The 219,263-nt window shown below is 70.8% G+C and carries 169 protein-coding genes and 1 pseudogene (1 of these 170 running past the window's edge); 101 read left to right on the forward strand and 69 right to left on the reverse strand.

The window, feature by feature from the left end:
- The 11 genes from ADL03_RS13935 to ADL03_RS13985 form a co-directional block, all read left to right on the forward strand.
- On the forward strand, positions 1–3,321 hold the end of the coding sequence (locus ADL03_RS13935) for a type I polyketide synthase (RefSeq protein ID WP_053733778.1). Its footprint begins 18,813 nt before the window's first position; only the last 3,321 of its 22,134 coding nucleotides appear in the window; its start codon lies beyond the left edge, outside the window; its stop codon occupies positions 3,319–3,321.
- A gap of 103 nt (positions 3,322–3,424) precedes the next feature.
- On the forward strand, positions 3,425–9,955 hold the full coding sequence (locus ADL03_RS13940; protein ID WP_369808972.1) for an SDR family NAD(P)-dependent oxidoreductase: 6,531 nt from the start codon (positions 3,425–3,427) through the stop codon (positions 9,953–9,955).
- A gap of 30 nt (positions 9,956–9,985) precedes the next feature.
- Positions 9,986–18,757 carry a type I polyketide synthase gene (locus ADL03_RS50485; RefSeq protein WP_053733780.1) on the forward strand — a complete coding sequence of 2,924 codons (8,772 nt, stop codon included), beginning with the start codon at positions 9,986–9,988 and terminating at the stop codon, positions 18,755–18,757.
- A gap of 7 nt (positions 18,758–18,764) precedes the next feature.
- The gene (locus tag ADL03_RS13950; RefSeq protein ID WP_082373144.1) at positions 18,765–21,569 is read left to right on the forward strand and encodes a type I polyketide synthase; all 2,805 of its coding nucleotides are present in this window, start codon (positions 18,765–18,767) and stop codon (positions 21,567–21,569) included.
- Between the two features lie 67 nt (positions 21,570–21,636).
- A complete protein-coding gene (locus ADL03_RS13955; protein WP_053733781.1) occupies positions 21,637–22,488 on the forward strand; it encodes a 3-hydroxyacyl-CoA dehydrogenase family protein in 852 nt (283 codons plus the stop codon).
- A gap of 43 nt (positions 22,489–22,531) precedes the next feature.
- The gene (locus tag ADL03_RS13960; protein ID WP_053733782.1) at positions 22,532–22,783 is read left to right on the forward strand and encodes an acyl carrier protein; all 252 of its coding nucleotides are present in this window, start codon (positions 22,532–22,534) and stop codon (positions 22,781–22,783) included.
- Positions 22,784–22,794: 11 nt separating this feature from the next.
- Positions 22,795–23,934: an acyl-CoA dehydrogenase family protein gene (locus tag ADL03_RS13965; protein ID WP_053733783.1), complete on the forward strand. Its 1,140-nt coding sequence runs from the start codon at positions 22,795–22,797 to the stop codon at positions 23,932–23,934.
- Positions 23,931–24,992, forward strand: coding sequence for an HAD family hydrolase (locus tag ADL03_RS13970; protein ID WP_053733784.1), 1,062 nt, complete (start codon positions 23,931–23,933; stop codon positions 24,990–24,992). The genes ADL03_RS13965 and ADL03_RS13970 overlap by 4 nt, the downstream gene beginning before the upstream one ends.
- Positions 24,989–25,732, forward strand: a complete 744-nt coding sequence (locus ADL03_RS13975) for a thioesterase II family protein (RefSeq protein ID WP_197288306.1) — start codon at positions 24,989–24,991, stop codon at positions 25,730–25,732. The genes ADL03_RS13970 and ADL03_RS13975 overlap by 4 nt, the downstream gene beginning before the upstream one ends.
- 105 nt (positions 25,733–25,837) lie before the next feature.
- Complete coding sequence (locus tag ADL03_RS13980; RefSeq protein WP_197288307.1) at positions 25,838–26,101, forward strand: DUF5988 family protein; 264 nt, start codon at positions 25,838–25,840, stop codon at positions 26,099–26,101.
- Between the two features lie 166 nt (positions 26,102–26,267).
- Entirely contained in the window at positions 26,268–27,173 is a 906-nt protein-coding gene (locus tag ADL03_RS13985; protein WP_053733785.1) for an ATP-binding protein, read from the forward strand.
- Between the two features lie 98 nt (positions 27,174–27,271).
- Here ADL03_RS13985 and ADL03_RS13990 read toward each other — a convergent pair whose 3' ends face one another.
- Positions 27,272–28,684: a class I adenylate-forming enzyme family protein gene (locus tag ADL03_RS13990; protein WP_053733786.1), complete on the reverse strand. Its 1,413-nt coding sequence runs from the start codon at positions 28,682–28,684 to the stop codon at positions 27,272–27,274.
- Positions 28,685–28,855: 171 nt separating this feature from the next.
- Positions 28,856–31,834 carry a BTAD domain-containing putative transcriptional regulator gene (locus ADL03_RS13995; protein WP_053733787.1) on the reverse strand — a complete coding sequence of 993 codons (2,979 nt, stop codon included), beginning with the start codon at positions 31,832–31,834 and terminating at the stop codon, positions 28,856–28,858.
- A 671-nt stretch (positions 31,835–32,505) separates the two neighbouring features.
- Between ADL03_RS13995 and ADL03_RS14000 the strand changes: the two genes are divergently transcribed.
- Together ADL03_RS14000 and ADL03_RS14005 are read left to right on the forward strand one after the other, a co-directional pair.
- Positions 32,506–32,775, forward strand: a complete 270-nt coding sequence (locus tag ADL03_RS14000) for a hypothetical protein (protein ID WP_053733788.1) — start codon at positions 32,506–32,508, stop codon at positions 32,773–32,775.
- A 44-nt stretch (positions 32,776–32,819) separates the two neighbouring features.
- Positions 32,820–35,369: a BTAD domain-containing putative transcriptional regulator gene (locus ADL03_RS14005; RefSeq protein ID WP_197288308.1), complete on the forward strand. Its 2,550-nt coding sequence runs from the start codon at positions 32,820–32,822 to the stop codon at positions 35,367–35,369.
- Positions 35,370–35,528: 159 nt separating this feature from the next.
- Here the strand turns inward: ADL03_RS14005 and ADL03_RS14010 are convergent, their stop codons facing one another.
- From ADL03_RS14010 to ADL03_RS46905, 4 genes are all read right to left on the reverse strand, one after another.
- Positions 35,529–36,146 (reverse strand): TetR/AcrR family transcriptional regulator, encoded by a 618-nt coding sequence (locus ADL03_RS14010; RefSeq protein WP_053733790.1) that lies wholly within the window; start codon positions 36,144–36,146, stop codon positions 35,529–35,531.
- 57 nt (positions 36,147–36,203) lie between these two features.
- On the reverse strand, positions 36,204–37,739 hold the full coding sequence (locus ADL03_RS14015; RefSeq protein WP_053733791.1) for an MFS transporter: 1,536 nt from the start codon (positions 37,737–37,739) through the stop codon (positions 36,204–36,206).
- A gap of 225 nt (positions 37,740–37,964) precedes the next feature.
- Positions 37,965–38,399, reverse strand: coding sequence for a zf-TFIIB domain-containing protein (locus ADL03_RS14020; protein WP_197288309.1), 435 nt, complete (start codon positions 38,397–38,399; stop codon positions 37,965–37,967).
- Between the two features lie 31 nt (positions 38,400–38,430).
- Positions 38,431–38,622 (reverse strand): hypothetical protein, encoded by a 192-nt coding sequence (locus tag ADL03_RS46905; RefSeq protein ID WP_157528586.1) that lies wholly within the window; start codon positions 38,620–38,622, stop codon positions 38,431–38,433.
- An 822-nt stretch (positions 38,623–39,444) separates the two neighbouring features.
- Here ADL03_RS46905 and ADL03_RS14025 point away from each other — a divergent pair.
- The 3 genes from ADL03_RS14025 to ADL03_RS14035 are packed head-to-tail and all read left to right on the forward strand — an operon-like array spanning position 39,445 to position 42,007.
- Complete coding sequence (locus ADL03_RS14025; RefSeq protein ID WP_053733793.1) at positions 39,445–40,248, forward strand: alpha/beta fold hydrolase; 804 nt, start codon at positions 39,445–39,447, stop codon at positions 40,246–40,248.
- Positions 40,248–41,663 (forward strand): PP2C family protein-serine/threonine phosphatase, encoded by a 1,416-nt coding sequence (locus ADL03_RS14030; protein ID WP_053733794.1) that lies wholly within the window; start codon positions 40,248–40,250, stop codon positions 41,661–41,663. The genes ADL03_RS14025 and ADL03_RS14030 overlap by 1 nt, the downstream gene beginning before the upstream one ends.
- Positions 41,660–42,007: an STAS domain-containing protein gene (locus ADL03_RS14035; RefSeq protein ID WP_053733795.1), complete on the forward strand. Its 348-nt coding sequence runs from the start codon at positions 41,660–41,662 to the stop codon at positions 42,005–42,007. Before ADL03_RS14030 ends, ADL03_RS14035 begins: the two co-directional genes overlap by 4 nt.
- Positions 42,008–42,025: 18 nt before the next feature.
- Here the strand turns inward: ADL03_RS14035 and ADL03_RS45320 are convergent.
- Both ADL03_RS45320 and ADL03_RS14050 read right to left on the reverse strand, forming a co-directional pair.
- A pseudogene (locus tag ADL03_RS45320) lies at positions 42,026–42,779 on the reverse strand (IS5 family transposase).
- Positions 42,780–42,957: 178 nt separating this feature from the next.
- Positions 42,958–43,752, reverse strand: a complete 795-nt coding sequence (locus tag ADL03_RS14050; RefSeq protein WP_053733798.1) for a MerR family transcriptional regulator — start codon at positions 43,750–43,752, stop codon at positions 42,958–42,960.
- A gap of 78 nt (positions 43,753–43,830) precedes the next feature.
- Here ADL03_RS14050 and ADL03_RS14055 point away from each other — a divergent pair, with 78 nt between their 5' ends.
- The 3 genes from ADL03_RS14055 to ADL03_RS14065 all read left to right on the forward strand — a co-directional run bounded on the left by ADL03_RS14055 (position 43,831) and on the right by ADL03_RS14065 (position 45,748).
- On the forward strand, positions 43,831–44,181 hold the full coding sequence (locus tag ADL03_RS14055; RefSeq protein WP_053733799.1) for a nuclear transport factor 2 family protein: 351 nt from the start codon (positions 43,831–43,833) through the stop codon (positions 44,179–44,181).
- Between the two features lie 31 nt (positions 44,182–44,212).
- Entirely contained in the window at positions 44,213–45,001 is a 789-nt protein-coding gene (locus ADL03_RS14060) for an SDR family oxidoreductase (RefSeq protein ID WP_082373145.1), read from the forward strand.
- Positions 45,002–45,292: 291 nt separating this feature from the next.
- Entirely contained in the window at positions 45,293–45,748 is a 456-nt protein-coding gene (locus tag ADL03_RS14065) for a hypothetical protein (protein WP_157528588.1), read from the forward strand.
- 143 nt (positions 45,749–45,891) lie between these two features.
- Here the strand turns inward: ADL03_RS14065 and ADL03_RS14070 are convergent, their stop codons facing one another.
- From ADL03_RS14070 to ADL03_RS14085, 4 genes are all read right to left on the reverse strand, one after another.
- Positions 45,892–46,563, reverse strand: a complete 672-nt coding sequence (locus ADL03_RS14070) for a hypothetical protein (RefSeq protein ID WP_053733801.1) — start codon at positions 46,561–46,563, stop codon at positions 45,892–45,894.
- A 66-nt stretch (positions 46,564–46,629) separates the two neighbouring features.
- Positions 46,630–47,022 (reverse strand): hypothetical protein, encoded by a 393-nt coding sequence (locus ADL03_RS14075; RefSeq protein ID WP_231641823.1) that lies wholly within the window; start codon positions 47,020–47,022, stop codon positions 46,630–46,632.
- Between the two features lie 91 nt (positions 47,023–47,113).
- A complete protein-coding gene (locus ADL03_RS14080; protein ID WP_053733803.1) occupies positions 47,114–47,650 on the reverse strand; it encodes a hypothetical protein in 537 nt (178 codons plus the stop codon).
- A gap of 110 nt (positions 47,651–47,760) precedes the next feature.
- Positions 47,761–48,141, reverse strand: a complete 381-nt coding sequence (locus ADL03_RS14085) for an STAS domain-containing protein (RefSeq protein WP_053733804.1) — start codon at positions 48,139–48,141, stop codon at positions 47,761–47,763.
- 352 nt (positions 48,142–48,493) lie between these two features.
- Here ADL03_RS14085 and ADL03_RS14090 point away from each other — a divergent pair, with 352 nt between their 5' ends.
- Positions 48,494–48,715, forward strand: a complete 222-nt coding sequence (locus tag ADL03_RS14090) for a hypothetical protein (RefSeq protein WP_053733805.1) — start codon at positions 48,494–48,496, stop codon at positions 48,713–48,715.
- Between the two features lie 12 nt (positions 48,716–48,727).
- Here the strand turns inward: ADL03_RS14090 and ADL03_RS14095 are convergent, their stop codons facing one another.
- Complete coding sequence (locus tag ADL03_RS14095) at positions 48,728–49,654, reverse strand: beta-propeller fold lactonase family protein (RefSeq protein ID WP_197288310.1); 927 nt, start codon at positions 49,652–49,654, stop codon at positions 48,728–48,730.
- Between the two features lie 442 nt (positions 49,655–50,096).
- Here ADL03_RS14095 and ADL03_RS14100 point away from each other — a divergent pair, with 442 nt between their 5' ends.
- The 3 genes from ADL03_RS14100 (at position 50,097) to ADL03_RS14110 (ending at position 52,485) form a co-directional block, all read left to right on the forward strand.
- Positions 50,097–51,353 (forward strand): DUF6357 family protein, encoded by a 1,257-nt coding sequence (locus ADL03_RS14100; protein WP_053734006.1) that lies wholly within the window; start codon positions 50,097–50,099, stop codon positions 51,351–51,353.
- 98 nt (positions 51,354–51,451) lie between these two features.
- Positions 51,452–52,081: a TetR/AcrR family transcriptional regulator gene (locus ADL03_RS14105; RefSeq protein ID WP_197288311.1), complete on the forward strand. Its 630-nt coding sequence runs from the start codon at positions 51,452–51,454 to the stop codon at positions 52,079–52,081.
- A complete protein-coding gene (locus ADL03_RS14110; protein ID WP_231641826.1) occupies positions 52,078–52,485 on the forward strand; it encodes a PPOX class F420-dependent oxidoreductase in 408 nt (135 codons plus the stop codon). The genes ADL03_RS14105 and ADL03_RS14110 overlap by 4 nt, the downstream gene beginning before the upstream one ends.
- 16 nt (positions 52,486–52,501) lie before the next feature.
- On the opposite strand, the gene ADL03_RS50200 is transcribed toward ADL03_RS14110, so the two are convergent.
- From ADL03_RS50200 to ADL03_RS14125, 4 genes are all read right to left on the reverse strand, one after another.
- Positions 52,502–52,633 (reverse strand): hypothetical protein, encoded by a 132-nt coding sequence (locus tag ADL03_RS50200; protein ID WP_255353358.1) that lies wholly within the window; start codon positions 52,631–52,633, stop codon positions 52,502–52,504.
- A complete protein-coding gene (locus ADL03_RS14115) occupies positions 52,630–54,081 on the reverse strand; it encodes an arabinofuranosidase catalytic domain-containing protein (protein ID WP_053733807.1) in 1,452 nt (483 codons plus the stop codon). Before ADL03_RS14115 ends, ADL03_RS50200 begins: the two co-directional genes overlap by 4 nt.
- A gap of 233 nt (positions 54,082–54,314) precedes the next feature.
- The gene (locus tag ADL03_RS14120; RefSeq protein ID WP_053733808.1) at positions 54,315–54,665 is read right to left on the reverse strand and encodes an STAS domain-containing protein; all 351 of its coding nucleotides are present in this window, start codon (positions 54,663–54,665) and stop codon (positions 54,315–54,317) included.
- 70 nt (positions 54,666–54,735) lie between these two features.
- Positions 54,736–55,521, reverse strand: coding sequence for a GAF and ANTAR domain-containing protein (locus ADL03_RS14125; protein WP_053733809.1), 786 nt, complete (start codon positions 55,519–55,521; stop codon positions 54,736–54,738).
- A 464-nt stretch (positions 55,522–55,985) separates the two neighbouring features.
- Here ADL03_RS14125 and ADL03_RS14130 point away from each other — a divergent pair, with 464 nt between their 5' ends.
- The 3 genes from ADL03_RS14130 (at position 55,986) to ADL03_RS14140 (ending at position 60,779) form a co-directional block, all read left to right on the forward strand.
- On the forward strand, positions 55,986–57,344 hold the full coding sequence (locus tag ADL03_RS14130; protein WP_053733810.1) for a glycoside hydrolase family 43 protein: 1,359 nt from the start codon (positions 55,986–55,988) through the stop codon (positions 57,342–57,344).
- An 11-nt stretch (positions 57,345–57,355) separates the two neighbouring features.
- Positions 57,356–58,795, forward strand: coding sequence for a family 43 glycosylhydrolase (locus tag ADL03_RS14135; RefSeq protein WP_053733811.1), 1,440 nt, complete (start codon positions 57,356–57,358; stop codon positions 58,793–58,795).
- Positions 58,796–59,246: 451 nt separating this feature from the next.
- Complete coding sequence (locus tag ADL03_RS14140) at positions 59,247–60,779, forward strand: non-reducing end alpha-L-arabinofuranosidase family hydrolase (RefSeq protein ID WP_053733812.1); 1,533 nt, start codon at positions 59,247–59,249, stop codon at positions 60,777–60,779.
- A 137-nt stretch (positions 60,780–60,916) separates the two neighbouring features.
- On the opposite strand, the gene ADL03_RS14145 is transcribed toward ADL03_RS14140, so the two are convergent.
- A complete protein-coding gene (locus ADL03_RS14145; RefSeq protein WP_053733813.1) occupies positions 60,917–63,586 on the reverse strand; it encodes a LuxR family transcriptional regulator in 2,670 nt (889 codons plus the stop codon).
- A 107-nt stretch (positions 63,587–63,693) separates the two neighbouring features.
- On the opposite strand from ADL03_RS14145, the gene ADL03_RS14150 reads away from it, so the two are divergent.
- The 5 genes from ADL03_RS14150 to ADL03_RS14170 all read left to right on the forward strand — a co-directional run bounded on the left by ADL03_RS14150 (position 63,694) and on the right by ADL03_RS14170 (position 67,245).
- Positions 63,694–64,140, forward strand: a complete 447-nt coding sequence (locus ADL03_RS14150; RefSeq protein ID WP_053734008.1) for a VOC family protein — start codon at positions 63,694–63,696, stop codon at positions 64,138–64,140.
- Positions 64,141–64,175: 35 nt separating this feature from the next.
- Positions 64,176–64,772 (forward strand): VOC family protein, encoded by a 597-nt coding sequence (locus ADL03_RS14155; protein ID WP_231641828.1) that lies wholly within the window; start codon positions 64,176–64,178, stop codon positions 64,770–64,772.
- Positions 64,773–64,891: 119 nt separating this feature from the next.
- Positions 64,892–65,401: a DUF4231 domain-containing protein gene (locus ADL03_RS14160; protein WP_197288312.1), complete on the forward strand. Its 510-nt coding sequence runs from the start codon at positions 64,892–64,894 to the stop codon at positions 65,399–65,401.
- Between the two features lie 72 nt (positions 65,402–65,473).
- Complete coding sequence (locus ADL03_RS50205) at positions 65,474–65,794, forward strand: carboxylesterase family protein (protein ID WP_082373147.1); 321 nt, start codon at positions 65,474–65,476, stop codon at positions 65,792–65,794.
- Between the two features lie 680 nt (positions 65,795–66,474).
- Positions 66,475–67,245, forward strand: a complete 771-nt coding sequence (locus ADL03_RS14170) for a twin-arginine translocation pathway signal protein (RefSeq protein WP_053733817.1) — start codon at positions 66,475–66,477, stop codon at positions 67,243–67,245.
- Between the two features lie 233 nt (positions 67,246–67,478).
- On the opposite strand, the gene ADL03_RS46910 is transcribed toward ADL03_RS14170, so the two are convergent.
- Positions 67,479–67,634: a hypothetical protein gene (locus ADL03_RS46910; RefSeq protein WP_157528590.1), complete on the reverse strand. Its 156-nt coding sequence runs from the start codon at positions 67,632–67,634 to the stop codon at positions 67,479–67,481.
- Positions 67,635–67,720: 86 nt separating this feature from the next.
- On the opposite strand from ADL03_RS46910, the gene ADL03_RS14175 reads away from it, so the two are divergent.
- The 3 genes from ADL03_RS14175 to ADL03_RS14185 are packed head-to-tail and all read left to right on the forward strand — an operon-like array spanning position 67,721 to position 69,370.
- Positions 67,721–68,692, forward strand: a complete 972-nt coding sequence (locus tag ADL03_RS14175) for a carboxylesterase family protein (RefSeq protein WP_197288313.1) — start codon at positions 67,721–67,723, stop codon at positions 68,690–68,692.
- Positions 68,644–68,916 carry a hypothetical protein gene (locus ADL03_RS48395; protein WP_053733819.1) on the forward strand — a complete coding sequence of 91 codons (273 nt, stop codon included), beginning with the start codon at positions 68,644–68,646 and terminating at the stop codon, positions 68,914–68,916. Before ADL03_RS14175 ends, ADL03_RS48395 begins: the two co-directional genes overlap by 49 nt.
- Before the next feature lie 40 nt (positions 68,917–68,956).
- Entirely contained in the window at positions 68,957–69,370 is a 414-nt protein-coding gene (locus ADL03_RS14185) for a tetratricopeptide repeat protein (protein WP_053733820.1), read from the forward strand.
- Between the two features lie 45 nt (positions 69,371–69,415).
- Here the strand turns inward: ADL03_RS14185 and ADL03_RS14190 are convergent, their stop codons facing one another.
- From ADL03_RS14190 to ADL03_RS14195, 3 genes are all read right to left on the reverse strand, one after another.
- Positions 69,416–69,952, reverse strand: a complete 537-nt coding sequence (locus ADL03_RS14190) for a hypothetical protein (protein WP_053733821.1) — start codon at positions 69,950–69,952, stop codon at positions 69,416–69,418.
- Between the two features lie 27 nt (positions 69,953–69,979).
- The gene (locus ADL03_RS50210; RefSeq protein ID WP_255353360.1) at positions 69,980–70,102 is read right to left on the reverse strand and encodes a hypothetical protein; all 123 of its coding nucleotides are present in this window, start codon (positions 70,100–70,102) and stop codon (positions 69,980–69,982) included.
- Positions 70,103–70,303: 201 nt separating this feature from the next.
- Positions 70,304–71,941: an SDR family oxidoreductase gene (locus ADL03_RS14195; RefSeq protein ID WP_053733822.1), complete on the reverse strand. Its 1,638-nt coding sequence runs from the start codon at positions 71,939–71,941 to the stop codon at positions 70,304–70,306.
- A 53-nt stretch (positions 71,942–71,994) separates the two neighbouring features.
- Between ADL03_RS14195 and ADL03_RS14200 the strand changes: the two genes are divergently transcribed.
- Complete coding sequence (locus ADL03_RS14200; protein WP_053733823.1) at positions 71,995–72,606, forward strand: TetR/AcrR family transcriptional regulator; 612 nt, start codon at positions 71,995–71,997, stop codon at positions 72,604–72,606.
- A gap of 328 nt (positions 72,607–72,934) precedes the next feature.
- Here the strand turns inward: ADL03_RS14200 and ADL03_RS14205 are convergent, their stop codons facing one another.
- The gene (locus ADL03_RS14205) at positions 72,935–73,228 is read right to left on the reverse strand and encodes a hypothetical protein (protein ID WP_053733824.1); all 294 of its coding nucleotides are present in this window, start codon (positions 73,226–73,228) and stop codon (positions 72,935–72,937) included.
- 497 nt (positions 73,229–73,725) lie between these two features.
- Here ADL03_RS14205 and ADL03_RS14210 point away from each other — a divergent pair, with 497 nt between their 5' ends.
- Positions 73,726–73,986 carry a hypothetical protein gene (locus ADL03_RS14210; protein WP_053733825.1) on the forward strand — a complete coding sequence of 87 codons (261 nt, stop codon included), beginning with the start codon at positions 73,726–73,728 and terminating at the stop codon, positions 73,984–73,986.
- A gap of 384 nt (positions 73,987–74,370) precedes the next feature.
- Here the strand turns inward: ADL03_RS14210 and ADL03_RS14215 are convergent, their stop codons facing one another.
- Both ADL03_RS14215 and ADL03_RS14220 read right to left on the reverse strand, forming a co-directional pair.
- On the reverse strand, positions 74,371–75,204 hold the full coding sequence (locus ADL03_RS14215; protein ID WP_082373105.1) for a GDSL-type esterase/lipase family protein: 834 nt from the start codon (positions 75,202–75,204) through the stop codon (positions 74,371–74,373).
- A 388-nt stretch (positions 75,205–75,592) separates the two neighbouring features.
- Positions 75,593–75,997 (reverse strand): ribonuclease domain-containing protein, encoded by a 405-nt coding sequence (locus ADL03_RS14220; RefSeq protein ID WP_082373106.1) that lies wholly within the window; start codon positions 75,995–75,997, stop codon positions 75,593–75,595.
- 175 nt (positions 75,998–76,172) lie between these two features.
- On the opposite strand from ADL03_RS14220, the gene ADL03_RS14225 reads away from it, so the two are divergent.
- The 8 genes from ADL03_RS14225 (at position 76,173) to ADL03_RS14260 (ending at position 83,067) form a co-directional block, all read left to right on the forward strand.
- On the forward strand, positions 76,173–77,027 hold the full coding sequence (locus ADL03_RS14225; protein ID WP_082373107.1) for a cellulose binding domain-containing protein: 855 nt from the start codon (positions 76,173–76,175) through the stop codon (positions 77,025–77,027).
- 237 nt (positions 77,028–77,264) lie between these two features.
- Positions 77,265–78,050: a protocatechuate 3,4-dioxygenase subunit beta gene (gene pcaH / locus ADL03_RS14230; RefSeq protein ID WP_053733828.1), complete on the forward strand. Its 786-nt coding sequence runs from the start codon at positions 77,265–77,267 to the stop codon at positions 78,048–78,050.
- Positions 78,043–78,549 (forward strand): protocatechuate 3,4-dioxygenase subunit alpha, encoded by a 507-nt coding sequence (gene pcaG / locus ADL03_RS14235; RefSeq protein WP_053733829.1) that lies wholly within the window; start codon positions 78,043–78,045, stop codon positions 78,547–78,549. Before pcaH ends, pcaG begins: the two co-directional genes overlap by 8 nt.
- A 3-nt stretch (positions 78,550–78,552) precedes the next feature.
- Positions 78,553–79,671: a lyase family protein gene (locus tag ADL03_RS14240; protein WP_053733830.1), complete on the forward strand. Its 1,119-nt coding sequence runs from the start codon at positions 78,553–78,555 to the stop codon at positions 79,669–79,671.
- Positions 79,661–80,410: an alpha/beta fold hydrolase gene (locus tag ADL03_RS14245; protein ID WP_082373149.1), complete on the forward strand. Its 750-nt coding sequence runs from the start codon at positions 79,661–79,663 to the stop codon at positions 80,408–80,410. The genes ADL03_RS14240 and ADL03_RS14245 overlap by 11 nt, the downstream gene beginning before the upstream one ends.
- Complete coding sequence (gene pcaC, locus ADL03_RS14250) at positions 80,407–80,766, forward strand: 4-carboxymuconolactone decarboxylase (protein ID WP_053733832.1); 360 nt, start codon at positions 80,407–80,409, stop codon at positions 80,764–80,766. Before ADL03_RS14245 ends, pcaC begins: the two co-directional genes overlap by 4 nt.
- Complete coding sequence (locus ADL03_RS14255) at positions 80,763–81,938, forward strand: 4-hydroxybenzoate 3-monooxygenase (protein WP_053733833.1); 1,176 nt, start codon at positions 80,763–80,765, stop codon at positions 81,936–81,938. The genes pcaC and ADL03_RS14255 overlap by 4 nt, the downstream gene beginning before the upstream one ends.
- Before the next feature lie 34 nt (positions 81,939–81,972).
- On the forward strand, positions 81,973–83,067 hold the full coding sequence (locus ADL03_RS14260; RefSeq protein ID WP_053733834.1) for a winged helix DNA-binding domain-containing protein: 1,095 nt from the start codon (positions 81,973–81,975) through the stop codon (positions 83,065–83,067).
- Positions 83,068–83,243: 176 nt separating this feature from the next.
- On the opposite strand, the gene ADL03_RS14265 is transcribed toward ADL03_RS14260, so the two are convergent.
- Positions 83,244–83,585, reverse strand: coding sequence for a hypothetical protein (locus tag ADL03_RS14265; RefSeq protein WP_053733835.1), 342 nt, complete (start codon positions 83,583–83,585; stop codon positions 83,244–83,246).
- Positions 83,586–83,725: 140 nt separating this feature from the next.
- On the opposite strand from ADL03_RS14265, the gene ADL03_RS14270 reads away from it, so the two are divergent.
- Positions 83,726–84,307, forward strand: a complete 582-nt coding sequence (locus ADL03_RS14270) for a hypothetical protein (RefSeq protein ID WP_053733836.1) — start codon at positions 83,726–83,728, stop codon at positions 84,305–84,307.
- Positions 84,308–84,340: 33 nt separating this feature from the next.
- On the opposite strand, the gene ADL03_RS14275 is transcribed toward ADL03_RS14270, so the two are convergent.
- From ADL03_RS14275 to ADL03_RS14285, 3 genes are read right to left on the reverse strand one after another with little or no spacing between them, the layout of a single operon-like run.
- A complete protein-coding gene (locus ADL03_RS14275) occupies positions 84,341–84,958 on the reverse strand; it encodes a GNAT family N-acetyltransferase (protein ID WP_053733837.1) in 618 nt (205 codons plus the stop codon).
- Between the two features lie 9 nt (positions 84,959–84,967).
- On the reverse strand, positions 84,968–85,321 hold the full coding sequence (locus ADL03_RS14280; RefSeq protein ID WP_053733838.1) for a VOC family protein: 354 nt from the start codon (positions 85,319–85,321) through the stop codon (positions 84,968–84,970).
- Between the two features lie 11 nt (positions 85,322–85,332).
- Positions 85,333–86,271 carry an RNA polymerase subunit sigma-70 gene (locus ADL03_RS14285; protein ID WP_197288314.1) on the reverse strand — a complete coding sequence of 313 codons (939 nt, stop codon included), beginning with the start codon at positions 86,269–86,271 and terminating at the stop codon, positions 85,333–85,335.
- A gap of 102 nt (positions 86,272–86,373) precedes the next feature.
- Here ADL03_RS14285 and ADL03_RS48400 point away from each other — a divergent pair, with 102 nt between their 5' ends.
- Genes ADL03_RS48400 through ADL03_RS14305 form a run of 4 tightly spaced genes read left to right on the forward strand, consistent with a single transcriptional unit; the run spans position 86,374 to position 89,005 of the window.
- Complete coding sequence (locus tag ADL03_RS48400) at positions 86,374–86,775, forward strand: hypothetical protein (protein ID WP_053733840.1); 402 nt, start codon at positions 86,374–86,376, stop codon at positions 86,773–86,775.
- On the forward strand, positions 86,772–87,584 hold the full coding sequence (locus tag ADL03_RS48405) for a heavy metal-binding domain-containing protein (RefSeq protein WP_053733841.1): 813 nt from the start codon (positions 86,772–86,774) through the stop codon (positions 87,582–87,584). The genes ADL03_RS48400 and ADL03_RS48405 overlap by 4 nt, the downstream gene beginning before the upstream one ends.
- Positions 87,581–88,378: a heavy metal-binding domain-containing protein gene (locus ADL03_RS14300; RefSeq protein ID WP_231641832.1), complete on the forward strand. Its 798-nt coding sequence runs from the start codon at positions 87,581–87,583 to the stop codon at positions 88,376–88,378. Before ADL03_RS48405 ends, ADL03_RS14300 begins: the two co-directional genes overlap by 4 nt.
- 36 nt (positions 88,379–88,414) lie before the next feature.
- Positions 88,415–89,005, forward strand: a complete 591-nt coding sequence (locus ADL03_RS14305; RefSeq protein WP_053733842.1) for a maleylpyruvate isomerase family mycothiol-dependent enzyme — start codon at positions 88,415–88,417, stop codon at positions 89,003–89,005.
- Here the strand turns inward: ADL03_RS14305 and ADL03_RS14310 are convergent.
- Positions 89,002–89,466, reverse strand: coding sequence for a MarR family winged helix-turn-helix transcriptional regulator (locus ADL03_RS14310; protein ID WP_197288315.1), 465 nt, complete (start codon positions 89,464–89,466; stop codon positions 89,002–89,004). The two genes, ADL03_RS14305 and ADL03_RS14310, sit on opposite strands and share 4 nt — an antisense overlap.
- Positions 89,467–89,521: 55 nt before the next feature.
- Between ADL03_RS14310 and ADL03_RS14315 the strand changes: the two genes are divergently transcribed.
- From ADL03_RS14315 to ADL03_RS14325, 3 genes are all read left to right on the forward strand, one after another.
- Positions 89,522–91,504 carry an MMPL family transporter gene (locus ADL03_RS14315; RefSeq protein ID WP_053734012.1) on the forward strand — a complete coding sequence of 661 codons (1,983 nt, stop codon included), beginning with the start codon at positions 89,522–89,524 and terminating at the stop codon, positions 91,502–91,504.
- Entirely contained in the window at positions 91,505–92,623 is a 1,119-nt protein-coding gene (locus ADL03_RS14320; protein ID WP_197288316.1) for a winged helix DNA-binding domain-containing protein, read from the forward strand. It abuts the gene before it with no gap.
- 68 nt (positions 92,624–92,691) lie between these two features.
- Positions 92,692–93,654, forward strand: coding sequence for a zinc metalloprotease (locus tag ADL03_RS14325; RefSeq protein WP_082373112.1), 963 nt, complete (start codon positions 92,692–92,694; stop codon positions 93,652–93,654).
- A gap of 77 nt (positions 93,655–93,731) precedes the next feature.
- Here ADL03_RS14325 and ADL03_RS14330 read toward each other — a convergent pair whose 3' ends face one another.
- Entirely contained in the window at positions 93,732–94,487 is a 756-nt protein-coding gene (locus ADL03_RS14330) for a hypothetical protein (protein ID WP_053733844.1), read from the reverse strand.
- 94 nt (positions 94,488–94,581) lie between these two features.
- On the reverse strand, positions 94,582–95,061 hold the full coding sequence (locus ADL03_RS14335; RefSeq protein WP_053733845.1) for a hypothetical protein: 480 nt from the start codon (positions 95,059–95,061) through the stop codon (positions 94,582–94,584).
- 158 nt (positions 95,062–95,219) lie between these two features.
- Between ADL03_RS14335 and ADL03_RS46920 the strand changes: the two genes are divergently transcribed.
- The 10 genes from ADL03_RS46920 (at position 95,220) to ADL03_RS14380 (ending at position 103,763) form a co-directional block, all read left to right on the forward strand.
- A complete protein-coding gene (locus tag ADL03_RS46920; RefSeq protein ID WP_157528594.1) occupies positions 95,220–95,357 on the forward strand; it encodes a hypothetical protein in 138 nt (45 codons plus the stop codon).
- Entirely contained in the window at positions 95,354–95,452 is a 99-nt protein-coding gene (gene kdpF, locus ADL03_RS14340) for a K(+)-transporting ATPase subunit F (RefSeq protein WP_053733846.1), read from the forward strand. The genes ADL03_RS46920 and kdpF overlap by 4 nt, the downstream gene beginning before the upstream one ends.
- Entirely contained in the window at positions 95,452–97,074 is a 1,623-nt protein-coding gene (kdpA, locus tag ADL03_RS14345) for a potassium-transporting ATPase subunit KdpA (RefSeq protein ID WP_053733847.1), read from the forward strand. Before kdpF ends, kdpA begins: the two co-directional genes overlap by 1 nt.
- Positions 97,071–99,083 (forward strand): potassium-transporting ATPase subunit KdpB, encoded by a 2,013-nt coding sequence (kdpB, locus tag ADL03_RS14350; protein WP_053733848.1) that lies wholly within the window; start codon positions 97,071–97,073, stop codon positions 99,081–99,083. The genes kdpA and kdpB overlap by 4 nt, the downstream gene beginning before the upstream one ends.
- Positions 99,084–99,085: 2 nt before the next feature.
- Positions 99,086–99,634: a potassium-transporting ATPase subunit C gene (locus tag ADL03_RS14355; RefSeq protein ID WP_053733849.1), complete on the forward strand. Its 549-nt coding sequence runs from the start codon at positions 99,086–99,088 to the stop codon at positions 99,632–99,634.
- Positions 99,631–100,308 carry a response regulator gene (locus ADL03_RS14360; RefSeq protein ID WP_053733850.1) on the forward strand — a complete coding sequence of 226 codons (678 nt, stop codon included), beginning with the start codon at positions 99,631–99,633 and terminating at the stop codon, positions 100,306–100,308. Before ADL03_RS14355 ends, ADL03_RS14360 begins: the two co-directional genes overlap by 4 nt.
- Positions 100,309–100,378: 70 nt before the next feature.
- Positions 100,379–100,948 carry a TetR/AcrR family transcriptional regulator gene (locus ADL03_RS14365; protein WP_053733851.1) on the forward strand — a complete coding sequence of 190 codons (570 nt, stop codon included), beginning with the start codon at positions 100,379–100,381 and terminating at the stop codon, positions 100,946–100,948.
- Complete coding sequence (locus ADL03_RS14370; protein ID WP_053733852.1) at positions 100,945–101,838, forward strand: aldo/keto reductase; 894 nt, start codon at positions 100,945–100,947, stop codon at positions 101,836–101,838. Before ADL03_RS14365 ends, ADL03_RS14370 begins: the two co-directional genes overlap by 4 nt.
- 291 nt (positions 101,839–102,129) lie before the next feature.
- Complete coding sequence (lysA, locus tag ADL03_RS14375; RefSeq protein ID WP_053733853.1) at positions 102,130–103,443, forward strand: diaminopimelate decarboxylase; 1,314 nt, start codon at positions 102,130–102,132, stop codon at positions 103,441–103,443.
- 8 nt (positions 103,444–103,451) lie between these two features.
- A complete protein-coding gene (locus ADL03_RS14380) occupies positions 103,452–103,763 on the forward strand; it encodes a hypothetical protein (RefSeq protein ID WP_053733854.1) in 312 nt (103 codons plus the stop codon).
- On the opposite strand, the gene sph is transcribed toward ADL03_RS14380, so the two are convergent.
- The 12 genes from sph to ADL03_RS14450 form a co-directional block, all read right to left on the reverse strand.
- Positions 103,760–104,689, reverse strand: coding sequence for a sphingomyelin phosphodiesterase (gene sph, locus ADL03_RS14385; RefSeq protein WP_053733855.1), 930 nt, complete (start codon positions 104,687–104,689; stop codon positions 103,760–103,762). The two genes, ADL03_RS14380 and sph, sit on opposite strands and share 4 nt — an antisense overlap.
- A 163-nt stretch (positions 104,690–104,852) precedes the next feature.
- Positions 104,853–106,718 carry a zinc ribbon domain-containing protein gene (locus tag ADL03_RS14390; protein WP_053733856.1) on the reverse strand — a complete coding sequence of 622 codons (1,866 nt, stop codon included), beginning with the start codon at positions 106,716–106,718 and terminating at the stop codon, positions 104,853–104,855.
- Positions 106,719–106,729: 11 nt separating this feature from the next.
- Positions 106,730–110,140: a hypothetical protein gene (locus ADL03_RS14395; protein WP_053733857.1), complete on the reverse strand. Its 3,411-nt coding sequence runs from the start codon at positions 110,138–110,140 to the stop codon at positions 106,730–106,732.
- Positions 110,141–110,290: 150 nt separating this feature from the next.
- Entirely contained in the window at positions 110,291–112,576 is a 2,286-nt protein-coding gene (locus tag ADL03_RS46925; RefSeq protein WP_157528596.1) for a hypothetical protein, read from the reverse strand.
- Between the two features lie 50 nt (positions 112,577–112,626).
- The gene (locus ADL03_RS14410) at positions 112,627–114,816 is read right to left on the reverse strand and encodes an MBL fold metallo-hydrolase (protein ID WP_197288317.1); all 2,190 of its coding nucleotides are present in this window, start codon (positions 114,814–114,816) and stop codon (positions 112,627–112,629) included.
- Positions 114,817–114,824: 8 nt separating this feature from the next.
- Positions 114,825–120,914: an ATP-binding protein gene (locus ADL03_RS14420; RefSeq protein ID WP_053733862.1), complete on the reverse strand. Its 6,090-nt coding sequence runs from the start codon at positions 120,912–120,914 to the stop codon at positions 114,825–114,827.
- Between the two features lie 748 nt (positions 120,915–121,662).
- Positions 121,663–122,349, reverse strand: a complete 687-nt coding sequence (locus ADL03_RS14425; protein ID WP_053733863.1) for a FadR/GntR family transcriptional regulator — start codon at positions 122,347–122,349, stop codon at positions 121,663–121,665.
- 60 nt (positions 122,350–122,409) lie between these two features.
- Positions 122,410–123,000, reverse strand: coding sequence for a bifunctional 4-hydroxy-2-oxoglutarate aldolase/2-dehydro-3-deoxy-phosphogluconate aldolase (locus ADL03_RS14430; RefSeq protein WP_053733864.1), 591 nt, complete (start codon positions 122,998–123,000; stop codon positions 122,410–122,412).
- Between the two features lie 1,053 nt (positions 123,001–124,053).
- Positions 124,054–124,659: a DNA-binding response regulator gene (locus ADL03_RS14435; RefSeq protein ID WP_053733865.1), complete on the reverse strand. Its 606-nt coding sequence runs from the start codon at positions 124,657–124,659 to the stop codon at positions 124,054–124,056.
- Positions 124,660–124,694: 35 nt separating this feature from the next.
- A complete protein-coding gene (locus ADL03_RS14440; RefSeq protein ID WP_053733866.1) occupies positions 124,695–125,765 on the reverse strand; it encodes a sensor histidine kinase in 1,071 nt (356 codons plus the stop codon).
- A 10-nt stretch (positions 125,766–125,775) separates the two neighbouring features.
- Positions 125,776–126,504: an ABC transporter permease gene (locus tag ADL03_RS14445; protein WP_053733867.1), complete on the reverse strand. Its 729-nt coding sequence runs from the start codon at positions 126,502–126,504 to the stop codon at positions 125,776–125,778.
- Entirely contained in the window at positions 126,501–127,403 is a 903-nt protein-coding gene (locus ADL03_RS14450; RefSeq protein ID WP_053733868.1) for an ABC transporter ATP-binding protein, read from the reverse strand. Before ADL03_RS14450 ends, ADL03_RS14445 begins: the two co-directional genes overlap by 4 nt.
- A gap of 343 nt (positions 127,404–127,746) precedes the next feature.
- On the opposite strand from ADL03_RS14450, the gene ADL03_RS14455 reads away from it, so the two are divergent.
- On the forward strand, positions 127,747–128,613 hold the full coding sequence (locus tag ADL03_RS14455; protein WP_053733869.1) for an NYN domain-containing protein: 867 nt from the start codon (positions 127,747–127,749) through the stop codon (positions 128,611–128,613).
- 46 nt (positions 128,614–128,659) lie between these two features.
- Entirely contained in the window at positions 128,660–129,883 is a 1,224-nt protein-coding gene (locus ADL03_RS14460; RefSeq protein ID WP_053733870.1) for a GDSL-type esterase/lipase family protein, read from the forward strand.
- Positions 129,884–129,892: 9 nt separating this feature from the next.
- Here ADL03_RS14460 and ADL03_RS14465 read toward each other — a convergent pair whose 3' ends face one another.
- Entirely contained in the window at positions 129,893–130,795 is a 903-nt protein-coding gene (locus tag ADL03_RS14465) for an NAD(P)/FAD-dependent oxidoreductase (RefSeq protein WP_053733871.1), read from the reverse strand.
- A gap of 47 nt (positions 130,796–130,842) precedes the next feature.
- Here ADL03_RS14465 and ADL03_RS14470 point away from each other — a divergent pair, with 47 nt between their 5' ends.
- The 5 genes from ADL03_RS14470 (at position 130,843) to ADL03_RS14490 (ending at position 138,999) form a co-directional block, all read left to right on the forward strand.
- Positions 130,843–131,424: a helix-turn-helix domain-containing protein gene (locus ADL03_RS14470; RefSeq protein ID WP_053734014.1), complete on the forward strand. Its 582-nt coding sequence runs from the start codon at positions 130,843–130,845 to the stop codon at positions 131,422–131,424.
- A gap of 90 nt (positions 131,425–131,514) precedes the next feature.
- Positions 131,515–132,345: a trans-aconitate 2-methyltransferase gene (locus tag ADL03_RS14475; RefSeq protein WP_053733872.1), complete on the forward strand. Its 831-nt coding sequence runs from the start codon at positions 131,515–131,517 to the stop codon at positions 132,343–132,345.
- 208 nt (positions 132,346–132,553) lie between these two features.
- Complete coding sequence (locus tag ADL03_RS14480; protein WP_053733873.1) at positions 132,554–135,646, forward strand: glycoside hydrolase family 2; 3,093 nt, start codon at positions 132,554–132,556, stop codon at positions 135,644–135,646.
- A gap of 39 nt (positions 135,647–135,685) precedes the next feature.
- The gene (locus ADL03_RS14485; RefSeq protein WP_053733874.1) at positions 135,686–136,699 is read left to right on the forward strand and encodes a LacI family DNA-binding transcriptional regulator; all 1,014 of its coding nucleotides are present in this window, start codon (positions 135,686–135,688) and stop codon (positions 136,697–136,699) included.
- Positions 136,700–136,803: 104 nt separating this feature from the next.
- Entirely contained in the window at positions 136,804–138,999 is a 2,196-nt protein-coding gene (locus ADL03_RS14490) for a discoidin domain-containing protein (protein WP_053733875.1), read from the forward strand.
- A gap of 130 nt (positions 139,000–139,129) precedes the next feature.
- On the opposite strand, the gene ADL03_RS14495 is transcribed toward ADL03_RS14490, so the two are convergent.
- The gene (locus tag ADL03_RS14495) at positions 139,130–140,032 is read right to left on the reverse strand and encodes a DUF1996 domain-containing protein (RefSeq protein WP_053733876.1); all 903 of its coding nucleotides are present in this window, start codon (positions 140,030–140,032) and stop codon (positions 139,130–139,132) included.
- A 187-nt stretch (positions 140,033–140,219) separates the two neighbouring features.
- Here ADL03_RS14495 and ADL03_RS14500 point away from each other — a divergent pair, with 187 nt between their 5' ends.
- The 3 genes from ADL03_RS14500 (at position 140,220) to ADL03_RS14510 (ending at position 143,802) form a co-directional block, all read left to right on the forward strand.
- Positions 140,220–142,331: a discoidin domain-containing protein gene (locus ADL03_RS14500; protein ID WP_053733877.1), complete on the forward strand. Its 2,112-nt coding sequence runs from the start codon at positions 140,220–140,222 to the stop codon at positions 142,329–142,331.
- 176 nt (positions 142,332–142,507) lie between these two features.
- Positions 142,508–143,389 (forward strand): hypothetical protein, encoded by an 882-nt coding sequence (locus tag ADL03_RS14505; RefSeq protein ID WP_053733878.1) that lies wholly within the window; start codon positions 142,508–142,510, stop codon positions 143,387–143,389.
- Positions 143,350–143,802 carry a hypothetical protein gene (locus ADL03_RS14510; RefSeq protein ID WP_053733879.1) on the forward strand — a complete coding sequence of 151 codons (453 nt, stop codon included), beginning with the start codon at positions 143,350–143,352 and terminating at the stop codon, positions 143,800–143,802. Before ADL03_RS14505 ends, ADL03_RS14510 begins: the two co-directional genes overlap by 40 nt.
- 415 nt (positions 143,803–144,217) lie before the next feature.
- On the opposite strand, the gene ADL03_RS14515 is transcribed toward ADL03_RS14510, so the two are convergent.
- The 7 genes from ADL03_RS14515 to ADL03_RS14545 form a co-directional block, all read right to left on the reverse strand.
- Positions 144,218–145,798, reverse strand: a complete 1,581-nt coding sequence (locus ADL03_RS14515) for a Na+/H+ antiporter (protein WP_053734015.1) — start codon at positions 145,796–145,798, stop codon at positions 144,218–144,220.
- Positions 145,799–145,851: 53 nt separating this feature from the next.
- Entirely contained in the window at positions 145,852–146,160 is a 309-nt protein-coding gene (trxA, locus tag ADL03_RS14520; RefSeq protein ID WP_082373115.1) for a thioredoxin, read from the reverse strand.
- Positions 146,151–146,537: a MerR family transcriptional regulator gene (locus ADL03_RS14525; protein WP_053733881.1), complete on the reverse strand. Its 387-nt coding sequence runs from the start codon at positions 146,535–146,537 to the stop codon at positions 146,151–146,153. Before ADL03_RS14525 ends, trxA begins: the two co-directional genes overlap by 10 nt.
- 77 nt (positions 146,538–146,614) lie before the next feature.
- Positions 146,615–147,322, reverse strand: coding sequence for a GAF and ANTAR domain-containing protein (locus tag ADL03_RS14530; RefSeq protein ID WP_053733882.1), 708 nt, complete (start codon positions 147,320–147,322; stop codon positions 146,615–146,617).
- A gap of 107 nt (positions 147,323–147,429) precedes the next feature.
- Complete coding sequence (locus tag ADL03_RS14535; RefSeq protein ID WP_053733883.1) at positions 147,430–148,992, reverse strand: SpoIIE family protein phosphatase; 1,563 nt, start codon at positions 148,990–148,992, stop codon at positions 147,430–147,432.
- 150 nt (positions 148,993–149,142) lie between these two features.
- Positions 149,143–151,437 (reverse strand): PP2C family protein-serine/threonine phosphatase, encoded by a 2,295-nt coding sequence (locus ADL03_RS14540; protein ID WP_231641835.1) that lies wholly within the window; start codon positions 151,435–151,437, stop codon positions 149,143–149,145.
- The gene (locus ADL03_RS14545; protein WP_053733885.1) at positions 151,434–155,969 is read right to left on the reverse strand and encodes a HAMP domain-containing protein; all 4,536 of its coding nucleotides are present in this window, start codon (positions 155,967–155,969) and stop codon (positions 151,434–151,436) included. The genes ADL03_RS14540 and ADL03_RS14545 overlap by 4 nt, the downstream gene beginning before the upstream one ends.
- Positions 155,970–156,239: 270 nt before the next feature.
- On the opposite strand from ADL03_RS14545, the gene ADL03_RS14550 reads away from it, so the two are divergent.
- Both ADL03_RS14550 and ADL03_RS14555 read left to right on the forward strand, forming a co-directional pair.
- Entirely contained in the window at positions 156,240–156,623 is a 384-nt protein-coding gene (locus tag ADL03_RS14550) for a hypothetical protein (RefSeq protein ID WP_053733886.1), read from the forward strand.
- Between the two features lie 110 nt (positions 156,624–156,733).
- Entirely contained in the window at positions 156,734–157,144 is a 411-nt protein-coding gene (locus tag ADL03_RS14555; protein ID WP_053733887.1) for an STAS domain-containing protein, read from the forward strand.
- 40 nt (positions 157,145–157,184) lie between these two features.
- Here the strand turns inward: ADL03_RS14555 and ADL03_RS14560 are convergent, their stop codons facing one another.
- Positions 157,185–157,922 carry a hypothetical protein gene (locus ADL03_RS14560; RefSeq protein ID WP_053733888.1) on the reverse strand — a complete coding sequence of 246 codons (738 nt, stop codon included), beginning with the start codon at positions 157,920–157,922 and terminating at the stop codon, positions 157,185–157,187.
- A 364-nt stretch (positions 157,923–158,286) separates the two neighbouring features.
- Here ADL03_RS14560 and ADL03_RS14565 point away from each other — a divergent pair, with 364 nt between their 5' ends.
- A complete protein-coding gene (locus ADL03_RS14565; RefSeq protein WP_053734016.1) occupies positions 158,287–159,282 on the forward strand; it encodes an L-threonylcarbamoyladenylate synthase in 996 nt (331 codons plus the stop codon).
- 7 nt (positions 159,283–159,289) lie between these two features.
- On the opposite strand, the gene ADL03_RS14570 is transcribed toward ADL03_RS14565, so the two are convergent.
- The gene (locus ADL03_RS14570; protein WP_197288342.1) at positions 159,290–159,919 is read right to left on the reverse strand and encodes a carbonic anhydrase; all 630 of its coding nucleotides are present in this window, start codon (positions 159,917–159,919) and stop codon (positions 159,290–159,292) included.
- Between the two features lie 143 nt (positions 159,920–160,062).
- Here ADL03_RS14570 and ADL03_RS14575 point away from each other — a divergent pair, with 143 nt between their 5' ends.
- Genes ADL03_RS14575 through ADL03_RS14585 form a run of 3 tightly spaced genes read left to right on the forward strand, consistent with a single transcriptional unit; the run spans position 160,063 to position 162,472 of the window.
- A complete protein-coding gene (locus ADL03_RS14575) occupies positions 160,063–160,863 on the forward strand; it encodes an alpha/beta fold hydrolase (RefSeq protein WP_053733889.1) in 801 nt (266 codons plus the stop codon).
- Positions 160,863–162,104: a SpoIIE family protein phosphatase gene (locus ADL03_RS14580; RefSeq protein ID WP_197288343.1), complete on the forward strand. Its 1,242-nt coding sequence runs from the start codon at positions 160,863–160,865 to the stop codon at positions 162,102–162,104. The genes ADL03_RS14575 and ADL03_RS14580 overlap by 1 nt, the downstream gene beginning before the upstream one ends.
- A complete protein-coding gene (locus tag ADL03_RS14585) occupies positions 162,101–162,472 on the forward strand; it encodes an STAS domain-containing protein (protein WP_053733890.1) in 372 nt (123 codons plus the stop codon). The genes ADL03_RS14580 and ADL03_RS14585 overlap by 4 nt, the downstream gene beginning before the upstream one ends.
- Positions 162,473–162,490: 18 nt before the next feature.
- Here the strand turns inward: ADL03_RS14585 and ADL03_RS14590 are convergent, their stop codons facing one another.
- Positions 162,491–162,823 (reverse strand): ATP-binding protein, encoded by a 333-nt coding sequence (locus ADL03_RS14590; protein ID WP_053733891.1) that lies wholly within the window; start codon positions 162,821–162,823, stop codon positions 162,491–162,493.
- Between the two features lie 339 nt (positions 162,824–163,162).
- On the opposite strand from ADL03_RS14590, the gene ADL03_RS14595 reads away from it, so the two are divergent.
- The 6 genes from ADL03_RS14595 to ADL03_RS14620 all read left to right on the forward strand — a co-directional run bounded on the left by ADL03_RS14595 (position 163,163) and on the right by ADL03_RS14620 (position 168,413).
- Complete coding sequence (locus tag ADL03_RS14595; RefSeq protein ID WP_053733892.1) at positions 163,163–164,026, forward strand: LLM class flavin-dependent oxidoreductase; 864 nt, start codon at positions 163,163–163,165, stop codon at positions 164,024–164,026.
- On the forward strand, positions 164,023–165,294 hold the full coding sequence (locus tag ADL03_RS14600; RefSeq protein WP_053733893.1) for an LLM class flavin-dependent oxidoreductase: 1,272 nt from the start codon (positions 164,023–164,025) through the stop codon (positions 165,292–165,294). The genes ADL03_RS14595 and ADL03_RS14600 overlap by 4 nt, the downstream gene beginning before the upstream one ends.
- A gap of 105 nt (positions 165,295–165,399) precedes the next feature.
- Positions 165,400–166,275, forward strand: coding sequence for an amino acid ABC transporter permease (locus ADL03_RS14605; protein WP_053733894.1), 876 nt, complete (start codon positions 165,400–165,402; stop codon positions 166,273–166,275).
- Positions 166,272–167,021 carry an amino acid ABC transporter ATP-binding protein gene (locus ADL03_RS14610; RefSeq protein WP_053733895.1) on the forward strand — a complete coding sequence of 250 codons (750 nt, stop codon included), beginning with the start codon at positions 166,272–166,274 and terminating at the stop codon, positions 167,019–167,021. Before ADL03_RS14605 ends, ADL03_RS14610 begins: the two co-directional genes overlap by 4 nt.
- The gene (locus tag ADL03_RS14615) at positions 167,018–167,965 is read left to right on the forward strand and encodes an ABC transporter substrate-binding protein (protein ID WP_053733896.1); all 948 of its coding nucleotides are present in this window, start codon (positions 167,018–167,020) and stop codon (positions 167,963–167,965) included. The genes ADL03_RS14610 and ADL03_RS14615 overlap by 4 nt, the downstream gene beginning before the upstream one ends.
- 10 nt (positions 167,966–167,975) lie before the next feature.
- Entirely contained in the window at positions 167,976–168,413 is a 438-nt protein-coding gene (locus ADL03_RS14620; RefSeq protein WP_053733897.1) for a winged helix-turn-helix domain-containing protein, read from the forward strand.
- A 132-nt stretch (positions 168,414–168,545) separates the two neighbouring features.
- On the opposite strand, the gene ADL03_RS14625 is transcribed toward ADL03_RS14620, so the two are convergent.
- Positions 168,546–169,139: a YdcF family protein gene (locus tag ADL03_RS14625; RefSeq protein ID WP_053733898.1), complete on the reverse strand. Its 594-nt coding sequence runs from the start codon at positions 169,137–169,139 to the stop codon at positions 168,546–168,548.
- Positions 169,140–169,217: 78 nt separating this feature from the next.
- Here ADL03_RS14625 and ADL03_RS14630 point away from each other — a divergent pair, with 78 nt between their 5' ends.
- The gene (locus ADL03_RS14630; protein ID WP_053733899.1) at positions 169,218–170,087 is read left to right on the forward strand and encodes an aminoglycoside phosphotransferase family protein; all 870 of its coding nucleotides are present in this window, start codon (positions 169,218–169,220) and stop codon (positions 170,085–170,087) included.
- On the opposite strand, the gene ADL03_RS14635 is transcribed toward ADL03_RS14630, so the two are convergent.
- On the reverse strand, positions 170,064–170,900 hold the full coding sequence (locus tag ADL03_RS14635; RefSeq protein ID WP_053733900.1) for an AraC family transcriptional regulator: 837 nt from the start codon (positions 170,898–170,900) through the stop codon (positions 170,064–170,066). The genes ADL03_RS14630 and ADL03_RS14635 overlap by 24 nt on opposite strands.
- Positions 170,901–170,955: 55 nt before the next feature.
- Here ADL03_RS14635 and ADL03_RS14640 point away from each other — a divergent pair, with 55 nt between their 5' ends.
- From ADL03_RS14640 to ADL03_RS14685, 10 genes are all read left to right on the forward strand, one after another.
- Positions 170,956–171,708, forward strand: a complete 753-nt coding sequence (locus ADL03_RS14640) for a nuclear transport factor 2 family protein (protein ID WP_053733901.1) — start codon at positions 170,956–170,958, stop codon at positions 171,706–171,708.
- Between the two features lie 2 nt (positions 171,709–171,710).
- Positions 171,711–172,565, forward strand: a complete 855-nt coding sequence (locus tag ADL03_RS14645; RefSeq protein WP_053733902.1) for a protein-ADP-ribose hydrolase — start codon at positions 171,711–171,713, stop codon at positions 172,563–172,565.
- On the forward strand, positions 172,562–173,356 hold the full coding sequence (locus ADL03_RS14650; RefSeq protein WP_053733903.1) for an NAD-dependent protein deacetylase of SIR2 family: 795 nt from the start codon (positions 172,562–172,564) through the stop codon (positions 173,354–173,356). Before ADL03_RS14645 ends, ADL03_RS14650 begins: the two co-directional genes overlap by 4 nt.
- A gap of 291 nt (positions 173,357–173,647) precedes the next feature.
- Entirely contained in the window at positions 173,648–180,217 is a 6,570-nt protein-coding gene (locus ADL03_RS14655) for a type I polyketide synthase (RefSeq protein WP_197288318.1), read from the forward strand.
- A complete protein-coding gene (locus ADL03_RS14660) occupies positions 180,205–184,011 on the forward strand; it encodes a type I polyketide synthase (protein WP_053733904.1) in 3,807 nt (1,268 codons plus the stop codon). The genes ADL03_RS14655 and ADL03_RS14660 overlap by 13 nt, the downstream gene beginning before the upstream one ends.
- Positions 184,011–184,271 carry an acyl carrier protein gene (locus ADL03_RS14665; RefSeq protein ID WP_053733905.1) on the forward strand — a complete coding sequence of 87 codons (261 nt, stop codon included), beginning with the start codon at positions 184,011–184,013 and terminating at the stop codon, positions 184,269–184,271. Before ADL03_RS14660 ends, ADL03_RS14665 begins: the two co-directional genes overlap by 1 nt.
- Positions 184,264–185,034, forward strand: coding sequence for an alpha/beta fold hydrolase (locus tag ADL03_RS14670; protein ID WP_053733906.1), 771 nt, complete (start codon positions 184,264–184,266; stop codon positions 185,032–185,034). Before ADL03_RS14665 ends, ADL03_RS14670 begins: the two co-directional genes overlap by 8 nt.
- The gene (locus ADL03_RS14675; RefSeq protein WP_053733907.1) at positions 185,031–186,155 is read left to right on the forward strand and encodes a glycosyltransferase; all 1,125 of its coding nucleotides are present in this window, start codon (positions 185,031–185,033) and stop codon (positions 186,153–186,155) included. The genes ADL03_RS14670 and ADL03_RS14675 overlap by 4 nt, the downstream gene beginning before the upstream one ends.
- Positions 186,156–186,199: 44 nt before the next feature.
- Entirely contained in the window at positions 186,200–187,918 is a 1,719-nt protein-coding gene (locus ADL03_RS45345) for a class I SAM-dependent methyltransferase (RefSeq protein WP_053733908.1), read from the forward strand.
- Positions 187,915–188,688, forward strand: a complete 774-nt coding sequence (locus tag ADL03_RS14685) for a hypothetical protein (RefSeq protein WP_053733909.1) — start codon at positions 187,915–187,917, stop codon at positions 188,686–188,688. Before ADL03_RS45345 ends, ADL03_RS14685 begins: the two co-directional genes overlap by 4 nt.
- Here ADL03_RS14685 and ADL03_RS14690 read toward each other — a convergent pair.
- From ADL03_RS14690 to ADL03_RS14715, 6 genes are all read right to left on the reverse strand, one after another.
- Positions 188,672–190,903 (reverse strand): glycoside hydrolase family 3 N-terminal domain-containing protein, encoded by a 2,232-nt coding sequence (locus ADL03_RS14690; protein ID WP_053733910.1) that lies wholly within the window; start codon positions 190,901–190,903, stop codon positions 188,672–188,674. The two genes, ADL03_RS14685 and ADL03_RS14690, sit on opposite strands and share 17 nt — an antisense overlap.
- 196 nt (positions 190,904–191,099) lie before the next feature.
- On the reverse strand, positions 191,100–191,603 hold the full coding sequence (locus tag ADL03_RS14695; protein WP_053733911.1) for a hypothetical protein: 504 nt from the start codon (positions 191,601–191,603) through the stop codon (positions 191,100–191,102).
- A gap of 48 nt (positions 191,604–191,651) precedes the next feature.
- A complete protein-coding gene (locus tag ADL03_RS14700) occupies positions 191,652–193,076 on the reverse strand; it encodes a hypothetical protein (RefSeq protein ID WP_197288319.1) in 1,425 nt (474 codons plus the stop codon).
- A 68-nt stretch (positions 193,077–193,144) separates the two neighbouring features.
- Positions 193,145–193,981: a hypothetical protein gene (locus tag ADL03_RS14705; RefSeq protein ID WP_053733913.1), complete on the reverse strand. Its 837-nt coding sequence runs from the start codon at positions 193,979–193,981 to the stop codon at positions 193,145–193,147.
- Positions 193,982–194,033: 52 nt separating this feature from the next.
- A complete protein-coding gene (locus ADL03_RS14710; protein ID WP_053733914.1) occupies positions 194,034–194,651 on the reverse strand; it encodes a TetR/AcrR family transcriptional regulator in 618 nt (205 codons plus the stop codon).
- 88 nt (positions 194,652–194,739) lie between these two features.
- The gene (locus ADL03_RS14715; RefSeq protein ID WP_197288320.1) at positions 194,740–195,324 is read right to left on the reverse strand and encodes a D-alanyl-D-alanine carboxypeptidase family protein; all 585 of its coding nucleotides are present in this window, start codon (positions 195,322–195,324) and stop codon (positions 194,740–194,742) included.
- Positions 195,325–195,560: 236 nt separating this feature from the next.
- Here ADL03_RS14715 and ADL03_RS14720 point away from each other — a divergent pair, with 236 nt between their 5' ends.
- The 3 genes from ADL03_RS14720 (at position 195,561) to ADL03_RS14730 (ending at position 198,406) form a co-directional block, all read left to right on the forward strand.
- A complete protein-coding gene (locus ADL03_RS14720) occupies positions 195,561–195,950 on the forward strand; it encodes an SSI family serine proteinase inhibitor (protein WP_053733916.1) in 390 nt (129 codons plus the stop codon).
- Between the two features lie 120 nt (positions 195,951–196,070).
- Positions 196,071–197,168 (forward strand): calcium:proton antiporter, encoded by a 1,098-nt coding sequence (locus tag ADL03_RS14725; RefSeq protein ID WP_053734020.1) that lies wholly within the window; start codon positions 196,071–196,073, stop codon positions 197,166–197,168.
- Positions 197,169–197,275: 107 nt separating this feature from the next.
- A complete protein-coding gene (locus ADL03_RS14730; protein ID WP_053733917.1) occupies positions 197,276–198,406 on the forward strand; it encodes a lipase family protein in 1,131 nt (376 codons plus the stop codon).
- Here ADL03_RS14730 and ADL03_RS14735 read toward each other — a convergent pair.
- The gene (locus ADL03_RS14735) at positions 198,387–198,650 is read right to left on the reverse strand and encodes a hypothetical protein (RefSeq protein ID WP_197288321.1); all 264 of its coding nucleotides are present in this window, start codon (positions 198,648–198,650) and stop codon (positions 198,387–198,389) included. The genes ADL03_RS14730 and ADL03_RS14735 overlap by 20 nt on opposite strands.
- Positions 198,651–198,951: 301 nt before the next feature.
- On the opposite strand from ADL03_RS14735, the gene ADL03_RS14740 reads away from it, so the two are divergent.
- Both ADL03_RS14740 and ADL03_RS14745 read left to right on the forward strand, forming a co-directional pair.
- Positions 198,952–199,893, forward strand: a complete 942-nt coding sequence (locus ADL03_RS14740; protein WP_053733919.1) for a D-2-hydroxyacid dehydrogenase family protein — start codon at positions 198,952–198,954, stop codon at positions 199,891–199,893.
- 62 nt (positions 199,894–199,955) lie between these two features.
- Positions 199,956–200,408, forward strand: a complete 453-nt coding sequence (locus ADL03_RS14745; RefSeq protein WP_053733920.1) for an SRPBCC family protein — start codon at positions 199,956–199,958, stop codon at positions 200,406–200,408.
- A 93-nt stretch (positions 200,409–200,501) separates the two neighbouring features.
- On the opposite strand, the gene ADL03_RS14750 is transcribed toward ADL03_RS14745, so the two are convergent.
- Positions 200,502–201,059, reverse strand: a complete 558-nt coding sequence (locus ADL03_RS14750; protein ID WP_053733921.1) for a hypothetical protein — start codon at positions 201,057–201,059, stop codon at positions 200,502–200,504.
- Between the two features lie 55 nt (positions 201,060–201,114).
- Positions 201,115–201,561, reverse strand: coding sequence for a hypothetical protein (locus tag ADL03_RS14755; protein ID WP_053733922.1), 447 nt, complete (start codon positions 201,559–201,561; stop codon positions 201,115–201,117).
- Positions 201,562–201,908: 347 nt separating this feature from the next.
- Here ADL03_RS14755 and ADL03_RS14760 point away from each other — a divergent pair, with 347 nt between their 5' ends.
- Complete coding sequence (locus tag ADL03_RS14760) at positions 201,909–202,739, forward strand: hypothetical protein (RefSeq protein WP_053733923.1); 831 nt, start codon at positions 201,909–201,911, stop codon at positions 202,737–202,739.
- A gap of 156 nt (positions 202,740–202,895) precedes the next feature.
- Here the strand turns inward: ADL03_RS14760 and ADL03_RS14765 are convergent, their stop codons facing one another.
- Complete coding sequence (locus tag ADL03_RS14765; protein ID WP_197288322.1) at positions 202,896–203,741, reverse strand: hypothetical protein; 846 nt, start codon at positions 203,739–203,741, stop codon at positions 202,896–202,898.
- Between the two features lie 20 nt (positions 203,742–203,761).
- On the reverse strand, positions 203,762–219,184 hold the full coding sequence (locus ADL03_RS14770; RefSeq protein WP_231641839.1) for a glycosyltransferase: 15,423 nt from the start codon (positions 219,182–219,184) through the stop codon (positions 203,762–203,764).
- Positions 219,185–219,263 lie beyond the last annotated feature (79 nt).

The raw sequence follows: 219,263 nt of genomic DNA on the forward strand, positions 1-219,263 counted from the left end.
GCCGAGGACGGCGGACGCGAGGTCGCGGTGTACTCGAGGCGGGCGGACGCCTCCATCGAGCAACCGTGGACCCACCACGCGGCCGGTGTGCTCGTGCCCGAGGAGAACCGCCTTCCCGCGGTGGCCGGAGCGTGGCCGCCCGCGGAGGCGGAGGTCCTCGACGTGGAAGGCCTCTACTCCGACCTCGCGGCCACCGGCCTGAGCTACGGCCCGGTGTTCCAGGGCCTCACCTCCGCCTGGCTGCGGGACGAGGAGATCTTCGCCGAGGTGGTGCTGCCGGCCGTGGCCCACGGTGACGTGGCCCGCTTCGGCATCCACCCGGCGCTGCTCGACGCGGCCCTGCACCCCATCGGGCTGCTCGGGTTCGCCGGGGAGGCGACCGCGCGGCTGCCGTTCCTGTGGCGCGACGTCTCGCTGCACGCCACGAACGCGACAGCGGTCCGCGTGACGGTGACCCCCACCGGTGCCGACTCGGTCCGGCTGGAGATCACCGACACCGCGGGCGCACCGGTGCTCACCGTCGGATCGTTGCTGCTGCGCGAGGTCTCGGCGGCGCAGCTCAGCGCCGGACCGTCCACTTCGGACCGGATCTTCCTCACGGGGTGGGTCCCGGTCACGGGTGACGGCACCCCGGTGGCCTGGGCCCACCACGACGAGATCGGGCCGGACGTGCCACCGGTGACGGTGCTCGGGGTGCGACCGCCCGCACAGGCGGTTCCGCGTGCCGTGCGCGACGTGCTCGTGAGCACGCTCGCCACCGTCCAGGAGTGGCTGGCGGACGAGCGCAACGCGGACGGCAAGCTCGTCGTGCTCACCCGCGACGCGGTGCGGACGCGCCCTTGCGACGAGATCAACCCGGTCACGGCCTCGATCTGGGGCCTGATCCGCAGTGCCCAGGCGGAAAACCCCGGCCGGCTGGTGCTGCTGGACGCCTCCGGGCCCGACGTGGCACTGGCGGTCCCGCACCTCGCGGAGGAAACGCAGCTCGCGGTGCGCGACGGCGTCGTGCACGCCTGCCGGCTGCTTCCCGCGAGCAGCGCGCCGGAACTGGTTCCCCCACAGGGGGAGAGCACCTGGCGGCTGGACGCACCGGGCGAGGACCGGTTCACGTTGTGCCCCTTCCCGGAAGCCGCCGCGCCACTGGAGGCACACGAGATCCGGATCGGCGTCCGTGCCGCGGGCGCCAGCTACCGGGACGTGCTCACCCTCACGGGCAGCGGGCCCGGTGACGACGGGCTGCTCGGCCGCGAGGTCGCGGGCGTCGTCGTGGAGGTGGGGCAGGGTGTCACGGACCTCCGCGTCGGCGATGCGGTGATGGGCCTGGTGCACGGCGGTTTCGCTCCGGTGGTCCGCGCCGGGCGCGCGTTCGTCACCAAGGTTCCGCACTGGTGGACCTTCGAACAGGCGGCTTCCGTGCCGCTGGCGTTCCTGACCGCCTGGTACGCGCTGAACGACCTGGCCGGGTTGTCGGCGGGGGAGGCGGTGCTGATCAACGCCGCGGCCGGCGGCGTGGGCATGGCCGCCACCCAGATCGCCCACCACCTCGGTGCGGAGGTCTACGGCACGGCCGCCGAGGGCAAGTGGGACGTCCTGCGCGCGGCGGGCCTGCCCGACAGCCACATCGCCTCGTCGCGGACCCTCGACTTCGAGCAGCGGTTCCTGACCTCCAGCAACGGCCGCGGCGTCGACGTCGTCCTCAACGGGCTCCCCGGTGACGCCGCCGAGGCCTCACTGCGGCTGTTGCCGCGCGGTGGGCGGTTCGTGGAAATGGGGAAGGGCGATCTTCGCCCGATGAGCGGTGCGGCAGGGCAGTATCCAGGTGTGACTCACCGGGTGCTCGACGTGACCGACGCGGGCGCCGACCGGATCGCCGCGATGTGGGAGGAGCTGATCACGATGTTCGAGTCGGGTGCGCTCAGCCCACTCCCGATCCGTTCGTGGGACGTCCGCGAGGCGCCGGATGCGTTCCGCTTCCTCGGTCAGGCCCAGCACGTCGGCAAGGTCGTGCTGACCGTGCCGAGGGCACTCGACGCGAGCGGCACGGTCCTCGTGACCGGCGGTACCGGTGGCCTCGGCGCTGTCGTGGCCCGGCACCTGGTCACCGCGTTCGGCGTGCGGAACCTCGTTCTCGTGAGCCGGCGGGGTGTGCACGCGCCGGGTGCGGCGGACCTGGCCGGTGAGCTGACCGAGCTGGGCGCCGGGGTCCGCATCGTGGCGTGCGACGCGGCCGACCGGTCCGAACTGGAAGACCTGCTGGAGAGCATCCCGGTGCTCACCGGTGTCGTCCACGCCGCCGGCGTGCTCGACGACGGCCTGTTCACCTCGCTGACGCCGCAGCGGCTGGAGGAGGTGCTGCGTCCGAAGGTGGACGCGGCCTGGAACCTGCACGAGCTGACGCTGGGCCGGGACCTGGCGATGTTCGTCCTCTTCTCCTCGGCCGCGGGCGTCCTGGGCACGCCGGGCCAGGCGAACTACGCCGCGGCGAACACCTTCCTCGACGCGCTCGCCGACCACCGGCGGTCGCTGGGCCTGCCCGCCTCGTCCCTCGCCTACGGTCTCTGGGCCGACGGCATGGGCGCGGGGACGGACGCGGGCCGGATGGCTCGCGACGGCATCGGTGCGCTCAGCCGGGCCGAGGGCCTGGAGCTGTTCGACCTGGCCACGTCCATGGCGGCACCGGCGACGGTGCCGGTGAAGCTGGACCTGGCCAGGCTCAGGGCACACGCCGAAACCGCTTCCGTGCCACCACTGTTGCGGGCGCTGGTGCCGCCGCAGCGCGCTCGCCGGTCGGCCTCGGTCGACGCCGGACAGGCGGACGAGCTGAGGCGGCGGCTGGCCGGCCTGTCCGAGACCGACGCCCGGCAGGCGTTGCTCGGCCTGGTCCGCGGGCAGGCGGCGGCCGTGCTCGGTCACGCCGGACCGGACGTGATCGAGCCCGACCGGGCGTTCACCGACCTGGGCTTCGACTCGCTGACCGCGGTCGAGCTGCGCAACCAGCTCGGTGAGGCGACCGGCCTGCGCCTGCCGGCCACGCTGATCTTCGACTACCCGACCCCGGACGCCATGGCGGAGTTCCTCCAGGGCGAGGTGGTACCGGCGAACGCCACCGGTGTGTCCGGAGTGGACACCGGGATCGCCGAGCTGGAAGCGGCGTTGGCGGCGCTGGACCCGGCGACCACCGACGGGGCGGGCGTGGAAACCAGGCTGCGCCGGCTGGTCGCGCTGTGGCGGGACAAGACCCGGGCCGGTTCCGGCGACGGGACCGACATCGAGTCGGCCACCCTGGACGACATGTTCTCCCTGCTCGACAACGAACTCTGACTCTCTTCCACCTTTCCGTTCGTGGCAGCGTCCACACAGGACGCTGCCACAAGGAGGAATCGGCATGACCAGCGACGACCGGACGCTCGACTACTTGAAGCGGTTGACCACGGAGCTCCGCGACACCAGGCGTCGCCTGGACGAGGTCCAGGAGAGCGCAGCCGAGCCGCTGGCCGTCATCGGGATGGCCTGCCGGTACCCCGGCGGGGTGAGCTCGCCGGAGGACCTCTGGCGACTGGTGGCGCAGGGCGGTGACGGCGTGACCGGCTTCCCGGACAACCGGGGCTGGGACGTCGCCTCGCTCCACCACCCCGACCCCGACCACCGCGGCACCACGTACACCACCTCGGGCGGGTTCCTGCACGAGGCGGACCGGTTCGACGCGGAGCTGTTCGGGATCTCGCCCCGTGAGGCGCTGGCCATGGACCCGCAGCAGCGCCTGCTGCTGGAGGTCACGTGGGAAGCCCTGGAGCGCGCCGGAATCACCCCTGCCTCGCTGAAGGGGAGCGCCACCGGGGTGTTCGCCGGCGCGATGCGCACGGAGTACGTGTCCGGGTTGACGTCGGTGGCCGAGGACGTCGAGGGTTTCGTGGGCACCGGCTCGTCCAACAGCGTGCTGTCCGGCCGGGTGTCCTACACGTTCGGCCTGGAGGGGCCGGCGGTCACCATCGACACCGCGTGTTCGTCCTCCCTGGTCGCACTGCACCTGGCCGGGCACGCCCTGCGCACCGGTGAGTGCTCGCTGGCGCTGGTCGGCGGGGTCACCGTGATGTCCACGCCGGAGACGTTCGTCGAGTTCTCCCGCCAGCGCGGCCTGGCCGTCGACGGGCGGTGCAAGGCGTTCGCCGCCGCGGCCGACGGAACGGGGTGGTCCGAGGGCGCCGGGGTGCTGGTGCTGGAGCGGTTGTCCGACGCCCGCCGCAACGGGCACCGCGTGCTCGCGGTCGTCCGCGGTTCTGCGGTCAACCAGGACGGTGCCTCCAACGGGCTCACCGCTCCCAGCGGCCCGTCCCAGCAACGCGTGATCCGCCAGGCGCTCGTGAACGCCCGACTGTCCACATCGGACGTCGACCTGGTGGAGGCGCACGGCACCGGCACCCGGCTCGGCGACCCGATCGAGGCGCAGGCGCTGCTGGCCACCTACGGCCAGGGCCGGGACGAGCCGCTGTACCTGGGCTCCATCAAGTCCAACATCGGTCACTCCCAGGCGGCCGCCGGGGTCGCCGGCATCATCAAGGTCGTCGAGGCCATGAAGCACGGCGTGCTGCCGCGCACCCTGCACGTCGACGCACCGTCGCCGCACGTCGACTGGACGGCCGGCGCGGTGGAACTGCTCACCGACGAGCGCCCGTGGCCCGCCGTGGACCGGCCCCGCCGCGCCGCGGTGTCGTCGTTCGGCCTGAGCGGCACCAACGCCCACGTCATCCTCGAACAGGCCGCGGACGAGCAGGAGGACGTCGAACGGACGGCTCCGCCGGTGCTGCCGTGGGTGGTGTCGGCCAAGAACGAGAACGGCCTGCGGGCCCAGGCGTCCCGTCTCCTCGATGCCGCGGCCGGAACCGATCCGCTCGACGTCGCCTGCTCGCTCGCCACGACCCGCGCCACGCTCGACCGGCGGGCCGCGGTGATCGGCTCGACCCGTGCCGACCTCGTGGCCGGTCTGACCGCGCTCTCACAGGGAACGCCCTCGCCCGCCGTCGTCACGGGCACCCCGCTGATCGGGCGCACCGCGTTCCTGTTCACCGGGCAGGGCAGCCAGCGCTGCGGCATGGGTCGTGAGCTCCACCAAGCGTTTCCCGTCTACGCCGAGGCGTTCGACGCGGTGGTGGCCGCGCTGGACGAGCACCTGGACCGGCCGCTCGCCGGCGTGGTGTTCGGCGACGACCAGGACCTGCTCGACCGGATGACGTACCTGCAGCCGGCCCTGTTCGCCGTCGAGGTGGCGTTGTTCCGGCTGCTGGAGTCCTGGGGCGTGCGTCCCGATTTCGTCGCCGGCCACTCCATCGGTGAGCTCACCGCCGCACACGTCGCCGGTGTCTGGACGCTGGCGGACGCGGCGAAGGTCGTCGCCGCACGCGGCAGGCTCATGGAGGCACTCCCCACCGGCGGGGCCATGGTCAGCGTCCAAGCCGCGGAGGACGAGGTCCGCGCCGTGCTCACCGACGGCGTGGAGATCGGCGCGGTCAACGGCCCGGACGCGGTGGTGCTGTCCGGCGACGAGGACGCGGTCCTCGCGGTCGCGGAGTCGTTCGCCGCGCAGGGCCGCAAGACCAAGCGGCTGCGCATGACCCACGCGTGCCACTCGGCGCGGATGGACGGCATGCTCGCCGAGTTCGCCGCGGTCGCCGGGAGCGTCTCCTACGGTGCCGCGACGATTCCGGTGGTGTCCAACGTGACCGGCAAGCTGGCCGGCACCGGCGAGGTCACCGTGCCGGGGTACTGGCCGCACCACGTCCGCCACGCCGTCCGCTTCGCCGACGCGATCACCTGGCTGCGCTCCGAGGGCGTCTCGCGGTTCGTCGAGCTGGGACCCGACGCGGTCCTGACCGCCATGGTCGCCCGCGTCCTGCCCGACGAGGACGTGCTGGCCGTGCCGATGGCGCGCGCCGGCCGTTCCGAGCCGGTGACGGCGACGACCGCCCTCGCCACGCTGCACGTGCGCGGCGGACGCGTGGACTGGCGGACGTTCTTCGAGGGCACCGGCGCTCGCGCGGCGGAGCTGCCCACCTACGCGTTCCAGCACGACAGCTACTGGTTGAAGTCCGCGGGCAGCGCGGGAGACCCGGCCGGGCTGGGCCTGACCGACGCCCGCCACCCGCTGGTGGGTGCGTCGGTGGCGCTGGCCGACGACTCGCGACTCGTCCTCACCGGCCGGGTCTCGCTCTCGACCCACCCGTGGCTCGCGGACCACGTCGTCGCGGGCACGGCCGTCCTGCCGGGAACGGCACTGGTCGAGCTGGCGCTCCGTGCAGGCGACGAGGCCGGCTGCCCGCAGCTGGAGGAGCTCACCCTGCACGAGCCGGTGTTCCTGGACGGCGCACGCGACCTCCAGGTCGTGCTGGCCGCGCCGGACGAGTCGGGCCGCCGGTCGGTGTCCCTGCACTCCCGCGCCGGCGAGGGGGACTGGGCCCAGCACGCCTCCGGCACGCTCGCCCCGTCCGTCGTGCCGCCGGACTTCGACCTCACCGAGTGGCCCCCGCGTGGCGCCACCGCCGTCGACCTGGCCGACGTGTACGAAGCCTTCGCCCGCAACGGCCTGGAGTACGGGACGGTGTTCCGCGGCCTGCGGACGGCCTGGCGCCTCGGCGACGAGCTCTACGCGGAGCTGCGGCTGCCCGAGGAGGGCGAGGCGCGCAAGGACGCCGAGCGGTTCGGCCTGCACCCGGCGCTGCTCGACGCCTGCCTGCACGCCATCGGTCTCACGGCGGACGAGGACTCCGGTCCTCGGGTGCCCTACCTGTGGCAGGACGTCGCCTTGCACGCGGTCGGCGCCACCACGCTGCGGTTGCGGCTGTCCCCCGGCCGGTCGGACGCGGTCACTCTCCGGGTCGCTGACGGCGTCGGTGCCCCGGTGGCCACCATCGGCGCGCTCGTGCTGCGCCGGATCAGCGCCGAGCAGTTCAGGACAGCCGAGCCGAGTGGCCTGGAGTCCCTGTACCACCTTCAGTGGAAAGCGCTTTCCGCTTCCGGCGAGTACGACGTCGAGTGGATCTTCGCGGACGAGCTGGCCGACGACGTCGCGCCTCCGCCGGTTGTCGTGCTCCCGGTCCGCACTGGTGCCGTCGACCTGGCGGGCACCGCCGACCTGACGGGCACCGTCGACCTGACGGGCAGCGCCGACCTGACGGGCAGCGCCGACCCGGCCGCCACCGGCGACTCGGCGGCCACCGCCGACGTGGCGGGTGCCGCCGACGTGACGGGCAGCGCGGACGTGGTGGGCAGGGTGGACGTCGCGGACGTGCCGGGCAGCGTTGAGGTCGCGGGCACCGCCGACCTGACGGGCAGCGTGGACGTGGCGGGCACCGCACTGGCGGAGACCACCCGCGTCCTCGCCGTGCTGCAGCGGTGGAGCACCGAGGAACGCCTGCACGGCGCCACCCTGGTGGTGCTCACCCGCGACGCGGCCGGCACGGACCGGGTCGATCCGGCGGCCGCCGCCGTCTGGGGCCTGGTGCGGTCGGCCCAGTCCGAGCACCCCGGCCGGTACGTGCTGATCGACACCGACGCGGAGCCGACCTCCGCGCAGCTGGCGGCGGCCCTGTCCACCGGCGAGCCGCAGCTGCTGTTGCGTGGCGGCGAGTTCGCGGCGCCGCGGCTGGCCGCACTGCCGGCGGAGGACGAGCTCGTTCCCCCGGCGAGCGAGGCCTGGCGACTGGGCATGACCGGTCGCGGCACCCTGGACAACCTGCGCCTGGAGCCGCACCCGCAGGCGCTGGAACCGTTGGCGGCCAACGACGTCCGGATCGCCGTCGCCGCGGCCGGCCTGAACTTCCGCGACGTGCTCAACGTGCTCGGCATGTTCGACGGCGAGCCCGGTCCCCTCGGCAACGAGGTGGCGGGCGTGGTGGTCGAGGTCGGGTCCGGGGTGACGGACCTGGCGGTCGGCGAGGCCGTGATGGGCGTGGCGGCCGGAGGCATCGGTACGGTCGCCGTCGCGCCCCGCTCTTACGTGACGCGGGTTCCCGACGGCTGGCCGTTCGAGACCGCGGCCTCGGTCCCGCTGGTGTTCCTGACCGCCTACTACGGGCTCACGGAGCTGGCCGGGCTCAGCGCGGGCGAGTCGGTGCTGATCCACGCGGCCGCAGGCGGCGTCGGCATGGCCGCGGTGCAGATCGCACGGCACCTCGGCGCGGAGGTCTACGCCACCGCGAGCACGGGCAAGCAGCACGTCCTGCGCGCGGCCGGGCTCGACGACGGCCACATCGCCGACTCCCGCACGCTCGACTTCGAGCAGCACTTCACGACCACCAGCGGCGGGCGCGGCGTCGACGTCGTGCTGGACGCGCTGACCGGTGAGTTCGTCGACGCCTCGCTGCGGCTGCTGCCGCGCGGCGGCCGGTTCATGGAGATGGGCAAGGCGGGGCTGCGCGACCCGAACGAGGTCGCCGCGCGCCACCCCGGAGTCCGTTACCGGCCCTTCGACCTGATCGAGGCCGCGCCGGAGCTGCTCACCCGGATGTGGGCCGAGGTGGTCGAGCTGTTCGACCGCGGGGTGCTCACGCCGTTGCCGACCCGCCTCTGGGACGTGCGGCGCGCACCGGAGGCGTTCCGCTTCCTCAGCCAGGCCAAGCACATCGGCAAGCTGGTGCTCACGATCCCGGGCGGTCCCGAGCCGGACGGCACCGTGCTGATCACCGGTGGCACCGGCGACCTCGGCGGCGTGCTCGCCCGGCACCTGGTGACCGAGCACGGGGTCCGGCACCTGCTCCTGACCAGCCGGCGCGGCCCGGACGCACCCGGTGCCGCCGAGCTGGTCGCCGACCTGACCGGCCTGGGCGCCGAGGTCACCGTCGTCGCCTGCGATGTCGCCTCCCGCGAGGCCGTGGCGGACCTGCTCGGCGCGATTCCGGCCGAGCACCCGCTGACCGGTGTCGTGCACGCGGCGGGCGTCCTCGACGACGGCCTGGTCGACGCGCTCACCCCGGAGCGGCTGGACCGCGTCTTCGCACCCAAGGTCGACGCGGCCTGGCACCTGCACGAGCTGACCCGGCACCTGCCGCTGCGCTGGTTCGTCCTGTTCTCCTCGGCCGCCGGGGTGCTGGGCAACGCGGGACAGGCCAACTACGCCGCTGCCAACAGCTTCCTCGACGCCCTGGCCACCCGCCGCCGCGGTGACGGCCTGGCCGCTCACTCGATCGCGTGGGGCCTGTGGTCGGGCGGCATGGGCGGCCGGCTCGGCGAGGAGGGCGAGGAACGCCTGCGCCGCAGCGGTTTCCCGCCCATCACGGCCGCCGAGGGCATGACGATGTTCGACCTCGCCGTCGGCACCGCGCACCCGGTCCTGCTCGCACTGCGGGTCGACCGCGCCACGGCCCGTGCCACCGCCTCGGACGCGTCCCTGTCCCCGTTGCTGCGCAGCCTGGTCGGCACCTCGGGCCGGGTGCGGGCCAAGGCGGCCACCGCGCAGCAGGACGGCGAGCTGCTCCGGAAGCTCGCGGAACTGACCGCGGCCCAGCGTGAGGAGTTCCTGCTCGACCTGGTCCGGCGGGAGGCCGCACTGGTGCTGGGCAGGACGGGCGCGGACAGCGTCGAACCCGCCCGCGGCTTCAGCGACCTCGGGTTCGACTCGCTGACGTCGGTCGAGTTCCGCAACCGCCTCAGCGCCGCCACCGGGCTGCGGCTGTCCTCCACGCTGGTCTTCGACTACCCGAGCCCGGCCGCGCTGGCCGCGTTCCTGCACACCGAACTGGCCGGTGCCGCCGAACCGGCGGGCACCGCGCTGATCGACCAGATAGGCCGGCTGGAGGCGATGCTCGCCGCCACCGATCCGGACGACATCGAGGTCGACCGGCGTTTGCAGCGCCTGCTGTCCGACTGGACGGCCAAGCGCACGGACGGGGGCGGAGCCGATCTCGACACCGCGACCCCGGACACCATCCTCGCGCTGATCGACCACGAGTTCGGCACGCGCTGACCAGCCCGGCCGTCATAGGAGCTGTGACCGATGCCCACCGAAGAGCAGTACGTCGACTACCTCAAGCGAATGGCGACGGACCTGCGGGAGAGCCGCCGGCAGCTGCGGGAGTCGCAGGAACGCCACGCCGAGCCGATCGCGATCATCGCGATGAGCTGCCGCTACCCCGGCGAGATCCGGTCGCCGCAGCAGCTGTGGGACCTCGTCAGCACCGAGGGCGACGCCGTGTCGCCGTTCCCCGCCAACCGCGGCTGGGACCTGGACGGGCTCTACGACCCGGACCCCGAGCGGCAGGGCACGACCTACGTCCGTGAGAGCGGTTTCCTGCACGACGCGGACGAGTTCGACGCGGAGCTGTTCGGCATCTCGCCGCGCGAGGCCGAGGCGACCGACCCGCAGCAGCGGCTGCTGCTGGAGACCGCGTGGGAGGCCGTCGAGAGCGCCGGCATCGACCCGGCCTCGCTGAAGGGCAGCGCCACCGGCGTGTTCGCCGGTGCCACCTACACCGAGTACGCCACCCGGCTCACCGCGGTGCCGGGGGAGTACGAGGGGTACCTCGCCACCGGGACGCTGGGCAGCGTGGTGTCCGGCCGGATCTCCTACGTGCTGGGCCTGCAGGGGCCGTCGGTGTCGATCGACACGGCCTGCTCGTCCTCACTGGTCGCACTGCACCTGGCCGCCCACTCGCTGCGGACGGGGGAGTCCACGCTGGCCTTGGCCGGCGGCGTGACGGTCATGTCCAGCCCCGGCCCGTTCGTCGACTTCTCCCGCCAGCGCGGGCTGGCCGCGAACGGGCGGTGCAAGCCGTTCGCCGCCGGTGCCGACGGCACGAACTGGGCCGAAGGCGCCGGGATGCTGGTGCTGGAGCGGTTGTCCGACGCCCGGCGCAACGGTCACCCGGTGCTGGCCGTGATCCGCGGCAGCGCGGTCAACTCCGACGGTGCGTCCCACGGCCTGACCGCCCCGAACGGGCCGTCCCAGCAGCGGGTGATCCGCCAGGCGCTGGCCAACGCGAAGCTGTCGCCGCCGGACGTGGACGCGGTCGAGGCGCACGGCACCGGCACGAAGCTCGGCGACCCCATCGAGGCGCAGGCCCTGCTGGCCACCTACGGCCAGGACCGCACCGAGCCGCTGTGGATCGGGTCGGTCAAGTCCAACATCGGGCACACGCAGTGCGCCGCGGGCGTCGCCGGGGTCATCAAGATGGTCGAGGCGATGCGGCACGGCGTCCTGCCGGCGAGCCTGCACGTCGACCGGCCGTCCGAGCACGTCGACTGGTCGGCCGGAACGGTCGCGCTGCTCTCGCGGCAGCGGCCGTGGCCGGAGACGGACCGGCCGCGCCGCGCGGGCGTGTCGTCGTTCGGCATCAGCGGCACCAACGCCCACGTGATCCTGGAGCAGGCGCCGGAAGAACCGCTGCCGCCACGTGAGGTGCACGCACCGGCCGTGGTGCCGTACGTCCTGTCGGGGGCGTCGCCCGCCGCCGTGCGTGCCCAGGCCGCCGCGCTGCTGCCCAGCGTGGACGAGGTCCCGAACGAGCCCGTCGACGTCGCGCTGTCGCTGGCCACCACCCGTGCGGCGATGGACCACCGCGCGGTCGTCGTCGGCGCCGACGCCGAGGAGCTGGTCGCCGGACTGCGCGCGGTGGCCGACGGCGACGCCGGGGCGATCACCGGGTTCGCCACCGCCGGGAAACTGGCCGTGCTGTTCAGCGGCCAGGGGTCGCAGCAGCTCGGCATGGGCCGTGAGCTGCACGCCGCCTTCCCCGTGTTCGCCACCGCGTTCGACGAGGCCTGCGCGCACCTGCCGGGCGTGCGCGAGGTGGTGTTCGGCGACGACGCGGAACGGCTGAACCGCACCGAGTTCGCCCAGCCCGCCCTGTTCGCCTTCGAGGTGGCGCTGTTCCGCCTGGTCACCTCGTGGGGTGTCGTCCCCGACCTCCTCGCCGGGCACTCGATCGGCGAGTTCGCCGCCGCCCACGTCGCCGGTGTGCTCTCCCTGGCCGACGCGGCGCGGCTGGTGCTGGCCCGCGGCCGGCTGATGCAGGCGCTGCCGGCCGGTGGCGCGATGGTGGCGGTCGAGGCGACCGAGGACGAGGTCCGCCCCCACCTGGGCGACGACGTGTGCCTGGCCGCGGTCAACGGCCCCCGCGCGGTGGTCCTGTCCGGCGCCGAGCAGGCCGTTCTCGCGGTGGCCGAGCGGTTCGCCGACCGCCGCACGACGCGGCTGAAGGTCTCGCACGCCTTCCACTCCGGCCTGATGGACCCGATGCTGGCCGAGTTCGCGGAGATCGCCCGTGACGTCACCTACGCCGAGCCCGCCATCCCGGTGGTCTCCACGCTGACCGGTGAGCTCGCCGACCGGCTGACCGACCCGGCGTACTGGGTCGAGCACGCCCGTGAGGCGGTGCGGTTCGCCGACGCCCTCCAGACCCTGCGCAAGCGCGGTGTGACCGCGTTCCTGGAGCTGGGACCGGACGCTCCGCTGACCGCGATGGGCCGGTCCGCCCTGGCCGACGACGCGGTGTTCGCCGCCGCCCAGCGCAAGGACCGCGATCCGGTCGAGGTGCTCGTCCGCGCGCTCGGCGCGTTGCACGTCAACGGCATCGGCGTCGACTGGGCCGCCTACCTCGCCGGCACCGGTGCCCGCACCGTCTCCCTGCCGACGTACCCGTTCCAGCGCAAGCGCTACTGGCTGGAGGACGCCGGAGACGGCACGGCCGCCACCGGTGGCGAGGACGCCCGGTTCTGGTCCGTCGTGGCGAACGGCGACGCCGGGGAGCTGGCCGCCGAGCTGGAGCTGCCCAACGCGCAGGTCCCGCTGGATGACGTCCTGCCGGCACTGGCGCGCTGGCGCACCTCCCGTGCGAACGAGTCCGAAGCGGACGCTCTGGGATATCACGTGCGGTGGAAGCCGTTCGCGCCGGAACCGGCGGTGGCGTCCGGGCGCTGGCTGCTGGTGTCCTCCGCGCGGTCCGGCGACTGGACCGAGGCCGCCGCGGCCGCACTGCGCGGAGCCGACGTCGACCGCGTGGTGCTCGACGCACCCGACCGGGCCGCCGTGGCCGCCGCGCTGGACGGCGTCCCGGAGTTCGACGGTGTGCTCTCCCTGGTGGCGCTGGACGAGCACGAGAACGACGGCCTGTCCTTCGGAGCCGAGGCAACACTGTCGTTGGTGCAGGAACTGGCCGCCCGTGAGCTCACCACTCCTCTGTGGACGGTCACGCGGCAAGCGGTGGCGACCGGCCCGCACGAGGCGCCGGACTCCGCGGTCCAGGCCCAGCTCTGGGGCTTCGGCAGGGCCGCCGCGCTGGAGCACCCGCGGTTGTGGGGCGGGCTTGTCGACGTTCCGGCCGAGCCGTCCGAACGGCTCAGCGCACTCCTCGGTGCCGTGGTCACGGGACCGCGCGGCGAGGACCAGGTCGCGCTCCGCGGTGCGGGCGCGTTCGGCCGTCGCCTGGTGCACGCCGAGAACGCCGGCCCGGCGCGCTCCTGGAAGCCGCGCGGCACCGTTCTGGTCACCGGCGGCACCGGCGGTCTCGGTGGGGTGGTCGCCCGCTGGCTGGTCGAGGCGGGCGCGGACCACGTCGTCCTGGTCTCCCGGACCGGCGAGAACGCGCCGGGTGCGGAGGTCCTGCGCGAGCAGCTGGGCGCCAAGGGCACCGTCATCGCCTGCGACGTCGCCGACCGCGACTCGCTCAAGGACGTCCTCGACGGCGTCCGCGCCGACCTGCGCGCCGTGTTCCACCTCGCGGGCGTCCTCGAAATCGGGCAGATAGAGACGATCGGCCGCACATCCTACACGGAAGCGTTGCGCGCCAAGGTGATCGGCACGCGCAACCTCGAAGAGCTGACCGACGGGCTCGACCTGGACGCCTTCGTGTTGTTCTCCTCCATCGCCGCCTCCGTCGGCAACCCCGCGCAGAGCGTGTACGGCGCCGCGAACGCCTACCTGGAGGCCGTCGCCCAGCAGCGCCGGTTCCGCGGCCTGCCGGCCACGTCCGTCGCCTGGGGCCGGTGGGGCGAGGTCGGCATGGGCGTCAGCGGCCAGGCCGACCAGCTGCTCAGCGACCTCGGCGTGCCGACGATGGCACCGGACCTGGGTGTCGCCGCGCTGCGGCGGGCGCTCGGTCGTGAGGAGACCGCGCTGACCGTGGCGGCGTTCGAGTGGGCGAAGTTCGCACCGCCGTTCGCGGCACTGCGGCCGAGCCCCCTGCTCGCCGACCTGCCCGAGGTGCTGGCGATCGCCGAGGCCGACGCGCGGCGTGCCGAGGAGGGCGCCGAGGTCACCACGGCGTGGCGGACGCGGCTCGCCGGCCTGCCCCAGGCCGAGCGCGAACGCGTGCTGCACCGGCTCGTGCTCACCCACACCTCCGCCGTGCTGGGCCACGACGAGGAGGTCAGCGCCCAGCAGCTGTTCACCAAGCTGGGCATCGACTCGCTCACCGCGGTCGAGCTGCGCGGCCGCCTCAACGCAGAGACAGGGCTGGCGCTGCCGCCCACCGTCGTGTTCGACCACCCGAGCCCGGCCGCCCTCGTCACCCACCTGCTCACGGAGCTCGGTCCGCGGGAACAGCCGTCGGCGCCGAAGGCCGCCGTGCGCGCGAACTCCTCGCAGGGTCAGGAGATCGCCGTGGTCGGCATGTCCGCCCGGTTCGCGGGCGGCAGCGACACGGTCGACGAGTACTGGCAGAACCTGATGCAGGGCAAGGACCTGGTGAGCCTGGCCCCGGCGAACCGCTGGAACGCCGCCGACTTCCTGGACCCCGACCGCACCGCTCCGGGCAAGGCCTACACCCAGCACGGCGCGTTCGTCACCGACATCGCGGGCTGGGACGCCACGTTCTTCGGGCTCTCGCAGCAGGAGGCCCGCCGCACCGACCCGAGCTTCCGGTTGCTCATGGAGCTGGTCTGGGAGGCGCTGGAGGACGCCGCGCTGACCGCGGAGGAACTGCGCGGCAGCCGCACCGGCGTGTTCGCCGGGCTGATCGACACCATCCAGTACAGCATGCGCCAGCTGGAGGCCGACGGCGCCGAGGCCGGGGACGACCCGTACTTCGGCCTGGGCAGCTCGCTGTCCGCGGCCGCCGGCCGGATCGCGCACCAGCTCGACCTGCGCGGCCCCTGCCTCACCGTGGACACCGCGTGCTCCTCCGCGCTCAGCGCCATGCACCTGGCCGTGCAGAGCCTGCGCCGCGGCGAGTGCGACATCGCGATCGTCGGCGCCTCCTCCACGATGATCAACCCGGAGGTGTTCGTCCAGTCCTGCAAGATGAGCATGCTCGCCGCCGACGGTCGCACGAAGACGTTCGACGAGTCCGCCGACGGTTACGTGATCGGCGAGGGCGGCGGCGTGGTCGTGCTGCGCCGCGTTCAGGACGCCGCACCGGGGCAGCGCGTCCGCGCGTTGATCCGCGGCACGGCGACCAACCAGGACGGGCGCAGCAACGGCCTCACCGCACCCAACCGGGCCGCGCAGATCGCGGTCATCCGTGCCGCCCACGCCGACGCGGGCGTGCGGACGGACGACATCGGCTACGTCGAGGCGCACGGCTCCGGCACGCAGCTCGGCGACGCCATCGAGTTCACCGCCCTGCAGGAGGTCTTCGGCGAGCGGTCCGCGCCGGAACCGCTGTACGTGGGCGCGGTCAAGTCCAACGTCGGCCACACCCTGGCCGCCGCCGGGATGGCCGGTCTGGTGAAGACCGTGCTCGCGCTGGAACACGGCCAGATCCCGGCCAACCTGCACCTGACCACGCCCAACCCGGTCGTCACCCTGGACGGCCCGGTCCGGCCCGTGCAGACCGCGCGGCCGTTCCCCGCGGACGCCGACGGCGTGCTGCGAGCGGGCGTCAGCTCGTTCGGCTGGTCGGGGTCGAACGTCCACTTCGTACTGGAGCAGGCACCGCAGAGCCCTGCGCCGCAACCGGGTCCGCCGTGGCAGCTGCTCACGGTGTCCGGGCACAACGAGTCCAGCCTGCGCGCGAACGTGGCGGCGCTGGCCGACCACCTGGAGGCGCACCCGGAGCTGGAACTGGCCGACGTCGCGCACACCACCCAGGCCGGGCGCAGCGCGCTGCCGGTGCGGGCCGCGCTGCCGGTGTACGACACCGCCGACGCCATCGCGTCGCTGCGGGCGGGCGTGACCGGTGCCGTGGTCGAGGACCGGCGCCGCTTCGGCCTCTTCCTCCCCGCGGCCCTCGGTTCCTGCCTTGGCACCACGGAGGAGCTGTACCGCACCGAACCGGCGTTCCGTGCCGCGATCGACGAGTGCGCCGGCCTGCTGAACGGACGGGTGGACCTGCTGGGCGCGCTGCACGGCGAGGCCGACGCTGACGAGCGGGCCGTCCTGTTCGCGGTGGAGTACGGCCTGGCCCGGTTGCTCGGCGCGTGGAACCTGGTTCCCGCCGCCGTGCTGGGGGCCGGGGTCGGCGAGTGCGTCGCCGCGGTGGTCGGCGGGGTGGTGTCGCTGGCCGACGGCCTGGCGCTGGCGCTCGACGGGACCGTGCCCGGCACGGTCGCGGAGCCCGCGGTCACGGTCGTGTCGCCACGCACCGGTGCCGCGCTGACCGCCGCCGAGGTGGCGAACGCCGCCCGCTGGGCGGATGAGTCCGACCGGATCGCCGACGCCCTGCAGGTTCTGAGCCGGTATGCGGAGGTGCTCGTCGAGGTCGGTCCGGACGCGGCCGGGTCACGCGCACCGATGGTCAGCGTGCCGTTCGAGCCGGACCGCCGGTCGTGGCTCGCCGCGCTCGGTGCGCTGTGGGAGCACGGCGTGCCGGTCGACTGGGCGAGCGGTGCGAGTGCGGACCGCGTGTTCGTCTTGTTGCCCGCCTACCGCTTCCAGCGCACGCGTTACTGGCCGGAGGTCGCGGCGAACGTCACCACCGGTCCGGCCGCGGCCACGGGCGCGGTGAACGCCGGGATGCCGTCGTACGACGGCCTGAAAGCCCACGTGCCGACCTGGCGGCGGGACAACAGCCGTCCGGTGCCCGCCACCGCGGGACCGCTGGTGCTCCTCGCCGAACCGGGGGAGTTCGCCGACCGGTTCACCGCACTGGCCCGGGAAGCGGGCCACGACGTGGTCCACGCGCACACCCCGCCGCGGGACGCCGAGGGCTATCGCGCCCTGCTGGCCGGCACCACCGGCGAGCCGGTGCGGATCGTGCACGCCCACGGCCTCACCGACACCAGCCAGGAAAGCGGCTTCTACAGCCTGATGCGGCTCGGCAAGGCCATCGGCACGGAGTGCGCCGACCGGCGGGTCGAGCTGGTCAGCCTCGCCGCCAACGGTTTCGAGGTGCTCGACGGCGACGCGAAGGACCCGCACGCGGCCACCATCGCGGCGATCACGAGCGCCATCGCCGCGGAGTACCCGCTGCTCCGCTCGCAGTACGCCGACCTCGGACCGGACGGCGACCACGCCCGTCAGGCGCTGCGCGAGCTCGACGGCCTGGCAGCGTCCACTTCGGACACTGTGGACGGTGTCGCCGTGGCCGCGTGGCGGCACGGCCGCCGCTGGGTCCGCGCCTTCGAGGTGGTCGGGCTGCCGGCGGTCGACGACGCGGAAGCGTGGCGTCCCGGCGGTGTCTACCTGATCACCGGCGGTCTGGGCGAGCTCGGGCTGGCACTGGCGCGGCGGCTGGCCCCGCTCGGCACCAGACTCGCGCTGGCCGGGCGGAAGGGGCTGCCGCCGGAGGAGACCTGGGACGCCTGGATCGCGGAGAAGGGCGTCAACGACAAGACCAGCGGCGTCCTCATGGCCGTGGCGGAGCTGCGGGCCCTGGGCGCCGAGGTGTTCGTCGCCCAGGCCGACGTCAGCGACCCCGCACAGGTCGTCGCGCTGGTGCGGGACGTCCGTGCGCACTTCGGTGAGCTGCACGGCGTCGTGCACGCGGCGGGCGTCGCCGGTGGTGGCCTGGTGCAGACCAAGACCGAGGAGCAGGCGGCCGCGGTGCTCGCCCCGAAGGTGGCGGGCACGCTGGCACTGGCCGAGGCGTTGCGCGCCGACCCGGTGGAGCTGCTGGTGCTCTACTCGTCGGTGGCGAGCCTGACCGTCGGCGTCGGCGCGACCGACTACGCGGCGGCAAACGCTTTCCTCGACGCCTTCGCGGTCGTGGAGGCCAACACGGGCGGCGTTGCCAAACGTGTCGTCTCGGTGGCGTGGGGACCGTGGCAGCTCGACCCCTGGACGTCGGCCGGTCTGGCCGGCTCGGCGGAGATGCAGGACAGCTCCAAGCGGTTCCGCGAGGAGTTCGGCATCCCGACCGAGGAGGGGACGGAGCTGCTGTCCCGCATCGTGGCCTCCGGTGAGACGCAGGTGGCCGTGCTGTCGCTGGAGCTCTCCGAAGCGCTGGCCGCACTGGCCCAGCTGGACTCCGTCGAGGCGCTGGTGGGCGGTGCGGCGGTCGACCTGACCGGCGGCAAGCGCTATCCGCGGCCCGAGCTGCGCACCCCCTACGTGGCCCCGAGCACTCCGGCCGAGCAGCAGGTGGCCGAGATCTGGCAGGCCTGCCTGGGGCTGGAGCGGGCCGGTGTCAACGACCGGTTCTTCGACCTCGGCGGCACCTCCCTGGTCGGTCTGGTGGTGATCGGCCGCATCGCCAAGGAGCTCGGCGTCGAGCTGGCTCCGGCGACCCTGTTCGAGAAGCCGACCATCGCCGAGTTCGCGACCCTGCTCGCCCAGCCGGAGACGGCGGCGCCGGACCTCGTGGACGTGGCCGGGGACGCGTCCGCCCGCGGTGAACGCCGCCGGGCGCGCGCCGGGAACCTGCGCAGGCGCCAGACCGGAACCCGAAGGTGAGGACCAGGTGACCACACAAGAACGCGACGCCGGCCCAGAAGGCCCAGAGCGCGAGACCAGCCACGACATCGCGATCGTGGGCATGGCCGGGAACTTCCCCGGTGCTCCCGACCTCGGCAAGTTCTGGGCCGACCTGTGCGCGGGGCGGGACGGGATCACGAGGATGAGCCCGGCCGAGCTGCTGGCGGCCGGCGTGCCGCGGGAGCTGGTGGACGACCCCGCTTTCGTCGCCGCGTCGGGTGTGCTGTCCGATGTGGACCGTTTCGACGCCGAGCTGTTCGGCTTCAGCCGGACCGATGCCGAGCTGGCCGACCCGCAGCACCGCCTGTTCCTGGAGTGCTCGTGGCACGCGCTCGAGGACGCGGGCGTCGACCCGAGCCGCTTCGACGGCCTGGTGGGGGTGTTCGCCGGCGGTGCGCCGAGCACCTACCTGCTGTCCAACCTGCTGCAGAACGACGACGTCGTGCTGACCCACGGGCCCGACCACCTCGTCCTGCAGAACGAGAAGGACCTGCTCCCGTCGCGGGTGTCGTACGCGCTCGACCTCACCGGACCGTCGGTGAGCGTCCAGAGCTGCAGCTCGACCGCGCTCGCCGCGGTCGCCGCGGGCTGCGGCAGCCTGCTCGCCGGCGAGTCGGACCTGGTCATCGCGGGCGCGGTCTCGGTGATCGTCCCGCAGTGCCCCGGCTACCTCTACCACGAGGGCGGCGAGTTCTCCCCGGACGGCGTCAGCCGCGTGCTCGACGCCGGTGCCAACGGCAAGATCCCCGGTGACGGGGTCGGCGCCGTCGTGCTGCGGAGGCTGGAGGACGCGCAGGCCGACGGGGACCGCATCTACGCGGTCATCCGCGGCTGGGCGGCGCTGCACGAGGGCAGGCACGGCCGCCAGGGCTTCGGCGTGCCCGGTGTGCCGGGGCAGACCGCCGTGCTGGCCGAGGCGATGGCCGTGGCGGGGGTGGACCCGGCCGAGATCGACCACGTCGAGGTGACCGCGATGGGCACGCCCTTCGGTGACGCCGTGGAGGTCATGGCGCTGCAGGAGGTGTTCGGAGTGGACGGTGTCGAGCGGGTCACGCTCGGCTCGACCGACGGCAACCTCGGCCACATCAACCAGGCGGGCGGGATCGCCCGGCTGATCAAGGCGGCGCTCGCGCTGCACCACGAGAAGCTGCCGCCCGCCGTGCACTTCTCCGAGCCCGGCGCGAGGCTGGCCGCGGCCGGTGACAAGCTCGCGGTGGTCACGGAGCTGACCGACTGGCCGCGCGGCGATCGTCCGCGACTGGCCGGTGTCAACGCGCACGGCTACGGCGGCGCGGACGTGCACGTCGTGATCGAGGAAGCGCCGGTCGAGGACGACGTGCGACCGGCGGCACGGCCGCACCAGGTGCTGGTCTGGTCGGCGCACACGGCCGAGGCGGCCGACGCGGCGACCACGAGGCTGGCGGCGGACGCCGCGCGGTGGACGGACCTGGCGGACGCCACCTACACGTTGCAGTGCGGTCGCAAGACGTTCGGGAACCGGCGGATGGCCGTCGTCTCGTCGTGCGCCGACGCCGTGGAGGCGCTCACCTCTCCCGCCCGTGTCCTCGCCGAAAGCGGTGTGAGCACCCGGAAAGCGGGGTTCCTGCTGGCCGGTGTCGGGGAGCAGTACGACGGCATGGCCGGTGGCCTGTACGCCTCCGAACCGGTGTTCCGCGCGGCGATCGACGAGTGCGCCGGGCTGTTCCGCGAGCACCTCGGCTTCGACCCGGTCGCACGCCTGGTCGGTGCCAGGACGGGCGGCGGGGGAGGGCTGGCCGCCCTGCTCGGCCGCGCGCCCGAAGCCGAGGCCGGTGGTGGGCCCGCGGACACCGTCGTCGTCCAGCCCGGTGTCTTCGCGGTCGACTACGCGCTGGGCGCGCTGCTGACGGCCTGGGGTGTCCAGCCGTCGGTCCTGGCGGGCTACAGCGTCGGCGAGTTCGCCACGGCGGCGCTCGCGGGCAGCCTGACCCTCCAGGAGGCCACGGCCCTGGTCGCCACGCGGGCCAAGCTGATCTCGGGGCTGCCGGCCGGGTCGATGGCCGCCGTGCCGCTGTCGGAGAACGAGCTGACCGGGGTGGTGGGGGACCTCGCGGTCTTCGGCGTCGACGTCGCCGCGGTCAACGGCCCCCGCATGATCGTCGTCTCCGGTTCGCCCGAGGGTGTCGTCCAGCTGACCGAGAAGCTCGCCGCCGAGGGTGTGCCCGCACGGCCGCTGCGCACAACCCACGCGTTCCACTCGCGGTCACTGCGGCCGGTGGCGGCGGACCTCACGGCCTGGGCCAGGCTGAACCTCCGGCCACGGGCTCCCGGGACGCCGTACCTGTCCAACGTCACCGGTCTGCCGATCACCGAGGGGCAGCTGAAGGACCCCGGCTACTGGGCCGAGCACATGTGCCGCCCGGTGCAGTTCGCCACCATGATCGGCCACCTGGCCGCGCACTGGCCGGACACCGCGTTCGTCGAGCTCGGCGCGGGACAGTCGATGGGGTCGATGTTCCGGGGCCACCCGGACTTCCCGCAGAAGTCCTGGGCCCACCTCGTGCCCACGCTTCCCGGTGAGTCGGACCCCGGGCAGGACACCGAGTCCGTGGCCGACGCGCTCGGCAGGCTCTGGCTGTCCGGTGTGGACGTCGACTGGCGGGCCCACAACGACGGTCGCGGAGCCAGGAAGACGACCCTGCCCGGCTACGCCTTCCAGCGTGACCGCTACTGGGTCGAGCCCACCGCCCCGGCCTCCGGAACCGTGGTTCCGAGGGGCACCCGAGTGGTCACCGAGCCGGCCGGCGCCTGACGCGGCGCACAGGCGGTGTGGCCGCCCCCGTTTCTTCCCCCATGAGCAGCGCAGTCGAGGAGTAGTGATGACGAACGTCGGAGTTGTCGGAGCCGGAGTGATGGGCACCGGCGTCGCGCAGGACCTGGCCCAGCACGGGCACCGCGTGGTCCTGGTGGACAACAACGCGGACGCCCTGGACGAGGCGCTCGCCCGGATCGAGCTGGACTGCCGGCTGAGCCGGATGCTCGGCGGCCCGCCCGTCGACGCGGAGGCGGTGCTGGCGCTGATCACCGTCGGCACCTCGCTCGACCTGCTCGCCGAGACCGAGGTGGTGATCGAGAACATCACCGAGAACTGGGACCTCAAGAGCGCGGTGTACGCGGAGCTCGACGTCGTCTGCAAGGCGGACACCGTGTTCGTGGCGAACACGTCGGCGATCCCGATCACCAAGCTCGCCGCACTGACCTCGCGCCCGGACAAGGTGATGGGCGTGCACTTCATGAACCCGGTGCCGATGAAGGCCGCCTGCGAGTTCATCCCCGGCTACCACACCAGTGAGCAGACCCAGGACACCGTGCGCGCGCTGCTGGACTCGATGGGCAAGAAGTCCATCCCGGTCAACGACTCGCCGGGGTTCGTGTCCAACCGCGTGCTCATGCTGACCGTCAACGAGGCGGCGTTCCTGGTCCACGAGGGCGTCGCCGACGCGAAGACCGTCGACGAGGTGTTCCGCAGCTGCTTCGGCCACCCGATGGGACCGCTGGAAACGGCCGACCTCATCGGCGTCGACACCATCCTGTACAGCGTCGAGGTGCTGTACGAGCAGTTCAACGACAGCAAGTACCGCCCCTGCCCCCTGCTCAAGAAGATGACCGACGCCGGTCTGCACGGGCGCAAGAGCGGCGAGGGTTTCTACGTCTACCAGAGCATGGGCTGATCTCGCCCGCCGTCCCGAAGTTCCAGTCGAGAAAGGTCCAGAGATGTCGAACGACGCCCGCACCCGGATCCGCACCTTCATCACGACCAAGTTCCCGGACGTGACCTTCACCGACGAGGAGGACATCTTCGCGCTCGGGTTCGTGAACTCCCTGTTCGCGATGGAGCTGGTGATGTTCATCGAGAAGGCGTTCGGTACCCGCATCCCGAACGAGGAGCTCCACCTGGGCAACTTCCGCTCCGTCGCGCTGATGGCCGACCTGGTGCAGCGGCAGACGTCCGCGGCAGTGGGCTGAGCGGAGCGGTGATGAAAGCGGAAACACTGAGCGGACCGGCCGGCCTCGCCGAGGTCAGGCGGTTCGTCGACCTGGAGATCGCGCCGCAGGCCAACACCTTCGAGAGGGCCGAGTGGATCCCGCGGGAGGTGCTGTCCCGGGTGGCCGAACTCGGCCTGTGGGCGCCGTTCCTGCCCTCGGAGTACGGCGGCACGGCCATGGACATGGTCACGCTCGGCCGCGTGCACGAGGAGGTCGGCCGCGGCTGCTCCTCCCTGCGCAGCCTCCTGACCGTGCACTCGATGGTCAGCGCGTCGGTGCACCGCTGGGGAGACCAGGCGCAGCAGGAGAAGTGGCTGCGAGCGCTCGCCCGTGGTGAGAAGCTCGGCGCGTTCTGCCTGACCGAACCCGACCGCAGCGGCAGCGACGCCACCGCGGAAGGCACCACGGCGGTGCGGGACCAGGACGGGTGGGTTCTCAACGGCACGAAGAAGTGGATCACCGGCGGCCAGGTCGCCGACCTCTTCATGGTGTTCGCGTCGACCGGCGGCGGCATGTGCACCTTCCTGGTCGAGGCCGACCGGCCGGGTGTCCGGGTCACCCCGCTGCCGCACGTGTCGGGCACCACGGCGAGCATGCTCGCCCAGATCGAGTTCACCGGCGTGCGCCTGGAACCGTCCGCTCTGCTCGGCCCGCAGGGCTGGGCGGCGGGCACGGTCATGACCAACGCACTGGGCCTCGGCCGCTACAGCGTGGCGTGCGGTGCGGTCGGCATCATCCGGGCCGCGATCGACGCGTGCGCGCAGTACACGTCGGTCCGGTCGGCCGGTGGCGTTCCGCTGCGGGACCTGCCGCACGTGCGGCAGATGATGAGCGGCATGGTGACCGCGCGAGACGCGGGCCGGCTGCTGTGCGAGAGGGCGGGCGCGCTCAACGACGCGGGCGACCCGGCCACGATCATGGCCACGTGGGTGGCGAAGTACCACGCCTCCAAAGCCGCCGTGCAGGCCGCCGGCGACGCGGTCCAGATCCACGGCGCCAACGGGTTCAGCCCCGACTACCCGGTCGCGCGGTTGTACCGGGACAGCAAGGTCACCGAGGTCATCGAAGGCAGCACGCAGGTGCAGGAGCTGACGATCGCGGCCGAGGCATATCGAGAGGTGGCGCAGTGACGCAGACGGACATCGCCGCTCCGGCCAAGCCGAAGCGCGGCCGCATCAAGTGCGTGGTGTGGGACCTGGACAACACCCTGTGGGACGGCACCCTCCTCGAAGACGCCGCCGTGCGCGTGCGTCCCGAGGTGGTCGAGGAGATCAAACGGCTCGACGCACTGGGCGTCCTGCACTCGGTGGCCAGCCGCAACGACCACGACGCCGCCATGGCGCGGTTGAAGGCGGAGGGCCTGGACGAGTACTTCCTGTACCCGCAGATCAACTGGAACCCCAAGTCCCAGTCGGTCGAGCGGATCGCCAAGGAGCTCAACATCGGGCTGGACGCCATCGCGTTCGTCGACGACCAGCCGTTCGAGCTGGAGGAGGTCGCGCACGCGCTGCCCGCCGTGAAGACGGTCGACACCGCGCGGATCGCACCGGAGCTGGCCTCGGAGGAGTTCCAGCCGAGGTTCGTCACCGACGAGTCCCGCGTGCGCCGCGACCTCTACCGCGCGGCCGTGGTGCGCGACCGGGCCGAGCTCGACTACACGGGCACCAACGAGGCGTTCCTGTCCACATTGGACATGGTGTTCACGATCAGCGAGGCCAAGCGGGAGGACCTCCAGCGCGCGGAGGAGCTGACCGTGCGCACCAACCAGCTGAACTCGACCGGCCGCACCTACTCCTACGACGAGCTCGACGCGCTGCGCACCTCGCCCGACCACCTGCTGCTGGTCGCCTCGCTGACCGACAGGTACGGCGGCTACGGCAAGATCGGCCTCGCGCTCGTGGAACGCGGGCAGCCCGCGTGGCACCTCCGGATGATGCTGATGTCGTGCCGCGTGATGGCCCGCGGTGTCGGCACGGTGCTGCTCAACCACGTGATGCGGCTGGCGAAGGCGGACGGTGCCCGGTTGCGGGCGGACTTCGTCGAGACCGGGCGGAACCGGGTGATGTACGTGACCTACGCGTTCGCGGGCTTCAGCGAGATCGTCCGCGACGGCGACCGCCTCGTGCTGGAGTCCGGCCTCGACCAGATCCAGCCGGTTCCCGCGTACCTGAAGGTGGACGTCGAGTGACCACGGCGAGCATGACGGGACAGTGGCTGCCCTACGGCAGTGCCGGAACCGGGACCCGGTTGTTCTGCTTCCCGCACGCGGGCGCCAGCGCGGCGGTGTACGCCGGCTGGCGTGCCGCGGGCAACGGCGACCCGGCGATCTGCCCGGTGCAGCTCCCCGGCCGCGCGGCCCGCGGGCGCGAAACCCCGCACCACGACCCGGAAGCGCTGGCCGACGACGTGCTCAGCGGGCTGGGCAGCGAGCTCACCGGCGACTACGCCCTGTTCGGGCACAGCCTCGGCGCCCTGGTCGCCTACCTGGTCGCCCGGCGGATCGTGGAGCGGGGCGGGCCACCACCGCGGCACCTGTTCGTGTCCGGCCGGCCGGCGCCCCAGCTGCCCAACACCCGCAGGGAACTGCACGCGCTGCCCACCGGCGAGCTCGTCAAGGAGCTGCGCGCGCTCGGTGGCCTCCCGGACGTGCTGCTGGAGGAGCGCTCGCTGCTGGAGCTGTTCCTCCCGCTGCTACGCGCGGACCTGACGGTCAACGAGACCTACCGCCACGTCCCGGGACCGCCGCTGCCGATCCCGCTGACGGTGTTCGGCGGGGTGGACGACCCCCGCGCCGAACCCGCCGAACTGGCCGCGTGGCAGGAGCTGTCCGCGGACTCGGCGCTGTTCACCTACCCCGGCGGCCACTTCTACCTGGACGACCGGGTGCCCGAGCTGCTCGACGTCGTCCGCACGCGGATGGCCGCCTGAGCCGCCGGCCCGTCCGGCACCGCAGTTCCACGCTCTTCCGCTCCCGCAAGCAGCAGTGAGGACGTCGCAGGAGAAAGTTCACGACCGTAGCGAAGGGAAACCGGCATGACCGAGGGTGTGCAGACCAACAGCTTGAGCGACATCGCCGTCGTCGACGGCGGCTCCGACCACCTCGTCGACGCGGTGCTGCACGGCGGCCCCGCCGACCTGCCGCAGGCGACGCGGGCACAGCGGGTGCACCGCGAGGAGAAGAAGGTCAAGATCCCGCACTACGGCGGGCACGAGCACTTCGAACGGGACGGCACCACGCCCGCCGAGCGCACCGAGGTGGTGTTCCGCTGGATCGGACGCACACGCGTCGCCGAGTGAAGCGGACCGCCGGGTCGCCGCCGGTGCCGAGGGCCTCGCCGCCTCCGGCACCGGCGCCCTGCTTCCTCCTGGCTCGGGGCAGTTCCGTTCAGTCGTGGGCGAACGTCCGGCTGGCTTCCCGGCCGGCTCGCTAGGCTCGCCTCGACCACTTCGCCCTGGGGGAACAGTGCACCGTTTCGCGGCCGGTCCCGCCCTCGCGCGGCTGGAGTGGATCCTCGACGGCCTGGACGGGACGCCCGGCTGGGGAGCTGACGCGTCCGAGGTGTTCACGGCTGAGTTCCTCGCCGCCGTCACGCCCGAGAGGTACGTCGAGGTCACCCGCGGACGCGCCGCGCGCTACGCGCCGGTCGTCGTGGTCGGCCTGGACGTCGGCGAGACCACCGCGCGGGCGCGGATCCGGTGCCACGACGGCACCGTCGACGTCGTCTCCTGCGTCGTGGAGGCCGCGCGGCCGCATCGGATCGTCACCACGTGGGTCGCCGGACTGGTGCCGGCCGATGTGACACCGGGGCTGCCGGCCGACTTCGGCGACTTCGACCTGCCGCCCGCCGCCGCGGATGCCCGGCTGGTCGTGTTCTCCGGGGTGCCCGGCAGCGGGAAGAGCACGCTGGCCGACGCCGCGGGCGCCGAGCTGGGCATCCCGGTCTTCGCCACGGACTGGCTGCTCGGTGCGCTGACCCCGTTCGGCGGCCGCTACTTCGACGATCCGCTGGAGATGGCGGAAGAGGTGCTGACCACGCTCGCACTGCGGCAGCTCGTCGCGGGCCAGTCCGTCATCCTCGACCATCCCACCGAACGGGTGGCGACGAGGGACCGCTGGCGCAGCCTGGCCCGCCGGGCCGGTGCGGAGTTCCGCGCGGTCGTGTGCCGGTGCTCCGACCCGGAGGTCCACCGCGGCAGGCTCGAAGGCCGCAGCCGCGCGATCCCCGGCTGGCACGACGCCGGTGACTGGTCCGACGTGCGGCAGCGCCTGGCGAACTTCCCCTCCTGGCACGGGGAAGCGCTCTCAGTGGACACCGCGCAGCCACGGGAACTTTCCCTCGCCGCGGTCATCCGGCACATCACCGCCTGACGAGGTGGCGGTCCCGATCACCCTCGACGCGCTGTCTGATCGGGACCCACACCGATTGCGGACACCTCTGGCCTGAATGTCCGCGGAGAAATGCGCTGCTACTGAGCTTCCGCGAGTGCGAGCTGTTCCAGCTCCTTGCGGTTCGGCTTTCCGTTCCGGTTCAGCGGGAACCGCTCGATGACGTGCACCCGGTTCGGCTGCTCGTATTTCGGCAGAACGCCGTTGATCAGCTCACGCCAATGGGCTGAGTCACGCTTCTGCTCGTCCTCCACGTAGAAGACGAGCGTCGAGCCACGTCGTTCACACGGCAATGCCACGATCATCGCGACGCATCCTTGTGCGGCCAGTGTGTGTTCGATGATTTCGGGGTGCAACGTGTACCCGTTGCGGTGCACGGCCGTTTTGCGGCCGGCGACGAACAGGTTCCCGTCGGCGTCGAGATAGCCGAAGTCATTGGTGGCGTACCACTCCCGCGCGACGGGCGTCACCGTGCCCTGCGGTCCGAGATATCCCTCCATGAGGTCCGGGTCGAGCACCTCGATCTCGCCGATCTGACCCGCGGGGAGCTCCGCGCCGTCCTCGCCGCGGATCCGCACCGACATGCCCTCGACCGGCTGTCCCGTGCCGACCGGGTTGTCCGGCGTCGCGAATGCGACGTTGCCCATCTCGGTGCTGCCGTAGGAGTCCAGCAACGGCATGCCGTACACCTCGAACGCCTGCCGGGACAGGGCCGGGTCGAGCGGCGCGGCACCGCTGCACAGCATGCGGACGTCGCTGAACGAGCCGACGAACGCACTGCGCCGGTCCACGATGTTCAGGATGCTCTTGTAGGTGGCGGGGGTCGCGTCGACCACGGTCGCACCGACCATCCCGGCGAGCCGCAGCGCCCGGTCCAGCCTGCGGTACGGGGCGATGACCAGCGAGCACCGCACGAGCCACGCGATGAGGACCATCGAGATCCCGTACTGGTGGTTGAACGGCAGCAACGGCAGCAGGACGTCGTCGGAGCGGTGCCCGACGAGGTCCGCGTTGCGCCGCAGGTTCTTCAGGAACCGGCCGCCGTTCTTCACGACGCCCTTGGGCTCGCCGGTCGAGCCGGAGGACCACATGATGATGCTGTCCGGCAGCGCGCACCACGCCGAGAAGTCCAGCGCCGAGTCGACCGGCTCACGGCCGCACGCACCGACCGCGAGCTCGTAGCAGTGAACGATCTCCTGATCGTTCGAAATGGGGGCGTCGTCGTCGACGATGACCATCTTCACCGAGGAACGACTGCACGCCTGTGCGGTGTCATCGGACTTCTGCTGGTGATCTACAAGTACAACGGACGCGCCCACGTGCATCAGCGCCAACAGCGTGCTGAGATAAGAAACGGAATTGTCGACCTTCAGCAGCACGCGGTCGCCGAGGCCGAGTCCGTGGTCGCGCAGCACGTCGGCCGCGCAAAGAGCGCGCTGTTCGAGCTCGTCAAAAGTGAGGGTGACGTCCGGGGCGAACAATTTTGCCGACATCGGATCAAGCTCCTCCCAAACGGCTATTGCAAAACAGCGTATGGCATGAAACGCCACCTCCCGCCCACTAGGCGGTAACCGCGGGACTGATCAGTTTCCCGGCCGCGGTGTTTTGCAATGATTCGAGAATTCATCCCGGCCAGCGGAAGGTGACCGACCACCGGTGGCGACCTACGCCGTGCCGCCGTTGGACGCGGCCGACACCGAGTTCTCCGCCGTGATCTTCTGCAGCACGGCCAGCGCCTTGCTCTCCCACAGCGCGAGCCGCAGCTCCTGGAACGTCGCCATGGCCTGCTCCACGATGGCGATCGCGTGGAACGTGTCCCCCCGCTGCGACACCAGCTGGGCGAGGTCGAGCTGGATCCGCGCGGCCCCCAGCCGGTCGAGGTTCTCCTCGCACAGCCGGATCGCGCGCCGCAGCAGCTGCCCGGCCTCCGCGAACATGCGCAGGCGGCCGCGGATCAGGCCGAGCGAGTGCAGCGCGTAGCTCTCGCCCACGGTGTCGCCGGAGCGCTGCACCATCGTGAGCACCGACGTGATCAGCTGCTGCGCCTGCTCGTACCGCCCCTGCGCGAGCATCGCGCCGCCGAGCCGGTGCAGCACCTGGGCCTCCACCCGCGGGCTGGAGATCTCCCGGCACATGCCGAGGGCGTCGCCCAGCTGACCGAACGCCAGCTCGTGCTCGCCGCGGTCGAGCGACAGCTGTGCGAGCTGCGACACGACGTGGGCCTGGCCGACGACGTCGCCCACCCGCTGGAAGCCGGCCAGCGACTGCTCCAGTATCTGCCGCGACAGCTCGGGGCGTCCCTCGTGGTACTCCAGCAGCCCGAGGTTGCGGCGCGCCAGCGCGAGCCCGTGGGTGTCGTCGAGCTCGGTGAACAGCTCCAGCGCGGGTTCCAGCGCGGCGCGGGATGCTTCCATGTGCCGCTGGCTGTGGTGCAACGAACCGAGCGAGCACAGCAGGGCCGCGGTGCCGCGCTTGTTGCCCGCCTTGCGCACCGCCTCCAAGGCGCGTTCGTGGGTCTGCTGCCAGTCGTCGAAGCACCCGCGGGTCTCGAACAACGTCACGAGCGTCATCGCCAGGTCCCAGCACAGCTCGTCCAGGCCCGCGTCCGCGGTCTGCAGGACGGCCGCGCACAGGTTCGGCCGCTCGCTCTCCAGCCAGCTCATCGGGTCCTGCAGCGCCGGGTCGAGGTACGACCCGCAGGGCTGCCAGCGCTTGCCCTGGCCGTGCAGCAGGGTGAAGTCGCCGCCGTAGAGGCGTTGGTGTGCTTGCTCGGCCATCGCGAGCCAGCCACCGGCGATCCGCTCCACGAACGCCAGCCGCGCGGCCGGTGCCTCGTGGGCGGCGGACTGCTCCTTGGCGTACAGGCGGATCAGGTCGTGGAAGTGGTACCGCGGCAGGCCGGTGACGTCACGGCCCACCACGTCCAGCAGCTGCGCGTCGACGAGGCGCTCCACGAGGTCGAAACCGTGGTCGTGGTCGTCGGTGAGGGCCGTGGCCGTCCAGACCGGCAGGCTTTCCGCTTCCAGCAACGACATCAGCCGCATCATCCGGCGCGCGTCGGGTTCGAGGCCGTCGTAGCTGAGCGACAGGCTGGCGCGCACGACCATGTCGCCGTGCACCAGCTCGTCCAGGCGATGGCGTTCGTCGGCGAGGCGGCCGACCATCGAGGCCAGGGACCAGTGCGGACGGGCGGCGAGGCGCGCGCCGATGATGCGCAGCGCCAGTGGGAGCCCTCCCACGACGTCGATCAACGCCGGCGCGGCGACCGGTTCGCTCTCCAGGCGCTGCCTGCCGATGATGCGCCCCAGCAGCTCCCGCGCGTCGCCGGAGTTCATGCAGTCGACCTCGACCAGATGAGATCCGGCGAGACCGGTCAGCCGGGTCCTGCTCGTGACTATGACGCCGCACGTCGGCGAGCCCGGGAGCAGCTGGTGCACCTGCGACTCGCTGCCCGCGTCGTCCAGGACGACCAGCACGCGCCGGTTCGCGAGCATGCTGCGGTACATGTCCGCCCGTTCGTCGACGCTGTCGGGCAACGCCGAGCCCGCCGCGCCCAGGGCGGACAGGAAGCGGCCCAGGACCTCGGCCGGTGTGGCCGGTTGGGCCTGGGTGCCGCGCAGGTCGCAGTACAGCTGACCGTCCGGATAGGTCTCGGCGGCGACGCGGTGGGCCACGTGGACGGCGAGAGCGCTCTTGCCGATGCCCGCCTTGCCGGAGATGTTCACCACGTGCATCGTCATGTGGTCGCCGGACAGCACGCTCTCGGCCCGCGCCACCACGTCCTGGCGGCCGATGAAGTCCGAGATCGTGGCCGGGAGCTGGTGCGGTGACACGACGTTGTGCGCGACGACCGGATCCGGTTCGTCCTGGCCGAGGCGCAGCGCCTTGTCGTCGGTGAGGATCGCCGTCTCGAGCTTGCGCAGGTGGTCGCTCGGTTCGAGGCCGAGGCGTTCGATGAACAGGTCGCGGCCCGCGCGGTAGACCTCGAGCGCTTCGGACTGCCGGCCGGCGCGGTGCAGCGCGAGCATCAGCTGACCCCGCGGTCGTTCCCGCAGCGGGTTCTCGGTCACCATGCTCTGCAGCTCGTCGACGAGGGCGTGGTGGCGGCCGAGCGACAGCTCGATCTCGACGCACTTCTCCAGCGCCGACAGGCGTTTCTCGTCGAGCCGCAGCGCCTTGCTCTGCAACGTGGCACCGGCCCCGCTGAGCGCGGGCCCGCGCCACAGGGCCAATGCCGAGCGCAGCACCGTCGCCGCCTCCTCCGGGCGGCCCTGGCGGAGGGCGAGCTCGGAGACGGCCACGCGGCGTTCGAACAGGAAGACGTCGATCTTGTCCGCGGCGACCCGCAGCAGGTAGCCGGGCTGGCGGGTCTCGATCTGGGCGTCAACCCCGGCTCTGGTGAAGTCCCGCCGGAGCGCGGACACGCAGATCTGGATCTGCGCTCGCGCGGTCGACGGCGGGCTGTGCTCCCAGACGGCGTCGATCAGCTGGTCCATGCCGACGACGCGATTGGCTTCGAGCAGCAAAGCGCTCAGGACGGTTCTTTGCCGTCGCGGTGGCGTCGATATCTGCGCTTCCGACCCGACGACCTCGATCATTCCCAGCAGCTTGAAGATCAGTCCCTCGTCAGGGTCGAGGCTCATGATCGGGGACCCCTCGTGCTTTTACTTACAATGTGCCGGTCGCTCTGTCTTCGTCTGGTTGAGGTGGTCGAAGTCGCGGAAGTGTTCTGCGGGACCGCCTCGGGTTGAACCCGATGTGAATGATCCTCGCCGCCAGGGTCTGACCTCTGTGAAGTTAACCGTGGCAGCGAAAGCTGTCAAGATCTTCTTGTGTATCAATACGCGGTCCGGCGCAATGCTCGCGATCTCGACCGGCATCTCACTTGGACATGATCATTGCCAAGATGTCACCCCACATTAACCTGCGTGCGCGTGCGTGCAACTCGTCGTTGCGAAGGCGAACTTTATGGCGGGCGCGCGACGTGCCGCCGGTAGCCTGAACGTCTCATCGCCGCTGGATCGAGCGGCACAAGCCGTTCGTTCGGATCGCTGAACGTGTGCGGTTCTCGTGAGCGTCGCAACGAATTCTCCGGATTGCGGCCGACGGCGTGGTATTAGCCGCGCCCTGACTGGTGGATCAGTTTTCCGGCCTCTCCTGGGCTCGCCGGCAGCTGCCGTGACGGCCAATTGATACGCGGTGGGTACGCGATAGAACAACGATGGGCGGCACTTCTAACTTCGTTCTCAGGTGCCGCACGGACCGTGCCGCACCACAACGTGAACCGAGATCCGTTCCACCCCGAGGAGCCCACATGTTCCGCAAGGCGACCGCTGCCGCCCTTGTCCTCTCCGCCGTCCCCGCGGTGCTGACGATGACCTTCCTCGCCGGCACCGCACAGGCCGACCAGACCTGGCGCGGTGGCGACGGGTGCGACACGCCGTGGACGCGTGTCGCCGATGACGGCGACACGCCCTGGGCCGCGATCACATCCGACGACACCCCGTGGACGCGGTCCGTCCCTGCCGCCGTCCTCTCCGCCGGCGGTGCCACCGCGCGGCGCTGCGACACCCCCTGGTCCTGACCTCATCCTCCGTGGCCGGACGAACATCGATGGAGGCCGGAACCATGCGATTCCACCTGCTGGGCTCACTGGAAGTCCTCGACGGCGACTCACCGGTGCCTCTGGGCGGCGTCAAGCAGCGCGCGGCTCTGGGCTTCCTGCTGTTGCAGGCCAACCGGGTGGTCGCGACGAGCAAGCTGCTCCAGGCGTTGTGGCCGCGGGACGTCCCGCCCACGGCGCGCAAGATGCTCCAGAACGCCGTCTCCGGGCTGCGCGGCGTTCTCACGTCGCACGGCGGCAAGCCGGAAGGGGCCCCGATGCTGCTGACCCACGCGCCGGGCTACCTGCTGCGCGTGGACCAGAACTCCCTCGACCTGTCGCGCTTCCAGCAGCTGACCGAACAGGGCCGCGGTGAACTCGCCGAGGGCAACTGGGCCGACGCCGCGAAGGTGCTCCGCGGCGCGCTGGGTCTGTGGCGCGGACCGGTGCTCGCGGACCTCGCCGAGACCGGGATCAACTGGCCCGAGCTGACCGCCATCAAGGACTGGAAGCTGGCGGTGCAGGAGGACTGCTTCGAGGCGGAGCTCGCCTGCGGCCGGCACGGGGAGATCATCGGCGAGCTCGAGTCGCTGACCGAGCTGGAGCCGTACCGCGAACGGCTGGGCGGCCAGCTGATGCTCGCGCTGTACCGGTGCGGCCGGCAGGTGGACGCGCTGAGCGTTTACCGCCGCACGAGGGCGGCGCTGGTGGCGGAGCTCGGTCTCGAACCGGGACGCGAGCTGCAGGAGCTCGAACGCGCGATCCTCGACCACACGCCCGCGCTGGACCTCCCGTCGTCGGTGCACCGCAGGCACCTGCTCGCCGTCGGCCAGGACCCCGCTCCCGTGCGCGCCCCGGTCGTGATCACGCGGCCCGCCGCGGAGCCCGTCGCTCCCGCGGCCGCGCCGGACCTCGCGACAGCGGAGCGGAAGCTCGTGAGCGTCGTGATGGTGTCGGCCCAGCTCGGTCTCGCGGCCGGTGACGGTGACCCGGAGGACGTCGACGCGGTGCACCAGGAGGTCGCTTCCGTCGTGTCCGCCGAGGTGGCTCGACTGGGTGGCGTGGTCGGCGGAAGCGTCGGATCGGTGTTCCTGGCGCTGTTCGGCGTGCCCAGGACCGCGGAGGACGACGCTGATCGCGCCGTGCGCGCGTCCGTCGCGATCCGCGACCGGCTGGACGCCGTCGCCGAGGTGCAGATCGGCGTGGCCACCGGTGACGCCCTCGTGCGCCTGCCGTCGTCGGGCGCACCCACCGCCAGCGGTGTCCTGCTCGACCAGTGCCGTCAGCTGATGGCGTTGGCACCACTGGGCGCGGTGCGCGCGTGCACCTCGACCCGGGACGCCGCCGATTCCGTGCTCTGGGAGGCGGACGGCGCGCCGACCGGGGGCTGGCAGGCGATCTCGTGCGCGCCACGGCGTGGTGCGGCCCGCCGCGTGCAGGCCGCGGTGCCGTTCGTGGAACGCGAGCGCGAGCTGCTGGTGCTGCAAGGGCTTCTCGACGAGGTGCGCACGCGGCGCCGCCCGCACTTCGTGACCGTGCTCGGCGAGGCGGGCATGGGCAAGACGCGGCTCGTCAACGAGCTCGCTACCTCTCGCACGACCGCTTTCCGTGGCACCGCCACGGCTTTCGGCGACGACGACGGCTACGGGCCGTTGACCGACGTCGTGAGCGAGTTCTCCTCCTTCCCGACCCTGCGCGCCGACCTCGTGCGGCTGGTCGGTGCCGGTGAGCTCGCGGACCGGCTGCACGCGAGCCTGGCCTGCCTGGCCGAGCCCGGCGCCGAGGTGCGGCCGGACTTCCCGGCGTGGCGCCGGTTCCTGGAGGAGGTCGCGGAGTCCGAACCGCTGATCGTGCTGCTGGAAGACGTGCACTGGGCGAACGACGTGGTGCTCGACTTCGTGGAGGAGCTGGGGGAGCACGCCGGTTCCGTGCCGCTGCTGGTGATCGCGACCGCGCGACCGGAGCTGCTGCAGCGCAGGCCGTCGTGGTTCGGCGGCAAGCGCAACGCCACCACGATCAGCCTGGAACCGTTGTCGCACAACGGCACACGTCAGCTGCTGAACTCACTGCTGCAGACCCGGGAGTTGTCGGCCGAGCTGTGGCAGGCGCTCGTGTCGTGCGCCAGCGGCAACCCGCTGTTCGCCACCGAGTACGCCGGCATGGTGTCGGACCCCCGCACGCCGTGCCTGCTGAACGACGCCTCGCTGCCGGTGCCGCCTTCGGTGCGCGGTGTGGTGACCACCCAGCTCGACTCGCTGCCGACCGAGGTGAAGGCGGTGCTGCAGGACGCCGCGCTCACCGGTGACCTCGTGTCGCCGAGCTCGGTGGCCGCGACGGGTGAACGTGCTGCCGCCGAGGTCGCCAAGGCGCTGGAACTGCTGGAACAACGGGACTTCCTGCGCCGCCAGGGCCGCAACAGCGAGACCGGCGAGATCGAGTACGGGTTCCGGCACCTGCTCGTGCGCGACGTCGTCGCCGAGCAGATCCCCCGTGCCGAGCGGGCGTCGAAGCACGAACGGGCGCGCGCGTGGCTCGACCGGCTGACGCTCGACCTCACCGACCGCCGGGCCGGCTGACCCGGTGACAACGCTGCACGCCGGGCCGCGTTCCACCCCCGGCGCGGCCCGGCGTGCAGCTCCCCAACCGCTGACCTGAACCATTTGAGCGTGGCAACCGGCACATCGACGGCGAATCGTTGATGTGCCGGTTGTTTCGGCATGTGGGGCTTGGCCGGTTCACGAACCGGTCTGCGTGGTCAGCGAGTGCACGTTCCGCCGCAGGACTTCCACCAGGAGGTCCGGCGTCATGGGCTGCGGGTGCAGGACCGCCTGCATGGTGAGGCCGTCGAGGAGAGCGCTCAGCCGGAAGCTTTCGATGCCGAGGTTCAACCCCGCGGGCAGTGCGCCGTGCTGGACGGCCTGTTCGAGGATCCCGGTGACCAGGCAGCGCAGGTGCTCACGGTGTTCCTCCGCGACCTCCCGCAACGCCGGTTGTGCCCGCGCGGCAACGGTGAAGGCCGGCCAGGCGGCCAGGTCGTCGCTGCGCGCCCGGTCGAGTGGCAGGAGTTCGGCCAGCAGTTCCGCGACCGCATCGGTGCTGCCGAGACCACCGGCGGGCAGGCGTGCGACACGGGTGGCCACCCGCTGCCTGATGCGCCGGCCGAGCTCGCGCATCGCGAAGACCACCAGCTCGTCGTGGCTTTCGAAGTAGTGCCGGATGGATCCGATGGAGAGCCCGGTCTCATCCGCGAGGTTGCGCAGGGACGCGCCTTCGACGCCGGTCCGGGTCATGATCCGGACCACGGCCTCGCCCACGACCCTCCGCCGCTCTCCCGGGATCACTGTCTTCGGCATGGTTTCCTCTGCGGCACAACGCTGTCGATCGCGGTCGCGGGATCTCGCTGACGTGTTTCAGGTGCCGAGCGGGGAGTCCTGTTCGAGGGCCGCGTCCTGCTCGATGACCTTGGGGACGCCGCGCAGGAACCGCACGACGACAAGGGCGAGGAGGACCGTGATGGCGGCGCTGACCATCATGCTCGTCCGGATGCCGCTGAGGTACGCGTCGGTGGCGGCGGCCTGGACGGCCGCGGCGGCCGGTTCCGGCAGGCCGGTGGCGACGGCCGCGCTGAACGACTCACGGACCCGTTCGGCGACCGCCTGCGGAACACCCTGGGGCAGGACGAGCTGTGCCCGGTAGATCCCGGAGAGAACGCTTCCGATGACGGCGATGCCGAGCGAACCGCCCAGCTCGTACGCGGTCACCGAGATCGCGGCGGCCGCGCCGGCACGATCTCGCGGAACGGTGCCGAGGATCGTGTCACCGGTGACGGTCAGCGTGAGACCCGCGCCCGCACCGACGGCGACCTGCGCGACGACGACCAGGGCGTACGGCGAGTACGCCTGCACGCCGGCGAGCAGGCCGAACCCGAGCGCGGCGAGCAGCAGCCCCAGTGCCACCGCGTACCCGCGGCCGATCCGGTTGATCGCCGTCGGGGCGAGCACGCCACCCGCCACCACCGCTGCCAGCGCTCCCGGCACGTAGGCGAGTCCCGCCTCCAGCGGTGTCCACTCGCGAACCAGCTGGAAGTACTGGCTGATGATGAAACCGAACGCCGACAGGGTGAACACCGCGACCAGGTTCGATCCCACGGAGGTGGTGAACTCCCGGCTGCGGAACAGCCGCAGGTCGATCAGCGGGGTGGGCAGCCGCAGCTGCCGCCGTGCGAACAACCCCAGCGCGAGAAGCCCCACGAGCAGAGCGCTCAGCACGTCCGGGTGCCACAAACCCACGAGGAAGCCGGTTTTGATCGTGTAGACCACCGCGACCACGCCGATCACGGACAGCAGCACGCTCGCCACGTCGAGCCGAAGCCGTTGCGGCGCACGGGACTCCGGGATGAACTTGGCCGCGGCGAGGATCAACAGCGCGATCGGGACGTTCACCAGGAACACCGAGCCCCACCAGAACTGGTTCAGCAGCACACCGCCGAGGATCGGCCCGACCGCGAACCCCGCCGCGGACACGCCCGCACTGGCACCCACCGCGGCCGTGCGCGCCCGTTGCGTCGTGAACACGACACGCAACAAGGACGTGGTGGCGGGCAGAATCGCCGCTCCCGCCACGCCCAGCAAGGCCCGCGCGACGATCAGCAGCTCGGCGGTCGGCGCGTACGCCGTCAGCACGGAGGCCACCGCGAACCCGATGACACCGCACACCAGCATCCTGCGCCGCCCGACCCGGTCGCCCAGGTTGCCCATGGTGACCAGGAGGCCCGCCATCGTGAACCCGTAGACGTCCACGATCCACAGCATCGACACGCTGGAGGCGCCGAGCTGAACGCTCAGCTCGGGCACCGCCAGGTACAGCACGGTCATGTCCACCGTGACGATCAGCTGCGCGAGGCACGACACGAAGATCGTCGCGTAGCCCGCCACCCGGCTGGTCACGCGACGACCGCTGTGACACGCCGGCAGGAAGGAACTCGAACGCACGCGCGATGACCGCGCGATCCTCTGCGTCGCTCGGCTCGGAACACGTGCAACTCCGGAGTTGTCTCGGTCCAGGGCCCGCGCTCGCGCGCCGAGGATTCGCTGGTCTTTCCTGAGGCACAGCCACACGTGCGTGCGCTTGAGGTCTTCCGTGAACGCGTCAGAACCTCCGCGTGGGGGGAACTAGCCGAAGATCTCGTCGAGGAATCCCCACCTGTCCTTTTTCTTCCTCCCGCGCGAGTCCCTGCCCTCGCCGAAGAAGTCGTCGTCGTCGCCCCAGAAGTCGTCCTTCTTCTTGCGGGACGGCGGCGCCGGCTGGTGCGGTGCCTGCATCGGCGCCGGCTGGTAGGGCGGCGGTGCAGGCACGGGGGAGGGGGCCTGACGGAGCTCCGACTGCAGGTGGGCGCGGTAGGACAGCAGGATCTGCTCCAGCTCGCCGTTGTCGAGGTAGATGCCCCGGCAGTTCTCGCACTGCTCCAGGTGAATCCCGTCCCGGTCGAAGGTGTGCATGGCGTGTCGGCATTTCGGGCAGATCATAAAGCCAGGATAGGGAGATCCACCCACTTGCGCCCTACTCGTCCGGCCGCGGCGGCAACTCTCCGGTAATCGCGCGCCCATTCGCCGTCATTCCACGAGGCGGCGGCCGTGGTCAGTTCCGCGGATGGTCACGGTTATTGCGGTAGTCGGAGAAGAGCGCGACGCCGCCGGCGATGGCGAGCAGTCCGAAGGGGACGCTGAGGAAGAGGCCCAGACCGAATGCTTGAGCGGCGACGTTGGCGGCGAGGCTGCCCACCAGGATCAGCACGAGGAGGGTCCGGCTGCGGCTCGGTGAAAGGTTCATGCCGAGAAAGTTAGTTCTGTTCGGCGCCGCTGCCGATACAGCAGGCTTCCCGGTGTCAGGTGGAGCAGGCTGTACCTCGATGCGGTGCGCCGGTGGCGTCGACCCGCCAGGTACAGGCGATCTCGGCGTTGTTCAGGCCTCGCCGGGTGAGGGCGGCCCCTCAGGTGTGTCGCCGGCGCGCTCGGTGCGGCGCCGCCGTGCCACGAGGGAGACGATCACGTACCGGCGCGACGTTGATCAAGGTCAGCACGGTGGGCGGTGCACCCGCCTCGCGAAACGCCGAGAAGACGGCCGGTGCGACGGCGATCGCCGAGCCGTTGAAGAACGTTCCGCGCCACAGACCGGACGCGTCCGCCGAACCCTCCTCGGGCAGGGGTCACCAGCCGCGAGATTGCCAGGTGGATCGGCCGGAACGTCGTCCCGGCGGACGGGTCGAATTCGCGAGAACGCGGGTTCGATCGCGATTGGTCCCTGTCCTCGATTCCTGTTGCGACCGGTCGAACCGGGCAATCGTGGTCCCGAAGAGAAAGATTTGTGACAGCCGGTACGGGCCAGCATAGCGCTCCACTCCACGCGGTGTTCGACTGCTGTGTCGCACAATGGAGTGGTTTAATCGAGCCTGGACGGACGCGGGCGTCACCCCGCTGTCGACGAGCCGGGAACGCGCGTCAACAGGTGTGGAAAGAACGGCCGCAATTCCGGCCGGCGCCGCCTCGCACGTGTGAGCCGCGTAAATGACGGCCGCGTTCAGCGGGCCGGTGGAAGTGCGTGAACGGCTTGGACCTACTGTGCTCGGAAGAAACAAACCTGAGGGAGTAGGACATGGACGTCCGTCACAGGAACAACGTCACGGTCACCGGTGTGCCGGAGGGCCCGACCGTGGTGCTGGCGCACGGGTTCGGCTGCGACCAGAACATGTGGCGGTTGATCGTCCCGGCGCTGGCGCGGCAGCACCGGGTGGTGCTGTTCGACTACGTGGGTTCGGGCGGCTCGGACCTGTCGTCGTGGAGCGCGGAACGGTACTCCAGCCTCGACGGTTACGCGCAGGACGTCGTCGACGTCTGCGAGGAGCTGGAGCTCGAGCAGGTGGTGCTGGTGGGCCACTCGGTCAGCGCCATGATCGGCGTGCTGGCCGCGCGGATGGCCCCGCGGCGGATCGGGTCGCTGGTGATGGTGGCTCCCTCGCCCTGCTACATCGACGACGAGGGCTACCGCGGTGGGTTCACCGCCGAGGACATCGACGAGCTGCTGGCGTCGCTGGAGTCCAACTACCTGGGCTGGTCGTCGGTGATGGCTCCGGTGATCATGGGCAACCCGGACCGGCCGGAGCTCGGGCAGGAGCTGACCAACAGCTTCTGCGCCACCGACCCCGACATCGCCCGCGTCTTCGCCCGCACCACGTTCCTGTCCGACAGCCGCACCGACCTGGCCGGCGTCACGGTGCCCACGCTGGTGCTGGAGTGCGCCCAGGACGTCATCGCACCGCGCGAGGTCGGCGCGTTCGTCCACGCCGCGATCCCGTCCTCCCGCCTGGTCACCCTCGACGCCACCGGGCACTGCCCGCAGCTGAGCGCACCGGAGGCCACCGCCGAGGCGATCCTGGACTTCCTCGGAACACGCTCGTGATGTGCCGCGCGGACGGCGCCTCGCCCGACGGGGCGCCGGATCCCGTCCACGCCGGCGACGGCGACGTGGCCGGCACGGACGCGGCGTTCACCGCGCTTCTGGAGGACAGCGCCGAGGACCTGTACGACGCGGCGCCCTGCGGGTACCTGTCCACGATGATGGACGGCACCATCGCGAAGATCAACGCCACGTTGCTGGGCTGGCTCGGCCTGGGCCAGGAGGCCGTGGTCGGCCGGATGCGGTTCACCGACCTGCTCACCGTCGGCGGCAAGCTGTACCACGAGACGCACTTCGCCCCGCTGCTGCGCATGCAGGGCGAGCTGCGGGGCATCGCCCTGGAGGTGAAGGTCCCCGGCGGCCGGTTGCCGGTGCTGGTGTCGTCGGTGATCAAGCGGGGCGCCGGGGGAGAGCCGCTGCTCATCCGCACCACCGTGTTCGACGCCTCGGACCGCCGCGCCTACGAGGAGGAGCTCCTGCGGCGCAGACAGGAGGCCGAACAGGCCCGCGCGGCGGCAGAGCAGGCCCGCGCGGCGGCAGAGCAGGCCCGCCGGCAGGCCGAGGCCGACCGGGAACGGCTGGCGTCGACGCTCGCGGTGCTGCAGCAGACCCTGCTGCCGCCGTCACTGCCCGCGGTGCCCGGCGTGGAACTGGCCGGGCACTACCACACCGCCTCCCCCGACCAGCTCGGTGGCGACTTCTACGACGTGTTCCCCCTGGTGGGCGACACCTGGGGGTTCTTCCTGGGTGACGTGTGCGGCAAGGGCGTCGAGGCCGCGGCGCTGACCTCGCTGGCCCGCTACACCCTGCGCGCCGCCGCCCACCACCACCCCGACGACCCGATCGCGGTGCTGGCCGCGCTCAACACCGCCCTGCTGCGCGACCCGAACGTGGGCATCCGCTTCTGCACCGCCCTCTACGGCACCCTCACCCCCGGCGACGGCGGCCTGACGGTCTGGCTGGCCGGAGGCGGGCACCCACCGGCGTTCCACCTCTCCGGCGACGACGGCGACGGCACGGTGGTGCGTCCGGTCGAGCTGCCCGGCGCCATGCTGGTCGGCGCGCTGGCCGACGCGCGCTTCGTGGCCACCACCGTCCGCCTGGAACCCGGTCAAGCGCTGCTGCTCTACACCGACGGCCTCACCGAGGCCCGCGGGACCGACGGGCAGCTGCTCGACATCGAAGGCGTCGCTGACGTGCTCGCCGCCCGCACCGGTCCCACCACCGCTGCCGCCGTCGTGGCCGACACCGTCACCTTCCTCGCTGGCCTGCCGAACGGCACCGATGACGACGTCGCCCTGCTCGCCCTGGGAGTCCCCGCAGCCGGAACACCGACCGCCGGCACGTCCACCGCCGCCGTGTCGATCAACGCGCCCCAGCGGGACCCCGCACCGACCGGAAGCACCGACCGCACATGACCGAACCGTTCCGCCTCGACGTGCGAGCCGCCGGTGCCGGCCGTGCCGTGATCGCGATCGCCGGCGAACTCGACCCCGCCACCGCACCCCGCCTGCGCGAGCAGGGCCTGTCCCTGCTCACCGGAGGTTCCCCGCACCTGCTGCTGGACATGTCCGGCGTGGACTTCTGCGACTCCTCCGGCCTGAGCGTCGTCATCGGGCTGTGGCAGCAGGCGCACGCCGGTGGCGGCAGCCTGACGCTGGCCGCCGTCCCCGACCGCCTGACCCGCCTGCTGCGCATGACGGGCACCGACAGCCTCATCCCCGTCCAGCACGCCGACAGCTTCTCGGCGGACCAGGCCTAGGGCCTGTCCTGTGGATCTTCACCTGAGGTGGAGAACGATGCAGGCGAGGATGATCTCAGCTCGGTGGTAGGCGGTTCGTTTCGCGAACCTGGTGGCCAGACCGCGGAACTGCTTGAGGCGGTTGAAACAGCGCTCGACCATGTTGCGAAGCCTGTAGAGGCCTGGGTCGAAGGCCGGTGGCCTGCCACCGGCCGAGCCTTTGGCCTTGCGGTGGGCGATCTGGTCAACGCGTTCGGGGATCGTGGCCTTGATCCGCCGCCGCCGTAACGCGGTGCGGGTGCTCGGGTGGGCGTAGGCCTTGTCGGCAATCACCCTCCCGACCCGCACGCGGTGCCCGTCCACATCGATGTCGCGGATATCGTCGAGCAGCGGCAGCAGCTGCGGATTGTCGTCAGCCCTCCGCAGGAGCGTCCGAGGCATTCGCCGTCGATGGTGAGGGCTTCGATCCAGTCCGCGCAGCCCCTTTTTTCCGGGCGCCGGCTGTGTGCTGGTGCGCCCGGACACTCGTGGCGTCGACGCTGACGACGAACGCCACGTTGTCCTCGAGTGTCCCGAGTGAGTCGTCTTTGACGATCACGTGATCGAGGATCCGGTCCCACGTCCCGTCCGCGGTCCGCTTCCGCAGCCGCTCATGCGCGGTCTTCCAGGGCCCATAGCGTTCGGGCAGGTCACGCCACGGAGCACCGCTGCGTTCCTTCCACAGGATCGCGGTGGTCACCTGCCGGTGGCTGCGCCACCGGCCACCGCGCTGCCCGCTCTGCGCGGGCAGCAACGGCGAGAGCGCAGCCCAGGCTTTGTCCGTCAGCTCACCACGTCCGACCACACCATCATCTGCACACGATCATGAGAAAGATCCGCAGGACACGCCTAGTCCCGATTCCCCCTGTGCGGCAACGGATCTGGCGGCCGCGAGCGTGAAGGGGTTGGTCCAAGCCCCCGCACGGACCGCTTCACGTGACGCGGAAGACCGGCCAGCCGATCTCGGTGCGCCACGCAGCGGGATCGCTCGCGTCACGAGGGCCGACGACGTAGACCTCCCGCACCGGTCCGGCCACCGACATCGCGTTCTCCACCACCCACGTCCCGAGCTCGCCGTACGTGACCTCGACGCCGTCGTGCTCGCCGACGTGGGTGGTGACGGCCAGTTCCACGGCCGGGAGAACCGCGGGGTGCACGCGTCCGGTGCGAGGTGGTGCGGCGGTCGGCAGGTAGACGAGCGCGTGACCGCGTTCCTGTTCGAAGAGGGCGTTGTCGTAGCAGCCGCCCGGCGGTCCGGTCGCGGCGGCGCCGACGGCCGCCTCCAGTTCGGCCATCGCGCCCGCGTACCAGGCCGGGATGTCGCGGCCCGCGACCACGGCCTCCACCGCCGCGACCGTCCTGGCGGGTTCCGCACGCAGCTCGACGTCGATCGGCGCGGGGTCGGGCCGGAGCAGGCGCCGCAGCGACACGACCGCGGCCCTGGTCCGGTCGAGCACGTCCTCCAGGCGGTGCAGGTGGTCCGCGACCAGGGCCGCCCGGACACCGGGGTCGGGGGTCCGCAGGATCCGCTGCACGTCGCTCAGGGGGACGTCGAGCTCGCGGAGCCGGTGGATGACCTGTGCGGTCGGGATCTGGTCGAGGCCGTAGTAGCGGTAACCGGTGGCCTCGTCCACCACGGCGGGTTCCAGCAGGGCCGCCTCGTGGTACCGGCGCAGGGTCCGCACGCTCAGGTGGGTCAGGCGCGAGAACTCCCCGATGGTCAGCACCCCGTCATTGTGGACTCTCCCCCTGGGGGAGGGTCCACGGCTTGACCCTCCCGCGCCGCGAGGCCGCACGGTGGGCTCATGACACAGCACACCGACCTTCTCCCGGACACCGTGCGCGAGTTCTTCGCCGCCCACGTCGTCCGCGACGCCGACACCGCCTCGTCGTTCCTCACCGAGGACGCGGTGGTCGTCGACCAGGACGAGACCTTCCACGGCCGGGAGGAGGTCCACGCGTTCCTGCGGGACGCCGGGTCCGAGTTCGAGTACACGACCGAGCAGATCGGCGCTCGCCGCGACGACGACAGCCACTGGGTGGTGACCGTGCGGCTCGAGGGCACCTTCCCGGGTGGCGTCGCCGAGCTGGACTACCGGTTCACGTTGCGGGACGGCCTCGTCGCCGAGCTCGTCATCGCCAACCACGCTGCCTGACCCGCTACGTCGATCTTCAGTGGAGAAGAACATGTCAAGTTCGGATCGCGATCGCCTCGACGGTCGCCGGGCGCTGGTCACCGGCGGTTCGAAGGGCTCCGGCAAGGCCGTCGCGGAGAGGCTCCGGGAGATGGGGGCCGACGTCCACGTGACGGCGCGAGCGATGCCCGACGGGTACGAGCACCCCGACCGGTTCATCGAAGCGGACCTGATGACGGTCGAGGGCACCAACGCGGTGGCCGCACGGATCGCCGAGACCGGTGGCGCACTCGACATCCTGGTGCACGTCGTCGGGGGCGCGTCGACGCCGGCCGGTGGGTTCGCGGTCATCACCGATGACCAGTGGCTCACCGAGCTGAACCTCAACCTCCTGGGAGCGGTGCGACTCGATCGAGCCCTCCTGCCGGCGATGATCGAGTCCGGGGCGGGCGTGGTGCTGCACTTCACCTCGATCCAGCGCGAACTGCCCCAGTACGACGCGTCCCTGGCGTACGCGGCGGCGAAGGCCGCTCTGCGCACCTACAGCAAGGGACTCGCCAACGAGCTCGCGCCGCGCGGCGTGCGGGTCAACGCGATCAGCCCCGGTGGCATCGAGACCGAGGCGTACGAACGGTTCGTGGACCGGATCGCCGAGGGCAACGGAATCACGAGGGAAGCAGCCAAGCAGACCATCTACGACTCCCTCGGCGGAGTACCGCTGGGACGGTTCGCGAACCCCGAGGAGATCGCGGACCTGGTCGGGTTCCTGGTGTCGGACCGCGCCTCGGCGATCGTGGGCGCCGAGTACGTGATCGACGGCGGGACCGTGCCGACCGTCTGAACCGGACTCCTCCCCGTATCCCTCGATGACCTGGGCGACCGCGGGCACCGTCTCCGTGCCCCTCAGCGGTGGACGCGCTGTCGCGCCCCGGCACGTCGGCGGGCCGCAGGTGGTGCAGCCGGCCTGCCATCCCGCGGAACGACCTCGGCCAGACGCCCAGGCCGGTTCGCGATATCGGGTGGAGATCACATAAGTCGTGAATGGACAGGTTTGAGGCGGCACCGGAAGAGGTAGGTGAGTGCATCCCGGTGACGATCAACCGGATGACCTGGACCGAAAGAGGAACACGTCGTGCTCACTCATCCGACCTCGGCGCGGCAGTGGCTTGCTCTGCCTCACAGCGAACTGGTGGAACACGTCCGTCATCTCGTGTGGACCGGCAAGGCCACCGACAGGGCGTGGGCGCTGCTGGCGGAACACCCGGTGCTGGCCGCGCGGGTGCGCGGCACCCTGTCGGCGCTGCGGGCGCAGACCGCGGGAGAACGCGACCACGCGGTCTGGGCGACGCGCATCGCCCACGCGCTGCGCGGCCTGGAGCTGCTGACCGCGGAGGCCGCACCCGATGTGCGGCAGGGAACTCCGCCGCAGGAGTCCGCTCCGCGCATCGGTGAGCCGGTGGCGGCGGCCGTGAAGCGGCCCTCACCCGCCCAGCCGGTGGTGGCGGCGGCCGTGAAGCGGCCGTCTCCCGTTCCACCGGTGGTGTTCCTGGCGCCCGGTCAGGTGGCGGCCGGGGCGCACTCGGTCTGACGCGACCGCCGGGGCATTGTCGTGACCGGCCTCGCGGTCACGGCAGGGGAGTACGCCCGCTCGACGCGTCTTGGTCCCCGGCGTCGGTGCCGCTCACGACCGGGCCCCGCTGACCAGCGTCCACCGCTCGGCCCGGACGGACCTCATGAGCTGACCGGGTAGCCGGTTTCGGCCACGCGGCCGGCGACGGCGTCCAGGGTGGTGGCGGGGTTGAGCGCCGTCACGACGTCCGCGGTCAGCGGCAGTCCGGCGTAGACGTGCCGCACCGCGTCGAGGTCGACCGGCGTGTCGTAGTAGTCCCGCGCCCAGTCCTGGAAGGCTTCCGGCGTGCGGTCGGTCAGCAGGGTGAACAGCCAGTCCGCCCCGTCCGGGTCGTGGTGGCCGTCGGGGAAGTCGATGTCTCCGTGCCGCCACGCGGTGTCGCCGTGCTCGCGCCACAGGCAGACCGTGACGTACGGCGTGCCGAACTCGTCGGAGAACGCCGGCTCCTCCACGCAGCCGCGGAACACCTCTGGCACGGAGCCGAGAACACCGGGCCACGGCTCACCGTCGTCGGTGGCGAAGGGGCTCATCGGCGACTCGTGGTCGAAACCGCGCACGTACGCGCCCGCGGCCGTGAACACGACGGAGTACTCGTTGCCCGCACCGTCCTGTTTGGACGCCAGCTCCTGGCCGGGTGCCCACGTGGTGTCGTAGCGGTGGTAGCGGTCCTCGCTGCCGGGGTCCAGAACGACGTCCAGCGCGGCCAGCGCACGGCACAACGCGCGCAGCTCCGGGATGGCGGGCAGGTCACGGGCGAGGTCGTACACGGTCACCGCGCCATTCAAACACCCTCTGTCCCCCCGGCGTCCGGCCGATCGACCGGACGCCGTGGGAACCGGTCAGATCGGTTCGTCGGGGGTGCGGACCGCGCTGGCCACCGACCCGCCGGGTTCGTCCGCGAGCTGTCCGCGTTCCGACGCTTCGGACAGCACCTCCTCGTCCAGCTCACCCGGAACGACCGGCACGTCGGGCTGCTCCTCCGCGAGCCGGTCGGCGAGCGGACGCGGGTGGGCTTCCTCGTACGGCGTCATGCCGTACTTGTCCACGCCGCTCCACCGCTCCGGCGGGTCCATGCCCGCTTCGAGCGGGTCCAGCCGCAGCCGGTCCTCGTCGAGGTCCTCCGCGCTGTTGAGCGCGGCGGGGTCGGACTCGGCGGCGTCGGGCGAGCCGGTGTCTTGCGGCGGCGCGTAGGACGACAGGTCGTCATCGGGAGTCATGTCATGTGTCGCCATGACTCCCGTGTACCCGAAGACCGATCGATCAACCGGCACAGGCGTGGCGACGGTGCGGGACGACGCCGGTTCCGCGGCAGACCGGGCCGCGTCACCTGGTGCGGGCGTGCTTGCGGGGGAGCGGTCCCACTCCGCTGTGGCGGCCGGGACGCAGCGCGGCGTGGCGCTGTCCGGGCCCGGGGCCGGAGCGGGCGGCCAGGGCGTCGGCGACGACACCGGTGGCGAAGGCGTAGACGCTCTTGTGCAGCAGGTCCACCACCAGCTCCCCGCGCGGCCACGTGGGTGGCGGGGCACCGACGCCCGTGGCGTTCTCCAGGACCTGGTCGTTGGTGAGGCGGACCACGGCGAACTTCGCCGAGGACCACGGGCCGCGCAGCCCGGCGTGCGCCATGACCGACCGCAGCACACCGAGCAGCGCGCCCTGGCCGATATGCATCGCCAGGTTGACCGGCACCGGCTGCCGGCCACCGGGCCGTTCCCGCGCACCGGTGAGTCGTTGCAGCACCCGCGCCGGCACGTGGGAGTCCGGCCGGCCGGTCAGGCGCTGTTCCACCTTCTCGCCCAGCGTCATCACCAGCACCCCGGCCGTGCCCGCGACCAGGCCTTCCCACAACGCGCGTTTCATCATGCCGCCACGAGTACCCGGCTTCCGGCGGTCTATACGGCCCGGCCTGGCGCGCCGCCTGCACCCCTGACCGCGCCGGCGAGTCGCGACGACCACCGGGGCCCGCTGCTCAGTCAGGCCGAGGCGAGCCGCACCGCCGTGATGGCCTCGTCCACCGTCGAGCTCATGGCGAGGACCCCGTACACCTGACTGGTCTGCAACGGCCGCACGACGCTGTGGTTGTCGGCCACGATCGCGAACGGCACGCCGAGCCGGCCGGCGTGGTGCTGGGCGTTGAGGAGCATCGCGATGCTCGCCGACCCCATGAAGTCGACGGCGCGCAGGTCGACCACGACCGCGACGGGCCGGCTGTCGAGCAGTGCGTCGAGCTCGCTCGCCACGTGCTGGTTCAGCGCCGTGTCGAGCGTCCCGGCCACGCGGACCACGAGGATGCCGTGACGTGTGGTCGTGGTGTGCACGAGAGTCGGCGCTTCGTGGGTGGTGTGCTGGTCCATGTCGTCTTTTCCCGAGCGTCGAGGTGTTCGCCGGCCTGCGGAGCCCGGCCACCGTCGTGATCCGCCGTCGTGATCCGCCACGGCAACAGCGCGGACCCGCCGGAGTGATCACGTACGGGTGTCGGCGCACTGTTCGACCGACGAGAGGTCCTCGGCGGTGCCGGTCGCACCACCAGGAGGAACGCTGGAATACCACTCCACGGCACCCGCAAACACCGGGCGGTCAACCTCGCCGCGCACACGTGGTTTCGGCGCTCCAACGAGGGATATCCGCCCGGTGACGTCGAACAGCCGGCGACCTCCAGGTGTGTGACCTCTCCACGGCCCGCACCTCCAACCCACGGGAGTCGCCATGGCCACCAAGCCCTGTCCCGGCCGCGGTGCGGTCATCACCTACCTCAACCCCGACGTGATGCACCCGAGCGTCTACGTCCGCGCCGTGGTCATCGGGGTGCACGTGGTCGATCCGCTGACGTCGCACACGTGGGTGCCGGTGCTGCGGCCCGACGGAGCCGTGCTGGTGCTCGACACCGCGAACATCATCAAGGTGCAGCCCGAGCCCGGTCGCGCGTAGCCCCGTGCGCGGTCACGAGGTCACGGCCACTCCTTCCGGCTCACGGCCGATCGGCACCGCGGCGACCAGCTTCCCGGTGCCCGCGTCGATGATCGACATCAGTCCGGCGGCGGTGTTGGTCACGTAGACGAAGCTGTCGTCGGGGCTGGCGGCCGAGCCCTCGGGCTGCTGCGCCACCGGGACGGCGGGAACGACCGGGCCGCCGGACCGGTCGAGGACGGACACGGTGTCCGAGCCCGCATTGGCCACGTACACCCGGCCGTGCGGCGTGACCGAGACGCCCATGGGCGACTTGCCGACCGCCGTCGACCTGATCGGGTCGAGGTCGCGGGCGTCGATCACGGTCACGGTGTCCGAGCCGGTGTTCGCCACGTACACGCGGTCGCCGTTGGGGCTCGTGTCGATGCCGGCGGGGAAGCGGCCGACGGGGATGGTGGCGATCGGCTTCTGGCTCTTGGTGTCGATCACCGTCACGCTCTGGGCGCCGTTGTTGGTGACGTAGACGCGTTTGCCGTCCGGGCTCACCACCGGGGTGTGCGGGAACCTGCCGACCGGGATCTCCAGCACGGGCGTGTTGGTCCGCACGTCGATGACGGTGACCGTGTCCGAGCCGAAGTTGGTCACGTACGCGTGGGTCGGGGTGACCGCGACACCGAACGGGTGCTCCCCGACCGGCACGGTGGCCACCACCTTGTACGTCCTGGCGTCGATCACCGAGACGGTGTCGGACAGCTCGTTGGTCACGTAGACCAGGTCGCCGCTGTCCGAGACGCCCACCCCGACCGGGGAGTGGCCGACCGGCACCGACGCCACCACCTCTCCCAGCCGGGTGTCGTAGACGGCGGTCACGTCGGCGCCGCTGTTGGCGACGAACACCTGAACGCGTGGCGGGTAGCGGGTGGCGAACACGGGCGCGGGCGACAGCAGGAACGCGAGCATCACCGCGATGACGCCTATTCGCGTGAGGCGCGCTCGCCTGATAGTGGAACCAAACCACCGTGAGTAGAGTTTCAGCTCGGCTGCAAACTCCATCAACGAGCTCCTTCGTCACTGGTGATCATGTGGAACGTGCCGGGCCGAACGCGAAAAGTCCTCCGGACCTGCTCGTTCGACAACCGCGCTCGTGGCGCTGGAGCAGTGGAGCGGTGTCGATGACGGAATTGCCCCTTGCTCGCCGGTGACACTAATGGCCTAGTGAGCGACTCTGCCGGGTGAGGCGGACGGGCGTACCTCGTCAGGGCGATGAATTCGCGCGAACGGGTTGAGCAGCGTTTTCGCGTGACCGGCCGCCCGTCCGGGTGGAGCTGGGCCCTGACGACGTCCGGGAAGTCCTCCGGATTCGGTGCATCTGACCGGTTCGGTGCGTCTACTGTGCCTCGTCGTGGGCACGAGGCAACTGACGTTCAGCGATGACAAGGGCGACGAGCAGGAGTGGCTCCCCGGCGATCCGCGGTCCGCCGTCGACGCGTTCCTGGAGTTCGTCGCCGAACGCCGCGAAGCCGGCACCACGTCGTTCGCCATCGAGGACGAGGAGAACGACGAGGCGCTGCTGTTGCTGTTCGAGGTGCGCGCCGTCTGCCGGGTCAAGGGCCCGCAGCACGCGCGGACCGAGTACCGCGTCGTCACCGGCCGCGGCGACCACCGCGCGCAGGTGGACACCTTCGTCCGCGGCGGTTTCGCCGCTCTCGACCCCCACGGCCCCTGGCTGCCGGACGTCGACAGCCTCCTGCGGGCGCGCTCGGCTCAGCTCCACGAGAAGGCCGCGCGCCGAGCCGACTCCGGTTCGGACGCTCCTGAGCGGCGCCGGAAGGAGCTCCGCTCCGAGTTCGACACGTCCGTGCTGCGCCGGACCCACCCGCGCGAGCTGCGCCGCCGCCTGGAGGTGCTGACCCTCGTCGACGGACGTGAGCCGGCGACGGTTGCCGGGGTCACGCACTACGGCTTCGGCGACGCCGTCAACGCCTGGTTCACCGCCGGCGGCCGGGGCCTGGTGGTGACGTTCGACCGCACCAGCGCGCTCGACTGCTCCGACGACGCCGCCGCGCAGGCCGCGTTGTACGACGGCGTACCGGCGGACCTCCTCGCCCTCGTGCGGAACGCGCCGGAGTCGAGCACCGCGCTCAACGTCCCGCACCCCGACGGCGGCACCCTCGTGGCCGCCACCGGGATCTTCACCTTCGCGGGTCCCTGCGCCATGGCCGACGGCCTGGTGTCCCGCCTGCAGGAGACCGGCACGGGCATCGAGGACACCGGACTCGACCGGCTGGAGAACTTCCTCGCGCTGAAAGACTTCACCCCCGCCGCGGTCGCGCAGGCCGGACCGTGGAGCGCCGAGGACGTCGCGAGGGGCTTCGCCGCCTCCGCACCGGAACAGGCCGTGCCGGCGCTCGACAAGGAGGCGGTGGACCGCTTCTGCGAGATCTGGGCCGACTCCGGGTACAACGACCGCTGGGACGTGCACTACGTCCTGTTCGACAGCTACACGGTCGAGGAGGCGGGCGAACGCCGGGACGACCTCCTGGAACTGGTCGGGACCCTCGGGCTCGACCGCGTCGACGCCCCGCCGGAAGCCACCACCGGCGAGGTGTGGGTTCGCACCGATCCCCGCATCGACGCGGAACTCGGGAACTGGGCGTGAGGAGCTGACCTCGCGCGCCGTTCGGGTGTGCGCTCAAGCACAAAGTGGAAGAGACCTTCAACTTGGAATAGCTCTTCCACTTAGCTAGGCTTCGGCACGTGACCGAAGCGGCTCCTCCTCTGCGTCGTGATGCCGAGCGCAACCGCCAGCTGCTGCTGCGCACCGCGTACGACCTCATGGCGGCGCAAGGGCTGGACGTGTCCTATGAGGACATCGCGCGCGCCGCCGGTACCGGGATGGGCACGATGTACCGGCGCTTCCCGCACCGGCAGGACCTCCTGGACGCGCTGTTCAGCGACCACATCGACACGGTGATCGGCTTGGCGGAGCAGGCGTCGCGGCACGAGGACGCCTGGGCCGGGCTCGCCTGGTTCCTGGAGCGGCAACTCGAGATCGAAGCGCAGAGCCGGGGGCTGGGGGAGCTGCTGCGCAGCCGCAACCAGGCCACCGGGTCGGTGCTGCGGGCGCGCGAGCGGATGACGCCGCTGGTGGCCGACCTGGTCGACCGGGCCGTCCGCGCGGGTCAGCTGCCGCAGGGGGTGACGCCCGCGGACTTCGCCGCGGTGCACGTGATGGTGGGCAGCGTCATGGACGCCTCCCGCACCCACACCCCGCACCTGTGGCGCCGCGCTCTCCGCATCGCCCTCGCGGGCGTGCGCCACGCCGACCTGTCCGGCGACCAGCCGGACGAGACGGTCATCGACCGGCTCTACAACGACAAGACGTGAAGGCACACCCCATGACGGCTCTGTCCGACGACCTGGTCGCGGTTCTCAACGCCAAGGCCATCTGCTTCATCACCACGCTGATGCCCGACGGGTCGCCGCAGATCTCCCAGACCTGGGCGGGCACGGACGGCGAACACGTGCTCATCAACACCGTGGCGACCCACCAGAAGACCCGCAACGTCCAACGCGACCCGCGCATCGCCATCGGCATCGCCGACCCGGCCGCGCCTTCCCGCTACTGGGCGCTGCGCGGCAGTGTCGTGGCCATGACCACCGACGGCGCCCGCGAGCACATCGACGCGTTGTCCCACAAGTACATCGGCCGGCCCTACCCCGGTTTCGGCGGCGGTGAGCAGCAGCGCGTGCTCCTCACCGTGAAGGTCGACCGGGTGCACACGCCCTGAGCCGGCCACCTGCCCGTCACAGTCCCAGGTGGACGAACCCCACCTGGGCGCCGAGGTGGTCGGGCATCCGGTCGCGTTCCGCGCGGATCGCGCCGTCGGCGGGTAGGACGAGACGACGTCGTCCAGCGCGGAGTACGCGGATCCTCACCCCCGCAGGCTCCACCGCTGGTTCGTACCGCTGTGGCACGACCAGAGGATCAGCTTCGTGCCACCGGCCGTGCCGCCGCCGTTGGCGTCCAGGCAGAGACCTGACTGCACGCCGGTGACGGTGCCGTTCGCGTTGACGTTCCACTGCTGGTTCGCGCCGCCGTGACAGTCCCAGATGATCACCTGGGTGCCGTTGGCGGTGCCCTGACCGTTGGCGTCGAGGCACTTGGTGCCGTGGACCTGCAGCCTCCCGTCGACCGTGCGGGTGAAGCGCTGCCGGTCGGCGCTCTGGCAGTCCGCCAGCTGCACCTGGGTGCCGTTCGCGGTGCCCGGCACGTCGACGCACCGCCCCGACTGGTCGCCGACGATCTGCACACCCTGCTGCGGGGTGCCGCCGGACGGCGCGTAGCCGGCCGCGGCGATGCCGGCCTGCACGGCCTCCTCGGTGGCGTTCGACGGGTAGCCGGAGGTGAGCGCGCCCTCGTAGAAGGTGCCGGTGCCGGTCACGCTGTTGTCGCCGCCGATGCCGAGCAGGATGGCGCCCTGCTTCCTCATCGGGTGGTAGCCGCTGGGCCGCGGGCCGTCGAACATCGTCGACAGGCCGCCGGTCTGCGCGTTGCCGCCGCGGATGGCCCAGTGGTTCGGCTCGCCCTTGACGATCGCCGTCACGAAGCGGTGGTTGATGCTCGGGTTGCGGTTGTACCCGGCGTTGACGCCGGAGAACAGGCCCCACTCCAGGTCGGCCATGATCCACGGGCCGGGCCCGTCGCCGTAGCCCCACTGCTTGCTGGATCCGAAGTAGACGGTCTCCATGATGGCCGGCCGGTCGGCGGTGTTGGTCGTCTGCGCGTTGCCGTAGTCGAAGCAGCACCACTGGTTGTGGTGCTGGCCGTTGACGACGGCGTAGATGCCCTCCGGCTGGTCGCCGGTCGCGACACCGCTGGTCCTGTTGTTGCGGTAGCCCGTACCGGGTGAGATGTAGACGCCGTAGGCCTTCCGGCCGCCGACGGTGACGGGTGCGGCCTTGGCGTCGGCGAGGTTGTCCCACCCGCCCGGCGCGGGACCGGGGAAGTGACCGGGCGGCGCCTGGGTGAGGTGGTTGCCGCGGCCGGACTGGTCGTAGATGACGCTGATGACGCAGGCCGAGGTGGCGCAGAACGCGTCCTGGGCGGCGGCGTCGGCCACCCCGCCCGCGCTGAGCACACCGATGTCGCGCGTGGTGCTGTCGGAGGTCCGCCTGAGCTGGTACAGCGGGCCGTTGTAGTTGCCGTACAACGCTCTGGTGGTGCTGTGCGCGGCCACGCACGGTGTGCCGCCCGAGGCGTAGATGTCGCACGGCCCGGACGCGGCGGCACGTGCGCCCGGCTCGTCGGACAGTGCGGCGGCCGAGACGGTGAGCGCGAGTGCGGCCGCGGCTGCGGTGACGAGGCGGCGTGATCGACGTTTCATGCCCTGTCGAAGCCTTCCGTGGATGCCCCCGGGATCGAACCGGTTCGACCCGGAGAACGAGTCTGAGACGGCGGCATCGGCAAGACTGGCCCAGCGGCCGGTCGCGCAACAAGGGTGGGGATCGAACGGACCGCCGGTGTGGTCGAATCGGTTCGAACCGAGCACCGCCACTCGGAGGCTGACCGCGTGCCCTCGGCCTGGGCGTGGCCGGTGGTCACCGCGGGCGAACCGGCTCAGCGTGCTGCCAGCGCCTCGGGCACGGTCACGTAGAGCTGGATCATCTCGTTCAACGTCGTCGCACGCAGTGCCCGCAGCACGCTCCCGGCCGGTGCCACGACCCGCAGCGGCACGTCCTGGTCGACGCCGCGCAGGTGGTACTCGACCAGCACGGACAGGCCGGACGAGGCCAGGAACGAGATGTCGGTCATGTCGAGGACGACCGCCGACCGGTGCTCCGCCGCCTGCGCGAACGCCTCGTCCAGGTGCTCGTGCAGCAGCGGTGCGGTGTAGGAGTCGACCTCGCCGGTGACCTTGAGGACCACGGCCTTCTCGTGCAGTTCGGTCTTGGCTTTCAGTGGTGCCACGCTCCTCTCGCTGATCCCGTCCCAGCGTGCCGGTCCGGGTGTCCGCTGTCGATCACCGGCCGGCGCCGGTTCAGCGCCGGATGACGTCGTCGATCAGGTTCCTCGCGACCTCGCGGAGTTTCAGGTTCTCGTTCTGCGACTTCTGGACGAGCATGCCGAAGGCGTCGTCCGCCGTGCAGGCGTGCACCGCCATGAGGACGCCCTTGGCCTGTTCGATCACCGCTCTGGACACCAGCGCGGTCTCGAGGTTCTTGATGTGGTCCTGCGAGCGTTGCGACCGGTGGGAACTGCCGATCGCGGCGCTGGCGGCCGTGGTGAACAGCCGCATGACGCTCTCGTCGAACGGGTCGAACGCGGCGGGGGAGTAGCTGTAGATGTTGAGCGAACCCACGTGCACGGCGTCGTTGTGGTCGGAGGCCGGCAGGGCGATCGGCACGGACAGGTAGGCGCGGACGCCGTGCTGGTCGGCGGAGGTCTCGAACTCGGGCCAGGCGTCGTGGTTCTCGCCGACGACCGCGCGGACGGCGTGCAGGGTGCGGGCGGCCTCCAGGCAGGGGCCGCGGTTGGCGCCGTACTGCTTCTCGTCGATCTCGATGAGGGTGGTGTCGCTCGCGGCCGCGGTTCTCGGCTGCTCCGGGTTCACGGTGATCGTCACGGCGTCGGCGTCCTGGATCGCTCTCGTCGCGGTCTCCGCGAGCCGCTGCAGGACCTCGTCCAGGGGTTCCTCGTCGGAGAAGCCGTCCCGCAGCGCCGCCAGCGCCGCGGTCGCCTCGTCCAGGCGGTCCACGGCGTCCTGCCGGTCCGTTTCTGCGGGCCGGACGTCGCCCTGTCCAGTCAGAGCCGTGAGGTCGTCCATGCCGCATCGCCTTTCGCCGAGAACGAGTTCGCGGCGCTGGATGCTCAACGCTCGCACCGAATGATACGGCGCAGGAGTTCGGGTGACTGCGGCACACCGGGTGAGGAACCGAACCGGTGCGGGTGCTGGAGTGTTCAACAGCCCGCACCGGTTCAGGCCGGCCACCAGAGGTGGCCTACCGTGCTGAACTCGCGCGCGCACGGTATCGGGTCATTACCCCGATTCGGATCAAGTAACTCCTGCATCGCGGCATCGGTCCGATGTTGCCGGTGGACGAGCGGTGCGCGGCACGGGTCCGTGCCGCAGGTTGTCCCTTGTTATCGCTAACGTCCGCACCCCGTCCCTACGCTTGCTGGATGAGGCCTCCTGGTTCACGTGCTTGAAGTTCTTGCCAGACGGGCCGTCAGGCCACATAGTGTTAACGCTAACTACCGGGCCCTCTCAACGTCGCAAGGAGCCGGTTCATGCGCTTGTCCCTGCCGTGCAGTGCGCGCTCCGCCAGGAGGGCCGCGCTGATCGTTGCCATGAGCGTGCTCGCCGCCGTCGCCGCACCCCCGGTGGCCTCGGCCGCCGGCCCCGCACCGCACTACCTGATGACGGCGTTCACCAACAGCAGCGAGTCGAACATGTACGTCTACGACTCGGCGAACGCGACCAACTTCACGCAGGTCAGAGCCAACGCCTACACGCCGCCGACCGGTCTGATCCGCGATCCGAGCGTGCTGCGGCACACCGACGGCTACTACTACATCGTCTACACGACGAACTGGACCGGCGACACGATCGGCTTCGCCCGCAGCGCGGACTACGTCACCTGGACGTTCCTGCGCAACGTCCGCGTCGGGCTCAACGGGTCCACCGGCAGCACCTGGGCGCCGGAGTGGTTCAAGGACTCCGACGGCAGCGTGCACGTGATCTTCTCGGCGTCCTCGACGGGAACGGCGGGGCAGTTCCGGCCGTACCGGATCACCGCGACGAACGCGGACCTGTCGGCGTGGACCAGCCCGGTCGCGCTCGGCATCCCGGCGAACTACATCGACAGCCACGTGGTCAAGGTCGGCGGCACGTACCACAACTTCCTCAAGAACGAGACGTCGAAGTACGTCGAGCACGCCACCGCCACCTCGTTGAACGGTCCCTGGACCTTCGTCGGCACCGGCGACTGGGCTGGCTGGGGCTCCGGGCTGGAGGGGCCGGCGCTCGTGCGGCTGCCGGACGGGCGCTGGCGGATCTACTTCGACCAGTACGGCCAGCACCGGTACTTCTACGCCGACAGCACGAACCTCACCTCGTTCGGCGGCAAGGTCGAGCTGCCGGGGCTCTCCGGTGTCGCACGGCACTTCACGGTGCTGCGCGAGGACTCCGGCGACGGCACCGCCGTGCCGACCGGCAACCGGTCGCTGCTCTCGGTCAGCCACCCGGACCGCTACCTGCGGCACCGCGACAACCTGGCCTACGTCGAGCCGGTGAGCGCGTCCAGCAGCGCGTCGGCCCGTCAGGACGCGACGTTCACGATCGTGCCGGGCCTCGCGAACGGCAACTGCCACTCGTTCCGGTCGGTGAACTTCCCCGACCGCTACCTGCGGCACTACGCCTTCCGCGTCCGGCTCGACGTCAACTCCGGCGACGCGGTGTTCGCCCGCGACGCCACGTTCTGCGGCCGCGCCGGACTGGCCGGCGGCACCAGCACGTCGTTCGAGTCCTACTCCCACCCCGGCCGCTACCTGCGCCACTACAACTACGAGGTGCGCGTCGACTGGCGCACCTCCGACGCGGTGTTCGCCCGCGACGCGTCGTTCACCGTGTCCGCGCCACTGGCTTGAAAGGACAGTCGATGAAGACAGCCCTGCAGCGTCTCCTCGTGCTGGTAACGATCACCCTGCTCGGTGTGGCCGGTCTGCCCGTGACACAGGCGAGCGCGACGCCCGCGGTGCGGTACACGAACCCGATCGCTCCGCAGCGCGCCGACCCGCACATCTTCAAGCACACCGACGGCTTCTACTACTTCACCGCGACGGTGCCGGAGTACGACCGGATCGTCCTGCGCCGCGCGACCACGATCCAGGGCCTGGCCACCGCGCAGGAGACCGTGATCTGGCGCAAGCACTCGAGCGGTGAGATGGCCGCCCACATCTGGGCGCCGGAGATCCACTTCATCAACGGCAGGTGGTACGTCTACTTCGCCGCCGGGCGCAGCGACGACATCTGGCGCATCCGGATGTACGTGCTGGAGAGCTCCGCGGCCGACCCGCTGACCGGCGGGTGGACCGAACGCGGCCGCATCACGACCCCGTGGGACACCTTCTCGCTGGACGCCTCCACGTTCGTCAACAACGGCGTGCGGTACCTGATCTGGGCTCAGCAGGAACCGGGCATCGCCACGAACTCCAACCTCTACATCGCCCGCATGGGCGCCAACCCGTGGACGATCACCGGCGCGGTGACCAGGCTGACCGTGCCGACGCTGGCCTGGGAGACCCGCGGCTACAAGGTGGCCGAGGGACCGACGGTCCTGCAGCACAACGGAAAGCTCTTCCTCACGTACTCGGCCAGCGCCACCGACGCGAACTACTGCCTCGGCATGCTGACCGCGTCGGCGTCGGCCGACCCGCTGAACGCCGCGTCGTGGACCAAGAGCCAGAACCCGGTGTTCGCCACCAACGCGGCGACCGGCCAGTACGGGCCGGGCCACAACTCGTTCACGGTGTCGGAGGACGGCCGCAGCGACGTGATGGTCTACCACGACCGCAACTACCGCGACATCAGCGGTGACCCGCTCAACGACCCGAACCGCCGCACCCGTGTGCAGAAGGTCTACTACCGGTCCGACGGCACACCGGACTTCGGAATCCCGGTGGCGGACGGCCCGACCCCGGTCCGGCTCAAGGCGTACAGCGCCGCCGACCGGTTCGTCCGGCACTGGGACTACCGCGCGCGGCTGGAGGCCGACGTCACCCCGCTGGCCGACTCGCAGTTCCGGGTGGTGGCCGGGCTGACCGGCACCGGCACGGTCTCGCTGGAGTCGGCCAACTTCCCCGGCTACTACCTGCGGCACCGCAACAACGAGCTGTGGGTCGAGCGCACCGACGGCAGCACCCTGTTCCGCAACGACGCCAGCTTCACCCAGCGCGCCGGGCTCGCCGACGGCGCCGCGGCGTCGTTCGAGTCGGTGAACTTCCCCGGCCGCTATCTGCGGCACAGCAACGGTCTGCTGTTCCTGCAGGCGGTGACCGATGCTCAGGGAAGGGCGGACGCGACGTTCCTCCTGGAGTGACGCCGCTCGTTTCCGCGCCATTTCCCCGCGCTGGCGAACGGCAATGGCCGCCCCGGTGAGCAATGAGCCCGACGGTGTGGGCCACGCCTGGGTAATTCGGTTGTCCAGGCGTGGTCGCACCTGCTCAGAGCATGTTCGGAGGCGCCAGTCGACGCGCATCTCGTGCTAAAAAATCGCTTCTTTTAGCAATGCGCAATGCGTCGACTCCTGTTGTCGAAACATTTCTCCGCACCTTGACCGGAAGGAGATCGTCCTCCACGATTCGAGGTATGCGATCGGCACTGGCGGCAGCGACAACTCAGCCCGTGCGCCTCTCTCCCGCACACGGATTGTCGACGCTGACGTAATAGCTGTTCGTGAAGAGGGCGCGCGATGGACCACTCGGCGCAAGCGGTCGTTCGAACGTTGCCCGTGCCGCGGTATTTCCCACCTCGACGAAGAGGAGCAGGCCATGGTCCGGACAGACCATCATCCGCCCACCGCAGTCCCACGCACGCGCGGTCGCCGCCTCGCGAGCGTCGCCGCCGTCGTCTCCGTGCTCATCGGCGGTCTGCTGGTGGCGTTCAACGCGGCGCCCGTGTCGGCGGCGACGGTCGACACCACCGCCTGGTACGTGCTGGTGAACCGCAACAGCGGCAAGGCGCTGGACGTCTACAACCTCGCCACGAACGACGGCGCGCGGATCACCCAGTGGGCCCGCAACGACGGCAACCAGCAGCAGTGGCAGTTCGTCGACTCCGGCGACGGCTACTACCGCGTGAAGTCGCGGCTGTCGGACAAGGTTCTCGACGTCTACAACTTCTCCACCGCCGACGGCGGCAACATCGTGCAGTGGGCCGACAGCAACGGCACCAACCAGCAGTTCCGGCTCGCCGACTCCGACGGCGGCTACGTGCGGCTGGTCAACCGCAACAGCAACAAGGCCGTCGAGGTCCAGGGCGCGTCCACCGCCGACGGCGGCAACGTCGTGCAGTACAGCGACTGGGGTGGCACCAACCAGCAGTGGCAGCTGGTCCGCGTCGGCGGCGGCACGGGCCCCACCACCACGACGACCACGACGCCCGGCAACCCCGGCACGTGCTCCCTGCCGTCGACCTACCGCTGGTCGTCGACGGGCGCGCTGGCGCAGCCCAGGCAGGGCTGGGTCTCGCTCAAGGACTTCACGCACGTCATGTACAACGGCAAGCACCTGGTCTACGCCACGACGCACGACACGGGCAGCAGCTGGGGCTCGATGAACTTCACGCCGTTCACGAACTGGTCCGACATGGGTTCGGCCGGCCAGAACGCGATGAGCTCGGGCACCGTGGCACCCACGCTGTTCTACTTCGCACCGAAGAACATCTGGGTGCTGACCTACCAGTGGGGCCCGACCACGTTCAGCTACAAGACGTCGAACGACCCCACCAACGCCAACGGCTGGTCGGCCGCGCAGACGCTGTTCACCGGCCGCATCCCCAACTCCGGCACGGGCGCCATCGACCAGACGATCATCGGTGACGGCCAGAACATGTACCTGTTCTTCGCCGGTGACAACGGCAAGATCTACCGCGCCAGCATGCCGATCGGGAACTTCCCCGGCAGCTTCGGCTCGTCCTACACCGAGATCATGAGCGACACCACGAACAACCTGTTCGAGGCCGTCGAGGTCTACAAGGTCCAGGGCCAGAACCAGTACCTGATGATCGTCGAGGCCATCGGCAGCGGCGGGCGCTACTTCCGCTCGTTCACCTCCAGCAGCCTCAACGGTTCCTGGACCCCGCAGGCCGCCACCGAGAGCAAGCCGTTCGCGGGCAAGGCCAACAGCGGTGCCACGTGGACCAACGACATCAGCCACGGTGACCTGATCCGCACCAACCCCGACCAGACCAAGACCATCGACCCCTGCAACCTGCAGCTGCTCTACCAGGGCCGCAGCCCCAACTCCGGCGGCGACTACGGCAAGCTGCCCTACCGGCCGGGTGTGCTGACGCTGCAGCGCTGACCACCTGAACCGAGTCCGACCCCAGGGCCGGCGTCCTCACCGCACGGGTGAGCACGTCGGCCCGTCGGCGTTCGAGCGCGTCGACGTCCAATGAGAGCAAGGAATCCGCCGGGATCCAGGCGAGGGCGGTGAAGGACTCAGAACGCGGCGTCGCGGAGCTGGCGCCGCGAGGTCACGCCGAGCTTGCCGAACACCTTGCGCAGGTGCCATTCCACCGTGCGCGGGCTGAGGAACAGCCGGGTGCCGATCTCCGGGTTCGAGTAGCCCTCCCCGGCCAGCCGCGCGATCTGGTACTCCTGCGCGGTCAGCTCGTCGGTGGTCTCGACGGTGCGCTTGCGGACCGTCTCGCCGGTGGCCAGCAGCTCGCGGTTGGCGCGTTCGGCGAACGCCGGCATGCCCGCGGCCACCAGCATCTCGTGGGCGGTGCGCAGGTGGTCGCGGGCCTCGACGCGATGTCCCTCGCGGCGCAGCCACTCGCCGTGGAGCAGGTGGGCGCGGGCGAGCTCGCCGCGCAGCGCCGTGCGTTCCAGGTGGGCGATCGACTCGGGGAAGCCGGAGGCGTCGCCGTTCAACGCCCGCAGGCGTGCCTTGATGCCCAGCGACCAGTCGGTGTCCACCCAGGACGCCGACCGCGCCAGCGCTTGCGCCACCAGCGCGGCGTCGCCGGTGCGGGACGCGGCCTCGGCCAGTTCCGCGGTGGCCAGGCAGCCGTAGACCGGCGAGTCCTCCGCGAACACCCGCAGCGCGGCGTCCCTGGCCAGGTCGTGGCGGCCCTGGCCGTTGTGCAGCAGTGCGGAGGCCCAGTCGGTGATCGTGGCGAGCCGGCCCTGTCCGGCGGCGCGCGCCTCGCGGCCGATGGCGGCCCCGGTGTCCTCGCCGCGCAGCGCGGCCTGGAGCAGGACCGCGTAACCGACCGGCCGGGTGCCGGTGACCTCGGAGATCCGCAGGTCCTCCTCGATCAACGCCTGTGCGGCCGCCGGTTCGCCGGCGAGCAGTTCGTTGTCCGCCAGGAAGTTCAGCGCGAACTGCAGCTGCACCAGCGCTCCGGCGTCACGGGCCAGTCTCACCTGCCGCTGGGCGAACGCGCGGCGGGTCTCGAAGTCCCACAGCTCGCTCGCGAGCATGCCGCCCGCGCGGTGGCCGAGGAGCCACGGCAGGCGGCTGACGTCCTCGGCGCCGACCCGCACCGAGCGCACGGCGTCCAGTGCGCGGGTCATCGCGGGCACGGAGGCCGCGTAGCCCAGCGTCACCCGGCTGGTCAGCGCGTCCAGGACGAGGTCGGTCGCGGACGGCGGCACGTGCGGCGGGGGAGCGGTGTGCGAGGCGATCTGGGCGGGCTCGGCGGCCCAGATCGCGGCCGACACCGCCTCCAGGTGCGTCTCGCGGGCCAGGCCGGGGTCGAACGGCGTGAGCCTGGCCGCCGCGCTGAACAGCAGCGGCGCCGCCTGTGCCACGTGGCGCTGGTCGAACGCGATGTGCCCGCGCAGGTGCTCGACCTCGGCGCTGCGCCGCTCGTCGGACGGCCCCGCCTCGACCGCGCTCAGCAGCCGCAGTGCCGCGTCCAGCGCACCGGCGTCGCGCTTGGCCCGTGCCGCGGCCAGCTCGCGCCGGGCCCGCAGTCCCGGTTCCGGGGTGAGCACCGCGGCCTGTTCGAGGAACGCCGCCGCGGCCAGCAGACCACCGCGGGCCTGCGCGCGACCGGCGGAGTGCTCCAGGTCGGCCGCCACCTCCTCGTCCGGTGACGTCGTGCCCTGGGCCCGGTGCCACGCGCGGCGGTCCGGGTCCACCGCGGGATCGGTCACCTCGGCCAGCGCCCGGTGCACCGCCAGCCGGTCCGCCACCGCCGCCGACCGGTAGACCGCCGAGCGCACCAGCGGGTGCCGGAACCGCACCCGTGCGCCGAACTCGATCAACCCGGTCTCCTCGGCCGCCGCTGCCGGGTCCGCGCCCAGGCCGAGCAGACCGGCCGCGCGCCACAGCAGCGTGGCGTCGCCGAGCGGTTCGGCGGCGGCGGTCAGCAGCAACAGCCGGGTGTCGGCGGGCAGCGGTGCGACCTGGCGCACGAAGCCCTGCTCGATCCGGCTGGTCAGCGGTACCGCGTCGAGGCCGTCGGCGAGCTCGGCCGCCGTCCACGCGCGCGGCAGCTCCAGCAGCGCCAAGGGGTTGCCGCGGGCCTCGGCCACGATCCGGTCGCGCACCCGGTTGTCGACCGGTCCCTTGACCACCGAGTCGAGCAACGCGCGGGCGTCGGCGTCGTCCAGGCCGCGGACCTGCAGCTCCGGCAGCCCGTCGAGGTAGTCGTTGCCGTCGCGCAGCACGAACACCAGCGCGATCCGTTCGGCCAGCAGCCGGCGCGCCACGAAGGCGAGCACCGCCGACGACATCGTGTCGAGCCACTGCGCGTCGTCGACCAGGCACACCAGCGGCTGCTCGTCGGCGACGTCCGCGAGCAGCGTCAGCACCGCCAGGCCCACCATGAACCGGGTCGGTCGCGGCCCCGCGGCCAGGCCGAACGCCGTGGCCAGCGCTTCCTCCTGCGGGCCGGGAAGCTTGCCCAGCCGGTCGAGGAACGGCAGGCACAGCTGGTGCAGCGCCGCGTAGGCGAACGCGCTCTCCGCCTCCACACCGGCCGCCCGCGCCACCCGGAAGCCCGCCGCGCGCTCGGACACGCGGTCGAGCAGCGCCGTCTTGCCGATGCCGGCCTCACCGCGCAGCACCAGCACCTGACCTGCGCCGGACCGCGCCCGCGTGAGCAGCCGCTCGAGCGTCTCGCCCTCAGCACGCCTGCCCAGCAAGTCCTCCGACACGGGCCCGAGCCTAACGGGCCGGTGGATGACCAGGGTGTTCCACGGGGGCGACGGCACCCCTGGCGGGCGCAACCTTCAAGCACACGACGACGAAGGAGATGGACCCCATGGACTACCGGTTCGAGCTGGCCGTCATCCCGGTGAGCGACATCGACCGGGCCGTGCACTTCTACCGGACGCTGGGCTGGCGCTTCGACGCCGAGTTCGCCGACGACGAGGGCTACCGCCTGGTGCAGTTCACCCCGCCCGGCTCGCCCGCGTCGATCATCTTCGGCAGCGGCGTCACCGACGCGGAGCCCGGCAGCACGCAGGGCCTGCACCTGATCGTCGACGACGTCGTCGCCGCCCGCGAGGACCTGCTGAGCAAGGGCGTGAACGCCAGCGAGGTCTTCCACGACAAGACCGGCGTCTTCCACCACGCGGGCACCGAGGGCCGGGTCGAGGGCCCCGACCCGAAGCGCGCCAGCTACGGCTCGTTCCTCTCGTTCACCGACCCGGACGGCAACGGCTGGGTGCTGCAGGAGGTCACCACACGCCTTCCCGGCCGGGTGTGACGACTTCGCCAGTACGACTCGAAGAGGAAGCAGAAGTGAAGAAGCCCGCAGAGATCGACCAGAAGCTCGAGGTCACCGTCATCCCCGTGTCCGATGTGGAGCGGGCCAGGCAGTTCTACCGCGGCCTGGGCTGGCGCGAGGACGTCACGCCGTCGCAGGTCGTGCAGTTCACCCCGCCCGGCTCCCACGCCTCGGTCCACTTCGGCGAGGGCGCCACGTCGGCCGAACCCGGCTCCGCCCGGCACTTCCTGGTCGTCTCCGACGTCGTGGCGGCCCACGAGGCACTCGTGGCGGCCGGCCTCCCGGTCGGTGACCTGTTCCACGGCGGCCCCGACGGCCCCGTCCCCGGCGCCGACCCGCAACGCCGCAGCTACGTCACCCGCGCCGAGCTCGCCGACCCCGACGGCAACACGTGGGTGCTGCAGGAGGTCACGACCCGCCTGCCCGGCCGCGTCGAGGCCGACGACACCTCCTACGCCTCGATCGCGGACCTGGAGGCGGCACTGACCAGGGCCGCCAAGGCGCACGGCGAGCACGAGGCACGCAACGGCGGCGTGCACGACGAGCAGTGGCCCGCCTGGTACGCCGAGTACATGGTCAACGAACAAACGGGAGCCGAACTGCCGCAGTGACTTGCGAAGATCACCGGAGTGCTGCGCGGAACGCCGGGCAAACAGGCGTTCCGCGCACTCTGCCATGTCGTGACACCTGACGTGGTTACCGTGTAACCACAGGGCTCAGAGGGGGGTCGATGATGAGGCGGATTCCGGCGTTTCCCGCTCGGATCGCATCGCTGAACGACGGCGTGGTCGCGACAGCGGACGCGTACGGCGCGTGGCTGCGCACGTTCTACGACGTCAGGGCGCGCTGGCACCGGCGGTTCTACCGGCTCAGCGGGGTGGCGGTGATCTTCGCCGGTGCGGCGCTGCCGGTGCTGACCAGCCTGGACTACCCGGGCAAGAGCTGGCTGATCTCACTGGCCGGCGTGCTGGTGGCGGGGCTGACCGGGCTGCGGGCGTTCTACCGGTGGGACCAGTCGTGGATCCTGCTGCGCAACACCGAGATGGCGGTGACGGCGGCCTACCTGGAGTGGAAGACCGAGCCGGGCAACTTCCCGGTGTCGCAGGAGCCGGAGCAGAAGCTGGTGCAGGAGAAGAACGCCGCGGCGTTCATCGACCGGCTGGGGGAGCTGCGGCAGCGGGAGGCGACCATCTACTTCAAGGACATGGCGTTCCCGAGCGTGCACGGCGCCAAGCCCTGACCCGGTGGTAATTGCGTAGCGCACTCCTCGCCGGGAGGACGACGATCCGCTCACCCGACGCGAGGAGTGGTGATGGTCGAGGTCCGGGTGACCACCGGTGTCGTGCGCGGCGCACGTGAAGGCGAGGTCGTGGTCTTCCGCGGCATCCCGTTCGCGGCACCGCCGGTCGGGCCGCTGCGGTTCGGCGCGCCCCACCCGGCCGAGGCCTGGGACGGCGTGCGCGACGCACTGGCGTTCGGGCCGCCGCCACCGCAGGGCGGTGCGTTCGGCATGAACCGGACGAGCGAAGCCACTTCCTCGCCCGCGGAGACCTCGGCTCCGGCGTACGAGTCCTCTTCCCTCGGCCAGGGGAGGATATTTATAGCTGCGAGACATGTCCGATCACTCCCGTGAAACATGGAACGCGACCAAGCGCGTGTTGTCCGGCAGTGATCCACAGAAATCGATGTACTGGCGAAGAACCAGTACACGAATCAGCCGCAGATCCAGCAAGGATCCATCGACTGGTGCGTCTACCTGCCCGAACGTCCCGATGCCCTGATCGGGTGATACAGAACTTCGCTGGGCTGAGCCGCCGATTTGTAGTTTCTGTGGTCGGTGATCCATCTCGCTAACGCGGCCGCGGCCTGACCGGCGATTGCTACCCCGTTGTGAGGTGCGCAGGGTCGATGGCGTGGGTGCGCGGTCGGGACCCGAACGCCCGATCCGGAGACGCCGATCTGCATGCGCAACCTGTGGGTGTCCGTGACCACGTCGAGGCGCCGCGACAGTCGCCGTGCCGCCGTGCCGCCGTGCCGCCGTGCCGCCGTCCGGCGGTAACAGTGTGATGAAGATACAACTGGGAACGGCCCGGACCACGTGAATTGCCCCATGCGCAATGACTGCGGATTCCGATGATTGGCCTATCAGTCCCACGAACGGTATTTCGTGATGGCGGCAGACGGGTGAATCCTCTCGACAGCGATTCTGGCGGTCTTGGACAGTTCCATCGTGCGCGGTTTCCTGCAGCCACTCACCACATGCATTCCGTTCCCACCACGCACAGCGAACGGCATGCCCGGAAGGAAAACTCCATGCACGACGACGATGAGCCGGTAGGCCGTGTACTCGGCCGACGGCAGGCGCTGATCCTGCTCGGCGCCGCAGGCGCGACGCTCACGGTCGCGGGATCTCCCGTGGCCGGCGCCACCCAAACAACTGGCAGCCCCGAGGTCTGCGCACCGACGCTGAACTGCGTGGTCAAGCCGGAGCAGATGGAAGGTCCCTATTTCGTCGACAGGATGCTCAACCGGTCCGACATCCGAACCGACCCGGCCACCGGTCGGCCGTCGCCCGGAACGGCGCTGACACTCAACTTCACCGTCCAGTCGGTCCGCCCAGGACAGTGCACCCCCCTGCCCAACGCCACAGTGGACATCTGGCAGTGCGACGCGTTCGGGCTTTACTCGGACATCCCGTCACAGGGAAGTTCCGGTCGCCGTTTCCTGCGCGGCTATCAGAAAACCAACACGGATGGGAAGGCCCAATTCATCACCATCCTGCCCGGCTGGTACACCGGCAGGACCCTCCACATCCACATCAAGATCCGGACGACCGGCACCGACGGCCGTCCGTACGAGTTCACGTCACAGCTGTACTTCACACCCGCGTTCGGCGCGGCCTACCTCCAGACCCAGCCGTACGCGCGTAAAGGCCCTGCGGACACCACCAACAACAGGGACTCCATTTACCTGAGGGGTGGTGCCCAGATGGTGCTGAACCCCACCAGCACCGGGACCGGCTACAGCGCGGACTTCGCGATCGGTCTCGACCTGTCCGACACCCAGGTCGGCCTCCCCGACTGATCGGGACGTTCGCTGGGCCTTCTTGACCTCGTCGTACTCAACCCTTCCAGTCCGAGTAGGACGGTCAGGTCGTCGGCGGAGAAAGGAAGTGGTACCGGCAGAGCTCGACTGCCCTTGACCGGGCACTGGTGCTCCCGGGGCGGCCTTCATGAGTGGGCTGCTGCCGCCGACCGGGATCGCCTTGCAGGTCGAAGGCCGTGAGTTGCGCGGTTTGTCGACGCGCGGTGAGGTCGTCAGCACCGGCTGCGCCGCGAACCGCGTTCACCGGACGACGCCTCGGCCGGGCACATCCCGATCTCGATGATCTCCGTCGACTCGCCCGGCGGCGGCGTTGCTGCCCAACAGGTCGCCTCGACGTCGACGATCAGCACGTGGTCGACCACCATCACGTGCTGATCGTCCCCGGCGTGTGAAGCCGATCAGTTGAGCTCCACCCCGACGGCGGACACGGCGACGACTGGCTGACGGTCAACGTGTGGTCACCGGACCTCGCGGCGGGATGCCGGTGCTGGTGTGGATCCACGGTGGCGCCTACACGATCGGCATGTCGAGCCTTCCCGAGTACGACGGCACGCGGCTGGCGCTGGACGGCGTGGTCGTCGTGACGTTCAACTACCGGGTCGGCGTTGAGGGCTTCGGCCAGCTCGACGGCAAGCCGGCCAACCGCGGCCTGCTCGACCAGGTGGCCGCGCTGGAGTGGGTGCGCGACAACATCCGCGCGTTCGGCGGCGACCCGGCGCGCGTGACGGTCTTCGGCGAGTCCGCCGGTGGCGGTTCGGTGGCGGCACTGCTGGCCATGCCACGGGCGCGCGGGCTCTTCCGGCGCGCCGTCGCGGCGAGCGCGCAGGGCACGTTCTTCAGCCCCGAGCTGGCCGCGGACATCACGGCGGCCTGCCTGGCGGAGCTGGGCGAGGACGTGTCCACTGTGGACCCGGTGCTGCTCCCGCTGGCCGGCGACGAGGTCACCGCGAAGATGGGCCGGTTCGCCGGACGGTGGGGCAGGGCCGCGCACCGCGGCCTTCCGTTCGCGCCCGTGGTCGACGGCGACGTGCTGCCCGTCGACCCGTGGCGTGCCCTGTCCGGCGGCGCCGCGCTGGGAGTGGACCTGCTCGTCGGTCACACGCGCGACGAGCAGCGGCTGTTCACCGTGCTGGACGGCTTCGCCGGAACCGTGACCGACGAGATGGCGTCGGCGACGCTGGCGTTGTTCGCGCCGGGCGACTACCGCGCGGCCTTCCCCGGCGCGGGCCCCGAGGAGCTGTTCGACCTGGTGCAGTCCGACTGGCTGTTCCGGATGCCGACGCTGCGGCTGGCCGAGGAGCAGGTCGCGGCCGGTGGCCGGCGTGGGTCTACGAGCTCGCCTGGCAAGGTCAGCTCGGTGCCTGCCACGGCCTGGACGTGCCGCTGGTGTTCGGCAACCTCGACCGCGGCGCGCCCGCGGCGTTGATCGGCGAGGTGACCGCGGCGGCCGTCCGCCTGTCGGAGCACATGCGGACGACGTGGACGTCGTTCGCGATCCACGGCGACCCGGGCTGGCCGGACTTCTCCACGGGCCTGGCACAGGTCTTCGACGCCGAGCCCGCCGTGGTCCCGTACCCGGAGGAGACCTCACGCCGGTTGTGGGTGGACCACGACTTCGGCCCGCTGCCGTTGCTCGGCGGCCGGGAATAGCTGCGGCTGTGCGGCGTTGTACGCGCCGGAAGGAGGTTTCATGAAGGACAACTTCAACGACTACCTGCCGAACGGCCACGTCTCGCCGGACCGGTGGGTGACCGCGACGCGCCTGTTCGACTCCGGCCACGTGGAAACCGCGGCCGAGAAGTGGGAAAGCGCCCAGCTGCTGTTCGAGGCCAAGGAGTACACCAAGGCCGCCGCGCTGCTGGCCGAGGTGGTCGACGAGGTGCCGTTCCAGACGGACCTCTGCCTCCTGCTCGCCCGCGCCTACTACCACTCGGCCCAGCTGGCCAAGGCGGAGGCGCAGCTACGCGTGATCGTCGACCGCGACCCGGTCGACCACTACGCCCACCTGCTGCTCGGCCGCACGCTGGAGCGCCAGGGGCGGTCCGACGAGGCCACGCCGTGGCTCCGGCTCGCGGCCGCGCTCGCCGGCGAGCCCGTGGCCTGACCAGGTTCCAGGACCGCGCGGCCACGGTGACCGTGGCCGCGCGGGTCAACCGGCCTGCCTACGCCACTTCTTGAACGACTTGATGATGTCGCCGTTCGTGAGTTTGCCGTACCACTCGCTCCATGAGTTCCCGAGCTGCGAAGCGAGCGACTCGATCCGGAGGTTGCCGTGGGGCCTGGAACGCAATGCCCAGGTCGCTGCGGCGGCAACGCCCTGCTCCCTGGCGATGTTCTCGGCGGTGCGTTCGACCTGACGCCGGTCACGCCCACCGAGACCCGATGACGCCCAGACGCCGACGATGATCCAGTCTGGCGCTGTGATCCACACGAGGTGCGTGAGCGGGCCGCTCTTCCAGTCCCTCACGCCCACGCTTTCGAGGCCGCGGTTCGTGATGCAACCGTTGGCGTGCCGGACTCGTTCGATTTCCGCGGCGAGCTCGCGCAAGCTGTTCTCGGGCAGGTCCGAAAGGTTCCGCAGGAGGAAGTCGCCCGCGTCGGGCAGCCGCTCCACCACGGAGGGGTCGACGGGGACGTTGTCGGTGTCGACGGTCCGCAGCTCTTCGCGGCGGCCGAAAATTGCCATGGATGCCCCTGGTCGGGTGGAAGGTGTTCAGGAGATCGTCTGTCCGACCTTGTGCGTGCACCTGCCGTTGCACCGCGGGCAGTGCTGCGTCTTGCACTCGTAGCGCCCGTAGGGACCGTCAGCTTTCTGCACGGTCTCGTAAATGGACATCGTGACATCGCAATGTGGACACTTCGGAGCCATAGTGGACACAGCCTTTCGCGCTTGGTGTCGAAGCTCTACGGCACCTGTTTCGACGTGCGTCCGCGGCTCGTTACAACCGGCTGCCGAGTTGCTCCGATCGGCGTCGCCGCCGGTCGCTCATTCCCATTCCGGGGGAATTGTCGGCAGAACCGCACAAGAACCTTGGAACTAGCCGACGTCCAGCTTCGCGAACGCCCGCAACAACCCCGGCGCCGCACGGCTCGCGAGCCGTGCGGCCCTGGCCTCCACGGTCACCGGCACGACCGCGCGGTTGCGCCGCACCGCCTTCACGATCTCCGCCGCCACCCGCTCCGGCCCGAACCCGCGCCGCGCGTAGAGGCGGGACGCGCGGTCCCGCTTGCGTCGTTCCTCAGCCGGGCTCACCCCGGAGAACGTCGTGGTGGCCGTGATGTTCGTGTTCACCACACCGGGACAGATCGCGCTGACCCCGATCGCGTGCGGCGCGAGCTCGGCGCGCAGGCAGTCCGACAGCATGAACACCGCAGCCTTGCTCGTCGCGTACGCCGACAGGACCTTCGACGGCAGGTAGGCCGCCGCCGAGGACAGGTTCACGATGTGGCCGCCCTCGCCGCGTTCCACCATCAGCTCGCCGAACGCCCGGCACCCGTGCACCACGCCCCACAGGTTGACGTCCAGCACCCGTTGCCACTGCTCGGTCGACGTCGACAGGAACGATCCCGAGTGCCCGATGCCCGCGTTGTTGACGACCACGTCCGGCACGCCGTGCTCGTCGGCCACCTGTCGTGCCCACGCCCGCACGGCTTCCTCGGAGCGCACGTCGACCTCGTAGGCGTGCCCGCCGGCCAGCCTCGCGGTCTCCTCGGCCGCGGCCAGGTCCACATCGGACACCACGACCCGCGCGCCGGTTTCGGCGAACGCCAGCGCCGTCGCCCGCCCGATCCCGCTGCCACCGCCGGTGATCACGACGAGCTCGCGCGGGGGAGCGGGGTCCGTGACGAACTCCCTGATCATCCTGGCCAGCTGCTGCGGGTGGCTCAGCGGTGCCCAGTGGCCGGCGGCGATGCGGCGGCGGCGCAGGGACGGCACCCAGCGTTCGAGGTCGATCGGTTCGGTGCGGATGTAGCGGTCGCGGGTCGGCTGGACGACCTGGACCGGCATGGGTGCGAGCCGGTGCCGCGGAGAGCGCATGACCGGCCGGATGTTGGCCCGGTACAACGAGATCCCGTTCACCGCGTCCGAGGCGATCGTCGGCGCCGGGGTGGTCCTGACCCCTTCGAGGCGGTGCAGCACGCCACCCCAGCGGCGCGCGAGGTAGAGGCGCCAGAACGCGGGCGCCACGACCGGCAGGTGGAACGCCGCGATGTACCAGGAGCGGAAGAACTGCTTCAGGTGCGCGACCGACGTGCGTTTCCGCGACCAGTGCCCCAGGTGGTCCAGGCACGGCCCGGAGATCGAGGTGAACGTCGCGATCCGCGCGCCGGGCGTCGTGACCGCCTCCCACGACTGGATCGACCCCCAGTCGTGCCCGACCAGGTGCACCGGCTCGTCCGGGCTGACCGCGTCGATCACCGCGAACAGGTCGTCAGCGAGGCGTGCGAGCCGGTAACCGTCCTCAGTGGAGGGTGCGGTCGACTCGCCGGCGCCGCGCACGTCGTAGGTGACGACCCGGAAGTCCCTCTCCAGCAACGCCACGACCCGGTCCCACACGGCGTGCGTGTCCGGGTAGCCGTGCACCAGCACCACGACCGGTCCCGACGTCCCGCGCACCTGCACGGCGAGGTCGACCTCTCCGGAGCGAACCTTCACGTGGCTGACCTCCCGCATTACTACGCCCGCGTAGCTTTGTGAAAGCTACGCCACCGTAGCAATATGGCCCCGTGAGCACAACGCGCAGGAAGTACGCCCGCCGCCTGCCGCCCGAACAACGCCGCGAGCAGCTCCTGGACGCCGCCCTGAGCCTGATCCCGGCCGGCTTCGACACGGTGACCATGGAGTCCGTCGCGCGCGCCGCCGCGGTCACCAAGCCCGTGCTCTACGACCTGTTCGCCAACCGCGCCGAACTGATCTCCGCACTGCTGCAACGCGAGGCCGCGCGTGCCACGGACCAGGTCCTCGCCGCCCTGCCCACCGACTTCGCCACCCGCTCACCCGACGACGCCTTCGCCGACGCCGTGCGCGTGTTCGTGCTCGCCGTCGTCGAATGTCCCGACCGCTGGCGCCTGGTGCTGCTGCCGCCCGAGGGCACGCCGCACGAGTTCCGCGCGCAGGTGGAGCGGGTGCGCTCCGGCGTGCTGGCGCAGGTCGAGGAGCTCGCCGCGGTCGGGTTGCGGCAGCTCGGCGGGCTGGACGACCTCGACTCGGCGTTGCTGGGGCACGCGATGCTGGCGCTCGCGGAGATGGCCGGGCGGTTGGTGCTGACCGATCCGGAGCGGTTCACGCCGGACCGGTTGGTGGCGTTCGTGACGCGGATCGCGCACGGGCTGCGCTGACATGCCGGTCACAGCGTCCGAAGCTCAGGTGCACGATATGCGCGTCTTATGCACACATTTGATGCTCTAGACGTGCCGTAGAAATGCATCTGGCAACGCCGGAGTCCAGGTCACGGCGTTGCCAGGTCACTCTTGAGGTGGCAGGCCAACAGGCGTGGCAACGCAGCGAAGACCCTCGGTCCCCTCTGTCCTCAGGCTGCGGTCGCTCATAACCCTGCTTGCCATGGTGCCCGCCGCGCCGGTCTCAAGCCCCCCGAAGGCGGTCCAGCCGCGGCAGGTCGGTCGTGCTGTCGGCGCGTGGACGCCCCACGAGCCGTGATCAGGTCGGTTACAGGATGATCACTCGTTCCGTCTGACCCTCGCGTCGGATCAGCACATCCGCTTTGTCGATCTTGTCTGCCTTGTAGAGCACCATGCCGTAGCCGATGAGGCGGCGCACGGCTTCGGTGATGGTGACGCCCTCTTGTTCGACGAGAAGGGCCAGGGCCTCCTCGGTGGCGGTGCTGATGTTGACGTTCAGGCGGGTCGGTTTGTCGACCGGCTGCTGACCTCCTGGCGCTGTGCCTTCTCGGGACCCTGGTTCATCTGCCCGTTCCTGAGTGGGCTCCGTGCGGGTCGTCACGATCCTCCCTCCTTGACGTGAGCAGGACGTGGTGATGAGGCGCGACCCTGCTGGCCGGCCTCGTACTCCTGATCAGTATGACATCCGAGCCGCACTTGTTGAGCCTTTCTGGTGGTGTTCATCATCACGGGACGTGGGTATCAAGTGCCTTCTGAGTGGCGTCGATGCGCAAACGTGGCATGGTTCGTGCGCAACTTGTTGGTACAGTCGGCCTACGGTGCGTCACGGACCGAGAGATCATGAGAGAGGACAAGGTGACTGGCACATCGGAACGGTCGGGGCCGCGCAGGCGGCGTCGGCGCTCCTCGGGGCGGGCCGGGCGACGCCCAGGGGGAAGCAGTGACCTGCTGCTGTCACACAGGGACGTGGTCCCGACGAGTCCAAAGGAACAACCCCAGGTGAGCCGTAGCGACTCAGGGGAGAACCCACTCGGTGCCGGTCCGCCCGGCCCACGGGAGCCGGACTCCCCACGGGTCGGACGTCGTTCAGGCCCTGCCATGAGACGAAAGGAGATCATCGCCGATCCGGACGAGGAACCCAGGGACGACCCGCTCACCCGGACAGAGGAAGACGCCTCCGTCGAGAAGTGGCGAATGGGGTGGATGGGCCTGTGGGGGTTCCTCCTCATCGCAGGCCTCGTCGTGCTCAACATGATCGGGCGCGAGGTCGCCGCCGAGTACCACCACGTGCTGACGGCGCTGATCGCCGCCTTCGCGGGCGTGGGCATCTGCTCCACACGGCAACGCCGGCGGCAATAGCGCTCGTCGCGCCGGTCGCGTTCACGCTGGTCACCTTCCCGGTACTCGGACGACACACGTGCCGGAGTGCGACGGTGTGGGTTCCCAAGCGTGACGCAAGACGGCATGGGCGGCTTTCCAGCACAGTTGCGTTGATCATGAAGGCCTTCGGCTTCCGGCTGCGGAGACTGTCTCTCAGTTCACAGGCCTACGGCGGGAAAGTAAGCCGTTCGGCCCAATGCGCAGCCGCGTGCCGAGGACGACGGCGCGGCAGCTCCCTGACATCGGCTCCGGGAGCGAACGCGGACCGGTGTCCGACCAAGCCAACGGAACCCGCCCCCGGAAACGAGGGGCGGGTCTTCTGTTGCCCGGCTGACCTGACGTCGGAACGTTGTGCGCGCGGCCTCAGCGCGCCGCGCTGACCGCCTCCGCGATCGCCGCATGTCCCGCAGGCGTCGGGTGCACGTCCGTCCGGTCGCAGAAGTACGTGAGCGCACACACCTGCGCGACGGGCGCCGGGATCGTCCCGTACTTCGGGTCCTGCGTCGTCTCGGTCAGCGGCCGGTACGCGCCGGTCGCCTTCGTGACGTCGGCGAACGCGGCCTGGAACTTGCCGTACTCGGCCTTGAGCACGCCGTTGAACTGCTCGAACATCGACACGGACAGGCGGGCGAGGTCCTTGCCGTTCTGGAACGATGGGTTGATCCACGCGCCGAGGAACACGTCCGGGTAGGTCAGGCCGACGATCTTCGTGTCGGGTGCGGCCGCGCGGAGCTTGGTCAGGGCCGCGTTGAGGTTCGCCTGGACGGTGGTGAGGGTGCGGGTCGCGCAGTCCAGCGGCTGCCGGTCGAGCGCGCAGGGGGTGAGGTCGTTGCCGCCGATCACCACGGTCACCAGCGCGACCTTCTTGTCCCGCAACGTCTGCACGGCGGCGTCGAGCTGCGTGCGGCCGCCCGCGTCGGAGCCGCAGGCCGGTTTGGTGGCGAGGTCGGCGGAGGTGGCGCCGTTGCAGGCGAGGTTGACCAGCTTCAGGCCGGACTGCTTGGCGACCAGCGCGGCGAAGCTCTCGCCGGTGGCGCCGTTCGGGCCGAAGCCGGTGGCGTAGGAGTCGCCGAGCGACAGGTGGACCTGCTCAGCGGGCGGTGGCGCGCTGGAGGTCGTGGGCTGTGGGGGCGGTGGGGTCGAGGTGCACGCTGCCAGCGCCGTCACCAACGCCGTGACCAGGACCAAACTCCGCACACCCGCTCCTTCCGCACCGGACGACCACCAAGGTTACGCAACGGCGCGTGAGTCCGCTGTGTCCAGCGGCCGGCACCCCGGTTCGAGCAGGCAGCCTCCAGCCGTCGCCGCGGGGGGATACGAGAACGACTGGAGGCGAGTTCAGGGGTCGGCGCGGCGGTCGCCTCTCGGCGAAAGGCTCGACGAGGCTCCAGCCGAACGGTATTCCTCGAAGGCCGTGAGATGAGGCCCGGGGGACACGGACCGCACCGACCACCCCGTACAACGGACGACCCGCCTGGGAGATTCCCCTGTGGGAGTGGGCTGCGCCACGTGGAAGCTGCGGGGCGCGGGTCCGTGCGCGGCCGAACGGGCGCTGCGGCTGTCCACCGCAGCGCCCGGCACCGGCTCAGTACATCGCGTAGAAGTCGGTGTAGTGGTTGGGGGAGAAGTAGACCTGGCCGCTGGTGCGGTCGACGATGATCCGCGCCGCGTCCCGGGCGGCGCCGCAGGCACGCGGGTAGACGTCGAACTCCTGGTAGCGGTGGCCGGCGGGCAGCTGGTCGTCGCGGTTGTAGTACGTGCCGCCGGCGAAGTTGCACTGGCCGTTCGGCCAGTCGTTCCAGCCGCGCGTGCTCGGGTAGCCCTTCGACTCCCAGGTGCCGTCGGCGGAGCGGGCGGCGGAACAGCCGGAGATGCCGCAGGACTGGTAGACGCGGGCTTCCGCGGCGGGGGTGAGGAAGACGAGCAGGGACGCGGCGACGGCGAACGCGGCGAGCAGGCGGCGTGTCCGGTGCGGTTGCAGGGTGTGCACTTCAGACCTCCATCGACGGGGAGCGGACGTCGTGATCATCTCCACCGATCACCACGGCGGGGTGAACTGCGGGCAACGGGCGGCGCAACGAATACTGTGACCACGGCTGAACGCCACAGTTGATCAAGTCCGAACAGGTGATTGCGTGTCCAGCGTGCAGCGATACGGTCGTCCAATGGCAGCACGAAAGCACTTGTCGGTGCTGTTGACCCTGCTCACGGCCGCCTGCACCACGCTCACGGCCGCCTGCACCACCGAGGTCGCGTCGCTCCCGCACCCCGTGGCGTCGCCGAGCAGCGCGCGGGTGTCGGCCGCGGACGACCAGCCGCCGGTGAAGGTGGTCGCGGTGCTCGACGGACGCACGGTCGAGCTCGCCGACGGCACCAAGGCGCGCATCTCGTTCCTCGCGGAACCGACGAGCTGCGGCGCCGACGGGGCGCTCGACTTCGCCAGGAAGACGTTGCTGGACAAGGAGGTCCGCGTCAGCAGCATCACGCCCGGCGAGGTCAGCCTGGTGCTGGCGGACGGCACCGACTACGCGTTGCTGGCGGTGCGCAGCGGTGTCGCGCGCACGGCCGGTGTGGACGGTGGACCGCTACGTGAGGCCGAAAACGGTGCGGCGACAGCAAAACTCGGCCTGTGGGCGCAGGAGTGCGCGACGGCCACCCCGCCGCCTCCGCCCGCCACCTCGACGTCGGCGCCGCCACCACCGCCCTGTGCGGTGACCTACCGGATCAACAGCCAGTGGCCCGGTGCGTTCCAGGCCGAGGTGACCGTGCGCAACGTCAGCGGCGTGCTGATCAACGGCTGGACGTTGCGGTGGCGGTTCACCGACGGCCAGACGGTGAACCAGATGTGGAACGCCACCCCCGCCCAGGACGGCGCGGTCGTGAGCGTCACCAACGCCGACTACTCCGCGCTGATCACGCCCAACGGGTCGATTTCGGTCGGCTTCAACGGCACGACGAAGGGCGCGAACAACCCGCCGACGTCGTTCACGCTCAACGGCGCGCCCTGCCGCACCGAGTAGGCGCCGGGCCAGGACTTCGCGGGCGCGCTGGGGCCACTTCGGACGGTGTCGCCGTCGAAGTCCGCGTCGGCGACCGGTGAGCGAGGCCGCCGGACCGGCCTCCGGGACCTGGTCGGCCATCCACCACTCGGTGAGGAGGCGGGCGTAGTCCGCTGCGCCCTCCTCCCACACGAAGTGCCCGGCGCCGACCACGTCGAGGCGGACAAGACCATCAATCGACGTTGTGTTTTCCGGTGAATGGAAAGCTCCGGTCGACGTGACGGCCGGTTGATCTCTAGCGTGCTCCGGGTGACCAGTCAGCAAGAGATCAGCGACGAGATCGCGAAGATCCAGGCCGACTCACCGAAGGGTGCGCCGCTGCTGGACTTCCCGCCCTACCGCAGCTCCCTGCTGCGTCACCCGACCAAGGCGCCGCGGCACGCCGACCCCGAAGGGGTGGAGCTGGTCGCCCCGGTGTTCGGCCACTCCGACGTGGCCCCGGTCGAGGCCGACCTGACCCTCCAGCACGGCGGCGAGCCCATCGGGGAGCGCATCCGCGTGCACGGCCGCGTCGTCGACGGCGACGGCCGCCCGGTGCGCCGCCAGCTCGTGGAGGTCTGGCAGGCCAACGCCTCCGGCCGCTACTCCCACCAGGGCGACCAGCACCCGGCGCCGCTCGACCCGAACTTCACCGGCGTGGGACGCTGCCTGACCGACGACGGCGGCTGGTACTCGTTCACGACGATCAAGCCGGGGCCGTACCCGTGGCGCAACCACCACAACGCCTGGCGGCCGGCGCACATCCACTTCTCGCTGTTCGGCACGGACTTCACCCAGCGCCTGATCACCCAGATGTACTTCCCCGGCGACCAGCTGATCGCGCTGGACCCGATCGCGCAGTCCATCTCGGACCCGGCCGCCCTGCGGCGGCTGACCGCCTCCTACGACCACTCGCTGTCCGAGCACGAGTGGCTGCTCGGCTACCGCTGGGACATCGTGTTGACCGGGAGCCACGCGACCCACCTGGAGGCAACCGATGACTGAGGCGACGCCGGGGCAGACGATCGGCCCGTTCTTCCACCACGCGCTGGCCTACCCCGGCGACAGCGAGCTGGTGCCGTTCGGCGCGGCGGGCTCCGTCGTGCTGCACGGCCACGTCTACGACGGCGCGGGCGTGCCGGTGCCGGACGCGATGATCGAGATCCGGCAGGCCGACGCCACGGGTGCCGTGCCGTCGGCCGAGGGGTCGCTGCGGCGGCGCGGGGCGGCGTTCACCGGGTGGGGCCGGTCGTGCACCGACCGGTCGGGGCGCTACTGGTTCAGCACGGTCGAACCGGGTGGCGCGGCGCCGTTCTTCGCGGTGACGGTGTTCGCGCGGGGCCTGCTGGACCGGCTGTTCACCCGCATCTACCTGCCGGGATCCGCCGACGCGGTGGACGGGCTGGTGGCGAGCCGGGAGGACGACGGGCGGCTGCGGTTCGACATCCACCTGCAGGGCGAGAACGAGACGGTGTTCTTCTCGTTCCCGCGGCACCGGAGCTGACGCGTGCTGCCGGGTTCCCACCGAGCCGACGGCGTCGGCGACCTCACCCGCGCGATGGTGCGGGTCGAGGTCGCGTGGGCGCGGGTGCTGGGGTCCGACATCGAGGCGGAGGTGCGGGACTGGACGCCCGAGCTGGACCCGGTGGAGGTCGAAGCCGCGGGCAACCCGGTGCTGCCGCTGGTCTCCGCGCTGCGATCGCGTGTCTCCGCTACCGTCCACACCGGCCTGACCAGCCAGGACGTGCTGGACACCGCACTGGTGCTGCTGGCCCGAGACGCCGTGGCGCGGGTGCGCGCCGATCTCACTCGGATCGCTCGCGCGCTGGGGCGGCTGGCCGACGAGCACCGCGGGTCGGTGATGGCCGGGCGCACGCTGACGCAGCACGCCGTGCCGATCACGTTCGGGCTGAAGGCGGCGCGGTGGCTCGACTCGGTGCTGGACGCCGTGACGGACGTCGACCGGCTGCGGTACCCGGTGCAGTGCGGGGGAGCGGCGGGAACGCTGTCGCGCGCCGCGCTCTCGGCCGACCCGCTGGAGGCCGCCGCGGCATTCGCCCGTGAGCTGGACCTGGTGTGGCCGGGCCTGCCGTGGCACACGCAGCGTGCGCCGATCACGCGGATCGGTGACGCGCTGGTGCGGGTGTGCGACGCGCTGGGCGTGTTCGCCGCGGACGTGCTGACCCTCGGACGGCCGGAGATCGCCGAGGTGCGGGAGGGCGCGGAGCCGGGGCGTGGCGGGTCGTCGACGATGCCGCACAAGCAGAACCCGGTGCTGGCGGTGCTGGTGAACAGCGCGTCGCTGCGGGCTCCGGGGCTGGGGGCGCAGCTGCACCTGTGCGCGGCGCGGGCGGTGGACGAACGACCGGACGGTGCTTGGCACGCCGAGTGGCCCGCGCTGCTGGGGTTGCTGGAACTGGGCGTGGTGGCGGCGTCGCAGGCGGCGGAGCTGGCCGAGGGGCTGCGGGTGTTCCCCGACGTGATGGCCCGGCGGGCCGAGGCGGCGGCCGGGGACCTGCTGGCCGAACGCGGCGGCGAGGGCGACCTCGCCGGATATCTGGGCGCGGCGGACGCCTTCGTGGACCGGGTGCTGGAGAGGTGGAGGGGTGGCCAGGATGGTGACTGAGGTGCGGCTGACGCGGCTGGCCGGCGCGGAGGACTCGGCACGGCTGCTGGTGGTCGGGCCGTCGCTGGGCACGGCGGTGTCGCAGCTGTGGCAGGCCTGCGTGGCGGAGCTGACCGGCTTCGAGGTGATCGGCTGGGACCTGCCCGGCCACGGCGGCGCACCGAGGGCGACCGGGCCGTTCACCGTGCAGGACATCGCGGACGCGGTAGAGGCACAGGCGAAGGACCTCGCCCGCGGACGCGGCACCGGGTACGCCGGTGTCTCGTTCGGCGGCGCGGTCGGTCTGGAGCTGGCGGCCCGCGACGACACCGTGTTCGACCAGGTCGTGTGCGTCGCGGCTGCCCCGACGATCGGTGAACCGCGGATGTGGCACGAACGCGCGGCGCTGGTCCGGAAGTCCGGCACGGCCGCGGTGGTCGAAGGCGCCTCCCGGCGCTGGTTCGCGCCGGGCTTCGCCGAACGGGAGCCGGACACCGTCGATGCGCTGTTCACGGCACTGACCGAGGTGGACGACGAGTCCTACGCGTGGGCGTGTGAAGCGCTCGCCCTGTTCAAGGCACGCGAGGTGGTGCGACCGGTGCACGCCGTCGCGGGCGAGCACGACGTGGTGGTTCCGGCGGAAGTGATGGCACAGATGAACTCCACGTCGTACTGGGTGGTCGAGCGGAGCGGTCACCTGCCGCCGGTCGAGAACCCGCAGGCGGTGGCCCAGGTCCTGGCCGGGGAGTCGGTCGGATGACCTACGACGAGGGCATGCGGGTGCGGCGCGAGGTGCTCGGCGACGAGCACGTCGACCGGGCGGCACCGGACGAGTTCACCGCGGACTTCCAGGAGCTCATCACCACCTACGCGTGGGGTGAGGTGTGGACGCGGCCGGGGCTGGACCGGCGGATGCGCAGTGCGGTCACGCTCACCGCACTGATCGCGAAGGGCCACTGGGAGGAGCTGGCGTTGCACGTCAGGGCGGCGCTGCGCAACGGATTGTCCGTGGAGGAGATCAAGGAGGTGCTGCTGCAAAGCGCGATCTACTGCGGTGTGCCGGCGGCCAACCACGCGTTCGCCGTGGCACGGCGGGTCCTGCGGGAGGAGACGTGAGCGTGACGCGCACCCAGGTCGGCATCGTCGGCGCCGGTCCCGCCGGGCTGATGTTGTCGCATCTGCTGGCACAGCACGGGATCGACAGCGTCGTGATCGACAACCGGAGCCGCGTGGAGATCGAGAACACCATCCGCGCGGGCATCCTGGAAGCCGACAGCGCGCGCCTGCTGGTCGACTCCGGGGTGTCCGACCGCGTGCTGCGGGAAGGGCATCCGCACGAGGGCATCGACCTGCGGTTCACCGGCGAGAGCCACCGGGTGGACTTCAAGGCGCTGGTGGGCGAGTCGGTGTGGCTCTACCCGCAGACGGACGTGTTCATCGACCTCGCGAACGCCCGCGAACGCGACGGCGGCGACGTGCGGTTCGGCGTCCGTGACACGGCGGTCGACATCGACGAGCCCGCGATCTGGTTCACCGACAGCGCCGGCGTGCGTCACGAGGTGCGGTGCGACCTGCTCGTCGGCGCGGACGGGTCGCGGTCGATCTGCCGCGCTCAGGTGCCGCACGCCGAGCGCACGCACTACTTCCGCGAGTACCCGTTCGCGTGGTTCGGGATCATCACCGAGGCCCCGAAGAGCGCGCCGGAGCTGGTCTACGCCCACTCGCCGCGCGGGTTCGCGTTGATCAGCCAGCGCACCGAGACCCACCAGCGGATGTACTTCCAGTGCACCCCGGAGACCGATCCGCGGGACTGGTCCGACGACCGGATCTGGGAGGAGCTGCAGGCCCGCGTCGCCGGGCCGGACGGGTTCACCCTCAAGCAGGGGCCGATCACCGAGAAGACCGTGCTGCGGTTCCGGTCGTTCGTCGCGGAACCCATGCGCCACGGCAGGTTGCTGCTGGCCGGCGACGCCGCGCACACCGTGCCGCCGACCGGCGCGAAGGGCCTCAACCTGGCGCTGGCGGACGTGCGGGTGCTCGCCGAGGTGATCGAACGGGCGCTGCTCAAGGCCGACGAGGACGCGCTGGACGAGTACGGTCCGCGCGCGCTCGGCCGGGTGTGGAAGGCACAGCACTTCTCGTACTGGATGACGTCGATGCTGCACACGCTGCCCGACGCCACCGACTTCGACATGCGCCGCCAGCTCGGCGAGCTGCGGTCCGTGGTCGACTCGGAGTCGGGACGGCGGCTGCTGGCCGAGGGCTACACCGGCTCCTGGCCCGCTTGAGCGGAACCGGGTCCGCGGGACGCAGACTGCCGCGGTGGACATCGCCGCACTGCGCCTCGCCAACCAGCGGATCGGCACGTTCGCCACGGCGGCGGACGCCGTCCGGTCGCTCGGCGCCGTGCAGGCCCAGGACTACGGCCAGTCGCTGTGGGCGCTCGGCCTGCGCACCACGGCGGGACTGAGCGCCGATGTCGAGGAGGAGCTGCGATCCGGCCGGATCGTCCGCACCTGGCTGCTGCGCGGCACGATCCACTACGCACCGGCCGAGGACGTCCGCTGGATGCTCGACCTGGTCGGCGCGCGTCACCTCGCCAAGCTGACGCCCAGGGCGTGGCAGTACCACCGGATGACGCCCGAGCTGATGTCGTTGGCGCGCAACACGTTCGTGGCTGCGCTCAGCGGAGGCGGATGCCTGACGCGGCGCGAGATGGTCGAGCTGCTGGCCCGTGCCGGCATCCCGGACGACCACCGGCAGAGCTACTTCACGTTCATCCACCTCGCCCACGAGGGCCTCGTCGTGCCGGGACCGCCGCGCGGCAGGGACCAGACGTTCGTGCTGCTGGAGGAGTGGGCACCGCACCAGCGCCGCCTCGACGGCGACGAGGCGCTCTCGGTGCTGGCACAACGGTTCTTCACCAGCCACGGACCGGCGACCGTCGCGGACTTCGCGAACTGGGCGGGCATCGGGCTCAGGCAGGCGGCGCGCGGCCTGCACCCGGTGCGCGGCGAGCTCGTGCGGGACACCTTCGACGGCAGGGAATATTGGCTGCCGCCGGACCTCGGCCCCGCCACCGGTACCCACCTGCTGCCGGCCTACGACGAGCTGCTGATCGGGTACCGGGACCGCGTCGCGCACTTCACCCGCTACGGCGAGATCCCGATCTCCACCTACAACGGCATGTTCCACGCGACGATCATCGAGGACGGCCAGGTCGCCGGGCTGTGGAAGCGGGTCGTGAAGAAGACCTCCGTGGACGTGGAGCTGCGGCCGTTGCCGGGGTTCGACGTCCACGGCCTCGCCGAGCACACGCGGCGGTTCGCCGAGTTCCTCGGGCTGCCGGTGCGCACGGTCGTGCGCGCCGCACCGGAGGCCGGTTCGTCGAAGGTCAGCTGGCGTTCCCGGACGTGAGCAGCAGCTCGACCTCGCCTTCGACGTGACCGGGTGGCACGACCGCCAGCGCCGCGCCCCACAGCGAACCGGACCGGTCGTGGCCGACGGACAGGGGCGTCGATGTACGTGCACACGGGAGGGCAGCGGGCTAGGGCCCGTCCTCGGGTTTCCCGTCGGCCGCCCTGCTCCGGGCCTCAGATCCGGAGCAGCGCGTGCAGCTCGCCGAGCGGGTCGGCGGCGGCGAGCACGCGGGCGCCGTCGGGCAGGAGCAGCAGGGGACCGTGGGAGGTGCGCGCCGCGAGCAGCACCTGCTCCCAGATCAGGACGATCTGGATGACGACCGCACGGTGGGCGTCGTGGGTGTCGCTGTCGCGGGGCTTGCCGAACCGGGCGTGGATCTCCTTGGCCAGCACGTTCCTGGCCTGCTCGCGACCCAGTCCGACACCGGTGAACGTCGCCACGAACGTGCTGGCGGCCAGCGGTCGGATCGCCGCGCCGAGCAGGGCTTGGGCGCCGTGGGCTGCAATCTCGGTCATGCACCGCACGGTACCGGCAGGTGTGCGGTCGCGGCGCGTACGCAAACTGACGTACGCGAGGTCAGAACGTGAGCGGATGATGCGCCCGCTCGTGGTGGCGAGAGTAGGAGCCGACACCACGAGAGAGGGAGTGCACCGCGATGACCACCACCCGCAACGCCAGCGGCACCCGCAAACCCAGCGGCACCCGCAAGCTCAGCGGCCGGGCCCGGAAGGCCGTCCTGCTGGTCCACGTCCTGTCGGCGGCGGCGTGGCTCGGCATCGACGTGGCGCTGGGGATCCTCATTGTCATCGCGGTGTCCACTGAGGACGTGACCACCGCGGGGATCGCGATCCAGGCCGTGGACATGTTCGCGATCTGGCCGATGTTCGGTGCCAGCCTCGTGTGCATGGTCTCCGGCGTGGTCCTGGGCGTGGGCAGCAAGTACGGCCTGGTGAGGTACTGGTGGGTGGCCGTCAAGCTGGTGCTGAACATCGGGATGTCGCTGCTGATCGCCTTCGCCCTGCGGCCGGGGGTCGAGGAGGCGGCACGCATCGGCGCGCGGATGCTGGCGGGCGACTCGGCGGCGGTGGTGCCGTCGGGGTTGCTGCACCCCGTCGTGGTGGCGCCGACGTTGTTGCTGTTCGCCTACGTGCTGTCGGTGTTCAAGCCGTGGGGGCGGATCCGGAAGCCGGCGGAGCCCGTCGGGCGGCAGCGCCGCGACCTGGTGGGTGCGGCCTGACGCAGCCAGTCCAGCACGCGTGCCGCGACCTCGTCAGGCCGGTCCCGCTGAAGGAAGTGACCGGGGCTGGGGGTCGGAGGTCATCCAGAAGTCCACCCTCATCACGAAACGGCGCTTGGTCGGATGGGTGACCTGGACGAACCCGGCCTCCTCGAACACCTGGCGCGCGCCGACGTGCAGCTCGCCCCAGGTGACGTTCTGGCCGGGTGCGGCGGTCATCGGGTACGCCTCGACCGCGCGGGCGCCATGTGAACGTGCGTGCGCGACGGTCGCCGCCGCCAGCTCGTAGGTCAGGCCTTGGCGGCGGAAACCCTTGCGCACCACGAAACACGTCACGGCCCACACGCCGTCGTCGTCCCTGTCCTCGGAACGGCCCTTCCACGGGATGGGCATGTCGAGCAGCTTCGCGTAGTCGCAGCGCGGCTCGACGGCGACCCAGCCGGCCGGTTGACCGTCCACATAGGCCACCAGGCCGCTGCCCCGCGCGGACTGCTCGCAGTGAGCCGCGTAGCGCTCGTCGAGTGTCGAGTCGCGCCACAGCCAGCCCTTGACCTTGTACCGCTGGCAGTGGCACTTGCCGGGCTCGGAGCCGTCGAAGATCGCCTCGACGTCCTCCCACGGCACCTCGTCGGAAGGAACGATCCGGATCACCCGACCACCCTAGAGCTGTTGCGTGAGGTTCACCGGGTTTCCGTCCGGGTCGAGCACGTGCGCCACCCGCTGGCCCCACGGCATGTCGTTCGACGGCCCCTGCACCCGCCCGCCCGCGGCCTCGACCACCGGCAGCAGCGCGTCGACGTCGTCCACGCCGATGCTCAGGACCACACGTGGCGCCGTGGCCAGGTCGAGGTCTTGCGACACCAGTCCGAGCTCGGCGGCGCCGAGCTGCAGGGATTTGAAGAACACTTCGCCGTCCGCCGGGTAGCGGGCCACCTCGGTCGCGCCGAAGACCTGCTCGTAGAACGCCTCCAGTCGTGCGAGGTCCGGCGTCAGGATGATGGGCTGGATCGTCATGGTTGAGCTCCTCACTCTTCCACCGACATACGGGAGGACGCGCCGGAACTCATCGGTGCACCGAACAGCGGCAGGAGCTCGTCGACGTTGAGGTACGTGCACGCCCCCGTCACCAGGCCGTCGCGCACGTCGAGGAACACCAGCCCGAACGGCCGGTCCATCCCGGGCCTCATCTGCCAATACGCTGGCGACCCGTTGGCGCTCACCGGCACCAGCCACGCGCCTTCGCACGGCGATCCGGGTGCCTGCAGCACCGCGGCCATCGCTGCCCGGCCCCGCACCCACCAGCTGAACGGCGGCATCGACATCGTCGCGTCCTCGTGCAGCAACGCCACCAACGCGCGCATGTCGTGCCGGTCGAACGCCTCGCAGTACCGCCGGAGCAGCTCCTTCTGCGTCGGGTCCGCCGGGTTCAGCGCCTCACCGGGATCGGTGTGGCGCAACGTCGCTCGCGCCCGTTGCAGCGCGCTGTTGGCCGCCGCCACCGAGATGTCCAGCAACGTGGCCACCTCGGCCGCCTGCCACGCCAGCACGTCGCGCAGGATCAGCACCGCGCGCTGCCGTGCGGGCAGGTGCTGCAACGCCGCCACGAACGCCAGCCGGATCGTCTCCCTGCGGATCGCCTGGTCCTCGGGCAGCACCCTGTGGTCGGGCACCGGCTGCACGAACACCCGCTCCTGCAACGGCGCCCCGAGCTCCCCACCGGCGGGTCCCAGGTCCACGGCCAACGCACGCCGTTGAGCGGAACGCTGCATGTCGATGCAGATGTTCGTGGCGATCCGGTACAGCCAGGTGCGCAGCGACGCGCGCGAGGAGTCGAAGCTGTCGTACGCCTTCCACGCGCGCACGAGCGTCTCCTGCGCGGCGTCCTCGGCCTCGAACCCGGAGCCGAGCATGCGGTAGCAGTAGCCGGTCAGCTCGACGCGGAACGGCTCCAGCGTCTCGATCACGCGCACGACCCTACGCGGACCGGCGAGTTTTCGGATGGTGATGGTGCGGAGCGGCCGGTGTGTTGATAATCGAGGCGAACACCGATCCGCACTGGGGGCAGGTTGCCGGACTGGGACGTCGAAGCGCTCGCTGCGAGCCTGAGGACGCACACGGCGGACCTCGCGCTGTACTCGGGCTTTCTGGTGAACACGGTTGCCGGCGCGTTGCCGCCGGAAATGGTCGTGGTGGAGCATCGGAAAGGCCTGTTCCGGCGCGGCACCGCGCCGGTGCTCGCCGTGAGCGTGCAGGTGGGGGACCGCCGGTTCACGCTCAGGAGGAAGTCCGTCGGCGCCGTCGTGCGCGCGCAGGTCGCGCATGTGTCACACGGCATCGTGCTCAGCACCTCCGACGTGGGCTTCGACGTCTGGTCGCGCGACCTGGCGGCGGCGCTGACCCGCTACGCCGCGCAGCACGCGGAGGCCGCGGAGCTGTTGCGCCGCATCACGCTGCCGGACCTGCCGTGAAGCTCAGCGCGGCCGACCACCAGGCGCTGCGGTCGGCCGGCTTCACCGCGGTCGGCCGGGTCTTCGGCAACCACGTCCGCAGGGCCGCCGTCGGCAAGCTGGATTGCCGCATCAAGCCGGCCCCGGCGCGTCCGCAGGAGCGGGTGCTCGCTTCGGCGCTCGACGAAGCGCTGCACCGGCTCAGGAGCACGGCCCGCGGAGCGGACGGTGTCATCGGCATCCGGGTGACCGAGGAACAACTGTTCGGTCGTGTCACCGAGATCAGCGTCAGCGGTGTCGCCGTGCGCGCGTCCGGCGCCGTGCGGCCCGCGAAACCCTTCCTCTCGGATCTGAGTGGCTGCGACTTCGCCAAACTGCTGCACAGCGGCTGGGTGCCGTGCGGGCTCGCGCTCGGCGTCGCCGCGGTAACGGCACACAACCACGAGCTGCCGTTGTCGGTCGAGAACACCGTGCGGAGCCGTGAGCTCGGGTTGCACAGCGCGATGTTCGCGGCCGTGCAGCAACGTGCGCGCAAGCTGCTCGGCGAGGACTGTGCCCGGCTGGGCGGAGCGGGCCTGCTGCTGGGTCAGTCGACGGTCCGGATGCGAGAGCCGCATTGCTGGATGCGTCGGACGGGCCCGACTCGCGAAGTGCCGGATGGTTCGATGCCGGTGGACCCGACGCCGGCGCTCGGGCTGGGAGAAGTGGAGCTGCACGGACGTGATCTCTACGCCGAAACGATCCTCACGGGCACCGCGATCACCCCGTTCCGCCCGCCGCAGACCGCACCACTGATGATCATGCCGCTGAACCGAGGGGGAGCCGGATGAGCGCGGAGCTGTCCGCGGAGGCGATGAAGAGACTCAGCGAGCTCCAGCCGGGCTCGCGGGGCATCTTCACGTCCGACCTGTCCGTCAACGAGTTCCTGCTGGTGCGGCAGGCGGGGTTCCGGCCGCTGGGGCTGGTGCTCGGGGTGTCGATCTACAACGTCGGTACCCAGTTCCGGCGGTGGAGCGCCAACCAGGAGCTGGAGGTGCTGTCGCAGGCGATGTACCACGCCCGCGAGCTCGCGATGTCCCGCATGCAGGCGGAAGCCGAGGTGCTCGGTGCGGACGGCATCGTCGGTGTTCGGCTCAAGGTCGAGCTCAAGGAGTGGGGCACCCACGTCGCCGAGTTCAGCGCCGTCGGCACCGCGGTGAAAGCGGAGGACGACGGGGACTGGCGCAACCACGCGGGCAAACCGTTCACGTCGGACCTGTCCGGGCAGGACTTCTGGACGTTGCTGCAGGCCGGGTACGCGCCGTGCGGCATGGTCATGGGCACGTGCGTCTACCACGTCGCGCACCAGTCGCTGGGCGCGGCGGTGCGGACCCTGGGCCGGAATGCCGAGCTGCCGGCGTTCACCCAAGGCCTCTACTCGGCACGTGAACTCGCGATGGAACGCATGCAGGCCGAGGCCGCCGCCCTGGAGGCGGAGGGCATCGTCGGGGTGCAACTGCTGCAGCACAACCACAGCTGGTCGGGGCACGTCACCGAGTTCTTCGCCATCGGCACCGCGGTGCGGCCGATCAGGGACGACCACACCATCCCGACCCCGCAGCTCGTGCTCGGCCTCGACTCGTGAGCGATGAGTTTTCGTCGGCCGATCCGTACGTGGTGCATGGACATCACGGAAGCGGTGGCCGCCGAACGGCGTGACCAGGCAGAACTGCTCGAAACCCTCACACAGCAGCAGTGGGACTCCTCGACGCTGTGCGCGGGCTGGCGGGTAAAGGAGGTCGTCGCGCACACGACGCTGCCCTACCGCAGCTCAACCGGACGCGTCCTGAAGGAGATGCTCAAGGCCGGCTTCAGGTTCAACCGCGCCTCCGACCGCATGGCCAGGGAAGACGCCGGGCGGCTGTCCCCGCGCCAGCTCCTCGACACCCTCAAGGCCAACGTCGAGCACCCGTGGACGCCACCCGGCGGTGACCAGGTGGGGGCGTTGTCGCACGACGTCATCCACGGCCTGGACATCACGGTCGCGCTGGGGTTGGACCGGAAGGTGCCGCTCGACCGGTTGCGGCTCGTGCTCGACGGGGTGAAACCCGGTCACGTCAGGTACTTCGGTGCGAACCTCAAGGGCAGGAAGCTGGTCGCGACCGATCTGGACTGGACGTTCGGCGAGGGCACGCCCGTGCACGACGAGGCCCAGAACCTGCTGCTGCTCGTCTGCGGCCGCAAGCTGCCCCACCCCGAGGAACGCCCTTAGTCGGTACCGGGCTTGAGGACTCGCGCGCGCACCCGTGCCGTCGCCTCGGTCGTCGAGGCGAGGAACCGGGCCACCACCTGCCGCTCCGCCGGGCTCAGCGCTCCCCACGTCGCCGCGAACTCGCGGGCCAGTGGCTGGAAGAACGTCGACGCCAGCGCCTCCGCGGCGGCGTGCACGCGCAGCTCCACGCGGCGGCGGTCGCCGGGGCTGCGGTCGCGGCTCACGTGGCCGGCGCGCTCCAGGCGGTCGAGCACGGAGGTGGTGGCGGACGCGCTGAGGTTCAGGGCGCGAGCGAGGGTGCCCGGTGTCATGGGGGAGCCGGAGGTCATGATCAGGTTCAGCGCCGTCATGTCGGTGGAGTGCAGTTCGTGGGCCGCGCTGAAGATCTCCAGGAACTGGTTCGACTCCATCACCAGCGCCCGCACCAGCATGCTGAGTTCGTAGTCACTTGCATCGCTCACCACGCCAGCATACTGTTTCGGTCATCGAAACGTTCGGCGATCGAAGGAAATGCTCATGAGGGTCCTCGCCGCGGTGCTTCTCGTCATGTGGCTGGCGGTGGGTGGGTTCACCGGGCCGTACGCGGGCAAACTGTCCGAGGTCGCGGAGAACGACAGCAGCGCGTTCCTGCCCAACTCGGCCGAGTCCACCCAGGTCGCCGAGCTGCAGAAGAAGTTCCAGCAGACCAACGCCATCCCCGCGATCGTCGTGGTCGAACGGCAGGGCGGGCTGACGGCGGAGGACACGAGGTTCCTCGCCGAGCGCGGCAAGGGGTTCCAGGCCTCGCCGGTCATCCCGTCCCCCAACGACAGGGACGCCGCCCAGCTCGTCGTGCTGCTCGACCCGGCGAAGGACGTCAAGGACGGGGTCGCCGAGCTGCGGGATGCGAAGCGGAGTGCGCCCGAGGGGTTGACGGTGCTGGTCACCGGGCCGGCCGCGCAGGTCGCCGACCTGGTCGAGGCCTTCGGCGGGATCGACGGGTTGCTGCTGCTCGTGGCGGGTGCGGTGGTCGCGTTGATCCTGCTCGTCGTCTACCGCAGCCCGCTGCTGCCGATCGTGGTGCTGCTGTCCGCGGTGTTCGCGCTCGGGCTGGCCAGCTTCGTCGTCTACCTGCTGGCCAAGAACGACGTGCTGGCGTTGAACGGCCAAAGCCAGGGCATCCTGTCGATCCTCGTCTTCGGCGCCGCCACGGACTACGCGCTGCTGCTCGTGTCGAGGTTCCGTGAGGAGTTGCGCGACGAGCAGAGCAGGTTCACGGCGATCCGCACGGCCTGGCGCGGCACCGTCGAACCCATCGCCGCCTCGGCCGGCACGGTGATCCTCGGCGTGCTGTGCCTGCTGTTCAGCGACCTCGACTCGAACAAGGGGCTCGGGCCGGTCGCGGCGATCGGCATCGGCGCGGCGCTGCTGACGGCGATGACGTTCCTGCCCGCCGTGCTCGCGCTCCTCGGGCGGGCGGCGTTCTGGCCGTTCGCGCCGAAGCTGGGCTCGCCGCACCCGGAGACCAGCGGGCTGTGGGGCCGCACTGCGGACCTGGTGCGCCGCAAGCCGCGGGCGATCTGGATCGTCACCGCGCTGGTGCTGCTGGCGGGGGCGGCGTTCCTGCCGCAGCTCAAGGCGTCCGGCACCGCGCAGTCCGACGTGTTCCTGACCGAGGTCGAGTCGGTCGCGGGCCAGGAGGTGCTGTCGCGGCACTTCCCCGGTGGCACGGGGTCGCCGACCGTCATCATCGCCGCCGAGAACAAGACCGCCGACGTCGTCGCGAAGTCCACTGTGGACGGCGTGGCGACCGTCCGGCCGAGCGGGACCGCCGACGGGCTCGTCCGGATCGAGGCGACGCTGAAGGACGCGCCGGACTCCGACGCGGCGGTGGCGACGGTCGAACGCATCCGCGCGGCGGTGCACGGTGTCGCGGGCGCGGACGCGAAGGTCGGCGGGCAGACGGCGACGTTGCTGGACACCAGGACGACCTCGGAGCACGACCGGCTGCTGATCATCCCGATCGTGCTCGTGGTGATCTTCCTGGTGCTGGCGCTGCTGCTGCGGGCGGTCCTGGCGCCGCTGCTGCTGATCGCGACGGTGGTGCTGTCGTTCGCGGCCACCATGGGCGTGTCGGCGCTGGTGTTCAACCACGTCCTCGACTTCCCCGGCGCGGACCCGGTGGTGCCGCTGTTCGGGTTCGTGTTCCTGGTGGCGCTGGGCATCGACTACAACATCTTCCTGATGACCCGCGTCCGCGAGGAGACGCGCAGGCTCGGCACGGTCGACGGGACCATCAGGGGGCTCAGCCTGACCGGTGGCGTGATCACGTCGGCGGGTGTGGTGCTGGCGGCGACGTTCGCGGCGCTGGCGGTGCTGCCGATCCTGTTCCTCACCCAGATCGCGTTCATCGTGGCGTTCGGTGTCCTGCTCGACACGCTGCTGGTGCGGTCGTTGCTGGTGCCCGCGCTGTCGGTGGACATCGGCGGCCGGATCTGGTGGCCCTCGAAGCTGCGGTAGGTGAGGATCACCGGCATGACCCCGACGCCACGACAGCTCAACCGTGCCACGCTCGACCGCCAGTTGCTCCTGCGGCGCGAACCGGTGGACGTGCCCGGCGCGGTCGAGCGGGTCGTGGCGATCCAGGCGCAGGAACCCGCGTCGCCCTACATCGCGCTGTGGAACCGCGTGGCCGGGTTCGACCCCGCGGCACTCGACGAGGCCTTCACCAGCGGCGCGGTCCGCAAGGCCTCGCTGATGCGGATCACCCTGCACGCGGTCACGGCCGCCGACCACGCGGTGTTCCACCACGCGATGCTGCCCGTGTTGCGCGCGTCACGGCTGTACGACAAGCGGTTCAAGGCCATGGACATCACGGTCGAGCAGGCCGACGCGCTGCTGGAGCACCTGCTGGAGTTCGCCGCGGTGCCACGGGCGAAGGCGGAGATCGAGGAGCTGCTGCACGCGCACGTCGGCGACGTCGGCCAGCCCGGTGTCTGGTGGGCGCTGCGGACCTACGGCGGGCTCGTGCACGCGCCGACCGGCGGGCCGTGGTCGTTCGGGCAGCGGCCGTCCTACCTGGCCGCGCCGGCCGAGCCGAGAGAGCGGCTGGAGTGCGTCGCCGAGCTCGTCCGCCGCTACCTCACCGGGTTCGGGCCCGCCACCGTCGCCGACGTCAACCAGTTCACCATGCTGCCGCGCACCACGATCCGGGAAGCGCTGGAGCTGCTGGAGCTGGAGCGGTACGGCGAGTACCTCGACGTGCCGGACGGGACGATTCCGGACCGGGACACCCTGGCGCCCCCGCGGCTCATGGCCATGTGGGACAGCACCCTGCTGGCCTACGCCGACCGCGGCCGGATCATCCCGCCCGAGTACCGCAGGGTTGTCATCGGTAACAATGGTGACACGCTGCCCACCCTGCTCGTGGACGGGTATGTGGCCGGCGTCTGGCGACCGCTGGCCGACGGAACCATCGAGATGACCGCGTTCCACGCCCTGAACGACGACCAGTGGGCCGCATTGGCCGTGGAAGCATCGGAGATGCGCAAGTTCCTCGGTGACCGCGAACCCCAGGTGTACCGGCGCTACGCCCGGTGGTGGAGCGGCCTTCCGGCCCACGACGTTCGTATTGTGTGAAAACGTCAAGATCCACAAAGGACGCCACCTGGGTCACTATTCCTCCACCCTGCATGGAGGAAAGCTCAATGGTCCACAAGAGAATGCGCGTCCCGGCGGCCTTCGCGGCCGGTCTGCTCGCGGCGGGCGCGCTCACGCTGCTCGGTGCCTCGCCCGCGGTGAACGCCTCGGCCGAGTGCGCCGACACCCACGGCCACCAGGACTCGGCGGCGCGCGGCAGGCCGGGTTCGACCGGTCACGACCGCAACGAGATCTCCGACGCCCAGGCCGCGCAGATGAACGCCGACCTGCGCGCGAAGGTCGCGAAGGCCGCCGGCCAGCGCGGTGACCTCGCCGCACCGGCCGCCGGCGGCACGATCAACGTGGTGTTCCACGTCGTGCAGAACACCAGCGGCACGGGCGCGCTGAGCGACGCCACGATCGCCAAGCAGATCCAGGTCCTCAACCAGGGCTTCGCCGGCGTCGAGGCACCGGGCGTGGCCGCGAACACCGGGTTCAAGTTCGTGCTGCAGCAGACCAAGCGCTACACGAACAGCACGTGGTTCAACGGCGGCGCCGACACGGCCGGCACCGAGCGCAAGATGAAGACCGCCACCCGCGTCGGCACGGCCGCGACGCTCAACGTGTGGTCGGTCGACATCGACGGCTTCGGCTTCGCGACGTTCCCGAACTGGTACGCGGGCGACCCGAAGATGGACGGCGTCGTGATCGACTACGCCACCGTCCCCGGCGGCTCCGAGGTGAACTTCAACCTCGGCAAGACGCTCACCCACGAGACCGGGCACTGGATGGGCCTCTGGCACACCTTCCAGGGCGGCTGCACGGCGACCAACGACGAGGTCGCCGACACCCCGGCGCAGTCCAGCTCCAGCTCGGGCTGCCCCCAGGGCCGCGACTCGTGCTCACTGTCCGGTGTGGACCCGATCCACAACTACATGGACTACTCGTACGACAGCTGCTACAACCAGTTCACGCCCGGCCAGAACACCCGCATGCAGAACGCCTGGACGGCGTACCGCAGCGGTAAGTAGTTGCTCGACCGATCCGGGCCCCGTCCATTGTGGACGCGGCCCGGATCGCGTTGACCCGGTTGTCGGCAGCGGAACGGCTACGCGGGCCACATCTCCGGGACGGCCACGGAGCCGTTGGTGCTCGGCTCCACGACCGGCTCTGCCACGGCCGGCTCTACCACGACCGGCTCCACCACGGCCGTCTCCGCCAGCCGCTCGGCCATCGTGCCGTCGGGCGGAGTGCCGACGGGCGAGGGGATCTTGCCCAGCAGGTACCCGGCGTGGCTGACCGCCAGCAGCACCAGCAACGTGTCCGAGAACGCCGGCAGGCCACCGATGCCCGCCGGGTTGTCCACGGCCCTGAGCGCCGCGACCGCCTGCGCGGTGTAGGCGAGCAGCAGCAGGACCGTGACGAGGAAGTTCTGGAACTTCGACAGGTCGATCGACCGCCCGGCCGACACGCCCTCCTCGACCGTGAGCATCTCCATGAACCGCCCGCGTCCCCGCCCGGCCGGGTGGGCGGCCACGCAGTCCGGTCTGACCGTGCTCTTCACGACCTTGATGGCCGCCGCCGCGACCGCGGACCCGATCACGATGCTGAGCAGCGTGAGCACCTGGCCGGGGAGCGCGAACCCGGCCACGTCCACCTGACCCGCGGCGAACCGGCCGTACGCCATGCCGCTGACCAGGGAGAGCAGCACGACGGTCCACAGCAGCACCTGCAGCCGGGACAGGCTGTAACGGCCTCGCGCGTCCCGCAGGACGTGCTGGGCGCCGAGCAGCCGGGGAACCACCACCGCCAGCAGCACGATGACGAGAGCGGACACGACCCAAGCCCAGAACGTGGTCGCCATGGAGGCCTCCTCGTTACGCGTTCGGACGCTGTGGCCTGTACGTCGCCGGGAGGGGACCAGGCGTTATCACGCCGGGTCACGATCCCGGGGCCGGTCACCGCGGCCGCGGGTCGGCGAGGTCGTCGTAGTCGATCACCAGGCTCGCCCGCGCGGCCGGGTCGCACGCCGTCAGGTACCGGCGCTGGCCCTCGACGTACCGGCGCAACCGCGGGTGGCCTGGATCGGGCGGGCTGCCGTCGCGCGCCGCCATGCGGGCCGCGGACACCTCGAAGCCGACGGCGAGGAACACCGAGAAGTCCCACAGCCCGGCGAGCTCGTCGCGGTGCAGGAAGATCCCGTCGACCAGCAGGACCGCCGACGGTGACGCGGTCTCGGCGTCCGGGGTCACGTGCTCGTCGGTCGCGAGGTCGTGGCTCGCGCGCCGGAACGGCTTCCCCGCACCGAACGGCACGAGCAGGTCGGCGGTGAACCGCTCGTAGTCGAAGCTGTCGAGGAAGAACCCGTCCGGCGACTCCTTCCCGCGCCGCCAGCGCACGGCCCGCGGGTGGTGGAAGTCGTCCACGGACGCACGCACGACCTCACGTCCGGGTCACCCGCCAACGATTTCACCCACCGTGACCATCAAGCCCCCTGACGGATGAGACCCACGTCTCTCCGGCCTCAGGAACGCGTAAAGGTCGGCGCCAAGGCCGTAAGGACGCTGTCAGGCACCCCCTGAGCAGGTATTCCCTCGTGCACGCTTCCGCCTGTCATCGAGAAGAACCTGTCGTTGAAGGGAGCGGCGTCATGGCCGACCTGGCCTACGCGTTGCTGCTGATCGGAAGTTTCGTCCTGCTGGGCCTGACGGTGCGCGGACTGGAGAAGCTGTGAGCACGGGACCGGTCGCGAACGCCGTCGCAGGCGTGCTCGCGCTCGCATTGATCGTCTACCTGTTCGTCGCGCTGATCAGGCCGGAGAAGTTCTGATGTCACCGCTCGTCGCCGGCCTGCTGCAGGTCGGCATCCTGTTCGCGGCACTGGCGGCCGCGTACCGGCCCCTCGGCGACCACATGGCCCGCGTGTTCCAGCGCGAAAGCCATTCCAGGGCCGAGTCGGCGCTCTACCGGTTCGCGCGGATCGACCCCGATGCCGAGCAGAGGTGGAGCACCTACGCCTACGGCGTGCTGGGCTTCTCGTTCGTCGGAATCGTGTTCCTGTACGTCATCCAGCGCGTGCAGTCCGTCCTGCCGTTCGACTTCGGCCGCGGCACCGTGCCGCCGGGCATGGCGTTCAACACCGCCATCAGCTTCGTGGCCAACACGAACTGGCAGTCGTACGTGCCGGAAGCGGTGATGGGGCACGCGGTCCAGCTGGTCGGCCTCACCGTGCAGAACTTCGTGTCGGCGGCGGTCGGGCTCGCGGTCGCGATCGCCGTGGTGCGCGGGTTCGTGCGACACCAGAGCGACCGGCTCGGCAACTTCTGGGTCGACCTGGTGCGCGGCACGCTGCGGATCCTGCTGCCGATCTCGTTCGTCTTCGCGGTCGTGCTGATCGCACTCGGTGTGACGATGAGCCTCAGGTCCGGAGTGGACGTCGACGGGCAGCTCGTCGCGAACGCACCCGTTGCCTCGCAGGAGGTCATCAAGGAGCTCGGCACCAACGGCGGCGGCATCCTCAACGCCAACTCCGCGCACCCGTTCGAGAACCCGGGCGAGTGGTCGAACCTCGTCGAGATCTTCCTCATCCTCGTGATCCCGGTCGCGCTGACCCGCACGTTCGGCGTGCTGGTGGGGGAGAAGAAGCAGGGTTGCGTGCTGCTGGGGGTCATGGGCGGCATCTGGACCGCCATGCTCGCGGTGATCTGGGGCGCCGAGGCGAACGGCATCAGGCCGCTGGAGGGCAAGGAGCTGCGGTTCGGCATCCCCGGCAGCGCGATCTTCGCCGACGCCACCACGGGCACGTCGACCGGCGCGGTGAACTCGTTGCACGACAGCTACACCGGCCTCGGCGGCGGTGGTGCGTTGCTGAACATGCTGTTCGGCGAGATGACGCCCGGCGGTGTCGGCACCGGTCTCTACAGCATCCTGGTGATGGCGGTCATCGCGATGTTCCTGGCGGGCCTCATGGTCGGCCGCACGCCGGAGTACCTGGGCAAGAAGCTGGGGCGCCGGGAGGTCACGGCCGCGGCGGTGTCGATCCTCGCCATGCCGACGGTGCTGCTCGTCGGCGCCGGGATCGCCGCGGTGCTGCCAGGCACGCGGGAGGCGCTGAACAACCCCGGCTCGCACGGGCTGTCGGAGATCCTCTACGCCTACGCGTCGGCCTCCAACAACAACGGCAGCGCGTTCGGCGGTATCACGGTCACCAGCGACTGGTTCCAGTCGTCGCTGGGGCTGTGCATGCTCTTCGGCCGGTTCATCCCGATCGTCGCGGTGCTGGCGCTGGCCGGATCGCTTGCGGCGCAGAAGAAGGTGCCGGTCACGGCGGGCACGCTGCCCACCACCGGGCCGCTGTTCGCGAGCCTGCTGACCGGCGCGATCGTCCTCGTCGCCGCGCTGACGTTCGTCCCCGCTCTCGCCCTCGGTCCCATCGCGGAGGCACTGCTGTGACCACCACGCTCGACAAACCCGTTGTGCCGGCGCAGAAGGCGGTCGCCAAGGGGCAGCTGGCCGACGCCGTCCCGGAGGCGCTGCGCAAGCTGCACCCGCGTCACCAGCTGCGCAACCCCGTGATGTTCGTGGTGTGGGTGGGTTCGGTGCTGGTCACCGTGTTCGCCGTGACCGAGCCCAGCGTGTTCACCGCCGCCGTCGCTGCCTGGCTGTGGTTCACCGTGCTGTTCGCGAACCTCGCGGAGGCCGTCGCGGAAGGACGCGGCAAGGCGCAGGCGGAGTCGTTGCGGCGCACCAAGAAGGACGCCGTCGCCCGGCTCGTCGGCGGTGACGTGGTGGCCGGCACCGAGCTCAAGGTCGGTGACCTGGTCGTCGTCGAGGCCGGCGAGGTGATCCCCGGTGACGGAGACGTGGTCGAGGGCATCGCGACCGTGGACGAGTCGGCGATCACCGGTGAGTCCGCGCCCGTCATCCGCGAGTCCGGCGGTGACCGGTGCGCGGTCACGGGTGGCACGACCGTGCTGTCGGACCGGATCGTCGTGCGGATCACGACCAGGCCCGGCGAGTCCTTCGTGGACCGCATGATCGCGCTGGTGGAAGGCGCGGAACGGCAGAAGACGCCGAACGAGGTCGCGCTGACGATCCTGCTGTCGACGCTGACGGTCATCTTCCTGCTGGCGGTCGTGGCGCTGCAACCGTTCGCGATCTACTCCGGCGGCGAGCAGTCGGTGGTCGTGCTGACCGCGTTGCTGGTGTGCCTGATCCCGACGACGATCGGCGCGTTGCTGTCCGCGATCGGCATCGCCGGGATGGACCGGCTGGTGCAGCGCAACGTCCTGGCCACCTCGGGCAAGGCGGTCGAGGCCGCGGGCGACATCGACACGTTGCTGCTCGACAAGACCGGCACGATCACGTGGGGCAACCGGCGTGCGACCGAGCTCATCCCGGTCGGCCCGGCCAGCGAGGAGGAGCTCGCGGTCGTGGCGAGGCTCGCGAGCATGGCCGACGGGACACCGGAGGGCCGGAGCATCCTGGAGTTCTGCGGCGCCGGGTACGGTCTTGCGCCGCAGGTCAGCACCGAGGAGCTGGTCGGCGAGGTCCGCAACGTCCCGTTCACGGCACAGACGCGCGTGTCCGGCATCGACCTCGGCGACCGGGTGATCCGCAAGGGCGCTGCCTCCGCCTTCGAGCTGAGCGACACCGCCCGGGAGATCGTCGACGAGATCAGCGCCCAGGGTGGAACCCCGCTCGTCGTGGCCGAGAACGACGAGGTCCTCGGCATCATCCGGCTGAGCGACGTCGTCAAGCCCGGCATGAAGGAACGCTTCGCCGAGCTGCGGGCCATGGGCATCCGCACGGTCATGGTCACCGGCGACAACCCGTTGACCGCCAAGGCCATCGCGGACGAGGCGGGCGTGGACGACTTCCTCGCCGAGGCCAAGCCCGAGGACAAGATGGCCCTGATCCGCGCGGAGCAGGAGGGCGGCCGGCTGGTCGCGATGACCGGTGACGGCACGAACGACGCACCGGCGCTCGCGCAGGCCGACGTCGGTGTCGCGATGAACACCGGCACGTCGGCCGCGAAGGAGGCCGGCAACATGGTCGACCTCGACTCGGACCCGACCAAGCTCATCGAGATCGTGGAGATCGGCAAGCAGCTGCTGATCACCCGCGGTGCGCTGACGACGTTCTCCGTCGCCAACGACCTGGCCAAGTACTTCGCGATCCTGCCCGCGATGTTCGCGGCGATCCACCCGGCGCTCAACCAGCTCAACGTCATGCGGCTGGCCACGCCGCAGTCCGCGATCCTGTCGGCGGTGATCTTCAACGCGCTGGTCATCGTGGCGCTGATCCCGCTGGCGCTCAGGGGCGTCCGGTACCGGCCCGCCAGCGCGTCCGCGCTGTTGCGGCGCAACCTGCTGGTCTACGGCCTGGGCGGCGTCGTGACGCCGTTCGCCGGGATCTGGCTGATCGACCTGCTCGTGCGACTCATCCCCGGGATCGGCTGACGATGACGAACTTCCTCAAGCAGTCGTGGGCGGGTCTGCGGATCCTGCTCGCCCTGACCGTGCTCCTCGGCGTGCTCTACCCGCTGGCGGTCTGGGGCGTGTCACGCCTGCCCGGCCTGCACGCCAACGCCGAGGCCACCGGCACCACGCTGGTCGCCGTCGCACGCGAGGGCGACCGGTACTTCCGGCCGCGGCCGTCGATGGCGACGCTGCCCGCCTCCGGCGGCTCGAACAAGGGCGAGCTGAACGACGACTACACGAAGGTGGTCGAGGAGCGCCGCAGGGACGTGGCGCAGCGGGAAGGCGTGCCCGAGGACCGGGTGCCGCAGGACGCGGTCACCGCGTCGGCGTCCGGCCTCGACCCGCACATCAGCCCGGAGTACGCGGCGTTGCAGGTGCCACGGGTGGCCCGCGCGTCCGGGCTGTCGCAGGAGGAGGTGCGGGAGCTGGTGGCGGCGAGCACCTCCGGCACCTTCACCACCACGGTCAACGTGACGGCGCTCAACCGCGCCATCGACTCCGCCACACGTCACGAGAAGAGCTCTCGATGACGTCTGTTCTGGTGGTCGACGACGAACCGCAGATCGTGCGCGCGTTGCGGATCAACCTCAGCGCGCGGGGGTACGACGTGATGACGGCGTACGACGGCAAGTCGGCGCTGGGCGTGGCCGTGGAGGGCAAACCCGACGTGGTCGTGCTGGACCTCGGTCTGCCCGACATCGACGGCGTGGACGTGATCGTCGGCCTGCGCGGCTGGTCGTCCATCCCGATCATCGTGCTGTCGGCCCGCACCGACTCCTCCGCCAAGGTCGAGGCACTGGACGCGGGCGCCGACGACTACGTGACCAAGCCGTTCGGGATGGACGAGCTGCTGGCCCGGCTGCGCGCGGCCGTGCGGCGGGGACTGGCGCGGGACGGGGCGGACCCGGTGGTCGAGACGTCGTCGTTCGTCGTGGACCTGGCGGTGAAGAAGGTGCGGCGTGACGGCCGCGAGGTGCACCTGACGCCGACGGAGTGGGGCCTGGTCGAGATCCTGGCTCGCAACCCCGGCCGGCTCGTGTCGCAGAAGCAGCTGCTGCAGGAGGTGTGGGGGCCGATGCACGTCAACGAGTCGCAGTACCTGCGCGTGTACTTCGCCCAGCTGCGGCGCAAGCTGGAGGCCGATCCCGCGCACCCGCGGCACCTGATCACCGAGCCGGGGATGGGCTACCGGTTCGAGCTCTGAGCCGAGCAGCAACGTGAAAAGAGCCGCCGTTCTGCTAGTGTTCGACACAAGCAGAACGGCGATTCTTTTTGTGGAGGTCCGGTTGCCGCGGCTCACCGACGCGCGCAAGGAGCTCCGGCGTGCGCAGATCACCGAGGCGGCGGTGCGCTGCTTCGGGCGCAGCGGCCTGGAGCGCACGTCGATCGCCGACATCACGGCCGAGTCGGGGCTGTCGACCGGATCGATCTACGCGCACTACCGCAGCAAGGCCGACCTGGTCCAGGCCGCCGCCCGCGCCACGCTGGCCAAGCGCGCGGAGGTGCTCGGTGAGTACGCCCGGAACGAGAACCCGCCGAGTCCCGACGACCTGCTCGCCCGCATGACCGGCGCCATCGACCCGGTCGAGGCCCGGTTCGGTGTGCAGATCTGGGCCGAGGCGACGACCGATCCGGTGATCGGCCGCATCGTCACGGACATGATCGACCAGCTGCGCGCGATGGTGCACGACTGCACCACGGCGTGGCTGGTCAAGGCCGAGGGCGGCGACCCGGCCACCGCTCGGGAGCAGGCCGCCCCGGTCGCGGGCCGGGTGATCGCGCTCTACCTCGCCGCACTGCTCCAAGCCGCGTTGCGACCACCCACCGAGGAGACCACGGCATGACGACCCCGACCGGCACGTTGCACGACCGCACCGTCCACCGCGTGGGCTACGGCGCGATGCAGCTCGAACGCCTGCACGACCGGCGTGAGGAGGCCGTGGCGCTGCTGCGGCGGGCGGTCGAGCTGGGCGTGGACCACGTCGACACCGCCGAGTTCTACGGCAACGGGTTCGTCAACGGGGTGATCCGCGAGGCGCTGCGGCCCGGCGACGGCGTTCTGGTCGTCACCAAGGTCGGCGCCGACCCCGACCCCGCGGGACCGCTGCCGCTGCGGCTCGCGCAGCGCCCCGAACAGCTGCGGGCCAGCGTCGAGAACAACCTGCGCGGCCTGGGCACTGACCGCCTCGACGTGGTGAACCTCCGCCGTGTGGACACCGGCCCCGGCCTGCGTGCGGAGGGCGACCAGGTGGTCGGCCTCGACGACCAGCTCGACGTGCTGACCGCTCTGCGCGACGAGGGCAAGATCGGTGCGATCGGGCTGAGCAGCGTGAGCCTCGACGTGCTGCGCAGGGCCCTGCCCGCCGGAATCGCGTGCGTCCAGAACGCCTACAGCCTCGTCTCCCGCGAGGACGAGGACCTGCTGCGGCTGTGCGTGGCCGAGGGCATCGCCTGGGTGCCCTTCTTCCCGCTCGGCGGGGCGTTCCCCGGTCTGCCCAAGGTGACCGACGAACCCGCGGTGCACGCCGTCGCGGAGTCGCTGGGGATCACGCCCTCCCAGGTCGGCCTCGCCTGGCTGCTGCACCACGCGCCGAACGTGCTGCTCATCCCCGGCACGGCCGACGCCGCCCACCTCGAAGCCAACGTGGCGGCCGGTGACATCGCCCTCGACGCCGCGACGCTCGCCACCCTCGACGCCGTCGAGTCCCGCTCCGGTGAGCTCCACCTCGGATGACGAACGGCAGGGCACTCCGTGAAGGCTGTGCTCCACCACGACAACGACGGTGGCAAGCCGCTCGACCGCACCGCCGACGCGCACCGGGCGGTCGAGAACGGCGCTGTCGGCAAGGCGCTCATCGACGTCACGGCGTGACCGGCACACGTGCCGATCCCGTTGGGGCCCTTCGACACCTCGATGTGCTCCAGGCCACCGCGCCCGTCAGGATCGCGTCAAGGTGGGCGCTGCGCGTGTCAGGGTCGCGTCGCGGGCCCTGACACGCGCCGGTGACCGGCGTGCAATCGAGGCATGACACTCGCGGAGTTGCTGCCCAGCACCGGATGCACCACCGAACCGGTGCTGGAACGGGGTCTGTGGCCGGACGGGACCCGTCTCGACGGCGCCGGCCTCGTCCTCGGTGGGGTTCCTGCGGCCCGTCTCGCCGCCCAGTTCGGCACGCCGTGCCAGGTGCTCGACGAGTCGACGGTCCGGTCCAGGGCACGGGCGTTCGTCGCGGCGTTGCCGGAGGCGGAGGTGGTGTTCGCGGGGAAGTCGTTGCCGTGCCCCGAGGTCTACCGGTGGACGGCCGCGGAAGGGCTGTCGCTGGACGTGTCGTCCGCGGGGGAGCTGGCGCTGGCCCGGATGGCCGGTGTGCCGGGATCGCGCATCGTCCTGCACGGCAACGTGAAGACCGGCGAGGATCTCAAGGCCGCGCTGGCGCACGGGGTGTCGCGGATCGTCGTCGACTCGTTCGACGAGATCGCCCAGCTCGGCGCGCTGGCCCGGCACGGGCAGGAGGTGCTGGTCCGGGTGACGCCGGGCGTGGACGCGCACACCCACGCGGCGATCGCGACCGGCGTGGAGGACCAGAAGTTCGGGTTCTCACTGGCCTCCGGCGCGGCGCTGGAGGCGGTGCTGCGGGTGGTGGAGCAGCCGTCGCTGCGGCTCGCCGGGCTCCATTGCCACATCGGGTCGCAGGTGCGGCACGTCGCGGCGTACGAGGAGACCGTGCGGCGGATGGTCGGCCTGATCGCCGCGTGCGGGGTGCGGATCGAGCAGCTCGACCTGGGCGGTGGGTTCTGCGCGCCGTACCTGCCGGGGGAGTCGTCGTTCGACCTGGCCGGGTTCGCGCACCGGGTGCGGGTGGCGTTGAACTACGAGTGCGCGGTGCGCCGGGTGCCGGTGCCGAAGGTGCTCATCGAGCCGGGGCGGTCGATCGTCGCGAACGCCGGGGTGACGTTGTACCGGGTGTGCGCGGTGAAGCAGGGCGCTTCCAGGACGTTCGTGGCCGTGGACGGCGGGATGAGCGACAACCCGCGACCGGCGCTGTACGGCGCGAAGTACGCGGTGCGGCTCGTGGGACGGGGCGGGCGCCAGGCGCCGGTCACCGTGGTGGGGCGGCATTGCGAGGCCGGTGACGTGCTGGCGTCCGACGTGCCGCTGCCCGCGGACGTGCACGCCGGTGACCTGCTGGCCGTCCCGGCGACGGGCGCCTACCACCACGCGCTGGCGTCGAACTACAACCAGGTCGGCCGGCCGCCGGTCGTCGCGGTGCGCGACGGGGTGGCGCGGATCGTCGTGCGGCGGGAGACCGAAGAGGACCTGCTGCGCCGTTATGATTAAGTGGAGGCATGGACTTGGGAACGGTGGTCGCCGAGCGGCGGATCGAAGCTGTGGCGCAGGACGGAACGCGGTTCGAGGTGGTGGTCAGGCTCGGCACCCCGCGGCCCGACCCGTTGAGCAGCAACGGCGACTGGCTCTGTCCACACCAGATCGCCGGCCTCGGCTCCGAGGAGGTCGCCGGCGCGTACGGCGTGGACTCGTTGCAGGCGCTGCTGCTCAGCGTCTACTCGGTGCGGGTGAAGCTGGCTGAGTCGGGCGTGACCCTGGACTGGCTGGGCATGCCCGAGCTCGGCCTGACCGTCGAACCGGCGCTGCGCTAGGCGGCGAACACCGGGTAGTGGTCGGACAGGTCGGTGTAGGTGTACCTGCGCCCCCACGACCAGATCGTCCACTCCGGACTCTTCACCCGCCGGGTCTCGTTGACCAGCGCCGGTCCCTGCACGGTGAGCACGTAGTCGAGGTGCTCGGAGGCGTACTCCGGCCCGTACTGGTCGCGGCAGACGCTGTTGTCCGCGCAGTCCCACGAGAACGGGTGCCCGGTGAACACCGGCGTCCGCACCCCCAGCTCGGCGACCATGCCGGCGAACTCGGCGCCGGCGCGGACGACGTTGAGGTCGCCCGCGATGTACACCGGCTCGGTCGCGGGGATGTTCCGGCCCGCCAGGAACGCCCTGATCTCGGCCCGCTGCCGAGCCCGGTACCCGCCCGGCGCGCTGGTGCAGGCAGAGTCCTCCGCCTGCATGTGCGTGCCGACCACGTGCAGCGGCCCGTCCGGCGACTCGATCCGCACGTACGCGAACCCCTTGTTGGACAACGCGTCCGCGCCGCACGCGTCGCGGTAGACGTGCTGAACCCTCGTGGTGATCGGCCAGCGGCTCAGCACCGCCACCCCGCCGTCCTCCGGCGTCTCGTCGCGGTAGGCGCCACCGGTCGCGTCCCACCCGGCGCGGCCGCGGCCCACCACCGGCGTCTGGTGCGGGTAGGTGTCGCGCAGGTTGGCCAAGAGGCGGTCGGAGGCGGCGTTGTCGAAGGCCTCGTTCAGCACCACCACGTCCTGACCGGCCAGCACGCCGGTGCTGTCGATCAGGTCGGCGCGGGTGAGCTGGCCCCAGTTGGGGTAGAGGTTCCGCGACAGCATGAACACGTTGTAGGTGGCGATCTTCGGGGCGGCGGCGGCCGGGGCGGCGGCAGCGGGTGCGGCGGAGATCGTCAGCACGACGGCGGCGGCGAGCGTGAGCAGGCGCATGAGGCCCGATCGTGCAGGACGTGAAACTCCCTCACAACCAACAGCGCATGGCCCGATGGTGTCGTATCGATCAAGCCCTGTCGCCGGCCTGGCTGTATCCCAGGTTCGGCTGGACGAGACGATCAGGTGGCAGTCTCGTCCAGCCGGGATCTCGCTCAGTTGCTCACGGGCGCCAGAAGGCACGCCACCTCGGTTCGGATGAAGCGATGGGATGATCTGCCAATGGAGGCAAGGTGCCGAAGAGCTTGTTGCGGTCCAGTTCCGTGTTGAAGCGTTCGCATGCGACTTCGCTGGTGTAAAGGCATGCTGCACATGCGCCGCCGAACGATCGACGACATGGTGGGTCGAACACACAACGGGGATCAGCGTCGAGTTCGGTCAATGCGGCATCGAGGTCGTACCGGAACACGTGCTCGATACCGCCGAGAGTGAACTCGTGACGGGCATTGGCGTAGACGAGGAAAGCAGCCGCGGTGGGAAAGAGGTATTCGGCCAGCGAGTCGATGTGCAGCCCGCAGCGCACGGCTAGCGCCTTCATGAACCGGTGCGACATGGAGTGCACGAGACCAAGCACGGCGGCGGTCAAGGGGTCGTCTGGTGGGTTGTAGATATCAGTGATCGGTGGGAGGTTCCGCAACAGCCACACGTATGCCGACTCCGCGTTGTGGACGTCCGGGGCAGTGGCTACATCGGAGTCCACGAGCCATCCGACGACGGCCTGTGGATCGATGCGAACGAGCATCGCTTCCGTGGTCATCGTACGGCCGTACATCGGAAACTTCGTCGACCGTCCGCTGGGGAAGAAGTTGAACCCGGTCGGAACTGGACCGCGGCGGGTCTGCTGTTCATGAGTCGGCGAAAGCCTGGTGTAGCCGGCCACGATGTGCGCGACCGGCAGCTTCTGCAGCAGTGTGATCTCAGCGAACTGATACTTCTTCAGCAGGTCTTGATATCGCCGGTAGGTGGTGAGCAGCTCTGTGCTCGGGGCGTGTTTGATCAGGTCCTCTATCTTGATCGGCTCTGCGACGCGTGCGCGGGCAAGTGCCAACGCCTCGTCCCCCACGGCCTCCAATCGTGTTTCGTCGAGCTTGAGCTCATCGACAGACTCACGCCAACGGTTGACGGTGGTGACCTGCCGCAGCTGGTGGTCGATCAGTTGTTGGTACAGCGGGTGGTCCTCGGCGATGTTGAGTGCAGCCGCTGCTGTTCTGACCTTCGTTTCCGGATCACTGTCATTAGAGCCGTCGCTCGCGGCGTCGCTGAGCGCCTTCAGTCCAGGCTGCACCGATCCGATCAGTTGCCCGATCGCGGCGGCACGGACATCCGTGGAAGCCAAAGCGCTGTAGGTGGTGCGGTCTGGCGGATTGAGCACCGTGAGGTGCTGCGGGTAGTGCGCGGAGGTCTGCGCAACGCGGATCACCCGCACCCGGCCGCTGCGGCAGCGGGGACAGAACTTGAGCACCGGCGTGTCGGAACGACTACGACACTTGGAGCAATTCCAGAACCATTGAGCCACTTGGAACTGCGAGGTGTTCTTCAAAATCATCGGGGCGTGGCAGTTCCGGACGCACAACGGAGGGCTCAGCTCGCGCAGCAGCCCGCAGTTGTGGATCTCGGCCCATTGGAACTGCGGCAGTTTGCCGTGTCCTCGTGGACACGAGGGAATTGGGTCTCTGGAGCCGATGACCTCGAAATGCTCGCAACTGCGGCAGCGGAAGGTGTTCGGAAACCGCTCAGCAGTGACGCCGTCGACGGTGACCAGCTGGTACATGCCGCGGTCGACGAGGTCGAGCTCCGTGTACCCGGAGCCGGCGGAGGCTCCTGCCGCGGCGGTGCGGTGTCGCGCGAAGGGCCGGACGAGTCGTCGAAGCTGGGGAGCGACCCATTCCTCCGGTACGTCGAGCGAGTTCAACTGCGCCGGTTCGTGGCCAACGACGGTGATCTTTCGGTGTCCCCACTGGTAAGGCTGCCTCGGCAGATGGCTCCACAGCACCTGCGTGGTCGACCGGAAGAGTTCTTCAGTGCTCACAGCAGCAGTCCTCACACATACCCGATGATGGCGATCGGAGCTTCGATGTCGCGGAGCGACCGAGGCACCGGCGGACGGAGCAGGTCGGCCGTCCGACGGTTCGCGCCGGTGCCGACCGGTAGGCGGATCAAGGTGTTGTCGACGAACTCCCTGACGGCCTCCCGATGTCGGTCGTGGTACGGGTTGCTCGCGTCCAATCCAAGTCCGGTGTTCAAATCGGTGATCAGCTTGTCCGGCCTGATGAATCCGCAGGCAACAGCGTCGCGGAATTGATCGGCGTTGCCGAGGGAGGACCGTCCCTTGGCCGAGGTCGTCCACGTGCGGTCGTACACCTGGAGCAGCTGGGCCATGAGTGCTGCCGGCAGCGCTCGTTGCAGCACGGGCAGTGACTCGCGGTTGACCGGTACCTTGCTCACCAGACGATCGAGATAGCTGATCCACTTTGCGTACCAGCGGAACACAGAGGTGTCCCGGTCGCGAGACGGGTTGAACATGTGCACCACCAGACCGGGATGGGCTCGCCCGACGCGTGCTGTCGCCTGGATGATCTCGGCTGCTTGCGTCGGCGTGCCCATGAGCACCATGATTCCGAGGCGGTGCGAGTCAAAGCCGTGTCCGATGGCCTTCGTCGCAACGACGAGGCGTGTACGGCGTGCGGGATCTTGTGGCGGGTTGTTGAGCCTGGACACCGCTTCGCGGATCGCGACGATGTCCTGGCTGCCGGAGATGACTGCCTGGCTCTCCGCGCTGACCAGCAGGTCCCCGACTCGGTCGTCGTTGATGTACGCCGCCATGTCTTCGTTTCGCAGACAGTAGCCCAGCAGCACCTCGTAGTCGTGCGCGAGCGCTTGGGCGACCACATCGACCACCTGTTGGTCGTCAGACGGGAGCCCGGCCTTGGCAGCGGTGTCCCCAGGGTCCTTGAGGGCGTCGATCAACCACTCGTTGTGGATCCGGGTGACGTCCGCGCCTGCGGTGACCATGGTGGTCCCGCGAGGATAGACACCGATGTAGCGGCGCAGCGGATCGTCATGCACGACGTGCGAGAAGAAGCTGGTTTCGCTGTCCGGGCCGGGTTCGGGAAAGCGTCGGGCCTCCCGCTGGTAGAGGTGGTGAACCTGGTTCTCGTACCCCTCGATCGTTCCCGTAGCTGCGAGGATGTGCAGACGTCGGTTGCCCAGTTCCTTGCCGATCTGTTGCACGACGGTCTCGTACATGCCGTCGAGAGCGCCAAGACTCTCGTCGAGAAGATGCAGTTCGTCGGTGATTTCGCACCGCAGGTGCCCGAGGCCCTTCCTGACCGGAACCGTCGCCTGACCGCAGCCGTACACGCTGCACCTTGAAGGATCGACGGTCCAGCCGTGGAGGGTGCAACGTGCGGCGGCCTGGCCGAAGATGACCTTGAAAGCGGTGTTGTGTGCGACCTGAGCCAACTTGTCGACGGTTCCGACGAGCACCGACGGCGTGTGCCGGTAGATGTCGTCATCAACCACCCAGAGCGGCAGCGGACCGTACATCGCGCAGCCTCGGTTGATGCACCTGTGCTGCATGACCCAGCGAGTTTCATCGAAGGCAACCTCGAGCTTCTCGCCCACGCCGGCCGGGTCGCAGACCGGGCAGTGGTCGAGAACTCGGCATCGGGCCGCTTCGGACGGATCGGTGGGGTTGACTCCCTGTGCCCAAGGAGTTCTCGGAGGCCAATAGCGGTTCGGTGTGGTCGCGCTACCGACGAAGTAGCCGATGCCGAACGGGGTACCGCGACGCAGGTCATCCTCGCCACGTCGAACGAGCTCTGCTGCGAAGACGGCTGCGGCAAAGCGTTCGGTCTGCTGAGCGGCGAGCAGGCGCAAGGGGAAACGCGCCCACACCGTGACGCCGTCCAGGTCGCCGCGCAGCCGGGCGTAGAACAGGTGAACCAGTGCAACAGCGGTGAAGCCCTCTGTTTTGCCCCCGCCGGGCGGAACAGCGAGGATCTGCACGTCGTCGTTCAAGTCCGGGTCGGCGACCGATGGCAGGCAGCCGATGATCCAGGCGATCTGGAAGGGAAACCAGCTGGTGAACTTCTTGTTGTTCTCGGCGAGCCTCTGCATCGACCTGTTCATCAGCACGAAGGCTCGCTGGAGTTCGGGGTCGCGGGTCAGCGCTGCGAGCCCGGTTTGCAACCAGTGCACCTCTCGGCGGGCTGCGGCGGCATCGCTGTCCGCCGCCGCTCGGGCTTCCTCGGACCACATCCGTTCTGCTTGACGTTCGTTGAGCGCCTTGGTTGACCAATGCGCATTCACCCAGGCCGCATGCAGATCGACCATGGCGGTCGCTGCCGACACCGGCTCGTCTATGAAGGCCGAGAACGAGGTGTCCACCCCCGCTGCACCAGGGTGTACGCGGCCAGTGGTCGACACAGCGCCGTAACCGGTGCGAAGCGTCGTCAAGCCGGTTTTCGCGTCGAAGTCCACTTCGACCGGGCAGGCCTGTCCAAACGCTTCGACCGTGCGGTCGTAACGATGTGAGCGGACGACCTGCTCCAGGGTGTAGACGTCGAGCGGCGCCGGCGTTGTGACTGCGAACTTCACCTCGTAAATCTTCGTGTCGAGGTGGTTGCGGTCGAACAGAACCTGACAGGCCTTGTCGGCGAACTGCGCCTCGTCGGTTGGCGACGTGTTCACCACGGTGATCATCAAATCGCGCCCGTGGTCGGTCGGGGTGATGTCGACGTCGAGCGCCGCGGACAGCCTCGGAAGCACTGTTTCCGAGGCTGGCAGGAGGTTATGCGCCACATAGATCGTCCACGCACGAGCATCGGCGAAGTCGATGTCGCGCGGCAACATCCCGTTGTTGAGGCGAGGCCGGTAAAGGTCCGTGCCGGTCGCCGAACGCGTCGCCTCGCTGATGGCGGCGGTGATCTTGTCAGCACCGAAGCGGTGGCTGGTCGCACCCTCGGCGATCGAAGTGTGCAGGCGCAACGGTCCTACCGGCACCTTCCTCCAGATTCCAGCGAGGTGGTGGCCCTGGCCGTTGGTCCTGCGAGCGGCCGCTGACGCGTCGCCAGGCGCCGCGTTGACGAATGCCTGCTGTTCCTCGACGGTCGGGTGCAGCGGCAGGTAGACGGCGAAGGAGAGCTCGATGTCGAGGTTCACAGGTGAGCTTCCCCGGACGAGGAAGGAGAACCCCTCGGCAGCCGGGACCATGCGGTCACCACCCATGCCGCGGTTGCGATCGGCTGCCAGCTGCTGCTCACTCGCCAACTGGCCCAGCCACAACTTCGCCTGCTCCCTGTCAGGAAGGCGTTTGCCGGCCTTGATGTGCTCGCCTGCGGCGTCGTGGAGGATGTGGCGCTGCAGATGGGCCAGCAGCGCGTCACGTACCTGCGCAGGTGATGGCGACGCATGAGTGCTGACAGCACGATCGCCGGACCAAGCCGACATGGGCGGCTTCCCTCCGTGTGGGTTTCGCTAGCTTCAAAGTCGCCCGTAGGCGAAGGAGCGGTTCGGACCGTCAGGTCCTCACTCACCCATGAGTTTGTTTGCGTTCGTATTAACTAGTGTTGCGCAGTGTGCTTGAACGGTGACACGGTGTCAAACCCGTTCGATGTCCTGAACCACACCGATCACGGATGCGGGCGTCTGCTCGAGGTGTTCGGCGACATCGTCGATCTCGTGAAGTGAAACGGTTTCCAGCAGGTCAGCGGTGTGCACTCCCAAGCGAGGATCGACCAAACTGTCCTTCATGCGCAGCTGGACGCCGTTGATTTGCGCGGAGAGCCATCGGCCCACCGCCTGGTGAATGGTGCGCATGTGCGCGAGCGCGCTGCCGACCGCGTCGGCGTTCGCCCTGAGTTCCTCGTCCTCGACGGCAACAGCGAACCGCCGCACGTCTGCGATGTCCATCGGAACCGTGTGATGGCTGAGCCACTGGCGAATGGCCTGTTCTGTGGTGATCCGAGTCGGATCGGGAGCACTTCGCATGCTGTTGAGGATCGACCTGCAACCCACATTGCGGCTTCGTGCAGCCTCGATGCGAGCGTGCCACAGGTTGTCGAAGAACATCAGCAGGTGGTACTCCGGGTTCACGGTGGCGAGTACGTCGATCACCGACCGGAAGAGGTCTCGGCGCGCTGTTGCGTCGACCAATGCGATCACGTCGCCTGAGACCAGTGCCTTGGCCGCCACGCGTCGCGCTTCGTTTCCGCTGCGTCGATACACGATGTCGTTCGGTGCGAGCCAGAGGTGCTGGCCATCCGTGAACGAGATGCGCAACGCGTCGACGAGCTCCGTGTCGTTTCGAGTCGGCGGTACCGCAGTTGAGCTGGAATCGGCGCCGTTGCTTGAGGCGCGTCTCAAGAGTGCGAGCACGTCGATGACGAACGGCTCCCATGGTGAAGTGGCATCGTCGAGCGGAGCGATGGGGGAACCGCCGCGCGTCACCAGCACAGGTCTTCGGTCGTCAAACAAACCCGTGGTCGGGACGTCCAGACGCGGTGAGCTGATCTCGACTGTCTCCCGGCGCAATCCGGTGAGAGCGTTCAACGTCTGGGTGATTTGGCGAGCAGCGCGCGATCCCTCCCAGCTTCCGGCGCCCACGACGACGAGTTCCGCGGCCGTCGGCACGGCAACCAAACTCGCGAACGCTTTCGGCACGGGACCCGCGAACATGATCGAGTCGACCGGTAGTCGCGGCACTCGACCGTGCAACAGGTCGCGAAGTCCGACTGTCAAGATGTTGCGGCGCCACCCGAAGGGAATCCCTGTGTGCTCCTGGAGCATCGTGGTCGTCGCTCGAGCAGCGGTGCTGTTGCGCACCACGAGCACGCCTCGGCGTCCTCGCTCGGTCACGTCGACCACCCACTGTCGAACCGGCTCGATCTTCGGAGTGGCGGTCGCGGCGCGCAGTAGTCCGCCGAACGCGTCCGCGAGCGCCATCCACTGGTCCCGCGCCGCACCTGTGAGGTTCCGTGCAACTGCCCGAGCGTGGGTCTCAGCATCGGTGAGTCGTGTCGAGTACGGTCCACGCGGCACGAACGTGTCGTACTGACTCGGTGTACTCGGGCTCAGGGCGAACGTGTGAAACGTTCCCCAGGCCCACTGCAACGCTGCGGTGAGGGCAGTGCGTTGAACCCCTTCAGAGGTGAACGATCTCAATGCTCGCCAGGTGGTGCGCAAGGCGTCGTCAAGCGAGAAGTCGTGCTCCGGGAGCAGGACCGTGAGATCGCTTGTACCTGCCACGGTGAGCAGTTGCGAGGATGCGGCGACTGTTCGTCCGGCTGCTTCTGTTCGATGGTCAGCGAGACGAGTCAGCGTGGCCGGATCGAACGCCCACACGACACCGTTCGCGTCACGCACCTTGGCGAGCGCTTCGTCGAACGGATTGTCCGTGAGGTAGACGAGATTTCGGCGGGTGCGCAGCAGGCGGTCGAGATCGGCCGGCCTGCCTCCGGCGCCGTCGACGACGATGGCACCGCCGAAATCCGGAACGCGGCCGGCATCGGTCGCGAACACCATCCGTGCACCGCCTGCTGCCGGATATGCGTCGCCGATCGGTACAACTGAGCCGTCGGCGGCCAGCCGAGCCCTGGGAACAACGCCGCTCAGCGGCGAGTCCCGCACGTACAGCTGGTCGTAGAACGTGCGTTGGGACAGTCGTGACGAGACGAGTGTGGACGAGACTGCGACGCTTGCGCTGCGTGCGATTTCGGCGACGAGCGCTGCGGTGCCGAGCACAACCGGTGTATCCGCTGCGGGAAGCGGGATCACCAACGCCACGGGTGTGCTCTTTGCGGCAGCGGCATCGACGACTGCGAGCAGCTCGACGTCGAACGGTGACGGGGTGAACCGACGTGGTCCGGCCGCGGTGCGCAACCGCAAGTCACCGCGGTACAGGACGCTGGAGAGCCCAGCATGGCTCGTTCGCCCGGTCATGCCCTGGTCCGGCAGCGAACAGGAGACCACTGTCCTGTGGACACCGTCGCCTGGCCGCGCAAACGCAACCGCTCCGCCAAGATTGCCTGACCGCTTCGCTCACCGTGCACGAGCATCACTTCGTGGGCACCGATCTCGGCCGTGATCGCAACGAGCTCATCGGCTGTGGCATGCGCACCGAGCCCGTACTTGGTGACCGTGCACTTCACCGGCACCTGGACCATTTCGCCCTCGAACGTGGGAAGTGCGAATCTTCCGCCCTTGTTCTGTGCCAGAGCGAGCAGCTGCCCGCCCGGCGAGTCGGCGTCTTGGTAGCCGACGAACATCAAGGCGGCGGACGGGTCGGGCAACAGAGCCCTCGCCCATGTGACCGCCGGTCCTGCGGTCAACATGCCCGAAGTGGCGATCACCACGCCGCTGTGGAAGTTGTCCACCGCGGTTCGGGTGCCCCGAGGAGGAACCGCCCGCACCTTGTCGCCGAAGATGCGCATCGGTGTGCCGTCAGGGCTTGGCTGCTGTTCGTAGACGGACGACACGCTGCGAGCGAGCCCATCGATGAGTACGTCGACATCCGGCAGCTCCGCGGCGATCGTGAGTGCGACCTCCTGCGCGCGGCCGAGTGCGAACGCGGGAATGAGAACCCTCCCCCCAGCGCTCGTCACAGCGGCGATGTCGCTGACCAACCTCGCGGTTTCGGTAGCGCGGGATGCAGTTCGTCCCATGCCGGCATAGGTCGACTCCAGCAGGAGCAGATCCGCGCCGCGCGCCGATGCGGGCACCTTTATGCCGCTCACCGTGCGTTGTCCGTGCCGGGACACGTCACCGGAGACGACCACGCGCCTGTCGGCCGCGTGGACGATCACACCGGCGGCGCCGACGATGTGTCCGGCGGGGAACAGCTCCACGTCGACCTCGCCGATCCGGCTCCGGTCCCCGAACTGCACCGTCCGCATGCGGGACAGCGCATGCCGCACGTCGTCACGTCCATAGGGGACTGACGGCCCGGTTCCGTCGGTCTCCTCGCTCTTGCGTGCGAGCACCTTGGCGGAGTCGAACCACATGGTCGCCAGCAGCGCAGCGGTGGCGTCGGTGACGATGACCGGTGTTTCCGGTCGTCGAATCAGCACGGACGGCACCCATCCGGCGTGGTCGTTGTGGGCATGAGTCACGACGATGCCGTCGAGATGCCCGCCGTACACGCGCTCTATTCCGGGTGGTGCCATCTGAGCTGCGGTGGAGGCGCCAGGGCGCGTGCCGACGTCAACCAGCAGCCTGGAACCGCCTGCGGTCACGAGCACACACGAGCCGCCGATCTCGGTGCCGCCGCCGAGCACCTCCACCTTGAGGTCGTGATCGCGCACCTCGACCGGCTGTCTGGGCGGTGAGACGAAGGCTTTGAGCAACGTCGGCAACCACGTCTGCGCGGTCGTGACGAGCTCGTCGGGCAGCCCTGCGAGTTTGGCCGCGGCAGCGATCCGGTCGAGGTCCACAACCGGCGCCAACGCAGGCCGCCCCGGATCGACACGTACCGGTTCTCCCGGACCGACACCGCGGCTGTCGTGCAGGAGATCGTTGTCACGCATGACAAAACCGGCAGCGAGCGTGGCAGCTGCCCGGACCGGGTCCGCGGCGTCGAGCCGCGCACTGGCGAGCCGAGCTTCTGCGGCGTCTGCTCGCGCCGCTGCCGAAGCGAGCTCCTCCGTTGTCTCCACCAGTTGGACCCGCAGCTCGGCCGCTTCTCGCATGGCGACCTCTGCCCGTGCCTTCGCGCGATCGCGTGATTCACGCGTCTTCGCCAAGTTCCGCGCCGCGCGCTCTTCTTCTCGTTGCTCAGCAGGCGCGCGGCGCGCGCGTTCGGCCTCTCGATTCGCCCGTCGTGTCGCCTTGCGTGCGGAATCGATCAACTTCCGGATGTTGGCCACTGCCTGAGCGGCAGCAACGGCGTCAGCCGCCACGAGGCCGGCGGCCAACTCAGCACCACCGTCGCCAGCGCTGGGTGGACCGAAACGCGAGAGAACGGCTGCGCGCAAGCCCGCTGACTGCTCGAGCAGGCCGAGCAGGGTCGCGACACCTTGAGGATCGGCGACCACCCGATCAGGGTCGACTGGCTCGCTGGACCGCTCACTCACCACCATCGCCGCTCCGCGCAGGGTCTCGCGGACCGCTGCGGGGAGCGGCGTGCTCAAGGTCGCTGTCATACGCCCGCCGTGGTGGCGTCCTGGGTGATGAGCGCGGCCAAGGTGGGTTCCGGCCGCAGCCGTCCGGCCTCCGTCACGAGCAAGCAGCCGAGCGCCATGAGCACATCCATGACCTCGCCGTACGACCCGTACCCGGTGCCGGCGAGCTGGACGCGGTCATCGAGCTCGAGCAGCTCGACGAGTTCGTCAGGGGCGTCGCCGTCCGCGCCGGAAAGGGTTACGATTGAACGGAACGCGGCGGACAGCACCGGCGTTTCAGTACCGACGCCCGTGGCGGCCAGCAACTTGTGGCCACCGTCGCCAGCCAACCACTTCTCCAGGTCGGGAAGCAGTTTTACGCTCCCGGTGGCAGTTCCCGCCGCAGTTGCCAGGTGCTTGGCCTGTGCAACCGCCTGCGGCCAGCCGCCGGTCACCTTCAGCAGCTCAGCGCGGGACTGGTCGTCGCGGAACGGCAGGTTGTCCTCGTCGCACCACATGCGCAGGCCAGGCTCGTCCACACGGCACAGGTCGATCCTGGCCTGCCGCCCGACCCATGCCGAGGCGTTGCCGGGCGAGACGATCAACGCCACCGCGACGTCATTGCGCGCCGACTTCACCGCGGTCTCGGCAGACCGGAGCAGTGCTTCCAGTGTTGCGGGAGATACCGACTGGGCGTCGGCGAGCAACAGCGTCGAGTCGCCGGCAGCGAGTGCCACCGCAGACTTGATCCCGTCCGGCGTCACCGTGTGGACGCGGTGCAGCGTCGTGAGATGTGCCCCTTCTGCGCGGGCTGCCTCCACAGCGTTGATCACTCTGTCGATCCCGAGCGCCGTAGATCCGGCAACGGTCAGCACTTCCCGTCGGGCGTCGAACAACCGTCCGAGCTGGCGCTCCGTCAGCGGCGAACGGCTCGAGTTCAGCCGACGCCGATATGATCCACCGTCGGATGCCGAAGGGACGACGAGGCGTTCGGAAGCCGTGTACAGGGTGTCGAGCACCTCCTCCTCGGTGCCGAGCAGCCGCCGAACGGTAGGCGTGCGCAGGCGGTACCTGCTGTCGTCGAGCGCGAGGATGCCGAGGTCCACGCATTCGGTTACCAGGCCGCGGAAGTCGTCCGCGCCGACACCACTGAACCCGGCTGGCCAGTGCGACCGGGCGATCTGTGAGAGCTCGTTGAGGCTCAGACTCGCGTCGATGCCGCGTTCGTGCGCCGCTTCGGCGACCGCGTAGGCGATCACGAGGTACCTGTGGTCCAGGTTGAGGGTCAGCACGTACTTCTCCCGGAACGCCTCGAGGAGCTCGGCGTCCTGGAGGACCTCGTCGACGTCCGTTGCGGTGATGAGCTGTGGCGGACCGTCAGGGGGAACGACCTTCGCCGCCAGGTGCTTGACCAAGGCCTCGCCGAACAGCTGCAGAAGTGCCGGCATGTTGTTCGCCATGGCCAAGATCCGGGCCGGTAGCGCCGTCGCGTCCTCGAAGACGAAGCCCAGTGCGGCCAACGGGTCGATCAGCAGGTCCTGGGCGTGCTGAGGCCTGAGCGGACCAACGCTGATCGGCCGGCCGAAGTGGGAGAGAGGCTGGTTCGGCAACGACTCGAACCGAGCAGTCCGGTGCAGGCCGGCGAACACCACCTTGACGCGCCGATTCGTGTCGAGCATCAGTTTTCGACACCAGTCGACGTGCACGAAGAACGCTCCCGCCGATGCGTCGGCGTCGAGGAAGGCGTCGGCTTCGTCGAGCAGGATGAGCAAGGCCCGTGATCGGTCGTGTTCCAGCCACCGCACGACCGAGTCGTAAACGACCTGCGCGATGTCCACGTCACCGGCAGGCGCGGTCTCCTCGACGATGCCGATACGCGCGAGAAGCGGCCACAGGGCAACCCAGATGCGCTCGGGCCGCCCGTCGCCGCCGACGGTGAACACACTGGTGAGCACCGCGTGTCGGCCGTGTCCCGAAGCGTTGAACTGCCGGGCGGCTGCCCTGAGCAAGGCCGACTTCCCCAGCTGCCTTCCGCCGGATACGAACGACGGACCATTGAGGTCGACCACTGCGGCGAGTTCCTCCGTTCGCCCGTAGAACATCTCCGGCGGCGTGTCACCGGGACTGTCGCGGTACGGGTTGGCCGCGGAGAACGGCAGTGCGATGGCCGCGAACGTCGACCTCCGCGGCTCGGGCTGACACACGAGGTAGGCCAGTGCTGCCGCGTCGAGAACGAGCAACGGCGGGTTGGCACGTCCCCTTGCCGCGTTGGCGATCGCCCTGCGGTCCGCCGGACTGAGCGCCACGCCAAGCCACAACACCAGCACCGTGTGGTCAGGCGTTTCGCCGCTCATCCACTCGATGAGCGTCGCCGGTGTCGGTGCGCTCTTGACCAGCAGAACGCGCAGCGTCGTCCCATCAGGACTCATCTCCGACCCCAGCGCCGGCGTCAGCGCCCCACCGGTGCCGGTGACACCCTGCAGCCGCAACCAGTTCCTTCCGGAGTGCCTGGTGTTCGCAGGCTCCACCTTCAGTGTGGTGAACTCCAGGCCCGCCTGCGCGAGCACCAGCTGCAGAGAGCCGGCGGTGTCCGCTTTGCGGGTGCCACCGGTGTCCTGACCTGCCAATGCTTCCCATGCGCTCAATGCTCTGCGACCGGCGTCGCGGCGAGCTTTGGAGAGTTCCGCGGTCGCGAGTCCCGCGGCTGCGAGAGCCGCCGCGCTCTCTTCGCTGGACTCGACCGACAACGTCCGGTGCAGGTCTCGCAGGAGGTTCGAGTGCCGACTCGCCACCTGGGGGACGTCCGGGAAGAAGGCTGCGAGGTGGTTCACGCCCTGACCCGTTGCCGGCAACGTGCCTCCGGCCAGCACGGTCTGGAGGTACTCGTCCGCACTGGCGACCTGACCACCGGTCGCCAGTTTGACGAGCCGCTCAAAGGCCTCGGCGACAGCCGGGTTCTCGCTCGCGCGCTCCTCGATGCGCGCGACCGTCGCCGAGATCTTGCTCTCGGTGAGACGGCTGAGCTCGGCGGTCATGCTGGTGACCGAGTTCCGGATCCGACCGAAGTCCTGCCTGCCCCGAGTGGTGAGCGCCTCGACCCGTGCTGCGAGGGATGCCCACGGCTGGTCGTCCAGCGTCCCGGCGAGTCGCTTGGCGTTGATGAGCTTCGTCAGCTCTGCGACTTCCGCCATGATGTCGGCGGACTTGTGAGCGATGTCGACACTGCGCTTGCGTTCGAGGGCGGCAGCGCGACCTGGGTCGGACGCGCGAACACCCGCGATCAGCGCAGCGGTGAGGTCGTGATCTCCGCGTTCCGCCCGCAGTTCGTACACCTTGACCGGGTCCGGGGGCGAGGAGACTGCCACTTCGAGGAGCGTTGGCAGCTGCTCCGCTGACAACCCGTTGTCAGGCAACAACGTCTCGGTGTCGAGGGAGAGCGACGTCGCCAGGAGCTCGTTGTGCAGGACGAACGCCAGCGGTGGTTCGTCCGCCTTGGGCGCCTTCCCGTCGCAGATCGCGAACGCCTCGCCGAGCAGCTTGCCCGCAGCGGAGGCCGCTTCCGGTATCTCGGCGCTGCCGAGTGCGTTGAGCTCCGCCAACGCCTGTTCGCGCACCTCGGCGAGTCGGTGCCGCAGCTTGGTGAGCGGTCCCGCCCTCCACGCCCCTGCGGTGATGACCGTCTGTCCTTCGGCCGCCCGTTCGGCGAGGTCGGCCCAGCGAGCGGCCAGCTCGACCGCCTGTTCCCAACGGTTCAGCAGGTTGGTGCGAGCCCCTGCGACGATGCGGTTCGAATGGTTGCGACGAAGTGATGCGAAGGTGGTGTCGATCGACTTCTGCCCCTTGCCGCGCAGGGAGACGACGGCGTCCCGCACCGACCTCACGGCGTCGACGTCATTGGCCGCGACCTGGCCGAGCAGCTTGCCGAGATCACCGTCCGGACTCATCCAAGCCTGGTACACGCCGTTCGCGGGAACGTACTTGATCGTCCGCCTGCTGGCGCCCGTGAGCAGTGCTGCAGCCTCGGCGGCGGTGTCTGCTGCGGCGTTCTCCGCCGCAGCCAGGTTACCGACCGCGCTAGCGGCCTCAGCGAGCACGACGATGCCGGCACGGCTCCCGTCTGCGAGAGCGGTGAGAGCCTCGGTCAACGCCGTTTGCTCGCCGATGCACGGCAGCAGGTCGAGCAGCACACCGGCGGGTCCCGCCGACGGTGCGAGCAACGCGATCCTGGCCGCGGCCGCGAGTGCGATGAGCTGGCCGGCGCGATCGTCACCGAGCAGGTCCCGGCGGACCGCGGGTGCCAGTTCGGCGAACGCGGTGGCGAGCTGTCCGGTGGGGTTTGTCAGCGCTGCGGCGCAGGCCGCCAGTCGGCGAACCGCGACACTGGCCTCTGGTGCCCCATTGGCTTCGAGGAGATCGGCTGCCATGCCGAACCTGGGGGCGGCCAGCAACGTCACTGCGGCCGTCGTCGCGTCGCACGAGCTGTTGAGGATGGTGTGGGGCTGGACCGCGGGGGCCAGCGGAACCGTGGTCGGGGCCGGTTCGGCAACCGCTGCCTCTTCGATGACCGGGCGTCGTCCGGCCCTGCTGACCGCTGCGAGCGAGGCGGCCGCACCGGCGTCGAGCAAGGAGTCGAGGTCAGCAAGGTCGTGCCGCTGCTCCATGGTCGTGCTCGACTCGTCAGAGCTGTCTTCAGCGCTTGCGGTTGACGGCTCGTCTTGTGCGTGCTCGACGGTCACAGCGAGGGGGGCGTGGACTTCGTCGATGTCGGGCTCGGCGGTGGGGCCGGGCTCGACGGACTCGTTCTCCACCGGTCCGGCGAACAGCTCAGTGGGTTGGTTCTCCGCCGGGGGTGGAGGCTCTTCCGGCACGCTCACGGTGCCGAAGCTGATTGCGGCGATCAGCGGGGCGACCGTCGGCCACGCGGCCTGTGCCTTGGTCTGCACCTCGCTCAGGGCCGCGTAGTCGATGTCTCCGTCCTTTCTGCTGGCGGCGGTGAACTCGAGGAAAGCCCACAGGTCTCTGAGGTGAGCTCGCGGTGCGTCGGGGTCGCCGACCGCCGTTTCGGCTGCCGCGCGCACCTCCAGCACTGATTTCTGAAGCGCTGCAGGACCGGTCAGCGCAGTCATCCTGCGCAGCCACCTGAGCTCCTCGGCTGTCGCCAATTTGTCGGACAGCGTCTTGACCGCGAACCGCAGCCCGTCACGGGTGTCTGCCAGGTCTTGGTCCAGCTCATGCCTCAGGTTGGTCAACACCGCGGCCGTTTGCTCGGTATACGTGACGACTTGGCTGAGTGTGCTCGTGGCCGGCAACCGGCCCTCGTGCAGCTCGCGCGCGATGATGGAAGCCGCATCGCTCACCTCGTCCCAGCGGAGCAGCAGCTCGGAGGCGTGCTCCGTGAGGTCGCCGTGGCAACCGACTGGACTTTCTTCGGTCAGATGCTGTGGGTTCTCGGTCATCTCGTCCAGGAGGTCGGGGAGGTTCTCGGCCGAGATCGATGTCGCGTCCATGCCCAGCTCCTTCAGCCGAGCCGAGAACACGAGCTCAGCTAACGGAACGGCTGGGACGGCAGGAAGCTCGGTGTACGACTCGGTCAACCGTTCGTGCACAGCACGGGCGTCGTCGTTCGATTGGGCGAGCAGCGCCAGGGCGGCTGCCGCCTCGGCGGTGTCACCGATGATGGCGACCGCCAGACCGGCGGTGATCAGCGCTGGACTGAGGTCGCTCACAGCGGTTTCCAGCGTGATGAGGTCGGGGTGTTCGGCGTAGACGTCGAGCGCTTGGCGCGGATCCGAGGCCAGTACGTGAGCCCAGCCCGCTGGGCTGGTGCCGAAGTCGAACGCCGCGCTGATCGGGGTGGTGAAGTCGCGCAGAAGGTCGAATCGCGACTGGGTCGTGTCCGACCGCAGACGCGCGAGCAGTTGGACAGCCATTCCGCGGTTCACGGTCGCTGCCAGGCGCAGGCCGAGTGCGCTGAGCACGTGCTGTCGGTGCCGCGGCGGCATGGCGCGCAGCGTCTTCAGCACCTCGTCAGCGGTCACCTGCACGAGTGCCGCGCTGGCAATCGCCTGGAAGTTGCCGTGTTCGGCGATCTCCCGGCCGGAGGGCCAGGACGGCGGTGTGGTGGGCAAGCTCGTGTGGTGGTGAGTGTGCGCTCCGTCGCGACAGCGGCAGCCCTTCCGACGTCGTGGGTTCGCCACGGAAGATCCTCCTGAATGCGATGTCCGCAATTGACACGAGCTGGTGTTTCAGGTGTTCAACGGCCCTTGAGTGCTGTCATGCGCATGTGGTATCCCCGACGCGGACAGCATTAGAGCGGGCGCTCCGCCTTGATGTCGCGCAGGCGGTTCCACCGAGTACGACCAGTTGGTCGCCGCAGTCGGCGAGAATGTTACCGATCGGATGAAGCTGTGCAAATCTGGCTCGAACTTCAAGGCGTGCGCAATTGCGTGTCCAGTTGAACGGGCAGCTCGCCAGCGCTATGAGCGCGTCCCGGTGTCCGTGGACCGCTGGCAATTGTGGGGTCTGGAACTGGGGCAACCAGTTGGTTGCGGCACAACACGGCCGCGAGAAGGCTGTCGCAGGGAGCGTGGTTCGGCTCAATGGAGCCCGCGACAGCAACTTGGTTTGATGTGCAGGCAAGTGCGAGAAGCTTGAGGCGCTAGGCCATCCCGGTGAATTTCGTATTCAGTGCAGGCGGAATGAGTGTTGATCATCCTAGGGCTCAGCGCCTCTGAGCGCACTCACCGCGGCGAAAGTGTCCACGAATTGACCAGTTCTGGTTCCTCCGTGTCACGTGCTCCTGAGGACCGCACGGTGGCTGTGTCACCGCGCGATCCTCTCGGTAGGTCGCCCGTTCGGGGCGGGGTCTGCTGGCGATCAGCTCAGCCGGTTCAGGTCCGGTTTTTCCTCGTCGACCAACGCCCGCGCCGCCGCGTGGGCCGCCCCGGGATCACGTGCCGTGATCGCGTCCAGGACGGCGCGGTGTGACGGCACCGGGTCGCCGGCGACGCTGCCGTGCACGAGCTTGTCGCGTTCCGCCAGGCCGATCGCGACGACCCGCTCGACCTGGGTGAGGAACGTGTTGTGCGCGGCGGCCACCAGCAGGCGGTGGAAGTCGTGGTCGGCGCGGACGGTCGCGGCTAGGTCGCGGGCGCCGGTCATGCGGTCCAGGGCGGCGGACAACGCCTCGACGTCCTCGCGGGTCGCGCGTTCGGCTGCCAGGCGGGCGGCGGCGGGTTCTACGATCACGCGCATCTCGGTGAGCTCGGTGAACAGGCCCGGGTCGGCGGTGGCCTCGGTCTGCCAGCGCATGACGTCGGTGTCGAGGAGGTTCCAGGACGAGCGGGGCTGGACGAACGTGCCGCGCTTCTGCCGGGCGTCGATCATGCCCTTGGCGGAGAGGACCTTCAGCGCCTCGCGCAGGGCGGTGAGGGAGACGTCCAGCTCCTCGCGCAGGGCCGGCAGGTCGAGGGTGTCGCCCTCGCCGATCTCACCGGCCACGATCCGGCCGGCCAGGGCCTCGACGGTCTGGCCGTGCACGCCCCGGAGCCGCTTCTCGGTCATGACGGCAGAGCATACGTCCGGATCATAAATTATGGATTAAAACCGTCTCGCTGCCGCTGGCTATGGCCGCAGCAGTGCCTGGATCTCCTCGATCGACGTGCGGTGCAGGGCCGATCCGACCCCGCAGGCCACCGCACCCGCCGCCAGCCACGCCGGGACGTCGGCCGGTGCGACACCGCCGGTCGGCACCAGCGGCGCGTGGGGCAGCACGGCGAGCACGTCCTTCACCCACTGCGGGGTCGGCGCGGGGAACACCTTCACGGCGTCCGCACCGGCCTCCAGCGCCTGGACCACCTCGGTGACCGTGGCGGCACCCGGCAGTACGGCGGCGCCGTAGCGGTGGCCCGCCCGGAGCACGGCCGGTTCGAGGTTGGGTGCCACCAGGAACTGTGCTCCGGCGCGGACGGCGGCGACCGCGGACGCCTCGTCCAGCACGGACCCGGCGCCGATCGTGGCGTCCGGGTGGCTGGCGCGCAGCTGCCGGATGGCCTCCAGGGCGCCGGGGTTGGTCAGCGGGAGCTCCAGCGACGTCAGGCCCGCGTCCAGCAACGGGACGGCGGCCTGCAGCGCGGAGTCGGTGTCGGGCGTGCGGATGATCGCGATGACGCCCTGCCGCACGACTGCCTGGGTGATCTCGTAGCGGTAGCTCACGCCGACAGCCTACGGGAGATAAATTAGGAATTATTCGGGGTGCTGGGGTGTGTCACGGTGGGGCCGGCCCAGGCTGGCTGGTGGCGTGCGGGGTGGGCGGGACCACCGTTGTCGTGCCGCCGCACCGGCGAACGCCAGACTTGCCCGGCGACCGCGCCGGCCTGCCCAACCTTCGCCACGCGCGGCCTGCCCTCCGGTGTCGTGCCTGCCCGGCTGCTGCGCCGCGCCTGTCCGGTGACCGCGCCACGCCTGCCCAACCTTCGCCAAGCGGGCCCGCCCTTCGTGCCGCGCCTGCTTGGCGGCTGCGCCGCGCCTGCCCGCGACCGGGTCACGCCTTCTCAGCCTCCGCCACGCCTCCCGGCGACCGCGTCACGCGCGCTGGCGGCCCGCCACGCGCCAGCGAGCGCGCCACGCGCGGCCCGCCCTCCGCGCCGCACCCGTCTCCGTCACGCGCGGCCCGCCCTCCGCGCCGCGCCCGTCCGGTCGCTGTCCCACGCCTGCCCCGTGCCTGCCCCGCGCCTGCCCGCAGCTGCGTCATGCCTTCTCAGCCTCCGCCACGCCTCCCGGCGGCCGCGCCACGCGCGCCGGCGACCCCGCCACGCCTGCCCGTCTCCGTCACGCGCGGCCCGCCCTCCGCGCCGCGCCCGTCCGGCGGCTGCCCCGCGCCTGCCAGCGGTCGCGCCGCGCCTGCCAGCGGCCGCGCCACGCGCGCCAGCGACCCCGCCACGTCAGCCCGCCTTGCCACGCGCGGCCCGCCCTCCGTGCCACGCCCGTCCGGCGGCTGTCCGTGCCTGCCCGGCGGCTGCGTCATGCCTGCTGGCGGCTGCGCCACGCCCGCCCACGACCGGGCCACGCCTACTCAGCCTCCGCCACGCCTCCCGACGACCGCCCACGCGCGCCGGTGCCCGCGCCACGCGCGCCCGGCGTCCGCGCCACGGCGCAGACCGCCTCGTCCACCTCGACGCCCAGCCCAGCCCGGCCCGGCCGGGCCGCGATTGCAGTGGTGACCGCACGGCACCAGCGCTGCGGCACCAGTGGCACCGGCGCGCAGCGCTACAGCCAGCCGCTGTCCTCGGCGACCCTGACCGCCTCCGCCCTGGTGCGCGCTCCGGTCTTGCCGATCGCGGCACTCAGGTGGTTGCGCACCGTGCCCTCCGACAGGTGCAGCGCCTTCGCCAGGTCCGACACCGTGCCGCCGTCCCGCGCGACGGCGAGCACGTCGCGTTCGCGGTCGGTCAGCGGGCTCTGGCCCATTGCCAGCGATGCCGCGGCCAGCGCCGGGTCCACCACGCGCAGGCCGGCGTGGACCCGGCGCACGGCGTCGACGAGCTGTTCGGGGGTGGCGTCCTTGACCACGAAACCGGCGGCGCCCGCCGCCATCGCCCGTGCCAGGTAGCCGGGGCGGCCGAAGGTCGTGCAGACGATCACCCGGCAGGACGGGAGCGCGGTGCGCAGGGCGGCGGCGGCGCTGAGGCCGTCGACGCCGGGCATCTGCACGTCGAGGAGTGCGACGTCCGGTGTGGTGCGGCGGGCGGCGGGCACGACCTCGTCGCCCGCGCTGACCTGGGCTACTACCTCGATGTCGGGTTCCAGGCCGAGCATCGCGGCGAACGCGCCCCGCACCAGGGCCTGGTCGTCGGCCAGCAACACCTTGATCACGCCGCCTCCTGCCGTCGAAGAAGATCCTGCCACCGTCAGGAGACCTCGGCGCGCAGCCGGTAGCCGCCGTCGGTCAGCGGTCCGGCGAGGACCGTGCCGCCGAGCGGGGCCAGCCGTTCGGACAGGCCCCGCAGACCGGTTCCCGGGGTGCCGACGCCGGCGCCGCGGCCGTTGTCGCGCACCTCCAGCCAGGTGTCGCCCAGCCGCACCGAGCACCGGGTCGCCGCCGCGTGCCGCAGCACGTTGGTGACCGCCTCGCGCAACACGTACCCGAACACCCCCTGCAGCTCGGGTCGCACGTTGTCCACCGCGTTCGGCAGGTCCGCCTCGATCCCGGCCGCGCGCAGCACGGCCCGCGCGCCGACGACCTCCGCCGACAGCGACACCTCGCGGTAGCCGGAGACGGTCGCGCGCACGTCGCTCAACGCCTGCCGGGTCAGGTCCTCGACCTCGCGGATCTCCGCCAGCGCCCGGTCGGGCGACTCGCGCTCCAGCAGCCGCCGCGCCACGCCGGCCTTGAGCGTGATCGTGGTCAGGCTGTGCCCCAGGACGTCGTGCAGGTCGCGGGCCAGCCGGTTGCGCTCCTCGGTCCGCGCCAGCGCCGCGATCTCCTCCTGTGCCAGCGACAACGCCCGGTTCGCCCGGACCATCCGGCCGATCGCGAGCATGCCCAGCGAGATCGACAGCAACGTGCCCAGCTGGCCGCCGTCGCGCGGCAGGTCCTGCGTGAGGTACATCGTGACCGCCAGCGCCACGAGCACCGACCCGTCGATCACGATCGCCCGCCACGGTGGCAGCACGATCGCGACCGTGGACACGATGTAGACCATCAGGCCCGCGTACCCCATGCCCAGCCAGTACACGACGACCAGGCCGTTCGCGGTCAGCGCCAGGCAGATCAGCGTGTTCACGTCCTCGCTGCCGCTGGACCACAGCCACAGCGGCGCCACCAGCCAGCCGGCCCCGTAGGCCACGATCACCAGCACCAGCACCGCGCGCTGCGTCGCACCCCGGTCGCTGACGACGACGTCGTAGATCACCGCCGGGATGTAGAGCAGGACGAACACACTGCCGAAGAGGAACCATCTGCCGTTGGTGTGCCACACGACGTCGAACCTAGTTCTGCGCGCGGTAGCGGCGCACGGCGATCAGCGACAGACCCGCGACCCACAGGCCGATCACCAGGAACGCCCGGCCGACGTCCACACCGGACACGAACGGCGCCTGCGCCAGCTCCTTCACCCAGTACGTCGGCAACACCTGCATCAACGTCGTCAGCCACCGCGGTGCCACGTCCGCCGGGATCCAGAGCCCGCCCAGCAGCCCCAGCAGCATCGACGCCAGGCCGGTGATCGCCTGCATCCCGTCCGGGGTCGCGAGCAGCCCGATCACGATCCCCAGCAGCACGAACGGCACCGCGCCCAGCCACAGCGTGCCCAGCACGCCCGCCCACTGCGCCACGTCCATCCGCACGCCCTCGATGGCGCCGATCACGCACACGAGCACGATCGCCGGCAACCCGACCAGCAGGCCCAGCGCGCCCTTGGCCAGCAGGTACCCCGAGCCGGTCAACGGCGTCAGCCGCAGCTGCCGCTGCCACCCCAGCCCGCGCTCGACCGCGATCCGCGCGCCGATCGTCAGCGGCCCGGCCATCACGCCGAACAACGCCATGTTCATCATCAGCGACGTCGCGACCGGCAGCCCGTTGGGGAACGTCCCGTCACCGCCGCCGTACAGGTTCACGAACAGCAGGAACATCACCGACGGCACCACCACGGTGAAGATCAGGTATCGGCCGTTGCGCAGCACGCGCCGCAGCTCCAGTGCCAGGAACCTGGTGTTCATCGGTCCTCCTCGCCGGTCAGTGCGAGGAACGCGTCCTCGAGGCCCATCGCCGTGATCTCGATGTCGTGCGCGCCGGGGAAACCCGTCACCAGCGCGCGTACCGCCGCGTCGGAGTCGGTGCAGGCCAACGTGAACCGGTCGCCACGCCGTTCCATCGACCGCACGCCCGGCAGCACCAGCTCGGCCACCCCGGGAACGACCGCCCGCACCGTGCGACCGGACACCGCGGCACGCACCTGCGCCACCGATCCGTCCGCCACGACCCGCCCGGCCCGCATCAGCACCACCCGGTCCGCGTACTCCTCGGCCTCCTCCAGGTAATGCGTCGCGAACAGCACCGTGCGGCCGGTGTCGGTGTAGGCGCGCATCTGCTGCCAGAACGCCCGCCGCGTCTCCACGTCCATCGCGACCGTCGGTTCGTCGAGCACCAGCAGGTCCGGTTCGCAGACCAGCGCCAGCGCGAACCGCACCCGTTGCTTCTGCCCGCCGGACAGCTTCGTGCACCGGCGCCCGGCGAGGTCCTCGATCCCGGCCTGCCGCAGCGCCCGCGCCACCGGCATGGGCTTGCGGTGCAGTGCCGCGACCAGCGCCACGACCTCGGCGACCGTTGTGTCGTCGGGCAACGCCCCGCCCTGCAGCATCGCCGAGACCTGTCCGGCCACCACGGCCTCGCGCGGTGTCCTGCCGAACACGCTGACCTCGCCGCTGTCCGGAGTGGACAGACCGAGCAGCAGGTCGACCGTCGTGGACTTGCCGGCCCCGTTCGGGCCGAGCAGCGCGACCACCTCACCGGGCGAGATGACCAGGTCGACCCCGTCGACCGCGCGCACCTCGCCGAACCGCTTCCGCAGGCCGTTCAACGCCACCGCGGCGCCGGCCCGTACCGCTGTTTCCGTCATGCCTCGATGCTGGTCCCGCGCGGCTCGCCGAGCGGGGATCGGCTGTCACGACCTCGCCGTGACAGATGTCATGGCCTACCCCGGGACCGGGACGGGCACGCCCGCGCATCGCATAGTCGCAGCCGATCGGCGTGACCGGCTCGTAGAGGTGCCCGACCAGCTGCACCGGGCTCGTGCCGCCGGTGAGCTGCATCGGCCGGCCCTCGGTGGGCCAGCCGATGCAGCGCTTCTCGTAGAGGCCGAACCGGCCGGCCACCGGGAAGCGCTGGGCGCGTTGCTCGTGGTGGCGCCACACGGTGGCGCTGCGATCCGCGTGCACCGCCGGGTCGGTAATGTCTGTCCGATGGGGATCGTCCGCATCGGCGTGTTCTACGACGGCACGTGGTTCGCCTACCTCAGCGACTTCTACGCCACCGCGCACCGGCGGGCGGCGCGGATCTCGCTGGACGGGCTGCACGACGCCCTGCGCTGGTACGTCCACGCCGAGACCGGCCGGCCGCTGGAGGACTGCGTGGTCGCGGAGGCCCACTACGTCCGCGGCCGCATCGAGACGCCGGCCGCGTCGTTCGACGCCGTGCTGGCCTCGACCGGGATCACGCGGCACGACATGCCGTTGCACGGCGGCAAGGAGAAGGGCGTCGACGTCCACCTGGCGCTGGAGGCGTGGGACCGGGCGACGACCGTGCCGCTGGACTGGGTCGTCCTGCTCACCGGCGACGCCGACTTCGCGCCGCTGGTCACCAGGCTGACCGCGCGGGGTGTGCACGTGGTGCTGCCGGTGGTCGACGTGCGGGCGACCGAGGGCAGCCCGGTGCCGGCCTGGACACCGCGCACCGCGGCGCCGCTGCGGGCCGCCACACCGTTCACGCCCGGTTTCGACGACCTCTTCGCCCCCACCGACCGGCCCGATTACCCGCTGCGGGGTGCTTTCGTGCGGTCGTCGGAGGCGGTGGCGTCGCCGGTGGGGACACCGCGCGGGCGGCGGCGGGGGACCGTCGCTACCTGGAGGTCGGGGCAGTCACATGGGTTCATCACCGACACCAAGGGCGGGTCGTGGTTCGTGTCGCGCGACGACCTGCCGGAGGGGCTGACGTTGCTGCTGGCCGGGACGCCGGTGTCGTTCACCGGGTCGCCGGTGCCGACGGCGGGCCGCAAGTACCCGCGGGCGCAGCTGGTCAGGGTCGACGAGTTCCCCTCGCACACCAAGTGAGACGACCGTGGTTACAGCTCGTGTGTGAACGAGCACCCTACGGTGCATGAAATTACGCACCCCAGCGTTTCTCGCGACCGTGCTCGCCGTCGCCGCACTGTCCACCCCTGTCGCCGCTGAAGCCGACCGGCCCGGCTGGTTCACGTCCTGGGCGCAGTCGCAGCAGAACCTCGCCCCGGTCACGCTGCACGACCAGTCGCTGCGGATGATCACGCACCTCAGCCAGGGCGGCAGCGCGGTGCGGGTCAGGCTGCAGAACACCTTCGGCACGCGGCCGCTGACCGTGGACCGCACCACCGCTGCGCTCAGCACCGGCGACGCGGCGGTCGCCCGGCCGGTGGACGTCACGTTCGGCGGGCGCGCAACGGTGACGATCCCGGCCGGCGGCGAGGTGTGGAGCGACCGGACGGCGCTGGACACGGTGGCCGGCAGCGATCTCGCGGTCAGCATGTACGTCCGCGGCGATGTCGTGCCCGGCCGGCACGAGTCGGCGTTCCGGGACAACTACCTCACCCCGGCGGGGTCGGGGGAGCACACGACGGACACGGGCGCGGCCTATACGCAACAGGTGCAGTCGACATACCTGGTCAGCGCGGTGGACGTGTTCAGTCCCCGCCTGAAGGGCACGATCGTGCCGTTCGGCAGCTCGGTGGTCGACGGCGTGGGCAGCACGAACTGCGGACCGGGCTGCACCGAGCTGGGCACGAACAAGCGGTGGACGGACGTGCTCGCGCGGCGGATCGCGGCGGAGCTGCCCCGCGACCGGCAGCTGGCCGTGGCCAACGCGGGGATCAGCGGCACCACGAGCGCGGTCTGCCCACGCACGCCGGGCGCGGCCGTAGGGCTCGATGCGGTGTCACGGCTGGAAAGGGACGTGCTCGCACTGCACGGCGTCACCGACGTCGTCTACTACTACGGCACGAATGACATCGCGAACGGCTGCACGGCCAACGACATCGTGACCAGCTATCGCGCCGTGTTCGAACGGCTGCGCAAGGCCGGGATCGCCGTGCACGTCACGCCGATCACGCCCCGGCCCGGCTACAGCGATCAGAACAACGTCGACCGGCACGCCGTCAACGACTTCGTGAAGCGCGGCGGTGACTGCTCCGGCACCTGCGCCGGGGTCGTGGACCTCGACCAGGTGCTGGAGGACCCGATCAGGCCGAACAGCATCAACCCGCCCTACGACACCGGTGACGGCGTGCACGCCAACATCACCGGCCAGCAGGCGATCGCCGACTTCTTCGCGCTGCGGTCGTTCGCCTGAGCCGCGGTGTCACGACAGCAGGTCGGCGTTGATGCGCGCACCGGCGAGCGCTCCGGCCGCGGCGGACGCGCCGACCTGCGCGGTGGGATCGGTGGCGTTGCCCGCGACCCACACGCCCGGCACCGCGGTGCTGCCCGCGGCACCGGTCACGAAGTGGCGGCCCAGGCCGTCGGGCAGGTCCGCCATCGGCAGACGCAGACCCTCGATGCCGTCGGTGCGGGCGAACATCCTGGTCATCACGGCGATCACCCGGCGCGGCACGACCTCGCCGCCGGCCAGTCGGACGCCGGTGATCTCGTCGCCGTCGGTCTCGACCGCGGCGACCGGGGTGTCGACGACCCGGATGCCCTTGCCCGCGAACCGGGCGCGGGTGGCGTCGTCGAGCCCGGTGCCGTTGGTGAAGTAGACGAGGTCGTCGGTGAGCTGCCGGAACAGCACCGCGTGGTGCACCGACGCCGGACCCACCGCGAGCACGCCGATCGGCTCGTCGCGGACCTCCCAGCCGTGGCAGTACGGGCAGTGCACGAGCCCGCAGCCCCAGTGCCTGGCCAGTCCGGGCACGTCGGGGAGCTCGTCGCGCAGCCCGGTGGCGACGAGCAACCGGCGTGCGCGCAGGGCTTGGCCGCCGGCGAGCGTGACGGTGAAGCCGTCGCCGTCCGGTTCCGCCGAGGAGACCTCGCCGTCGATGATCTCCCCGCCGTAGCTCCGCACCTCCTCGCGGCCGCGCTTGAGCAGCTCGGAGGGCGGGATGCCGTCGTGGCCGAGCAGTCCGTGCACGCCGTGCGCCGGGGCGTTGCGAGGGGTGCCGCTGTCGACCACGACGACGGTGCGGCGGGAACGGGCGAGCATGAGTGCGCCGCTCAGTCCGGCGGCGCCACCGCCGATCACGACGGCATCGAAGTTGTTTTTCATGGTTCGACCGTAAGCACGGTTTGCGGCTGAAGCATATGATCGTGCGCATGACGCAAGAAGATGGCGAGTTGGACAGCCTCGTGCGCAAACGGATCCGTGCCTTGCGGGTGGCGCAGGGCTGGTCGCTGGAGGAGCTGGCGACCCGTGCCCGGCTGAGCCCGTCGTCGCTCAGCCGGATCGAGAACGGTCAGCGCCGCCTCGCCCTGGACCAGCTCGTCGTCCTCGCGCGGGCCCTGGACACGTCGCTCGACCAGCTCGTGGAGACCGACACCGACGACGTGATCCTCAGCCCGATGATCGACGGTGCGCGCGATCAGCTGCGCTGGCCGATCAGGGCCGAACCGGGCATGACCGTGATCCGGCAGCGCATGACGACCCCGCCACCCGAAAGCCCCTCCGGCCTGCGCGCGCACTCGGGTCACGAGTGGCTCGTCGTGCTGTCCGGCACGGCGATCCTGCTCCTGGGCAACCGCCGGTTCCGGGTGGAGACGAACCAGGCCGCCGAGTTCCCCACGATGCTGCCGCACGCAATCGGGACCGCGGGCGGGCCGTGCGAGGTCATGGGGATCTTCGACCGGGAGGCGCGGCGGGGGCACAACGACAAGAAGGCCGCGGCGGGTCCGGGCTGATCTTGCGCGATCGGCAGGGTGGAGGACGACCTCGTTGCTTCGTTGGCAAGACGTCGTGCACCTGGCGCATGGCGGACCTAGCTTGAGGGCATGAGCAACGAGCACGGACACGGCCATGGGCATGGACACGGCCACGGACATGAGCACGACCACGGCATGGCGGACATCCTCGACCTCGACGCCGAGGTCGTCGCCGAGCACACCGCCGCCATCACCGCGTGGCTGCCCGTCGACCACCCACGTCACGTCGTGGACCTGGGCTGCGGCACCGGCGCCGGCACGTTCGCTCTGCTCACCCAGTTCCCCGAGGCACGCGTCACGGCCGTCGACTCCGACGTCGACCACCTCCGGCGCCTGCGCGACAAGGCCTGCGAACTTGGCCTCGCCGACCGCGTCACCACCGTCCAGGCCGACCTCGACATCACCTGGCCTGACCTCGGCACCCCCGACCTGGTCTGGGCCTCCGCCTCGATGCACCACATGGCCGACCCCGCCCGCGTGCTGCGCCAGGTCCACGACACCCTCGCCGCCGGCGGCCTGTTCGCCGTGATCGAGCTGGCCGGCTTCCCGCGCTTCCTCGGCGACGATCTGGAGGACCGCGTCCACGCCGCCAGCGACCGCCGCCACGCCGAGCTCATGCCCCACCGCGGCGCCGACTGGGGCCCGAAGCTCACCGCCGCCGGCTTCACCGTCGAGGGCGAACGCACCCTCACCGTGCACGTCGAACGCTCCGAGGCGGTCGGCCGCTACGCCCTCACCAGCCTGCAACGCATGCGCGGCACCGTCGTCGATCTCCTCCCACCCGAGGACCTCGCCGCGCTCGACGCCCTCCTCGACCCGCACAACCCCAATGGCCTGCTGCACCGTGACGACCTGGCCGTGCGCACCGAACGTTCCGTGTGGGCCGCACGAAAGGCATGACCCCAAGAGCCATTGGGACGATCACGGATCCCAACGGCAAGACCGCAACTTGCGCACGAGCCGATCGCATGACCGGCCCGTGCGCCGGCAACTTGTCCGCTTTGACATGCCGGATACCTCCGAACGGCCGTAGCAGGCCATCCGAACCGTGTGCGTGGATGTATGGGAGCGCTCTTACAACGTTGTAAATCGAAGGGGAATCTCGCCGATGAGGAAAGCCGCCCCCGCACTCGTCGCTCTGCTGCTCACACTGGGCGTCATGCCAGGGACACCGCCGGCGTCGGCCGCCGAGCCCGTGCACGGCCTGAAGGGCGAGTACTTCAGCATGTCGGCGCCGGGCGCCAGGGACTTCGCGAACCTCGCGGGCACGGTGCTCGACGCCGAGGTGAACCACTCGGACCTGACGTCGGTGTTCGGGTTCCTGGCCGGGCGCACGGAGCACACGACGGCGCGCTGGACCGGGCAGATCGCCGTGCCGCAGACCGGTGACTACACGTTCCACGCCATCGGGGACAACGGGTTCCGGCTGTTCGTCGACGGACAGCCGGTGATCGACCACTGGGTGGGCGACTGGGACCGGGAGCAGACGAGCGCGCCGGTCAGCCTCACGGCCGGCCGGCAGTACGACTTCCGGCTGGAGATGTTCCAGGACGTCGGTGGTGCCAACATGTTCCTGCGCTGGTCGAGTGCGACCACGCCGAAGCAGATCGTGCCGGAGTCCGCGTTCACGCCGCCGCGGGACTTCCGGGTCGTGCCGCGTGCCGCGGAGGTCTCCAGGGACGGCCGCACGCTCACCGCGGAGTTCGACGGGCGCGTCACCGGGACGAACGACCTCAGGGACCACCTGCGGGTCGAGGTCGACGCCACGCCGATGCCGGTCTCGGTCATCACCGCGGGCCGCGGGAAGGTCACCGTCCGGCTGGCGGAGCGGGTGCTCAAGAGCCAGCGGGTGAAGATCTACTACGACGGTGCCGGCGCGCTGGCCGTGGACGGCAGGAAGGTCGAGAAGACCGCGCGGACGGTCAAGAACACCTCGACCGAGCGGCTCAGGACGCCGTGGGGGGAGAGGTTCGACGCGCGCAACCCGTTGCCGGAGTACCCGCGGCCGCAGTTGCAGCGCGACCGGTGGGTCAACCTCAACGGGCCGTGGGAGTTCGCGGGCGCCAAGGCCGGCGAGCAGCCGCGGTTCGGCCGGAAGCTGCCGGAGAAGATCATCGTCCCGTACCCGGTCGAGTCGCAGCTGTCGGGGCTCGAACGGCACGAGGACCACATGTTCTACCGCAAGACCGTGACCGTTCCGCACGACTGGCGGATCGGCAACGGGCAGCGGCTCAAGCTCAACTTCGGCGCGGTGGACTACCAGGCGAAGGTGTGGGTCAACGGCACGCTGGTCGCCGAGCACACCGGCGGTTACACGGCGTTCAGCGCGGACATCACCGACGCCCTCAAGCGCGGTGAACAGGAGATCGTCGTCGCGGTCACCGACACCACCGGTCCGCACCAGCCCAAGGGCAAGCAGTCGCCCAACCCCGGCGGCATCTTCTACACGCCGTCATCGGGCATCTGGCAGACCGTCTGGCTGGAACCGGTCGCGGACCAGGGCATCGACGAGATCAAGACCACCCCCGACCTCACCACGAACACCCTCGCGCTGAGGGTGAAGTCGGCGGGCAACGCCACCGTCACTGCGGTCGCGAAGGACGCGCGCGGCAGGCAGGTCGGCACGGTCACCGGGCCAGCCAACGCGGACCTGCGGCTGCCGGTGCCGAACCCGCACCTGTGGACGCCGGACGACCCGTACCTCTACGACCTCGAGATCACGCTCGGCAGGGACCGGGTGAAGAGCTACTTCGGCATGCGGTCCACCGGCATCGCGAACGTCGGCGGCACGCCGAAGCTGACCCTCAACGGCCAGCCGATCTTCAACCTGATGCAGCTCGACCAGGGCTTCTACCCGGACGGCCTGAACACCGCGCCGAGCGACGAGGCGCTGGTGTTCGACCTGAAGGCGCAGAAGGACCTCGGTTTCAACGCCGTGCGCAAGCACATCAAGGTCGAGCCCGCCCGCTGGTACTACCACGCCGACCGGCTGGGACTGCTGGTGTGGCAGGACTTCGTCTCCGTCGAGGACGGCAACGACCCCGGTGCGCAGCAGGCGTGGCTCAGCCAGGGCCGGGACATGATGGAGCAGCTGCACAACTACCCGTCGATCTACGCGTGGATCGTGTTCAACGAGGGCTGGGGCGAGTGGGATCGCACCGCCACCGGCCAGATCACCGACGGCGTCAAGGCCGCCGACCCGAGCCGGGTCGTCAACGCGCACAGCGGCGTGAACTGCTGCGCCTCCAAGGGGGACAGCGGCCGGGGTGACGTCATCGACCACCACGACTACAACAACACCGACCCGGCGCGTCCGGACGGCAAGCGGGTTGTGATGGACGGCGAGCACGGCGGCTTCACGCTGCGCACGCCGGGACACCAGTGGCCCGGTGCGCCGATCGCGATCTACAGCGGTGTGGCGGACAAGGCGGCGCTGACGGCGAAGTACGTCGACAACACCCGCACGTTCTACCTCGGCCAAGCCCGCCAGGAGCTGTCGGCGTCGGTCTACACCCAGGTCACCGACCTGGAAGGCGAGCTCAACGGTCTGTGGACCTACGACCGCAAGCGCGTCAAGGTCGACCCCGGTCCGGTGCGCGAGATCAACCGGCGGGTGATCGAGGCGGGTGCGAACGCGGGCAAGCCGTACCCGTACGCGGGGAGCGGCGAGTGGAAGCTGAACGAGACCCGCGGCACGACCGCCAAGGACTCGACCGGCAAGAACCCGCTCACGCTCAGCCCGACCGGTGCCACGTGGAAGGACGGCGCACTGCAGTTCCGCAACGGCTCGGCGGAGACCTACGGACCCGTGGTCGACACGACCAAGGACTACACGGTGTCCGCCAAGGTCAGGCTCGACGAGGTGCCGGGCAACTACGCCACCGCCGTCAGCCAGGACGGCCGCGAGCGGGAGAACCCCTTCTACCTGCAGTACGGCCAAGGTGCGTTCGCGTTCAGCACCCCCGGCGGCAACCGGGCCCGGTACGAGGTCACCCCGGAGGTCGGCCGCTGGTACGAGCTCAGGGGTGAGCGGAGGGGCAGCGAGATCCGGCTCTACGTCGACGGCGTGCTGGTCGCCACGACGGCGGCGGGGCCGTCGGTCGTGAGCACCGGCGCGCTCGCGGTGGGACGTGCCAAGTACAACGGCCAGAACGTCGACTTGTGGCCCGGTGCGATCAAGGAGGTCCGCATCGGCTCCTGACGGTGGGAGAACGCTCTCCCAGCGTGGTACAACCGGTGTATGAGCAGGAGCGCGCCCACGCTGGAGGACGTCGCCAGAGTTGCGGGTGTCTCACGCGCGACCGTCTCGCGCGTGGTCAACGGCACCCGCAACGTCGACCCGCAGCTCCAGGAGACGGTGCGCAACGCGATCGAGCAGACCGGGTACTCGCCCAACCGGGCGGCCCGGTCTCTCGTCACGCGCCGCACCGGCACGGTCGCGCTGGTGATCTCCGGTGCCGGCGGGGGATCGGACGTCTTCACCGACCCGTTCTTCGGCCGGGTGACCGCAGGCGTGGTCGACTGCCTGCGCCCGCACGGCGTGCACCCGGTGCTCATGCTCGCCGACTCCGAGCAGGCCAGAACCGAGGTCGTCGAGTTCCTGCGCCAGGGCAGTGCCGACGGCGCCCTGCTCGTGACCACGCACCCCGCCGACCCGTTGCCCGCCAGGCTGATGGCCGCCGGGGTGCCCGCGGTGCTCTACGCCAGACCCGGCACACCGACGCCGGTCAGCTACGTCGACCTGGACCACCGCGCCGGTGGGCGGCTCGCGGCGGACCACCTGGTCGCGGGCGGGCGGACCAACGTCGTCACCATCTCCGGCCCGTTGGACGTCCTGGCGAGCCAGGACCGGCTCGCCGGGTTCCGCGATGCCATGGCGCGCCACGGGTTCCCGTACGTGCCGAGCGCGGAGGGCGGGTTCACCGCGCAGAGCGGCGAGGCCGCGATGAACCGGCTGCTCACCGAGCACCCCGACCTCGACGGCGTGTTCGCCGCGAACGACCTGATGGCGCAGGCGGCGGTGTTCGTGGTGCAGGCGCACGGGTTGCGCGTGCCCGACGACGTGGCGGTCGTGGGTTTCGACGACAGCGCACCCGCGCTCGCGTGCCGCCCGCAGCTCACGACCGTGCGGCAACCGGTCGAGGAGATGGCCGCCGAGATGGCCGAACTCCTGCTCGCTGACCTCGAAGAACCGGGACAACGGCCGAGATCCGTCATCTTCGAACCGGAACTCGTCGTCCGCGCCTCTGCTTGATTGACCTGCCCGACACGCGGCGTTAACGTCTGGGAGAGCGCTCTCACGGCGACCGGTCGCCACCGTCCCCGGCCTCTCCAGGCCCTTTCGCGTCAGGCAGGATCATGGGCATACCCCTGTCCAGGGTGGCCGCGCTCGCCGCCGCCGCTCTGTGTCTCGTGACCACCGTCAGCGCCACGACCTCCGCCGGTGCCGCCGCGTGCGGCACCTCCAACGTCGCGCTCAACCGCCCGGCAACGGCGTCCTCCACCGAGAACGGCGGCACGCCCGCTGCCGCCGCCGTCGACGGCAACGCGGGCACCCGCTGGTCGTCGCAGTTCTCCGACCCGCAGTGGCTGCAGGTCGACCTCGGCTCCACCCAGCAGGTCTGCCGCGTCACCCTGAGCTGGGAAGGCGCGTACGGCAAGGCCTTCCAGGTGCAGGTGAGCGACAACGCGGCCGACTCCGGTTCGTGGCGCAACGTCTACTCGACCAGCACCGGCACCGGCGGCACGCAGGCGCTCGACGTCAGCGGCTCCGGCCGGTACGTGCGGGTGCTGGGCACCCAGCGCGGCACCGGCTACGGGTACTCGTTGTGGGAGCTCGGCGTCAACACCACCACCGACCCGACCGGGGTGCCGCCGACCGACCCGCGCAACCCCGACTTCGGGCCGAACGTGTTCGTCTACGGGCCGGGTTCGTCGCAGTCGGAGATGCAGTCGCGGCTCGACGCGATCTCCGCGCAGATGAAGACCAACCAGTTCGGGCCGCAGCGCTATGCCGTGCTGTTCAAGCCCGGCAGCTACGACGCCGACGTGAACCTGCGCTTCTACACGCAGGTGGCGGGCCTGGGGCTGAACCCGGACGACGTCAACATCAACGGCCACATCCGGGTCGAGGCCGACTGGCTGCAGCAGGGCGACGACCCGAACAACCTCGGCAACGCGACGCAGAACTTCTGGCGTGGCGCGGAGAACCTGTCGGTCACGCTGCCGGCGAACCAGATCGAGCGCTGGGCGGTCTCGCAGGCCACCGCGTACCGGCGGATGCACCTGCGCGGCCAGGCGCACCTCTGGAACGGCTACGACGGCTGGGCCAGCGGCGGCCTGATCGTGGACAGCAAGATCGACGGTGTCGTGGTCTCGGGTTCGCAGCAGCAGTTCCTGACCCGCAACAGCAACCTGGCCGGCGGCTGGTCGGGCTCGGTGTGGAACATGGTGTTCGCCGGCACCCAGGGCGCACCGCCTGACCACTTCCCGAACCCGTCGCACACCACCGTCGACACCTCGCCGGTGACGCGCGAGAAGCCGTTCCTCTACCTCGACGGCACCGGTGAGTACCGGGTGTTCCTGCCCGCGCTGCGCACCAACTCGCGTGGCACCAGCTGGGAGAACGGCAACCCGGGCAGTTCCGTGTCGCTGGCGGACTTCTTCGTCGTCAAGTCCGGCACGCCGGTCACGACGATCAACGCCGCACTGGCGCAGGGCAAGCACCTGCTGCTCACGCCGGGCGTGCACCAGGTCGACGACACCATCCGCGTCACCCGCCCCAACACCGTCGTGCTCGGCCTCGGGCTCGCGACGCTGACGCCGACCACCGGGAGGGCGGCGCTGTCGACGTCCGATGTGGACGGTGTCAGGCTGGCCGGGTTCCTGGTCGACGCCGGCGTGCAGAACTCGCCGGTGCTGCTGGAGATCGGTGACTCCGGCGCGGCCGACCACACGGCGAACCCGACCTCGCTGCACGACGTGTACCTGCGGGTCGGCGGGTCGCAGGCGGGCAAGGCGACGGTCAGCATGCGGGTCAACAGCCGCAACACGATCATCGACCACACCTGGGTGTGGCGGGCCGACCACGGCGCGGGCGTGAGCTGGACGGCGAACCCGGGCCAGAACGGCGTGGTCGTCAACGGCGACAACGTGACCGCGTACGGGTTGTTCGTCGAGCACTACCAGCAGTACAACCTGGTGTGGAACGGCAACGGCGGCCGCGTCTACCTCTACCAGAACGAGCTGCCGTACGACCCGCCGAACCAGGCCGCCTGGATGAACGGCTCCAAGCGGGGCTGGGCCGGCTACAAGGTTGCCGACTCGGTCACCACGCACCAGGCGTTCGGTGTCGGCGTCTACTGCTTCAACCAGGCCAACCCGAGCGTGGTCACCGACAACGCGTTCGAGGCACCGAACCGGCCGGGTGTGCGGTTCACGCACCTGGTCGCGGTGTCGCTGGGCGGCGTGGGCACGATCGCCAACGTCATCAACGGCACCGGCGGTCAGGCGGACCTCGCGAACCAGATCCGGTACGTCGTGAACTACCCGTGACCGGGCTCTGCCCGGCCTGAACACCCGGCGGGCGCCGCGACCACCCCGGTCGCGGCGCCCGTTTTCGCTGTGTTCGCAAAGAAAACACCCCAGGGCACGCGCCGCCCTGGGGTGCATGGAGGGGAGAACGCTACCTCGGCAACCGGTAGTCCGGGCCGAGCGCGGCACCCCTTTGTGGCTTGTACAGATCATATCCACGCGGGTCGCACTGCAGGCCACCGTTGACGCAGTGGCGCACCAGCGCGGCCTGGGTGGGGGCGTCCCAGGCGTTCATGAAGTCGTAGTGCCAGGTGTAACCGCGGCCGCTGGACAGCCGGATGCGGGACATGTCACCGGACACCGGGAACGCCATCTTGAACTCCAGCATCGGCACCGCGACCGGGTGCGAGGCCGGGCAGACCAGCGTGGCGCGGTCCGGGTAGGCCATGTGCGCCTTGTGATCGGCCGAGTCGAGGTCGCGGCCGTTCCAGCAGCTCGGTGCCTGGTAACGGATGTTGAGCTGGGTGCCCGGCGGGCACCAGGCGGGGATGTCCCAGTTGTGGGAGCTGTCGCCGCACTCCCAGCCCTCCACGGCACCGGGCGCGGTGCGGAACTCCTCCTGGGAGGCACCGGGACTGCCGACGACGAACCGGATGCCCGGCGGGAACGGCACGACGTCCTGGTACCTCAGGATGCCGGACTTGTAGTAGATCACCTGCGGGAAGTTCGGCGGCACGACCTGGTCGCCGTTGTAGACCGACGGGAACCAGTACGCGGACCTGTCGTCCGGGGTCTTGCAGTTGGTCTGGCCCGCTTTCAGGGAGTCGTTGGTGGTGCGGGCGTTGGTGGACGGGTTGCCGAGGAACGTGTGGAGGTGCGACGCACCCGCCAGCCCCGGGAAGACGATCGGGTCGTCCGGGAGGTGGTGCGTGACCGAGCAGTTCGCCTGGAACTCGTGGTGGGTGACGAGGTCATCGGCCTGGGCCTGCTGGACGACGACGAACGCCGCCACCAGGGCGGCCGTGACCGCTGACGCGCTGAGCTTTCGGGACACCTGTGTCCTCCTGCCGACGTGGGGAACCGGCTGGGAGAGCGCTCTCCAAACCAGGTTCCCGCCGGAGTGCGCACAGTGTCAAGACCGGTTCTTTTGACACCGCCGACGTCTGGTCGTACCGTTCGTCGGCAGGGTTGTGAGAGCGCTCTCCACGCACACGCAACCCCTACCCGTGGCAGGAGGCGCGATGGTTCGCGTCCGCTCCATCGGCACGGTTCTCGCCGTGCTCGCAAGTCTGGTGCTCGTACCGGGACCGGTGACCGCCGCGCCCGCACTGCTCTCCCGGGGCAAACCCGCCGTCGCGTCCTCGACCGAGAACGGCGGCACGCCCGCCTCGGCCGCCGTCGACGGCGACCCCGCCACCCGCTGGTCCAGCCAGTGGAGCGTCCCGCAGTGGCTGCGCGTGGACCTCGGCGCCTCCTCGTCGGTCACCCGCGTCGAGCTCGACTGGGAGGGCGCGTACGCCACGGCCTTCGACCTCCAGGTGTCGGCGGACGGTGGTGCCTGGCAGTCGATCCGCTCGGTCACCGGCGCCACGGGCGGCAAACAGGGGTACGACGTCAGCGGCACCGGCCGGTACCTGCGCGTCAACGCCACCCAGCGCGCCAACGGCTACGGCGTCTCGCTGTGGGAGCTGCGGGTCTTCGGCACCCAGGGCCCCGCGGCGCCGAGCGGGGTGCACGTGACCGGCTCGCAGGGCAGCTGGCGGTTGCTCGTGGACGGTCAGCCGTGGACGGTGAAGGGCCTGACCTGGGGCCCGCCCGCCGCCGACGCCGCGCGGTACATGCCGGAGCTGAAGTCCATGGGCGTCAACACCTTGCGCACCTGGGGCACGGACGCCTCGACCCGGCCGCTGCTCGACGCGGCGGCCGCGAACGGCCTGCGCGTGATCAACGGCTTCTGGCTGCAACCCGGTGGCGGCCCCGGTTCCGGCGGCTGCGTCAACTACGTCACCGACGCGCGGTACAAGGCGGACACGCTCGCCTCGATCCGGCAATGGGTCACCGCGTACCGGGACCACCCCGGTGTGCTCATGTGGAACGTCGGCAACGAGTCCATCCTCGGCCTGCAGAACTGCTACTCCGGCATCGAGCTGGAGAACCAGCGCGTGGCCTACGCGCGGTACCTCAACGAGGCCGCCCAGGCGATCCACGCCATCGACACCGACCACCCCGTGACGAACACGGACGCGTGGACCGGCGCGTGGGCGTACCTCAAGACGCACACGCCCGATCTCGACCTGTACGCGGTCAACTCCTACGGCAACGTCTGCAAGGTGCGGCAGGACTGGATCGACGGCGGCTACACCAAGCCGTACATCCTCACCGAGGCCGGACCGGCCGGTGAGTGGGAGGTGCCCAACGACGTCAACGGCGTGCCCGCGGAGCCCACGGACGTGCAGAAGCGCGACGGCTACGCCCAGGCGTGGAACTGCATCACCGGCCACACCGGGGTGTCGTTCGGCGGCACGCTGTTCCACTACGGCACCGAGTACGACTTCGGCGCGGTGTGGTTCAACCTGACTCCTGCGGGCAAGAGGCGGCTGTCGTTCTACGCGGTGCAGCGCGCTTTCGGCGGTGCCGTTCCGGCCAACACCCCGCCGGTGATCTCCGCGATGACCGTGCCGTCGTCTGTCGCCGCCGGTGCGCCCCTGGCGATCGACGTGGCGGCGGCCGACCCGGACGGTGACGCGATCACCTGGTCCGCGGCGCTGAACTCGAAGTACGTCGACAACAGCGGAGCCCTGGCGACCGCGCCGGTGCAGGTGAACGGCAACCGCCTGGCGCTGACCGCACCCGACCGCCTCGGCGTGTGGAAGGTCTACGTGCTGGCCGAGGACGGCCGCGGCAACCTCGGCGTCGAGACCCGCTCGGTCCGGGTCGTGGCACCGCGGCCGGCAGGGGAGGACGTCGCGCAGGGCAGGCCGGTCACCGCGTCGTCGTACCAGCAGGTCGGTGACGGGGCGCCGTTCCCGCCGTCCAACGCCGTCGACGGCAACGGTGCGACGCGCTGGGCCACCGACTGGTCCGACCCGCAGTGGCTGGCCGTCGACCTCGGAGCGGTGACGACGTTCCAGCACGTGCAGCTGGTGTGGGAGGGCGCGTTCGGCCGTGCCTACGAGCTCCAGGTGTCCGACAACGGCACCGACTGGCGCGCGGTGTACGGCACGACGTCCGGCAACGGCGGCGTGGACGCCATCGACGTGACGGCGACCGCCCGTCACGTGCGCGTGCACGCCACCCAGCGCGGTACCGGCTGGGGTTACTCGCTCTACGAGCTCGGCGTCTACCGCCGCTGAGCTGGCGAGGGGCCGGGGAGGTCGCGCCTTCCCGGCCCGTCGCGCCTGACCGGCCACGTCGAGTTCGCCCGCGAACACGAGTACGACAGCGGTGAGAACAGGCCGGCCACGACGATGACCAGCGGGTGAGTAGTTCTGCGGTTCCGCCGCGCCCGTCGCGCTGGCAGGGTGATCACGTGGAGGACGTGGGGGAGCGGCAGGGCGTCGGGTTCGCGCTGGCGCAGGTGGGCCTGGCCGGTGTGGCCGGCGGACTGGTCGTGCCGATGGCGCTGGGGACGGTGGTCGGCGCGTTGCTCGGGTCCGTCGTGGCCCTCGTCGTGGCAGCCGGCATGGTCGTCGTGCTGGTGGTGGCGCTGACCGCGGTCGCCGCGCTGGCGCCGGGGGAGTCGTGGCTCACCGGCAACCGGGGCGGGCGGGTGTGCTGGGCCCTGCTCGTCACCGGCGCCGGCTTCGGCCTGTGGCTGCTCGCGTGGGACGTCACCGACGACGCGGAACTGGGCATCAGCCGGTCCGCCGCCTCGTGGCTGCCCGCCACCGCCGCGCTGTTCGCGCTGGTGGCCGGCACGTTGCTGCGCCGCTGGTACCTCGCCCTCGGCTCACTCGCCGTGCTGGTCGCGGCCGGCCTGCTGGTGCTCAAGGCACTCGCCGGCGCACTACCGTCCGATGTGGACAAACGGCTGGCCGAGGTGCAGGTGCCGCGCACGTCGCTCATGGTGGCCACCGTGCCGGGCTACCACCTGCAACCGGCCCAGGGCACGTGGTACCTCCTGCCCGACGACGGCGACCCGAACCCGCCCTCGCCCGACCTCGGCCTGTTCGCCCTGGCCGACCGCCCGACTGCGAAACCGACCCGTACGGCCACCCGTACCCGCCCGTGCGGCGCTGCGAGACCGAACGCACCGGCCTGTTCTTCATCGAGGGCGCCGAGGACCGCAACGCCTACGCCCACCGCGTCGACGGCACCCGCTTCCTGCTCACCGCACCGAAGTCCTTCGACCGCGCCGCCCTGCGCGCCGCCGTGCTCACCGCCCGGCTGGCCGACGGTTCCCCCGCGGTGACCGTGCCCGGCTACTCGGCCACGTCCACCTCACCGCAGGGCACGCACCTCACCCCGGACGACCGCTCGTTGCTGCCGGGCGCCCGGAACATCTCCGTCGGTCCCCGTCTCGGTGCGGACCCTGGTGAGTGCGTGTACGGCGCGCAGGTCTGCGAGGTCGAGTCACCGACGCTGCTCTACGAGCGGTTCACCGACACGCAGGACTACGTGCGCAACGTCGGGGGCATGCAGTTCGAGGTCAGGGGCGGGCTCGCCGTCGACCGGGCGGTGCTGCGCGCCGCCGTGCTGTCCGCACGTCCGGCCACCGACGACGAGGCGCTGGCCATGCTGCCGCCGCCGCGTCCGTCCACACCGGACCGTTCGGTGCGCGGAGCGGTCCGCGAGCTGGCCCGCGACCTGTTCGGCGGACGTTGAGCGGAACACGTGAGTGACAAATCGCTGCCCCGGAGCCATGAGTGGGAAACTGCTGACTGACCGAAGGACGCCGATGGGGCGGCTGTTGGGTGCGCTGACTGTTTCGTGGCAGGCATGGCTTGGCATCACCGTGCTGGTGTTGCTTTCAGGCAGCCTTGCGGTGTGGTGTGAATCGTCCCGCAGGAGGACGTGCTCCGTGGTCCTGGAAGCGACGAAGGACGGCACCTTCTTGCTGGCCGTGCAGCCCAACGGGCGTGTGTTGATGGTCGTACGGCTACCGCATTCCGAACGCTCGACGGTTGGCCGACTGCCTCGTGGGGGCGTGAGTGACAGCCGATGACGACAAAACGCTCGTCGCATTGGAGCACTTGGTCGTCTGGTGCCGTTCGTGAACGCTTCCGCCAGAGCTGCGGAGTCAGTCGTCCACCTCGCGCCGCGACAACCGGACCTCCTCGACGTCCAGCCGCGCCTGCACGGTCCGCAGCACGATGTCGTCGATCGCCCGCTCGTCGCGCAGCCGCACGACCGTGGCCCGCTTGTGCGCGATCAGCTCAAGCCGCAGCGCCGCGTACTCCGCCTCGGCCTGCGTGGCCTCCTCGTCGCCGTCCGCCGCCGAGCGCATGACCTCCAGGTGGTGGTCGTACTCGGCCAGCACCCGCTTGTAGACGACGTCGCTGACGCCGACCTTGTCCGCGAGCACCGGCAGCGCCTCGTAGGCCTCCTCGGAGGCGGTCGTCTGGGCCAGCCGCAGCTCCTCGTCCACGGCGGTGTCCTCCGGCAGCTGCGCCCACCGCACGATCACCGGCAGCAGCAGCGACTGCACGACCAGCGTCAGCACCACGACACCGGACGTGATGAGGACGATCTCCTCGCGGAACGGGAACGGCGCACCGGACGTGGTCGTCTCCGGAACCGCGAGGGCGGCCGCCAGCGACACCGCCCCGCGGAACCCGGCGGCCGTGCTGACCACGCGCTGCCGTGCGCCGACGCGCCGCAGGCGTTGCTGCGGGCGCCGGTCGAGCGCGCGGATGATGTACGGGGTCGTGTTGCTCCACGCCACCCGCGTGCCGACGACCGTCAGCGCCACCAGCCCGATGGTGCCGAACGCCGTCAGCACCTCCGCGCCGTCCAGCGTGCGGATGGCGCCGTGCGCCTGGACTCCGATCAGGACGAACAGCGAGCCGTTCAGCAGGAACGTCGACAGCCGCCAGAACGCCTCCGACTGCTGCCGCGCGTCGGCGCGGACCAGGCGCGGGCCGATCTGGCTCAGCGTCAGGCCCGCGGCGACCACGGCGATCACGCCGGAGCCGTGCACGAGCTCGGCCAGCAGGAACGCCGCGAACGGGGTGAGGACGCTGACCACGCTCTCGTGCAGCGGGTTGTCCAGCCGGCGCCGCACCTGCACCACGAGCCACGCGCACAGCAGCCCGGCCGCCGCGCCGCCGACATACGACAGCAGGAACCGCCACCCGACCAGCCCGGCGCTGTACCGGGCCTCGCCGGCGGTGACGGCGACCGCGATGCCGTAGATGACGAGCGCGGTGCCGTCGTTGATCAGCGACTCGGCCTTGATGACAGTGGTGGTGCGCCGCGGCAGACCCCGCGCGATCGCCGCCACCGCCGTCGCGTCGGTCGGGGCCAGTGCCGCGCCGAGCACCCACGCCGGGCCCCAGGGCAGGCCCAGCGCGTGGCCGACCCAGGCGATCGCCGCGGCCGTCGCGATCACCAGCACGGTGCTGGTCAGCACGATCACGCGCAGGTTCGAGCGGATCTCGCGCAACGAGGTCGTGAGGCTCTCCCAGTACAGCAGCGCCGGGAGGAAGATCAGCAGCATCGCCTCCGGCGGCAGGCTCACCGACTGCAGGCCCGGCACGAAGCCGAGCACCGCGCCGCACCCGACGAGCAGGACCGGCGCCGCGACGCGCAACCGTCCGGATGCGACGCTGCTCGCCAGCACGCACACGCCCAGCACCACCACGAGTTCCAGACCGAGCATGCGCACAATCTAATGCGGCCGCCGGCGTGCACCGCACCGTCCGGCGCCGGGGGTCAGGCGGTCAGCGCGGCGTCCAGCTCGGCGAGCAGCCGCGACTTGGGCCGCGCCCCCACGATCGACCGGATCGGCACGCCGTCGCGGAACAGCAGCATCGTGGGCAGCGACATCACCTGGAAGTCGCGGGCCGTCGCCGTGTTCTCGTCGGCGTTGATGCGCAGGACGGTCAGGTCGTCGCGCTCGCGGTCGATCTCGTCCAGGATCGGCGACAGCATGTGGCACGGTCCGCACCACTGCGCCCAGAACTCGACGAGCACGGTCCCGGTCCCCACGCTCTGCGCGAACGTCGCGTCGGTCAGCTGCACTTGAACTCCTTGGGTTCGTCCACCCGGCACGGGTCGAAGGCCTCGATCTTGTCCACGAGGAACGCGCGCACCGCGCCCAGCCGGTCCAGGCACGCGTCCAGCTCGGCGAGCTTGCGCCGGTAGACCGCCCGCGAGTCGGGGCACGAGTCGCCGGACTCGTGGCCGGCCCGCAGGCACGCCACGAACGGCCGGGTGTCCTCCAGCGACAGCCCGATCGACTGCAACGACTGGATCTCCGACACCAGCCGGAGGTCGTGCTCGTCGTACTCGCGGTAGCCGTTGGCCGTGCGCTGCGCCTCCAGGAGCCCCTGCGACTCGTAGAAGCGCAACGCACGGGTCGTCGTGCCGGCCCGCCTGGCCAGTTCGCCGATCCTCATGCCGCAGACGCTAAACGTTGACGTCCACGTCAAGGCAACACCGTTTCCAGCCTCCTCCGGAGGAGGCGGGCCCGCGGTCACCTGTTCACGGACGGCAGCTCCCCGGTCGTGGTGAGCTGCTCCGCGAGGTCGCGGAGCTTGGTGTTGGTGAGCTGGCTGGTGCGGACGAGCACGGTGAACGCCTGGTCGGCGCTGAGCTTGTGCCGTTCCATCAGGATGCCCTTGGCCTGACCGATCAGGTCGCGGGTCTGCACCGCCTCGCCCATGTGCCGGCGTTGCTGGGCGGCGGCCAGCGCGATCGCCGCGTGCCCCGCGAACAGGTTGCCGACGTGGTGCGACTCGTCGTCGAACGCGCGGGCCTCACCGGCGTAGAGGTTGAGTGCACCCAGGTCGTCGTCCTGCACGAACAGCTGGAACGACAGCATGCTCCCCACCTCGAGCTTCGCGGCGCTGTCCGCGAACAGGGGCCACCGCTCGTCCTGGGCGACGTCGGGCACGGAGACGACCCTGTCCTGGTACAGCGCGGCCAGGCACGGACCCTGCCCGGTGTCGAACTGCGCCTGGTCGACGTCGCACGGCAGCTCTCCGGTGGACGCCACGGTCCGGATCTCCCGCCGGCCCAGGACGGTCATGATGCCCGCGTGCTCGGCCCCGGGAACGGTGCCCACCGCCGCGTGCACGATCGCGTCCATCGTCGCCTGCTCGTCGCCCTGCCGTTGCAGCATGCGGGCGATCCCGGCCAGCTGGGTGGCCAAATCGCGGTCACCCGCGGTGTCGTTCGTCATGGGCCACCTCCTGTCCGTCGTGGTGATCGGTTGCCTGTGGAGCGGTTACCCGAAGCCACCGGCTCAACCACGTGACGCGTGCCGGCGGACCGAAGTCAACGGTAGTGCTAGGAGCCGGGTGCCGCGTCGTCGCGCGCGGGCCCGCCGGTCCGGCGCAGGCCGAGCACGCAGATGTCGTCACGGCCCACCTCGGGGCCGACCGCCCTGATCACACCCGGAACGAGGTGGTCGAGCGCGTCGGGCAGGCCGGAGGAGGCCACCGCCGCGCACAGCCTCTCGACACCGGCGTCGATGTCGCTGCCGCGGTGTTCCACGAGCCCGTCGGTGTAGCAGAGCAGCAGGTCGCCGGGCCGCAACAGCGTCTCGAACGCGCGGTAGTCCGCGTGGTGCGCGGCACCGGTGATCATCCCGTGCCGGTGCGTCATCGGCCGTGCGACGCCGTCGCGGACCAGCAGCGGGTGCGGGTGGCCCGCGTTGGCGTAGCAGAGCGAGCCCGTCCACGGCGTGTAGACGCCGTAGAACACGGTCGTCATGGTCAGGTCGGCGCACAGGCAGACGAGCCGGTTCAGCTTGCCCAGCACCCGGTCCGGGTCCGGGTTGTGCATCGCGTACGCGCGGATGGTGCTGCGGATGCGGCCCATCGTGACCGCCGCGTCCATGTCGTGCCCGACCACGTCACCGACCGCGACGGCGAGCCGGCCGTCCGGCAGCGTGAAGGCGTCGTAGAAGTCACCGCCCACGCCGATCGCGCCGTCGGCGGGCTGGTAGGCCGCCGCCAGCTCGACACCGGGGGTCAGGGGCAGGTCCGGCGGCAGCATCGCGCGTTGCAGCCGCAACATGAGCTGCCGTTCGTTCTCCAGCTGCGACTCGACGGCGTTCGCGCGCACCACGGCGGCTCGCGCGTCGGCCTCGGCGGCCCGCCGGGCCGTGCGGTCGACGTGCATGCCGCGCAGCGCCACCACCGCGCCGGTCTCGTCCGTCACCGACTCGCCGATCGAGGAGACCACGGCGATCATGCCGTCCTGGCGGCACAGCCTGAACTCGATCTCCGGCGCCGGGGTGTTCGTCTTGAGGGCCTCGAAGTGCGCGCGGACGACGGCCCGGTCGTCGTCGTGCACGAGGTCGAGCACGTCCTCCAGGGTGTCCGGCGACCGGCTGACCCCGGCGATCCGGCACAGGTTCGCCGACCACACGAGCCGGCCGCTGCGCAGGTCGAGCTCCCACGAGCCGGTGCCGCCGGCCCGCTGCGCCCTGTCCAGCTGGTCGGTCCACACCGCCTGCAGCCGCAGGCCCTCCAGCTCGGCGATCTCGTGCGCGCTGGTGAGGTCCTGCACCGTGACGACGGCGGCGACCACCTCGTCGTTGTCGTGCAACGGGAAGCGGTTGAGCAGCAGGTGCCTGGTGGCGTTGTCCAGGTGGACCCGCGTCTTGACGTCGCGGTGCACGGTGCCGGTGCGCAGCACCTCGACGATGCCCGCCTTCACCGCGGCCACGTGGCCCGCCGGGAGCAGCTCCTCCACGGTGCGACCGGTGTGGTCGTGCGGCGGCAAGCCGTGCGCGGTGGCGAACGCCGGGTTGGCGTAGAGGATCCGCATCCGTCTGTCGAAGACGGCGAAGCCCACGGGCGAACCGTCCAGGAAGACCGACTCTTTTCCGTTCGCGAACCACATGGCCGGTCGATCCTCCCTGCTTCACCACACAGGTCCGGGCTCCAAGTCCTCGGCATGACGTGTTCAGGACGGCTGGATACCCGGTTCGCGCACGGGCAAACGCACCCCCGGCTGGACCACACTCCAGGGTGACAGCGCGGGACCGGCGGCTCAGGGCAGCGTCACGCCGACGACGCAGGTGTCGTCGTCGGTGTTCGAGTCGCTGGTGTCGAGCAGGTGGTCGAGCAGCTCGTCCAGGCCCGACCACGGGCGCTGCACCTGGGTGCGCAGCCGTTCCAGGCACTCGTCCAGCGCCAGGTCGCGGCGCTCGACCAGGCCGTCGGTGTAGAGCAGCAGGGTGTCGCCCGGTTCGAGCTGCAGCTCGCCCTCCTGGTAGGTGGCCTCCGAGAGGGCACCCAGCATCAGGCCGCGCAGCATCGGCAGCAGCTCGCCCTGACCGTCCCTGATCAGCACGGGCGGCAGGTGACCGGCCCGCGCCCAGCGCAGCACGCGGGTGACCGGGTCGTACAGGCCGCAGATCGCGGTGGCCATGATGTTCTCGGTGAGGTGGTGGGCCACGAGGTTCAGCCACGTCAGCAGCTGCGCCGGACCCGCGCCGGTCGCGGCGAGCCCGCGCAGCGCGTTGCGCAGCACCACCATCCCGGTCGCGCCCTTGATGCCGTGGCCGGTGATGTCGCCGACCGACACCAGGATCTGCTTGGTCGGCAGGACGACGGCGTCGTACCAGTCACCGCCGACCAGCTCCTCCTGCTCGGCCGGCCGGTAGCGCACGGCCACCCGCAGGCCGAAGGCCTCGATCGTGGGGTGCGTGGGCGGCATGATCACCTGTTGGAGCTGCAGCGTGAGCTTGTTGCGCTCGGCCGCCTCCTGCGCCGTGATCGCGAGCTGGTCCTGGGTGGCCGACAGCGCCACCTCGGTCCAGTGCTGCGCCGACGCGTCCTGGTAGGCGCCCCGCACGGCCAGCAGCGTCCCCTGCGAGTCGAGGACGGGTTCGGCGATGACGCGCACGTGCCGGGTGACGCCGTCGCCGCGCTGCAACCGGAACGCCGCCGCGGACGACCGGTGGTAGTGCAGCACGTTGTGCAGGAACCCGTTGAGCGACGGCACGTCGTCGGGGTGCGCGTGCGCGGTGATCTCCGCCAGCGGCACGGGCCGCTCGTCGGCGCCGCGGCCGTACAGCGAGTGCAGCTGGCTGTTCCAGATGATCCGGCCGCTGGAGAGGTCCTCTTCGAAGCCGCCGACCCGCCCGAGCCGTTGCGCGTGCTGCAGCAGGTTCGCCAGCCGCGCGGCCTCGTCCTGGACCCGCCACACGACCAGCACCAGCACGCCGTGCCGGGTGATGCTCACGCTCGCCGTGACGGTCACCGGCACCTCGTCCACGAGCGCGGCGAGGGTCATGCGGTCGGCGCGGAACGGTTCACCCGTGGAGTGCACGTGCTCGACCTTGTCGAACAGGTTGCCCTCCGCCGCGGCCAGCGGGTAGATCTCCAGCAGCAGCTTGCCCACCACCGTGGCGCGCGGCCGGCCGGCGATGTCCACGAACCGGCCGTTCACGTGGTGCACCCGGAAGTCGGTGACGGTGCCGTCGGCGGAGAGCTCGGGGCCGAGCACGAGCGTCGGGTCGAGCAGCCCGTCGGCGAGGTCGACCAGCTCGGAGGGTGCCGACTTCAGGTGGTCGGGCGTGCTCGGCGCGATGACGTCGAGCGTCGCCGCGCACAGCTCCGCCAGCGCCTCCACCTGCTTGTGCACGCTCAACGGCTGGGGAGTGAGCGGGTCGGGCCAGCAGATCTCCAGCACACCGGTGATCCGGCCGCCGGTGCCCGCGGGCACGGCGACCCGGCCGGGCAGGTCGGCCCCGATCGAGGGCAGTCCCGTCGCGGCGAGGTCCTCCAGCCAGACCGTGGCGCGTTCGACCAGCGCTCGGCGGGCCGGTGTCAGCACACCGGGCGGCACGTACCGCCACCGCCCGGCCTCACCGGCACCGAAACCGGCCTGGCCGGCCAGCGTGAGCGACGAGTCGGCACCCGCCGACCAGATCGCCACCGCGGTCGCACCGAGCGGCGCGAGGGCGTGGGCGAACAGCGACTGGGCGACGGCCTGCGTGTCGTCCGCCCGCAGCGCGGCGCTCTCCGCCGTCCGCAACCGGATCGCCGTCGTGGCGTCCGGTTCGTCGGCCACGACCGGCGCGGCGGTCAGCCCGTCGCCCGCCACCTCGTTGATGATCTCCACGGCCAGCTGGAGCTGCGTGGTGCCCGCCCGTTCGGCCAGCTGCGCCAGCTGTTGCGCGGCCTGCGCGGGACCGCAGCGCAACCGTTCGACGAGCACGCCCTTGGCGAGCTCGACCAGTGCCCGGCCGTCCGCGGCGGCCCGCGCCTCGTCGACCTCCCTGTGCAGGCGAGCGACCGTTCCCGCGAGCCGGCCGATCCCCGCCTCACCGGCGGTCACCGAGGACGCATCCACCGCAGAGCGCAGGCGACGAGGTCGTCGGCGTCCACCGGCTTGGTGACGTAGTCGTTGGCGCCGGAGGCGATGCTCTTGTCCCGGTCACCCGGCATGGCCTTCGCCGTCACCGTGATGATCGGCAGGTCCGCGTGGTCCGGCATGGCGCGGATCGCCGAGGTGGCGGCGTACCCGTCCATCTCCGGCATCATCACGTCCATCAGGATCAGGTCGATCTCCGGGTGGCCGACCAGCGTCTCGATGCCCTCCCTGCCGTTCTCCGCGTGCAGCACCGTCACACCGTGCAGCTCCAGGATGCTGCTGAGCGCGAAGAGGTTGCGGGCGTCGTCGTCGACGATCAGCACCGTCCGGCCGTTCAGCTGCCCGTTCGCCTGGCGGGCCGCCGGTGGCCGCGGCTGCTCGGGCCGCACCAGCGGCAGCACGTCCTCCGGGCCCTCGGCGTTGAGGTGCAACGCGATCCGCTCGCGCAGTTCGTCCAGACTGGACAGCAGCTCGAGCGGCCGGGTGCCGGTGCGCTCCTGCAACCGCTGCTCGAAATCGGTGGAGAGCCTGCGGTTGTTGTGCGCCAGCACCGGGGTCGTGCTCGCGGCGGGGTCACCGTCGAGCGCGTCGAGGAACCGCAGCGCGGCGTCGTCGGGCAGGTCCAGCTCCAGCACCACGCAGTGGTAGGGCTCGGTGGCCAGCGCCGCCGCGGCCTCCTGCTCGCCGACCGCCGTCACGACCTCGGCGGTGCCACGCGGGTCGTTGCTGGCCGACAGGTCGGTCACCGCGCTCTGCGCCACGAGCGAGAGCAGGCCCTGCGGCCGTTCCTCCACCACGAGGAGCCGGCGCCGGTGGCCGTGGGTCGCGGGCGGCGCCACCTCCACCGACGTGGGTGCCGCCTGGCTGTGGGCGTCGGTGACCGGCTCGCGGTAGTCCGCCCGGTGCACCGGCAGGTAGAGGGTGAACGAGCTGCCCTCGCCCAGGGTGCTGTCGGCGGTGATCGAACCGCCGAGCAGGTAGGCGATCTCGCGACTGATCGACAGGCCCAGGCCGGTGCCGCCGTACTTGCGGCTGGTCGTGCCGTCGGCCTGCTGGAACGCTCCGAAGATCGACTCCAGCTGGTGGTCGGCGATGCCGATGCCGGTGTCGCTGACGCGGAACGCGATGGCCGGACCGTGCTCGCGCACCGCGTGCGGGAGCTGGTCGGGGTCGGCGAGCTCGATGCGCAGCTCCACCCCGCCGGTCTCGGTGAACTTCACCGCGTTGGAGAGCAGGTTGCGCAGCACCTGCTGCAGCCGGGTGTCGTCGGTGATCAGCTGCTCCGGCGTGCCCGGCGCGGTGGTGATCTGGAAGTTCAGGCCCTTCTGCGTGGTGAGCGGCCGGAACGTGACCTCGACGTAGTCCAGCAGCCGCCGCAGCGACACCGGCTCGGGGGAGATGTCCATCTTGCCCGCCTCGACCTTGGACAGGTCGAGGATGTCGTTGATCAGCTGCAGCAGGTCCGAGCCGGCGGAGTGGATGATGCCCGCGTACTCCACCTGCTTCGGGGTGAGGTTGCGGCTCGGGTTCTGCGCGAGCAGCTGGGCGAGGATCAGCAGGCTGTTCAACGGGGTGCGCAGCTCGTGGCTCATGTTGGCCAGGAACTCCGACTTGTACTTCGACGCCAGCGTGAGCTCCTGGGCGCGGACCTCCAGCTGCTGCCGCGCCTGCTCGATCTCCAGGTTCTTCGCCTCGATGTCGCTGTTCTGGATGGCGAGCAGCTCCGCCTTCTCCTCCAGCTCCTTGTTGGAGCGCTGCAGCTCCTCCTGGCGGGCCTGCAGCTCACCGGAACGCGACTGCAGCTCCACCGCGAGCCGCTGGGACTCGGTGAGCAGCTCGTCGGTGCGCGCGTTGGCGATGATGGTGTTGACGTTGACGCCGATGGTCTCCATCAGCTGTTCGAGGAAGTCGCGGTGGATGTCGGTGAAGCGGTGCACCGAGGCGACCTCGATGACGCCGAGGACCTGGTCCTCCACGACGATCGGCAGCACGACCAGGTTCACCGGCGCCGTCCGGCCCAGACCGGACGTGATGGCGACGTAGTCGGCCGGCATCGCGTCCACGGCGATGGTGCGGCGGCTGCGCGCGGCCTGGCCGACGAGTGACTGGCCGAACCGGAACCGGGTCGGCCGCGAGTCGTCGTCGGGGTGGCCGTAGGAGCTGATCAACCGCAGCTCCTGCTGGTCGTCCGCGTCGTCGGCCAGGTAGAACGCGCCGAACTGGGCCGACACCAGCGGCGTCAGCTCGTCCATGATCAGCTCGGCGACGACGGCCAGGTCCCTGCGGCCCTGCATCAGGCCGGAGATGCGGGCCAGGTTGGACTTCAGCCAGTCCTGGTCCTGGTTGGCCTTGGTGGAGGCGCGCAACGACTCCACCATCGAGTTGATGTTGTCCTTGAGCTCGGCGACCTCGCCGGAGGCCTCGACGGTGATCGACCGGGTCAGGTCGCCCTCGGCCACCGCGCTGGTCACCCCGGCGATGGCGCGCACCTGCCTGGTGAGGTTCTCGGCGAGCTCGTTGACGTTCTCGGTGAGCCGCTTCCACGTGCCGGAGACGCCCTCGACCTCGGCCTGGCCGCCGAGCCGGCCCTCGCTGCCGACCTCGCGCGCCACGCGGGTCACCTCGGCGGCGAACGAGCTGAGCTGGTCGACCATCGTGTTGATCGTCGTCTTCAGTTCGAGGATTTCGCCGCGGGCGTCCACGTCGATCTTCTTCGTCAGGTCGCCCTGCGCGACCGCGGTGGTGACCTGGGCGATGTTGCGGACCTGGTTGGTCAGGTTGTTCGCCATGAAGTTGACGTTGTCGGTCAGGTCCTTCCACGTGCCCGCCACGTTCGGGACGCGCGCCTGACCGCCGAGCATGCCCTCGGTGCCCACCTCGCGCGCGACGCGGGTGACCTCGTCGGCGAACGCCGACAGCGTGTCAACCATCGTGTTGATCACGCCGGCCAGCGCGGCGACCTCGCCCTTGGCCTCGACCGTGATCTTCTGCGACAGGTCGCCGCGGGCGACCGCCGTGGCGACCTGGGCGATGGACCGCACCTGGTTCGTCAGGTTGGACGCCATCAGGTTGACGTTGTCGGTGAGGTCCTTCCACGTGCCCGACACACCGCGCACCGTGGCCTGCCCGCCCAGGTTGCCCTCGGTGCCGACCTCGCGGGACACGCGGGTGACCTCGTCGGCGAACCCGGACAGCTGGTCGACCATCGTGTTGATGGTCTCCTTGAGCTCCAGGATCTCGCCCCGGGCGTCGACGCGGATCTTCTGCGACAGGTCACCGCGCGCCACCGCCGTCGTGACCTGGGCGATCGACCGGACCTGCGCGGTGAGGTTGTCGGCCATGATGTTGACCGACTCCGTGAGGTCCTTCCACGTGCCGGACACGCCCTTCACGTCGGCCTGCCCGCCCAGCCGGCCGTCCGTGCCGACCTCGCGGGACACGCGGGTGACCTCGTCGGCGAAGGACGAGAGCTGGTCGACCATCGTGTTGATGGTGTCCTTCAGCTCCAGGATCTCGCCGCGGGCCGTCACGGTGATCTTCTGCGACAGGTCGCCGCGCGCGACCGCCGTGGCGACCTGGGCGATGGACCGCACCTGCGCGGTCAGGTTGCCCGCCATGAAGTTCACCGAGTCGGTGAGGTCGCGCCAGGTGCCGGACACGCCCTTCACGTCGGCCTGGCCGCCGAGGATGCCGTCGGTGCCGACCTCGCGGGAGACGCGGGTGACCTCGTCGGCGAACGACGAGAGCTGGTCGACCATCGTGTTGATGGTGTTCTTCAGTTCGAGGATCTCACCGCGCGCGGTGACCGTGATCTTCTGGCTCAGGTCGCCGCTGGCCACCGCGGTGGTCACCTGCGCGATGTTGCGGACCTGGTCGGTCAGGTTGCCCGCCATGAAGTTCACCGAGTCGGTGAGGTCGCGCCAGGTGCCCGACACGCCCTGCACGTCGGCCTGGCCGCCGAGTCGTCCCTCGCTGCCGACCTCGCGCGCCACGCGGGTGACCTCGTCGGCGAACGACGACAGCTGGTCGACCATCGTGTTGACGGTGTTCTTGAGCTCCAGGATCTCGCCGCGCGCGTCGACGTCGATCTTCTGGCTGAGGTCGCCGCGGGCCACCGCCGTCGCCACCTGCGCGATGTCGCGCACCTGGCTGGTCAGGTTGCCCGCCATGGCGTTCACCGAGTCGGTGAGGTCCTTCCAGGTGCCGGACACGCCGGGCACCTCGGCCTGTCCGCCCAGCCGGCCGTCCGTGCCGACCTCACGGGCGACACGGGTCACCTCGGAGGTGAACAGCGACAGCTGGTCGACCATGCCGTTGAAGACGGTGGCGATCTCACCGAGCAGCCCGTTGGACTCGTCGGGAAGGCGGATGCCGAAGTCGCCGTCGCGCACCGCTGTCAGTCCGGCGAGCAACTGCCGCAGCTCCGGCAGGTCCGCCGCCTCTCTGGCGCCGTCCTGCCCCTGAGAACGTTCTGCCTGCGAGGTCTTGGTGACCATCGGTTCGCTGCCTCCACGGCATGGCGCAATATGCGTGAGAGGAGACACCTGCGGGTTCAAGCGCGCTCCGGTGAACCTGAGCGATCTTACGCGATCAAGCCTGGGCCGGGATGCCGCGATGGATGGAACCCGCTGGTGCTCAATGCCCTGCCACGGTGGGCAAATCACCTTCGAGTGATGTTCACCGGCGCGGAAAGCCCCTGCGGGCAGCGACGCCGGGTAGCGTGCAAGCCGCGCTGGGGGAGCAGCGCGATGATGCGGAGGCCGTCTGTGCTCGTTGAAGAAGACTCCAGGTCGTTGGTCGTCGACCTGTCGATCGAGCCGGACACGAACACGGCGGTGCTGCGGGGCAGCGTCGAGGACGTCCTGCGCGACCTCGGCGAGGACCACCGCTACGACGTCCTGCTGGTGATCACCGAGCTGGCCGCCAACGTGCTGGACCACGCCGGGGGCGTCGGCCGGCTGCGCATCTTCCGCAGCCCGGCTCCCTGCCGCACCTGGGTGGAGGTCGACGACGGGTCGGAGCAGCAGCCGGTGCCGGGGCACTCGCGGCTCGGCAGCGACCGGGGGCGCGGGATGGTGATGGTGAACGGCATCTCCCAGGAGTGGGGACCCGGCCGCGGCCCGGCGGCGGCAAGACCGTGCACGCGCTGATCTCCTGCGGTGCCGAAGACCGTTGCGGCGACGAGATGCCCGCCGCCGACAGCTGACCTATGGTCGTCCCGACCGCCCGACGACTGCGCGTGCACGGGAAAGGACGCGTCGTGACGAGGACCGAGCTGGACGACGAACTGCCGTTGCTGTCCGTGCGCACCCACGACTGCGACGGGGTGGCGGTGACCGAGGTGAGCGGCGAGGTGGACAACTCGGCCCACCTTGTGCTGGACGAGATCCGTGCACAGCTGAGCTCGCAGCCCGCGGCGCTGGTGCTCGACCTGCGCGCGGTGACCTACTTCGGGTCCTCCGGTCTCATGGCACTCGTCAGCAGCCATCAGCAGGCCGAGCGGGCAGAGGCCAGGCTGCTGGTCGTCGCCGACCAGCGCTCGGTGCTGAGGCCGCTCGCGGTGACCCAGGTCGACCAGCTGGTCGAGGTGCACCCGGACGTGGCCACCGCGGTCGCCGCGGCGGGCCGTGCCGCGGTGCCCGCGCCCAGGTCGGGTACCGCCGACAACTGACGTGGTGCTCGGGCGCCCGCGCGAGTGGTGCCGAGCGGTGTCAGGACGAGCAGTCGCAGCGGTACCGCTCGGCGGCGGCGAGCCGGTCGATCACGTCGTGCGCGGGCACCGGTTCGAGACCGCCGGGCGTCACGCGCTCGAAGCGGTCACCGCTGCCGGCAGCGGAACCCGGCGTCCACACGAACACCTCGATCTCGCGGTCCGGGTGTTCGGCGGTCAGCCGTGCGGCGACCGCGTCACCCGCCTCGGCGGTGTCCACGCCGCCTTCCGGTGACCGGGCGGCGACGATCGCGACGAGGTGGGCGTCGTCCTCCCGCCACACGTGCAGCGCGCGCGGGTCGTGGCCTTGGCCGTGGGAGAACGTCCACAGTGGCTCGTCGCGGATCAGCTCGGCGGCCGTTCTGCCCGGCAGGACACGGGTTCCGCTGGTGCCACGCGCGCACCGCAGCCGTGCGAGCTGGTGCAGCAACGCCTGGCGGACGGGCTCGACGTCGGCGACGAGCCCGGCGAGCTCGTCCAGCCCCGCGGCCTCCGGGTGGTCGAGCTGCCACTGCCGCAGCTGCCGCGCCATCGCCGCCTGACCGGCACCGGCGTCGTGGTACTCGTCCTCCAGCCGGTCGCACCACGAGCTGTCGGCCTGCTCCGGCGTCATCGCGGCCAGCTCCCGGATCAGGGCACGCGCTTCGCCGACCTCGGTGCGCAACGCCGCCAACGCGATCGGCAGCATCTCGATGCCCAGTTCCGACGGCTCCCCGGCGACCGGCTGTTCGTCTTCCACTCCCGGCACGATACGAACGCGCACGGCACCACGACATGCCCGACACCCTCCTGACCTCGCAAGTTCGTCAGTCCGTGCGACGTGGCGAGTTCGCACGGTGGCCGTGCGCCGCCCGAAAGAGTGCATCGGACGGTGGTTGAACGACCACCTCGCGGGAATTCCCGGCTCGTCTTTCCCTGACCGCGGGAACGACGAGGAAGACCTGTGACGGGGGACCCGTGAGGAGCTGTCCCGTTGGGCGCCGGTGGACGGGGGCGTCGAACGGTTGACGCGGCGGGGGCGTGGACGATCGGCCGCGCCCCTGTCATCACCGGTGGCGGAGCCGCCCGAACGTGGCGCGGGCGCCGGTGAGAGGATCGCTCGGGTGTCGGAGAGAACCAGTGACACCGAGAAGGCGGCCGGCGTGCTCCGCGCCGGAGGCTTGGTGGCCATGCCAACGGAGACCGTGTACGGCCTGGGCGCGAACGCCGAGGACCCGGTTGCGGTGGCGCGGGTGTTCGAGGTCAAGGGCCGCCCGCCCTCGCACCCGCTGATCGTCCACATCGGCAGCGCGGACCAGCTGGACGACTGGGCGGCGGACGTGCCGGACTCCGCGCGCCTGCTGGCCGGACGCTTCTGGCCGGGACCGCTGACGCTGGTCCTGCGGCGTGGCCCGCGGGTGCCGCTGGAGGCGACCGGTGGCCTGGAGACGGTGGCGCTGCGCGTGCCCGCCCACCCCGTGGCGCTCGCGCTGCTCTCGGCGTTCGGCGGCGGTGTGGCGGCCCCGTCGGCCAACCGGTTCGGCTCGGTCAGTCCCACCACGGCCGACCACGTGCGCGCGGAGCTCGGCGACGCCGTCGACCTCGTGCTGGACGGCGGGCCCTGCCGGGTCGGTGTCGAGTCGACCATTGTGGACGCCACGGCCGACGTCCCGAGTGTGCTGCGGCCCGGTGGTGTGACGAGGGAGGACCTCGAACAGGCGCTGGGCTTCCCGTTGGCGGTCCACGCGACGAGCCGCGTCCGCGTGCCCGGCCAGCACCCCTCGCACTACGCGCCGCGGGCACGGGTCGTGCTGGTCGAGCCGGAGAAGGTCGTGGTCGAGGCGGAGCTCGCGCAGGGGCTGGGGCAGCGGGTGGGCGTGCTGTTGCCGCCTTCTTTCGGCGATGCCGAGGTGAACGCGCACGCCGTCGTGCGGCTCCCCGGCTCGGCCGCCGCGTACGCGCGTGGGCTCTACGGGTTCCTGCGCGAGCTGGACGAACGCGGGTGCGACCTCGTCGTCGCGTCCCTGCCCGAGGAGACCGGCCTGGGTCTCGCGATCGCGAACCGGTTGAACCGGGCCGCGGGACCCCGGCCGGGTGACGGACCTCCGGTGGGTGGCTGAGCGGCGGTCAGGCCGACGGGACGGGAACGTCGAGACCGCGGGCCGCGACGAGGCGGGCGCTGCCGTCGGCGAGCCGGTAGCAGAGGCCGACGACGGCCGCCTTGCCCGCGGCCACCCGGTCGGCGAGCAGGCGGGAGCGCTCCAGCAGCAGGTCGACGGTGCGGCTGACGTGCTCGGCGAGGATCTCCTCCGCCTGCACACGCCCGGCGGCCCGCGCGGCCAGCACGCTGGGCGTCACGCGCTCGACGACGTCCCTGATGTACCCGCCGGGCACCGCGCCGTCCTCCAGCACCGCGCACGCGGCGGCGACCGCGCCGCACGCGTCGTGACCGAGGACGACGACCAGGGGGCAGTCCAGCACGTCCGTGCCGTACTCGACGCTGCCCAGGACCTCCGCGCCGACGACGTGGCCCGCCGTGCGCACCACGAACAGGTCGCCCAGGCCGCGGTCAAAGATGATCTCGGCGGCCAGCCGTGAGTCGGAACAGCCGAAGAGGACGGCGAACGGGCGCTGCGCCGGTGCGATCTCGGCGCGGCGGGTCGCGTCCTGGTTCGGGTGCTCCGGCTCACCGGCGACGAAGCGCTGGTTGCCGGAGAGCAGCAGCTCGAAGGCTTCCTGGGGGGACGGGGAAGTCAGCTCGGCCATGATCACAGCCTAGGTCACGCACCGGGTGCCGCGCTGCCCGTGCGGCCGCGTGGTTGCGTCACACCGACGCCGGACGCTGCTCCGCCCGGCCGCGCCCCACGCCGGCCGCGGGAGAAGGTGGCAGGATCGTCCCGGTGGACGTGGTCAGCAGGAACAACGTGGTCGTGACCGGCGACGAGGCGGGGCAGCCGGTCCTGCTCGCGCACGGTTTCGGCTGCGACCAGCACCTGTGGCGGCTGGTGGTGCCCCCGCTGGCGGCGAGACACCGGGTGGTGCTGTTCGACCACGTCGGCGCCGGCCGGTCCGACCTGTCCGCCTGGACGCCCGAGCGCTACGGCAGCCTCGACGGGTATGCCGACGACGTGCTGGGGATCTGCCGTGAGCTGGACCTGCGCGACGTGGTGCTGGTCGGTCACTCGGTCAGCGCGATGATCGCCGTGCTCGCGGCGAACGCGGAGCCGGAGCGGTTCGCGAAGCTGGTGCTGCTGACCCCGTCACCGTGCTATGTGGACGAAGAGGGCTACCGGGGCGGGTTCAGCCGTGCGGACATCGACGAGCTGCTGGGTGCGCTGGAGTCGAACTACCTCGGCTGGTCGGCGGCGATGGCGCCGGTGATCATGGACAACCCCGACCGGCCGGAGCTGGGCGACGAGCTGACCAACAGCTTCTGCCGCACCGACCCGGTGATCGCGCGGGCGTTCGCCAGGACCACGTTCCTGTCCGACAACCGGGCGGACCTGGCGAAGGTCTGCGTGCCCACGCTGGTCGTCCAGTGCGCCCGGGACGCGATCGCGCCACGCGAGGTCGGCCGGTTCGTGCACGAGCAGGTGCGCGGCAGCGAGCTGGTGACGCTGGACGCGGTCGGGCACTGCCCGCAGCTCAGCGCACCCCGGGCGACGGCGGAGGCGATCATGCGGTTCGTGAGCGGGCGGTGATGTGCGCGGCGGGCGACCTGCCCGAGTCGGCGGCGGGTGGTCACGGCGGCACCGACCCCGCGTTCTCGGCCCTGCTGGAGGACAGCGCGGAGGACCTCTACGACAACGCGCCGTGCGGGTACGTGTCGACGTTGCTCGACGGGACCATCGCGAAGATCAACGCGACACTGCTGCGCTGGCTCGGCCGTGACCGGGACGCGGTGGTGGGCCGGATGAGCTTCCCCGACCTGCTCACCGTCGGCGGCCGGATGTACTACGAGACGCACTTCGCGCCGTTGCTGCACATGCAGGGCGAGCTCGGCGGCGTCGCCTTGGAGCTGAAGGCGGCCGACGGCACCCGCTTGCCGGTGCTGCTGACCTCGACCGTCAAGACCGGCGCCGACGGCCAGGCGCAGCTCATCCGCATCTCGGTGTTCGACGCGCGTGACCGGCGCAGGTACGAGCAGGAGCTGCTGCGCGCCCGCGAGCAGGCCGAGCGCGAACGGGACCGGGTGCAGCAGCTCGCCAGGACGCTGCAGCAGACCCTGCTGCCGCCGGCCCTGCCCGCCGTGCCCGGCATGGACGTCGCCGCCTACTACCACCCGGCGTCGCTCGACCAGGTCGGTGGCGACTTCTACGACCTGTTCCCGCTGTCCGGCGACACGTGGGGGTTCTTCCTCGGCGACGTGTCCGGCAAGGGCGAGAACGCCGCCGTCGTGACGTCGCTGATCCGGTACACGCTGCGCGGCGCCGCGGTCTACGACCCGGACCCCACCAGCGTGCTCGGGCACCTGAACACCGTGCTCTACCAGGCTTACCAGGGCGAGTTCCCGCGGTTCTGCACGGTCGTCTACGGCAGCATCCGCCTCGACGGCGACGGCGCCGTGATGACCCTGGCCGGCGGCGGGCACACGCCGGCGTTGATCTTCCGGGCCGGCGGCACCTCGTCGTTGCTGCACCTGCACGGCGGGCAGCTCGTCGGCGCGTTGCCGCAGGCGCGCTTCGTCGCCGGCGAGGTCCGCCTCGGGCCGGGTGACGCGGTCCTGCTCTACACCGACGGCCTGACCGAGGCGCGGACCGGCGTGGACGCCTGGTACAGCGAGGAGGACCTCAGGGAGGACCTGGCCGGCCTGGCACCGGCCACCGCCTCCGCCGTGATCGGCGCCGTGTCCGAGCTGCTGGACCGCCTCGGTGACGGTGTCGAGGACGACACCGCCCTGCTGGCGCTGAGCGTGCGGCCGCCGGAAGGCCGCGGGACGTGAGCGACGACCTCTTCTCGGTGACCGTTGCACCCACCGCTGCCGGGCAGGTGCTGACGATCAGGGGAGATCTCGACGCGCACACCGCGCCCGAGGTCCTGCGCGCGATCAACGCTCTCACCCCGGCAGCGGGGCAGCTGCTGGTCGTGGACCTGGGCGAGCTGCGGTTCTGCGACTCCAGCGGCATCTCGGCGTTCATCGCCGCGCGCAACCTGGTCGTCGCCGCGCAGGCGGAGATCGCCCTGGCCGGTGTGCCGCGTCAGATCCAGCGGGTGCTCCGCATGATCGGCCTGGACGGGCTGTTCACGTTCCGGCCGAGCGCCGAGGACGCGGTGGCGGCGCACCGCGCCGATCAGGACGGCGGCCGCTGAGTCCGCCCGCCGCGGTCGTCAGGGCGTGGCCGTGCACCGCATGACCGCCCACACGGACTTGCCCACCGCGCGGCGGACCGTGCCCCACTGCTCGGACAGCTGGTCCACGAGCACCAGGCCGCGGCTGCGCACGGACTCGGTCGAGGACGGCTTGAGCTGGGGCAGGTCCGGGGACGCGTCCTCGGCGACGATGCTGACGACACAGGGTTCCGCTGACATGCGGAGCTTCAGCCGTGCCGGGAACAGTGCGTGGTCGAACACGTTGGCCGCGAGCTCGGTGACCACCAGGAGCACGTCGACGAGATCGTCCTCCACCAGGTCGGAGAGCAACGACTCGGCCCACCTGCGCACCTTGGCGGTGTCCGGAACAGCACGGACGAGTTCCAGCGTGCGCCACCCGTCAGCAGTGTTCCCTTCGGCCGGTACCCGGCCTCGTTCTGCTGGCTTCACACCACTTGAGGTACCTCGGTGGAACCACGCGAAACCCGACGGTAGCCAAGGGCAGGGCATGGTGCCCGTGTGTCGGCCGCCCCCACGCGTGAGCCGGGCCCCGGGATGGCGGACGTCACACCGCCCGTGCGACCGGCCCGAAAATATTCCCGATCTCGCGATCGATCCCACCCTGTGGCCACCGCAGCACGGTGCGCGGCAACGCGGCCAGACTGCGGGGACCCGACGAGAGGGGGATCGGTGGGAGCACCACTGCACCTGGCCGTCGCACTGCCCGTGACCGGGGAGTTCACCGCGCGGTACTGGATCGAGACCGTACGGGCGGCCGAGGACGCCAAGCTGGACTTCGTGACGTTCGACGACTCGCTGGGCGGCACACCCGGCCTCGACGCGGTCCTGGTCGCGGCCAGGGTCGCGCCGCTGACGTCGAGGATCGGCCTGGTTCCGACGGCGGTCGTCACGCACACGGAGCCGTTCCACGTGTCGAAGGCGATCGCGACACTCGACTACGTCAGCGGCGGACGCGCCGGCGTGCTGCTCGACGTCGCACCGGATCCGGCACACGCCAAGCACTTCGGCCGTCGTGAGATCGGCTCTCCCGGCGAGCTGTGGGAGGAGGCCGCCGACTACGCCGAGGTGCTGCGCCGGTTGTGGGACAGCTGGGAGGACGACGCGGAGATCCGCGACGTCACCACCGGGCGGTTCGTCGACCGGGAGAAACTGCACTACATCGACTTCGAGGGCCGCTGGTTCGACGTCCGCGGCCCGTCGATCACGCCGCGGCCGCCGCAGGGGCAGCCGCTGATCGCCGCCGCCGAGCCCGGCTTCGCGGACGTCGTGTTCTCCCACGACGCCTCCGCGTCCGACCGACTCGTGTACCGCGACGTCGACGCGACCGCGACCCCCGACGAGCTGCTGGCGTGGCAGGCGGAGGGCTTCGCCGGGTTCCGCCTGCACGGCGACCTGGACGCGGTCACGCGGGACCTCGTCCCGCGGCTGCGGGAGCGCGGGCTGTTCCGCACCGAGTACGAGCACCCGACCCTGCGTGCGCGCCTCGGTCTCACCCGGCCGGAGAACCGTTACGCGGCGGGGAGTGCGCGATGACCAAGCAGATCCACCTCGCCGCGCACTTCCCCGGCGTGAACAACACGACGGTCTGGAGCGATCCCGCGGCGGGCAGCCACATCGAGTTCTCCTCGTTCGTCCACCTGGCACAGACGGCGGAACGGGCGAAGTTCGACTTCTTCTTCCTCGCGGAGGGCCTGAGGCTGCGCGAGCAGGGCGGGCGGATCTACGACCTGGACGTGGTCGGCCGCCCGGACACGTTCACCGTGCTCGCCGCGCTGGCCGCCGTCACCGACCGCCTCGGGCTGGCCGGCACGATCAACTCGACGTTCAACGAGCCGTACGAGGTGGCCCGGCAGTTCGCCTCGCTCGACCACCTCTCGGCCGGCCGGGCCGCCTGGAACGTCGTGACGTCGTGGGACGCGTTCACCGGTGAGAACTTCCGCCGCGGCGGGTTCCTCGCGCGGGAAGACCGCTACACCAGGGCGGAGTCGTTCCTGCGCACCGCGTGGAAGCTCTTCGACACCGGCGTCGGCCCGTTCGAGCACACCGACCGGCACTTCGACATCAGCGGGACCTTCGGGGTCCCGCGGTCTCCGCAGGGCCGTCCGGTGATCCTCCAGGCCGGCGACTCCGAGGAGGGCCGCGAGTTCGCCGCGGCCACGGCCGACGCGATCTTCTCCCGGTACGCGACCCTGGAGGAGGGACAGCGGTTCTACCGCGACGTGAAGGGCCGGCTGGCGAGGCACGGCCGGTCGCCCGAGCAGCTGAAGATCCTGCCCGCGGCCACGTTCGTCCTCGGCGACACCGACGCGGACGCGCAGGAGAAGGCCGCGGAGGTGCGGCGCCAGCAGGTCAGCGGCGCTACCGCGATCCGGTTCCTGGAGCAGGTGTGGAACCGCGACCTGAGCGGCTACGACCCGGACGGCCCGTTGCCCGAGGTCGAGCCGCTCACCGGCGAGAACACCATCGCCAAGGGCAGGGCGAGCGTGCGGATGTTCAAGGATCCCGTTGCCACCGTGCGGGAGTGGCGGGAGAGGGCCGCGGCGAAGAACCTGTCGATCCGCGACCTCGTGATCGACGTGAGCGCCCGGCAGACGTTCACCGGATCGGCCGCCAGCGTGGCCACGCAGATCAACGACCTGGTGCAGCAGGACGCGGCGGACGGCTTCATCCTGGTGCCGCACGTGACGCCCGGCGGCCTGGACGAGTTCGCCGACACCGTGGTGCCGCTGCTGCAGGACCGCGGTGTCTTCCGGGCCGACTACACCGGCCCGACCCTGCGTGATCACCTCGGTGTCCGATAGTTGTTCACCACGTGGACGCCCTTGCCCGCATGATCGGCGGGTCCTTACGGTGAGTTGTGGGCGCCGCGCCCCGCTTCTGACTCACCTGGCCGACAAGGACCTGTCATGTCCTCTGCCCTCGCCTTACCGTCCACAAAGGACAGATCTGACGATCTGGCCGCGTTGTCCGTTGTGCCCGCCCGCCACCCGTGGCGGTGGGTGGGCATCGCGGTCGTGCTGGTGCTCGTCGCCCAGTTCGTGCACGGCCTGGTCACCAACCCCGGCTGGGACTGGCCGACGTTCGCCCGCTACTTCACCGCCGAGTCGATCCTGCGCGCGGTGGGCACCACCATCGTGCTCACCGTGCTCGGGACCGTCCTCGGGTTCGCGCTCGGCATCGTGGTGGCGCTGCTGCGGCTGTCCCGCAGCGTGTTCCTGCAGGGTGTCGGCTGGACCTACGTGTGGGCGTTCCGCTCGATCCCGCTGATCGTGCAGCTGCTGTTCTGGTTCAACATCTCCTACCTCTACCAGCGGTTGTCGGTCGGCATCCCGTTCGGCCCGGAGTTCTACTCCTTCGAGACCGTGCAGCTGATCAGCCCCATGGGCGCCGCCGTCCTCGGGCTCGCGCTGCACCAGGCCGCCTACGCCGCCGAGATCGTGCGCTCCGGCGTGATCTCGGTCGAGCCGGGCCAGCTGGAGGCCGCCGCCGCGCTGGGCGTGCCGAAGGGCCGCCAGCTGCGCAGGATCGTGCTGCCGCAGGCGATGCGCGCGATCCTGCCGAACGCGGCGAACGAGGTGATCAGCCTGTTCAAGGGCACCTCGGTGGTGTCGGTGATGGCGATCGGCGAGCTGTTCTACCAGGTGCAGGTCGTCTACGGCCGCAACGCGCGGGTCGTGGCGCTGCTCATGGTCGCGACCGTCTGGTACATCATCCTGACCACGCTGCTCTCGATCGGCCAGCACTACGTGGAGCGGTACTTCGCGCGAGGAGCCCGCCGGTGATCGAGGTTCTGGGCGTGCACAAGAGCTTCGGCACCCACGAGGTGCTGCGCGGGGTCTCCCTGGAGGTCGCGGCCGGTGAGGTCGTGGTGGTGCTGGGACCGTCCGGCTCCGGCAAGTCGACGCTGCTGCGCACGATCAACCACCTGGAGAAGGTCGACCGCGGGTTCGTCAGCATCGACGGCGCGCTGGTCGGGTACCGGCGGTCCGGGCGCAAGCTGTACGAGCTCAAGGAACGCGAGGTGCTCAGGCAGCGCGCGCAGATCGGGTTCGTCTTCCAGAACTTCAACCTGTTCCCGCACCTGACCGCGCTGGAGAACGTCGTCGAGGCACCGCTGGCCCACGGCCGTCCGCGCGCCGAGGTCCGCGCGGAGGGCCGCTCGCTGCTCGCACGGGTCGGCCTGGCGGACAAGGAGGACGCGTACCCGCGGCAGCTCTCCGGCGGTCAGCAGCAACGCGTCGCGATCGCCCGCGCCCTGGCCACGCGCCCGAAGGTCGTGCTGTTCGACGAGCCCACCTCCGCGCTCGACCCCGAGCTGGTCGGCGAGGTGCTGGACGTGCTGCGCGACCTGGCCAGGTCCGGCACGACGATGGTCGTCGTCACGCACGAGATCGGCTTCGCCCGCGAGGTGGCCGACCGCATCGTCTTCCTCGACGAGGGAGTGGTCGTCGAGGAGGGCACGCCGAGCGCGGTGCTCGACCACCCCGTCCACGAGCGCACCCGCGCTTTCCTGTCCAAGGTGCTGTGAAGGAGTTCGTTGTGCGCAAGTCACTTCTCGCCGGTCTGGTGCTGGTGCTCGCGGCGTGCGGGACCGCGGAGAGCGAGCCGGCCGCCGTGTCCGGCCTGAACGTCAGCCTGGGTCCCGACCAGAACCGGGTGACGGCGGCCAGAGACGACAAGATCGCCGCGAAGGTGCCGGAGAAGTTCCGCTCCAAGGGCGAGCTCGTCGTGGGCGGAGACACAGGTACCGCACCACCTCTGCGGTTCTACGCCACAGACGACCGCACGGTGATCGGTGTGGAGACCGACATCGCGTTCCTCGTCGCGGACGTGCTGGGGCTCAAGCCGCGGCTGGAGACGTCGTCGTGGGAGAACCTGTTCGTCGGCATCGACAGCGGCGCCGTGGACGTGGGCCTGTCGAACATCACGGTCACGGAGGCGCGCAAGGAGAAGTACGACTTCGCCACCTACCGGCTGGACACGCTCGCGTTCGAGGCGAAGAAGGGCGGCACCTGGAAGGTGAAGGAGCCCAAGGACGTGGCGGGCAAGGTGATCGCGGTGACCTCGGGCACGAACCAGGAGAAGATCCTGGTCGACTGGAGCGCCCAGAACGTCGCGGCGGGCCTGAAGGCCACCGACATCAAGTACTTCCAGAAGTCCTCGGACTACTACCTGGCGCTGCAGTCCGGGCGCATCGACGCCTACCTCGGCCCCAACCCCACGGCGGCCTACCACGCGGCCGCGTCCGGGGAGACCGAGGTGATCGGCACCTTCTCCGGTGGCGCGTCGGTGCAGGGCAAGATCGCCGTGACCACGTTGAAGGGCAACGGGTTGGTCGTGCCCGTGCAGGAGGCGCTCAACCAGCTGATCGCGAACGGCAAGTACGCGGAGGTGTTGAAGCGCTGGGGCCTGGCCGACGAAGCCGTGCCGGCCTCGGAGATCAACCCGCCGGGCCTGCCGAAGACCTCCTGAGGAGCCTGTCGTGCGACTCGTGCTGACCATCGAGACCGACGACGACCAGGCCGCGGCGCGGTTGCTGGGCGCGTTGCAGGACGTGGGCCTGGTGTCCGCGGAGCCCGATCCCGAGGTGCGGATCCTGCCGCACGCCCGGCAGGTGCGCCACCGCGACACCACGGTCGAGCTGACCCGGCTGGAGTTCGACCTGCTGCTGCACCTGTGCGAGCACCCCGACCGCGCGCACCGGCGCCGTGAGCTGATGTCGGCGGTGTGGGGCATCCACGACGACCACAGCGGCGGCCGCACGGTCGACGTGCACGTGCGGCGGGTGCGGCAGAAGCTCGGCGCCGCCGGTGACGTGATCCAGACCGTGCGCGGCGTCGGCTACCTGGTCGCCGCGGGCCGGGTGCGGATCGACCGCGCGGCCGACGTGGTGCGGCTGGCCGACCGCCGCGCCGGATGAGCCCGGTGGCCTCCCGATGCCTCCTCGGGAGGCCACCGCTTCGCCTTGGGAAGACAGCGGGTGGCCGAAACCGGTGGCGCGGCGGGTCACCGGGAACCGCCGCGCGAAGCCGGAGGGTGGTCGGGACGGGCTTCAGGCCCGCCGCTCGTCGTGGTGCAGCCTGCGGAGCGTCCACAGCCCGTACAGGGCCAGCAGCGGTTTGAGGAGCAGCCACTCGCCGAAGCGGTAGTCGGCCGCGGGCACGAGCCGTTCGGCGAGGTCGGGGCGCTGCCGCCGCAGGTAGGCGCGGGCCTTGAGCGCGTGGGCCGGCTGGGAGACGATCTTGATGCGGTCGGCGTCCTCGATCAGCGGGATCACGTTCGTGACGTTCTCCCACGTCGTCCTGCTCTCCTCTTCGAGCAGCACCGTGCCGTCGAACCCGAGCACGGACCTGGCGTGGCCGGCCATCAGCCGGGCCTCCGAGGCACCGGCACCGGTCGCGCCACCGGTGAAGATCACGCGCGTGGCCCGGCCGTCGCCGGCGGACACGGAGCGCAGACCGGCACGCACCCGCCAGCGGTTGACGAGGTTCGCGGTCGTCCCGGTGTTCCGGTAGCCCAGCACCACCACGGCCTCGGAGCCACCCTCGCCAGGCCGCACGAGCACGCCGGACCACCGCCGGTTCAGCCACTCTCCCCAGCCCAGGGCCACCACCGCGGCCACCGCCACCCCGGTCCGCAGTTTCATGCACCGACTCTAAACCAGTTGCTCCGCCCCGCTCGCCCGGTGTTGCATCGAGGCACCGGAGCACGGGGGAGCTGATCGATGCACGACGGCGAGATCGCCACGGACGTGTCCCTTGTGGACGAACTGGTCCGCACGCAGTTCCCGCGCTGGCACGGCCTGCAGATCACCCAGCTCCGGCACGGCGGCACCGACCACGCCATCTACCGCCTGGGTGACGAGCTCGCGGTCCGGCTGCCGCGCATCGGGTGGTCGCGCGACCAGGCCGAACGGGACGCCGTCACCGTGCCGAGGCTCGCACCGCACCTCCCGGTGGCCGTTCCCGAGCCGCTGGAGCTCGGTGAGCCCACCGAACGCTACCCGTACCGCTGGTCCGTGGTGCGCTGGCTGGACGGCGAGACGCTCCCGGTCGAGCGGACCGCCGACGACACGCCGCACCGGCTGGCCGAGGTGGTCGCCGCACTGCACGGCGTCGACGCGACGGGAGTCGAGTGGACCACCTATCGCGGCCGTCGTGACCAGTCCGGTTCCGACGACCTGGTGCGCAAGAACATCGCCGTGCTCGGTGACGACCCGCGGCTCGTGGCGGTGTGGGAGGAGGCGCTGGCGGCACCGCGCTGGGACGGGCCCGGCCGCTGGCTGCACGCCGACCTGCACGAGGGCAACCTGCTCTTCACCGCGGGCACCCTGACCGGTGTGATCGACTGGGGCAGCGCCGGCGTGGGCGATCCGGCGGGCGACCTGATGACGGCCTACCTGTACCTGGACGAACGGGGTCGCGCGGCGTTCCGGCGCGAGGTCGGGTTCGACGACGCCGCGTGGGCGCGAGCACGCGGCTGGGCGCTGCAGATGGCGGTGCTGGCGCTGCCGTACTACCGGGACACGAACCCGTTCCTGGTCAGGATCGCCCAGCACATCCTCGGCCAGCTACTGGCGGAACGCGCCGGGTGAGACGCCCGCCTCGCGGGTGAAGAACTTCGTGAAGTTCGTGGCCTCGCTGAACCCCAGCCGGTGCCCGACGGCCGCCGACGACAGGTCCGTGTGCACGAGCAGGCGCTTGGCCTCCAGCGCCACCCGCGCGTCGATCAATGCCTTGGCCGACCGGCCGGTCGCCGCCACGCAGATCCGGTTCAGGCTGCGCACCGAGTAGCCGACGCGGGCCGCGTAGTCGGCGGCGTTGCGGGTGACCGCGAACGACCGCTCCAGCTCCTGCTGGAACCGTTCGAACCGGGGGTCACCCGGTCCGCCGGAGGCCGCGGGCAACCGGGCGATGCGCAGCAGGAGCACGCCCGTGAGCTGCCGCAGCAGTTCGACCGGCGCACCGGAGCCGACCACGCGCCGGTACTCGTGCCGCAGGTCGCGCGCGGCCCGGTCCAGCACGGCCCGTTCCCCGGCGGGCACCACCCACCGCACCGGGCCGAACGGGCTGAGCAACGGCCGGGCGCCGTCGAGCGGTGGCGGGAACGCGGGCGTGAACAGCACGACGTGCGCCTTCAACGTGCCGGTGGGCAGCCGCAGAACGCGGCCGGGGCTGACGTGCAGCAGCGTGCCGGGTCCGCACGGGTGGTCCACGAAATCGACCATGCAGGAGCCGCGTCCGGCGGTGACGAGGAACAGCTGGTGGAAGTCGGTCCTGTGCACCTGCGTCAGCGTGTTCTCGCTGAGCCTGCGCCGCAGCTGGGCGAGGTCCACCGCCTCCAGTCCCAGCCGCGGGCGGTCGGGGTTGCTGAAGCCGAACTCGACGAGCTGTCCACTTCTGACCATGGTGGAGCCGGATCTTACCTCGTCCGGCGGCCACCGGCGCGGCAGAGTTTCCGGCATGGACAACAAGGAACTCGTGCTCAAGGCCGCCGGCGAGCTGTTCGGCGCCAAGGACCCGTCCGCTGTGGACCGCTGGGTCGCACCGGACTACCGCCAGCACAGCGCGCTGATCGGTGACGGCCCCGAGGCGTTGCGCGGGCTCGTCGCCAACCTGCCGGAGGGCTTCCACTACGAGCTGGCACGGGTCGTCGCCGACGGTGACCTCGTTGCGCTGCACGGCGTCTACCACGGCTTCGGCCCGCAGCCGCTGGTCGCGTTCGACCTGTTCCGCGTCGAGAACGGCAAGCTCGCCGAGCACTGGGACGCGCTCACCCCCGTCGTCGAGCGGACCGCCAGTGGACGGTCCCAGACGGACGGTCCCGCGGCACCGGCCGACGCCGACACCGAGCGGTCCCGCTCGCTCGTGGGCGAGTTCGCGCAACGGGTCCTGCGGGACGCCGACTACTCCGTGCTGACCGACTTCATCTCGACCGAGACCTACCTGCAGCACAACCCCGAGGCCGCCGACGGCCTCGACGGGTTCGGTGCCGCCGCCGCGAGGTGGGCCGAGCAGGGCCGCCACCTCCTCTACAAGACCGTGCACCGGGTCGTGGCGGAGGGCGACCTGGTGCTGCTGCAGTCCGAGGGCGAGTTCGGCGAGCCGGTCGCGTACTGGGACCTGTTCCGGGTCGCCGACGGCCGGATCGTCGAGCACTGGGACGTGATCGCACCGGTCCCGGCCGAGCTGCCGCACGGCAACGGCCTGTTCTGACCATGATGACCGCACTGCCGTTGCGCGACTACCGGGACGCGGTCGCGCTGGACGAACCGTTCCACCCGCTCCACCCGCCCGCGCCGGCGGCCCGCCTCGGCGTGCTGACCGGCCGTGCGCTGCGGCTGCTCGGCGAGGACCCGCGAGTGGGCCGGTTCGCCCTCCCGCACATCCCCGCCGAGCAGCGGCGGTTGCTGCGGTCGTTGCTGACCGTGCGCGAACCGGCCCCGCTGGCGACTGACCTGCAGGCCGTGCTCGACGCGGTGCTCGGCGGCGAACGCGAGCAGTACGCGCTGACCGATGCCCGGTCGCTGCCCGCACCGATCGCCGTGTGGCGCGGCGACATCACCCTGCTCAAAGCCGATGCCATCGTGAACGCCGCGAACGACGCTCTGCTGGGCTGTTTCCAGCCGGTACACCCGTGCGTCGACAACGCGATCCACGCCGCCGCCGGTCCACGGCTGCGCGCGGACTGCCACCGGATCATGGCCGCGCAGGCCGCGCCGGAACCCACCGGCATCGCCAAGATCACCCGCGGCTACCACCTGCCCGCGCCGTTCGTGCTGCACACCGTCGGCCCGATCGTGCGCGGTGACCTCAGGCCTGCTCACGAGACCGCGTTGGCCGACGCGTACCGGTCCTGCCTCGACCTGGCCGCCGAGGTCGGCGCGATCCGCACGGTCGCGTTCTGCGGGATCAGCACCGGGCTCTTCGGGTTCCCGAGGCAGCCCGCGGCCCGCATCGCGGTGGACGTCGTGCGCGACTGGCTCGCCGCACGTCCCGGCCGGCTCGACCGCGTCGTGTTCGTGACCTACACCGCCCAGGACGAGGCGGCCTACCGGGAGGTCCTGCGATGACGGTCGAACGCCTGCTGGACGAGGCGGACCGGGTGCTGGTCGCGGCGGGCGCGGGACTGTCGGCGGCGGCCGGGTACGACTACACCGACACCCGCCGGTTCGCCGAGCTCTTCCCGGTGTTGCACCGGATGGGCCTGCGGGCCCGCTATCAGCTGATCGGCCTGCCGCTGCCACCCCGGCTGCTCTGGGGCTACTGGTCCGTGCACGTCGACGACATCCGGTTCGGCCCGGCACCGAACCCGATGTACGCGCGGCTGCGCGAGGTCATCGGCGCGCGCGACAACTTCGTGCTGACGTCCAACGTCGACGGGTTGTTCGCCCGCAACGGTTTCACCGACGTCTGGTCACCGCAGGGCGACTACGGGCGTTACCAGTGCGAGACGCCGTGCACGCGCGAGACGTGGGACAGCAGGCCGATCGTCGAGGCAGCGCTCGCCGGCCTCGACCCGGAGACGGGGGAGGCGTCGGCGGTGCCCACCTGCCCGCGGTGTGCCGGACCGGTGTTCCTCAACGTGCACAAGGGACCCGAGTACGTCGCCGACCACTACGCACCGGACGGTCAGCGGTTGCGCGAGTGGGTGAACCGCCCCGGGGACCTGCTCGTCGTGGAGATCGGCGCCGGGTACAGCACGCCCACGGTGATCCGCCGGCCGGTGGAGTCGCTGGTGCGCGGACTGCCGCGGGCGCGGCTGGTGCGGATCAACCGGGACCACGCCGAGGTGCCCGCTGATCTTGCTGAGCGGTCGGTGTCCGTCCGGGCCGACGTCGCGGAGGTGCTGGGCTTGCCGTGACCGCGTCGGCGCGGCAGCGGAAAACTGGTGCGGTCCCGTCACCGAGGGGCCGCGCCGGTGCGCTCTGTCGGACTGAAGGACGTCGCGCGCCATAGCACGTCGCGCCATCGCCGATCCGGAGTACAGCGTTCCCGCCGTTCGGGTTCATTCGTCAGGTTACGTACATGAGAAAGTTTCATCACCCCCCTCGACGGCACCTGTGGTTTGTGCGTACGGTGATCGCGAACTAACCGTACCGGTCAGTAGGAACGCAAGCTGAATTCCTTTCTCCCCACCCTGCAGGGTGAGGAAGTGAGCGCAGTGGACATGCTGTCGGATCCTGAACGGGTGCTGTGCCTGAGTCCGTTCGGCACCCCCAACCCAGCTCTCGTGGTCGCCGCCGAACGGGCGGGTGGCCTCGGTGTGCTCGACCTCGGACCGCACGCCGCCCGCGATCTCGGCCGCGTCACGGCACGGCACCCCGGCACGTTCGGGGTGCGGCTGCGCGGACCGCTGCCGGTCCGCCTGCCCGACGCCGTCGACACCGTCGTCGCCGATCTCGGCGATGCTGTCCCCGACCGTGCTGAGCTGGGTGAACGCCGCGTTCTCGCGGTGGTCACCTCGGTGGCCGAAGCGACTGCGGCGATCGAGTGGGGTGCGGTCGGCCTGATCGCGAAGGGTGCCGAGGCGGGCGGCCGGGTGGGTGGCTCGCCCGCGTTCGTCCTGCTCCAGCAGGTGCTCGCGCTGACCGATCTGCCCGTCTGGGTCTGGGGTGGCATCGGGCCGGACACGGCGGCCGCGGCCGTTGCCGGTGGTGCGCGCGGGGTGGTGCTGGAAGGCCAGCTGGCGCTCGTCGCCGAGGTGCGAAAACACATTTCGGGCGAAATTGTCAACGCGATCAGCGCCATGGACGGCGCCGACACGGTTGTGCGCGCCGGGGTGCGGGTGCACGTTCGGCAGAACACGCTCGAAATAGGTCAAGAAGGCGCATTCGCCGAATTCAACCGCAGGTCGTTCGGCACCGTCGGCGGTGTCGTCGGTGCCATTGACCGGGCGGTTCGCGAGAATCTCGCGCGGGCGGGCGAACACCGCTCGATCCGGGCCGGCGGACCGTTTTGCGACCGCGTTCCCGGCCTGCGGTACCCGATCGCGCAGGGACCGATGACCCGCGTCAGCGACCAGCCCGCGTTCGCCGCGGCCGTCGCCGAAGGTGGCGCGCTGCCGTTCCTCGCCCTCGCGCTGATGGAGGGTGAGCAGGTCGACGAACTCCTTGTGCGCACAGCGGAAAGGCTCGGCGACCGGCCGTGGGGCGTGGGGCTGCTCGGGTTCGCCCCGGCCGCGCTGCGCGCCCGGCAGCTGGCCGCGGTGCTGCGGACGAGGCCCCGGTACGCGATCGTCGCCGGTGGCACGCCCGCGCAGGCCCGTGAGCTGGAGGACGCCGGGATCGAGGCGTTCCTGCACGTGCCGTCGCCCGCGTTGCTCAAGCGGTTCCTGGACGAGGGCGCCCGCAAGTTCGTCTTCGAGGGCTCGGAGTGCGGCGGGCACACCGGTCCGCGGACCAGCTTCACGTTGTGGCAGCAGCAGGTCGACGTGCTGCGCGGCCGGGAGCAGGACGTGGTCGCGCTGTTCGCCGGCGGCATCCACGACGCGCGGTCGGCCGCGATGGTCGACGCGCTCACCGCGCCGCTGGCCGCCCGTGGTGCCGCGATCGGTGTGCTGGTCGGCACGGCGTACCTGTTCACCGAGGAGGCCGTCGAGCACGGCGCGATCCAGCCGGTGTTCCAGCAGGTCGCGCTGGAGTGCGAGGAGACGGCACTGCTGGAGACCTCGCCCGGCCACGCGGTCCGGTGCGCGCAGACGTCCTATGTGGACACGTTCGAGCAGGCGCGGGACCGGCTCGCCGGACTGCCGCGGCAGGAGAGCTGGGAACGGCTCGAACAGCTCAACCTCGGCCGGCTGCGGCTCGCCAGCCGGGGGCTCGTGCGCGGCGACGACGGCCTGGTCGAGGTCGGCGAGGACGAGCAGCGCCGCGAGGGCATGTTCATGATCGGCCAGGTCGCGACGCTGCGCTCGGAACGGACCACGATCGCCGCGCTGCACGAGGAGATCGTGTCCGGTGTGCTGCCGGAGAGCGCCCACGACGAGCTGACCGCCAAGCCGCTGGACGTGGCGATCGTCGGCATGGCCGCGATCATGCCGGGGGCGCGGGACGTGGCTGAGTTCTGGGCGAACGTGCTGGCGGGCAGGGACTCCATCACCGAGATCCCGCCGGACCGCTGGTCACCCGACCGCTACGGCAGCCCGTTCCGCCGGGGCGGGTTCCTCCCGCGCACGGCGTTCGACCCGCTCGCCTACGGCATCCCGCCCGCGTCGCTGACCTCGATCGAGCCCGCGCAGCTGCTCGCACTGGAGGTCTCGGCGCAGGCGTTGCAGGACGCCGGGTACGCGACGCGGGTGTTCGACCGCGAGCGCACGTCGGTGATCTTCGGCGCCGAGGCCGGCGCCGACCTCGCGAACGCCTACACCGTCCGCACCGCGTTGCCCGCGCTCGGCATCCGGGGCCTGGACGACCACCTGCCCGCGCTGACCGAGGACTCGTTCCCCGGCGTGCTGGGCAACGTGATCGCCGGCCGGGTCGCGAACCGGCTCGACCTCGGCGGCGCGAACTACACCGTCGACGCGGCCTGCGCGTCGAGCCTCGCCGCGCTCGACGTGGCGTGCAAGGAACTCGTCGGCGGCACCAGCGACATGGTCCTGTGCGGCGCCGTCGACCTGCACAACAGCGCGCACGACTACCAGATGTTCGCGTCGGTCAAGGCGTTGTCCGCCGAGGGCCGCTGCGCCACGTTCGACTCGGCCGCCGACGGCATCGCGCTCGGCGAGGGCGTCGCGTGCGTGGTGCTCAAACGGCTCGCGGACGCCGAACGCGACGGAGACCGGATCTACGCGGTGGTCAAGGGCATCGGCGCGTCGAGTGACGGCCGGTCGTTGGGCTTGACCGCGCCACGTCCCGAAGGCCAGCAACGGGCGCTGCGCCGGGCCTACGCGTCGGCGGGCGTGTCGGTGCGCGACGTCGGGCTGGTCGAGGCGCACGGCACCGGAACCGTCGTGGGCGACCGGACCGAGCTCGCGGCGCTGACCGAGATGTTCGCCGGGGCCGAGCCGGGCAGCTGCACGATCGGCTCGGTGAAGTCGCAGATCGGGCACACCAAGTGCGCGGCGGGGCTGGCCGGGGTGATCAAGGCGGCGCTGGCCGTCCACACCGGAGTCCGGCCCGGCACGCTGCACGTCAAGCGGCCCAACGCCTTCTGGGACGCGCGGACCAGCCCGTTCACGTTCGGCCACCGCACCTGGGCGGCCCGCGACCGGGTCGCCGGGGTGAGCGCGTTCGGGTTCGGCGGCACCAACTTCCACACCGTCATCGCCGGGTACACCGGTGCCGACCAGCCGCGGCACGGCCTGACCGCGTGGCCGGCCGAGCTGTTCCTCGTCCGCGGCGAGAACCGCGTTGCGGCGCAACGGGAAGCCGCCCGGCTCGCCGCGCTCGTCGACGAGCGCACGCCGTTGCGGTCGCTGGCCGCGGCCTGCGGTGACGGCATGGTGCAGGCGGCGTTCGTCGTGAGCGACCACGAGGGTCTGCGCACGGCGCTGGCGGACGTCGAGGCGTGGCGCGCGTCGGACGTGGTGCGGCTGAGGAACGGAGAACGGCAGCAGGTCGCGTTCCTCTACCCCGGCCAGGGCAGCCAGCGGCCGGGCATGCTGCTGGACCTGGTCACGGCGTTCCCGTGGCTGCAGGAGCTGGTGGACCCGCGCTACGAGCGGGTGATGTTCCCGCCGGCCGCGCTGACCGCCGACGACGTCGCACGGCAGCGCGCCGAGCTCACCGACACCCGCAACGCCCAGCCGGCGCTCGGCATCGCCGGGCTGGCGGTGACCGCGCTGCTCGACTCCGTCGGCGTGCGGCCGGACCTGGCCGGCGGCCACAGCTACGGCGAGCTTGTCGCGTTGACGGCGGCCGGCGTGTTCACCCCCGCCGACCTGCTCGCCCTCAGCACGGCCCGTGCCGAGGCGATGCTGGAGTCGGCCGGTGACGACCCCGGCACGATGGCCGCCGTGTCCGCGCCGGTGGCCGAGGTCGAGGCACTGCTGCCCGCGGACGTCGTGGTGGCCAACCACAACTCGCCGGACCAGGTCGTGATCTCCGGGCCGACCGCCGCCGTGGAGAACGCCGTCGAGGTCCTGCGGACCGCCGGGCTCACCGTGAAGAAGATCCCGGTCGGGGCCGCGTTCCACAGCCCGCTGATGGCGGGCGCGCGGAACCGGTTCGCGGACCGGCTCGCGGCCGTTCCCACCGGCGGGACGCGGTTCCCGGTGTGGTCGAACGTGACCGCCGCACCGCACACCGACGTCCGCGCGGGCCTGGCCGACCAGCTCGCCGGCCGGGTGCGGTTCGTGGAGCAGGTCGAGTCGATGTACGCGGCGGGTACGCGGATCTTCGTCGAGGCCGGACCGGGCGGCGTGCTGACCGCGCTGGTCGGCGAGGTTCTCGGCGACCGGCCGCACCAGGCGTTGCGCTGCGACGACCACGTGACGTTCCTGCGCACGCTCGCCGCTCTCGCGGTCGCCGGTGTCGAGGTGGACACCGCACCGCTGTTCGAGGACAGGGCCGAACCCGCCACGGCCGTGCCGCCACGGCCCAACTGGTACGTGGATGGAGGTCTCGTGCGGGACGCGAACGGCAACGCACTGCCCGGTGGGCTCCGGCCCGCGACCGAGCTCCCGACGCTGCGGACGGGCGCCGGGCTGGGCCGCGACGAGATCGTCGAGAAGTTCCTGGACGGCATGCGCGACGCGGTCAGCGCCCAGCGCGACGTCCTGCTGAGCTACCTCGGCACCGCCCCCGCCGCGGTCCCGGCACCCGTGCCGGTGGTCGAGGCCGTGGTCGCGGAACCGGTGGCGCGGCAGCAGGAGGACGTGACCACGGTGGTGCTGCGGACGATCAGCACCCGCACCGGCTACCCGGTCGAGATGCTGCGACCGGGGCTGGACCTGGAGGCCGACCTGTCGATCGACTCGATCAAACGCACCGAGATCGTCGGTGAGCTGGTCGGGGAGCTGGGCGCGTCCGGATCGGTGGACGAGCTGGCGCAGCTCAAGACGATCGAGGGGATCGTCGGCTGGTTCGGTGCGGCCGCACCGGTGACCGGGGTGGCCGCGGCCAGGGACGTGCGGGGCGTGGTGGTGCGGACGATCAGCACGCGCACGGGCTATCCGGTGGAGATGTTGCAACCGGGGCTGGACCTGGAAGCGGACCTGTCGATCGACTCGATCAAACGCGCGGAGATCGTGGGGGAGCTGGTCGGTGAGCTGGGCGCGTCGGGGTCGGTGGACGAGCTGGCGCAGCTCAAGACGATCGACGGGATCGTGGCCTGGTTCGGCGAGGCGCCACCCACCCCCGCTCTCACCGCTTCACCAGCCCTCGCCGGCCCTGCCGTTGGCTCTCTCGTCGGCGTGGGCGCGGCACCCGGCGCGGGCGCGGCACCGACTCCCACGCTCGGTCGGCTCGTCCGGCGCGTTCCCCAGGTCGTCGCGGCGGAACCCGCACACCCCGTCGACCTCACCGGCAAGACGGTCCTGATCGTCGACGACAACGGCATCGGCCTGGAACTGGCCGACCTGCTGGAGAAGCACACCGCCCGCCCGCGCGTCGAGCCGTCGTTCCCGGCGGACCTGGCCGGTGTCGACCTCGTGGTCCGGCTCGGTGCCCGGTTGCCGGAGGCGTTCAGCGAGGTCAAGGCGTGCGTCACCAACGGCGTGCACCTCGTCGTGGTCACCACGGGCGGTGGCACGTTCGGCTTCGACCACACCCCCGACGAGCTGCCCGCCGACATCGGCCTGCACGGGCTGATCCGCACGGCCGCGCTGGAGTACCCGGACCTCGTGGTGCGGGCGATCGACCTCAACCCCAAGGAAAGCCACCGCGACATCGCCACCGCGCTGGTCGCCGAGCTCGGCGCGGGCCCGGCGGTCGTGGGCCACCAGGCCGGGCGCAGGCAGGTCATCGAGGCGCTGCCGGCGGAACCGGTCGGCGGCGACCTCCCGCTCGACGCGGACAGCGTGGTGCTGCTGACCGGTGGTGCCCGCGGCATCACCGCGCTGACCGCGATCGCGCTGGCCGAACGCACCGGCTGCCACATCGAGCTGATCGGCCGCACCCCGGTCGCGCCGGAGGACCACCGGCTCGCCCACGCCACGACCGAACCCGAGGTCGTGAAGGCGTTGTTCGACAGCGGGGTCACCGACGACGTGCCGGCGAAGGCACGCGGGGTGCTCGCCGCGCGTGAGGTGCGGCGGACGTTGGAACTGTTGCACGCCAAGGCGTCGAGTGTCCGCTACCACGTGTGCGACGTCACTGACGTGGAGGCCGTGCGTCGGGTGCTGACGGACGTCAAGGCGAGGTTCGGCCGGCTCGACGGTGTCGTGCACGGCGCGGGGGTGCTCGACGACAAGCTGATCGCGGACAAGACGCAGCGGTCGTTCGACCGGGTCTGGGCGACGAAGGTCAACGCCGCCAACGTGTTCACCGACGGGTTCCTCGTGCTGTTCGGCAGTGTCAGCGGCGTGTTCGGCAACCGCGGCCAGGCCGACTACAGCGCCGCGAACGACGCGCTCGACCGGATGGCCCGGTTCTGGGGCACCCAGCGCAGGGTCGTCGCCGTCGACTGGGGACCTTGGGCCGGTGCGGGCATGGCGGCCGGGCTGGCCGGCGAGTACGCGCGCCGCGGCATCCCGCTGATCAAGCCCGAGGAGGGCGTCGACGCGCTGCTCAACGAGATCGCCGCGGGGCACGACGTGCAGGTGGTCTACCAATGGGAGGCATAGCGATCGTCGGCATCGGCGCCGTCTTCCCCGGCGCGCTCGATGCCACGACGTTCTGGCGCAACATCGTGTCCGGTGTGGACGCCATCGGACAGGTCCCGCCCGGCCGCTGGGACCCGGCCACCTACTACGACCGGCACAGCACCGGCGGCGACCGGTTCTACTGCCGCAGGGGCGGGTTCGTCGACGACCTGGCCGAGTTCGACCCGACCAGGTTCGGCATCATGCCGTCCACAGTGGACGATGCTGAACCCGACCAGCTGCTTGCCCTCGCCACGGCCGCGGAGGCGATCGCGGACGCGGGCGGCGAGCCGGTTCTGCCCGCACGGGAACGGATCGGCGTCGTCGTCGGCCGCGGTGGCTACCTCACGCCCGGTTGCGCGCGGCTCGACCAGCGGGTGCGGCTGGCCGACGAGGTGCTCTCGGTCGTGCGCGACCTGTTCCCGGGACTGGGCAGCGCGGAGCTGGGCACGGTGCGGCAGGCGGTCAGGGACCGGTTCGGGCCGGAGCAGCCGGAGGCGTCGATCGGGCTCGTGCCGAACCTCGCCGCCTCCCGCATCGCCAACCGGTTCGACCTGCGCGGCACGGCCTACACCGTCGACGCGGCCTGCGCGTCCGGGCTGGTCGCGGTCGAGCACGCCGTCCGCGAGCTGCGGGAGGGCCGCGCGGACGCGATGCTGGCCGGTGCGGTGCACCTCTGCCACCACCCGACGCTGTGGAGCGTCTTCACGCAGCTCCGCGCGTTGAGCCCGACCGAGCGCATCCGGCCGTTCGACGCGAACGCCGACGGCACGCTGCTGTCCGAAGGCGTCGGCATGGTGTTGTTGAAGCGCCTGGAAGACGTGGGTGACGAACGCGTCTACGCCGTGATCCGGGGCATCGGCACCGCGAGCGATGGCCGCGCGACCAGCATGATGACGCCCAACCCGGAGGGCCAGCTGCTGGCCGTGCGGCGGGCGTGGGCCAACGCGGAGCTCGACCCGCGCACTGACGCACCGGGCCTGATCGAGGCGCACGGCACCGCCACCCCCGCCGGTGACGCCGCCGAGCTGGCCACGATGGTCACCGCGTTCGGCGCGGAGGGCGAGGAGATCGGCATCGGCACGGTGAAGTCGATGATCGGCCACGCCATGCCGGCCGCCGGGATGGCCGGGCTGATCAAGGCCGCGCTCGCGCTGCACCACCGCACGCTGCCGCCGACCCTGCACGTCGAGCAGCCGCACCCGGCGCTGCGCAACACCCGCTTCACGCCGGTCAGCGCGGCGCGGGACTGGGAGGGACCGCACCGGGCCGTCGTGAACGCGTTCGGGTTCGGCGGGATCAACGCCCACGCCGTGCTCGACGGCCACACGGTCGCCACGCCGCGCAAGCCGGTCATGACCTTCGCCGCGGACACGGCCGAGGAACTGGTCGATGCGGTCCGCGAACGGAGGCCCTCCCAGGCCGATCGTGCGTTCCGGCTGGCCATCGGCAACCCGGACGACCGCAAGCTCAAGCTGGCCGAACGCGTCATCGCCCAGGGCAAGACCTGGCCCGGCCGCCACGACATCTGGTTCTCCCCGCAGCCGCTGGTCACCGGCACCGACCAGGTCGCGTTCGTGTTCCCCGGCTTCGAACGCGAGTTCACCGGCGAGGTGGTCGACCACGCCGTCACGCTGCTGCAGGACGGCCGCCGCCAGGCCCGCGAGCTGATGGCGCTGGGCCTCACGCCCGGCGCGCTCGCCGGGCACAGCATGGGCGAGTGGACCGCGATGGTCGTCGGCGGCATCTACCCGACGATCGATGAGTTCGTCGGCGCGCTCGGGCCGGGCGCGGTCGCCGTCGTGGACGTCGCCTACGCCGCACTGGGGTGCTCGGTGGACGTCGCCGAACAGCACCTGGTCGACGGCGTCACGGTCAGCCACGACAACTGCCCGCACCAGTCGGTGGTCTGCGGCCCGATCGACCGCGTCGAACTCGTGCTGGCGAAGCTCAAGGCCAACGGCGTGATGGCGCAGCTGATGCCGTTCCGCACCGGCTTCCACACACCCGCGCTCGCGCCCCACCTCGGACGCGCCCGTGAGATGCTCGACCGCCTGCCGGTCCGCACGCCGGACATCCCGGTGTGGTCGGCGAACTCGCTGGAGCCCATGCGCGCCGAGGAAGTCCGCGACCTGGTGCTGCGGCACCTGGTCGAACCGGTGCGGTTCCGGCCGCTGCTGGAACGTCTGCACTCGGCCGGCTTCCGCGCGTTCGTCCAGATCGGGCAGGGCAGCCTGCCCGGGTTCGTCGCCGACACCCTGTCCGACCGCCCGCACCTCGCGGTCAACGCCGACATCGCGCCGGAAGCGCTGTGGGCGTTCGGGCTCAAGCGCGGCACCGCGCACCGGGTCCGGCTCCGGCTCGGCACCCCGAAGATCACCGTCGACCCGCTCGGCACCGAACCCGTCCTGATCGCCGGCGACAGCCCGATGTCGGCCGCCGTCACCAAGCTCGTGGCCCACACCAACGCGGTCGCGCGCGAGGTGGTGGACGCGTTGCGCCCCAACGCGGTGGCGCGCGAGGTAGCGGATGCTTTGCGTCCCAACGCGGTCGCGGCCGAGGCAGCGGGTGGGCGCGGGGTGTTGGTCAGCGCGGGTGGGCGCGGGGCAGCGGTCGCGGCCGAGGTGGCGGGTGCGCTGCCGCCGGACGAGATGAGCTTCACCCGCGAGTTCTCGTTGCACACCATGCCCGAGCTGGTCGACCACTCGGTGTTCCCACAGGCGCCGGGCTGGCCGGACCTCGCCGACGGCTTCCCGATCGTGCCGGCCACCGGGCTGCTGGAGGTCTTCGCCGACGCCGCCCGCGGGCTGACCGGCGGGACCGTGCACGGGTTCGCCGGAGTCAGGGCCAAGCGCTGGCTGACCGCGTTGCCCGCGACGACCGCGCGGATCAGTGCACGCGCCGAAGGGCCCGGCCGGGTCGTGGTGAAGGTCGGCGACTACGCCGAGGGTGTCGTGCTGATGAGCCCGGTCGACCCGCGGCCGCTGGAGATCGAGCTGCACGGCACCCGCGCGGCACCGGTCACGGCCGACGAGCTGTACCGGGACAACTGGATGTTCCACGGCCCGGCGTTCGCCGGTGTGACGAAGATCGAGTCGTTGGCGGACAACGGGATCTCGGGCGTGCTGACGCCGTTGCCCGCGCCGGGCGCGTTGCTGGACAGCGCGGGGCAACTGATCGGCCACTGGATGCAGGTGGTGCACACCGTCGACCAGACCGTGCTGCCGACCGGGATCGAGCAGGTGTCGTTCCACGGCCCGGCGCCCACCGGTGACGTCCACTGCACCGCCCGGATCCGCGAGGTCACCGCGCAGTCGATGGTCGCCGACGCCGAGCTGGCGGTGAACGGCGTGCTGTGGTGCCGCATCACCGGCTGGACCACCCGCCGGTTCACCACCGACGACCGGATCTGGCAGGTCAAGCTCCGGCCCGGCACCGAGCTGCTGTCCACACCGGACGGTGAGTGGCTGCGGGTTGAGGAGAGGTGGTCCGACAGCGCCACCCGCGACCTGATCATGCGCCGCTACCTGAACTCCGCGGAACGACGGCACTACGCCGGGCTCGACGTGCCCGCGCAACGCGCCTGGCTGCTGCGCGTGATCGCGGTCAAGGACGCCGTGCGCGCGTGGCTGTGGAACCGCGGCGCCGGCCCGGTCTACCCGGCCGAGCTGACCGTCGACGCCGGTGCGCGGGTCCGCGGCGCGTTCGCCGTGCCGCAGCTCGACGTTGTTGCCGACAAGGGAAACGCCGCCGCTCGGGTGAGGACGGAGAACTGATGGACGAGGTGCTGGAGCAGGTCGCCAAGATGATCTCCGAGGTGGTCGGGCCTGACTTCCTGCTGGGCGTGGAGATCACCCGCGACACCACGTTCAGCGACGACCTGGGCCTGGAGTCGATCGAGTTCGTCGCGCTGGCCGACCGGCTCAACGCCCACTACGGCGTCGACCTGGTGGCCTTCCTCGCGGACATGGACATCGACGAGATCATGGCGATGTCCGTGGGCCGGCTCGTCGACCACATCACGGCCCGTGTCTGAGGTCCACGCCCGAGGGCTGCGCTTCCACGTGCAGCGGCTCGAGCCGACGCAGGACGTGCCGACGATCGTGTTCGTGCACGGACTGGTGATGGACAACCTCTCCAGCTTCTACTACACCCTCGCCGCGCCGCTGGCCGCGCGCGGGTTCGGCACCGTGCTGTTCGACCTGCGCGGCCACGGGCTTTCCGAGCGCCCGCCGTCCGGGTACACGCCGGAGGAGAGCGCGCTCGACCTCGTGGCCGTGCTGGACGGGATCGGCGTGACCGAGCCGGTGTTCCTGCTGGGCAACAGCTACGGCGGCGTGGTCGCGATGCACGCGGCCGTCCAGTCGCCGGAACGGGTCGCCGGTGTGGTGCTGGTCGAGTCGGCGTGCGGGGGAGTGGTCGGCGACGCGTGGTTCGAGGACATCACGAACACGCTCACGGTCGCCGCGCTGGGCCTGGAGTTCGACCGCACGCAGGACCAGCTGATGGCACTGGGCCAGCGCAAGATCGCGAAGCTCGCCCTGAACGCCGACGCGTTGCTCAACGGCACCACGCTGATCGATGACCTCGGCTCCGGGGCCAAGCTCGACCTCACGCAGGTGCGGTGCCCGGTGCTCGGCGTCTTCGGCGCGGAGTCCGAGCTGGTCGGCGCCGCCGCCGAGCTGTCCGAGCGGATCCCGTCCTGCCGCCTGCACGTGGTGACCGGCCTGGGCCACACCGTGCTGCGCGAGGCGACCGCCGAACTGCTCGACGTCCTCTACGACTGGCTGCCGTCATGAGCCGGTTCCTGTTCGTGGTGCCGCCATTGACCGGCCACGTCAACCCGACCGCGTCCGTGGGCGGCGAGCTGCTCGCGCGCGGCCACGACGTCGCGTGGGTCGGTCATCCCGGCACGCTGGCGCCGTTGCTGCCCGACCACGCGGTGATCCACCCGGCGATCGACGACGGGCTGGAAGCCGGCATCAGGGCTGAGCGGGAGCGCTGGCTCGCGTTGCGCGGGATGGCGGTGCTCAAGTTCTTCTGGGAGGAGTTCCTCATCCCGCTCGGCCACGCGATGGTGCCCGGTGTCGCCGCCGCGGTGCGGGACTTCGCGCCGGACGTGGTCGTCGCCGACCAGCAGGCGCTGGCGGGGCCGCGCGTGGCGAACGAAGCCGGACTGCCGTGGGTGACGTCCGCGGCGACCTCGGCGGAGCTGGTCACCCCACTGAGGACGATGCCGAAGGTCGACGCCTGGGTGCGCGGCCTGCTGCACGACTTCGCGGGCGGCGACATCCGGTTCTCCGACCGGCTCGTGCTCGTCTACAGCACGAAAGCCCTGGTGTCCGGCGACTTCGGCGACGAGGTGGCGTTCGTCGGGCCCGCGCTCGCGCACCGCGTCGAACGGGCCGAGTTCCCGTGGGAGCGCCTCGGCCGCCGCAACGTGCTGATCTCGCTGGGCACGTTGAACGGATCGGCCGGTGAACGGTTCTTCACCCAGGCGCTGGACGCCGTGGCGGAGCTGGACGTCCGGGTCGTGATGGTGGCACCGGAACGGCCCGCGCCGGCCAACGTGCTGCTGCGGCCGTCGGTGCCGCAGCTCGCGCTGATGCCGCACCTGGACGCGGTGGTCACGCACGGCGGCCACAACACGGTGTGCGAGGCGTTGGCGCACGGGCTGCCTCTGGTCGTGGCCCCGATCCGGGACGACCAGCCGACCGTCGCCGCGCAGGTCGTGGCCGCGGGAGCGGGCGTCCGGCTGACCTACTCGCGCGCCCGTTCGACCGATATTCGCACCGCACTGGAATCCGTGCTGGGTGAGCCGGAGTACGCGGCCGCCGCGGAGCTCGTGCGGGAGTCGTTCCTCGCGGCCGGTGGCGCCGCGGCGGCCGCCGATCGACTGGAGAAGGTGGTGGCAGGGTGATTCTTCCGGCTTGGATCCTGTCTGGTTGGATCCTGTCTGGCCTGGTGGTCCTGGTCGTCCTCGCGGACGCCCTGCGGCTGCGGGCACGCGCGTCCGCGCTGCGGGTGCTCCCCGCGGGCACGAGCGAGCACGCGTTGCTCACCGCCACCGGCGTGCGTGCCGAGGGCTCGTGGGACGCGGGCGACGCCGACCTGGTCGACCTGGTGCCGGCCGACCTGCCGACCGTGGCGGCGCTGGACCTGCTCGGCTCGGTCGACCCCGCCAGGTACCGGGCCGACCGGTGGGTGCGCGGGGCGAGCGCGGCGCAGGCCGTTCTGGTGCGCGAGAAGTACGTGCGGGAGGTCGATCCGGACGACCCGACGGAGTTCGTCGCGTTCGTCCGCGGCGTCAAGGACCACGTGCACGCCGAGGTGGACATCGCGGTGGCGCCGGGGCTCGGGGCCGGGCCGTACGACCTCCGATACCGGGCGGCGCGGTTGCGGCAGATCGGCAAGCGGCCGTCGCTGTGGATCGCGGGGTCCATGATCGGGTACGCCGTGGTGGCCGCCGCCGTGCTCACCGGCTGGCCGTGGGGCCTGGTCGCGCTGGCCGCTTACTGGGCGCACCCGGTCCTGGTCTTCGCGGGCACGCCGCTGAAGCCCGGGGACCTGTGGGTGCCGCGGTTCGTGCGCACGCCTTACCTGTGGCTGAAGACGGCCGGTGGCAAGAGGTCCACCGCCGAACGCCGCCAGGCCGAGACGCTGGAGCAGGCCGCGCCCTGGTACACCGAACGGCTCGGCCGCGACTTCCACGAGGCCCGGCGCGACACCTGCCCGTCCTGCGGCAGCGCGGACCTGCGGCGCTGGGTGACCGCGCACGACCTGGTGCAGCGCAAGCCCGGCACGTTCACGATGGACCGCTGCACGCGCTGTGCCCACGTGTGGCAGAACCCGCGGCTGTCCGAGGAGGGCCTCGGCTTCTACTACCGCGACTTCTACGACGGCCTGGGCGAGTCGTCCGCGGACGCGGTGTTCTCCGGCAAGACCTCGCCGTACTACGGCCGCGCGCGCATGGTCGAGCCGTTCGTCAAACCCGAGCGGTGGCTGGACGTCGGCTCCGGGCACGCCCACTTCTGCCTGGGCGCCAAGGAGGTGCTGCCGGACACCGCGTTCGACGGGCTCGACCAGGGCGCCGCGATCGAGGACGCCGCCCGGCTCGGCCGGATCGAGCAGGCCTACCGGGGCAGCTTCAAGGACTACGCGGGCGAGCTCAAGGGCCGGTACGACGTGATCAGCATGCACCACTACCTGGAGCACGTGCGGGATCCGTGGGAGGAGCTGGACATCGCGGCGGACGTCCTGCCGGTCGGTGGCTACCTGCTGATCGAGCTGCCGGACCCGGAGTGGCGGCTCGGGCGGTTGTTCGGGCAGTACTGGATGCCGTGGTTCCAGCCGCAGCACCAGCACATGATGCCGATCGGCAACCTGGAGCACGCGCTGGCCGGCCGCGGCCTGGTCACCGTCGCGCGGGAACGGTCGAAAGCCCACCTGTGCAACGACTTCACGCTGGCGTTGCTGCTCTTCCTGGGCGCCAAGGCACCGCGGACGCCCGCGCCGTGGCGGCCGGAACGGGTCCGGCTGCGCCGGCTGCGCAGCTTCCTGGTGTGGACGCTGGGGATTCCGGCGTTCTTCGTCGCGCTGGCGCTGGACCAGACCGTGAACCGGTTCCTCGCCGCGCGCAGCGGCCAGGGCAACGCCTACCGGCTGCTGGCGATCAAGGCATGACCGCGCCGGACGTGGTCGACCTCGCGGACCGGCCGGACGTCGCTCCGGAGCTGCGGCTGGTCCCGCACGCGTTCCGGCGCGCGTTCGGCCGTCCCGCCGCCGGTGTCTGGTACGCCCCAGGGGTGGTGCGGCTGCTCGGTGGCGCGGTGCGGGTACCGGGGAGGTGGGGTGCGATCGTCGCGGGCGACCGGCGTGACGACGGGGTGCTGGAGCTGGTGTCGGTCAACCGGCCGACCGAACGGGCGGTGCTGCCGTCCGGCGACGTCCCGGAGTGGGCGGCGCCGGTGCGCGGTGTGGCCGGTGGCGCCACGCTGATGTGCAGCGTCGACCTGCCGCGGGGCAGCGGCCTGTCGGCGGGGGAGGCGTTGCGGACGGCGGTCGGGCTGGCGTTGCGCGACCTGGCCGGTGTGGCGTTCGAGCAGGAAACCGTTGCGCCGCTGGACCTTCCCGGGCAGCGGCTGCTCGTCGTCGACACGCGGGTGCGGCGGCCGGAACCGCAGGTGGAACGGCCTTTCGTGCGTGACACCGACGACCTCGGGGCCGCGCTGACCGCCTACCACCACGCCCAGCAACCGGACCCGGAGCAGGACGTGGTGGTGCGGGCGGCGTTGGCGGCGGGCGCCCGTGGGGCGAGCCTGCTGATCGACCCGCCCGGCCGGCCCGCGGTCGCGTTGGTGGACGCGGACCTCGTGCCGGCCGTGAAGCGGGCCATCACGAAGGCGGCGGAGCTCCCGCCCCGCTACCTCACGATCATCAGCACGGCGACTTGACGGTGAACTCGGCCCTGCGCAGGGCCGAGTCCTTCGACGACGGCCCGGCGAGCAGCACGAAGTCGCCGGGCTCGACGACCCGGTTGCCCAGCGCGTCCACGATCGAGCACGCCGACACCGGGACCTCCAGCCGCACCGTCACGCTCTCACCCGGCGCCACGTCGACCTGCCGGAACGCCTTGAGCTCCTTGTCCGCCCAGCTGACCGACGTCACGGCGTCGCTCACGTAGACCTGCACGGTCTCGCGCGCGGGCCGCGTCCCGGTGTTGCGCACCGTGATCGAGGCCTCGACGGTCTCGTCGGGGCCCAGCACCGGCGTGACGACGTGCAGGTCGCCGTACTCGACGGTCGTGAACGACAGGCCCTCGCCGAACGCGAACGCCGGCTCCTGCGTCAGGTCGGCGTAGCGCGATCCGTGCTGGCCGCGGATCTGGTTGTAGTAGGTCGGCTGCTGGCCAGCGTGCGCCGCGAACGAGATCGGCAGCCGGCCGCTGGGCTCGATCAGGCCGTGGATCAGCTCGGCGATCGCGCGACCGCCCTGCATGCCGGGGTTCGCGGCCCAGATCAGCGCGGCGGCGTTGCGGGCGCTGTCCGGCAGAACCAGCGGCTTGGACGCGAGCAGCACCACGATGAGCGGCTTGCCGGTCTCCGCGAGCGCGTCGAGCAGCGCGATCTGACCGCCGATCAGGTCGAGCGTGGCGGTGGAGCGGCCCTCGCCGACCAGCTCGATCCGGTCGCCGACGACGGCCACCACGTGGTCGGCGTCCCGCGCGGCCGCGACCGCCTCGGCGATGAGCTCCTGGTTCGGCGGGCACGGCGCGACGATCTTCGGCCGCGGCTGGCCGTCCGGGAACGTCTCGCCCTCCGGGTCGGCTTCGAGCGTGAGGATGTCCGCCCCGCGCGCGTACGTGACCTCGGAGAACTCCTTCAGCCCGTCCAGGACCGTGGTGATCATGTCGCGCGGCTGGCCGTCGGGCAGCCAGTCGGCCTGACCGGACGAGCCGGCCCAGTCGCCGAGCTGCGTCTGCGCGTCGTCGGCGAGCGGGCCGACGAGCGCGATCCTGCCCTTTCGGACGGGCAGCACGCCGTCGTTGCGCAGCAGCACGAGCGACCGGCGGGCCACGTCGAGGTTCAGCGCGGCGTGGTCGGCGTGGTTGATCATCGTGCGCTGGCGCTCGGTGTCGGGCCGGCGCGGGTTCTCGAACAGGCCCAGCTCGAACTTGAGCGTGAGGATCCTGGTGACGGCGCGGTCGAGGTCGGACTCGGCCAGCAGGCCCGCCTCGACGGCCTGCAGCGCGCCCTCGAAGAACTGCGGGGTCGTCATGATCATGTCGTTGCCGGCCTTCACGGCGGCAGCGGCGGCGTGGGCGTAGTCCGGCTGGACCTTCTGCTCCCACACCATGCGCCCGACGTTGTCCCAGTCGGTGATGAGCGTGCCCTGGTAGCCCCACTCGCCGCGCAGCACCTCGTCGAGCAGCCACGAGTTGACCGTGATCGGCACGCCGTCAGTGGTCTGGTAGCCGAGCATGAACGTCGCACAGCCTTCACGCGCGACCTTCTCGAACGGCGGCAGGAACCACGACCGCAGCTTGCGCCGCGACAGGTCCGCCTCGCTCGCGTCCCGGCCGCCCTGCGTCTCCGAGTAGCCGGCGAAGTGCTTGGCGGTCGCGAGGATCGCCGTGGAGTCGGTCAGCCCGTCGCCCTGGTAGCCGCGGACCATCGCCGCCGCGAGCTCGCCGATCAGCACCGGGTCCTCGCCGAACGTCTCGTCGACCCGGCCCCAGCGCAGGTCGCGCGCGATGCACAGCACCGGCGAGAACGTCCAGTGCACACCGGTCGTGGCCGCCTCGACCGCGGTGACCCGGGCGACCCGTTCGACGAGGGCCGGGTCCCAGGTCGCGGCCATGGCGAGCTGGGTCGGGAAGATCGTCGCGCCCTCGTGGAACGAGTGGCCGTGGATGCAGTCCTCGGCGATGAGCAGCGGGATCCGCAGCCGCGTCCGGCTGGTGAGGTCGTGCGCGCGCAGGACACGTTCGGGTGAGGTGTGCAGGATCGAGCCCACGTGCTTGCGCAGCACGTGGTCGTCCAGGTCCTCCCTCGAGTCCAGCTGCATCATCTGCCCGACCTTCTCGGGCAGTGTCATGCGCCTGAGCAGATCGCCGACTCGCGCGGCGATCGGCAGGGTGGCGTCGAGGTAGGGCTGGTCCTGATCCATGTGGTCTCCGGAAGGGCTCGTGCTGCGGCGACGTGTGGGAGCGCTCTCACACAAGTATATGAAACCGGTACCGCGTGGAAGCGGTTTTCCAGATTCCGGTACAAACGGATCGGTCCAGGAGAAGCCGAACAGGACAAACCGACCGCTGCCGCGACCGTTTGGTCGCCGCCGGAGGCCGCAGGGGCCGCGGGGAGGGTTAGCGGGTGGCCTTCCCGCCGGTCGGGGAGATCGCGAACCAGCGCCCCTCCGCACCGTGACCGGTCGCGTCGCCGGCCTGTTCGTCGTCGACGAAGCGGTAGACCGGGTGCCCGGCGATGGTGACCTGCTCGAGCCCGTCGGGCCGCTGCACCGTGCCCAGGAGCGACCTCTCGACGCCGGTCGCCTCGATCTTGCCGCCCCGTGCCAGCAGTGGCGCCCAGACGAGCGTGCACTCCGGTTCGAGGCAGGTCGACCTCGGCGGGTTCGTGCCGTCCTGGGTGTTGAGGTAGAGCGTGTAGTGCTCGCGGTCGGCGACGACGGGGCCGACCGCGGGCGACTGCTCCACCCGCAGGGTCGCGACGTCCCCCGGCGGGACGGCCGCGGGGCCGGAGGCCGTCTCCTCGGGGGTGGCCGTGTCGTGGTCCTGGTCCGCGTTCCCGGTGCTGGTGCAGGCGCTCAGGGTCATCAGGGCGAAGACGAGGAAAACGACGAATCGGCTCACGCAGGGGGTTACGGACGGACCGCCACGACAGTTCAGCGCGCGTGGCGGTCACCAGAGGAAGATCATCCGCAGGAAGCTGACGACCAGGAACAGTCCGGGCACCAGCAGCAGGACCCTGCCGTAGATCGCGAGCTGGTGGCTGCTGGTCCGCACGCTCAGCCCCCGCCGGTGCGCCCCGACCGCGCCCAGCGCCTCCTGCACCGCGCGGGCGACGAAGAACGCGGGCCTGGTGGTCCGCTGCTTCTCGCCGGGGAACGGCCCCACCTCCCGCACCTGCGGTTCCCAGTCCGGCCCGAACGCCACGACGGCCGAGGTCCACTTCGGCTCGTCCACGAACCTCCCGAGCGGTTTCGGCAGGCGCGTCTCCAGCTTCCGCACGAGGTGGGGCCGCCCGCCGGGGATCAGCAGCACGAGCTTGCCCGGCGGGTGCGTGGCGCACGCCTGGTCGACCTCCCACCACACCCCGTCACCGTCACCGAGCCGCAGCACGATGAGCTGGGCCAGTTCCATCAGCTCAAGCACGCCCGCCTGCCACTCGTCGCCGGGCAGGTAGAACCGCGCCGCACCGAGCTTGGGCAGCGGCTCTCCGGGGATCCCCACGGCGACAACCGGCCCGAACGCCCCCAACGCGCCGATGAGCTGCTCCTCGCGCGAAAGGATGCTGACCATGCCCGTCCACGCCGTCTCGGTCTGCCCGTCGACGACCGCGGCCTCCTGGTCGTCGCCGAAGTCGCGCAGGTACAGCACCGGTCTGCGCCAGTCGGCCCGCACCGCCTGCGCCGCACCCCGCACCGCCCTCGGCCGCGAGTACCGCAGCACGAGGTAGGCGATGGGCAGACCGACCACGCCGCCCGCGAGGAACAGCCCCCGCACCGCCCACGGGAGCTCGTTGGTCCTCGTCGCCGCGACCACCGCGACGAACCCGGCCACCAGCAGCACGTACCCGGCACCGGTGACGACGAGGAACACCGGCCGTTGCCACACGGGCCGCTCCGGCACGAGCCGGCTGACGACCTCGACGACGTCGGCGTTGACCGCCCTGCGCTGACGCCGCAGCAGCACCGCGGCGACGCCGAACACCGCGGCAACCACCAGCCACGGCATGGCGCGCGCACCCGACTCCTCGGACTCCGCGTCGAGCAACGCCTGGTCGTCCGGGATCTCCTCGGACACGTCGTTGGCGTGGCTCCGCGCCCGCTCGAACCTGCCCTTCTCCGCGAGGTCCGCGGCGAGCGAGGTGGAGACGTGGGCCGAACCGCCGCTGGGGTGGTGCCCGTCGAACCAGTCGTCTACGGCCCGGATCTCCGCGACGTCCTTCCGGTCGATCGCGGCGCCCAGGGCGGCGGCCTGGGCGGGCGCGTCGTGGAAGCCGGCACTCTTGCGCAGGTCGGTGCCCGCCGTGAACGCCAGCAGCAGGGCGATGTAGCCGAGGACGACGGCCGCCGCGGTGATGATCCTGCTCCAGGTGCGCACGGCCAGATCTGATCACGCCGGGACGGGCGGTCGTTCGGTTTCGAACACGGATCGCCCGTTAGGCCGTGTCACCGGTCGACGAACAGCCGAAGGACGTGGAGGGCGAGAACCGCGGCCGAAAGCAGGGGCACCACCTTGCCGAAGCTGGCCAGCACGCCGATGTTGGTCCTCGTGGTCATGCCGTGGTTGGTGATGCCGACGCGGCGCAGCGCGGACTGCAGAGCGCGCGTGACGTGGTAGGCCGGTGAGGCGAGTGCCTTCTCCTCGCCGGGGTCCGCGCAGTCACCGGGCATCAGCAGGACGAGCTTGCCCGGTGGCTGGGTGGTTCGTGCCTCCTCGACCTCCCACCACAGTCCCGTGCCGGGTCCGAGCCTGAGCACGATCAGCCGGCACAGCCCCATCAGCTCGCGCACGCCGGACTTCCAGTCGTCGTCCGGCAGGTAGAACCGCGCCGCACCGAGGCGCGGCAGCCGTTCGCCCGGCCGGCCCACCGCGATCACCGGGCCGAGCGCCCGCAGTCCGCTGACCAGCAAGAAGACCGGCCGTCGCCAGACCGGCCTGCGCGGTGTGTACCGGGTGGCCACGGCCTCGGCGTTGGCTGCGCGTCGGTGGAGCGGGAGCGCGATCGCGGCGGCGGCCAGCGGTGTCTCGACGAGCAGGCGTGGTGTGGCTCGCCGCCAGGACGCCGCACCGTCCTCGGCGAGTTTTCGCTGGTCTTCCGCGACCTCGGCGTCCACGTCGGCGAGGTGGCCGCGAGCTCCGGCGAGGTCGCCGTGCTCCGCGTCATGGGTGGCGCCGACGATCGAGGAGATCGACTTGCTGCCACCGGGGGCGTTGTCGAGGAACCAGTCGTACACCGGCCGGAGCTCGCTGCCCTGGTCGAGCGCCGTGCGGAACGCGGCCACCCAGGCCGCCGGCCGACCTCCGCCGGGCCCTCGCCACGGCGTGATCAACCGGCTACGGCCGGGTGATCGCCGCCAGCACCAGCTCCCGGATCTCCGCCGCGATCTCCTCCACCGCGAGCGGCGGCTGGTGCGCCTGCCACTCCCGCAGCAGCCCGGTGATCGCCCCCACCAGTGCGATGGCCGTGAGCCGGTACGACCGCTGCGGCGCGACCCCGGCGGCAGCGGCGCGCAGGGCCTCGGACTCGATGAACTCCGCCCACGTGTTCACCCAGCGGACGTGCTGGCGTTCGACCTCCGCGTTCACGCCGACCGCCTCCACGTAGTTCAGGCGGGGGGCGCGCGGGTCGGCGGTCACGCTGCGCACGAACACGTCGAGCAGGGTCGTCACCCGTGTGGTGAGGTCGTCGGACTCCAGGCGGGACAGGGCGGCGCGGACGCGGTCGAACGCCGTGGCGTTGATCAGGTCGTGCAGCTCGCGGAGGAGGTCCTCCTTGGCGGTGAACTCCTCGTAGAAGGTGCGGGTGGAGACGCCGGCCTCCGTGCACAGCTCGGAGATCTTGGTGGCGGCGAAGCCCGTGGTGGTGAACAGGGCCAGGCCGGCCTGCAGCAGGCGCGCGCGGCGTTCGGCGCGGCGTTGCTCGGGGGCGACGCCGGCGTAGGCACGGGCCACGGCTGCTCCGATCCGGTAATGGACGTTGTCACATTATGGCCGTGCAACCTCACGCGCACACCAGGCGTCTATACCTTTACCGGGACGATCAGCTGCCCGTCGCGCTCGGAACGAGGGCGGGGCAGCCACCGGTGGAGTAGCCGGCGTTGTACTCGAAATGCCACTGCTCGTTTTCGTAACGGCGGCACCAGCCGAGGGTGCCGCCGTTTTTCTCGATCCATTTCGCGGATTCGATCGGCTGGATGTCGATCGCGAATCCGAGCACGTGCATCGACTTGTCCGGCGGCAGCACGTACCGGCCGGCGAGCTCTGCGGTGCCGAGCCGGGTGACCGCCTCGTCGAACTCCTTCTGCTGTTGCTGGCGGCTGCGCTTGCCGTCGTTCAGGCAGAGCGTCACGCCCTGCGAGGTTGCCTTGGCGCGCAACGACTTCCACGCCTGGAGCACGTCGGCGCGCAGGCCGTCGGGTGCCTCGTCGAGGTAGCGGGCGTCGATCGGGCAGGGCGGCCCGGAGGGTGGCCCGGGGACCTCCTCGTACACCGCGAGCGGCTTTCCCGCGTGCCGGTCGAACACGAGCGTCAATCTGCCCAGGTAACCCAGCGCGGCGCCGGTGGAAACCACGAGTGTGACGATCAGCAACACGCCGAACACGACGCGTCTGGAGGTCTTGGACATGATTTCGATAATACGGGTCGTCCGTCATCGGCCGGTAACACCCGCTCGACGGCCTTGTCCCGACGAGGTGGCGCAGAACACAGCCGTTCGGTCCGGTCACGCTTTCGGCGCAGCGGCGGAATGTGATCGGTGAACGGATCCTGGCCCCTTTCGTGGCGACGATTCGTGGTGGCAACATCTGCGGCGGCCGAGAACCGGCCCGATTTTTGCAGAAGGTCTCAGGAGGACCCGTTTCGATGTCCGCGCGCATTTTCGCGTTCGTTGCTCTGTTCGTGTCGCTGTGCACGGTCGCCGGTACCGCACAGGCGGCACCACGGCGTGACGACACCGCTCTCGTGCTCAAGGTCCAGTACTCCGACGTGGCGGGCAACGCCGTCAAGGCAACCATCCTGACCTGCGGAAGTGCTGATGACCACCCGCGCGGGGCGCAGGCCTGCGCGGCGCTCGCCGCCACCCGTGCCGACCTCGGCGCGATGGCGAGCGACGACCGGGCGTGCACCTTCGTGTACGCACCCGTCGAGGTGTCGATGTTCGGATTCTGGCGCGGCCACCCCGTCGCCCAGGTCCGCACGTTCCCGAACTCGTGCGTGATGTCGGCGCACACCGGTGCCTTGTTCGATTTCTAGGCACCACCGAGAATGCCGGGGTGGGGCGCGGCAGGGGCGTCCCACCCCGCATTTTCGGCCACCCGGAATGGGGGTCAGTTCGGATGGCGGCTGGTCGCGACCCTGTGCGAGGGTGTGATCATGGCCGCCACCCCGCGCTTCCCACTGCTGTCCTGGACGACCATCGCCCCCGCGCTCGGCGTGCTCGTGCTCGCCCTGACGTGGGGACGTGACCTCGCACCGGTGATGGTCGGCCTCGTCGCGGTGGTCCTCGCCGCCACCGTTCTCGCCGCCGTGCACCACGCCGAGGTCGTCGCCCTGCGGGTGGGGGAGCCGTTCGGCTCGCTGGTCCTCGCGGTGGCCGTGACGATCATCGAGGTGGCGCTGATCGTCACGCTGATGGCCTCCGGCGGACCGGACGCGTCCTCGCTCGCACGCGACACCGTGTTCGCCGCGGTCATGATCACCACGAACGGCATCGTCGGCATCGCGCTGCTGCTCGGCGCCCTCAAGCACGGCACGACGCTGTTCAACGCGGAGGGCAGCGGCGGCGCGCTCGCCACGGTCATCACGCTGGCGACGCTGACGCTGGTGCTGCCCGCCTTCACGACGAGCACGCCCGGCCCCGAGTTCTCCGGCCCGCAGCTCGCGTTCGCCGCCTTCGCCTCCCTGGCCCTGTACGCGATGTTCGTCTTCACCCAGACCGTGCGGCACCGGGACTTCTTCCTCCCGGTGACCGAGGACGGCGTGATCGAGTCCGAGGAGCACGCCGAGGCGCCGACCGGTCGTGCCGCCCTCGCGTCACTGGGCCTGCTGCTCGTCGCGCTGATCGCCGTCGTCGGCCTCGCCAAGATCGAGTCACCGGCCATCGAGGCGGGGGTGAAGGCGGCCGGCTTCCCGCCGTCGTTCGTCGGTGTCGTCATCGCACTGCTCGTGCTGCTGCCCGAGACCATCGCCGCGGCGCGTGCCGCGTTGCGCGACCGCATCCAGACCAGCCTCAACCTCGGCTACGGCTCGGCGATCGCGAGCATCGGCCTGACGATCCCGACCATCGCGCTGACGACCGTGTGGCTCGACGGCCCGCTGCTGCTCGGCCTCGGCCCGATGCAGATGATCCTGTTGCTGCTCACGGTCCTGGTCAGCGTCCTGACGGTGGTGCCCGGCCGTGCGACCCGGCTGCAGGGCGGTGTGCACCTGGTGCTGCTGGCGGCGTTCCTGTTCCTGGCCGTGAACCCGTAGGCCTGCGCCGCAACCTTCGGAATCCATGAAGTGAAAACCGCTGTTGCCACATTGCGACGTTCGGCCCTACCTTGTGGTAACGCCGGTTACCACAAAGGGGTCCACCGATGCAGCTCCGCACCGTGCTCGCCGCCGTTCTCCTGCTGTCCGCCCTGGTCACGCCCGCCGCGGCAGCCGCACCGGGCGATCTGCTCAGCAGCCGGGAGGTGGCCTGGCACCCCGAGCCGCTCAGGACCCTGCCCGCCCCGGTGAAGGCCTATGACATCCGCTACCGCTCCACGTCCGCGACCGGTGCCGGCACCGTCGTCTCCGGCATGGTGCTCGTGTCGCCGCTGCCGTGGCCGAACGGGCCGCGGCCGGTCGTCGCCTACGCCATGGGCACGCAGGGGCTGGCCGATCGATGTGCGCCGTCGCGGCAGCTGCAGAACGGCACCGAGGTGGAGATCGCCTTCCTGGCGCACGCGATGTTCCAGGGGTGGGCCGTGGCGGTCACCGACTACGAAGGCCTTGGCACGCCAGGAGATCACACCTATGCGGTCGCACGGTCCGAGGGCCGCGCACTGCTCGACGTCGCCAGGGCGGCGGGCAGCGTGCCCGGACTGTCGAAGGACGCGCCGGTCGGCGTTTTCGGTTACTCGCAGGGAGGTCAGGCCGCGTCGTCGGCGGCGGAGCAGTGGCGGTCGTACGCGCCGGACGTGAACGTCGTCGGTGTCGCGGCCGGTGGCGTGCCGGCCGACCTCGCCGCGGTGGCGAAGTTCAACGACGGCAACGCCGGGTCGGGGCTGGTGTTCGCGGCAGCCGCGGGGTACGCGTCGGCCTATCCCGAACTGCCCCTGGCGGACGTGCTGACCGCGCGCGGCAAGCAGGTGGTCGACCGGATCCGCAGCTCGTGCGTCGCGGAGATCGCCCTCGTCGCACCGTTCACGCGCCTCGACGCGCTGACCACGCGACCGGACGTCATCCGGGACCCGTTGTGGCAGAAGAGGTTGAGGGAGAACACCCTCGGCTCGGTCAAGCCGGCCGCACCGGTCTACCTCTACCACGGCACGCTCGACGAGCTGATCCCGTTCAGCGTCGGGCAGGAGCTGCGTTCGCGGTGGTGCTCGCTCGGCGCGGACGTGCAGTGGACGCCGTTGCCGCTCGCCGGGCACATCGCCGCCGTCAGTGCGTGGGGCACCAACGCGATGAGCTGGCTCGGTGACCGGTTCGCCGGTCGGGTCACCCGACCGAACTGCTGATCAACGCGGCGGCGAGGGCCGGGAACCAGGCCACCGGCGCGAGCGCGGCGTGCAGCAGCGGGAGCGGCCTCTTCGCCGTGTACCTGACGGCCTGGAGGTAGGCGTTGCCGGTCGCGTCCGGGTTGCGCCTGCGCCAGCCCTTCACCACCAGCGTGTCGCCGAAGGTGTTGTGCAGCGTCAGCACGGCGAACCCGAGCCGGTGGACCAGGCGGGGCGCCGATCTTCGCGCTCTCAGCAGCCGCACCAGCATTACGAGTCCGACCAGTGTGTTGAGGATCCACCCGAGCGCTCACGGCGATCGACCTGCTCGGCACGGAGGGGGCTGCGGGGGCTGACGCACGCGCGGGTGGACGAGAGGGCCGGCCTGCCGAAGGGCTCGACGTCGGCGCGCGGAACCCGGTGGCGGCGGCCGATGCGATCGGCGCGTGCTTCCAGGGATGTTCCTGCAGCGGTTCGCGCGCGGGGAGGAGGTCGAGCCACGGCCGTTGCTGGAGATCGTCGTGCGAGGTGCGCTGGCCTGACCCGCGTTCTGCCATGATCGGCTGATGAAGTGCGTGGTGCTGGACGACTACCAGGGCGTGGCGCTGTCCAACGCGGACTGGTCGGGCCTCGACGTGACCGTGCTCCGCGAGCACCTCGACGACCCGGCACCGGCGCTGCACGACGCCGAATGCGTCGTGGTCATGCGTGAGCGCACGCCGTTCGCCGCCGCCCTCTTCGCCCGCCTGCCCCACCTCAGGCTGTTGATCACGAGCGGCATGCGCAACGCCGCGATCGACCTCGAAGCCGCCGCGCGCCACGGCGTCACGGTCTGCGGCACCGGCAGCGCCAAGACCCCGCCGACCGAACTCACCTGGGCGTTGATCCTCGGCCTCGCACGGCACCTGGTGACCGAGAACAACGCCTTCCGCGCCGGCGGTCCGTGGCAGAGCACCGTCGGCGTCGACCTCGCGGGGCGCACGCTGGGGCTGCTCGGCTTCGGCAAGCTCGGCACCGCGGTCGGCTGCATCGGCAGGGCGTTCGGCATGGACGTCGTCGCGTGGAGCCCGAACCTGACCGCCGACCGCACCGGGGCCGAGGGCGTGCGGCTCGCCGACGGCCTGCACGACCTGCTGCGGCAGAGCGACTTCGCGTCCGTCCACCTCGTCCTCGGCGACCGCAGCCGCGGCCTGGTCGACGCGGCCGCGCTGGCCTGCCTGAAGCCGTCCGCCTTCCTGGTCAACACCTCCCGTGCCGCCATCGTGGATGGTGCCGCGCTGCTGGACGTGCTGCGCGCCGGCCGGATCGCGGGTGCGGGGCTGGACGTGTTCGAGGTCGAGCCGCTGCCGTTGGCCGATGAACTGCGCACGCTCCCGAACGTGCTCGCCACCCCGCACCTCGGCTACGTCACCGAGGCCAACTACCGCACCTACTTCGAGGAGGCCGTCGAGGACGTCCACGCGTTCCTCCGCGGCGCGCCCGTCCGGGAGCTGACCCGCTCCCGGTAGGAGCGCACCGTTCCCGGCCGGACCTCTAGGCCGCTGAACCTACCCGTAGTAAGTTCGGCCGCATGACCCCTGACGCCTCCGCGCACATCGACGTTGCCGCTCCGCCCGCACGGGTGTTCGACCTGGTCAGCGACCTGCGTGGCCTCAGCGGCGTGGCCGAGGAGTACTCCGGCGGCCGCTGGCTCAACGCGGCCGGCCCCCGCGTCGGCGCCCGGTTCCGCGGCGTGAACCGGCGTGGCCGGCGGGTGTGGCCGACGGTTGCCACCGTGACCGACTGCTCCGAGTCGCGGTTCGCGTTCGAGGTCCGCTCGTTCGGGCTGGCGGTGTCGCGGTGGCAGTACGACATCGAGGCGACCGAGTCGGGGTGCCGGGTCACCGAGTCCACATGGGACCGCCGACCGGGGTGGTACAAGCCGATCACGGCGCTGGCGACCGGCGTGCGGGACCGGGCCGTGACGAACCAGCGCAACATCGAGGCGACGCTGCGGCGGCTCAAGGTGGCGGCGGAGGCGTGAGACCGGGTGCGTCGAGCACCACGCGGTTCGCGCGGACACCAATGATCAGGACGACCATCTTTTTGTAGTCCTGATCATTGGTCACAACCTCGATCAGCCGTTTTTCGGAACTAGCTCACCCAGATTGATTTCCTGTGACTTTCCGCCCGGTCCGCTGAAAGTCACCTTGGTACCGGCGAGTTTCTCGAACACGGCGACATTCGCTTCGACATTGACCGTGGTCGTCCCGTCGGTGGCCTTGTCGAACGAGTCGGGCACCAACGCGGAAACACGCGGTGCCTCACCGAGCTGATCCGATTCAGCCAGGTAGATCCCGATTCCGGTGAGCGCTTCTTTCGTGTTGCACGTCGCCGCCACCGCGCCGTCGGAACGTTGCACGTAAACGAGGCACAACCGCGACTGGTTGCCGTCGACGTAGTAGTAGTCGCGATCTCCCGCGGTGCGCAGGAACCTGGACGTGCCGGGATCGGAGATCTGCCTGCCCAGCGCCGTCTCGCGCAGCTGGGTCTTGATCTCGGGTTTCAGCTCGTCCGTCGTCGTGCGCGCCCGGTGCCGCACGACGAGCCGGTCGTCTTCCGGTGCGGCGGGTCCGGCGGTGCATCCGGCTGCCACCAGCAGCGCCACGACCCCCATCAGCAGCCTGGCCAGCACTTCATCCCCCCAAAAACAGGAGGGGGGTGCCCGTCACCGAGCACCCCCCGAACTGTCAGTCGCGGACGTAGTCGCAGGTCGCGGACGACGTCGCGGACGACGAACGGTTCCAGCACAGCGCCCACGCGGTGGTGCTCGGGATCGTCTTGTAGACGTAGCCCGTCCCGTTGACGACGTGGAACTTCGAGCCGCCGCTCTCCATGTAGATGCCGATGGGCAGCGAGCCGCCCTCGTACATCTCGTTGTAGTGCTTGCTCGCCGTGCTGTAGTTCGTGTACGCCGTGGCGGGCCGCACCGTGTTGCACCAGTAGCGCACCCGCGGTGAACCGACCGTGCACCCCATGGCCTGCACGTCACCGGCTTGGACCTGCGCGGTCGCCGTCGGTGCGGAATTCGTCGGCGTGGAACTCGTCGTGTCGGCGAATGCGGCGGGAGCCATCCCCATGGCGCCCAGCGCGAGAGCCGCGAAACCCGCGGCAACGCCTTGCTTGAAGCTGATCAAATTATCCCCCTGGTGATCGACAACGACACTTGGTCTGATCGCGATCGAGTTCGAGGTTAGCCAGACGGTCGATGGCCGTCAAGGAAAATGGTTTCACTCGATCGGTTGGTCGCGCGGAGTACCGGTTGGCTGGAATTGTCAAAATGTCGCGGATCGGCCTGGCGGGTGTGGTAGCGGGCCGCTCGCGCTGTCTGCCGGCCGGCCCGCCTGCGGGTCACCGGTTCTGCCGCCGGGTCACCGCCTCAGCCTTAAATATGTTTAAACCATTGTGGTCTAGACCGCGTTGAACCTCTTCCGTGACCTTCCCGTAGTCCTCGGTACAACCCGATCACCCCGAGGAGACACGAATGGGCGCTCGACACCGCAAGCCCGCCATGATCGGCGCGGGCGCCATGCTCGCGGTCGCTGCTGTCGCCGGTGGCATCTTCGCCTTCAGCGGCACCGACTCGAACGCGGCCGAGGACTGCGGCGGACTCGACCAGGCCCTGCGGAACAACCTGAACTTCATCGCAGGGCAGCAGGCGAACCCGGACGCGCAGTCCGACGCCCGCATCGAGAACCGGCAGGCGGTCGTGAACCTGATCAACCAGCGGCGTGCGGCCGCCGGTTGTGGCGGCAACGTCCAGGCCAAGCCGGAGGCCGGCCAGGCGGCTGTGTCCGGTGAGGACTGTGGTGGCCTGGACAAGGCGTTGCAGAACAACCTGAGTTTCATCGCCGGTCAGAAGGCGAACCCGGACGCGCAGTCCCCGGCGCGCATCGCGAACCGGCAGGCCGTGGTCGACCTCATCCAGCAGCGGCGCAAGGCGGCGGGCTGCAAGGGTGACGGCGGCGCGGCGCAGGGCGGCAACCAGGGCAACGCCGGCAACCAGGCCACGGCCCAGCCCGCACCGCAGCAGCCCGGCGCAAACCAGGGCGACAACGGCGCGTCCGGCCGGCAGGTGTGCAACGGCTCCACGGTCACGCTGTCCGGCGAGGGCGGTGCTCCCGCCGCGTCGAGCGGTGAGTTCCCGATCGGCACCACGCTCAAGGTGACGAACCTGGACAACAACAGGTCCACCACCGTGAAGGTCGCGTCGGTGTCCGGCAGCTGCGTGCTGCTGAACAACGCGGCGTTCGAGCAGGTGCGCGAGCCGGGCAAGTTCCTGATCCGCCGGGCGGTCATCGAAAAGATCGGCTGACGACGGAACAGAACCGTCAGTCCACTCAGGACAGACGGGAACGGGTGCCCTCAGGCGTGCGAGGGCACCCGTTCCCGCGAAAGAACTTCCCCCACAGCCGAAGACAGCTCGAATGTGAACGCTGATGACCTCTCCGTCAATTCGCGGAGTTCCGGCTCACCAGGTCCATTCGAAGCCGCGCACACCGGGCTGCACGTCGAGCGTCACGTCCAGCAACGTCCGCTCCGGCGGGACGGCCGAGCCGTCGGCCAGCTGCCTCACCGAGGCGGGCGGTGTGCCCTCGAACGTCACCTCCAGCACGTACTCCCGCGTGGGCAGCCGGAACTTGCGCTCGTAGCTCGTCGCGGGCGGGTACGGCGCCCGGTTCACGAGCTCGTGCTCGACCACGATGCTCTCGCCCTTGCGCAGCACCCGGTCGAACAGCAGCTCCACGACCAGGAACCCCTGCGCCTCGTCGCGCACCTCACGGCCGACCGTGCAGTGCTTCAACGCGCTGACCAGCGGCAACGGCCGATCGCGCTGGTCGACGTGCATGATCACGACCCACCGGTCCGGTCCGTTCATCGACGCCGACAGCACCTGCCGTGACCGGAAGCTGCGTTCGGTGCGGTCGGTGCCCACGGTCACGAAGTCGTGCTGGCTCACCCGGAGCAGCTGGTCGTCCCAGCGGGTTTCCACGTCGTCGAGGGCCAGTTCGACGTGCCACGGGTCCGGCCAGAACGCCGACATGGGCGCCGGTGCCGTGCGCAGCCAACGACCGCGCGGCCCGGGTGGGCCGAGCAGCTCCGACAGGTGGCCCGGCGGCAGGTGCAGGATGTGTTCCAAGTGGACGATGGCCTGCAGCGACGCCTTGCGGCCCGGTTTGCTGCGGCCGGACTGCCAGCAGCTCAGCGTCGCCGGTGAAACGGAAACGCCGTGCTGGGAAAGGTGCTCGCGGATGCGCTCCAGACCGAGACCACGATTTGTGATCGCTGTCCGGAGCGCCACCGCGAACTCGTCCACGGGCACAAACTAAAGCATTCTCAGAGCCGCCGGTAGGTCACCTGGCCATTCGGCAGCACGACTTCCACGACGTGGATGTCGTGCGGTGCCGGGCCGCCGAACGGCGCCAGCGGCACCGTCGGCAGGCCCTGCCGGTGGATCTGCACGTTCGCGTTCAGCTGCGTCGCGATCATCCGGCCCAGCAGGTTGCGGGCGTTGGCGGCACCGGTGTTCTCGGCCGCGTCCTGGTGCACGCGCCAGTTGAGGTTCTCCACCAGCGCGCCGTACAGGTGACCGGGGTGCATCGGGTGGTCGACGGTGTGGTTGGCCACCGCCGCCGTCAGGTCCTGGCTCGCCGCGGCGGAGTTGATGACCTGCGCCCGCAGCGCGGCCGGGTGCGCTCCCACCACCTGTCCGACCGCCGCGTACAGCCCGTCGGGCGTGGTCGGCGGCGGGATCGGCCGGGTGAGCACGTCGTTCGCCAGGTGGCGCAGGTGCCGGGACGTGTCGGTGACGTGGTCGGACGCCGCCAGCGCGTGCGCCGCGAGCTGCCGCTGGTCGTGCTGCAGACCGGCGGCCAGCGGCACCGGCTTCGGCGCCTTGCCGCCCGGCGGCACCGGCCGGTCCGGCGGCAGATGCGTGAACGGGGCCGGCATCGGCGCCGACACCGCGGCGTTGAGCTTGTTGCGCTGCAGGCCACCGAGGTTGCCGTCCATCGGCTTGGACACCGGCCAGCCCGAGTTCTTCGTCTCCGTGCCGTGCGGCTCGCGCAACGGCTCGGTGAACCGGTAGTCGGCGTCCGGGTCGTTCAGCTCGGCGCGCACGCCCGAGGGCGAGGTGCCCTTCTTCGCGGCCTTGTCCAGGTAGAGGCGGTCCGGCACGGTCGACAGGATCGTGTGGGACTGCGAGATGTTGCCTTCCTTGAGCTTGCCGTACGCCATCCTGGACACGTCGGTGCCGGTGTCGCCGTCGACGAAGTCCGCGACGAACGCCGCACCGCGCACCGGGTGCCGGTTGTTCTGCACGTCGATCTTCACGCGTTCGACGTCCGCCGCGTGCTGCGCTGAATCGCCGGAGGCGTGCAGCCGCGCGACCTCGCCCGCGTAGAACTCGTTCAGCTTCTTGCCGAGCTGGCCGAACTCCGCGCCGCCGTCACCGAACTTCACCTCGGGGTCGGCCAGCGGGACCAGCGCGTCGAAGAACAGGTTCGGCTCCGGCGTGTACGGCAGCAGCGGGTGGATCGCCGCCTGGTTGCGCCGGGCGTGCATGTCCGCGTCGATGTCGTGCACGACACCGGCGATGAACTCGTCGGTGACGCGCTCCCGGTACTCGGCGCGCTTCTCGTCGCTGATCTTGGTGTCGCTCTCGATGCGGTCGAGCGTGTCCTGCTTGAGCTTCGCCTGGCTCTCGGTGAGTCGGTAGCCACCACCGATCAGCAACGGCCTGGACGGTTCCGGGACGTCCTCGCGGACCTCCGGGTGGCCGGCCATCAGGTTCCGCACGTGCGCGAAGACGTGCTCGCCCGAGCGCGTGGTCCGGCTGCTCGCGTCGAAGTCCATCACGGACACGTACGGATGCGTCTCGTTGGCGGACAACGCGTGCACGGCGAACTGATGTGCGTTGCTGTGCAGCGTGGTGTTGCGCGTCTCGCCGTACTTGAAGCCGCTCTTGCCGTGCACCACGCTCGCCAGCGCGACCGGCTCCTGCCGGTTGTCCACCTTGGACTGCGCGGCGGCCAGCGCGGCGTCGATCTCGGCCTGCGTGCCCGCGTTCACGCCGAGCACGAACGCCACCTTCGCGTCACCCGCGCCGGCCATAACGCTGTCGATCACGTCGTCGAGGTCGCCGAGGTCGCTCGCCCGGACGATCATGCTGACCACGAACGACGGCGGCTCGTTGTTCTCGATGCCCTGGCGGGTGCGGTCGAGGTAGTTCTCCGCCGTGATCGGCGTGAGCGTCCGGCCGTTCGCGAGGTTCTCGAACGCGGCGTTCTGCACGCCGTGCTCGTTCGTCAGCGTGATCTGCGGCGTCGCGTCCGCCATCTCGACGTCCTGCCCATGCACGTCCTGCCCATGCACGTCCTGCCCATGCACGTCCTGGTCGGCGACGTCCTGCTCGGCAACGGCGACGTCCTCCAGCGCCTCCACCAGCTGCGGCACCTGCGAGTCGTCGAAGCTGCGGTCGTCGTCGCGGGCGCGCTTGGCCGAGCGTCCGGCGTCGTCGTCCCGCTGCCGCTTGGGCGGCATGTGCGGCGCCTGCTCGGCACCCCGCTCGTGTGGCTCGGGGACCGGCTGGTTGACCGACGCGAGCGCCTTCATGCGGTCTTCGACCAGCTGCAGGTGGCGCGGCTTGAGGTGCCCGTCGGCCGCGCCGATGCCCGCGGTCATGGGGGAGTTGTCGGAGACGACCCGGCCCCTGCCGTCCTGGTGCTGGAAGATCGGCTTCACGGCACCGGGCTCGAAGTACTCGTCCCGCAGACCGAGGAAGTGCCCGACCTCGTGCGCCAGCCTGCGCGAGTCGGTGTCCGCGGGCCAGGTGAGCTGGTCGGCCCGGCCACCGGCCGCCGACACCTCGACGGTCGCGTGGGCGTCCTTCGGGTCGTCGGTGAACTCGACGGTGACGTGGAACTGTTCACCGCCCGGCAGCCGGTAACCCTGGTTGTACAGCTCCTCCACGCCCTGGCGGGTGCGTTCCTGGACCTCCGGCGTGCCGTTGTCCAGGTGCAGGCGCACGGTGAAGTCGCGGACCTCGACCCCGTTGACGGTCATGACGCGGTTGTCGTAGGCGATCGGGCTGCGCCACGCCTGCATCTTGATGCCGTCGGGGCCCACCGTCGTGGTGTTCATGACGCCGCCGTCCTCGCCACGCACCCAGCTGGTGGCCGGGGTGGTGGCACGGGCGTTCGCGATGTCCTGCGACGAGACCGGCTGCCGCGGGTCGAACCACGGGGCGCCGGTCGCGGTGCTGTGCAACGGATCCGGGTTGTCCGCGGGCGGCAGGCCCGGCGTCTGCTGCTGTGGCGGTGCGGACGGGGCCGAGAGGTCGTCCTCCAGCAGCATCATGTCGACGAGCTGCCGGCGCAGCTGCCCGGCGAGCTCCGGCGTGACCTGCACGCCCAGCCCGCCCTGCAGGACCGCGCTGTTGCCGTCGACCTGCGCGGTGAACCCGCTCGCGGTGTCGGTGCCGTCACCCGCGATCAGGCCGGTGGCGCTGAGCCGCTGGAACACCCACGCCGCCTGGTCCGCGGTGGTGGTGCCGGTGTACGGGTTGTCGCGGACGTCGTCGGCGATGTCGGGCTCGCCGAACAGCTCCTTCTCCGCGACCTTCTGCGCGAGGTTGGTGGCCCGGTTGAAACCCTTGTCGTGGTTGAAGAACTCCGACGCGATGTAGTCGGCACCCTGCCGGTCGAACGGCAGGTGGGCGATTGTGCCCCACAGGCCCTGCGCCCAGTTGTCGAACGCCGACCGGCCACCGGTGGTGAACGAGTCGAGCTGCTCAGCCTCGATCACCGGGCGTTCGAAGGCCTTGTTGAACGCCTTGGTGACCGCGTCCAGGCCGTGCTGCTCGATCATCGCGGCGACGGCGTTGGTCCTGGTGTGCAGGACCGCGGAGGCGTGCAGCAGGTGCAGACCCGCCTCGGCGTGGACGAACCGGTCGGGGTTGTTCCGCAGCGAGGCCTCGACGTTGCGGATCAGGGACGGCGCGGTCGACATGGCGTCGGCGGTGAGGGCCGCGAGCTGGGTGTCGGCCTCGGTCTGGGCGGCGTCGGCGTCCGCGTCGCTGTCGGTGTTCGCGTTGTCGGCATTGGTGTCGTCGGTGTCCGCCTCGGCTGCACTCCGGCTGGCTTCGGCACCGTGGCTGGTCTCGGCGTCGCTGCGGCCGGTTTCGGCGCTTGCCCGGCTCGACTCCGCCGCGCTGGACGCCGCCACGCTCGACTCGCCTTGCCGCGGCAGCGGTGGCAACGGCTTCTGGCCCGACTGCGGGTCGGTCCCCGAAGTGGCGGCGTCGGTGTCCGCACCGGACGCCGTGCCGCTGGTGCTCGCCTCCGTGCTGCCGCCGGTCGACGGCAACGGCGGCAACGGCGGCAACGGCGGCAACGGCTTCACTTCCGAAGCCTCCGGTGTCGCGCCCTCCGCTGCCGAGATCTTCGCCGCCGAGCCCTCCGGTGCGGAGGTCTCCGGTGCGGAAGGCGCCGCCCCGGAGGGCGCCTGTGCGGAAGGCGAGGCAGGCGCGGGAGGTGCCGGTGGCGTCTGCGCCGCGGTGTTGAACGCGTCGACCTCCCGGTCCACCTTCGCCTTGGCGTCCCACCACTCCTGCTGCTTGGCGTCCGCCGCGCGCCGGGCGTCGTCGAGCTTGGTCTCCGCGGCCTTGATCTTCTGCTCGGCCGCTGCCCGCTCGTCCGCGAGCTGCTGGTGTGCCTGCTCGGCGGCGGCGCGTGCGGCGTCGGCCTGGGTGACGGCACGTTCCTGGTTCTGCAGCTCCACCCGTGCCGCGGCCGCGGCGGCGCGCTGGGTGTCCAGCTCGGTGTGCGCGTCGGCCAGTTGCTGCTGGGCCTGCGTGAGCGCGTGGTGCGCCGCGTCGGCCTCGGCGGACAGCCGGTCGAGCTCGGGCCGGGGCGCGCCGGCGACCTGGGCGTCGTCCAAGGCGTCCTTGGTGGCCAGGGCGTCCAGGCTCAGCGACGAGACCTGTGGCGTCAGCTCCTGGATCGTGGCACGGGTGCGGGCCACCTCGGCGGCGGTGTTCGCTGCCGCCGTCTCCAGCGCCGGGAGCTGGGCCTGGGCGTCGAGGTGGGCGTCGATGGCGGTGTTCAGCGCCGTCGCGGTGGCACCGATCGGCTGGTCGGTGCGCGCCAGCACGGCAGCGGCCTCGTTGATCGCGTCCTGGGCCTCGTGCCGTGCGGCCTCGACCTCCTTCTCGGCGGTCCGCCAGTCGTCGGCCGCCTTCTTGACCTCGGCCTGCGCGTTGGTCAGCGAGTCGCCGAACTCGTGCTTCAGCACCGTCTGCGCCTCGGTGGCCGGCATGCGCACGCCCGCCGAGCCCGGCACTGTCAGGTCGACGACACCGGTCTTGCCGCCGATGGTCGCGACCACCCGGTACTCGACGTCGAACTGCACCAGCCCGCTGCGCGCGGTCTCGCTCGGCTTGAGCGCGCCACCGGCGGCCTGCGACGGTCCACCGGACACGGCGGCCGAGTCCTCGCCCGCGTGCCGCAGCTCGACACCGCCGGTGCCGATGTTGACGGTGTCACGGGGGTCGGTGCCCTGCTTGACCGCCGCGCTGCCCTGCGCGAGACCGACCGACACGTCGGCGGTCTCGGACACCTTGGCCTCGCCGGAGGTCTCGCTGGTCTTCGTGGTCAGCGGCTTCTCGATCTTCACGCCGTCGCTGAGCGCGTCCAGGCGCGGGTTCACGAGCTTCGCGTAGACCTTGACGTCGGCGTCCTGCCCGAACGTCAGCGCGGCCTCGTGCAGGCCGGGCACGGTCAACGGCCCGGACAGCATCGACGGCAGGTGCGGCTGCAGGTTCTCCGGACTCAGCGTCGACAGCAGGCTGTTCAACGCGCCGGTGCCCTTGCCGGTCAGGCCCTTGCCGGCGCCCGCCTCGGTCAGCGCCTTCACGGCGGCGTCGCGCAGGTCCCCGGCACCGCGCAGGTTCTCCACGGACGCGGTCGTCGGCAGCTGCGCGGCACGGGCGTCCTGCTGGAACGCGAACGCCGCCTCCGGCGTGCCGAACTCGCTGCCGCGCCTGCTCGCCGCCGACATGTACGGCTGCGGCGTCGTGCCGCTCGCGATCCTCTGGTTGTCCGCGTGCGTGCGGACCACCATCTCCTGCTTGCCGCTCTTGGCCTCGGCGACGACCTTCGAGCCCTTCTCCACCACGAGCTCGAACTCGACCGGCACGGTGTAGCGCGCCGCCGGTCCGCTGGCCGTGCGCGAGTGGCTGAACGCCTCGCTGACCGAGTTCGTCACGGAACTGCTCTTGCTGCCACCGATGTTCGCGCCCACGCTGGCCCCGGCGGTGCCGGAGACGTTCGGGTTGGCGCTGCCCGGCGCGGCGAGACCCGGTGCGCGCACGCCGACACCCCAGCCGGAGCCGCGGCCCTGGCCGTCGCTGTCCTTGCGGGAACCGCCGGTGTTGTGGGTCATGTCGACGCCGTCGTTGACGACCTGGTCGAACCGCGGCGTCTCCGCCTTGGCGCGCAACGTGACCTGGTAGGAGTCCTTGCCGAACGTGCCCGGCTGGTGCACCAGCAGCGGCACGCCGCCGTCGAGCGCACTGTCGATCATCGCCTTCACGCTGGTCGGCGAGTTCAGGTCGACGATGCGCTGCAGGTTGCTCATCGAGTCCTTGAGCACCGAGTCCGGGATCAGCGCGTCGCTGCCGAACTTCTTCGTCTTCGTCGCGAGGTCGTCGGTCAGCCTGTTGACCACGTTCGAGAGGTCGGGCACCTGTTCCACATTGGACAGTCCCAGTGCGCCGGGCTCACCGTCGACCACCGTCGCCGGCGGCGCCATCTTCGGGAAGTCCGGCTTGGGCACGTTCGGTGCCACCGTCGGCAACGCGCCCAGCTCCCGCGCGACGTCCTCGGACACGCGCACGAACACCGACTTCGGCATGTTGACCGTGACGCCCGCGGCGTGCGGGGTGCCGCCGCGCACGAAGTTCCCGGCGCGGCTCTCGCCGACGATCGTGAACTCGGCGTCGATCTGGACGAGCACGGTCCGCGCGTCGGACGGGGTGGTCTTGCCGCGGTCGACGTTGCCGCCGATCTCGTTCGACTCGGTCTTCGTGTCCGACCACGGCGTCACCTTGCCGGTGACCGCGGCGCCGCCGGACCCGCTGGTCTGCGACGGCGTGCCCGCGGGCGGTGGGGTGACGTTCGGGCGCACCGGCACGTTGATGCCGGCGGTGAGGTCGACCGACCTGCTGGTGGAGGACGACTCACCGGCCTTGTAGCCGCCGCTGACCGAGTTGTCGGCACCGGTGGTGTCCGAAATGGACACCAGCTTGGCCTCGCCCAGCTTCACCGACATGCCGATGGCGCCGCTGCGGTCGGTGACTCGCCGGTCGTACTTGAGTCCCTGCTCCTGGATGCCGGTCTCCACCAGCCGCTGGAGGTTCGCCTTGATGTTCTCCGGGGTGAACATCTTGTCGATCTGGGCACGCGCGGCGGTACCGGGCACGGTCAGCGCCGAGTCACCACCGGCGGCGCGGTTGAGCGCGTCGATCGCCTGGTCGCGCAACGCCGTGGTGTTCGCGACCGCCTCGACGCCCAGGAACTCCGGCGACTTCGGCCGGGCGTCCCTCGGGTTGAGCAGGTCCTTGACCGTCGGCGCGTCCTTGAGGGGTGTCGGTTGCGGGGCACCGGGCTTGAACCCGTCACCGGGGTCGTTCTTCAGCGTCGACGAGTCCGACACCCACAGGTTGACCTTGCCGTCGATCTTGTCCAGGCCCGCGCCGGTCTTCGCCACGACCTTCGGCCGCGGCGAGTGGAAACCGGGCGCGCCCGGCACGATGTTGCGCACCCACGAACGCGGCCGGGTGAACGAGGTGATCTCCACCTCGAACTCCACATCCTGCTGGAAGACCTGCGCGTCCGCGCTGCCGGGGTTCGCCGCGGTGCCCGACACCGCCGGCCCGGCCGAGGTCTTGTCCGTCCACGAGTGCGTGTAGGACGCGCCGACCTGCGGCGCCGGGGTCAGCGCGGCGACACCCGTCTTGACCGGGATGTTCACCCGGCCCTGCACGCCACCGCTCCAGCCCTTGGTGGTGCTGGTGTTGGCGTCGAGCTTCGGCCCGGTCGTGGTCGAGTCGCTGACCGGGCGCGCGTCGGCCTGGCCGAGGTGCTTCGGGTTGGTCAGCTTCGCCTTGACCGTGACGTTGACGTAGGTGTTCGTGGTCTTGCCGGAGTTCTTCAGCTGCACCTGGACGCCGGGGCCGAGCAGGCTGTCCATGTTCGCCTTGAGCGCGGCGGGGGAGAGGTTCGCGGTCAGCTTGCGCTGGTTCGCGAGCTGCTCGGCGACGTCGGAGTAGCTCTGGCCCTTGCTGCTGCGCGGGTTCGCGTCCGGGTTGTTCCACGCGGGCAGGAACTTCTCGAAGCCGGGCAGCTCCCGCAGCGCGCCCTCGACCTGGCCCTGCACCTTGGTCGCGGGCACGAACTCGCCGACCTTGGCGTTGCCGGCCGCGAGCGTGTCGGCGAGGTAGGGCGGCAGGAACCTGGTGTCCGCCGTGGCCGGGTCGGTCGTCGTGGCGCGGGTGCCGTCCGGGGTGGGCAGGCCCACCGCGCCGGCCTCGTGCAGCCCCATGCGCATGTGCGTGGTGACCGGGATCTTGACGCTGTCGCCCGCGGGCGTGCGCACCTCGACCTCGGCGGTGACCTCGTACAGGCCCGTCTCGTTCTTGACGCCGATACCGGTCTTGCGGTTGGTGCTCGACCCCGCGCTCACGCCCTCCGCGGTCCGCGAGGAGTAGGTGAGCGTGCCACCGACCGTGCCGCCGACCTTGCCGGGCACGCCGATGTTGCCGCCGACACCGGCGGTGACGTCGAAACCGGTCTTGGTGGTCGCGGACACGCTGCTGCCCCAGGCGGAGGTGTCCTTCAGGTCCAGCGCGGCCTTGTCGTGCGTGCCGACCAGCTTCGCGTCCTTGAGCGTGGCGGTCATCTGCACCGCCGCGCCCTTGCTCGCGTGCGGGCTGACCAGGTCCGGCGAGGTGACGAACCCGCCGAGCATCGCGGGCAGGTTGTTGCGGATCGAGGTGGGGCTGAGGAAGTTCTGCAGCGCCTCGCGGCCGGGCGACCCGACCTTCGTGATCGACGGGTGCAGCTTCTCCGCGACGTCGGAGAACGCCTTCGCGGAGTTGCCGACCACCACCGCTTCCGGCACCGCGTGCTCGACCTTGGTGCCCCACGCGGTGTCCGCGGGGGTGACCACGTCGGAGCTCTTGCCGGAGTCGACGATCGTGCTGAGGTCGGCCGGGATCTGCAGCGTCACGTCCGGACCGGTGCTCAGCGTGGCGAACTGCTTCGGGTTTCCGCTCGCGTCGGTGACCGTGATCTCGAACGACACCGGCACCGTGAGCTGCTTGGAGCCCTCGCCGGACTTGATCGCGCGCTGCTCGGTGATCGTGTTCGTGGTCGCCTGCGAGACCGCGGGCGTGGCCAGCGCGGCCTTGCCGCCCAGCGAGCCGTACGGGCCCATCGCGGTGCCGGCGGTCACCGACCCGCCGACGTCGTTGGACGTGGCGATGGTGTTCGTCGTGGTCGACGCGGCGGCGGCCTGGTAGTTCCGGTCCACCTTGGTGTCCGGCGCGTCCGTGGCGGCCTTGCCGGTGTCGGCCTTCATCTCGGCGCGGATGTTCGCCTCGAACCAGGCGTTGTCGATCTTCACCTGGAAGTTGCGGCCGCTGTCGAGGAACGTCTCGAAGTCGTTCTCCAGCGCGTGCTTGATGCGCGTGGCGTCGTCCGGCCTGAGGCCCTGGATCTCGCCCACGACGGCGTCCGCGCCGCGCACGCCGGTCGGCGTGATCGAACCGAGCGCCCTGTTGTCGGAGAAGAAGCTCGGCAGGTTCGTGCCGGGCACCTGGCCGACGGGCTGCGGTGCGATCGTGGTCATCGGGATGACCGGGTTCGGTGTCGGCCTCGGCGGCACCTGGCGGCCGTCGGTGTCCTGGCCCGCGTTCCGAGCGGTGTCGGAGTCCGTCCGGGTTTCCGGAGCGGCCTGGGTTTCGGGCGCTGCCTGGGTTTCGGGAGCTGCCTGGGTTTCCCCGTCCGCGGCGGTCTGGGCGGGCTGTGCGGTGGGCTGCACGTCGCTCTGGCCGACCGGCCCGGCGGCGTCCGGGTTCGTCCCCGGTGGACGGCCGGTGCCGGTGTTCGGGTCGGCCGACGACTGGCCGGGGAGGGTGCCGGGCAGGGTTGGCGCCGGGCGGGACGGTGCCGGCCTGGACTGCCTTGCGTCGGGGTCGGTGGTGCCGCTGCCGGGCGAGCGGTCGGACGGCGGCGGGACCGGGGCGCGCCTGCTGTTCGAGGGGCCGGCCTCGGTCGACGGCACGTGCGGGCGGTAGCTCGTCTTGCCGTTCTGGTTGGGCCGCGCGTCCAGCTCGATCGGCGCGCCCCACCTGGGAGCCGCCTTGGGCTTGGCCGTGGAGTTGTGCTTCGGCCGCTCCACGAACGGTTCGAGCCGCTGGGGCCCGCCCTCCAGGCCGTGGACGATGATCGGGCGCTTGAGCTCGGTCGCGAGAACGCGGCCGGCCAGTTCTTCAGCCTTGGCGGCGACCTTGTTGTCGGCCTCCGCAGCCTTCGCGTCCGCGTCGTTCTGGGCGTCGCGCTGGTTCTGGTCGAGCTCTTGGCCGGGCGTGCCGGTGTTGTCGACCGGGTGGTCGTAGTTGCTGTCGCCCTTGAAGTCCGACGGGACCTCGGTCTTCGGCGTCGGGCCCGGCTCGGCGAACGCGTTGACCAGGTGGCCGTTCTCGATGCCGTGCTGCTGGCGGAACTCCGCGATCTGGGCGGTGATGTCGGGAGAAGCGGTCGCTCCCTTCTCCGCCGCCCGCTGCCGCAGGTCCTGCGGAGGCGGCGGGGTCTTGGCCTTGCCCTTCTTGCCCGTCTCCGGCTGGCCCAGCGCGTCGCTGACGGCCTGGAACATGCCGTCCGGCCGCGGATCGCCCGCGATCGGCAGGACCTGGTGTTGCAGCGCGCCGAACGTGCGCTGGACGTTGCTGTTGTTGTCCGACAGCGCGATGTTCAGCGCCGAGGCCGTCTTGTGCTGCTTGGCGCTCGGGTCGATGTGGTCGAGGTTGCGCTCGGTGTCCACGTCCTCGTCGACATCGCTGTCCGCGTCGTCGTCGACATCGTTCTCGGCGTCGTTCTCGATGTCCTGGTCGACGTCCATGTCGTTGTCGAGGTCCGCGTTCGGGTCCTCGGCCTCGACGCCGCTGTCGGTCTTCTGCGGGTCGATGCCCGAGTAGCCGGACCCGTCCGGCAGCGGGGCGGACACGCCCTGGTTGAGGGTGTTCTTGTCCTCCCAGCCCAGCCGCAGGGCGTCCTTCTGGCTCGGCGTCCAGCCGGTGCCGACCTGCTCGACCTGACCGGTCTCCGGGTTGAACTGCGAGCCGTGCGCCTGCGCGGGTTCACGGGCGGCGGGGTCCTTGCCCTTGAACTCCTTGCGGATGCCCGCGAGCCCGACGTCCTTCTTCGCCGCCTTCGAGGCCTTCGGCCCGTCACCGCCGAAGAAGCGGTTCGGCACGTTCTTCAGGTCGACGTGCGACTGCGGCCACGACTTGCCCTCGGTCTTCGCGAACCCGAGTGCGAGCCGTGACAGGTCGGTCGCGACCGCGGCGTCCACGAAGTCGTTGGTGAACGTCTCACCGCGGTAGGGGTTGCGGTTGGTCTGGCTGTCGACGCCGACACCGGTCTCGACGGTGAACTGGTCGGCCCTGCCCTTGAAGCCGGGGTCGGACTGGGCGAGGTTCTCCTTGGCCCTGATCTCCGCGTCGACCGAGCTCAGCACCTGCGCCTGGCTCGGGCTCGGCTTGCCGCCCTGGGCCGCGATGTCGGCTTCGAGCTGCGCCTTGGTGTCCTTGAGGTCCTGGTTGAGCTCCGGCTTGGGCAGCTGGTTGGTGTGGATGTCGACGAGCTCCTTGCCGGCGAAGTCGTTCATCGACTTGCCGAGCCCGTTGTACTCCGCCTCGCCGTGGCTGAACTTCACGTCCGGGTCGACGAGCGGCACGACGGCGTCGATGAAGAGGTTCGGCTCCGGCCCGTACGGCAGCAGCGGATGTGTGTCGCCCTGCCGGACGCGCGCGTCCATGTCGTTCTTCATGGCCTGCTCGAAGCGCTGCGGGAAGTCCGGCCGGTTGATCTCGGCCTGCGCCTTGTCGAGCTTCTTGATCAGCGCGTCGCGCTTCTTCTTCGGCAGGTTCGGGGCGCTCGCCCGTTCCTTGTCGATGCGGGCCTGGACGTCGTCCACCAGCTGCTTCGGGTCGCCCACGCGGTAGCCGCCGGTGTACATCAGCGGCCGGACGGGGCCCGCGTCGGTGTCGAGCGAGTCGGCGACGTGGTTGAAGATGTCCTTCTTCTCGCCGGTCACCTTGCGCGAGCCGGTGTCGAAGTCCTGGATGGACAGGTACGGGTGCGTGCCCTTGCCGACCATCGCGCCGACCGCGAACCTGTTGGCGTCACTGGTCATCGTCTCGTTGCGCATGTCGCCGTACGGGAACTTGCCCGTGTCCGGCGTCGGCGGCAGCTGCACCAGCGCGATCGGCTCCGGCCGGCCGGAGACCTTGGCGTTGGCGTCGTTGATCGCGGCGACCATCGCATCGGTGTCGGCGGACTTGCCGTTCACACCGATGACGAAGACCATGTTGTCCCTGTGCTTGCCGGCGTCCTGGACGACGGCGTCGATCACCGCGTTGATGTCGGTGTTCGGGTCGCTCAGCTGGCCGTGGCCGACGATCATGTTGACGACGAACGACGGCGGCTTGTTGTTCTCGACGCTGTCCTTGAGCTTGCCGAGGTAGTTGTCCTTGGTGGGGATGTCGATCGTGCCCTCGCCGAGCTTGGCGAACGCCGGGTTGAACTTGGTGTTCGGGCCGATCTCGTTGATCGACATGGTGCTCATCTGCTCGACGAGCGCGTCGGTGCTGTTGTCGGTGTTGTTCTCGGCGCCGTCGTTGTTCTCGTTGGCCTCGGCCTCGGCCTCGGCGTCGTTGTCGGCGTTGGTGTCGCTGTCGACGTCCATGGCGCTGTTGTCCACAATGGACGACTGCGCCTGCGTGCCGGTGTACCGGGTGTCGCTGGTGTTCGGCTTCTTGGTCTGCCGGTCCTCGACGTCGCTGTCGCTGTCGCTGTCCTCGTCGCGGCCGCGCTTGTCGCCGGTGTTCGCGTCCTTCGTCTGCGGTGCCGAGCGGGTGTCGGTGTCGTTGGCGGGGTTGCTGTTCTGGTCGGCGTTGCCCCGCGTGTCGGTGTCCGGCTGCGCGCCGGAGTTGTTCTGGGTGTCCGTGTTCGGCTGGGGCGTGGGGCCGGGCGTGTCCAACCTGGTGTCGTGCACCACCGCCTGGTTGTTGGCGGTGTTCTCGATCAGCCACAGGTGCCGCGGCCGCAGGCCGGGGTCGGTCTTCACGTCGAGGACGTCGGCGCCCATCATGCTGCCGTCGTTCTCGTGCACCGCGCTGCCGGTCTCGTGCTGCTGGAAGACGCGCGAGGAGTCGCGGTACTCGTCCGGGATGCCGAGGTAGTGCAGCGTCTCGTGGGCGAGGCCCTCGGGGGAGGCGTCGGGGTTCCAGTTCTTCTGGTCGGTGTTCGTGCCGCTGTCGCCGACCGTGATCTTCGCGTGCGCGTCGGCCCTGTTGTCGGTGAACTCGACGTTGACGTGGAACTGGTCGCCGCTGGGCATGCGGAAGCCCTGGTTCAGCAACGAGTCGACGCCGTCGGTGACCTTCTGCTTGAGGTCCTCGACGACGTTGGTGTTCGTGTTGGTGCCGGGATCCACGTACATCTTGACCGTGTACTCCTGCACGAAGTTGCCAGGGGTGGTCTCGATGCGGCGCAGGTCGTAGGAGATGACGCCCTCGTAGGACTCGACCTTCGACGGCGTGCTGATCGTCTTGACGTCGGCGACCTCGGTGTCGACCCTGCCGACGTGCGCGCCCTCGCGGCGGTCCTGCCACGTGCGCGGGTCGACCGGGTCCTTGGGCGCGAACCAGTCGGCGGTCTTGGCCGGGTCGTGCCGCCAGGACTCGTCCTTGAGGACGTCCTTGCCCTGGTGCGACTCCGGCGTCGGCGGGGTCGCCCGCGGCGGCGCGCCACCGCTCTTGACGGTGGGCGCGTCGTTCTTCGGCTGCGGGGGAGCGGGCGGGGCCGGAGGGGGCGGCGGGGCGTCGTTCTTGGGGGCCGGGCGGCCGTCGGTGCCCCTCGTGTCGCTGCCCTTGGTGTCGCTGCCCTTTGCGTCGTTGCTCTTGCTGCCGTTGTCCGAGTTGCTCTTGTCGGTGTCGCCCCTGTCGGTGTCCGGCTTGCCGTTGGTGCCGTTGGTGCCGTTCGTGTCGGGCTTGCCGTCGCTGTCGAGCTGGGTCTCGCTGTCCGGCGTGACCCACTCCAGGCCGGCCCACTTGTTCTTGAGGTCCGGGTCGAACATGGCGTCGAAGTCGGACTTCTTGATCGCCGGCACGTCGTGCGGCATGTAGCCGGGGTTGAACCCGAGGTCGAGCCCGCCCGGGTCCATCGCGACCTGCCCGATGAGCCCGATCTGCGGCGGCAACCCGTTGTCCGCCAACGCGTTCGGCCCCGACACATCGGGCGCCTGCTTCTTGAGCTCCGCCGGCAGGTTTTCCGGGTCGACACGCGTCGACAGCGAGTCGAACTTCTGCGGGATGACGTCCGCGAACTTGTTGATCAGCGCACCGTTCGGCGGCGTGACGATGAACGCGTTGCCGAGCTCACCCTCCTTCCACCGCGCGTCGGCGGCCGCCTGCACGTTCTCCGGCGTGAGCTGCGCGTCGGGATCGTCGAGGGCGTTCTGCACGCTCTTGGTGTCGCGCAGCCGCGGCCCGATCACCGGCACGTCGGTGGGGTGCATCTTCATGTCGCCGATGTCCTTCAGCGACACCCCGCCGGGCTTGACGTCGACGTCGACGTACACGCCACCGTTCTTCGACAGCACCGCGTACCGGGCGATGTCCGACGCGAGGTTGTAGGCGTTGGCCTTCGGGTCCTGCGCGGCCTGGTAGACCTGGTTGATCGTGGTGTCGGTCTTGCCCTCGTTGCGGGCGGCGACGTCGTTGGACAGGTCGTTGACCAGTGCGTCGACATCGGAGTTGATCTCGATGCCCGCTGCTTCGAGCTGCGCCTTGACCTCCGGGTCCCAGCCGGCGCTGGACCCGTCGGTCCACAGCGTCGCCTTCCAGTCGCCGTTGGTGTCCTTGACCTGCTGCGCCCACTCGAGCATGCCGTTGACGCTGTCCGGCGTCGGCGTCTTGCCGAACCAGGCGAAGTGCAGCTCCTTGGGCACCTCGACCTTGCCCTCGTCACCCTTCTTCTGCACCGCGGCGTCGTAGTGCTGCTTGAGGTCCGCGCCGACGTCCGTCCCGTTGAGACGGTTGATGAGGATGCGCGCCTTGGCCGGGTTGCCCGCGTTGACGGCGGCGTCGATCTCGGCCTTGACGGCCGGGACGTCGATGGTGGCCGGGTTGGGGTTGCCCTTGAGCAGGTCGACCCAGGGGTTGTTCTGCGTGGTGGGGTTCGGCGCCGGTGCCGCGCTGGGGACCGACGTGATCGTCGGCGGCTTCTTGCTGGTCAGGCTCTTGATGAAGTCGAGGCCGAGCCACTTCTTGAGCTTGGCCCGCTTGCCGCCCTTGCCGTCGGGGCGCGTCTGCGCCTGGAAACCGGCGGCGGCGGGGTTGGAGCGGGGGACGACGTTGGGCGCCGGGTTCGCGCTCGTCGACGGGGCAGGGGTGTTGACATGCGCCGGGGGCACGACGGTGGCGACGAAGACGTCGGGGGTGACGTTCGGGGCCGGTGCCGGGGTGGTGCTGGGGGCCGGGTTGGCACCACCG

This window comes from Nocardia sp. NRRL S-836, assembly GCF_001279525.1.
In the GTDB taxonomy this organism is placed as follows: domain Bacteria; phylum Actinomycetota; class Actinomycetes; order Mycobacteriales; family Pseudonocardiaceae; genus Lentzea.

Bases quoted from the DNA above. Each gene is read 5' to 3' on its own strand.
- ADL03_RS14740 (WP_053733919.1), top strand. From the start codon at position 198,952: ATGAAGTGCGTGGTGCTGGACGACTACCAGGGCGTGGCGCTGTCCAAC.
- ADL03_RS14210 (WP_053733825.1), top strand. From the start codon at position 73,726: ATGAGACGAAAGGAGATCATCGCCGATCCGGACGAGGAACCCAGGGAC.
- pcaH (WP_053733828.1), top strand. From the start codon at position 77,265: ATGGAAAGCTCCGGTCGACGTGACGGCCGGTTGATCTCTAGCGTGCTC.
- ADL03_RS14530 (WP_053733882.1), bottom strand. From the start codon at position 147,322: ATGACGAACGACACCGCGGGTGACCGCGATTTGGCCACCCAGCTGGCC.
- ADL03_RS14035 (WP_053733795.1), top strand. From the start codon at position 41,660: ATGACCGAACCGTTCCGCCTCGACGTGCGAGCCGCCGGTGCCGGCCGT.
- pcaC (WP_053733832.1), top strand. From the start codon at position 80,407: ATGACCTACGACGAGGGCATGCGGGTGCGGCGCGAGGTGCTCGGCGAC.
- ADL03_RS14515 (WP_053734015.1), bottom strand. From the start codon at position 145,798: ATGCTCGGTCTGGAACTCGTGGTGGTGCTGGGCGTGTGCGTGCTGGCG.
- pcaG (WP_053733829.1), top strand. From the start codon at position 78,043: ATGACTGAGGCGACGCCGGGGCAGACGATCGGCCCGTTCTTCCACCAC.
- ADL03_RS14665 (WP_053733905.1), top strand. From the start codon at position 184,011: ATGGACGAGGTGCTGGAGCAGGTCGCCAAGATGATCTCCGAGGTGGTC.
- ADL03_RS14460 (WP_053733870.1), top strand. From the start codon at position 128,660: ATGAAATTACGCACCCCAGCGTTTCTCGCGACCGTGCTCGCCGTCGCC.
- ADL03_RS14135 (WP_053733811.1), top strand. From the start codon at position 57,356: ATGAAGACAGCCCTGCAGCGTCTCCTCGTGCTGGTAACGATCACCCTG.
- ADL03_RS14485 (WP_053733874.1), top strand. From the start codon at position 135,686: ATGAGCAGGAGCGCGCCCACGCTGGAGGACGTCGCCAGAGTTGCGGGT.
- ADL03_RS14160 (WP_197288312.1), top strand. From the start codon at position 64,892: ATGATGAGGCGGATTCCGGCGTTTCCCGCTCGGATCGCATCGCTGAAC.
- ADL03_RS14330 (WP_053733844.1), bottom strand. From the start codon at position 94,487: ATGGCGACCACGTTCTGGGCTTGGGTCGTGTCCGCTCTCGTCATCGTG.
- ADL03_RS14020 (WP_197288309.1), bottom strand. From the start codon at position 38,399: ATGGGCGCGCGATTACCGGAGAGTTGCCGCCGCGGCCGGACGAGTAGG.
- ADL03_RS14270 (WP_053733836.1), top strand. From the start codon at position 83,726: ATGACCACCACCCGCAACGCCAGCGGCACCCGCAAACCCAGCGGCACC.
- ADL03_RS14300 (WP_231641832.1), top strand. From the start codon at position 87,581: ATGAGCGCGGAGCTGTCCGCGGAGGCGATGAAGAGACTCAGCGAGCTC.
- ADL03_RS13980 (WP_197288307.1), top strand. From the start codon at position 25,838: ATGACCGAGGGTGTGCAGACCAACAGCTTGAGCGACATCGCCGTCGTC.
- ADL03_RS14030 (WP_053733794.1), top strand. From the start codon at position 40,248: ATGTGCCGCGCGGACGGCGCCTCGCCCGACGGGGCGCCGGATCCCGTC.
- ADL03_RS14660 (WP_053733904.1), top strand. From the start codon at position 180,205: ATGGGAGGCATAGCGATCGTCGGCATCGGCGCCGTCTTCCCCGGCGCG.
- ADL03_RS14090 (WP_053733805.1), top strand. From the start codon at position 48,494: ATGGCCACCAAGCCCTGTCCCGGCCGCGGTGCGGTCATCACCTACCTC.
- ADL03_RS14000 (WP_053733788.1), top strand. From the start codon at position 32,506: ATGTTCCGCAAGGCGACCGCTGCCGCCCTTGTCCTCTCCGCCGTCCCC.
- ADL03_RS14010 (WP_053733790.1), bottom strand. From the start codon at position 36,146: ATGCCGAAGACAGTGATCCCGGGAGAGCGGCGGAGGGTCGTGGGCGAG.
- ADL03_RS14445 (WP_053733867.1), bottom strand. From the start codon at position 126,504: ATGAACACCAGGTTCCTGGCACTGGAGCTGCGGCGCGTGCTGCGCAAC.
- ADL03_RS14650 (WP_053733903.1), top strand. From the start codon at position 172,562: ATGACGGTCGAACGCCTGCTGGACGAGGCGGACCGGGTGCTGGTCGCG.
- ADL03_RS14645 (WP_053733902.1), top strand. From the start codon at position 171,711: ATGATGACCGCACTGCCGTTGCGCGACTACCGGGACGCGGTCGCGCTG.
- ADL03_RS14715 (WP_197288320.1), bottom strand. From the start codon at position 195,324: ATGTCCAAGACCTCCAGACGCGTCGTGTTCGGCGTGTTGCTGATCGTC.
- ADL03_RS14730 (WP_053733917.1), top strand. From the start codon at position 197,276: ATGCAGCTCCGCACCGTGCTCGCCGCCGTTCTCCTGCTGTCCGCCCTG.
- ADL03_RS14185 (WP_053733820.1), top strand. From the start codon at position 68,957: ATGAAGGACAACTTCAACGACTACCTGCCGAACGGCCACGTCTCGCCG.
- ADL03_RS14005 (WP_197288308.1), top strand. From the start codon at position 32,820: ATGCGATTCCACCTGCTGGGCTCACTGGAAGTCCTCGACGGCGACTCA.
- ADL03_RS14190 (WP_053733821.1), bottom strand. From the start codon at position 69,952: ATGGCAATTTTCGGCCGCCGCGAAGAGCTGCGGACCGTCGACACCGAC.
- ADL03_RS14690 (WP_053733910.1), bottom strand. From the start codon at position 190,903: ATGGATCAGGACCAGCCCTACCTCGACGCCACCCTGCCGATCGCCGCG.
- ADL03_RS13995 (WP_053733787.1), bottom strand. From the start codon at position 31,834: ATGAGCCTCGACCCTGACGAGGGACTGATCTTCAAGCTGCTGGGAATG.
- ADL03_RS13990 (WP_053733786.1), bottom strand. From the start codon at position 28,684: ATGTCGGCAAAATTGTTCGCCCCGGACGTCACCCTCACTTTTGACGAG.
- ADL03_RS14580 (WP_197288343.1), top strand. From the start codon at position 160,863: ATGTGCGCGGCGGGCGACCTGCCCGAGTCGGCGGCGGGTGGTCACGGC.
- ADL03_RS14370 (WP_053733852.1), top strand. From the start codon at position 100,945: ATGACGACCCCGACCGGCACGTTGCACGACCGCACCGTCCACCGCGTG.
- ADL03_RS14075 (WP_231641823.1), bottom strand. From the start codon at position 47,022: ATGGCGACACATGACATGACTCCCGATGACGACCTGTCGTCCTACGCG.
- ADL03_RS14355 (WP_053733849.1), top strand. From the start codon at position 99,086: ATGACGAACTTCCTCAAGCAGTCGTGGGCGGGTCTGCGGATCCTGCTC.
- ADL03_RS14490 (WP_053733875.1), top strand. From the start codon at position 136,804: ATGGGCATACCCCTGTCCAGGGTGGCCGCGCTCGCCGCCGCCGCTCTG.
- ADL03_RS14605 (WP_053733894.1), top strand. From the start codon at position 165,400: ATGTCCTCTGCCCTCGCCTTACCGTCCACAAAGGACAGATCTGACGAT.
- ADL03_RS14150 (WP_053734008.1), top strand. From the start codon at position 63,694: ATGGACTACCGGTTCGAGCTGGCCGTCATCCCGGTGAGCGACATCGAC.
- ADL03_RS14470 (WP_053734014.1), top strand. From the start codon at position 130,843: ATGACGCAAGAAGATGGCGAGTTGGACAGCCTCGTGCGCAAACGGATC.
- ADL03_RS14640 (WP_053733901.1), top strand. From the start codon at position 170,956: ATGGACAACAAGGAACTCGTGCTCAAGGCCGCCGGCGAGCTGTTCGGC.
- ADL03_RS14630 (WP_053733899.1), top strand. From the start codon at position 169,218: ATGCACGACGGCGAGATCGCCACGGACGTGTCCCTTGTGGACGAACTG.
- ADL03_RS46905 (WP_157528586.1), bottom strand. From the start codon at position 38,622: ATGAACCTTTCACCGAGCCGCAGCCGGACCCTCCTCGTGCTGATCCTG.
- ADL03_RS13965 (WP_053733783.1), top strand. From the start codon at position 22,795: ATGAAAGCGGAAACACTGAGCGGACCGGCCGGCCTCGCCGAGGTCAGG.
- ADL03_RS14480 (WP_053733873.1), top strand. From the start codon at position 132,554: ATGAGGAAAGCCGCCCCCGCACTCGTCGCTCTGCTGCTCACACTGGGC.
- ADL03_RS14465 (WP_053733871.1), bottom strand. From the start codon at position 130,795: ATGAAAAACAACTTCGATGCCGTCGTGATCGGCGGTGGCGCCGCCGGA.
- ADL03_RS14545 (WP_053733885.1), bottom strand. From the start codon at position 155,969: ATGGTCACCAAGACCTCGCAGGCAGAACGTTCTCAGGGGCAGGACGGC.
- ADL03_RS14325 (WP_082373112.1), top strand. From the start codon at position 92,692: ATGGTCCACAAGAGAATGCGCGTCCCGGCGGCCTTCGCGGCCGGTCTG.
- ADL03_RS14455 (WP_053733869.1), top strand. From the start codon at position 127,747: ATGGGGATCGTCCGCATCGGCGTGTTCTACGACGGCACGTGGTTCGCC.
- ADL03_RS14085 (WP_053733804.1), bottom strand. From the start codon at position 48,141: ATGGACCAGCACACCACCCACGAAGCGCCGACTCTCGTGCACACCACG.
- ADL03_RS14475 (WP_053733872.1), top strand. From the start codon at position 131,515: ATGAGCAACGAGCACGGACACGGCCATGGGCATGGACACGGCCACGGA.
- lysA (WP_053733853.1), top strand. From the start codon at position 102,130: ATGACACTCGCGGAGTTGCTGCCCAGCACCGGATGCACCACCGAACCG.
- ADL03_RS14115 (WP_053733807.1), bottom strand. From the start codon at position 54,081: ATGAAACGTCGATCACGCCGCCTCGTCACCGCAGCCGCGGCCGCACTC.
- ADL03_RS14125 (WP_053733809.1), bottom strand. From the start codon at position 55,521: ATGGACGACCTCACGGCTCTGACTGGACAGGGCGACGTCCGGCCCGCA.
- ADL03_RS14450 (WP_053733868.1), bottom strand. From the start codon at position 127,403: ATGACGGAAACAGCGGTACGGGCCGGCGCCGCGGTGGCGTTGAACGGC.
- ADL03_RS14360 (WP_053733850.1), top strand. From the start codon at position 99,631: ATGACGTCTGTTCTGGTGGTCGACGACGAACCGCAGATCGTGCGCGCG.
- ADL03_RS50485 (WP_053733780.1), top strand. From the start codon at position 9,986: ATGCCCACCGAAGAGCAGTACGTCGACTACCTCAAGCGAATGGCGACG.
- ADL03_RS14745 (WP_053733920.1), top strand. From the start codon at position 199,956: ATGACCCCTGACGCCTCCGCGCACATCGACGTTGCCGCTCCGCCCGCA.
- ADL03_RS14500 (WP_053733877.1), top strand. From the start codon at position 140,220: ATGGTTCGCGTCCGCTCCATCGGCACGGTTCTCGCCGTGCTCGCAAGT.
- ADL03_RS14225 (WP_082373107.1), top strand. From the start codon at position 76,173: ATGGCAGCACGAAAGCACTTGTCGGTGCTGTTGACCCTGCTCACGGCC.
- kdpA (WP_053733847.1), top strand. From the start codon at position 95,452: ATGTCACCGCTCGTCGCCGGCCTGCTGCAGGTCGGCATCCTGTTCGCG.
- ADL03_RS14060 (WP_082373145.1), top strand. From the start codon at position 44,213: ATGTCAAGTTCGGATCGCGATCGCCTCGACGGTCGCCGGGCGCTGGTC.
- sph (WP_053733855.1), bottom strand. From the start codon at position 104,689: ATGCGCCTGCTCACGCTCGCCGCCGCCGTCGTGCTGACGATCTCCGCC.
- ADL03_RS14245 (WP_082373149.1), top strand. From the start codon at position 79,661: ATGGTGACTGAGGTGCGGCTGACGCGGCTGGCCGGCGCGGAGGACTCG.
- ADL03_RS13955 (WP_053733781.1), top strand. From the start codon at position 21,637: ATGACGAACGTCGGAGTTGTCGGAGCCGGAGTGATGGGCACCGGCGTC.
- ADL03_RS14675 (WP_053733907.1), top strand. From the start codon at position 185,031: ATGAGCCGGTTCCTGTTCGTGGTGCCGCCATTGACCGGCCACGTCAAC.
- ADL03_RS14600 (WP_053733893.1), top strand. From the start codon at position 164,023: ATGACCAAGCAGATCCACCTCGCCGCGCACTTCCCCGGCGTGAACAAC.
- ADL03_RS14380 (WP_053733854.1), top strand. From the start codon at position 103,452: ATGGACTTGGGAACGGTGGTCGCCGAGCGGCGGATCGAAGCTGTGGCG.
- ADL03_RS14395 (WP_053733857.1), bottom strand. From the start codon at position 110,140: ATGTCGGCTTGGTCCGGCGATCGTGCTGTCAGCACTCATGCGTCGCCA.
- ADL03_RS14720 (WP_053733916.1), top strand. From the start codon at position 195,561: ATGTCCGCGCGCATTTTCGCGTTCGTTGCTCTGTTCGTGTCGCTGTGC.
- ADL03_RS14425 (WP_053733863.1), bottom strand. From the start codon at position 122,349: ATGACCGAGAAGCGGCTCCGGGGCGTGCACGGCCAGACCGTCGAGGCC.
- ADL03_RS14055 (WP_053733799.1), top strand. From the start codon at position 43,831: ATGACACAGCACACCGACCTTCTCCCGGACACCGTGCGCGAGTTCTTC.
- ADL03_RS14685 (WP_053733909.1), top strand. From the start codon at position 187,915: ATGACCGCGCCGGACGTGGTCGACCTCGCGGACCGGCCGGACGTCGCT.
- ADL03_RS14760 (WP_053733923.1), top strand. From the start codon at position 201,909: ATGGGCGCTCGACACCGCAAGCCCGCCATGATCGGCGCGGGCGCCATG.
- ADL03_RS14170 (WP_053733817.1), top strand. From the start codon at position 66,475: ATGCACGACGACGATGAGCCGGTAGGCCGTGTACTCGGCCGACGGCAG.
- ADL03_RS14635 (WP_053733900.1), bottom strand. From the start codon at position 170,900: ATGGTCAGAAGTGGACAGCTCGTCGAGTTCGGCTTCAGCAACCCCGAC.
- ADL03_RS50210 (WP_255353360.1), bottom strand. From the start codon at position 70,102: ATGTCCATTTACGAGACCGTGCAGAAAGCTGACGGTCCCTACGGGCGC.
- ADL03_RS14025 (WP_053733793.1), top strand. From the start codon at position 39,445: ATGGACGTCCGTCACAGGAACAACGTCACGGTCACCGGTGTGCCGGAG.
- ADL03_RS14625 (WP_053733898.1), bottom strand. From the start codon at position 169,139: ATGAAACTGCGGACCGGGGTGGCGGTGGCCGCGGTGGTGGCCCTGGGC.
- ADL03_RS14525 (WP_053733881.1), bottom strand. From the start codon at position 146,537: ATGAGGATCGGCGAACTGGCCAGGCGGGCCGGCACGACGACCCGTGCG.
- ADL03_RS13960 (WP_053733782.1), top strand. From the start codon at position 22,532: ATGTCGAACGACGCCCGCACCCGGATCCGCACCTTCATCACGACCAAG.
- ADL03_RS14095 (WP_197288310.1), bottom strand. From the start codon at position 49,654: ATGCTCGCGTTCCTGCTGTCGCCCGCGCCCGTGTTCGCCACCCGCTAC.
- ADL03_RS14130 (WP_053733810.1), top strand. From the start codon at position 55,986: ATGCGCTTGTCCCTGCCGTGCAGTGCGCGCTCCGCCAGGAGGGCCGCG.
- ADL03_RS14265 (WP_053733835.1), bottom strand. From the start codon at position 83,585: ATGACCGAGATTGCAGCCCACGGCGCCCAAGCCCTGCTCGGCGCGGCG.
- ADL03_RS14280 (WP_053733838.1), bottom strand. From the start codon at position 85,321: ATGACGATCCAGCCCATCATCCTGACGCCGGACCTCGCACGACTGGAG.
- ADL03_RS14315 (WP_053734012.1), top strand. From the start codon at position 89,522: ATGAGGGTCCTCGCCGCGGTGCTTCTCGTCATGTGGCTGGCGGTGGGT.
- ADL03_RS14140 (WP_053733812.1), top strand. From the start codon at position 59,247: ATGGTCCGGACAGACCATCATCCGCCCACCGCAGTCCCACGCACGCGC.
- ADL03_RS14535 (WP_053733883.1), bottom strand. From the start codon at position 148,992: ATGTGGTTCGCGAACGGAAAAGAGTCGGTCTTCCTGGACGGTTCGCCC.
- ADL03_RS14080 (WP_053733803.1), bottom strand. From the start codon at position 47,650: ATGATGAAACGCGCGTTGTGGGAAGGCCTGGTCGCGGGCACGGCCGGG.
- ADL03_RS50205 (WP_082373147.1), top strand. From the start codon at position 65,474: ATGGTCGAGGTCCGGGTGACCACCGGTGTCGTGCGCGGCGCACGTGAA.
- ADL03_RS14195 (WP_053733822.1), bottom strand. From the start codon at position 71,941: ATGCGGGAGGTCAGCCACGTGAAGGTTCGCTCCGGAGAGGTCGACCTC.
- ADL03_RS14305 (WP_053733842.1), top strand. From the start codon at position 88,415: ATGGACATCACGGAAGCGGTGGCCGCCGAACGGCGTGACCAGGCAGAA.
- ADL03_RS14725 (WP_053734020.1), top strand. From the start codon at position 196,071: ATGGCCGCCACCCCGCGCTTCCCACTGCTGTCCTGGACGACCATCGCC.